Origin of the sequence: Paenibacillus dokdonensis (assembly GCF_004916975.1) — a bacterium.
Lineage (GTDB): Bacteria > Bacillota > Bacilli > Paenibacillales > Paenibacillaceae > Paenibacillus_AQ > Paenibacillus_AQ dokdonensis.
The window spans coordinates 1492750-1723435 of the sequence record NZ_STGQ01000001.1 but is presented as its reverse complement, the minus strand read 5'-3'; the positions used below and the strand labels follow the sequence as shown (position 1 = coordinate 1723435).

The 230686-nt window shown below is 46.0% G+C and carries 212 protein-coding genes and 2 pseudogenes (2 of these 214 running past the window's edge); 47 read left to right on the top strand and 167 right to left on the bottom strand.

Annotation, left to right across the window (positions count from 1 at the left end):
• Both E6W40_RS08030 and E6W40_RS08025 read right to left on the bottom strand, forming a co-directional pair.
• Positions 1–83 carry the start of a hypothetical protein gene (locus E6W40_RS08030; protein ID WP_136605009.1) on the bottom strand. The gene continues 796 nt to the left of window position 1, outside the view, so 83 of the gene's 879 nt are visible here — the first part of the coding sequence; its start codon is at positions 81–83; the stop codon falls past the left edge of the window.
• Between the two features lie 168 nt (positions 84–251).
• A complete protein-coding gene (locus E6W40_RS08025; RefSeq protein WP_136605008.1) occupies positions 252–1697 on the bottom strand; it encodes a serine hydrolase domain-containing protein in 1446 nt (481 codons plus the stop codon).
• Between the two features lie 155 nt (positions 1698–1852).
• Between E6W40_RS08025 and E6W40_RS08020 the strand changes: the two genes are divergently transcribed.
• From E6W40_RS08020 to E6W40_RS08005, 4 genes and pseudogenes are all read left to right on the top strand, one after another.
• The gene (locus E6W40_RS08020) at positions 1853–3106 is read left to right on the top strand and encodes an ABC transporter substrate-binding protein (RefSeq protein ID WP_136605007.1); all 1254 of its coding nucleotides are present in this window, start codon (positions 1853–1855) and stop codon (positions 3104–3106) included.
• A gap of 132 nt (positions 3107–3238) precedes the next feature.
• Entirely contained in the window at positions 3239–4084 is an 846-nt protein-coding gene (locus E6W40_RS08015) for a carbohydrate ABC transporter permease (RefSeq protein WP_425464939.1), read from the top strand.
• Between the two features lie 28 nt (positions 4085–4112).
• Positions 4113–4934 carry a carbohydrate ABC transporter permease gene (locus tag E6W40_RS08010; RefSeq protein ID WP_136605005.1) on the top strand — a complete coding sequence of 274 codons (822 nt, stop codon included), beginning with the start codon at positions 4113–4115 and terminating at the stop codon, positions 4932–4934.
• A gap of 116 nt (positions 4935–5050) precedes the next feature.
• A pseudogene (locus E6W40_RS08005) lies at positions 5051–6285 on the top strand (aminopeptidase).
• A gap of 84 nt (positions 6286–6369) precedes the next feature.
• Here the strand turns inward: E6W40_RS08005 and E6W40_RS08000 are convergent.
• On the bottom strand, positions 6370–7137 hold the full coding sequence (locus E6W40_RS08000; RefSeq protein ID WP_136605004.1) for an exodeoxyribonuclease III: 768 nt from the start codon (positions 7135–7137) through the stop codon (positions 6370–6372).
• A gap of 201 nt (positions 7138–7338) precedes the next feature.
• On the opposite strand from E6W40_RS08000, the gene E6W40_RS07995 reads away from it, so the two are divergent.
• Positions 7339–8496 carry an MFS transporter gene (locus E6W40_RS07995; RefSeq protein WP_136605003.1) on the top strand — a complete coding sequence of 386 codons (1158 nt, stop codon included), beginning with the start codon at positions 7339–7341 and terminating at the stop codon, positions 8494–8496.
• Positions 8497–8525: 29 nt separating this feature from the next.
• A complete protein-coding gene (locus tag E6W40_RS07990; protein ID WP_136605002.1) occupies positions 8526–9323 on the top strand; it encodes a GNAT family N-acetyltransferase in 798 nt (265 codons plus the stop codon).
• 171 nt (positions 9324–9494) lie between these two features.
• On the opposite strand, the gene E6W40_RS07985 is transcribed toward E6W40_RS07990, so the two are convergent.
• Positions 9495–9824 (bottom strand): antibiotic biosynthesis monooxygenase, encoded by a 330-nt coding sequence (locus E6W40_RS07985; protein WP_136605001.1) that lies wholly within the window; start codon positions 9822–9824, stop codon positions 9495–9497.
• A gap of 228 nt (positions 9825–10052) precedes the next feature.
• On the opposite strand from E6W40_RS07985, the gene fabV reads away from it, so the two are divergent.
• The 7 genes from fabV (at position 10053) to E6W40_RS07950 (ending at position 19295) form a co-directional block, all read left to right on the top strand.
• Positions 10053–11243, top strand: coding sequence for an enoyl-ACP reductase FabV (fabV, locus tag E6W40_RS07980; RefSeq protein ID WP_136605000.1), 1191 nt, complete (start codon positions 10053–10055; stop codon positions 11241–11243).
• 270 nt (positions 11244–11513) lie between these two features.
• Positions 11514–12923: an aspartate ammonia-lyase gene (aspA, locus tag E6W40_RS07975; protein WP_136604999.1), complete on the top strand. Its 1410-nt coding sequence runs from the start codon at positions 11514–11516 to the stop codon at positions 12921–12923.
• A gap of 331 nt (positions 12924–13254) precedes the next feature.
• Positions 13255–14814, top strand: a complete 1560-nt coding sequence (locus E6W40_RS07970; protein WP_136604998.1) for an IS1182 family transposase — start codon at positions 13255–13257, stop codon at positions 14812–14814.
• 494 nt (positions 14815–15308) lie between these two features.
• Positions 15309–16400, top strand: coding sequence for a GerAB/ArcD/ProY family transporter (locus tag E6W40_RS07965; RefSeq protein WP_136604997.1), 1092 nt, complete (start codon positions 15309–15311; stop codon positions 16398–16400).
• Positions 16397–17884, top strand: coding sequence for a spore germination protein (locus E6W40_RS07960; protein ID WP_136604996.1), 1488 nt, complete (start codon positions 16397–16399; stop codon positions 17882–17884). The genes E6W40_RS07965 and E6W40_RS07960 overlap by 4 nt, the downstream gene beginning before the upstream one ends.
• On the top strand, positions 17881–19026 hold the full coding sequence (locus E6W40_RS07955) for a Ger(x)C family spore germination protein (RefSeq protein WP_136604995.1): 1146 nt from the start codon (positions 17881–17883) through the stop codon (positions 19024–19026). The genes E6W40_RS07960 and E6W40_RS07955 overlap by 4 nt, the downstream gene beginning before the upstream one ends.
• A 68-nt stretch (positions 19027–19094) precedes the next feature.
• Complete coding sequence (locus E6W40_RS07950) at positions 19095–19295, top strand: hypothetical protein (protein WP_244864475.1); 201 nt, start codon at positions 19095–19097, stop codon at positions 19293–19295.
• 66 nt (positions 19296–19361) lie between these two features.
• On the opposite strand, the gene map is transcribed toward E6W40_RS07950, so the two are convergent.
• From map to E6W40_RS07915, 7 genes are all read right to left on the bottom strand, one after another.
• Positions 19362–20108, bottom strand: coding sequence for a type I methionyl aminopeptidase (gene map / locus E6W40_RS07945; protein WP_136604994.1), 747 nt, complete (start codon positions 20106–20108; stop codon positions 19362–19364).
• A gap of 91 nt (positions 20109–20199) precedes the next feature.
• The gene (locus E6W40_RS07940; protein WP_136604993.1) at positions 20200–22467 is read right to left on the bottom strand and encodes a YhgE/Pip family protein; all 2268 of its coding nucleotides are present in this window, start codon (positions 22465–22467) and stop codon (positions 20200–20202) included.
• 183 nt (positions 22468–22650) lie between these two features.
• Positions 22651–23232: a TetR/AcrR family transcriptional regulator gene (locus tag E6W40_RS07935; RefSeq protein ID WP_211147040.1), complete on the bottom strand. Its 582-nt coding sequence runs from the start codon at positions 23230–23232 to the stop codon at positions 22651–22653.
• 122 nt (positions 23233–23354) lie between these two features.
• Positions 23355–23696, bottom strand: coding sequence for a protein YmzB (gene ymzB / locus E6W40_RS07930; RefSeq protein WP_168928854.1), 342 nt, complete (start codon positions 23694–23696; stop codon positions 23355–23357).
• Positions 23697–23885: 189 nt separating this feature from the next.
• Entirely contained in the window at positions 23886–29354 is a 5469-nt protein-coding gene (locus E6W40_RS07925; RefSeq protein WP_136604990.1) for a HAMP domain-containing protein, read from the bottom strand.
• A 204-nt stretch (positions 29355–29558) separates the two neighbouring features.
• Positions 29559–30158 carry a nitroreductase family protein gene (locus tag E6W40_RS07920; RefSeq protein ID WP_136604989.1) on the bottom strand — a complete coding sequence of 200 codons (600 nt, stop codon included), beginning with the start codon at positions 30156–30158 and terminating at the stop codon, positions 29559–29561.
• Between the two features lie 177 nt (positions 30159–30335).
• On the bottom strand, positions 30336–31358 hold the full coding sequence (locus tag E6W40_RS07915; protein ID WP_246072916.1) for a UDP-N-acetylmuramate dehydrogenase: 1023 nt from the start codon (positions 31356–31358) through the stop codon (positions 30336–30338).
• A gap of 252 nt (positions 31359–31610) precedes the next feature.
• Between E6W40_RS07915 and E6W40_RS07910 the strand changes: the two genes are divergently transcribed.
• The 3 genes from E6W40_RS07910 to E6W40_RS07900 are packed head-to-tail and all read left to right on the top strand — an operon-like array spanning position 31611 to position 35333.
• Positions 31611–32708: a GerAB/ArcD/ProY family transporter gene (locus E6W40_RS07910; RefSeq protein ID WP_136604987.1), complete on the top strand. Its 1098-nt coding sequence runs from the start codon at positions 31611–31613 to the stop codon at positions 32706–32708.
• On the top strand, positions 32698–34191 hold the full coding sequence (locus tag E6W40_RS07905) for a spore germination protein (RefSeq protein ID WP_136604986.1): 1494 nt from the start codon (positions 32698–32700) through the stop codon (positions 34189–34191). The genes E6W40_RS07910 and E6W40_RS07905 overlap by 11 nt, the downstream gene beginning before the upstream one ends.
• A gap of 2 nt (positions 34192–34193) precedes the next feature.
• Positions 34194–35333 (top strand): Ger(x)C family spore germination protein, encoded by a 1140-nt coding sequence (locus E6W40_RS07900; protein ID WP_168928853.1) that lies wholly within the window; start codon positions 34194–34196, stop codon positions 35331–35333.
• An 8-nt stretch (positions 35334–35341) separates the two neighbouring features.
• On the opposite strand, the gene E6W40_RS07895 is transcribed toward E6W40_RS07900, so the two are convergent.
• Positions 35342–35719 carry a nuclear transport factor 2 family protein gene (locus E6W40_RS07895; protein ID WP_136604984.1) on the bottom strand — a complete coding sequence of 126 codons (378 nt, stop codon included), beginning with the start codon at positions 35717–35719 and terminating at the stop codon, positions 35342–35344.
• 309 nt (positions 35720–36028) lie between these two features.
• On the opposite strand from E6W40_RS07895, the gene E6W40_RS07890 reads away from it, so the two are divergent.
• Together E6W40_RS07890 and E6W40_RS07885 are read left to right on the top strand one after the other, a co-directional pair.
• Positions 36029–36658, top strand: a complete 630-nt coding sequence (locus tag E6W40_RS07890) for a futalosine hydrolase (protein WP_246073059.1) — start codon at positions 36029–36031, stop codon at positions 36656–36658.
• Positions 36655–37503: a 1,4-dihydroxy-6-naphtoate synthase gene (locus E6W40_RS07885; protein ID WP_136604982.1), complete on the top strand. Its 849-nt coding sequence runs from the start codon at positions 36655–36657 to the stop codon at positions 37501–37503. The genes E6W40_RS07890 and E6W40_RS07885 overlap by 4 nt, the downstream gene beginning before the upstream one ends.
• Before the next feature lie 162 nt (positions 37504–37665).
• Here the strand turns inward: E6W40_RS07885 and E6W40_RS07880 are convergent, their stop codons facing one another.
• The 3 genes from E6W40_RS07880 to E6W40_RS07870 form a co-directional block, all read right to left on the bottom strand.
• Positions 37666–39069, bottom strand: coding sequence for an NAD-dependent malic enzyme (locus E6W40_RS07880; protein ID WP_136604981.1), 1404 nt, complete (start codon positions 39067–39069; stop codon positions 37666–37668).
• Between the two features lie 140 nt (positions 39070–39209).
• Positions 39210–39722, bottom strand: coding sequence for a hypothetical protein (locus E6W40_RS07875; protein WP_342774683.1), 513 nt, complete (start codon positions 39720–39722; stop codon positions 39210–39212).
• A 197-nt stretch (positions 39723–39919) separates the two neighbouring features.
• Positions 39920–40807 carry a GNAT family N-acetyltransferase gene (locus E6W40_RS07870; protein WP_136604980.1) on the bottom strand — a complete coding sequence of 296 codons (888 nt, stop codon included), beginning with the start codon at positions 40805–40807 and terminating at the stop codon, positions 39920–39922.
• Positions 40808–41059: 252 nt separating this feature from the next.
• Here E6W40_RS07870 and E6W40_RS07865 point away from each other — a divergent pair, with 252 nt between their 5' ends.
• Positions 41060–43099, top strand: a complete 2040-nt coding sequence (locus E6W40_RS07865; RefSeq protein WP_136604979.1) for an acyltransferase family protein — start codon at positions 41060–41062, stop codon at positions 43097–43099.
• Between the two features lie 187 nt (positions 43100–43286).
• On the opposite strand, the gene E6W40_RS07860 is transcribed toward E6W40_RS07865, so the two are convergent.
• The 4 genes from E6W40_RS07860 to E6W40_RS07845 form a co-directional block, all read right to left on the bottom strand.
• Positions 43287–44198, bottom strand: a complete 912-nt coding sequence (locus E6W40_RS07860) for a D-alanine--D-alanine ligase (RefSeq protein ID WP_136604978.1) — start codon at positions 44196–44198, stop codon at positions 43287–43289.
• A 2-nt stretch (positions 44199–44200) separates the two neighbouring features.
• Entirely contained in the window at positions 44201–45649 is a 1449-nt protein-coding gene (pdxR, locus tag E6W40_RS07855; protein WP_136604977.1) for a MocR-like pyridoxine biosynthesis transcription factor PdxR, read from the bottom strand.
• A gap of 153 nt (positions 45650–45802) precedes the next feature.
• Entirely contained in the window at positions 45803–46261 is a 459-nt protein-coding gene (locus E6W40_RS07850; protein ID WP_136604976.1) for an OsmC family protein, read from the bottom strand.
• A 22-nt stretch (positions 46262–46283) separates the two neighbouring features.
• Positions 46284–47204, bottom strand: a complete 921-nt coding sequence (locus E6W40_RS07845; protein WP_136604975.1) for a radical SAM/SPASM domain-containing protein — start codon at positions 47202–47204, stop codon at positions 46284–46286.
• Positions 47205–47394: 190 nt separating this feature from the next.
• Here E6W40_RS07845 and E6W40_RS07840 point away from each other — a divergent pair, with 190 nt between their 5' ends.
• The 3 genes from E6W40_RS07840 (at position 47395) to E6W40_RS07830 (ending at position 50444) form a co-directional block, all read left to right on the top strand.
• Positions 47395–48225, top strand: a complete 831-nt coding sequence (locus E6W40_RS07840; RefSeq protein ID WP_246072915.1) for a protein-glutamine gamma-glutamyltransferase — start codon at positions 47395–47397, stop codon at positions 48223–48225.
• A 185-nt stretch (positions 48226–48410) separates the two neighbouring features.
• Entirely contained in the window at positions 48411–49661 is a 1251-nt protein-coding gene (locus E6W40_RS07835; protein WP_136604974.1) for a methyl-accepting chemotaxis protein, read from the top strand.
• Positions 49662–49820: 159 nt separating this feature from the next.
• On the top strand, positions 49821–50444 hold the full coding sequence (locus E6W40_RS07830) for a TetR/AcrR family transcriptional regulator (RefSeq protein WP_136604973.1): 624 nt from the start codon (positions 49821–49823) through the stop codon (positions 50442–50444).
• Between the two features lie 93 nt (positions 50445–50537).
• On the opposite strand, the gene E6W40_RS07825 is transcribed toward E6W40_RS07830, so the two are convergent.
• The 3 genes from E6W40_RS07825 to E6W40_RS07815 all read right to left on the bottom strand — a co-directional run bounded on the left by E6W40_RS07825 (position 50538) and on the right by E6W40_RS07815 (position 54639).
• Entirely contained in the window at positions 50538–51284 is a 747-nt protein-coding gene (locus E6W40_RS07825) for an SDR family NAD(P)-dependent oxidoreductase (protein ID WP_136604972.1), read from the bottom strand.
• Positions 51285–51417: 133 nt separating this feature from the next.
• A complete protein-coding gene (locus tag E6W40_RS07820; RefSeq protein ID WP_168928852.1) occupies positions 51418–52299 on the bottom strand; it encodes a glycosyltransferase family 2 protein in 882 nt (293 codons plus the stop codon).
• Between the two features lie 555 nt (positions 52300–52854).
• Positions 52855–54639, bottom strand: a complete 1785-nt coding sequence (locus E6W40_RS07815; protein ID WP_168928851.1) for an SgrR family transcriptional regulator — start codon at positions 54637–54639, stop codon at positions 52855–52857.
• 128 nt (positions 54640–54767) lie between these two features.
• Here E6W40_RS07815 and E6W40_RS07810 point away from each other — a divergent pair, with 128 nt between their 5' ends.
• Complete coding sequence (locus E6W40_RS07810) at positions 54768–54965, top strand: hypothetical protein (protein WP_136604969.1); 198 nt, start codon at positions 54768–54770, stop codon at positions 54963–54965.
• 99 nt (positions 54966–55064) lie between these two features.
• Here E6W40_RS07810 and E6W40_RS07805 read toward each other — a convergent pair whose 3' ends face one another.
• The 6 genes from E6W40_RS07805 to E6W40_RS07780 form a co-directional block, all read right to left on the bottom strand.
• Positions 55065–55745, bottom strand: coding sequence for a hypothetical protein (locus tag E6W40_RS07805; RefSeq protein ID WP_136604968.1), 681 nt, complete (start codon positions 55743–55745; stop codon positions 55065–55067).
• Positions 55746–55839: 94 nt separating this feature from the next.
• Positions 55840–57324 carry a HAMP domain-containing sensor histidine kinase gene (locus E6W40_RS07800; protein WP_168928850.1) on the bottom strand — a complete coding sequence of 495 codons (1485 nt, stop codon included), beginning with the start codon at positions 57322–57324 and terminating at the stop codon, positions 55840–55842.
• The gene (locus E6W40_RS07795; RefSeq protein ID WP_136604966.1) at positions 57303–57998 is read right to left on the bottom strand and encodes a response regulator transcription factor; all 696 of its coding nucleotides are present in this window, start codon (positions 57996–57998) and stop codon (positions 57303–57305) included. The genes E6W40_RS07800 and E6W40_RS07795 overlap by 22 nt, the downstream gene beginning before the upstream one ends.
• A 22-nt stretch (positions 57999–58020) precedes the next feature.
• Entirely contained in the window at positions 58021–58791 is a 771-nt protein-coding gene (locus E6W40_RS07790) for an ABC transporter permease (RefSeq protein WP_136604965.1), read from the bottom strand.
• Positions 58792–58804: 13 nt separating this feature from the next.
• Entirely contained in the window at positions 58805–59707 is a 903-nt protein-coding gene (locus E6W40_RS07785) for an ABC transporter permease (protein WP_168928849.1), read from the bottom strand.
• Positions 59644–60372, bottom strand: a complete 729-nt coding sequence (locus E6W40_RS07780; RefSeq protein ID WP_136604963.1) for an ABC transporter ATP-binding protein — start codon at positions 60370–60372, stop codon at positions 59644–59646. Before E6W40_RS07780 ends, E6W40_RS07785 begins: the two co-directional genes overlap by 64 nt.
• A 206-nt stretch (positions 60373–60578) precedes the next feature.
• Here E6W40_RS07780 and E6W40_RS07775 point away from each other — a divergent pair, with 206 nt between their 5' ends.
• Complete coding sequence (locus E6W40_RS07775) at positions 60579–61352, top strand: class I SAM-dependent methyltransferase (RefSeq protein WP_136604962.1); 774 nt, start codon at positions 60579–60581, stop codon at positions 61350–61352.
• A gap of 8 nt (positions 61353–61360) precedes the next feature.
• Here the strand turns inward: E6W40_RS07775 and E6W40_RS07770 are convergent, their stop codons facing one another.
• From E6W40_RS07770 to E6W40_RS07690, 17 genes are all read right to left on the bottom strand, one after another.
• Positions 61361–62365, bottom strand: coding sequence for a substrate-binding domain-containing protein (locus E6W40_RS07770; protein WP_136604961.1), 1005 nt, complete (start codon positions 62363–62365; stop codon positions 61361–61363).
• Positions 62331–64133 (bottom strand): cache domain-containing sensor histidine kinase, encoded by a 1803-nt coding sequence (locus tag E6W40_RS07765; RefSeq protein ID WP_136604960.1) that lies wholly within the window; start codon positions 64131–64133, stop codon positions 62331–62333. The genes E6W40_RS07770 and E6W40_RS07765 overlap by 35 nt, the downstream gene beginning before the upstream one ends.
• Complete coding sequence (locus tag E6W40_RS07760) at positions 64133–65734, bottom strand: helix-turn-helix domain-containing protein (protein ID WP_136604959.1); 1602 nt, start codon at positions 65732–65734, stop codon at positions 64133–64135. The genes E6W40_RS07765 and E6W40_RS07760 overlap by 1 nt, the downstream gene beginning before the upstream one ends.
• A 132-nt stretch (positions 65735–65866) precedes the next feature.
• Positions 65867–66844: an ABC transporter substrate-binding protein gene (locus E6W40_RS07755; RefSeq protein WP_136604958.1), complete on the bottom strand. Its 978-nt coding sequence runs from the start codon at positions 66842–66844 to the stop codon at positions 65867–65869.
• 79 nt (positions 66845–66923) lie between these two features.
• Positions 66924–67928: an ABC transporter permease gene (locus tag E6W40_RS07750; RefSeq protein ID WP_425464913.1), complete on the bottom strand. Its 1005-nt coding sequence runs from the start codon at positions 67926–67928 to the stop codon at positions 66924–66926.
• Positions 67929–67952: 24 nt separating this feature from the next.
• The gene (locus E6W40_RS07745) at positions 67953–69455 is read right to left on the bottom strand and encodes a sugar ABC transporter ATP-binding protein (RefSeq protein WP_136604957.1); all 1503 of its coding nucleotides are present in this window, start codon (positions 69453–69455) and stop codon (positions 67953–67955) included.
• A gap of 203 nt (positions 69456–69658) precedes the next feature.
• The gene (locus E6W40_RS07740) at positions 69659–70795 is read right to left on the bottom strand and encodes a zinc-dependent alcohol dehydrogenase (protein WP_136604956.1); all 1137 of its coding nucleotides are present in this window, start codon (positions 70793–70795) and stop codon (positions 69659–69661) included.
• Positions 70796–70900: 105 nt separating this feature from the next.
• Positions 70901–71152: a YolD-like family protein gene (locus tag E6W40_RS07735; protein ID WP_136604955.1), complete on the bottom strand. Its 252-nt coding sequence runs from the start codon at positions 71150–71152 to the stop codon at positions 70901–70903.
• 201 nt (positions 71153–71353) lie between these two features.
• A complete protein-coding gene (locus E6W40_RS07730; RefSeq protein ID WP_136604954.1) occupies positions 71354–72544 on the bottom strand; it encodes a GTP-binding protein in 1191 nt (396 codons plus the stop codon).
• A 72-nt stretch (positions 72545–72616) separates the two neighbouring features.
• The gene (locus E6W40_RS07725; protein ID WP_136604953.1) at positions 72617–73618 is read right to left on the bottom strand and encodes a metal ABC transporter substrate-binding protein; all 1002 of its coding nucleotides are present in this window, start codon (positions 73616–73618) and stop codon (positions 72617–72619) included.
• Entirely contained in the window at positions 73618–74496 is an 879-nt protein-coding gene (locus tag E6W40_RS07720) for a metal ABC transporter permease (protein ID WP_136604952.1), read from the bottom strand. The genes E6W40_RS07725 and E6W40_RS07720 overlap by 1 nt, the downstream gene beginning before the upstream one ends.
• Positions 74483–75142 (bottom strand): metal ABC transporter ATP-binding protein, encoded by a 660-nt coding sequence (locus E6W40_RS07715; protein ID WP_136604951.1) that lies wholly within the window; start codon positions 75140–75142, stop codon positions 74483–74485. Before E6W40_RS07715 ends, E6W40_RS07720 begins: the two co-directional genes overlap by 14 nt.
• A 309-nt stretch (positions 75143–75451) precedes the next feature.
• Entirely contained in the window at positions 75452–76375 is a 924-nt protein-coding gene (locus E6W40_RS07710; protein WP_136604950.1) for a DMT family transporter, read from the bottom strand.
• 234 nt (positions 76376–76609) lie between these two features.
• Positions 76610–77806 (bottom strand): hypothetical protein, encoded by a 1197-nt coding sequence (locus E6W40_RS07705; protein ID WP_136604949.1) that lies wholly within the window; start codon positions 77804–77806, stop codon positions 76610–76612.
• Positions 77803–79257, bottom strand: a complete 1455-nt coding sequence (locus tag E6W40_RS07700; protein ID WP_136604948.1) for a HAMP domain-containing sensor histidine kinase — start codon at positions 79255–79257, stop codon at positions 77803–77805. Before E6W40_RS07700 ends, E6W40_RS07705 begins: the two co-directional genes overlap by 4 nt.
• Positions 79254–79958 (bottom strand): response regulator transcription factor, encoded by a 705-nt coding sequence (locus E6W40_RS07695; RefSeq protein WP_136604947.1) that lies wholly within the window; start codon positions 79956–79958, stop codon positions 79254–79256. Before E6W40_RS07695 ends, E6W40_RS07700 begins: the two co-directional genes overlap by 4 nt.
• A gap of 152 nt (positions 79959–80110) precedes the next feature.
• Positions 80111–81565 (bottom strand): N-acetylmuramoyl-L-alanine amidase, encoded by a 1455-nt coding sequence (locus tag E6W40_RS07690; protein WP_136604946.1) that lies wholly within the window; start codon positions 81563–81565, stop codon positions 80111–80113.
• Between the two features lie 321 nt (positions 81566–81886).
• Here E6W40_RS07690 and E6W40_RS07685 point away from each other — a divergent pair, with 321 nt between their 5' ends.
• A complete protein-coding gene (locus E6W40_RS07685) occupies positions 81887–83080 on the top strand; it encodes a transposase (RefSeq protein WP_136606888.1) in 1194 nt (397 codons plus the stop codon).
• Positions 83081–83244: 164 nt separating this feature from the next.
• Here E6W40_RS07685 and E6W40_RS07680 read toward each other — a convergent pair whose 3' ends face one another.
• From E6W40_RS07680 to E6W40_RS07665, 4 genes are all read right to left on the bottom strand, one after another.
• Positions 83245–83727: a hypothetical protein gene (locus E6W40_RS07680; RefSeq protein ID WP_136604945.1), complete on the bottom strand. Its 483-nt coding sequence runs from the start codon at positions 83725–83727 to the stop codon at positions 83245–83247.
• Between the two features lie 273 nt (positions 83728–84000).
• Positions 84001–85056 carry an ArsR/SmtB family transcription factor gene (locus tag E6W40_RS07675; protein ID WP_136604944.1) on the bottom strand — a complete coding sequence of 352 codons (1056 nt, stop codon included), beginning with the start codon at positions 85054–85056 and terminating at the stop codon, positions 84001–84003.
• Positions 85057–85270: 214 nt separating this feature from the next.
• On the bottom strand, positions 85271–89653 hold the full coding sequence (locus E6W40_RS07670; protein ID WP_136604943.1) for a DUF4855 domain-containing protein: 4383 nt from the start codon (positions 89651–89653) through the stop codon (positions 85271–85273).
• 381 nt (positions 89654–90034) lie between these two features.
• Positions 90035–91639 carry an S-layer homology domain-containing protein gene (locus E6W40_RS07665; RefSeq protein WP_246072914.1) on the bottom strand — a complete coding sequence of 535 codons (1605 nt, stop codon included), beginning with the start codon at positions 91637–91639 and terminating at the stop codon, positions 90035–90037.
• A gap of 199 nt (positions 91640–91838) precedes the next feature.
• On the opposite strand from E6W40_RS07665, the gene E6W40_RS07660 reads away from it, so the two are divergent.
• Positions 91839–92387 (top strand): GNAT family N-acetyltransferase, encoded by a 549-nt coding sequence (locus tag E6W40_RS07660; RefSeq protein WP_136604942.1) that lies wholly within the window; start codon positions 91839–91841, stop codon positions 92385–92387.
• A gap of 64 nt (positions 92388–92451) precedes the next feature.
• Here E6W40_RS07660 and E6W40_RS07655 read toward each other — a convergent pair whose 3' ends face one another.
• From E6W40_RS07655 to E6W40_RS07610, 10 genes are all read right to left on the bottom strand, one after another.
• A complete protein-coding gene (locus E6W40_RS07655; RefSeq protein ID WP_136604941.1) occupies positions 92452–93012 on the bottom strand; it encodes a GNAT family N-acetyltransferase in 561 nt (186 codons plus the stop codon).
• A 35-nt stretch (positions 93013–93047) separates the two neighbouring features.
• Positions 93048–94772, bottom strand: a complete 1725-nt coding sequence (locus E6W40_RS07650) for a proline--tRNA ligase (protein WP_136604940.1) — start codon at positions 94770–94772, stop codon at positions 93048–93050.
• A 442-nt stretch (positions 94773–95214) separates the two neighbouring features.
• Entirely contained in the window at positions 95215–96291 is a 1077-nt protein-coding gene (gene mtnA / locus E6W40_RS07645) for an S-methyl-5-thioribose-1-phosphate isomerase (protein ID WP_136604939.1), read from the bottom strand.
• Positions 96292–96306: 15 nt separating this feature from the next.
• A complete protein-coding gene (gene mtnK / locus E6W40_RS07640) occupies positions 96307–97539 on the bottom strand; it encodes an S-methyl-5-thioribose kinase (protein WP_136604938.1) in 1233 nt (410 codons plus the stop codon).
• Positions 97540–97559: 20 nt separating this feature from the next.
• Positions 97560–98558 carry an ABC transporter permease gene (locus E6W40_RS07635; protein ID WP_136604937.1) on the bottom strand — a complete coding sequence of 333 codons (999 nt, stop codon included), beginning with the start codon at positions 98556–98558 and terminating at the stop codon, positions 97560–97562.
• Positions 98559–98560: 2 nt separating this feature from the next.
• Positions 98561–100075 carry a sugar ABC transporter ATP-binding protein gene (locus E6W40_RS07630; RefSeq protein ID WP_136606886.1) on the bottom strand — a complete coding sequence of 505 codons (1515 nt, stop codon included), beginning with the start codon at positions 100073–100075 and terminating at the stop codon, positions 98561–98563.
• Between the two features lie 103 nt (positions 100076–100178).
• Entirely contained in the window at positions 100179–101282 is a 1104-nt protein-coding gene (locus tag E6W40_RS07625; RefSeq protein ID WP_136604936.1) for a sugar ABC transporter substrate-binding protein, read from the bottom strand.
• A gap of 580 nt (positions 101283–101862) precedes the next feature.
• Positions 101863–102531: a class II aldolase/adducin family protein gene (locus E6W40_RS07620; RefSeq protein WP_136604935.1), complete on the bottom strand. Its 669-nt coding sequence runs from the start codon at positions 102529–102531 to the stop codon at positions 101863–101865.
• 56 nt (positions 102532–102587) lie between these two features.
• Positions 102588–104087, bottom strand: coding sequence for a rhamnulokinase (locus tag E6W40_RS07615; RefSeq protein WP_246072913.1), 1500 nt, complete (start codon positions 104085–104087; stop codon positions 102588–102590).
• A 22-nt stretch (positions 104088–104109) separates the two neighbouring features.
• On the bottom strand, positions 104110–105900 hold the full coding sequence (locus E6W40_RS07610) for an L-fucose isomerase (RefSeq protein WP_136604934.1): 1791 nt from the start codon (positions 105898–105900) through the stop codon (positions 104110–104112).
• Positions 105901–106199: 299 nt separating this feature from the next.
• Between E6W40_RS07610 and E6W40_RS07605 the strand changes: the two genes are divergently transcribed.
• Complete coding sequence (locus E6W40_RS07605) at positions 106200–107210, top strand: LacI family DNA-binding transcriptional regulator (protein ID WP_136604933.1); 1011 nt, start codon at positions 106200–106202, stop codon at positions 107208–107210.
• Positions 107211–107254: 44 nt separating this feature from the next.
• On the top strand, positions 107255–108616 hold the full coding sequence (locus E6W40_RS07600; RefSeq protein WP_136604932.1) for a TrkH family potassium uptake protein: 1362 nt from the start codon (positions 107255–107257) through the stop codon (positions 108614–108616).
• Between the two features lie 46 nt (positions 108617–108662).
• On the opposite strand, the gene E6W40_RS07595 is transcribed toward E6W40_RS07600, so the two are convergent.
• The 6 genes from E6W40_RS07595 to E6W40_RS07570 all read right to left on the bottom strand — a co-directional run bounded on the left by E6W40_RS07595 (position 108663) and on the right by E6W40_RS07570 (position 114637).
• Positions 108663–109811, bottom strand: coding sequence for a GerAB/ArcD/ProY family transporter (locus E6W40_RS07595; protein ID WP_136604931.1), 1149 nt, complete (start codon positions 109809–109811; stop codon positions 108663–108665).
• Positions 109804–110055: a hypothetical protein gene (locus E6W40_RS07590; RefSeq protein ID WP_136604930.1), complete on the bottom strand. Its 252-nt coding sequence runs from the start codon at positions 110053–110055 to the stop codon at positions 109804–109806. The genes E6W40_RS07595 and E6W40_RS07590 overlap by 8 nt, the downstream gene beginning before the upstream one ends.
• Positions 110056–110092: 37 nt before the next feature.
• Complete coding sequence (locus tag E6W40_RS07585; protein ID WP_136604929.1) at positions 110093–111301, bottom strand: Ger(x)C family spore germination protein; 1209 nt, start codon at positions 111299–111301, stop codon at positions 110093–110095.
• A gap of 8 nt (positions 111302–111309) precedes the next feature.
• Complete coding sequence (locus tag E6W40_RS07580; RefSeq protein WP_136604928.1) at positions 111310–112989, bottom strand: spore germination protein; 1680 nt, start codon at positions 112987–112989, stop codon at positions 111310–111312.
• A 137-nt stretch (positions 112990–113126) separates the two neighbouring features.
• The gene (locus tag E6W40_RS07575; RefSeq protein WP_136604927.1) at positions 113127–113804 is read right to left on the bottom strand and encodes a response regulator; all 678 of its coding nucleotides are present in this window, start codon (positions 113802–113804) and stop codon (positions 113127–113129) included.
• Entirely contained in the window at positions 113801–114637 is an 837-nt protein-coding gene (locus E6W40_RS07570; protein WP_136604926.1) for a sensor histidine kinase, read from the bottom strand. The genes E6W40_RS07575 and E6W40_RS07570 overlap by 4 nt, the downstream gene beginning before the upstream one ends.
• A 174-nt stretch (positions 114638–114811) precedes the next feature.
• Here E6W40_RS07570 and E6W40_RS07565 point away from each other — a divergent pair, with 174 nt between their 5' ends.
• Positions 114812–115558 carry a polysaccharide deacetylase family protein gene (locus tag E6W40_RS07565; protein ID WP_136604925.1) on the top strand — a complete coding sequence of 249 codons (747 nt, stop codon included), beginning with the start codon at positions 114812–114814 and terminating at the stop codon, positions 115556–115558.
• On the opposite strand, the gene E6W40_RS07560 is transcribed toward E6W40_RS07565, so the two are convergent.
• Positions 115510–116781: an oligosaccharide MFS transporter gene (locus E6W40_RS07560; protein ID WP_136604924.1), complete on the bottom strand. Its 1272-nt coding sequence runs from the start codon at positions 116779–116781 to the stop codon at positions 115510–115512. The two genes, E6W40_RS07565 and E6W40_RS07560, sit on opposite strands and share 49 nt — an antisense overlap.
• A 282-nt stretch (positions 116782–117063) precedes the next feature.
• Here E6W40_RS07560 and E6W40_RS07555 point away from each other — a divergent pair, with 282 nt between their 5' ends.
• Both E6W40_RS07555 and E6W40_RS07550 read left to right on the top strand, forming a co-directional pair.
• A complete protein-coding gene (locus E6W40_RS07555; protein WP_136604923.1) occupies positions 117064–117591 on the top strand; it encodes a YfiT family bacillithiol transferase in 528 nt (175 codons plus the stop codon).
• Positions 117592–117717: 126 nt separating this feature from the next.
• Positions 117718–119862 carry a YhgE/Pip domain-containing protein gene (locus E6W40_RS07550; RefSeq protein ID WP_136604922.1) on the top strand — a complete coding sequence of 715 codons (2145 nt, stop codon included), beginning with the start codon at positions 117718–117720 and terminating at the stop codon, positions 119860–119862.
• A 39-nt stretch (positions 119863–119901) separates the two neighbouring features.
• Here E6W40_RS07550 and E6W40_RS07545 read toward each other — a convergent pair whose 3' ends face one another.
• From E6W40_RS07545 to E6W40_RS07490, 13 genes are all read right to left on the bottom strand, one after another.
• Positions 119902–121047, bottom strand: a complete 1146-nt coding sequence (locus tag E6W40_RS07545) for a Ger(x)C family spore germination protein (RefSeq protein ID WP_136604921.1) — start codon at positions 121045–121047, stop codon at positions 119902–119904.
• A complete protein-coding gene (locus E6W40_RS07540; RefSeq protein WP_136604920.1) occupies positions 121040–122125 on the bottom strand; it encodes a GerAB/ArcD/ProY family transporter in 1086 nt (361 codons plus the stop codon). The genes E6W40_RS07545 and E6W40_RS07540 overlap by 8 nt, the downstream gene beginning before the upstream one ends.
• Positions 122126–122138: 13 nt before the next feature.
• Entirely contained in the window at positions 122139–123557 is a 1419-nt protein-coding gene (locus E6W40_RS07535; RefSeq protein ID WP_136604919.1) for a spore germination protein, read from the bottom strand.
• 158 nt (positions 123558–123715) lie between these two features.
• The gene (locus E6W40_RS07530) at positions 123716–124240 is read right to left on the bottom strand and encodes a PadR family transcriptional regulator (RefSeq protein WP_136604918.1); all 525 of its coding nucleotides are present in this window, start codon (positions 124238–124240) and stop codon (positions 123716–123718) included.
• 148 nt (positions 124241–124388) lie between these two features.
• Positions 124389–127157, bottom strand: coding sequence for a CHASE3 domain-containing protein (locus tag E6W40_RS07525; protein ID WP_136604917.1), 2769 nt, complete (start codon positions 127155–127157; stop codon positions 124389–124391).
• A gap of 218 nt (positions 127158–127375) precedes the next feature.
• Positions 127376–128170, bottom strand: coding sequence for an ABC transporter ATP-binding protein (locus E6W40_RS07520; protein WP_136604916.1), 795 nt, complete (start codon positions 128168–128170; stop codon positions 127376–127378).
• Entirely contained in the window at positions 128163–129086 is a 924-nt protein-coding gene (locus E6W40_RS07515) for an ABC transporter permease (protein ID WP_136604915.1), read from the bottom strand. The genes E6W40_RS07520 and E6W40_RS07515 overlap by 8 nt, the downstream gene beginning before the upstream one ends.
• 73 nt (positions 129087–129159) lie before the next feature.
• Complete coding sequence (locus E6W40_RS07510; RefSeq protein WP_136604914.1) at positions 129160–130200, bottom strand: ABC transporter substrate-binding protein; 1041 nt, start codon at positions 130198–130200, stop codon at positions 129160–129162.
• Positions 130201–130417: 217 nt separating this feature from the next.
• Positions 130418–131098: an HAD family hydrolase gene (locus E6W40_RS07505; RefSeq protein WP_136606884.1), complete on the bottom strand. Its 681-nt coding sequence runs from the start codon at positions 131096–131098 to the stop codon at positions 130418–130420.
• Positions 131099–131144: 46 nt separating this feature from the next.
• Complete coding sequence (locus tag E6W40_RS07500) at positions 131145–131558, bottom strand: GNAT family N-acetyltransferase (protein WP_136604913.1); 414 nt, start codon at positions 131556–131558, stop codon at positions 131145–131147.
• A gap of 142 nt (positions 131559–131700) precedes the next feature.
• On the bottom strand, positions 131701–132633 hold the full coding sequence (gene pfkB, locus E6W40_RS07495) for a 1-phosphofructokinase (RefSeq protein WP_136604912.1): 933 nt from the start codon (positions 132631–132633) through the stop codon (positions 131701–131703).
• A gap of 95 nt (positions 132634–132728) precedes the next feature.
• Positions 132729–132884 carry a hypothetical protein gene (locus E6W40_RS29405; protein ID WP_168928848.1) on the bottom strand — a complete coding sequence of 52 codons (156 nt, stop codon included), beginning with the start codon at positions 132882–132884 and terminating at the stop codon, positions 132729–132731.
• Positions 132885–132899: 15 nt separating this feature from the next.
• Positions 132900–133823, bottom strand: coding sequence for a carbohydrate kinase family protein (locus tag E6W40_RS07490; RefSeq protein WP_136604911.1), 924 nt, complete (start codon positions 133821–133823; stop codon positions 132900–132902).
• A 661-nt stretch (positions 133824–134484) separates the two neighbouring features.
• On the opposite strand from E6W40_RS07490, the gene E6W40_RS07485 reads away from it, so the two are divergent.
• Entirely contained in the window at positions 134485–135507 is a 1023-nt protein-coding gene (locus E6W40_RS07485) for a LacI family DNA-binding transcriptional regulator (protein ID WP_136604910.1), read from the top strand.
• A 66-nt stretch (positions 135508–135573) separates the two neighbouring features.
• Here E6W40_RS07485 and E6W40_RS07480 read toward each other — a convergent pair whose 3' ends face one another.
• Genes E6W40_RS07480 through E6W40_RS07470 form a run of 3 tightly spaced genes read right to left on the bottom strand, consistent with a single transcriptional unit; the run spans position 135574 to position 137656 of the window.
• Entirely contained in the window at positions 135574–136158 is a 585-nt protein-coding gene (locus tag E6W40_RS07480; protein ID WP_136604909.1) for a histidine phosphatase family protein, read from the bottom strand.
• 21 nt (positions 136159–136179) lie between these two features.
• On the bottom strand, positions 136180–136599 hold the full coding sequence (gene fosB / locus E6W40_RS07475) for a metallothiol transferase FosB (protein ID WP_136604908.1): 420 nt from the start codon (positions 136597–136599) through the stop codon (positions 136180–136182).
• Positions 136600–136624: 25 nt separating this feature from the next.
• Positions 136625–137656, bottom strand: a complete 1032-nt coding sequence (locus E6W40_RS07470) for a LacI family DNA-binding transcriptional regulator (RefSeq protein ID WP_136604907.1) — start codon at positions 137654–137656, stop codon at positions 136625–136627.
• Positions 137657–137955: 299 nt separating this feature from the next.
• Between E6W40_RS07470 and E6W40_RS07465 the strand changes: the two genes are divergently transcribed.
• Both E6W40_RS07465 and E6W40_RS07460 read left to right on the top strand, forming a co-directional pair.
• Positions 137956–139005: a 2,3-butanediol dehydrogenase gene (locus E6W40_RS07465; protein ID WP_136604906.1), complete on the top strand. Its 1050-nt coding sequence runs from the start codon at positions 137956–137958 to the stop codon at positions 139003–139005.
• 258 nt (positions 139006–139263) lie between these two features.
• Positions 139264–140022 (top strand): MBL fold metallo-hydrolase, encoded by a 759-nt coding sequence (locus E6W40_RS07460; RefSeq protein WP_246072912.1) that lies wholly within the window; start codon positions 139264–139266, stop codon positions 140020–140022.
• 34 nt (positions 140023–140056) lie between these two features.
• On the opposite strand, the gene murI is transcribed toward E6W40_RS07460, so the two are convergent.
• The 7 genes from murI to E6W40_RS07425 form a co-directional block, all read right to left on the bottom strand.
• Positions 140057–140851: a glutamate racemase gene (gene murI / locus E6W40_RS07455; RefSeq protein WP_136606882.1), complete on the bottom strand. Its 795-nt coding sequence runs from the start codon at positions 140849–140851 to the stop codon at positions 140057–140059.
• Between the two features lie 165 nt (positions 140852–141016).
• Positions 141017–141487, bottom strand: coding sequence for a GNAT family N-acetyltransferase (locus E6W40_RS07450; RefSeq protein ID WP_136606881.1), 471 nt, complete (start codon positions 141485–141487; stop codon positions 141017–141019).
• Between the two features lie 42 nt (positions 141488–141529).
• Positions 141530–142030, bottom strand: a complete 501-nt coding sequence (locus E6W40_RS07445) for a DinB family protein (protein ID WP_136604905.1) — start codon at positions 142028–142030, stop codon at positions 141530–141532.
• Positions 142031–142335: 305 nt separating this feature from the next.
• Positions 142336–148461: an S-layer homology domain-containing protein gene (locus E6W40_RS07440; RefSeq protein WP_136604904.1), complete on the bottom strand. Its 6126-nt coding sequence runs from the start codon at positions 148459–148461 to the stop codon at positions 142336–142338.
• Between the two features lie 216 nt (positions 148462–148677).
• Positions 148678–149307, bottom strand: a complete 630-nt coding sequence (locus tag E6W40_RS07435; protein WP_136604903.1) for a pyridoxamine 5'-phosphate oxidase family protein — start codon at positions 149305–149307, stop codon at positions 148678–148680.
• Positions 149308–149424: 117 nt separating this feature from the next.
• Complete coding sequence (locus tag E6W40_RS07430; protein WP_136604902.1) at positions 149425–150165, bottom strand: MerR family transcriptional regulator; 741 nt, start codon at positions 150163–150165, stop codon at positions 149425–149427.
• Positions 150166–150261: 96 nt separating this feature from the next.
• The gene (locus E6W40_RS07425; protein WP_136604901.1) at positions 150262–150597 is read right to left on the bottom strand and encodes a hypothetical protein; all 336 of its coding nucleotides are present in this window, start codon (positions 150595–150597) and stop codon (positions 150262–150264) included.
• 223 nt (positions 150598–150820) lie between these two features.
• Between E6W40_RS07425 and pepT the strand changes: the two genes are divergently transcribed.
• Both pepT and E6W40_RS07415 read left to right on the top strand, forming a co-directional pair.
• On the top strand, positions 150821–152056 hold the full coding sequence (gene pepT, locus E6W40_RS07420; protein ID WP_136604900.1) for a peptidase T: 1236 nt from the start codon (positions 150821–150823) through the stop codon (positions 152054–152056).
• A 2-nt stretch (positions 152057–152058) separates the two neighbouring features.
• Positions 152059–152889, top strand: coding sequence for a class I SAM-dependent methyltransferase (locus tag E6W40_RS07415; protein ID WP_136606880.1), 831 nt, complete (start codon positions 152059–152061; stop codon positions 152887–152889).
• Positions 152890–152966: 77 nt separating this feature from the next.
• Here the strand turns inward: E6W40_RS07415 and E6W40_RS07410 are convergent, their stop codons facing one another.
• The 6 genes from E6W40_RS07410 to E6W40_RS07385 form a co-directional block, all read right to left on the bottom strand.
• Positions 152967–154112 carry a glycerate kinase family protein gene (locus E6W40_RS07410; RefSeq protein WP_136604899.1) on the bottom strand — a complete coding sequence of 382 codons (1146 nt, stop codon included), beginning with the start codon at positions 154110–154112 and terminating at the stop codon, positions 152967–152969.
• Between the two features lie 48 nt (positions 154113–154160).
• Complete coding sequence (locus E6W40_RS07405) at positions 154161–154604, bottom strand: threonine/serine exporter family protein (RefSeq protein ID WP_136604898.1); 444 nt, start codon at positions 154602–154604, stop codon at positions 154161–154163.
• Between the two features lie 9 nt (positions 154605–154613).
• The gene (locus tag E6W40_RS07400) at positions 154614–155372 is read right to left on the bottom strand and encodes a threonine/serine exporter family protein (RefSeq protein ID WP_246072911.1); all 759 of its coding nucleotides are present in this window, start codon (positions 155370–155372) and stop codon (positions 154614–154616) included.
• Positions 155373–155589: 217 nt separating this feature from the next.
• Entirely contained in the window at positions 155590–158781 is a 3192-nt protein-coding gene (locus E6W40_RS29945; RefSeq protein WP_425464938.1) for a glycosyl hydrolase family 18 protein, read from the bottom strand.
• Between the two features lie 656 nt (positions 158782–159437).
• Complete coding sequence (locus tag E6W40_RS07390; RefSeq protein WP_136604896.1) at positions 159438–159773, bottom strand: SdpI family protein; 336 nt, start codon at positions 159771–159773, stop codon at positions 159438–159440.
• A gap of 58 nt (positions 159774–159831) precedes the next feature.
• Positions 159832–160356, bottom strand: coding sequence for a GNAT family N-acetyltransferase (locus E6W40_RS07385; RefSeq protein WP_168928847.1), 525 nt, complete (start codon positions 160354–160356; stop codon positions 159832–159834).
• 238 nt (positions 160357–160594) lie between these two features.
• Between E6W40_RS07385 and E6W40_RS07380 the strand changes: the two genes are divergently transcribed.
• From E6W40_RS07380 to E6W40_RS07370, 3 genes are all read left to right on the top strand, one after another.
• Entirely contained in the window at positions 160595–161428 is an 834-nt protein-coding gene (locus E6W40_RS07380) for a helix-turn-helix domain-containing protein (protein WP_136604894.1), read from the top strand.
• Between the two features lie 111 nt (positions 161429–161539).
• Complete coding sequence (locus E6W40_RS07375) at positions 161540–163867, top strand: X2-like carbohydrate binding domain-containing protein (RefSeq protein ID WP_136604893.1); 2328 nt, start codon at positions 161540–161542, stop codon at positions 163865–163867.
• A gap of 165 nt (positions 163868–164032) precedes the next feature.
• A complete protein-coding gene (locus tag E6W40_RS07370) occupies positions 164033–165442 on the top strand; it encodes an IS1182 family transposase (RefSeq protein WP_136604892.1) in 1410 nt (469 codons plus the stop codon).
• 189 nt (positions 165443–165631) lie between these two features.
• Here the strand turns inward: E6W40_RS07370 and E6W40_RS07365 are convergent, their stop codons facing one another.
• The 8 genes from E6W40_RS07365 to E6W40_RS07330 all read right to left on the bottom strand — a co-directional run bounded on the left by E6W40_RS07365 (position 165632) and on the right by E6W40_RS07330 (position 170492).
• On the bottom strand, positions 165632–166078 hold the full coding sequence (locus tag E6W40_RS07365; protein WP_136604891.1) for a GNAT family N-acetyltransferase: 447 nt from the start codon (positions 166076–166078) through the stop codon (positions 165632–165634).
• A gap of 78 nt (positions 166079–166156) precedes the next feature.
• Complete coding sequence (locus tag E6W40_RS07360) at positions 166157–166648, bottom strand: 8-oxo-dGTP diphosphatase (protein ID WP_136604890.1); 492 nt, start codon at positions 166646–166648, stop codon at positions 166157–166159.
• A 228-nt stretch (positions 166649–166876) separates the two neighbouring features.
• Positions 166877–167374, bottom strand: coding sequence for a hypothetical protein (locus E6W40_RS07355; RefSeq protein WP_136604889.1), 498 nt, complete (start codon positions 167372–167374; stop codon positions 166877–166879).
• A gap of 186 nt (positions 167375–167560) precedes the next feature.
• Complete coding sequence (locus E6W40_RS07350; RefSeq protein ID WP_136604888.1) at positions 167561–167845, bottom strand: hypothetical protein; 285 nt, start codon at positions 167843–167845, stop codon at positions 167561–167563.
• Positions 167846–167991: 146 nt separating this feature from the next.
• Positions 167992–168543: a putative glycolipid-binding domain-containing protein gene (locus E6W40_RS07345; protein ID WP_246072909.1), complete on the bottom strand. Its 552-nt coding sequence runs from the start codon at positions 168541–168543 to the stop codon at positions 167992–167994.
• A 57-nt stretch (positions 168544–168600) separates the two neighbouring features.
• Positions 168601–169047, bottom strand: coding sequence for a GNAT family N-acetyltransferase (locus E6W40_RS07340; RefSeq protein WP_136604886.1), 447 nt, complete (start codon positions 169045–169047; stop codon positions 168601–168603).
• 59 nt (positions 169048–169106) lie between these two features.
• Positions 169107–169949 carry a VanW family protein gene (locus E6W40_RS07335; RefSeq protein ID WP_136604885.1) on the bottom strand — a complete coding sequence of 281 codons (843 nt, stop codon included), beginning with the start codon at positions 169947–169949 and terminating at the stop codon, positions 169107–169109.
• A 33-nt stretch (positions 169950–169982) separates the two neighbouring features.
• The gene (locus tag E6W40_RS07330; RefSeq protein ID WP_136604884.1) at positions 169983–170492 is read right to left on the bottom strand and encodes a GNAT family N-acetyltransferase; all 510 of its coding nucleotides are present in this window, start codon (positions 170490–170492) and stop codon (positions 169983–169985) included.
• Between the two features lie 192 nt (positions 170493–170684).
• Here E6W40_RS07330 and E6W40_RS07325 point away from each other — a divergent pair, with 192 nt between their 5' ends.
• Positions 170685–171956 (top strand): MFS transporter, encoded by a 1272-nt coding sequence (locus E6W40_RS07325; RefSeq protein WP_136604883.1) that lies wholly within the window; start codon positions 170685–170687, stop codon positions 171954–171956.
• Positions 171957–172059: 103 nt separating this feature from the next.
• On the opposite strand, the gene E6W40_RS07320 is transcribed toward E6W40_RS07325, so the two are convergent.
• The 9 genes from E6W40_RS07320 to E6W40_RS07280 form a co-directional block, all read right to left on the bottom strand.
• A complete protein-coding gene (locus tag E6W40_RS07320; RefSeq protein WP_136604882.1) occupies positions 172060–172932 on the bottom strand; it encodes a sugar phosphate isomerase/epimerase family protein in 873 nt (290 codons plus the stop codon).
• Between the two features lie 62 nt (positions 172933–172994).
• Positions 172995–174272 carry an alpha-L-fucosidase gene (locus E6W40_RS07315; RefSeq protein WP_136604881.1) on the bottom strand — a complete coding sequence of 426 codons (1278 nt, stop codon included), beginning with the start codon at positions 174270–174272 and terminating at the stop codon, positions 172995–172997.
• A 26-nt stretch (positions 174273–174298) separates the two neighbouring features.
• Positions 174299–175978: an ABC transporter substrate-binding protein gene (locus E6W40_RS07310; protein ID WP_136604880.1), complete on the bottom strand. Its 1680-nt coding sequence runs from the start codon at positions 175976–175978 to the stop codon at positions 174299–174301.
• Between the two features lie 52 nt (positions 175979–176030).
• Complete coding sequence (locus E6W40_RS07305; protein WP_374706180.1) at positions 176031–176912, bottom strand: carbohydrate ABC transporter permease; 882 nt, start codon at positions 176910–176912, stop codon at positions 176031–176033.
• A gap of 31 nt (positions 176913–176943) precedes the next feature.
• Positions 176944–177855, bottom strand: coding sequence for an ABC transporter permease (locus E6W40_RS07300; RefSeq protein WP_168928846.1), 912 nt, complete (start codon positions 177853–177855; stop codon positions 176944–176946).
• Between the two features lie 149 nt (positions 177856–178004).
• Positions 178005–180323: an AraC family transcriptional regulator gene (locus E6W40_RS07295; RefSeq protein ID WP_136604878.1), complete on the bottom strand. Its 2319-nt coding sequence runs from the start codon at positions 180321–180323 to the stop codon at positions 178005–178007.
• 162 nt (positions 180324–180485) lie between these two features.
• Positions 180486–181100: a histidine phosphatase family protein gene (locus tag E6W40_RS07290; protein ID WP_246072908.1), complete on the bottom strand. Its 615-nt coding sequence runs from the start codon at positions 181098–181100 to the stop codon at positions 180486–180488.
• A gap of 2 nt (positions 181101–181102) precedes the next feature.
• Positions 181103–182047: an aminoglycoside phosphotransferase family protein gene (locus tag E6W40_RS07285; protein WP_246072907.1), complete on the bottom strand. Its 945-nt coding sequence runs from the start codon at positions 182045–182047 to the stop codon at positions 181103–181105.
• A 104-nt stretch (positions 182048–182151) separates the two neighbouring features.
• Positions 182152–182610 (bottom strand): RidA family protein, encoded by a 459-nt coding sequence (locus E6W40_RS07280; protein WP_136604877.1) that lies wholly within the window; start codon positions 182608–182610, stop codon positions 182152–182154.
• 246 nt (positions 182611–182856) lie between these two features.
• On the opposite strand from E6W40_RS07280, the gene E6W40_RS07275 reads away from it, so the two are divergent.
• On the top strand, positions 182857–184314 hold the full coding sequence (locus tag E6W40_RS07275) for an ATP-binding protein (RefSeq protein WP_246072906.1): 1458 nt from the start codon (positions 182857–182859) through the stop codon (positions 184312–184314).
• Here the strand turns inward: E6W40_RS07275 and E6W40_RS07270 are convergent.
• The 22 genes from E6W40_RS07270 to E6W40_RS07170 form a co-directional block, all read right to left on the bottom strand.
• Entirely contained in the window at positions 184309–184926 is a 618-nt protein-coding gene (locus E6W40_RS07270) for a histidine phosphatase family protein (RefSeq protein WP_136604876.1), read from the bottom strand. The genes E6W40_RS07275 and E6W40_RS07270 overlap by 6 nt on opposite strands.
• A gap of 153 nt (positions 184927–185079) precedes the next feature.
• Complete coding sequence (locus tag E6W40_RS07265) at positions 185080–189606, bottom strand: glycosyl hydrolase family 8 (RefSeq protein ID WP_246072905.1); 4527 nt, start codon at positions 189604–189606, stop codon at positions 185080–185082.
• Between the two features lie 248 nt (positions 189607–189854).
• The gene (locus E6W40_RS07260) at positions 189855–190376 is read right to left on the bottom strand and encodes a DUF6886 family protein (RefSeq protein WP_136604875.1); all 522 of its coding nucleotides are present in this window, start codon (positions 190374–190376) and stop codon (positions 189855–189857) included.
• A 144-nt stretch (positions 190377–190520) separates the two neighbouring features.
• Positions 190521–191240 carry a signal peptidase I gene (gene lepB, locus E6W40_RS07255; protein ID WP_136604874.1) on the bottom strand — a complete coding sequence of 240 codons (720 nt, stop codon included), beginning with the start codon at positions 191238–191240 and terminating at the stop codon, positions 190521–190523.
• Between the two features lie 62 nt (positions 191241–191302).
• Complete coding sequence (locus E6W40_RS07250; RefSeq protein WP_136604873.1) at positions 191303–191848, bottom strand: NUDIX hydrolase; 546 nt, start codon at positions 191846–191848, stop codon at positions 191303–191305.
• A 42-nt stretch (positions 191849–191890) separates the two neighbouring features.
• Positions 191891–192190, bottom strand: a complete 300-nt coding sequence (locus E6W40_RS07245; protein ID WP_136604872.1) for an antibiotic biosynthesis monooxygenase family protein — start codon at positions 192188–192190, stop codon at positions 191891–191893.
• Between the two features lie 67 nt (positions 192191–192257).
• Entirely contained in the window at positions 192258–192848 is a 591-nt protein-coding gene (locus E6W40_RS07240; RefSeq protein ID WP_136604871.1) for a GNAT family N-acetyltransferase, read from the bottom strand.
• Positions 192849–192861: 13 nt separating this feature from the next.
• Entirely contained in the window at positions 192862–193380 is a 519-nt protein-coding gene (locus E6W40_RS07235; RefSeq protein ID WP_136604870.1) for a GNAT family N-acetyltransferase, read from the bottom strand.
• Positions 193381–193427: 47 nt separating this feature from the next.
• Entirely contained in the window at positions 193428–193823 is a 396-nt protein-coding gene (locus E6W40_RS07230) for a VOC family protein (RefSeq protein ID WP_136604869.1), read from the bottom strand.
• Positions 193824–194058: 235 nt separating this feature from the next.
• On the bottom strand, positions 194059–194958 hold the full coding sequence (locus E6W40_RS07225) for a homoserine kinase (RefSeq protein WP_246072904.1): 900 nt from the start codon (positions 194956–194958) through the stop codon (positions 194059–194061).
• Positions 194959–195088: 130 nt separating this feature from the next.
• Complete coding sequence (locus E6W40_RS07220; protein ID WP_281281441.1) at positions 195089–195445, bottom strand: YrdB family protein; 357 nt, start codon at positions 195443–195445, stop codon at positions 195089–195091.
• Between the two features lie 5 nt (positions 195446–195450).
• Positions 195451–196185, bottom strand: coding sequence for a class I SAM-dependent DNA methyltransferase (locus E6W40_RS07215; protein ID WP_136604867.1), 735 nt, complete (start codon positions 196183–196185; stop codon positions 195451–195453).
• A 25-nt stretch (positions 196186–196210) separates the two neighbouring features.
• Positions 196211–196663: a VanZ family protein gene (locus E6W40_RS07210; protein ID WP_136604866.1), complete on the bottom strand. Its 453-nt coding sequence runs from the start codon at positions 196661–196663 to the stop codon at positions 196211–196213.
• 13 nt (positions 196664–196676) lie between these two features.
• Positions 196677–197669, bottom strand: coding sequence for a phosphotransferase enzyme family protein (locus E6W40_RS07205; RefSeq protein ID WP_136604865.1), 993 nt, complete (start codon positions 197667–197669; stop codon positions 196677–196679).
• 20 nt (positions 197670–197689) lie between these two features.
• The gene (locus E6W40_RS07200; protein WP_136604864.1) at positions 197690–197947 is read right to left on the bottom strand and encodes a DUF2164 domain-containing protein; all 258 of its coding nucleotides are present in this window, start codon (positions 197945–197947) and stop codon (positions 197690–197692) included.
• 70 nt (positions 197948–198017) lie between these two features.
• On the bottom strand, positions 198018–198539 hold the full coding sequence (locus E6W40_RS07195; RefSeq protein ID WP_136604863.1) for a GrpB family protein: 522 nt from the start codon (positions 198537–198539) through the stop codon (positions 198018–198020).
• Positions 198540–198584: 45 nt separating this feature from the next.
• Complete coding sequence (locus E6W40_RS07190) at positions 198585–199598, bottom strand: serine hydrolase domain-containing protein (protein ID WP_136604862.1); 1014 nt, start codon at positions 199596–199598, stop codon at positions 198585–198587.
• A gap of 47 nt (positions 199599–199645) precedes the next feature.
• A complete protein-coding gene (locus E6W40_RS07185) occupies positions 199646–199933 on the bottom strand; it encodes a hypothetical protein (protein ID WP_136604861.1) in 288 nt (95 codons plus the stop codon).
• A 14-nt stretch (positions 199934–199947) separates the two neighbouring features.
• Positions 199948–200094: a hypothetical protein gene (locus E6W40_RS29400; RefSeq protein WP_168928845.1), complete on the bottom strand. Its 147-nt coding sequence runs from the start codon at positions 200092–200094 to the stop codon at positions 199948–199950.
• A gap of 19 nt (positions 200095–200113) precedes the next feature.
• Positions 200114–200647 (bottom strand): YfiT family bacillithiol transferase, encoded by a 534-nt coding sequence (locus E6W40_RS07180; protein WP_136604860.1) that lies wholly within the window; start codon positions 200645–200647, stop codon positions 200114–200116.
• Positions 200648–200671: 24 nt separating this feature from the next.
• On the bottom strand, positions 200672–201064 hold the full coding sequence (locus E6W40_RS07175) for a zinc ribbon domain-containing protein (protein WP_136604859.1): 393 nt from the start codon (positions 201062–201064) through the stop codon (positions 200672–200674).
• Between the two features lie 77 nt (positions 201065–201141).
• Positions 201142–201573, bottom strand: coding sequence for a GNAT family N-acetyltransferase (locus tag E6W40_RS07170; RefSeq protein ID WP_246072902.1), 432 nt, complete (start codon positions 201571–201573; stop codon positions 201142–201144).
• 129 nt (positions 201574–201702) lie between these two features.
• Here E6W40_RS07170 and E6W40_RS07165 point away from each other — a divergent pair, with 129 nt between their 5' ends.
• Positions 201703–202236 carry an SMI1/KNR4 family protein gene (locus E6W40_RS07165; protein WP_136604857.1) on the top strand — a complete coding sequence of 178 codons (534 nt, stop codon included), beginning with the start codon at positions 201703–201705 and terminating at the stop codon, positions 202234–202236.
• Between the two features lie 91 nt (positions 202237–202327).
• On the opposite strand, the gene E6W40_RS07160 is transcribed toward E6W40_RS07165, so the two are convergent.
• The 14 genes from E6W40_RS07160 to E6W40_RS07095 all read right to left on the bottom strand — a co-directional run bounded on the left by E6W40_RS07160 (position 202328) and on the right by E6W40_RS07095 (position 213152).
• Entirely contained in the window at positions 202328–203104 is a 777-nt protein-coding gene (locus E6W40_RS07160) for a Cof-type HAD-IIB family hydrolase (RefSeq protein ID WP_136604856.1), read from the bottom strand.
• A 26-nt stretch (positions 203105–203130) separates the two neighbouring features.
• Positions 203131–203541 (bottom strand): DUF6508 domain-containing protein, encoded by a 411-nt coding sequence (locus tag E6W40_RS07155; protein WP_136604855.1) that lies wholly within the window; start codon positions 203539–203541, stop codon positions 203131–203133.
• 42 nt (positions 203542–203583) lie between these two features.
• Positions 203584–204129 carry a GrpB family protein gene (locus E6W40_RS07150; RefSeq protein ID WP_136604854.1) on the bottom strand — a complete coding sequence of 182 codons (546 nt, stop codon included), beginning with the start codon at positions 204127–204129 and terminating at the stop codon, positions 203584–203586.
• Positions 204126–205100: a helix-turn-helix transcriptional regulator gene (locus tag E6W40_RS07145; protein WP_136604853.1), complete on the bottom strand. Its 975-nt coding sequence runs from the start codon at positions 205098–205100 to the stop codon at positions 204126–204128. Before E6W40_RS07145 ends, E6W40_RS07150 begins: the two co-directional genes overlap by 4 nt.
• Before the next feature lie 191 nt (positions 205101–205291).
• Positions 205292–205768: an SRPBCC family protein gene (locus E6W40_RS07140; RefSeq protein WP_136604852.1), complete on the bottom strand. Its 477-nt coding sequence runs from the start codon at positions 205766–205768 to the stop codon at positions 205292–205294.
• A 30-nt stretch (positions 205769–205798) separates the two neighbouring features.
• Positions 205799–206290, bottom strand: a complete 492-nt coding sequence (locus E6W40_RS07135; RefSeq protein ID WP_136604851.1) for an NUDIX hydrolase — start codon at positions 206288–206290, stop codon at positions 205799–205801.
• A 184-nt stretch (positions 206291–206474) separates the two neighbouring features.
• Positions 206475–207641 (bottom strand): MFS transporter, encoded by a 1167-nt coding sequence (locus tag E6W40_RS07130; RefSeq protein ID WP_136604850.1) that lies wholly within the window; start codon positions 207639–207641, stop codon positions 206475–206477.
• An 866-nt stretch (positions 207642–208507) separates the two neighbouring features.
• The gene (locus E6W40_RS07125; RefSeq protein WP_136604849.1) at positions 208508–208915 is read right to left on the bottom strand and encodes a DUF2500 domain-containing protein; all 408 of its coding nucleotides are present in this window, start codon (positions 208913–208915) and stop codon (positions 208508–208510) included.
• Between the two features lie 49 nt (positions 208916–208964).
• Positions 208965–209297 (bottom strand): HIT domain-containing protein, encoded by a 333-nt coding sequence (locus E6W40_RS07120; RefSeq protein WP_211146981.1) that lies wholly within the window; start codon positions 209295–209297, stop codon positions 208965–208967.
• 17 nt (positions 209298–209314) lie between these two features.
• Positions 209315–209830, bottom strand: coding sequence for a GrpB family protein (locus E6W40_RS07115; protein WP_136604848.1), 516 nt, complete (start codon positions 209828–209830; stop codon positions 209315–209317).
• Between the two features lie 67 nt (positions 209831–209897).
• A complete protein-coding gene (locus E6W40_RS07110) occupies positions 209898–210437 on the bottom strand; it encodes a GNAT family N-acetyltransferase (protein WP_136604847.1) in 540 nt (179 codons plus the stop codon).
• Positions 210438–210507: 70 nt separating this feature from the next.
• Positions 210508–211179 (bottom strand): HAD family hydrolase, encoded by a 672-nt coding sequence (locus E6W40_RS07105; RefSeq protein ID WP_246072901.1) that lies wholly within the window; start codon positions 211177–211179, stop codon positions 210508–210510.
• A 4-nt stretch (positions 211180–211183) separates the two neighbouring features.
• Positions 211184–212110, bottom strand: coding sequence for an aminoglycoside phosphotransferase family protein (locus E6W40_RS07100; protein ID WP_136604846.1), 927 nt, complete (start codon positions 212108–212110; stop codon positions 211184–211186).
• 34 nt (positions 212111–212144) lie between these two features.
• Positions 212145–213152 carry a phosphotransferase gene (locus E6W40_RS07095; protein WP_136604845.1) on the bottom strand — a complete coding sequence of 336 codons (1008 nt, stop codon included), beginning with the start codon at positions 213150–213152 and terminating at the stop codon, positions 212145–212147.
• A 182-nt stretch (positions 213153–213334) separates the two neighbouring features.
• Here E6W40_RS07095 and E6W40_RS07090 point away from each other — a divergent pair, with 182 nt between their 5' ends.
• Positions 213335–214399: an anti sigma factor C-terminal domain-containing protein gene (locus tag E6W40_RS07090; protein WP_246072900.1), complete on the top strand. Its 1065-nt coding sequence runs from the start codon at positions 213335–213337 to the stop codon at positions 214397–214399.
• A gap of 115 nt (positions 214400–214514) precedes the next feature.
• On the opposite strand, the gene E6W40_RS07085 is transcribed toward E6W40_RS07090, so the two are convergent.
• The 12 genes and pseudogenes from E6W40_RS07085 to E6W40_RS07025 all read right to left on the bottom strand — a co-directional run bounded on the left by E6W40_RS07085 (position 214515) and on the right by E6W40_RS07025 (position 221640).
• Positions 214515–214904: a tautomerase family protein gene (locus tag E6W40_RS07085; protein ID WP_136604844.1), complete on the bottom strand. Its 390-nt coding sequence runs from the start codon at positions 214902–214904 to the stop codon at positions 214515–214517.
• A 98-nt stretch (positions 214905–215002) separates the two neighbouring features.
• The gene (locus E6W40_RS07080) at positions 215003–215308 is read right to left on the bottom strand and encodes a hypothetical protein (protein WP_136604843.1); all 306 of its coding nucleotides are present in this window, start codon (positions 215306–215308) and stop codon (positions 215003–215005) included.
• Between the two features lie 12 nt (positions 215309–215320).
• Positions 215321–215883, bottom strand: a pseudogene (locus E6W40_RS07075) (HAD-IIIA family hydrolase).
• A gap of 59 nt (positions 215884–215942) precedes the next feature.
• The gene (locus E6W40_RS07070; protein WP_136604842.1) at positions 215943–216485 is read right to left on the bottom strand and encodes a hypothetical protein; all 543 of its coding nucleotides are present in this window, start codon (positions 216483–216485) and stop codon (positions 215943–215945) included.
• Positions 216486–216510: 25 nt separating this feature from the next.
• The gene (locus E6W40_RS07065) at positions 216511–217218 is read right to left on the bottom strand and encodes a class I SAM-dependent methyltransferase (protein WP_136604841.1); all 708 of its coding nucleotides are present in this window, start codon (positions 217216–217218) and stop codon (positions 216511–216513) included.
• 23 nt (positions 217219–217241) lie between these two features.
• Positions 217242–217592, bottom strand: a complete 351-nt coding sequence (locus E6W40_RS07060; RefSeq protein WP_136604840.1) for a VOC family protein — start codon at positions 217590–217592, stop codon at positions 217242–217244.
• Between the two features lie 47 nt (positions 217593–217639).
• A complete protein-coding gene (locus tag E6W40_RS07055) occupies positions 217640–218074 on the bottom strand; it encodes an alpha/beta fold hydrolase (RefSeq protein ID WP_136604839.1) in 435 nt (144 codons plus the stop codon).
• Between the two features lie 32 nt (positions 218075–218106).
• Entirely contained in the window at positions 218107–218658 is a 552-nt protein-coding gene (locus tag E6W40_RS07050) for a GNAT family N-acetyltransferase (RefSeq protein ID WP_136604838.1), read from the bottom strand.
• Between the two features lie 99 nt (positions 218659–218757).
• On the bottom strand, positions 218758–219342 hold the full coding sequence (locus E6W40_RS07045; protein WP_136604837.1) for a GNAT family N-acetyltransferase: 585 nt from the start codon (positions 219340–219342) through the stop codon (positions 218758–218760).
• 72 nt (positions 219343–219414) lie between these two features.
• On the bottom strand, positions 219415–219843 hold the full coding sequence (locus E6W40_RS07040; protein ID WP_136604836.1) for a GNAT family N-acetyltransferase: 429 nt from the start codon (positions 219841–219843) through the stop codon (positions 219415–219417).
• A 24-nt stretch (positions 219844–219867) separates the two neighbouring features.
• The gene (locus E6W40_RS07035; RefSeq protein ID WP_136604835.1) at positions 219868–220734 is read right to left on the bottom strand and encodes a GNAT family N-acetyltransferase; all 867 of its coding nucleotides are present in this window, start codon (positions 220732–220734) and stop codon (positions 219868–219870) included.
• Between the two features lie 528 nt (positions 220735–221262).
• Positions 221263–221640: a DivIVA domain-containing protein gene (locus tag E6W40_RS07025; protein WP_136604833.1), complete on the bottom strand. Its 378-nt coding sequence runs from the start codon at positions 221638–221640 to the stop codon at positions 221263–221265.
• A 260-nt stretch (positions 221641–221900) separates the two neighbouring features.
• Here E6W40_RS07025 and E6W40_RS07020 point away from each other — a divergent pair, with 260 nt between their 5' ends.
• Together E6W40_RS07020 and E6W40_RS07015 are read left to right on the top strand one after the other, a co-directional pair.
• Positions 221901–222830, top strand: a complete 930-nt coding sequence (locus E6W40_RS07020; protein WP_136604832.1) for a cation diffusion facilitator family transporter — start codon at positions 221901–221903, stop codon at positions 222828–222830.
• A gap of 109 nt (positions 222831–222939) precedes the next feature.
• Positions 222940–223509 (top strand): TraR/DksA C4-type zinc finger protein, encoded by a 570-nt coding sequence (locus tag E6W40_RS07015; RefSeq protein ID WP_136604831.1) that lies wholly within the window; start codon positions 222940–222942, stop codon positions 223507–223509.
• A 64-nt stretch (positions 223510–223573) separates the two neighbouring features.
• On the opposite strand, the gene E6W40_RS07010 is transcribed toward E6W40_RS07015, so the two are convergent.
• The 5 genes from E6W40_RS07010 to E6W40_RS06990 all read right to left on the bottom strand — a co-directional run bounded on the left by E6W40_RS07010 (position 223574) and on the right by E6W40_RS06990 (position 227819).
• On the bottom strand, positions 223574–224587 hold the full coding sequence (locus E6W40_RS07010) for a Gfo/Idh/MocA family protein (RefSeq protein ID WP_136604830.1): 1014 nt from the start codon (positions 224585–224587) through the stop codon (positions 223574–223576).
• A 35-nt stretch (positions 224588–224622) separates the two neighbouring features.
• Entirely contained in the window at positions 224623–224982 is a 360-nt protein-coding gene (locus E6W40_RS07005; protein WP_136604829.1) for a replication termination protein, read from the bottom strand.
• A gap of 316 nt (positions 224983–225298) precedes the next feature.
• Complete coding sequence (locus E6W40_RS07000; protein ID WP_136604828.1) at positions 225299–226495, bottom strand: acyltransferase; 1197 nt, start codon at positions 226493–226495, stop codon at positions 225299–225301.
• A gap of 125 nt (positions 226496–226620) precedes the next feature.
• Positions 226621–227391, bottom strand: a complete 771-nt coding sequence (locus E6W40_RS06995) for a pirin family protein (RefSeq protein ID WP_136604827.1) — start codon at positions 227389–227391, stop codon at positions 226621–226623.
• A gap of 41 nt (positions 227392–227432) precedes the next feature.
• A complete protein-coding gene (locus tag E6W40_RS06990; RefSeq protein WP_136604826.1) occupies positions 227433–227819 on the bottom strand; it encodes a DoxX family protein in 387 nt (128 codons plus the stop codon).
• 250 nt (positions 227820–228069) lie between these two features.
• On the opposite strand from E6W40_RS06990, the gene E6W40_RS06985 reads away from it, so the two are divergent.
• Both E6W40_RS06985 and E6W40_RS06980 read left to right on the top strand, forming a co-directional pair.
• Positions 228070–228291, top strand: a complete 222-nt coding sequence (locus E6W40_RS06985; RefSeq protein WP_136604825.1) for a hypothetical protein — start codon at positions 228070–228072, stop codon at positions 228289–228291.
• A gap of 27 nt (positions 228292–228318) precedes the next feature.
• On the top strand, positions 228319–228618 hold the full coding sequence (locus E6W40_RS06980; RefSeq protein ID WP_136604824.1) for a hypothetical protein: 300 nt from the start codon (positions 228319–228321) through the stop codon (positions 228616–228618).
• Positions 228619–228660: 42 nt separating this feature from the next.
• Here the strand turns inward: E6W40_RS06980 and E6W40_RS06975 are convergent, their stop codons facing one another.
• Together E6W40_RS06975 and hrpB are read right to left on the bottom strand one after the other, a co-directional pair.
• Positions 228661–229227 (bottom strand): YflT domain-containing protein, encoded by a 567-nt coding sequence (locus E6W40_RS06975; RefSeq protein WP_136606870.1) that lies wholly within the window; start codon positions 229225–229227, stop codon positions 228661–228663.
• Between the two features lie 86 nt (positions 229228–229313).
• On the bottom strand, positions 229314–230686 hold the 3' portion of the coding sequence (gene hrpB, locus E6W40_RS06970) for an ATP-dependent helicase HrpB (protein ID WP_136604823.1). It continues 1123 nt past the right edge of the window; 1373 of the gene's 2496 nt are visible here — the last part of the coding sequence; its start codon lies beyond the right edge, outside the window; its stop codon occupies positions 229314–229316.

The following is a 230686-nucleotide window of genomic DNA, read 5'->3' as shown; positions in this document are numbered from 1 at the left end:
GAATGGCTCTCACATGCTGCCAATGACAAGACTAGCAGGAGCGTCAACAGAAAAGAGCAGATTTTCACTTTGTTTTTATTCATTTTCTAAAATCCACCTCCTTCATCTTTAGACGGTGGAGCACCAAAATAGGTTTCAATCTGAAAATGGATGATTTCATATAACCAAATAACAATATACTCTAACGGAAAGAGCCCAATCGCATAGCAGCGAGTGAGCTCTTTTCTGAAATTTCTATTCAAAAGATCCTTTTACTCCATCGAAGCCCTTCCCAGAATAGGCTTGCCTTCCGTGGGACCGAAGGACACGTTGATCCCTTGTTGGATCTCTAAGGTATCCTCATCCTGATATTGTGCTTCAAGTGACAAACAGAATGGTGTTTCGATTCCTCGAATCGTGAGAAGCAGAGCCTCGGTCGTTCTCCAGGTAAAACTTCCTGCAAAATATCCATCCTGACGGTTGAAAAACTGCGATTGTCCGATTATCCAATGATGTCGGCCAAGCTTCAGCACATGTTCGCCATCCAACCCCTGCAATGTCAGGACGGCTGCATCCTCATCGAACTCAATGCTCAGGTTATCAATTTTGAGCTCGTTCTCTTCAAGCTTATAGGTTCTTCCGCTGATTTGCGATTCCCGTAATGAATCCAATGCAATCTGAGGAGGCTCCAAATGAAGCTGCTCCAGACGCTCTTTCAGTTCACCTGACCATTCGTCCGCGTCCACCGCTTCCGGGAGAAGTGCATCCAGTAGATGCTCCCACACAACATTCAAAACGCCTTGGAGATCATTGGTTCCTGATGTCATGGCTATCACAGCATCATGTTCCGGCAAGACAATACAGAATTGACCGAAGGCCCCGTCTCCACGGTAAACACCATGGCGGCAGCGCCAGAACTGGTAACCATAACCTTGAGCCCAGTCGCTGTCTCCCCCATCACCATTGGAAATCTGCTTGCTTGTGGCTTCATCTATCCACTGCTCTTCAATTAGGCGTTGTCCTTGCCACATTCCCTTTTGCAAATACAATTGTCCGAACTTCGCAATGTCCTCCGTTGTGATGTTCAGGCCGAAGCCTCCTGTATGTATGCCGCGCGGACAGGTTTCCCAGGTTGGATGCTGAATGCCAAGTGGCTCAAACAAACGATTATGCAAAAATTGCAATAGATTTTGCCCGGATGCCTTTTGTAAAATTGCTGATAGCATATAGGTAGCACCCGTATTATAAAGAAAATGAGTGCCGGGTTCATGGTCGACAGGCAGACTCAGAAAAGCCTTGACCCAGTTGCCGTCCACTGCCTCATGGAGAGCATCCATCGTATCTGTGTCATGGCCGGTGCCCATCATGAGTAGATGGCGAATTTGCATGGCAGCGAGATGATGAGACACTTCCTCAGGCAGATCTTCCGGGAAGAAAGAAATGACCTGATCATCCAGCGTCAAAATCCCTTCATGCACAGCCATGCCGATCGCGGTCGACGTGAAGCTCTTGCTGAGCGAAAACAGCATGTGCGGAAGCTCCGGTGCGTACGGACTCCACCAGCCTTCCACAGCCACATTTCCATGCCGCAGAAACATAAAGCTGTGTAGTTCAATGTTATGCGCTTTCAAACCATCCAGAAACCCGATAACGTTTTTCGAAGAAATCCCCAATTCTTCAGGGGATTTTCTCGGCAGAGATACATCTGTATTCTGCATACATCCACTCTCCCTTAGTTTTAAAGTGGCTTTGCTGAGAAATTAACGGCGTTTCAAATAAAAAAAAAGCGATTAATAATTACCATTATACATAATTTAGGAAGTGTGGATAGGATTTTAGTCAACCTGCTGAAACAAGAATGGAGGCAAAGTGGATGGGAAAAACCCGCGTGTACATCTTCTGGCTGTTGATTGTCGTGTTCATGGTAAGTGGATGCTCCAGCAATTCATCAAACCCAAATCAGAAAACGCTTACATTATGGTACTGGAATCGCGGTCTTGATGACAAGCTCATTCAGGCCGTGCAAAAACAATTTCCAGATGTACGGATCAATGCCCAAAAGATCGGCGGTGATTTCAAATCCAAGCTCAAGACGACCTTGGCTGCAGGCAGCAGCGGCCCCGATATCGTAGCCTTTAACGACTGGGTTACCGAGCTGTTCCCGAGTGCAGACCGCTTTTATGATCTTTACGAGCTTGGCGCGAAGGATATCGAGCCGGATTATCTGGACTGGAAATGGCAGTTTGGTGTAACCCCGGAAGGCAAAATGATCGCTATGCCCATTGATACGGGCCCTACCGCTTTATTTTACCGTGAAGATCTGTTCAGTCAGGCCGGACTCCCTACGGATCCTGAAGAAGTCCATAAACAAATGGGCACCTGGGAGGATTATTTCAAGGCAGGTGAAAAGCTGCAGCAGTCACTTGGAAACAAGGTGAAGCTGACCGATAATATCGGCGGCATCTATACGCAAATCAACGCCCAGTCAGACAAAATTTATTTTGATAAAAAAGACGATTTCATAGGCGAAAATTCAGATTCATCGATGAAAAAAGCATGGGATTTAGCGGTGCAGGCTTCACAGATGGGGTTGATCGCTAACGCTAACTCTTTCACGTCCGAATGGAATGCCGCGATGAATAACGGAAAAATCGCCTCCTTCGTTGGTGCTGTATGGTGCAAGCAAATCCTGATGGATGCAGCACCTGATACAGCCGGCAAATGGCGGGTAGCCAGGGCTCCCGGCGGTGATGGTAATAATGGCGGCTCCTTCCTCGCGATTATGAAAACAAGCAAATATCCCAAGGAATCTTTCGAAGTCATGAAATGGCTGATGAATCCCGAGAATCAGGTCACAGCCTTTAAAGATATCAACCTCTTTCCGTCTGCTACCCAAGCGCTGGATGCACCGGTTATGAAAGAGAAGGAAGACTTTTTCGGCGGTCAAAGCACGGGAGAGATTTTCACCGAATCTGCCCGGAATGTTAAACCAGCGTACTTTGGAAGCAAATATGCAAATTTGAACGGGATTGTAACCCGTGAGCTGCAATCTGTATCCCTGGGCAAGGATCCAAATACAGCTTGGGATGCCGCTCTGAAACGATTAAAAAAAGAACTGCTTCGTTAAGAATTACACCAACCGGGGAGGTTGAAATGTATGGGAGAACCGCTACGCCAACCACTGGAGCCGCGCACGCCATATCCTGCCACTACCAAACGCAAGCTGTCTTCGGAAATATGGAAGCACCGCAAAGAATATATGGCAATCTCGCCATTCTATCTTCTGTTTGCCGTGTTCGGCCTATTTCCGATTCTCTTTTCCATGTACCTGTCCTTTCAAAGATGGGATGGAATCGGTGTAATGACCTTCAATGGAGTGAATAACTACCGGTTTATGCTGACCGATCCGGAGTTTTGGAAGGCCGTGGGCAACACACTGCTCATCTGGATCTATTCCACGATTCCGATGCTCTTCTCGGCACTTGTTGTAGCTTTTCTGCTCAATGCTTCCTTCGTAAAATTCCGTACCTTTTTCCGGATAGGTTATTTTCTGCCGAACGTCACCTCACTTGTCGCCGTATCCATCGTGTTCAGTACTGTCTTTTCCAATAATTACGGACTTTTGAATTACATCTTCACTTTGATTGGTCTCGATCCGGTCGAGTGGCTGAATCATACCTGGGGCATCCAATTGGCTGTTTCCTTTATGGTAATCTGGCGCTGGGTTGGATATAATGCCGTCATCTATCTTGCAGGTCTGCAGAGCATTCCGTCCGTACTTTATGAGGCAGCTAAAATTGACGGCGCGTCGGGTATCCAGTCATTTTTCCGCATCACGCTTCCCAATCTTCGTCCCATCATACTCTTTACCGTCATTACATCCACCATTGGCGGCATGCAGATATTCACTGAACCGCAAGTTCTTGTCGGCAACGACGGGGGAGTCAACGGCGGGGGATTAACCATCGTCCTCTATTTGTACCGCGAAGCCTTCATCAATAACTATTTCGGTTATGGATCGGCTGTCGGCTGGGGGATGTTCGTTCTGATTGCCCTCTTCTCCTTATTCAACTGGAAAATGGTTCAGGGAAAAGGAACGATGTAATGTTCAATACATACCGGGAGGGATTTGTATGGTACGGAGCAAAAACGTTTTACTATACGTGGGACTGATCGCGGGTCTCATTGTATCCGTCTTTCCTTTTTATTGGCTTGCCGTCATGGCAACCCGCACCACGCCTGAAATTTACAGCCTTCCGCCAAAATTATGGTTTGGAACACATTTGTTCGATAATATTTCACGGGTGTTCGAGAGCATCAACTTTTTCCGGACCCTGTTCAATACGTTGTTTGTTGCCTCTGCAATTACGATTCTGGTGTTGTTTTTTGATTCGCTGGCAGGCTACACTTTCGCCAAATTTACATTTCCCGGCAAAAAGTGGCTTTTCGTTCTTCTTCTGGCTACCATGATGGCACCCGCCCAGCTCTCCCTGGTTCCTTCCTTTGTCATTATGGCCAAATTCGGCTGGGTGGGATCGTTCAAGGCGCTGATTATACCCGGCATGGCAAACGCATTCGGCATATTTTGGATCAGGCAGTACGCTGAAGAATCCGTTCCGTCCGAACTGCTGGACGCCGGCAAAATGGATGGCTGCGGATTTTTCCGGCTGTACTGGAATATTTCGCTGCCAATCCTGAGACCTGCTTTATCCTTCCTTGGAGCATTTACATTTATCGGGGCATGGAATGACTATCTGTGGCCGCTGATTATACTCAATGATGAACGGAAATTCACGCTGCAGGTTGCCCTCGCTTCACTGAATGGCATTTATACAACGGATTATGCACTCGTGATTGCAGGCACGCTGTTGGCTGTGATCCCGCTCATTATTATGTTTCTGTTTGTCAGCAAGCAGTTCATTTCAGACATCGCTGCTGGTGCGATTAAAAGCTGATATGTTGTTCCCGGCAAATCCAAAAGCACCGATTTTCATTTCAGGTTATAATTGAATAGAAAATCAGGTTCTATATTCTTCAAGAGATTTCAAAAGAAACCGGAGGACAAATCGCAATGACAGATTTCAATCACATGATAGAAAAATACGCTGAACTGGTTATTAAAGTAGGCGTGAACATCCAACCGGGGCAGGTACTGCTTGTACAATCGCCATTGGAAACTGCAGATTTCACGCGCCATGTCGTATCTAAAGCCTATGAAGCCGGTGCCAAATTCGTACAGGTCGATTGGGATGATGAAAAAATAACGCGAATCCGCTATGAAAAGGCTCCTGACGACTCATTTGGATACTATCCAAAATGGCAAGCGGACACCATGGAACAGTTAGCTGAAGGCGGCGGTGCGGTATTACATATCAAAGTGCCGGATCCGGAGCTTTTCCGAGGTATTGATTCTTCAAAAGTATCCACTGCGGTCAAGGCTGCTGCTGTCGCCCGCGAGAAGTATCAATCTTATGTACGCAGCAATAAAGTGACTTGGTCACTTATCAAAGCCCCGACGAAAGCCTGGGCAGACAAGGTATTTGCTGATCTTCCCGAAGAGCAGCGGGTTTCGGCTATGTGGGAGGCTGTCTTTCAGATGAACCGGGTAACCGAGGATAATGATCCGGTCGCCGCATGGCAGGATCATATTCATACGCTCAAGCAGAAGCAGGAGTTCATGAAAACAACAAACGATACAAGGCTTTGCACTACCGTGCTCCTGGAACCGATCTCCATGTCGAAATGCCGGAAGGCTATCTATGGCTTGGAGGCGGTGATCATAATGAAGAAGGCAACTACTTTGTCGCTAACATGCCAACGGAGGAAATCTACACGATGCCGCATCGCAGCGGTGTGAATGGTACCGTTACGAGCACGCTTCCTCTTAATCTGAATGGACGGCTGGTGGAAGGAATCAAGCTGACATTCAAAGAAGGTAAAGTCATTGAATATGATGCAGCCTCCGGACGCGAGCATTTGACTTCGCTGCTTGAGACGGATGAAGGAGCATCGTATCTCGGTGAAATGGCCCTCGTGCCTTTTGACTCGCCAATTTCCAAAATGAAGCGGGTATTCTACAATACAGGTATCGACGAGAATGCTTCCTGTCACTTTGCCCTCGGCAGTTCCTATCCGGTAAATATCGAAGGTGGAACCAAGCTTAGCAAGGCAGACCTGCTGGCACGCGGTGCCAACGTCAGCCTGACCCATGTCGACTTCATGGTTGGCTCCCCGGAGCTAGAGATCGACGGTGAACTGCCGGATGGCACCATCGAACCGGTATTCCGGAATGGGGTCTGGGCTTAATTGATCTGATATACCAGAATGACAAAGGACTGTTCCTCCAGCAAATGGCTGTGAGAGCAGTCCTTTTTATCGCTTGCTTCACAATCAAACCAGCTTATCTTCATCCAGTTCCAAAATTACCGGACAGTGGTCACTACCCATCGTCTGCGAGTCAATCCGGGAATCAGTTAGTGCAGGCACGAGCCGCTGCGAAACAAGAAAATAATCGATACGCCATCCGACATTCCGTTCTCTTACCTTCGGCATAAACGACCACCAGCTAAATGCATCATTCCGCTCCGGATAGAAATGTCTGAATGAGTCCACAAATCCCGCACCCAGAAGCTCCGTCATTTTACCGCGCTCCTCATGGGTGAATCCGGAGTTACCTACATTAGACTTCCAGTTCTTCAAGTCAATTTCCTGATGGGCCACGTTCAGATCACCGCAAATAATCACCGGCTTCTTGGCATCCAGCTGCGTGACATAGCTGCGAAAGCGTTCTTCCCATTCCATTCTGAGTTCCAGCCGCGACAGATCTCTTCTGGCATTGGGAGTATAGACATTCACCAGATAAAATGGATCAAATTCCAGTGTGACCAGACGGCCTTCCGCTTCCTCATTTTCTTCCATTCCATAGTAGACCGAAAGAGGCTTCAATCTGGTAAATACCGCTGTGCCGGAATATCCTTTTTTCTGTGCATAGTTCCAATACTGGGTATATTCCTCGCCATAATCCAGGCAAATTTGCCCTTCTTGAAGCTTCGTCTCCTGCACGCAAAATATATCTGCATCCATTTCTTTGAAATAATCGTTAAATCCTTTATTCACGCAGGCTCTAAGGCCGTTCACATTCCAAGATACCAATTTCATTGTTTTGATCTCCTTGCCTTTAAGTTTCTATGAATTTCTTTTCATAGTGTACCATAAAAGGACATCTCAATTTCAACGGCCATGATCCGCAGAAAATAGTTGAGCTTTGTCTTTCCTCTGCACACCATAGCATCCGTTCGTATGGTAAAATAGCAAGGCTGCTGTTTTCATTCATCTTGAAGAGAAGGATATGAACAATCAATGAGATCTTCTGTAACCGTAAAATCTTTTAATTTTCTTTTCTTTGCGCTCCTCTCGATGTTCATCCCGTTCCTGCCGCTTTATTTCAGCGAACAGGGTCTGAACGAGACGCAAATCGGCACGATCATCGGGATCGGCGGTTTTATTACCCTGATTGCCCAGCCACTATGGGGTATGATCAGTGACCGGACGCGGACGATCCGCAAAGTACTCATCATTCTTGTCATATGTACTACCGTTACCGGTTATTTGTTGTACAGCACAAGCAACTATGCCTTGATTATCGTGTTTGTCATGCTGACGTATTTCTTCCTGATGCCAGTCGATCCGTTGACGGAAAGCCTGAACTTCCGTGTAGCGGAATCCGCCGGAATCAGCTACGGCTCACTTCGGACTTTCGGTGCTTTGGGTTATGCGGTCATGTCTCTGCTCGCAGGGTATCTGATGACAAATTATGGCGCGCACAGTCTGGGATACACCTTTGCCGGGCTTGGCATTATCAGCCTAATTGTGACATTTTTGATGCCTGATGCGCCGGTCTCGGGCAAGCCGGTAACCATGAACAGCCTGAAGAGCTTCCTGCGCAACAAAGAAACGCTGCTGTTTCTCGTCCTGGTCTTTATCAGCTCCGTTCCTGCCAGAATGAACGATACGTATCTGGGCTTGTATATTAAAGACTTGGGAGGCAAGCCGGATCTCCTGGGACTGGCATGGTTTCTGGCCGCGGGAAGCGAGATTCTGGTCTTTTCCTTAAGCTTCTGGTGGCTTCGTAAAAATAAGGAGCTCGCGATCATATCCATTGCCGGCGCGTTCTACTTTATCCGCTTTTTCATTTCCGCGTGGATAACCGATCCGGACTGGATGGCATATATCCAGCTTCTGCAGATTATGACGTTCCCGGTGTTCTACACAGCCGCGATCCAGTATCTGTACAGCATCGTCCCGGTGGAATGGAGAGCCACTGGACAAACCGTACTCGCATTGCTGTTCTTCGGTGTTTCCGGTATTTTGGCTTCCTTCGCCGGGGGTGCACTATACCAAGCCTTTGGGGGTAAAACGATGTATCTGACCATTTCCGTTATGTCGTTTATCGGAATGCTCTTCGGATTTGTCTTATATCGCGTGTATGGAAGGAAGAAATCGGGGGAGGTAGCTTAACCTTCATACCACCAGGGGGTGTTTACGTTATGGATCTATTCCAAGAGATTCTGGAGCTAGACGCGGCTTATCTCGAAACAATTTCGACCCGCATTCAAAGATCATGGGGATCCCTGTTCTTCAATGAACAGCAGGCTAATTACTATGATGCAAATCATGCCCATATCCATGAAGCATGCGAACATCCGCAGCAAATCATCGATGAGGTCGTTTCCTTTTATAAATCCCGAGGGATCGTACCCAGATTCTATATCTATAACCTGGAGCTGCAGACGGAACTTATCCGCACGCTCACGGACAACCTTTTTCGGCAGGAGGAACTGATCAGTCCCGTGCAGCTATGGAACAGGCAGTTGTCCGAGATGCCACTGGGTGCGGGAAATACCATTGAGACTGTGACACAAGCGAATGTTCAGGATGCACTGGATATCGAATGCGGCATCAAGGAGTTCGGCGGCAGAGAAGTCGTCGAAAAGACGTTCATGACGCAGTTTAACCATCCCTCCTTCACCCATTATCTGCTGAGAAGCGATGGAATTCCCGCTTCAACGGTATGCTTGATGAGACATCGCGATCAGGCCAGAATAGAAAGCGTGGCAACACGGGAAGCCTATCGCGGAAAAGGATTGGTTGGTGAACTCATCCGATTTATCCAGAAAGAAGCTATGGATCGTGGATACCAGAAGCTGTGGGTCTTTCCGATCAATGAATCTGTAGAAAAGATCTATCAAAAATACGGTTTTCAGACCATAGACCGGCTGAGAACTGTACATGCTTTTACCAGTGGCAGAAGTATTCGTGAAATTCACGGGAATGAATCTGAATAATATGAACGGCGTTAACCGGATTAGCTTTTGATCCCATTGTAACGGCGTTTACTGAATGAGAGTTAGTGCATATTGCCCCAGTAGTGAGCCAGAAAAACCCCATGCACAAGTGAGATGCGATGATCTCAATGCTCATGCCTGGGGTTCTTCATTCCTCATTAATAAGAGAAGTTAATTTGAAAAGGCTTTCCCTTGAGTAACACTTTGGACTTCATACATACTTACCTTCGTGCTGATCATATATGCTGGAGGCTCTTGTCCTTTTTTCTCGCGATGCCCCTGCAAATGCGCGTCGCTCTTCTCCCAGTTCTTCCAGGCATCACGTGATTCCCAGCGGATCATAACCACAACTTCTTCTTCTTCCTTGCTGAGCTTGGAGACCATAACCGTTTTATCGATTAACCCTTCCATACTGTTCAGGGGACTCTCCTTGCTAAATCTTGCTACTACTTGATCGGCGTTTCCTGTCACGACCACTATTTTTCGAAGCTGAATAAACATTCCAAGCCGCCTCCTTCTATATGTATGATGTGAGCAATCAGTTCACTTGATCCTTTTCATTTTAAATGATAATGATTATCAATGTCAAATATACAGGTGATGGCCATGTTTTTTTCAAGAACACTTCTCAGCAGGTTTGTCGTTTCTCAAAAAATTGATACAATAGAAAGGAGTATTTCTTTTAGTCTCATGATGTATTCTTTTATTGGAAGAGAGGAAATGTAAAATATGATTATTAAACCGAGAACACGCGGATTCATCTGCACCACTTCGCATCCTGCAGGCTGCGCTGCACAGGTTCAGGAGCAAATTGACTATGTGCAATCCAAGCCTGAGATTCAGGGTCCGAAAAACGTGCTGGTCATCGGCGCCTCCACAGGATATGGACTTGCAGCAAGAATTACTGCGGCTTTCGGAGCGCATGCCAACACCGTTGGCGTATATCGCCCAAGCAGCGGCTCTGAAAAACGTACAGCATCAGCTGGTTGGTACAATTCTGCGGCGTTTGAACTCGCTGCTCAGGAAGCTGGCCTTAAATCCTTCAGCGTTACAGGTGATGCATTCTCCAAGGAAACAAAGGAAAAAACCATCACACTGATTAAAGAAGAACTCGGCAAGGTAGATCTGGTCATCTATAGCGTAGCTTCCGCCCGCAAAACCGATGCCGAAACTGGCGAAGTGTATAACTCTGTTCTAAAGCCTATTGGGAATTCATACACGAATAAAACGGTCAATTTTCATACAGGCGAAGTTACCGAGATCACGCTGGAGCCAGCTACAGAAAAAGAAATCCAAGACACGGTTGCCGTTATGGGTGGAGATGACTGGGAAGACTGGATCCAAGCACTGCGCGGTGCAGAGGTTCTCTCGGAAAATGTTACGACCCTCTCTTATTCTTACATAGGATCTGAAATCACCCAGGCGATATACCGTGAAGGTTCTATTGGCCGGGCAAAGGATCATCTTGAAGCAACCGCTCTGAAAATGAACGAGCTGTTGAAGTCCACCGGCGGACGGGCTTATGTTGTCGTAAGCAAAGGATTAGTGACGCAATCCAGCTCTGCCATACCAGTCGTGCCACTTTACATTTCTTCACTCTATAAAATCATGAAGGAAAAAGGCATTCACGAAGGCTGCATCGAGCAAACCTACCGTTTGTTCACTGAACGTCTGTACACTGGAGGAGAAACTCCTGTAGACGAGTCTGGACGGATCCGCATTGATGATTGGGAGCTCCGTGATGACGTGCAGGCTGAAGTGGTTAAGCTATGGGACAGCGTTACATCAGACAATATCTATGAACTGACAGATCTTGAAGGATACCGGCGCGAGTTCTTCCAGCTCTTCGGTTTTGAGACCGAGGGTGTGGATTACGAAGCCGACCTGAATCCGGATGTAAAGGTTACTAACTCTATTTAATAACTACAGCCAGAGAGGTTCTCCGCTTCCGCGGAGGCCTCTTTTTGCATATTAAATCCCTTTGCTCAGGGTACTCTTTTACATGGTTAATCGCTCTCAACGGTACAACTGTATTTCACCTGTGGACATTACCGCCTTTTTTTCATTCTCTAATGACATAGGACTAGCAGTTCCTATTATTAACCCGTATAATGGTAGCGGGTCCGATATAATAAAGCGTTCTCATCTGACTCTTAATTTCCAGTTCACAAAACTCGGAGGAATGTATTCATGAGATTAGAAAAAGACTTTCTCGGCACCAAAGAAGTACCCGCAGAAGCTTACTACGGAATTCAAACGATGCGTGCAGCGGAAAATTTCCCGATTACCGGTCAAAGGATTCATCCAGAACTGATCCGGGCCATGGCCATGGTTAAAAAGGGCGCCGCCATCGCTAATATGGAGATTAAACGGCTGCTCCCCTCCAAAGGCGATGCGATCGTGCAAGCCGCCGATGAGATCATCAATGGTAAATGGCTGGATCAATTCATTGTCGATCCGATCCAAGGCGGTGCAGGCACGTCTATTAATATGAACACCAATGAAGTGATTGCGAACCGTGCCCTCGAGCTGATTGGCAAAGAAAAAGGAAGTTACGCCGATATCAGCCCGAATAATCATGTCAATATGGCACAATCGACGAATGATTCTTTCCCGTCGGCGGTTCACCTGGCTACACTAACGATGATCGAAAAGCTGCTCGCAACCATGATTGAACTGCGTCAAGCTTTCCAAGATAAAGCCGAAGAATTTGATTCTGTGATTAAAATGGGACGTACTCATCTTCAGGATGCCGTTCCCATCCGATTAGGCCAAGAATTTCAAGCGTATGCGCGTGTGCTGGATCGAGATATTCAGCGTCTTCGTGCGACCAAAAACAACCTGCTTCACATTAATATGGGGGCTACAGCCGTCGGAACAGGACTTAATGCAGACATCCGGTATATCGAGCATGTAGCTGAAGTCCTGGCTGATCTTAGCGGCTTCCCAATCAAGCCGGCAGATCATCTTGTGGACGCGACGCAAAATACAGACGCCTATACCGAAGTATCCGCCGTACTGAAGATCTGCATGATGAATATGTCCAAGGTCGCCAACGATATCCGTCTTATGGCATCTGGTCCGAGAGCAGGACTTGGCGAGCTGACGCTGCCATCAAGACAACCCGGCTCTTCTATTATGCCGGGTAAAGTCAATCCGGTAATGTGTGAGGTTATTAACCAGATCGCGTTCCAGGTCATAGGAAATGACAACACGATCTGCCTGGCTTCTGAGGCGGGACAGCTGGAGCTGAATGTCATGGAGCCTGTGCTCGTGTATAACTTGCTGCAATCTCTTGAGATTATGAATAACGGCTTCCGTGTATTCCGTGAGCATTGTATAGTAGGTATTCAGGCTAATGTTGAACGCTGCCGGGAATACGTTGAGAACAGTGTCGGCATCATTACTGCGCTTAATCCGCATCTCGGCTACGAAGTCGTTTCACGCATTGCCCGTGAAGCCATTACTACCGGCAAACCCGTGCGCGAGTTATGCCTTCTGTACAATGTATTGACCGAAGAAGAACTTAACCTCATTCTAGATCCTTATCAAATGACTAACCCGGGTATTGCCGGAGAAGAGCTCCTGAATAAGGAATAAGATTTTGAGCGAGTTAGGGGCTGTCCCAAAAGCCATGAAATGGCTGCTTGGGACAGCCTTGTCTTTTACGTAGGATATACTTAGACTTTTTGGGTGGACGCTGCGCGAACGGACCATTGTTCCAATCGCTGTGCTCTCCGGATTTTTTTTCATTCCCCTTAGCGGTGAAAATCCGGAGATCAAGGCGAACGCTGCCGCTTTTCCACAATCCGTCCGTCCTCTCCGCTGTTTATGCGGGGAATGGATCTTCAATCTTTAAAAAAACACAAAAAAGAAACCTTTCTTTTGGTAAAATGGAAGTGTGACCAACCATTTCAAAGGAGAGGTTTCTTTGTACATTCAATATACCATGGACCAACTTTGTTTGCCAATGGATCTGGAAGAAGATATTCCAGAAAACCACCTCGTTCGTGTCGTGAATGCTGCCGTCAATCGATTGGACGACGCCATTTTTGACGCTGCCTATCCCGGCGGCGGCCGTGACAGTTACCATCCCAAAATGCTCACCAAAGTCATCATCTACGCCTACACACAGCGCATCTATTCCTCAAGACAAATCGCCAAAGCCATCCGGGAACACATCCCCTTTATGTGGCTAGCCGGACGGCAACGTCCGGATTTCCGCACGCTTAACCGCTTCCGTTCTGAGCGGATGAAAGACGTCCTCGAAACCGTGTTCTCCGCCGTACTTCAATTTCTTGCAGATGAAAAGTACATCTCCTTGGAACATTATTTCGTAGATGGTACCAAGATTGAGGCCAATGCCAATCGTTACACCTTCGTCTGGGGTAAAGCGGTCAGCAAACACAAGACCAAACTGCAAGAGAAGGTACATGCACTTTTCTCCACCATCGAAGCCGCAGAGCATCAGGAAGAGCGCGAGCATCACGGCAAAGACCTGACCGAACTCGGTGAGGCTTCCGAGTTAGATAGCAGCAAGCTCGAACAAGTCACGCAGCAACTGGAAGCTCAGCTGCTGAAACATCCCAAGGATAACCCCTTAAAGAAAGCCGTTCGGAAGCTTCGGAAGGACTTGCTTCCAAGACTTGTGAAGTACGAACATTACCAAAAGTTGCTTGGAAATCGAAACAGCTTCAGCAAAACCGATACGGACGCCACCTTCATGCGGATGAAAGAAGACCACATGCGAAATGGACAGTTAAAACCGGGATACAATGTGCAGATTGGCACGGAAAATCAGTTCATTTTAGCCTACAGTGTCCACCAAAGACCCACGGATACCCGTTGTTTAGAGCCTCATCTGGAAATAGCACGGCGGATCTTGGGGCAACATCCACAGACAATCATTGCAGATGCAGGCTATGGAAGTGAAGAGAACTATGCCTATCTGGAAAAGGAAGAGATCACAGCAGTCGTTAAATACGGCAGTTACCATAAAGAAAAGAGCAAAGCGTGGAAAGCAGATGTGAGTAAAATCGAGAATTGGACGTACAACGCAGCCGAGGATAACTGGACGTGCCCCGCCGCGCAAACACTGCATTTCCACAGAGAAAGCAAGGAAACACTAGAAAGTGGATATGAGATTCGCAGGCGTCATTACCGAAGTCAAAGCTGTGAAGGCTGCCCGCTGAAAGATCGGTGCACAAAAGCAGCAGGGAACCGGGAAGTAGCGGTAAGTCTGGAAAGGCTGCGATACCAAAGTCAGGCCCGGGACCTCCTCCGAAGTGAGGAAGGCTATGCCCTGGCCGTACGGCGAATGATTGAGCCGGAGAGTGTGTTTGGCCAACTGAAAAACAACCGGGGCTTCCGGCGGTTTCTGCTTCGCGGCATGAAGAAAGTGACGCTGGAGGTCGGATGGCTTTCGCTTGCCCATAATATGCTGAAGCAAGCCGGAGTAGAGCAAAAACGCAAAGGAGCGATTCTCCAATAACGGGAGAATTGCTCCTTTTTTTGGATCCCAAAATAAAACGGAGCTGTCTCTGTCGTGGGAAATCCACTTATGAGACAGCGCCTTTTTCTTGTTTAATGTTCAAAAAACAAATTGATACACTTGATTTTTTGCTATTTTCGTTATGGACTCCCTTTTTCGAAATGTAAACACGTGGTTATGATGATTGCAGGGATCAGTATCTGGGTGCATTTTTTATTTACTATTATGAATTTTTCATATGGTGTATTTTTAAAACAATTCGATTGGTTGCTCCCTCTCAACTTTGAAATTATCCGTAAGCAGGAAGCTGATTTTCAAATGGACTATCGTTGGACTGCGTTATTGTACCGGTTTGATTCGACTCTCTTCCTCAGTTCTCGCTTCTACTTTCGTGTCAATCTTCTGTTTCCTATCTCTTACATATTTCTGGATGAAAAATGACAGAATACAAAAGATGCCAACAAACATTCTATAAAGCGGGTGATTGAACTCCCATGCAAAATATAACCAAGGTCAGCATTCCCCAGATTTGCATGCTACTAATGCTGATGAACGGTCTGACCAGCCATGTTGTCATAAATCCCATGGTACTGGATGCCTCAGGGAGAGATGCCTGGATCTCTGTTTTATTCACTACGGTCCTCCTTGTTCCATGGACTTTGTCGCTTGCCCTTTTCATGAAAAGAAGTAAGCAACAAAAACTCCAACCATGGTTAGCAGAGCGTACAAATCCCGTGATTTCCTGGATTTTGGTTGCCCCGATGCTTCTTCATCTCTACTTCATCGGAGGCATCACGCTGTACCATACCTCCAGCTGGACGATTAGCAACTATCTGCCGGCGACACCCAAAGTTGTATTGATCGGAACACTGGCACTTGTATGCTTTTATATGGCGAAGCTTGGCATTAAATCGATCGCAATCGGGGCAGGCATCTTACTTCCAATTGTCGTCATTTTAGGTATTTTCGTCGGTATAGCCAATGCTTCGGAGAAAAATTACAGTATGCTGACACCCATGCTAGAGCATGGCATCGTTCCTCCGATTCATGGGATGTTATATGTCGGCGGAGGTTTTGTTGAGATTCTCGTTTTATTGACGATGCAGCACCGGATCAAATCAAAAGTCAAACCATGGCAGCTTGTCGTCTATGGTTTGATTATTTCCTTTATTACCCTGGGGCCGATCGTTGGTGGAATCACAGAATTCGGTCCTGAGGAAGCTGCGAAGCAAATGGAATCTCCTTATGAACAGTGGAGACTCGTCAAAATCGGAGAATACGTAGAGCATGTTGATTTTCTCTCCGTATATCAATGGCTTGCAGGTGCTTCTGTACGAATCAGCCTGTCTCAATTTTTGCTCGTCGAAATGCTGCCCTTCAAAAACAGGGTCATGGCGAACCGTTTTATTCTCGCGGTCACGTTCAGTTATATTCTGATTGCCATGTTTCCTATAAGTCAAAATTCTTACTATCAAACGATGTATAATTATTATTTTCCCATTACGGCATTTACAAGCTTGTTCCTTTCTTTGATATGGCTCGGCGTTTCTTTTTTACCCCACAAAAATAAGGAGGGAGCCGCATGACCTCAACCGGTTCGAAGACGAATCATGATATATGGACATTACAAAAAATAAAAACCATATTTTCCAAAAGCTCAGATGTAATCATCAGGAATTACCGGATGGAACAAAATTCAGCCTCATCAGATGTTGTACTGGCCTATGCAAGTGGGCTTGCTGATTCAAGCCAGATTAGCCTCGTTGTTCTGCCTGAGCTGGAGAAATTGTATCAGAAGACGGGATATTGTATTCAGCAGAATAACGAACTTTATGGTCGGCTCCCCTTGGTGTTATTAGAAGAGCCTGTATCGTCTCAAGCATTAGAGGATACCGTCTTTCAAGGAGCACTCGTGCTGTTCTTTCCCCACACAAATGAGTTGTACTCGATGGATATCAGTAACGTTCCCAAACGCGCACCTGAAGAGTCGACGGTAGAGATATCCATTAAGGGTCCGAAGGACGGTTTTACGGAAGATTACGTTACAAATGTCGCGCTGATCCGCAAACGTATCCGAAGCAATTCTCTTTGCTGCGAGGAGTCAATTCTGGGCAGGCGCACAAGAACCAAAGTGGGCTTAATGTATTTCGATGATGTGATCTCTCCAAAAGTCCTTGAAGAGGTGCGTAAACGTCTTTCGAAGATCGACATAGACGGGCTTTATACCATCAATCAGCTGGAAGAATTATTATCCGATTCAAAGTATTCACTCTTTCCGCTTCTTGATTTTACGGGCCGCCCGGATTACGTCATCTCTTGTTTGTTAAGCGGTCGGTTCGTCATCGTTATTGATGGCAACCCGATGGTCTTGATTGGCCCGGGTTCGCTAGCACTACTGATGAAATCCCCCGAGGATGTTCATTTCAATTATATTTATGTTTCCTTTGTGAGACTCATCCGCGGCATAAGCCTCACATTGTCGATTCTATTACCTTCCTTCTGGGTGGCATTGGCGGCATTTCATCAGGATCAGATTCCATTTCGGCTTATGGCGACGATATCCACTGCCAGGTTGGGTCTTCCTTTATCCGCCCAGATGGAATTATTCTTGCTGCTGCTACTCCTGGAAATATTCCGGGAAGCGGGTGTCAGGCTTCCGAGTTCCATCGGTCAAACCTTGACGGTTATAGGCGGGTTAATTATTGGTGATGCTGCCATACGCGCTGGTCTGGTCTCCCCCTCCTCTGTCGTTGTAGGAGCCATTACTGCAGTTATGGGAGCCACCTTAGTGAATCAAACCTTAAGCGCCGTAGTCAGCGTCATCCGGTTCGGGCTGTTTTTCGTATCCTCCATTCTCGGCATGTATGGCATGATCCTTGGATTGATTCTCCTTTTGGCGTACATGTCAAGACTCCGGACCTTTGGAATCCCTTATCTGGCGCCATTATCCCCGATAATGCCAAAGGATGCCCTAAAATCTATTTTGCGTGCTCCCTGGAAGCTGATGCGTAATAAGCCAACTTTTCTGGATACGGTTGATTCCGATCATCAAGGAGAGAATCCAACATGAGAAAAATAGGAAAATTTTGCGTTTGCCTGGTTTTACTGATGCTGGTCCCTGGCTGCTGGAACTCCAAAGATATACAGAATATGGCATATGTAACCACACTCGGCATTGATTATGAAGACGGTAAATTCAAGAGCTATGCTCAGATATTAAATTTTACCAACGTAGCCAAAACGGAAAATGCGGAAGTTGGAAAGCCGGTACCCATATGGGTCGGAACAGGAGAAGGGCGAACCGTAACCGAATCTCTTACAACCATGTATTCAACATCACAGCTGAGAGTATTCTGGGGGCATATGAAATCTTTGGTCCTGACGGAACGAACCATGAAGCATGGCATGATGGAAATTTACGAAATGATGAACCGCTACCGTGAAATCCGCTACAATATATTAATGTATGGAACGAAGGAATCATTAAAAGACGTATTGACCCAAAAATCAATCCTGAACCTTTCTCCATTGGAAACCATCATGGATTCGCCGCAGCAAATTTATTCGCAAAGATCGTTTATTTTACCTGTTTATGGATTCAAAATTATTTCTCAGATGAACGAACCCAGCGGACTTGCCATGATTCCTTCGCTGGAGATTGAGAGCAAAAGCTGGTTTGAGGATACAGAACATCGTCCCATGTTCCGGCTCAACGGAGCTTATTTTTTTCAAAACAAGGAATACCGCGGACATTTGACTGAGGATGAACTCAAGGGTACGCGCTGGATTCAACGCCAGTTGGAGCGGTCCCCCATCAATATTCCGGATCAAGGACGACCTATAGCCACCTTAATTCTGGTAAAGCCGCATTTGTATATCAAGCCTGTCATCGAAAACAATAAGGTCCGCTATAAGATTCGCGTGTCCATCAATGCATATATCGATGAGCTGATTAAAGACACTCCGCAAAAAACCATGGAGAAGATGGCGAGCATAGCTGTCGAAAACGAAATTAAGAGAAGCTATCAAAATGGTCTTCAAAAAAAGGCCGACGTATTTATGCTGGATGAGAAGTTCTACCGAAAATATCCGAAGAAATGGCATGAGCTTCATCGTGCGAGACCGTTTATCCTCGAAGAAGACTCCATTAAATCCATTGATGTGAGAGTGAAGATTGACAGCTCGGGAAAATACAAACAGAGAGTGCAATAGACACCTATCCCATGGTAAAATAGAAGTGATTTGCTTGATCGTCACTGCCTTAAGGAAGGTGATCATGTATGTTGATGTATGGTCTTGTAATAGGGGTAGCCATTTTAGCGTTGATTACGACGTTTTTGGTTGGCTTTTCAGCAGAAAACAAAAAGAAAAATCCCAATTATGAAAAGAAAACCAAAAACAACATCGCTAAGCTTACATCGATTTATGCGGTAACTATTATAGGCGCGATTATCGCGTTCGTGGCTGTTTCGCTGAATTAAATTGTAAGTTGCATGAAAAAAGAGAGGCTGCAGGATGAGCCTCTCTTTTTTCGATTTATTTTGTTATTACTGTGCTGTCAAAATCTCGGGACCATTCGCCGTAATTGCAAGCGTATGCTCGTATTGTGCAGAAAGTCCGCCGTCCATCGTTCTGGCAGTCCATCCGTCACTGTCCATCTTACTACGGTAAGTTCCTGTATTCAACATAGGCTCTATCGTAATGACCATGCCTTCCTTCAGGCGAGGTCCAACATTCGGTGGGCCGTAGTGCGGAACCTGCGGCTCTTCATGCATATCCTTGCCGATTCCGTGCCCAATAAATTCACGTACAACCGAGAAGCCTTCAGATTCGGCATATACCTGAATCGCATGAGAAATATCTCCAATCCGGTTACCGATCACAGCCATCTCAATCCCTTTATACAATGACTCTTTCGTGATATCCAGAAGATGTTGAGCTTGCTCGGAAACATTTCCAACGGTATACGACCACGCGGAGTCAGCCAGCCAACCGTTCAGGTTAACAACCATATCTACGGTAACGATGTCCCCATCCTTGAGAGCCGTTTTCCCCGGGAAGCCATGACAAATAACATCGTTCACCGACGTACAAGTGGCAAAAGGAAATCCGTTATATCCCTTTTGCTCTGGTGTGGCTCCGTTTTTACGAATAAACTGTTCAGCGAAACGATCGATTTCTATAGTTGTAATTCCAGGAACAATCAGCTTTTTAATTTCACGATGGCATGCTGCAAGAATAGCCCCCGCTTCTTTCATGTGATCAATCTGTGCTCTTGACTTAATTGTAATCATCTAATCCCTCATTCCTGTCTGATCTCTATATTATACCCTGATATTCGGAAAAAGTCCTGATCTGGCTTAAGGATCAGGACTACAATTTCCCCTATACTGCTTCAGCCGGAGCTTGAAGCGCCTGTTTCTTCTGACGACTACGCCACACAAAGTATACTAATGTCAGTGTAAGGAAGATCACCGCATCAATACCCAAAATGCCTGCCTGTCTCCACGCGAGATCGAAATCACCGCTTGAAATAATCGCTTTATAGCCAAGTACGCTATGCGACATCGGCAGCCAAGGATTAAGAGGTTTCAGCCAATCCGGGATCAGCTCCAGCGGGAATGTGCCCGCGCTGGTGGTCAGCTGCAGTATAAGCAAAATAATAATGAGGAATCGACCAGGCATATCAAGCCAGGTTACGACTGCCTGCACAATAAACATAAATGTCAAACTTGTGATGAATGTGAAGAGGAAGAATAATGGTACGCTTTGTACCTTAAGCCCAAGTCCAAACAGAATGATAGCTGCAGCCATGAGCGATTGGAACAAGCTCATTCCTGCAAAAGAAAGAGCACGGCTGACGAACCGGCTGAATCCGGAAGCGCCCTCTACCGTAGTTCCTTTCAGCGAGATGACCAGCGTCGAAATCAACGCTCCAACGAACAATCCCAAAGACATGAAATAAGGTGTAAGACCCGTACCATAGTTTGGAATCTTACGGGATTCATTCTCTTCGGAATCAACCGGTTTAGCAAACATCTTAACCAAAGCGTCTGTCTTTTTCAGTTCAGAGGTTTTATCTGCCGCATCACTCAGTTTGGTTTGCAGCTCTTTCGAACCGTCATCCAGCTTTGTGATTCCCTTCTCGAGATCACCCGCACCCGTATTCAGCTTTTGCGAGCCATCAGCTAAAGTGGTCAAGCCACCTGACAGCTTGCTGACTCCGCCTGACAGCTGGGATGTACCATTCAAGAGCTGCTGCGAGCCTGTGACCAGTGCTTTGCTGCCGCCTGCAGCTTCATTCAGCTTCTCCCCAAACGTTGTCAGTCCTGCAGTCAGGGCAGATTGTCCTTCATTCAGCTTCGATGCGCCTTGAACCAGCTGCTCTTGTCCTTGAACCAGCTGCCCACTGCCTTCAAGCAGCTGCTGTTGACCGCTATGCAGCTCAGTCGCACCGTCAAGCAGCTGCTTCTGAGCTCCATGCAAGGACTGTGCGCCCTCGGAAAGCTTCTGCTGGCCAGCTGCAACCTTGGCACTTCCTTCAGCTACAGCCTGACTGGCTGCGATCAGCTTCTGAAATTGCGGATTATCCGCGAGCTCAGGACTCGATTTGGCAAACTGCTGAAGTCCGTCAGCAACACCCTTCGCTCCTTCAGATACCTTTGTCGTACCATCAAGTGAAGATTGCAATCCGGAGGAGAGATCCGCGCTGCCCTGCTCGGAGGATTTCAAACCCGCTTCTAGCTTGCTTGCCCCCTGCTCTGAGCTTTGCAGACCCGCATTCAGCTTCTTAGCTCCACCCAGCGAACCTTGGAGTCCAGTGTGAAGCTGCTGTCCACCCTGCTGAGCCTGCTGTGCACCATTGATCAGCTTACCTTCAGCTGCATTCAATTGTTCCAGTCCGCTTGCCAATTGGCTAGAGCCTTGGCTTAGTTGACTTGCGCCTTTGCTCAGGTCGCCTGCACCTTTTGCGAGAGGTGCCATGCCGTCTTTCGCTTCCAGTGTACCTTCAGCGAGCTTATTCAGGTTCTCTTTCAGCTTAACGGCACCTTCATCCAGATCACTGCTGCCGTTATGAATTTTACCGGCACCTTCGCCCGCATCGGCGAGACCGCTGGATACGTCTTCGAAATTGTCCAGCAGGCTCTCCGTATAGGATTCTGTCACTTTTGCGGACACTTTTGCTTTAATGTCCTTGATTGCAGTATTCCCGATTTGGGAAGCGATAAAGTTGTAATCGCCGTTAGGTTCATATTGAATCGTTGCAGGATGAGGTTGATCATCCATCAAGGTTGTTGCTTCGCTGGAGAAGTTTTCAGGAATCGTAATTTTCATATAATAGCGGTTGTCCTTAATTCCCTTTTCCGCATCCAGCTCACTAACAAACTCCCAACCAAAATCTTTGCTCTTCTTCAGCTCATCAACCAAATCCGAACCAATATGCAGCTTTTTGCCTTTAAACTCGGCACCGCTATCCTTATTAACTACAGCTACAGGCAAACGGTCCAAGTGACCGTATGGATCCCAAAAGGCTGCCAGATAAACACCGCTGTACATAATCGGAATGAACATGACGGCGATCACGGGGATCAGCACTTTCGGGTTCTTCAATGCCGCTCCTAGATCTTTGAAAAACACGGATATTGCATTCATATAAGTGATAGTCCCCCTTTTTCTAAGTTGTTAAATCTCTCTCAATATCTCTGACTGATTTCTTCATTTGGTCATACATACGCAAACGAAAGCAGCTTCGAAAGTTTTAGCCGTTCGAAGCTTTTCGTATATAATCGATTGGTTTGGTGGCTTCTAAGTTATGTTGAGTTTCCTGCTATGCGGTTACGCGTGCACAGCGAGACCATCTTCCAAAAAGAGGCGGATATGCTCTTTGATCTGATCTTTTGTCAGGGGTTCGTGATTCTTATTCCATTCAGATGTCAACGCAACGTACATTTTAAACATTAAAAAAGAAACAATGCAGGGATCACAATCACGCAGCTCACGTTGAGCAATGGCATGCCGGATCTCTTTTTCGATATATGTCAGAATGACGCTTTCTACCTGGTTCATCGCTTCCTGAGATTGGGGTGTACCAAAGTCCCGGACTTCCTGGGACAGCTTCATGAGGAGTTCGTGCTCACTTCGGAATTCCAGGAGAGAGTCCAATACGCGGAACAGATTATCAAAAAATGTTTTATCATGGTCAACTTCCCGCTGGATGATGGTTTTCATTTCAGAAATGACACCACGCAAAATTTCATCAAACAGCTGTTCCTTGGTATCAAAAAACGTGTAAATGGTTCCTTTCCCCACATTCGCGATTTTGGCAACCTGCTCCATCGTCGTCGCTTTGTAGCCAAACAAAGCAAATGATCTCGAAGCTGCTTCGAGCACCTGTTTTCTACGATCCACCGTTCCTATGCTTTTCCCCTCCCATCTAACACCATACTTCGTTTGCATGACCACAAATCAATTTCAGTCATAAGGTCATTTCCTACTTTACCACGTTCTCACCCATATGACAAAGTTTTAATATATTAAAATTATGATATTACAGAAATAAGATACTTAGCCCGGTCCGTTTCAATGCTCAGACGCTCCTCTTCAACAACACATTCGGACAATCCGTCCACGTATATCTGGAATGTATTTTGCGGCAGGGGGATTTCACCCTGCTCATTCAAAACACTGCCAGGACCATGCAATATCAGTGAACTTCCCTCGGCATAGTCATCAATTGTAGGGACGCTCTCCTTATATTCAACGCCTTCAATTTTCACCTTGGTCTCATCCAGATCCTCCTGCTCCTCCTTGCGGATCAGAATCGTTTCCTGCACATGCTTTTCCAGCCATTCCCTAACCGAATTCAGTTTCTCACTCATCATAAACCCTTCTTCCATTGTTTTTGTCGTTATAACTTGCCTATTATGAGTCTAACCATTATGGGTATACGCAAAACATTTGCAGAAACGGGGAACGGGCAAGAATGTACGGAATCGCTCTGAAAAAAAGAGGTACGCTTCGTCCGGCTGCTGCCGTATGAGCGTACCTCTTTAACTCTAATAGCCGAAATCTTAATCTGTTTCAGAACCGGATTGCGTTTCACCCGCTTCCGGTTCCGTTCCAAGCCAGCTGCGAATCATGGACAGCAGCTGTGCGCTGTTTACCGGTTTCGTAATATAGTCGGAGGCTCCTGCTTCCAGGCATTCCTCACGATCCCCTTTCATCGCCTTTGCCGTCAATGCGATGATCGGAAGATCCTTGAACTCGGGTTTTTCACGAATCGCCCGTGTGGTCTCGTATCCATCCATCACCGGCATCATGATGTCCATCAGCACAATCTCAATATCCGCTGTTTCTTCCAGCAGCCTGATTGCTTCATATCCGTTCTCAGCCGGAATGACCATCATATTATGGCGCTCAAGAATGGTCGTCAGCGCGAACACATTTCGGATGTCATCATCGACAACAAGGACCTTCTTGAATTTGATCATATCGTCGGACTGATACAGCTTCATGATGATGGCACGTGATTCATCCGAGAGATTTTCAGATTGGCGGTGCAGGAATATACTTGTCTCATCCAGCATTTGAACAGCTGTCTTGACTTCCTTGAGGACGGCTGATTTCTTCAGCTCCTCCAGCTCATCCTCCTCCGAATGGCTCCACTTGCAGCTGCGATTCAAGACGATTGGAACATGCTTGTTCTTCGGCATACGGATGATCTCACGGATCAGATGCAGAACATCCATATCCTTCAGATCATTATCCACCAGAACACAGTCATAGTCTTTTTGCTTCAGCTGAGCAAGAACCTCCTCTGCTGCATTCACATCTGTGATGTCTACATCTGAGCTGCCAATCAGCTCCAGGGATTCTTTGCGACGGTCTTCATCCGCTATCGCAATCAGGAGCCGGTGAACCTTTTGATCCGCGAAGCGGTTCAGCTTATCAAGTGTATTTTCCAGCTCTTCATTTGTTACCGGCTTGCAAATATAATCGTATACTCCTTTTTGCATCAGCTCGATCTCGTCTTCTTCCACAGTGATGACACAAACCGGAATATGACGGATATGGATATCGTTTTTCAAATGCTCGATAACCATCCACCCATCCATATCGCCGAGCCGCAAATCCAGTGTAATCGCAATCGGGTTGTACTTGCGTGCCAGTTCAAGCGCATTTGAGCCTTTGGTCGTAATGACAGCCTTAATATTTCTTTTATGGAGAATATCAAGCAAAATCTCATTGAATTTGATATCATCCTCGACAATTAAAAACACTCTGTCTCCCGGTTCGATCCGGTCGCGATCATCGTTAATATGGTCACTCTTTCGCGTAAAGGAGAGCTTCTGTTCCGGTGGCGTCACATCGATGACTTCCGGAACATACTTGGCAGGCTCTTCTTTTATCGGTACTTCAGCATCGACAGGCAGATATAAATTAAAGATACTGCCTTTGCCAACGACACTGTATAGTGTCAGCTCTCCGCCCAGCATGGCCGCAATCTCCCGGGATATGGCAAGACCGAGTCCCGTTCCGCCATATTCCCGGTTCGTGCTTCCGTCCGCTTGTTGAAACGCTTCAAAGATAATCTGCTGCTTCTCTTCAGGAATACCGATGCCTGTGTCGCTAACCGAGAAACAGAGTACAGCCGCAGCCTCATTAAGCAGTTCATTATCGGAATTCCAACCCTCGTCCGCCGTCCGCAAATGTACCTGAATCTGGCCTTCTTCAGTAAATTTAAAAGAATTCGAGAGAAGGTTCTTAAGAATCTGCTGCAGTCTCTTCTGATCCGTTACGATCACTTCGGGTACATTTTTATCAATCCTGATACCAAATTCAAGTCTGCTGTCATCAACCATGTGACGGAACGAGCGGTCCAGACCGTCCATCAATGCCTGTATGGAAATCTCGCTGTAATCCGGAGATACGGTACCCGATTCAATCTTCGATAGATCCAATATGTCATTAATCAGATTCAGAAGCTCAATACCGGAGTCTTGAATCGTTTTGGCGAATTTAACCTGGTGATCCGTCAAATTGGCATCAGGATTATCTGCCAGCTGTTCGGCAAGCAGAAGCAGGGAATTCAGCGGCGTTCTAAGCTCATGCGACATGTTCGCCAAAAACTCGGATTTATATCTTGAAGTCAAGGCCAGCTGCTCAGCCTTTTCTTCCAGGAACTTCTTGGCGATCTCCACTTCGTTATTTTTACTCTCCACCTCAGCCTTTTGAATCACCAGCATCTTGGCCTTGTCTTCAAGCTCATCATTCGTATGCTGCAGCTCTAACTGCTGTTTCTGAAGCTCTTCCGTTAAAGACTGCGATTGCTTCAGCAGCTCTTCGGTCCGGCGATTGGCCTGCATCGTGTTCACTACAATGCCAATGGATTCCGTCAACTGGTCAAGGAATGCCAGATCAATATCATTAAAAGCCCGGAAGGAGGCAAGCTCGAGCACACCCAGCACCTGCTCTTCGAACACAATTGGCAGCAGCACAATATTGAGAGGTACGGCTTCACCCAGTCCCGATGATATAACGACGTAATCATTAGGCACATTGGATAACAATATCCGCTGCTTTTCAATCAAGCATTGTCCGACAAGTCCTTCTCCCGCCCTGAAACGGTTCGAGAGATGCTTCCGGTTCTGATAGGCGTAACTTGCAAAGAGAGTCAATACAGGTTCACCATTCACTGGCTCGTTGATATAGAATACGCCATGCTGCATGGAAACAAGCGGTGCCAGCTCGCTTAATATCATACGGGTAATTGCATTTAGATCCCTCTGTCCTTGAAGCAGACGGGAGAACTTTGCCAGATTGGTCTTCAGCCAATCCTGATCTGTATTGATCCGCGTGGTTTCTTTTAGATTACGGATCATTTCATTCACATTGTCTTTCAGAGAAGCCACTTCTCCTGCCGCTGCCACATCAATAGTACGCGACAAATCACCATTCGTAACTGCCGTAGCGACGTTCGTAATAGCCCGGACCTGCGTGGTCAGCGTACTCGCCATGTAGTTAACATTATCGGTCAGATCACGCCATGTACCCGCGGCACCAGGTACGCTTGCCTGTCCGCCCAACTTGCCTTCCGCACCAACCTCTCTGGATACGGTTGTCACCTGCTCGGCGAACGTCGCCAGTGTCTCGATCATATTGTTCATTGTATCCGCAAGCTCGGCAATCTCACCCTTCGCCTCGACCGTAAGATTCTGCTTCAGGTTACCATTCGCTACCGCGGTGACGACTTTCGCAATGCCGCGCACCTGATCGGTCAGATTGTTCGCCATTCCGTTTACGTTATCGGTTAAGTCTTTCCAGATTCCAGCAACGCCGAGCACCTGGGCTTGTCCTCCTAGTTTACCGTCAGTTCCTACCTCACGGGCCACACGGATAACTTCGGACGCAAAGGAATTAAGCTGATCCACCATGGTGTTAACGGTATTTTTCAGCTCCAACAGCTCGCCTCTCACTTCAACCGTAATTTTCTTGGACAAGTCTCCGTTGGCTACGGCCGTTGTTACTCCGGCAATATTTCTCATCTGAATGGTCAGATTACGAGTCATATTATTGACGGTATCGGTAAGATCCTTCCAGGTACCGGACACATCCTTTACATCTGCTTGCGCGCCAAGTTTTCCTTCTGTGCCCACCTCGCGTGCAACGCGTGTCACTTCGGAAGCAAACATGCTCAGCTGGTCCACCATGGTATTCATCGTGTTCTTCAGCTCAAGGAGTTCACCCTTAACGTCAACGGTAATCTTTTTGGATAGATCGCCCTTGGCTACAGCTGTCGTCACATCTGCGATGTTCCGCACCTGATCCGTCAGGTTACGGGCCATGTTATTAACGCCTTCCGTCAGATCCTTCCAGGTTCCTCCGACGCCTTTAACCTGCGCTTGTCCTCCCAGCTTACCCTCGGTACCGACTTCATGCGCTACCCGGGTAACCTCGGATGCGAATGTACTGAGCTGGTCTACCATTGTATTAATGGTTATCTTAAGTTCCAGAATTTCGCCTTGTACATCGGCTGTAATTTTTTTGGACAAATCGCCATTCGCGACAGCCGTCGTTACGACTGCAATATTCCGCACCTGATTCGTCAGATTCGAAGCCATGTAATTGACGCTCTCCGTCAGATCTCGCCATGTACCAGCGACACCTTTAACCTGCGCCTGCCCTCCGAGCATCCCCAGTGTGCCAACCTCCCGCGCCACACGCGTCACTTCAGAGGCAAACGTACTAAGCTGATCCACCATCGTATTGATGGTGTTCTTCATCTCCAAGATCTCGCCTTTGGCGTCAACCGTTATATGCTTCGATAAATCGCCTTTCGCAACGGCTGTTGTTACTTCCGCGATATTGCGGACCTGGTCAGTCAGGGTGCCCGCCATAATATTCACGCTATCTGTAAGGAACTTCCAGGTTCCCGATACCCCTTTAACATCCGCCTGACCCCCGAGCTTCCCTTCTGCAGAAACCTCCTGCGCAACCCGGGTTACTTCGGAAGCAAAATTGCTCAGCTGATCCACCATCGTATTGATCGTGTTTTTGAGCTCGAGCAGCTCGCCTTGAACATCAGCGGTTATTTTTTTCGATAAATCCCCGTTCGCCACGGCCGTTGTAACGACAGCAATATTTCGCACCTGATCCGTGAGATTAGAGGCCATATCATTAACGCTGTCAGTCAAGTCTTTCCATGTGCCTGAGACGCCCCTGACATTAGCCTGTCCGCCGAGCTTGCCTTCCGTACCAACTTCTCTTGCCATCCGCGTCACTTCAGAAGCAAAAGTGGATAGCTGATCCACCATCGTGTTGATCGTGTTTTTGAGCTCCAGAATTTCGCCGCTGGCGTTAACCGTAATCTGTTTGGTCAGATCCCCTTTCGCCACGGCTGTTGTTACCTGTGCAATACTGCGGACCTGATTTGTTAAATTCGCCGCCATGTTGTTGACGCTTTCGGTAAGATCCTTCCAGGTACCCGAGACACCCTTAACATCGGCCTGACCGCCGAGAATGCCTTCCGTACCTACTTCTCGTGCTACGCGAGTAACTTCCGAGGCGAAATTACTGAGCTGGTTAACCATTTTATTGATGTTGTTAGCTGATTTTTTATACTCTCCAGTCAGTGGTCTTCCCTCAAATTCAAGCTCCACCGTCTGTGATAAATCACCCTGCGCAACAGCATTGATAACTCTTACCATTTCACTGGTAGGCTGTATAAGATCAGTAATAAGGCCGTTTAATGATTCGACGGATTGCTGCCATGAACCGCCTGTATTTTTATGTGAGAACCGGCGAGTAAGCTTTCCCTCTTTGCCTACCACTTTGGATACGGTTTGTATTTCGTTAACCAAGTTCTCCTGCATTTCCATAATTTCATTGAATGTATCTGCAACTTTGCCGGCAATCCCTGTTTGGTCATAGGGCATCCGATATGAAAAATCGCCCCTTTTCAAAGCCATGAGCGCATTCAGTAATTCTCCGGTATGTACCTGATCACTCTGCGAATCCCGATTGGATTTTTCGTCCGACATGGTCATTTTCCTCTCTCGACATTATTTTCAATATGTCATGAAATCGTATGTTATTACCTTTTATCATTTTACTATGCTCGAGAGATTCTGTCATTTTTCTCCCAAATATGAATGAATACAGCAAAAAAAGCGCCTGATAAACCAGGCGCTCCGTAAGGTATCCATAGAGAAGTCAAATGACTTCAGGTTACCAGCTTATATTCCTTATTTAAAAACTTTGATACGTTCTTCAAGCGGTTGGAATTGTTTCTCGCCTGCTGGTGCTTCCACTTTACCGAAAGGCATTTGAGCGAGCAGTTTCCAGCTTGCAGGCAAGTTCCATTCAGCTGCAACTTGTTGGTCGATCAGCGGATTGTAGTGCTGCAGGCTTGCTCCCAGACCTTCTGCTTCCAGTGCAGTCCAGATCACCAGTTGAAGCATACCGGAGGATTGCAGGGACCATACAGGGAAGTTATCCTTGTAGGTCTCGAATTGGGATTGAAGACCTTCGATAACGGAATTGTCCTCGAAGAACAATACAGTACCATATCCATTGCGGAAAGCGCCCATTTTCTCGGCTGTTGGTGCAAAGTTCTCAGCTGGAACGACAGCTTTCAGTGTCTTTTCTGTAATGTTCCACAGTTTGTCATGCTGTTCGCCCAAAAGAACGACAACGCGTGCGCTTTGGGAGTTGAATGAGGATGGTGTGTGTTTTACAGCTTCATTCACGATTTCCTGGATTTTTTCATCAGATACAGTTATATCCTTGCTGATTCCATATATGGAACGTCTTCCTTTGAGTGCGGAGAAAAATTCGTTAGACATTTTTATAGTTACCTCCAATAATCTATTTACTTACTTTTTTATTATATATTCCAATCTTCTCTGTTGCAATACTTTGTTTTAAAGTTCATGGATATTTAAACCTGTTGAAACAAAAAGAAACCTTCTCCAAGTAGGAAAGGTTTCTTTTTCAAGCGAATATACGTTGTTCAGTTCCGCCTATTTAACCACGACAACTTCCGGCTCCGGTTCAAAACCAAACGCCGTATTCACGCCTTCAATAATCGTGTTCATTAAATATTGGATCTCCTCAGCCGTGGCATGATTGTGGTTAATAATCATATTCCCGTGATAAGGGGATATCATGGCACCGCCATACTCCTTGCCCTTCAAATTCAAGCGGTCTACAAGCGCACCGACCGGCACGCCATAATCATAATTATTTTTGAACACCGAGCCGCAGGAAGGATATTCAAAATGCCGCTTGCCATTACGGTACTTAGCGATATCCGTCATGTCGGAGGGAATCATCAATCCCTGCTTCGTCAAAGCCGAGGCTTCAGCATCCATATACGAATAGAATGACGCCAATGTGGACATTCCTTCCTTCGCTTTCCAGCGCTTCAGCAGTTCATTGCCCGCAGCGATTTGCTGCGCATCCGGAACAGCCAGCATATCGGCCCCCAGCACTAGCCAAGGATTCATCTGGAAAATGGATTGCTTATAGCCGTACTTGCACTGGGAAACATCGATGGACTGCATGGAAAGAGACGGGTCGGACAAGTCCACATAATAAACCGTCTTGATAATATCGCTGATCTGATGGTGATTGTACTTTGCGTTCATAAATATACCCGCTCCAAGACCTCCAGGAAGAAGGTACGTAAATTCATAGCCTGGAATGTTGAACAGGAGTCCGCTGATCGCCAGCATGGACATGGGTGTTCCTGAGGATATAAACCACTTGGACGGCTGAATGTCCCAGTATACAAATTTTTTCAAGGAAATATAGAGAGTGTCCTCCCGCGGATTATCCGGAAACAACAAATTAGAGCCCATTCCGCAAATAAAATAGTCCAGTCCATGCGTTCTGCATCCCTGAAGTAGTGTAAGCAGCTCTTCTACGGTTTCCGGCATAGCAAAAAAGTTCGCCTTTCCGCCAATTTGATAAGAGGAATGATTGGCAAGGGGTTCATTTCGCATGCATAAATTTTCAAATGTCATCCGGTTATTCAACATCATGGATCCTTCTCACTTTCAACTTCATTTTGAGGGTTTCATACATCATTTCATTTTATCTTTTTTCACGTAGACCTATCTATTCTAATATATCGCCCGGCATAACGCCATGTGTCATTTCATACGAGCTTACAGAGTATGTAAACGGATTTATTTTAAATAAAAGGCCGCTGATCCGATGGAACGAGTATCCGTCACATGTTCCGGGTCAATAATGATCATTACTGAATGTAAAATATTTCCGAGGTGACACCCGTGAATTCACGTAAACCCCTGCTTTCTCAAGGCATTATGATCATTTTACTTTCGATAGGAATTATGAACCATGTGTTCATCATCCCTCTCCTGCTACAAACGACACGCAGAGACTCCTGGATTTCCGTTCTTATTTCCATATTGCCGCTGATGTTGTTTACCGGAATGATTTATTTTATAGCCAAACAAATGAAAGACAGAAAAATCGAGGTATGGCTGAAGGATCAATTTGGTGCGTCTGCAGCTGTGATTTTTAAGATTCTAATGTGTATTTTTATGTTTTCCATATGTTTCTATACACTGTTTGATACCACCAACTGGGCGAAAATCACCTTCTTGTCTGCGACTCCGGTTCTCGTTACTTCCCTTATTTTGCTGGCCTTGTGCTTTTATGCGGTAATCAAAGGATTTAAGGCCATTGCCAATGCTTCGGGTATCCTGCTGCCCTTCGTGATCGTGCTGGGTTTTTTCATTATGTTCGTCAATGTCCAGTATAAAGACTACACCCAGCTGTTTCCTGTACTTGAAAATGGTTGGAGCAATGTAGGTACGGGTGTGATGTATGCCTGCTCCGGCTCGTTTGAGATATTCATTTATCTTTTCATTCAGCCCAAGCTTGATAAACCCGCCAAAGCATGGCAGCTGCTTCTGCTCGCTCTTGTATTGATCGGGTTGACTCTGGGACCGCTTGTTGGAGCAATCACCATATTCGATCCTATGGAGGCTGAAAGGCAGCGTTATCCTGCTTATGAAGAATGGCGGATTGCGACACTGGGCAAATACATCGCACAAACAGATTTCTTTTCCATCTATCAATGGCTGTCAGGCGCGTTCATCCGCATTTCAATTGCTTTGTATTTAATAGTGGATATTTGGGATATTAAAATCAAGAGAATCCGGATCATAACCTATTTTGCACTAGTGGTCGTGCTGTACTTCTTAAACCTGTTTGGACCTGATGATATTCATTTCCTCAGATTTATGAAAAATTACTATTTCCCGGCCTCTTTCATCTTTTTGGCCCTGATTACCTGCGTTCTGTTCATCATGGCTTATATCTCATCCAGAAAGAAGGTGCAGGAGGATTATGGCACTTGACAGCCAATCACAGCCATTCGCGAACAATAATGAAACAGTTGATAAAGTCTTCCTGGAACAATATTATGCAGAGTGTCAGGATGTGGTCCTTCACCCCTTTTATGTAGGTGACTCCGAAAATAGACAGACCATTCTGCTGATTTATTGCGATGGCATGTCCAATGCCGGGCAAATCAACCAGTTTGTGCTGCCCAGGCTTGAAAGAATGTATGGAAAAACGGGATTCTCAAGCGTCACTGACATCGAGGATTGCCAGTACATCCCCCTTACCCGGCTTAACACCGATCAGCTTCTGAAAGAACTCGATATGAAGGTGTTCGGAGGCATGCTTGTCGTCTATTTCCAAGAAATCCACGCTTTCTTTACCATGGATGTCAGCGATCAGCCCAACCGGTCTCCGGAAGAGTCATCCACTGAGTCCTCCATCAAAGGGCCTCATGACGGATTTACCGAATCCCTAACCACCAACGTAGCCTTGGTCCGAAAACGCCTAAGATCGCAATCATTTTGTGTAGAAAATTTTGTACTCTCCGAACGCGGCCAAACCAAAGTTTCTCTTCTCTACATTAAAGATATAATTAATCAGGATATAGTAACTGAGATTCGAAGCCGCCTGAATAGCTATGAAGGGGATGCCATCATTGGCACATCCCAAATTGAGGATCTGGTTCAGGGGGATCTCAAGAGCATTTTTCCTTTAACTGATTATGTCGGCAGACCGGACTACGTGGCGGACAGTATCTTGAGCGGCAGATTTGCGGTCATATTTGACGGCTCTCCGATGGCTATCATAGCCCCCATCACCTTGTCATCCCTAATTAAGTCGCCGGAAGATACCAACATGCCCTTTCATATCGCTTCGATTCAACGAATTATGCGGCTCGCGGGCCTTGTGATAGCCCTCTTTTTGCCTGGCTTCTATATTGCCCTGACAAGCTTTAATATCGAACAAGTCCCTACCCCGCTGCTTGCCACCATTATGAACTCAAGATCGGGGCTGCCGTTTTCCATTTCCATGGAAACCTTTATGATGCTGTTTCTATTCGAGGTATTTCATGAAGCAGGCATTAGACTTCCCAAATCCGTCGGGCAGACCATCACTGTCGTCGGCGGTTTGATCGTCGGAGATGCAGCCATTCGCGCGGGCATTACCTCTCCCACGATGATCGTAATGGTTGCGGTCACCATTATTGCTACCTTCACGCTGGTCAATCAGGTATTGGCAGGGACAACGGCTATCATCAGACTGTATGTCCTTATGCTCTCTTCATTTTTGGGGATGTTTGGCTTCTTTATTGCCTTGTTTTCGCTTGTTTTGCATCTTGCTGCATTGGAATGCTATGGAGTTCCATACCTGGCTCCAATCTCACCGTATATTAACCGTGATGCATGGGAAGGGCTGTTACGAAAACCCGTAAAAAATATGTTTCGCCGCCCGAAGGTACTACGCACCCAAGATCCTACCCGAAAAGGAAGCGAATAGAGATGAAGGCCATACAAAGCATGATTTTGCTGCTCTTTTGTTCGGCTATGTTATCCGGCTGCTGGGATCAGAAGGCTGTTCAGGATATGAACATTATTACTGCCGTTGGTGTTGATTATATAAAGGGAAAATATGTTATTTACGGCAAGCTCTCGGATCTCAGCTCGGTAGTAGCGAGTGACAGCGGCGGCGGTACCAAGAAGGCAACCTCTTGGGTAGGTAGGGGTGAAGGCCCCACCGTGTCTTTGGCCTTCAATGATATGTACCCTTCATCACAGCATCAAACATTATGGACTCATGTGAAATCCATTGTTTTAACCGAGTCCGCGCTGCAGAATTTAACCGATATTTTCGAAGAAATGCTGCGATCAAGAGATATTCGTTATACGCCATGGGTTTTTGCTACCAAAACGCCCATCGAGGAAATTTTCAATGCGGAAACCACATTCAATCAATCCCCGCTTAAACTATTAATGTTCGAACCAAGAGAAGTATACAAACAATATTCTGCTGTGGAGCCCGTTCGACTGCAAAAGCTGATGAACGCCGTGCGTGAGCCGGCTACTGCAATCATGCTTCCCGATATCTCAATTACGACAAAGCATTGGAAGACCAATGGTAAAGACAATTCCATGATGGAGCTTAATGGTGTCTTTGTTATTCAACAAGGAGTCAATAAAGGCTGGGTCAGCCAAGAAGAGTTAAGCGGTGCCAGAGTAGTCAACTTCAGCCATATCATTCGTTTTCCGCTTATTTTGGACTCGAGCAAAGGTACTCCTTCATCGCTGAGTATGCATCACGCCAATTCTGCTTATCAGTTGAATCAAAAGAAAGGCAAACTGGCGTTTGATGTCACAGTAACCGTCCATGCGAATATTACCGAATTCGCATGGAAAAAGGGCATGGATGAAAAACAGATGAAAATGGCTGCGGAGCAGAAGCTGACGCGTGACATTCTTGAAAACTTCACCAAGACCCAAAAGAAAGGCATTGATCTGTATGGATTCGAAGAATGGCTCTACCGTTATCATTACAAGTTATGGAAACAAAAAAGCAGCGGAGGTCCGCTGCTTCCTGATCTGGAGATGGGTAATGTGAAGGTTACGGTGAAGATTGACCACTCCAATACCTATAAAATGTAAAAAGGGGCCTACTTTTTCTCCATGTCGCTCCGGCCCCAGTATGCTGTCATGCTGGTGATGAGTCCATTTTCATTAAATGTCATAACCTCTATGATATGAAAAATAAGCACGGAGCCTTCCACCTTAGTCTCTATATGTAACGCCATCGCACCCGAATTTCCGTGTGAGCCCCTGATCGGCTCTTGCCGGTGGATTCGGGTATTCCCGTTGACAACCTTCCGGTAAAATTCCGTAATAGCGGCTTTTCCTTGAACCGGGGCCGTACCCGCAGGGTCCTCCACCGTGGCCTCTTCCGCAAAAAGTGAAAGTAATCCCTCTAGGTTATCCTGATTAAAACTGTCGATATACGATTGCATTGCTGTCTTGATTTCCTGTTCTGTTGGCATTTCGTTTCCTCCTTCAGTACCGTGGACTGGTTTGGCTAGATTTGTTGTGATCGTACTTTTTATTATTTACCCTCAGTGTTTGCCTTGTCAAACGCCTGCCTCTATACCGGATCGTTCTCCTCTACGCTTTACATGATGCCCCGATCAGGATAAGGTTATATATTGAAGCCTTAAGAATACGGGCAGTTTACGAATTCGAATGAACACGGGTTTTGCGAGAGGAGGGTCTGCATGAAATCAGACTTGGACACAGTGCTTCATAGCGGGGTACCTGTGAAAGATACCCGTTTGGCCGGACGTGTACTCATTATGACGGCTGTAGAAGCAGAGCAGCAGGCTATGCTTCGCGGGATCGGCGATTCGGAAATTTTTGATGTAAAGCTTGCTGGATTCGGCCCCGCATCAGCGGCGGCACGGACTGCGGCGGAGCTCTCTGCATCCGACTATGGACTCGTCATCAGTGCAGGCATCGGCGGCGGTTTCCCCGGGAAAGCGGATGTAGGTTCTACCGTTATTGCAGACCGGATTATTGCGGCTGATTTGGGCGCAGAAACCCCGGACGGATTCCTTAGCGTGGACGAGCTCGGATTTGGCAGCTCTGTTATCATGCCCGAAACTGCCCTGGTACAAGCATTCATAGATGCGATGTCGTCCACCGGGATCACCGTAAACCGGGGCTCCATCCTGACCGTTACGACAGGAACCGGCTCTGCGGAAAGAACAGCGGCCTTAACTACAAGGATCCCTGATGCGGCAGCCGAAGGCATGGAAGGCTTCGGTGTTGCGACTGCAGCCAAGCTGTGGAATCTGCCTGTACTCGAGATCCGCACCATTTCCAACGCCGTGGGGCCGAGAGACCGCGCGGCCTGGCGTATGAAAGAAGCCTTTGCTGCACTTGAAGCCGCAGGCGCTATCTTAAGGAGGGTAATCACAGAATGAAAATCGCATTTTCTCCATGTCCCAATGACACCTTTGTATTCCATGCGTGGACGCATGGATTAATTCCCGATGCTCCGGAGCTGGACGTTACCTATGCCGATATTGATATTACCAACCATCTGGCAGCTCAAGCTGACAGCGACTTCGATGTCCTTAAAATTTCCTATGCGGCTCTGCCTTGGGTACTGGACCGCTACGGATTGCTGCCCTGCGGTGGAGCTCTTGGCAGAGGCTGCGGCCCGCTTGTGCTTGCAGCAGGGGGAGATCATGCTCCACAAGATCCTTCCGCATTATCCGGACGCCGTGTTGCCGTTCCTAGTGAACGTTCAACGGCATACCTTCTGTTCCGGTTGTGGGCGGCTCAAAATGTTCCGGGAGGCGTAGGTGAGATCGTGGTCATGCCGTTCGATCAGATCATGCCTGCCGTTCGAGACGGGCAGATCGATGCCGGACTTGTCATTCACGAAGCCAGATTTACATATCCCGATTACGGGCTGCAGCTGATGACCGATCTCGGCAGCTGGTGGGAACAAGACACCGGCCTTCCTATTCCACTTGGAGCTATCGTTGCAAAAAGGACACTTGATTTGAAAGCGATCTCGGGCTGGGCACGCGCATCTGTAGAATATGCTTGGACACATCCTGAAGAATCTCGCGAGTATGTCCTTAGCCATGCACAGGAAATGGATCCCAAGGTGGCAGACGCTCACATTGATTTGTACGTCAACAGTTTCACCGCGAATCTTGGGGATGACGGATATGCCGCTATTACATCTTTGCTCAGCCGTGCAGCTGATGAAGGACTCGTCCCTCACATCGATCCCAAAGCGCTCATGCTTCCCTAATTTAGCGGAAATCGTATTTACAATCCTTTTAAAATCAAAAGAAGGAAGAATCGCTGCCTTACTGAGTTTTTGCGTTCTCTAAAATGAAGAAGGGCTGTCTCTGTCGTGGAAATTCCACTTATGAGACAGCCTCTTTTCTTTGTTCAACAGAGAACTTTTATCCTAACGGAAATCCTTTGGAATTCTTCTGGCAACGCCTGTCAGAATGGCGGCCTGTACCACGGCTTTTCGCACTTCTATGACAACCTGTTCATTGAATATGCTTGGAATAATGTAGAGCTCATTCAACTCACCGCCAGTAACCACCGACGCGATAGCGCGTGCGGCAGCCAGTTTCATCGGTTCGTTGATGCAGCGCGCTCTGCAGTCCAGTGCACCCCGGAACAATCCCGGGAATACAAGAACGTTGTTAATCTGGTTCGGGTAGTCGCTGCGTCCTGTCGCGTAAACTCTTGCGTGAGGAATCGCCTCTTCCGGTGATACTTCCGGTAGCGGATTAGCCATGGCGAATACAATCGGATCGGGCCCCATACCCCTGATGTCCTCTCCGTTCAGCAAGTTCCCCCGGGATACGCCGATGAATACATCCGCACCTTTGATCACTTCTTTCAGTGATCCTTCCGTCGATTCAACTTGCGGCTGTTCTGCCAGCCACTGCCACATCGGATGCGAATACTCTCCGCCTCTGATAATCGCGCCTTCGCGATCTACAGGGACAAGCTTGGTCACACCTGCACTCAGCAGCATCTTACAGATGGATACACCTGCTGCACCGATCCCGTTCACGACGACACGAATGTTCTCAATGCGTTTGTTCACAACCTTTAACGCATTCAGCAGTCCAGCGATAACGACAACCGCTGTGCCATGCTGATCATCATGAAATACAGGTATCTCCAGCTCCTCTGTCAACCTTCTCTCGATTTCAAAGCAGCGGGGCGAGCTGATATCCTCCAGATTGATACCACCGAATATCGGACTCATCGCCTTGATCGTTCGGATCAATTCCTCCGTATCATGCGTATCCAGGCATATTGGAAAAGCATCTACATCAGCAAGCTGCTTGAACAGCATCGCTTTGCCTTCCATCACAGGTGCAGCCGCATACGGACCAATGTCTCCTAGTCCGAGTACCGCCGTACCATCGCTGACAACAGCGACTGTATTTCGCTTGATTGTCAGCGAATAGGCTTTCTCCGGATTTTCGTGAATGGCCGTGCAGACCTTAGCAACTCCAGGTGTATATACGCGGGACAAGTCATCCCGGTTTTTAATCGGCAATGTTGGTTGAATTTTGATTTTACCGCCCAGATGGACGAGGAATGTCCGGTCAGAGACGTTAATCAGCTTAATGCCTTCATACTGTTTAAGTGATTCAACCACCTTGTTCTCTTCGGTGTCCGCCACTTCTACAGTGATATCTCTCACGGAATAATCTTTACCCGGTCTGATGACGTCGATGGATGTGATATCGCCCCCAGCTTTACTGATTGCGGCAGCCACATCCCCGAAGGTGGCCTTCTCATGATTAAGTTCGACACGCAAAATGATACTTGTGTTTGCCATGAAACTTCCCCCTAATATGGTGTAATTCAATTGTAACCGATTTCAACACGCACATATCATAACAGGAGGAGGACTGCAAAACAAGCGTCTGAAGTCCATTCCTTTTCAAGTGAAGACTCCTCTTCACCTAAAAAATGATGTTACGGCATGCTGGCATGATGGGAATTCGATTCTCTTTTATTCGTTCCATGCACGCCCATCACAACAGCTACTAATTCATAGCTATTCAGATTTTCAGACTCATTCCGCAAGCAAAATGCGCCGGATTCAAACCATCCGTTGATTTTATCAAACTGGGCTACCGCGGTTCCATATTCATCCGTGATGCTGTACTCCTTGGAAAATGCAGGGGAAAAGATTTCATAGATTCCTCTGTCTTCGGTTTCGTATTCAAATTTCTTGGAGAAAAAGCTGAGTCGATGTCTCAATACCCCCAGCAGACTGCCATCAGCCGCCTTAATATCCCATTTATTGGATAAAATACGAAAGCTACCGCTGCACATCAAAGTCCCTTCTGCATTGTTCACATTCAGCGAAGAGCCAAATGCACTTTTCAAATCAAGACTTCCGGCATGCTCCTGCTTTGCATTCATAATCTCCGTATAGCCGGCATTGAAGAAGTTATCTTTAAAATACAGTTCCAGCTTGGACACCTTCTTTCATTGATTTATTCTTCTTTTATCGTACGGGAATAAGAAAGCCATGGACAATAATACATCCATGGCTTATGTTCATGCAAATTTTGCAACATTCTAATCTAGCGTTTTGGAATTACATTCACCGGAAGCAATGCCTTTTATAATTCAAAAATAGTTTATACTATTATTATCTTTTTTACCATATTTTTGTGTTAATCATTCAACAAGTATTTCATATGAACCTGATTCACGATCGGCTTAAAGCCGCTCTCTTCCAAAATACGTACAAGCTGCTGCTCTGATAACGGAAGATTTACTGTACGTCGCAAGACTTTTTTATCCAGAGGCGCATACACTTGAGTCAACAGTGCTTTCAACACCTCAGGAACCTCTTCTTCTGCAGTATTTACCGTCCGGCATTGGTATAGCGAGGTCGAAATATGTTCTCCTTGCGCATCAAAAACCCTTTTATAAAGAGCATAACCGGCAACCTGACCGTGATCATCCACCGCAATGACCGATTCACCGTTTACAATATTCTCCCACTGTGTCTGCCATGGCATATGACCAACATGAAGGTTCAGACGCTGTAGATCTTGAGGTAAGCCAAAACGGAATTGATATGTACGGACAGCATCTGTAGCGAATACTTCAGAATTAAAGCCATCTTTTTGCTCATAATATCTCAGGTTATCGATATGCTCGTAGCCCATTTTGGAATACAGCTTGATCGCAGGCTCATTCTCGCTTAACGCTTCGAGCAGGGCAACCTCGGCGCCTTTTTCCCTGTATACGTCCAGAGCTGCACCAATGAGCTGTTTACCATGACCTTTACCCCTATATTCAGGTATAATGCCCGTGCCACCGTTCCAGGCAGTCAGCCGCCCATCCACCGTACGGAAGCCGTTCATTACAAATCCGATCGGTTTGCCGTTATCACAAAGGGCTATCGAGGATTCCATGGATAAATGATTCTCAGGAATCCTTCTCACAAATGTGTCCACGCTCATCCTCATATCCGACGCATATCCTTTAAATCCCTCATTCCACAATTCGGTAAGCTCTGCAGCAGAAAAATCGCTAAACTTTTTAATTTCCATCAACGGTTCTCCCTCATAAATAGAATTTATTGGTATTCACTTCATAATGAACAAAATGTGAATTGAAAGCAATCATTTTGTAACTTTAACCAGATATCCATGTGATAATGTTAGTACCTGTGAACCACTTCATTGACAACATCATCTTGTACGGAGGCATCAAGGAAATGAACATAATTGAAAAGAGGATATCTACATACATCATTGGTTCCTCACCGGGCACAGCCTGTTTCGAAAGCAGGGTTTGTCTATATGTCTAATCAACTTTATAGCCCTAAGCGATATATGCCGGGACTTGATGGTCTGCGGACCTTGGCCGTGTTTTTTGTCGTCTTGTATCATTTGAACGTCAATTGGGCTCCGGGAGGGCTGCTTGGAGTCAGTATCTTTTTTGTATTATCCGGTTACCTGATTACAGATTTGTTAACCGCGGAATGGAGCCGCAACCAATCCATCGACCTCAAGGCGTTTTGGATTCGCCGCTGCAGAAGACTGCTTCCAGCCATGCTGGTCATGATGGCAGCTGTCATGGCTTGGGTCACTCTTTTTAACCCATCATTGATGTCTGTACTGCGAGGAGATGTTATGTCTTCGCTTTTCTATGTCAACAACTGGTATCTTATTTTTCATCAGGTTTCATATTTCGAAAAGTTCGGTCCCATCTCTCCACTGGGCCATATGTGGTCACTGGCAGTGGAGGAGCAATTTTATCTGATCTGGCCGATCCTGCTGCTGCTTGGAATGAAAATGATGAGGCGACGCGGCCCGGTTTTTCTGCTAATTCTCACAGCCGCAGCTCTATCCGCATTATCGATGCTGATGCTGTATAATCCGGACAGTGATCCAAGCCGGGTTTATTACGGAACGGATACACGGGCCTTTTCGCTGTTGATCGGTGCTGCTCTCAGCATCATCTGGCCCAGTCGGAAGCTGCCTGCCCAAACAACCTTCAAAGCGCGGCTTTGTCTTAATGGCATCGGGATCCTGGGTCTGGCATCTGTGTTCATCATGGTATGGAATACGAATGAATATGAATCTTTCCTGTATCCTGGCGGATTTCTGCTTTTGTCGATCATGACCACTCTGATCATTGCATCAGCGGCCCATCCTGCCTGCCTGGTAGGAAAACTGCTGGGGATGAAGCCCCTGAGATGGCTGGGCGTCCGCTCTTACAGCATATACATATGGCATTACCCTGTAATTGTACTTACGACCGGATCCAGTTCAGATCCTTCTGTATGGCGGGCTCTTCTGCAATCAGCGGCCAGTGTTGTCCTAGCTTCCCTTTCCTACAAATACATCGAGGAACTGATCCGCGGCGGATTAATAGGGAGACTATGGGGGAAACTTCGCAAGGGAAATGTAAAGCTATCTCGGGTCCCGCTCAAGGGTTGGCTTACATTCGGTTCGGTACTGGTTCTTGTTGTGGTATCATGTGCCGGCTTTGCGATGCAGACTCCGGTGAACGCTTCGATGCTGCAGCAGGAATCCACATCGGTCTTCGCTCCCGAAACCCCCTCTGTGAAAGAGGGAAATTCAAATAACGCAGCAGCGACTGTCAAGCCTCCACAGATCAAGGAGTTGCCGAAACAAGAAGATTCCCAGTCCCAGTCTGACGGTAAGCCGTCTAGACCTGAATCAAATGCTAGACCATCAGCCGACACCCAAAAAACAACACAGCAAACGGCTAAATCAGATGGATCTGACAAATCACCTCCATCAGTAAAATCCGAAACGCCAAATAAGCCCGATAAACCGGAATCATCTCAGGATTCTTCGGGCAAGAAAACCGATACAACCGATGCTGCCAAATCTGGCAAGAGCTCTGTACCAGTCACCGCTATTGGTGACTCTGTCATGCTGGATGCACAGCCTTTTCTGCACAAACGGATTCCTGAAGCTGTCATCGATGGAAAAATCGGCAGACAAATGACGGAAGCGCCTGAATTGATCTCCCGCTTACGTTCAGAAGGAAAGCTTGGCGACCAGGTCGTCATTGAACTCGGAACAAACGGGCCTTTCAGCAGCAAACAGCTGATGTCACTTCTGGATTCCCTTCAAGATGTACGCAAAGTCGTGCTGGTTAATTCCAGGGTGCCTCGGAGCTGGGAAAGTGTCGTCAATACCTCAATCAAGAAAGCGGCTTCCGCTTATCCCAATGCAGTAATGCTCGACTGGCACGCCGCAAGCAGCGGCAAGTCTTATTTTGAGCCGGACGGTGTCCATTTGAAACCGCAAGGCGGTAAAGCGTTAGCAGACCTGATTGCCCAAGAGTTAGGCTATAATAAATAACTGAATCCGCACTAATATTCGATGGTCAAAAAGAGGACTTCTTCCTTGAAGAGGTCCTCTTTTTTTACTGGTCTTTTCAGCAGGCTAATGATAGTGATTGGGGTTGTTTTATTTGCAGAGTTCAAAAGGAGTTGATCTGGTGATCCAGAGGAGGAGCAGTATGGGGGATATGGGGTACGGGGCATGGTTATACTCTTGTATTCCTTACAGCAAGCGATCCCTCAATAATTGCATCGAGTAGTCCTGCAAAGGTTATGCCCGCCGCCTGCGCGCTCCGCGGAAGCAGACTGGTCTGGGTCATTCCGGGCAGTGTATTCACTTCGAGGATATAAGGCATTCCGTCCTTCAGCATGATATCGATCCGGGCATAAACAGAGCATTTCATGGCGAAGTAGCTTTTTTCAGCTGCTTGCTGAATGCGCTCTGCGGTCTCCCTTTCAAAAGTAACAATCTGTTCTTCGCTTTGCCCCGGTTCATATTTCGACGTATAATCAAAAAATTCCGCGCCAGGCTTAATCGATACAATCGGCAGATGCTCACCGTTCAGAATACTGCAGGTGATCTCCTCACCGCGAATATACTCTTCGACCATAACCTCCTCGCCAAAGGAAAAAGCTGTATTCACTGCTTCAAGCAAGCTCTCTTCATTTCTGACGAGTGTGACTCCAATACTTGATCCGCCTGCATTCGGTTTGACTACCAATGGATATCCGAAGGAAGTTAATCGCCCATCGAGAATATCATCCATGCTGCGCAGTACCGCCCAATCCGGTGTATGGAGGCCCTCGTAACGCAGCAATCTTTTGCTCAGATCCTTATCCATGCATAAACCGCTTGAAAGAAGTGAACATCCTGTATACGGAATTCCCATGGTCTCGAGTGTCCCCTGAATTGTTCCGTCCTCGCCAAAACTGCCGTGAAGCGCGAGCAGCGCGATATCGATTCCTTGTGCCTGTTCCAAGAGATCCTGTTTCCGCTTAATATCAATCGGAATCACTTCATATTTGGCTCGATCCAGATGCGCCATCATTTCCTTGCCTGTCGTCAGCGATACTTCCCGTTCCGATGAGACGCCGCCCATGATTACGCCAACCTTCATTGTTATGCCTCCATTCTCTTTTTGACCGCTCTGCCGATAATTTGAATGCCCCTCAGAAGCTCATCATCACTCACTCGTGAAAAGCCAAGCCGAAGGGTATTAGAACCTCCGTCATCGGTAAAAAACACATCCCCGGCCGTATAAACAACTCCCTGCTCATAGCATTCGCTGAGTATCTCCCTTGCATTGCAATCATCTTCCAGCTCCATAAACAGATGCAGCCCGCCGGATCCGGTCAGTCGCTTGCAGGGAATGTACTCGGTACAGTACTGAACGGCCAGCTCATGCTTGCGTTTGTATTCCGATTTTGCCCTTTTTAGATATTTCTCGAAATTTCCGTTATGAAAATATTGGTACAGCACCGCTTGATCCAGCGTAGATGTGTGAATATTACGGGCACGTTTCACGCTGACCAGTGCATCGATCAGTTCCCGGTCCGCCGCAATCCAGCCGATACGGATACCAGGAAAGAGGATCTTGGAAAAGCTGCCCAAATAAATGATGCTGTTGCCCTCTCCGCCAAACGCAGCCAGTGGAGCCATATGTGAGCCAGAGTACCGCAGTTCCTCATTAAAGCCGTCTTCAATCAACGGAATCCGGTGTTCGGCAAGGAGACGCAGAACTTCGACCCTTTTCTCAGCCGACATGACAATACCGGTCGGATTGTGATACGAAGGAGTAAGATATGCAAGCCCAAACTCCTGCTCTCGCAGCGCCTGCTCAAATTCCTCCAGCCTTACACCGTCCTGATCCATTGCGATCCCGGTAATGTCGTAGCCGTGTAATTTTGAAATTTTAATCGCCGTATGATGTGTAGGATTCTCGCAGAGGATATGTCTTTGCGGCACCTCAAGTGACGACAGGATGATATCGTATGCTTCAGTAAATCCGTTCGTAATTAGAATATCCTTGCCTTCCATATCCACGCCCTTGGCTTCCATATATCCCGTCAAATATTGAATCAGGGGCTTGTAACCTTTGGCATAGCCGTAGTTCAGCAGTATTTCCCCTTCCAGTGACATCCGGTCCAGAAACGCGCGCTTCACGTTGGACAGATCGAACAGCTTCTCATCCGGCGCAATGCTGGCAAAGTTGATCATTCCTTTTTCACCGCGCAAATCACGCTTCATCAGGTCATATTCGTTTGCTTGCTGCGCCGTGGTATTCAGACGTTGCTGCCAATCCATCGACCAGGAAGGGACGGAGGCAATGCCAACACGGGAGACAAAGCTCCCTTTGGAATGGACGGTGTAAATAAATCCTTCCTCTTCAAGCTCTGAATATACCGTCACCAGCGTATTCCGGCTGATACCCAGTGTAGTACTAAGCTCCCGCGTTGATGGAAGCTTCTGATCCACTCTTCCCTTGCCTTTGGTAATCCACTGCTTCAAATATTCTTTAACCTGCACCGTTAACGGCCGGCCCTCAATGATTTTAAAATCGGTGAACATATCGCAATCCCTCCGTATACTATCTTTGCATAAAGACTGGACGGAAGAAAGAGCCACCACAGAGCTATTTGCTGGCAGTCGTGGTTCGGTATGGCAGAATGATAAAAAACCGCACAGCACAAGGCTGTACGGTCTCACTCATCAAATATGGAATCAGGCTTCGCCTTCGCCAGACTTTTCGATGCGCGGCAAGGTAGATAATGCCACGTTCCCGGCAATCGCGCGGGAGATCATGCAGGAGCCTTCTGCCTTTTCCGGCAGCTTACGTGCATGCTCCATATCCTTTTCCGAAGCTTCCGGCTTCAGCCGGATATAAGGTTTATGGGTAATGCTGACATACGTAAAAATATTGTTGGTGACATCCACGATGCCTTCCGACTCCAGCGACAGCTTCTCGACAGGCAGACTGCCCCGCTCCATCATCGCCGCGAGGGTAATCAGATAACAGGTCGCTGCAGCACCCAGGAGCATTTCATCCGGATTCGTGCCGACTCCCGGTCCGCCCATCTCCTTGGGGATGGATATGGCAGTTTTCAGCTGACCGGCTTCAATTCTACCCTCACTGTTCCGTCCTCCGTCCCATTCCGCCTGCAGAATAAACGAATGATTCATCACGCAGCACCTTCCTCGATTGTTATTGTGTCACGGCTTCCGGCTCGGCGGCAAACCCGTTGGCTTTATGATTAAACCGTTTCCGGTATCCGCATTTCCGGCATAGCTCTTCCACCACTTCCCGTCGTGAAAAACCGTCAACGATATTCGCTGCACGCTCGCCTTCAATAATATCCGTAAAAGAATTCTTATGAATATTACCCAAATTGATGACCCCTTCCCCATCCAGACAGCAAGGGATGACGGTGCCATCCACCAGCACGCCGGCCTGGTTGCGGAGTCCATGGCAGAACCCTGGTCCAAAATCCTCTTCCGCATTCAAATCAGGCCATTCAAATTCATGATCCATATTAATGAAGATCCGGTCCGCGATCTTGATTCCTTTGCCGGGCTCGACCATCTCATCGATCCTATAATCCAGGTCAAATTCTTTCTCGACGTACTCCAGCATTTCACGGTTGCGGCTGCGCTCTAGATTCGTTGCATTATTCATATCCAAATTCCATAGACGGAGCGATACGATCAGGTTCGATTGCGCCACTGCTTCCTTAACGAAGTTCAGCACCTTGGCGATGTATAAATCCTTATCCTTAGAGCCTTCATGCCCGTCAAAGCTGTGCAGGGAGAAGTTCATCTGCCGGAGTGCGGGCTTATTCATGAGCTTCGGTCCTGCTTTATGAAGCAGAGTTCCGTTGGACGTAATATTCACTTTAAAACCTTTCTCATGCGCTATGTCCAGCAGCTGGTCAATATGGGGATGGAGCAGCGGCTCACCTTTTACATGAAAATAAATATAGTCTGTATACGGCTTGATCTCATCAAGGGTATGGGTAAATTGTTCTATCGTAATATAGTTGGTAGCCCTGTGTGTTGGCGGGCAAAAGGTGCAGGCCAGATTGCAGCGGCTGGTCAGCTCGACATAAAACTTTTTGAATTTCTTCATTAATGTTTACTCCAGTCTGTTCCTAATAATCGGTAGTGCCTCACAAAATATTATATGAGAACCCTCCACATGGCAACCTTAATTGCTGCCTCCACCCGAATGGACATCCAAAAAATGCGTTCATCTGACATTTCTTAGGCTATGTGAGTCATATGCTCTACTTAGGCTGTGAAAGGAGCGTGAAACCGAAGTGATATTGATCGGTGATCAGGAGGCTGTGCTTGAGGTAGGAACCTGGCCTGCCCTATGGCAAAAAATTTATTTTTCCAAGAAAAACAGTCCTACTACCTACCGTTATGTCTCATTGGCACATCTGAAGTTTGAACTGAGGCTCAGGACGGCTATTGTGGAGGCGGCCAAAGCACTTAAGCGGAGTGGCGTACAGTTCGAAACCTTTGAGCATTCCCATTGTAATGAACAGTATTGGAACCTGAACAACAAAGGCGGATTTGAACTGAGGGAAAACGTAACTCCGGCGGAAGGAATTCGTGATATCTTTGTCAATGGATCACTGTACGGCTTTGAATGCGCAACTGCGATTGTCATTGTCCTGTATAAGGGAGTGCTGGATTCCATTCAGGAGAAGGACTTTAACCGGATGTTCGCCGATTTGCTTCTGTATGACTGGCATTATGACAGTGATTTACGCCTGATTGAAAAACATGGGGCACCGCAGTCGTTTCCGGGTGATGTTCTCTATTTCAAAAATCCGGATGTGAACCCCGCTCAAATTGAATGGCAGGGCGAAAATACCATCAAGCTTGAAGAAGATTTATATTACGGCCACGGAATCGGCATCGTGTCTTCTCAGTCCATTATCTCCAAGCTGAACAGACATCGAATTCCGGGAAGCAGTACCTCGGCATACTTGACCGATCAGGTGATCTATCCTGATTTTCTCTATTTATCCCAGTTTGAAGCAGGTAATGCAGAGGTGAATCCGGATGCATTTCAACAATCATTTATGCAGGAAGGCGGCATTGCTTCACAGATCGGGCGGCGACGTTATTTGTTTGCATGACAGGTATATGTCATTGGGCTGTCGCACGATGCGGCAGCTTTTTTCATATTTATAATGAGGGAATATCGAATCATGTCAAAAGATTCATCTATTTTAGCTTATTTTGTAAACGTTTATAGACCATTTCTCCGGGTCAGTGCTATAATATGGTAGAAATAGTACATATTAAGGAGGCCTATTTTCCTATGTCGTGGTTGAAAAATCTTCCAATGTCCCAAAGGGTCATTGCCGGGTGTTATCTGGTTGCCGCCTTGTTCGCACTACCAGCCCTCATTATTTTCATTCTGATTGGCGAGATCATCATCGGTGTGGTTTTTGTGGTCGTGCTGGCTGCCCTGACTTACCCTCTTGCTCGGTTTGTTGAGAGAACGCTTACATCCTCATTTGAAAGCATCGCAAACGTAACCGCAGGAATTGCCAAAGGCGACTTTACCAATCGTGTGGATGAATCCGGTTCCATGGGGGATGTCAGCCGCTCGTTTAACAGCATGGTAGACAAGCTGAAGAAAATTTTAACCGACGCATCCGGTATTACACGCAAAGTCATTGAAGCAAGCCGCGGCATTGCAGACAAGAACCAGGAACTGAAAACAGTCATGGCATCCGTCGCATCCGCATCCAATGAGCTGGCCATCGGTGCAAATGAAATTTCAGAAGACGTCGCTGGCATGACCGAATCGATCCAGGACATTGAATTAAAGGTAGGCAACTATGCCCACTCCACCAAAGAAATGAAAAAGCAATCGGAATTGACGCTGAGCTTTGTAGAAAAAGGCCGCCAGTCCGTTGATAAACAGGCCGAAGGCATGCGTAAAAACGTGGAAGCCACAGAGAATGTTGCCAAAACCATCGATGCCCTTTCCAAAAACGCTTACGGCATCAACAAAATCACCAAAACCATTTCGGAATTGGCTGAGCAAACCAACTTGCTCTCGCTTAATGCATCCATCGAGGCCGCAAGAGCCGGTGAGCATGGCAGAGGGTTTGCCGTGGTAGCTCAAGAGGTCCGCAAACTCGCTGAAGAATCCACGGCGTCTACCCAGGAAGTATTTGGGTTGGTGAAGAGCATTGAGCTCGGCATCCACCAGGCCATTGAGAATATCCAGGTTAACGAGGAAGTCGTACGCCTGCAAAATGATATGATTCGCGAAGCGGAGCAAATCTTTTCGCATATCGTGGAAAGCGTACAATACATAACCGAGCAGATTAATGCTTTCTCAAACGAAAGTGATCTGATGCTCGAAAGCGCTCAGAAGATTTCTGGCGCCATCCAGAATATTTCGGCTATTACCGAGGAATCCTCCGCCGGAACCGAACAGGTCTCTGCTTCCATGAATGAGCAGATGAAATCCATCGAAGCCGTCGTGGATGAAACCGAAGCCATGAGACAAGCTGTATTCCAGCTTCAGAAAACCATTCAAATCTTTAAATTTTAGGGCGTCGCTTCCCTGTCTGCCATATCTTCAGCCTTTGTCACATTGAACCGTCCTCTAATCCGGTATATGATGGTTAAACATGTATGATGTAGATGAGCCAATATCAGGGCTAACTGATGTGTTCATGCTATACAGCAGGATGTTTGGAGGAATTGAAGAATGACTTCCCATCAACAACGAATAGATCCACGGGTCGTACGGACGCAGCGGCTGCTCAAGAATGCATTGTTTGACCTCTTGGAGGAACGCGGCTATGAACAGGTTACCGTGCAGGATATAGCAGACAGAGCTACTGTCAAACGCGCAACTTTCTATCTGCATTATAATGATAAACAGGATTTGATCCATCAGTGTATCACCGATCTGCTGAATGAGCTGCGTGAGTCGATCAAGAACAAAAATGATGATACGCTACATTTTGATTTCCACAGTGGTAAGGCACATCCTATCTTCATCCGGATGTTTGAGCATGTCAGCGAGAACTTCTGCCAGTATCAGGCCCTGCTTGTCAACAACCGGATACCGGCCTTCACCTCAGGTCTCCTGGATGTGCTGCATAACTTCATCTCCGAGGGAATTAATATGACCGAACCGGATGACTCCAATCTGTCTGCACGCCGGGATGTAGTGATCAAGTACGTGGAGTCGGCATACCTGGAGTTAATCATCTGGTGGGTGGAGAATCAGATGCCTTACCCGGAAAAAGATATGGCCGAGATGCTGATGAATCTCTCCATCATGGGACCTTACCGCGTAAGGCCATATGAAAAGCCGAAGCCATAAAAAAACAGCCCTGACGGATCTTACCGTTCAGGGCTGCTTTTATGATTTATGATTTCATCATGTGGCGAGCTGTTGTTACTTCATTTTAAAATATTACAGGGCTGTCCAGCCGCCATCAATTACCAGCTCTGCACCGGTCATAAAGCGGGATTCATCGGAAGCCAAGAACAATACGCCATAAGCGACATCTTCCGGTTTACCGAAATAAGGGAGCTGCGTGAATGTCTTGTAATATGGCGTTGCATCCTGAAAGCTAGGTGCCGTCATTGGTGTTTCGATAATTCCAGGATGTACCGAGTTCACACGTACGCTTTCCTTCGCGAATTCCACTGCTGCACCTTTTGTTATTGCACGAAGTGCCCCTTTGGCAGCCGTATAAGCACTGGAGCCCGCCATACCAACAATGCCGCCGATTGAGGAAATATTAATGACTGAACCGGATCCGTTCTTTTGCATTTCCGGAATAGCGTATTTCATCCCCAGCATGCAGCCGTTCAAATTGATATCAAGCACCTTGTTCCACTGCTCCATTTCCAGATTGGCAATGGTCATCGTAGTGGATACGCCTGCATTATTGACGAGAATATCAACTTTGCCGAATTGCTTGACCGTATTTTCAACTATCTGCTTCCATTCGGCTTCCGAAGCTACGTTATGTTTAACGCCGATGGCTTCGCCACCGCTGTTTGTAATCTCCTGAATGACCTCGTTCAAAGCATCTTCATTAATATCGGTAGCTACCACCTTTGCCCCTTCACTTGCGAACAATTTGGCTTCAGCGGCCCCCATTCCATTAGCTGCACCGGTAATAATAGCCACTTTCCCTGTTAAACGTCCCATCTCATTCTTCCTCTCTATGATTTATATCATGATTGTTGTAATCGATTACAAGGAAAGTATACACCTATTCGTCTATTTTGTGAAGTATTTTACATCATGTCATTTAAGTCGTTTCAAATTTGTATGCTCATGGTCAAATTTGATACGTCTCCATCATCCATACACTCCATTTCAAATATTGCTCTTGATGCGTCCTCGTAATGCTGTTGACTCGAATGCGGCGGTTATATAAACACCTGTTTAGATAAAAAGAGCTCCCCTGCTGAAGCATCCTCACGATCATCAGCATATCCTCATACAATCGCCCACCGGCAGGATCATCGGTTTTCCATCCGCCCAGTTTCCGCAGTGCTTCTGTCCGAAATATTCTCGGAGCGAGCGGTGCTCCTGTTATCAACAATGATTTGGTATCCAGAGATGCCGGATATCTGTATACCCCACGGAACGAAAGCTTTCCAACGCTCTCCTGCTTCCATTCAGCATGGTTCCCATATAGAAGCAAAGTATCAGACCCGAGAAATGATATTATTTTTGATATTTCCTCTATACAGTTTGGTTCCATCCAGTCATCTGCATCCAGTTCCAGCAACCAAGGAGCATGAGCAAGCTGAAGAGCTGCATTTAATGCCGCTGCCTTCCCCTGATTGCAGGCATGCTTTAAGATATGAATCCGGGCAGGGTCTTCGGACGCGAGCTTCTCCATTACATAGGGTGTGTCATCCGTTGAACCATCATCAATCATAATCAACTCCCAGGATGCTGAGGTTTGGATTCTTACACTTTGGACGGCCCACTGCAAATATTCCGGTTCATTAAACACAGCGAGGACGATCGTAACCGCAGGATCAATTCCTTCCGCCGGAACTTCTATAGAACCCGCTGCAGGGCAGGCAATCGGGGCTAGCTTCCCCCACTCCTTCTCTCTGCGCTGCCAATTCAGGAATTTATATGTGGAGGGAGCCCAATTTGACGTCTCCAGAGATATTCCGGGAAGGGACCTGCTCATTTGATGCATGAGTAACCACTCCAGTAAGCTGTCGGAAGGTAACGCTGCAGATTCAGGAAATTTAATTCCTAATTCCTCCATTATTCGGAGATTCCACAGAACGGGCCCTGCTTCACCAGGCCGAAACCGAGATTGGAATGACATTACCTCCTGAGCAGGAACCAAATGTATCCATGGATAAGGTACCTGTTCCAGTTGAAAAATTGACTCCTCTAAACGTTGTTCAATACCTGGATACAATCGGCTTCCTGATCTAATGGTCATGCAAACCTGACCCAAGGTGAATGGAGTAGTATCGTTAATGATATGACTCTGTCCGGGAGAAACCGTGATTATCCTGAAGGAAGGAAGTAGCTCAGCAATGGAACAGATTGTTGTCTGTTCTTCACTTCCTCCGTCTGCCCCAAGCACGAAAATCATCATCGTTCCATTCCCCTCCGAAATGAATGATAAATAATCCATACATACGCTCTCTGTTCGCCATATATATCCATAGACGTAAATCCAATCATTTCAGCACAAAAAAACCGCCTTTCTCTGGCGGCCTTATCCCCAATATTCAATTTAATCATGCTTTTCAAGCCATACATCTTTAAAATCGATCCAGCCCAGCGCATTCAGACTGATTCCCCGTACAAACGGATGCAAAAACGTATTGAGCTGACGATGGTGCAGAAATATCACCGATGCCTCACTACGAAGATATTGCTCGATCTCCCGTAAAATCATGCGCCTCGTCTCAACCGAATCAGCACTTAACGCGTCATCGATCCTTGCTGTGATCCAGCTCAGCCGCTCTTCATCCAAATACTTCTTCAGTACGCTGCTCCGGTTCTCATAGGTCTCAATTTCACAAACCTCATCCTCGGCCAAGACAATACTTGTTAAGGTGAAATCAGCCTCTACCCATGTTTTATAATTTTGTATTTCCGTTCGAATTCCCCAATCCGCCAGACGTGATTGTATCCACTCCGCATCCTCCTTGTACTTTTCGTACACCGATAGATGCATGACTGTTCCATCATACGCCGCTTCCTTCAGTGCTGCCCTGACGCGTTCGGGACGGATCGGGTTAATGACCCGTGTATGACTCTCATCAGGCCGAAAGCCAAATGCAGGAAGTATGCGGGCTCCGCCCAGTTCAGCAATCATTTCTCCAGGATGGATAATCATCCGGACGGCCCTGCTGAAGGCCTCAGACTGCTGTGGACCCTTCCGGTTCACATTCCAGGACAGCATGGTGCAGGCCTGCCGTAATTTTTCAGAAGTCCCTCTTCCATCTGCATTCGAGTCCTGTTCTTCTTGCCTGAATCGCCCCCAAGTGTGCAATACCGCAGGATAACCAATGGATTCCGGATCACAATCTTCAGGCATAATGACAATTTCAACCCCATCCAAATAAGGACGGCCCTGATGATAATGGGTATGGGCGGCAAGCTCCATGCGATGCTTCGAATAGGACACGACACTGAAAGGTCCGGTACCGACAGGAAGGCTCCAAAAGACACTTTCATCTTGCCCCGCCAATCCGTTAGGAAGGATCGATGCCGCTACAGAGCACATAAATCTGTCGAATATCCGGTTTGGTTTTCGGAGCCGGATGCGCACCACACGCGGTCCCAGGGCTTCAATCTGCTGGACTTCCCGTAAAAGCCACTGATTCTGTGTATCCAGACGCAAGCGTTCAAAAGTGAAAAGTACATCTTTGGATGTGAGTTCCTGACCATGATGGAAACGGACTCCTTTGCGCAGGTAGAAGGTCCACTCGGTTGCATCCTTGTCAGAATTCCAGTGGTGGGCAATTCCAGGGACAATCCGGCCGAGCTGTTCATCGAATGATAATAGACGATCGAAGATTTGCCGCTGCAGATGCGTATCGAACGCATAGTTGGCTTCGGCGGGGTCAAGCGTTCGGGGTGAATGAAGCACCGGAAAGATCAACGTATCGCTTGCAGGCAGTCCTTCCATTCCTTCCTCTTTTTTGTATCCAAAATGTCCGTTCAGCCAGTCGAGAAACTTATCCTTCGCCAAGGTATCCTGTCCATAGCCGCTGAGCAGCTCAAAGGCTTGCTTATATTCACCATTTTTGGCGAGCCCAACGGACAGATCAACCAGGAGATCCTCTTTGGCTTCATTGAATGTAATTTGCGAATAATTCCCTCTTCCCCTGCCTGGAAGCCACTCAATCAGCTTCTCTTCAACAAGCTTTCGCAAGATCAGCTTCGCATTCCGAACGGTACAAAACAGCGCTGAAGACAGATCATCCAAGGTGACTTCAATCGGTCTCCTGCTGTCACTTCCATCGGAAAACCGGTTGTACAGCATGAGATATTGTTCATGTAATAACATGTATCTACCCTCCTTCCATAGCTTTTGCGCGTAAAAGGGGAAAATCATTTTCGCAAGTATACACTTTTTAGACCTTTTTGAATAGCTCATAATTGGAAACAAATAGAGGAAGAAGCGAGGGAGAAACCATGTTAGAGCTATATACGTTTGAAAAGCTGCTTGAGTACGATCAGGCCGATCGCAAAAATGCAGAGAAAATCAAAAGAGAACAAGAAGCACTGCTGATCCATCAATCGAACAAGGAAAATAACATTCATGAAAAATGGTATGAAATACCGCTGAGATTATTCCGCAGATCCTATCGACGCCAAAGATATCGAACCTGATGCAGCCAATATCAAGTATTATATGATCTGATTAATCTTTTTTTTCGCATGATAACAAAGCCAGGATACAAGCATCCTGGCTTTCACTGATAATCATCTTTACTTCGCGTCTTTCAATTCCTTGGCGCCGATCATGAGTCCGGTATCTCCAAGATCTTTTAGATAGATCTCCGAGATGGCCCAATAATCATCGGCACTGCCGCTCCCCTTTTCAATGATCAATGAAGCTTTTCCCGAATCTATAGCCTCACCTGAAGCAATAAGGGGGTAATCGAATGAAATCTGTACTTTGTCAAGCGATAATTGTTTGGTATCCATTTTCGTAACCTTACCCATATGCGGGCTGGAACCGCCTGTAACCCAGAAATTATCTTCGAATTCCTGCTTGGTGCTCTGCTGCATTGCAGGTGTCATAACGGTATACTGCAATGGACCGCTTCTTTTCTGAACCCCGCGTATCCAGGTATTCGCAGCTTCCTCAGGCGTTTCCGCCTGCAGCGCATTTTGGAAGCCGCTTACCTGATGGGATAAGTGGCTGGCTTCGGGTAAAGAAACATAGAGGCTGTTATCTTTATATGTAACTTCCCCTTTTAGCTGCTCCACAATCGCGCGAAGAGAAACCATCGCGGTTCCATTTTCCATTTTCACCTTCAAAAACGTATTCGCAAACTCTGCTTTGTTAATAAAAATTCGGGGACCGGCCGTTACCGCCAAGGCGGAACCCGATAGCAGCACAAATGCGGAGCAAGCAGCAATCATAATCTTGAGTCGTTTTTTCATCGTTCATTCTCCTAACGTTTCGCTGTTATATATTTATAGCTATATTTTAGTAGAATTGGAATCGATGAAGGTTACATGCGGGTTACGTTTTGGTTTAAAAATGCACATCACTCAAGCCGGAAGCATCTGTTCGAATTGTAAAGACCATGCAGGCTCCGCCTTCCTTCCGATTCAGTGCCCGGATGCTTCCTCCATGTTTCTCAGCAATAATTTGTGCCGTGTAAAGTCCAAGACCGGTTTGCCCCTTCTCTCCTCTGTAGAACTTCTCAAACAGATGGGGCATATCCTGATCCTTAAAACCAAGCCCATTATCACAAATTTCGAATCTCAGCGCTGCGGATTGCCTTTGAACCCTTACTCCAAGCCAACCAGCCTCAGAAGGCAGATAGCGGATGCTGTTGGTGATCAAGTTATCCAGAACCTGGCTGACCCGCTGCGCATCCATGTACACCGTCTTCATGGGATTCACCGTTAAAACCTCATATTCAAAGGAATATTCCACCCTGTGGGAATGGCAGATATAACTAACCTCACGCTCTTTATCACGGAGAAAATCCTCCAGAATGACCTCCTCACCTCGGAGTGGAAAATACTCCATATCTTTCTCAGTGGCAATCTGCACATCCTGAATCAGCCGGTTTACCCGCTGAATGTTATCCTCTATGACTTTCAGATGTACTTCGGCCCGGCTGCGTATCATGTCCGGTGTGTCCGTCAGCAGTTCCACATTCCCCTGAATAATCGTCATCGGCGTCCGGAAATCATGTGCAATGGCGTCCATCATATCCCTTCGTTCCTGCTCCAGCTTCCACTCTCTCAGCAAAGAGCTTTTAAGAGCACCACGCATATTTTCAAAGGATTCTGTCAGCATTCCCAGCTCATTATCCGCCTTGTAGCTCACCGTAAAATCGAGATCCTGGTTGCGAATCCGCTGCGAAGCCTCTATGAGCTCATGGACCGGTCTTGCAATCCTTCTGCCGAATTTGGCTGCAAACAAATAAGTGAAAATCGCGATGTACAAAAAAGGCGATATCAAAAAGATCAAAATCATTGCCAGATTGGCCCAGTTAAACCCTGAACCGCTTTTGCCTGATACTTCAAGCTTATATTGGAACAGGATTGCCCCTTTCAAATCCCCTTCTACCGATGTAACAGGTACGATCTTCAGAAAGCGCCCGCCAAAACCTATGGACGATCCCGCGGAAACCGTTTTGTTCAATCCGTTGATTAGGGCCTCCCGGGTTGGTATTTTCTGTTCATGAAGCGTTCCATAAAGCGGCTTTCCATCTACAGTAACGACTTGATACTGAATACCATCCGCCGGTACTCTCTTTTCCAGCTCAGCCCGATTGTCCGGATTTAAGATCAAGGCATGCTGCGAGCGAACATATTGAGCTATTTCGGGAAGCTGGCTTTCATATGTATTGGCAGGCTGTATCCAGCTGCTTTTCGACAGCCACCACATGCCGATACCTATCGTAATGATCGTGCAGACGACACTGAGGAGCATAATCCACACGAAGGTAAGAATCAGCTGTCTTTTGAGGGGCAGACGTTCTATGAATCCGATCTTTCCCATTTGTAGCCAACTCCCCATAATGTGGATATATAGCTGCTGCCGGGATCCTGGCTTGCCAGCTTCGCACGGATTTTCTTGATATGTTCCGTCACCGTACTGGTGTCGCCGCTGGCTTCAAGCCCCCAGATCCGGTCGTAAATTTGTTCTTTGGAAAATACTTGTCCCGGATGCAGCGCCAGCAATTCAATAATATCGAACTCCTTTGCTGTCATCGGAACAACAGATTGATTTACATGCACCTCTCTGCCTTTGAGATCTATCCGCAGGATTCCATAGCGAAGCAGAGAACGCTCACTTGAGCTTTCCCGCACTCTTCGGTTTCCCCGCAGATGCGCCGCTACCCTTGCTTTGAGCTCACGCAGGCTGAAGGGTTTCGTGATATAATCATCCCCGCCAATGGACAAGCCCTGGATGCGATCAGCTTCTGTCTGCCTTGCGCTTACGAACAGGATCGGACAATCCACTTCATCCCGGATCATCTGGCACAGCTCAAAGCCGTTCATTCCCGGCATCATTACATCAAGAATAATAATATCCGGCGCTTGTGATAGCATATCTATTGCTTTTGTCCCGTCTGAAGCGGTACATACCTGATACCCCTCGGCTGTCATAGCCTGTTCCATAAGCGATACGATATCGGCTTCATCGTCAACGATCAATATCTTTTCCTGCATATTCAACTCTCCTGCTGTAGGTTTATCTCACCCAGTTTCTTCGGCTCCACCACAACATTGTAAAGGCAAAACCAAGAGTGACACAAACAAAAACCGGTAAAAGAAAGGCATGCGTATAACTTCCGGCCATCCATTCAAAGATCGTGGATATACCAAACAGCAAGAAGCTGAACGTATTTGAAACATACATCGAACCCACCGCCACCCCTACCCAGCCGAGATAACAAATGATCGGGCTTGGCAGCAGAGTGCAAATTAATCCCGTCACGCTTAATTGCGCAAGCAAAATCAGCATGAAGAGCCCGTATGATTGCAGGCAGTACATGAATGCTCCGGTAGGATCGTATGAACGGTCAGGATTTAAAAATACAACCGTGTCCACACTGGGCTTAAGCAAATGTCCAAATACTTCCCCGATTCCAAAGGTTACAACCAGAAATATTCCCATAATCACAGCCAGATTAATCCACTTTGCGGCAAACATTCTCATGATCGAAATAGGCCGGATCAGAACAAGCCTCAGCTGGCCGCTGTGATATTCCCCGTTGAAGCTGTCGATCATCAGAATAGGGCCAATAATGAGCACCAGAAAAAAAGATACTTCTTTTAACAAAAACAATGAAAAATTTTGTGCCGTCAGCGGCACAGTCGAGACATTATCAAATGCCCCCAGACGTTGCATTCCCAAAAACAAGCAGTCAAGCAAAACAATACATACAAAGATCAGCAGGCTGACAAAGGTTTTTTTGCGTTTCCACATGCGCTGCCAGTCGCTTTGCATAAGCTGAAGCATCTCATTTTCCTCCTTATATCCAGCGGTCCGATTTGGTGAAAATCAGACGGGCGGCTGCCATAAAAACTGCTGCATAGACGACAAGGATGCATATCATCCATAGGCCCAGATGCAAGTCTTGCAGAGCTTTTGCGTTTGACAGCATAACGGCGATACCGCTGAATTGTATCTCTGTAAGAGACAGATATTTAAGAACACCCGGCAGACCCAGTCCAAGTACGCGGTTGGACATCTCATATATCAATGGAAATGCCAATGAGCAGAGTAAATAGCCCATGCCCAGGCCAATGGCCGCTGTCGAAGAACGCGATATGACCCCAATGGCAATGAATACCGAGGCTGTACCCATTACAGTGGTGTATGCCATGCCGTAATAACGGAGTGTGTACAGGATCATGTCTCCACTGGGTACGGTATGATCGTAGTAAAACAAAATCTGCTGGGGTGAAGATTTGAAGAATGTGTATCCTGCCATAACAGCGAAGAGTAAATAAATGATGAAAAACAGGGCCATCAAAAGTGCGAACGCAATCCATTTTGCCCAAAACAGCTGTGTGCTGCTATATGACCGTAACATGATCATACGAAGTTGTCCCGAGCGGTATTCTTCCGTAAATGACAAGGTCAGAAGCACCAGCACCAGCACATTAAACACGACGATTAATTGTTCGATCATAGCCATAACCGGAAAATTCTCCGCGGTTGTATGCTCAGGGCCTCCTGGTGGCATCACCAAATTATGTCCGATGTAATATTTGGATGTCGCAAGGATAATAAAAGGTATTGCGATCAGAAAAACCCAGGCAATCTTCCGCTTCCATAAGCGTTCCCATTCACTGTGCAGCAAGGCTATCATGAGGTCATCATCTCCACAAAATGATCCTCCAGGCTGCGGCTGCCGGCCATTAGCTGCCACTGCTCCTGCGTCCCCTGCCATACAAGTCTGCCTTCTTTGATGATGACAAACCGGCTGCATATCCGCTGAAGTTCATCAAGTAAATGGCTGGATACGAAAAAGGTTATGCCATGCCTCTCATTCAACTCCAGAATCAGATTCCGCAGCTCGCGAATCCCCATGGGATCTAGTCCATTGGCTGGTTCATCCAGAATGATGAGCTTGGGATCACCGAGAAGTGCCTGGGCAATACCAAGGCGCTGCTTCATTCCAAGCGAGTAGGTTTTGACCTTATCCTTGCCGCGTCCTTCAAGTCCAACTATTCGCAATACCTCATCCACGCGCGGGGCACGCTTTTCTTTTGAAATGTTGGGATGCAGTTTTACCAGATTGAGCAGGTTCTCTCTCCCGGACATATATGGAAAAAAGATCGGAGATTCCACAATCGCGCCTACCTGCCCGAGCGCCTTCATCCGGTCCCGCTGCACATCAAAGCCTTCAATTCTTATTTTTCCTTCTTCGGGTCTAATCAAGCCTGTAATCATTCGGATCAGCGTTGTCTTTCCCGCTCCGTTGGGGCCGACAAAGCCGCATACATCCCCCTGCATAATATCGAAGGACATGTCGCCAACAAGCGTCCGCCGTCCGGCTTTTTTGGTAATCTGTTCAATTTCCAGTACTTTCATGTTCAATCCCCTCCTGCGATTTATATTAGAGGGCAATTCTAAAGAATTTATAACGTCCGGAAATTTATATTACTTGTTCATAAAGCTCCGGTAGCGTTTCACAAAAGTATAGCTAATCTCTCTATGGATCATCTATAATACGGATAAGACATCTCATTTGACAAAACTATGTTTCATTATATGAAACCTGAAAAGGGGATTATATTATGCCAATGAACTTTCATGATCCAAGCAACCGTACCTCTTACACGACACGGACTGCGGATGCATCCTGGCTGGAGCTCATATCAAAACATTTGAATTTAAAAGGTAAACAAGCTGTGGATATTGGCTGTGGAGGAGGAATTTATACACGCGCTTTGCTGACACTTGGGGCTGGGCATGTCACAGGGGTGGATTATTCAGCTGAAATGCTGAATGGAGCAAAAAATAATCTCACGAGTACGGACGCGGTGTCCTGGATTCAGGGAAACGCATACCAGACCTCTCTTCCTTCCGGGCAATACGATGCCGTGCTGGAAAGAGCGCTGATTCACCACCTGAACAATTTGCCCGCATGCTTTGCCGAAGCGCACCGGATTTTAAAACCTGGTGGAACGCTCATCATACAGGACCGAACACCAGAGGATTGCCTGCTGCCCGGTTCATCAACCCATATCCGCGGTTTCTTTTCCGAAAAATACCCTCGCCTTGCTGAAATTGAGATTTCCAGAAGACATCCCTCGGAGGAAGTAATAAAAGCGCTGCAGATCAGCGGATTTCATGATATTCAGGAACTAAAGCTGGAAGAGTTAAGGGCTGTTTACGATCACTCTGAGGCTTTATTCGAGGATCTGCGCCGCCGAACGGGACGCTCGATTTTGCATGAATGTTCGGATATCGAGCTGGAGGAGCTTATATCGTATATATCAGACAAAATAGTAGGATCCAGCCCGATTGTCGAGAAGGATCCATGGACCATCTGGCTTGCGAAGGCTTGATATAGAGCTTATTTTTCAGGCAGCTCATCTTCAAACGGAAACAACAGCTTCTGATTTTCATTGGTATACATGTTGTATTTGGTAATGACTTTGGAACCGGTATCTACCATTTTCTCGACCTTTTGCCCTTTAATAACGCTGATGGCTGTTTTGACTGCCAAATATCCCATATTAAAAGGACGCTGGATCACCGTTGCCTGGATTACGTTCCGGTCGATCAGCCTGATCTCGCTGTTGGAATTATCGAAGCCGATCAGGCTGACCTTCGATTGAAGCCCCAAATTCAGTATCGCCTTTCCGGCACCGACCGTTGAAGGCTCATTCAGCGCGACAATGCCGCTAATATCCGGCTCTTTCATCAGCAGCTCGCGGGTTAATTCATATGACTTTTGAACCTGACCCTCACTGAAAATCGTATGACTGATATTGGAATACCCGCTTGCTCCAAGCTCGTCTCTGACGCCCTTTTCCCGGTCGAGAGAGGTTCCCGTTCCCTGAATATAGCTGACTATAGCAATTTTCTCAGCCGGCTTCACATGTTCCTTGAGCAATCGTGCAGAAATCCTCCCTGCTTCATAATTGTCTGTAGCAATGAAGCTGTTGGAAAGATCAACCTCCACATTGGAGTCGACCATAATCAGAGGGATTCCCGCTTCACGGATTTGCTGCACTGCCGGGATAAGTTTGATATAATCACTGGCAGCCAGCATGATCGCATCGGGTTTGCTTCTGATGGCTTCCTCCACGATATCGATTTGCTCTTCTACATCAAGCTCGGTTTCCGTGCCCATCATTTTGATGTCTGCACCGAATTCCTTAGCGGCCATCGTAACTCCCTGCTGCATCACCACCCAGAATTCAATGCTGGGATCAATGGTTTTCGGGATATAAATGATGAAAGGCTTTTTAGGATGAAGGGTATGGGACATTGTCCGATAACCACTCCAGCCAACAGCCAGCAGTCCGGTCAGAAGCAGGCTAATCAACGTCCATTTTACCGTTTTTCCCATCATCCTTCACCTCTCCTTCCATATATGGGATACGCAGAGTTACAATCGTTCCTTCCTCACGTTCACTCTCATAGTGCAAACCATAATCTTGTCCAAAATAAAGCTGAATCCGATGATTGACATTGGCTATGCCTACGCCTGTCCCCCCGCTGACTCCAGGCTTATCCATTAAAATGGTACGCAGCTTCTCCGGGTCCATGCCTTCACCATCATCCGCAATGGTGAGCAGAATGGAATCAGCTTCCCTCCACCCATGAATTTGAATATGTCCTTGATCGGGGTTTGGCTTGATTCCATGGTATATCGCATTCTCCACAATCGGCTGCAGGACAAGCTTTAAAATCGGAGCCGCAAGAATACTGTCCTCCACATCGATGGAGTAGGTGAATTTCTTTCTGTATCGCCTGCTCTGAATCGTCAGATAGCTGCGAATATGATCCAGTTCAACCGAAACCGGCACGAGCTCTTCCCCTTTGCTGATGCTTGATCGCAGCAATCTTGAGAGGGCTGTCGTCATTTCAACTACATCATCCACTTTTCCGGATTCCGCCATCCAGATAATCGAATCGAGCGTATTATAGAGAAAATGAGGCTGAATTTGCGACTGCAATGCCTTCAGCTCACTGCGTCTTTTCATCTCCTGTTCCTGCACAATCTGGTTCATCAGCTCTTTGATACGGGAAATCATCAGATTAAAGGTACGCGCAAGTTTACCGATTTCATGGGTACCTTCGATATCAACACGGACATCAAAATTGCCGCGCTCCGCTTTTTTCATATGCATTTCCAAATTTTTTAACGGCTTGGTCAAAGCATAGGACAATATGATGGAGATAGTTAACCCGACAATCAGGCATAAAACGCCCCATAATGCAGCAGATGTCTGCATCTGATGTTTATTCTCAATCAGCTCGTCGGGATAAGTGACTGCAACGATTTTCCAGCCAAAGGATGTGGTAGCTACGGTATACATTTTACTGTCTTCAGCTTTTCCCAGCTTGATGCTGCCCTCACGCATATCCAGCACCGTTTGCATCTGCTCCGATTTGAGCTCTGAATGAATAAGCTGCTGCTGCGGATGATAAACCAGATCACAGGATGGAGATACAATGAATACATATCCACGCTGACCAAGCTCAATCTGCCTGCACAGATCATTGATGACATTATAATTTAGATCAACGAGCAGCACGCCTTCCTGGGAACGGTCGCTCTCCGGAAGCTTACGGCTGATGGATACCACCCACCGGTATTGGTCCTCAAATATATGCTGCACATGCGACGGGGATACAACCTCTTCCGAAGACGTCAGCGCGAGCCGGTACCAATCCTGCTGTGTCCATTCCGATTTGGATTTCATGATGGCATGGGACTGGTCCGAGACAAAATCTCCTGATTTGTTTACATACAGAATAGAAGCAATATCCTTCCTGGACTGAACCACGGACCGCAAATACTGACTCGCCCCCCGTTTCAATGACTCATCCGACTCTCTATCCGCCTGGGTAGCATCCACAAACCGCATCACATCACGACTGGATATAACCAGTGAAGCGATGCTCTCCATGTTCCCGATATAAGTCTGAATGTTAATCTTGACCTGCTCGACCAGCTGGGATGTCTTCTGAATTGAGCTGCTTGTCACGGCGCTCGAAGATAAACGATACGATGAAAAACTCAAAATAGCAGTTGTACACACGATCAGACAGGAAAAAGCGATCGCAATATTCATATGGATGCTGCGGCGGCTGAACAGGTTCATCAGTCTCATCAACGGATGCTCTCCTGCTGCTGCCGGAATTCTTTTGGTGTTTTGCCTGTATTCCGTTTGAAGAGGACGCTGAAGTACTGAGGATCGCTATAGCCTGCCTTTTCGGCAATTTCATAGCTTTTCATACGTGTTGTGCTAAGCAGCTCTTTAGCTTTTTCCATCCGGATTCTCGTCACATATTCCACAAAGGTCATGCTCGTATGCTGCTTGAAGAGAGCGCTGAAATAGCTGGCGCTCATAAACAGATGACTGCAGACCTGCTGCAGTGATAAACCTTCATCCTGATAATTGGCCCGGATATATGCTTCTGCCGTATCCATCTGAGAGCGGATATGGCAAGAGCGGTGTTCCGTCAAGCTGATCAATATATCGCGGCCGATGCCTTCGATCCAGGACTTGGCTTCATCCAGTGTGTGGAAGGAACCCACCTTGGAAAAGGCTTCCGCTGGAATCAGACTGGAATTGCCAAGCCCCGTTTCTTCAGCATGCTTCATCATCGCAATCAAAATTTGATACAGAATGCTGTGACATCGTTCTACTGATACACCACTGGTTTTGAGCTCTTGGAACCAGCCCTGAAAGACGCTGGAAACCTGGCTCATTTTGCCTGTTTTCAGTGAACTGATGAGCTGCTGCTCCCAATCGGCCGTGTACGCGGGAACGGTGTGCCCGTATTCCACATCCTGTATGGATATGACTCTTCCTTCTCCCAGTAAAAACGTGTAATCAAGTGATGAGAGCGCTTCCTGATATGAAGATGAAATTTCCTCCAGCGATTCACTTTTCCTGCCAATTCCAATCGAAGAAGGGAGTCTGATGTATTTATCCAGAGTGCTTCTCACCTGATCCGCCACCCGCTGCGCTTTGAGTTCCAGATGCTCCCTGGTCCCTTGAAGAATGACGGCCAGACGGTCATCCCTTGTCCGAAAGGCAATGCCGATTCCGTCCTGCTCCAGTTGTTCCTGGACAATGTTATACGCTGCAAACTGCAGCAGCTCCTGCTCATCCCGCAGCTCACGCTTTCCCCTCGCCTGACCCATATCGATGACTAATGCGATATATGCCGGTCCGCTCAGACGGATTTGGAAATAATCAAGCTTCCGTTGCAGCATCTCTCTGCTGATGCGCGTGAATACCAGCCTTTCCATAAAACGTTCACGCAGGAGGGGAAGACTCTCGTTCAGCTGAATACGCAGCTGGCTTAAATTACGCCGCTGTTCACGTTCCGCGTCCAGTTCATTTTTCATCTGAAGCATAAGTGAAGTGAATTCACGGGCATTAATCGGCTTGAGAAGATATTCCTGCACCCGGTAAGTAATCGCCTGCTTCGCATATTCAAAATCTTCATAGCCGGTAATAATGACGACCTTCATGTCCCGGTACTGCTCACTGACTATACGAGCCAGTTCAAGCCCATCCATAAATGCCATACATATATCGGTGACGATCAAGTCCGGATGCTCGCAATCTATGGCATCCAAAGCGTCACGACCGTTGTCGTATTCGCCGATCAGCTCGAAGCCGCAGTCCTTCCAGGAGATTTTATTTCGGATTCCTTCGCGTACTTCATCTTCATCATCGATCAGTATTACCTTGTACACATGCGCTCCCCCTCAGTTCAGACATACAGCAGCAGACATGCAGTAAGTGTAAATAGCATAACAGAGACTGCCACTTTTGCGCAGCCTCTGTTATGCTATTTTCTTCCGTTTCTTAACTTCCTTTTCTAGGCATTATTCATACAGCAGCGGCTTGATTTCTTCTGAATCAATATTGGATTTGTCATACCAGTGGAAGCCGGTATCGATATCCTTCTCAACTTTTTCACCCTTCATGGCCATCACAGCAGCCTTAACTGCCTGGTAGCCGATGCCGATTGGATCCTGTGTGATCGCACCGGCCATCGTGCCATTGCGAATGGCATCCGTCTGCTGTTTGCCGGAGTCATAACCGATAACGACGATCTTTCCGCTCTTCTTCATTTCACTTACCGCGTTGGCAACGCCTATAGCCGAACCTTCATTGGCACCGAAGAAGCCTTTCAGATCTGGATGAGCCTGCATAATCGCCTTTGCCAGGTCGGTAGATTTCAGCTGATCACCAGCGCCATATTGGATGTCGACAATTTTAATATTCGGATATTTGCTCTCAATCTGTTCCTTGAATCCATCACGGCGGTCCACCCCGGTACGGCTGGTTTGGTCATGAACGACAAGCGCAATTTCACCGGAGCCGCCGATCAACTCTGCCATTTTGTCAGCAGCAAGCGCTGCGGCAGCCTTATTGTTGGTGGCTGCTGTTGCAACCGGAATTTCACTGTCCACGCCTGAGTCGAATCCGATGACTGGAATATTGTTTGACTTGGCTTTTTCAAGCAGAGGTACAGCAGCTTTACTGTCCAGTGCTGCAAAAGCAATGGCGCTTGGCTTTTTATCAAGTGCAGTCTGAAGCATTTCGATCTGCTTATCAACCTGTGTCTCCGTCTCCGGACCTTCAAACGTGATTTCCACATCAAACTCCTTAGCCGCTTTTTCCGCGCCGGATTTAACCGCCTGCCAGAACTGATGCTGAAACCCTTTGGAAATGACTGGAATATAGGGTTTTCCTGAGCTTGCACCCTTATCCCCTCCACCACTACTGCATGCACTTAGCATCAGAACAGCTGCCAGCATCCCGCTCAGCAAGATCAATTTCGATTGCTTCTTCTTCATGGTTTACCCCCTGTTTTCGTTTCAAATATTGGTTCTACACGTATGCAAACTCCCTACCGGGAGGCGATACCTCTCTTGTTTATGATTTGTTTTTTCGGCGGCGCAAAATATCCATATATACCGCAAGGATGATGACGAGACCAACAATGACGGTCTGCCAATCCTGAGCCACCGACAGAATCCGAAGACCATTGGTTAACACACTCATGATCAAAGCCCCGATGACTGTACCAAGGATCGTACCCATGCCGCCGCTCAGCGATGTTCCGCCGATGACTACCGCAGCAATGGCTTCGAGTTCATAGCCGCTGCCGAGTGCGGGCTGGGCTGAATTCAGCCGTGAAGCCATCATAATGCCCGCAATCCCGCTGAAAGTACCTGTCATGACATAGATAACGACTTTCCAGAATACGGTGTTCACACCCGATAAACGGGCCGCTTCCTCATTGCTGCCAAGCGCGAAGTTGTATCGACCAACGATTGTCTTCGTTAATATAAAGCCCGCTATGACTGAGGCGATCAAGAATATCCATACTGCATTTGGAATTTCCCATCCCGGAATAGAGCCCATAGTAAGCTTGTTGAATATTGGTTTATCGGTAAAATAAATTGGCTTCGTTCCCGAGATAATTAGCGAAAGCCCCTTCGTAATCATCATGACCGCGAGCGTAGCGATGAACGGCGGAATTTTCATTTTGGCGATCATCAAACCACTGACCAGCCCGCAAAGAGAACCTGCAAGGATACCTCCAATCACACCGACCCATACCGGCCCATTCCAATAAGTTATGAATACGCCGGCCATCACTGAGGAAAACGTCATAACCGTACCTACCGAAAGATCAATACCGCCTGTAATGATAACGAAGGTGGACCCTAGTGCAAGAACACCAATAACAGCGGTCGACAGCATAATGCCGACTAAATTATCAAATCGAAAAAAGTTACCTGACAACAAGCTGAATACCAGAATTAATATGATCAGGCTCGCAAAGGCAAGCACCTTCTGCCTCGCAGCTCCTTTGATTCCTGTTTTCTTGGCTTGCTGCCCGCCTACTGCTGTCTGTGTTGGTTGAAGCTTCACGAGTAATCCCCCTTAAAAATCGTATTACATGACCTGCGACCGCATCGTCGCATATTTCATGATCGTTTCCTGCGTTGCTTCTTCTGCACTGAGCTCTGCCGTAATCCGTCCTTCGCACATCACGATAATCCGGTGACTCATCCGAAGAATTTCGGGCAGCTCGGAGGATATCATGATAATGGACTTTCCTTCGGCCGCAAGGGTCTCGAGCAGCTTGTAGATTTCGCTTTTTGCCCCGACATCAATACCCCGGGTCGGTTCGTCGAAGATAAGCACATCACAGTCCCGGGTCAGCCACTTGCCGATGGCCACCTTCTGCTGGTTGCCGCCGGACAGAAACTTGACCTTTTGCCCAATACCCGGTGTCTTAATCGAAAGCGAATTGACAAAATGCTCTGCGGTCCGGTTGATATGCGCCTCCTTCATCCAGCCGGCCATATTCCGGTATCGCTTATAAGAAGCAATGGCAATATTGCTGGCCACATCCATATCTACCAGAACGCCGAATCGCTTCCGGTCCTCAGACAGATAGCCGATCCCCAGGCGTACGGCATCATGTGGACCGCGTATTTTCGCCTTTTTCCCACGGATGAGGATTTCACCATGATCCACTGGATCTGCTCCGAATATCGCTCTGGCTACCTCCGTCCTGCCTGCACCCATTAATCCGGCGAAGCCAAGAATCTCACCTTTTTTCACGTTAAAATGAATATTCTGAAGTTCCCTGCCCCGGGACAATCCTTTAACCTCAAGCACTTTCTCTGCATTAGGACTGAAAGATGTGGGGGATTCCATCTCATACAACTCCCGGCCAACCATCATGCGGATAATTTGGTCTACGTCCATGTTCATTGTTTCAACCGTATCCACATAGGCTCCGTCCCGCATCACAGTAATTCGGTCGGAAATCTGCTGCAGTTCTTCCATCCGGTGTGAAATATAGATAATGCCGACCCCCTGCTGTTTCAACTGGGTAATCATTCTGAACAAATCCTGAATCTCGGTTTCCGTCAGGGCCGCTGTCGGTTCATCCATAATCAGCACCTCCGAACGGAAGGAGAGCGCCTTGGCGATTTCCACCATTTGCTGCTTCGCCACACTCAGTTCCGAGACGAGCATTCTGGGATCCAGCTTCAAATTCATCTTTTCAAACTGTCGGCTGACTCTGGAATTCATCTCATGATCATCCACCAGACAACGAAGCTTTCTTGGTTCACGGCCCAGGTAAATATTTTGGGCTATTGTCAGATGAGGCAGTAAGTTCAGCTCCTGATGAATCATGCTGATTCCGCGGTCTCTTGCCGCACGGGTATTTGGCAGTTCAATTTCCTCGCCTTTATAAACCATCCGGCCTGCATCTTTTGTGTATACGCCGGTTGCAATTTTCATCAATGTGGATTTACCGGCGCCGTTCTCTCCAACCAATGCATGCACCTCGCCGGGCAGCAGTTCCAGCTTGCACTGCTTTAACGCATGTACACCAGGAAAGCTTTTTTCGATCCCTTCCAAACGCAGTAGTGCATTCATCCTTTATCCCCCGTTTCTGCTGTTTCTGTATGTTTGGGAAGCGTTTTCATAATTGTAGCTTCATTGTATCGGGATGAACCGGCGGCGAACATGGAATAATCTCTTCAAAAAAGTTGAAAAATCTATGATCTATTTCTTTGCAATTGAACAAAAAAAGCGGATGGCCGCTGGTCATCCGCTTTTGTGTATACGTTTGTGTTTGCTTAAGGCTTTAACACCACTTTAATACAGTTGTCATCCTTACTGTCAAATATTTTATACGCATGCTCGGCTTCTGATATAGGAAGCCTATGGGTAATGATGTCCGTTGCATCAATTTCACCGGCTTTGATCATCTTAAACAGCTCCGGCATGTAGTGAATGACAGGTGCCTGCCCCATCTTAACCGTAATGTTCCGCTCGAATAAATGACCAAACGGGAACATGTTGTACTTCAGTCCATAAACGCCAACAACCGAAATGGTACCGAATTTACGAACAATGTTAGCGGCCATATCGAAAGCTCCAAGAGAGCCGCCTTGAAGCTTGAGTGTGGTCTCAACCTTTTCCATCGGAGTCCGTTTCGCGTCCAGACCCACACAATCGATCACGACATCACCACCACCTTTGGTTAACTCGAGCAGGTACTTGTCGAGATCTTCCATAGCTTCAAAATTGTATGTCTCCACATGGTTGAATTTTTTGGCATGCTGCAGCCTGTAGTCCACGTAATCGACGGCAATGACACGCTTTGCGCCTTTCTTCCAAGCGAACTTCTGTGCAAGCAGCCCTACCGGGCCACAGCCGAGAATGACCACGGTGTCCCCGGGTTTTACCCCAGCGTTGTCTACACCCCAGAAGGCCGTGGGCATGATGTCGGATAAAAAGAGGATCTGTTCATCCTCCAGCTCCGCTTCTTCCGGCACGACAAAGGGAACAAAGTTTCCATAAGGAACCCGAAGCAGCTCAGCCTGCCCTCCCATATAACCACCGAAGGTTTCCGAATACCCAAAGTACCCGCCCGTATCTCTGGCATCGTTGGAATTATCACACTGGCTCTCCATCTGGTTTTGGCAGTAAAAGCACTGTCCGCAGGATACGTTGAACGGAATGATGACCCTGTCCCCTTTTTTCACACGGGTCACATCCGGACCTACTTCCTCTACGATGCCCATTGGCTCATGGCCAATGACATAGTTGTCGTACATACCGGGAATCAGACCATGATAGATATGGAGATCTGAGCCGCAAATCGCAGTTGTCGTGATTTTGACCAATATATCGTCTTTTTTCTCCAGCCCGGGATCCCGGACCTCCTTCACTTCAACCTTTTTGCGTCCTTGGTACGTCACTGCTTTCATGTGCTTTCCTCCACGGCTTTTCCCCTAGTTTGCCCGGAGCTTTGAAAGTTTATTTAGAGAGAGAGATCATCGACATATCGCTATTAAAAAGAATATGATTGCTTATTAATCTCTTGGATAATTTACGGACATGATGTCCATAAATGGAACCTTCGTGATGGCCCCATCTTGTCTGATATGGACCTTACCTGTCCGGGAATCCATCAGATCTATCTGTCCTCGCACGGTCTCTTCCCTACCCCACACCGTCAAAACGATCTCCGAATCCTCTTGAAATGCCTCAGTTAACTGATTCCCCAACTCTTCTAAAACAAATTCATCTCTAGTTGGTCTCTTTGGAACTTTTGATTTAGCCATATATATTACCCCCAGAAGTCATTTAACGATTTTTATAACACAGTAAACCATCGGTTTTAGAATAACTGAATAATAATGAAGCTGAATAACGGAATTAGTCATTTAACAATTTTAACTTATTATAAAATGAAAAGAAATGAAACTTACATAAAAAGACCGCCAAAATTGGCGGCCTTTTTATTCCTGTTACTTATCATTCAATTATATGGTCATCCATGGCAGTGGATTTTGGAATCTGGACCAGTCCGAATTCATCTCTTCCGGTGTAAGAATACATGCATCAAACTGATCTTCTATGGCTTCACGGTCCATATCCATGCCGATCAGTACAATTTCGTTCATCCGATCACCCCATGTACCGTCCCATTTGCGCTGAAGAGCCGGCTCAGACTCCAATATTTCTTTTTGTTCCGCTTCCGGCATTGCCGCGAGCCAGTACCCAGCAGGTCCAAATTGTATGGAGGGTCCCGCCTGGCTGAAGCTTGCAGCCACATCATCTTTAACCGCCAGCCATACCAAGCCCTTGGCACGAACGACTTCTTCCGGCCAATCCGACATCATTTCCGCCAAACGCCCCGGATGGAAAGGCGCCCGTTTACGATAAACGAATGAACTGATGCCATATTCCTCGGTTTCCGGCGTGTGGCTTTCCTTCTCAAGCTCCTGAATCCAGCCGGCGGACATGCTTGCTTTTTCAAAATTAAACAAGCCTGTATTCATAATGAGAGATGGTTTAACTTGTCCGTTCACGATGCGGATGCATGCTGCCGAAGGCTGAAGTTTGCGCAGCAGTCCCTCAAGCCGGTTCAGCTCTTCTTCTCCTACGAGGTCACATTTGTTCAGAAGCAGAACATCACAGGTTTCAATCTGATCGATCAGCAGGTCCACGACATCCCGGTCATCGCTATCACCTGAAGCCTCAGCCCGGTCCAGCAATGTATCACCGGAACCGAAGTCCTTCCAGAAACGGTATGCATCCACAACGGTCACCATGCAGTCGAGACGGGCAAACTTTGTCAGATCGATGCCGGATTCCTCATCAATATAGCTGAAGGTTTGGGCGACGGGTATTGGTTCGGAGATTCCTGTCGATTCAATTAGAATATAATCGAACCGCCCTTCTTCCGCGAGTTTTTTAACTTCAAGCAGCAGATCGTCCCGCAATGTGCAGCATATGCAGCCGTTGGACATTTCTACAAGCTTCTCTTCGGTACGGGAGAGACTGGAGCCAGATTGTACAAGCGCAGCGTCCACATTAACCTCGCTCATGTCATTTACGATGACGGCAACCTTCATTCCTTCCCGATTATTCAGCACATGATTGAGTACCGTCGTTTTGCCTGAACCGAGATATCCACTCAGAACGGTCACCGGTATCTTACTTTGACTCATATTTTCACAATCCCTTCATGTTTAAATGATTCGTTGAGGTCATCTGCAGCATTCTATTGTTAATAGCGAAATTTACTCATCCAGCGCTTTCTTCAATGCCTCCAGATTAGCACGCATGACAGAGATGTAATCCTGATGATTTGCCTGCTCTTCCTCGGTAAGTCCTTCAAGCGGATTCAGGACTGCGGTGGATGCACTGATCTCCCGGGCAATTGTATCCGCGACTTGGGAGGAAACCAGCGTCTCGAAGAAAATCGTCTTCACTTGATGCTCTTTGGCAAATTTCACAACTTCGGTCATGGCCGACGCAGATGGCTCCTGCTCAGGAGACAGCCCTGCAATCGGGACCTGTGTTAGTCCGTAGGTTTTGGCCAGATATCCAAACGCGGCATGCTGGGTAATAAAATCTTTGCGTTTGGTGCTTCCCAGCTCTTTTTGATAGTCCGCATCCAGCGCTTCAAGTTTAGCGACGTAAGTATCCGCATTCTTGGCAAACTCATCCTTATGTTCCGGAGCCTTCGCGATCAACGCAGCCTCAATATTACGAACTTCCTGAATCGCCAGCTTCGGAGATAACCACACATGCGGATCCAGCCCCCCATGTTCATGTGCATCTTCATGATGATCATGGCCCGCTTCATCATCAGCGTGTTCCTCTTCTTCAGCGCTGCTCTCCATGAGTTCGAGTCCTTTACTTGCCTCGACAATGTTCAGACCCTTATGATTCGAGCTGGCCAATACCTGGTCCACCCAGCCTTCCATCCCTGCACCGTTATAGATGAGAACATCCGCTTTCTCTATCTTTCCAATATCCTGCGGAGTAGGCTCCCAGTCATGAGGTTCCACGCCTGGCGGAATCAGCAGATGTACATCCGCCAAATCCCCCGCTACCTGGCTGGCAAACTCATGCATCGGGTAAAAGCTTGTTTCGATTTGAAGCTTACTTGGAGCTGAAGCCGATGCCGCTGGCTCTGATACCGGTGCGTTGTCTTCTTGAGTAGCTCCACAGCCTGTGATACTAGCAGCTAGAACAACCATTGTTAATGCTGATACGTATGGAATCCATTTTTTCATTACTTTAAAACTCCTTCATGTATGGTTTGGTTGGTTTGTTGACGTAATATAGCTTCTGTTTTACCCGTGCGACGCTTTTTCGCCAGTTTTACCGCACGCTGCAAGCCGATGCCTGCCAAAAGAATGATCAATAGAATCAGGGCAATGCTTCCTCCCGGAGGCGTATCCGTATAATAGGATGCCGTCAGACCGCTGAAGACTCCGGCCATGCCGGTGACAACCGCAAGAACGGAAGCAGAGACGAAGCTCCCAGCAAAGCGGAGTGCAAAAGCGGATGGCAACACGATGAGCGATGATACCAGCAGCACGCCGACAATCGGCATGGCAGCCGCAACAATCATGCCTGCCACGACCGCAAAAGCAAACGACAGCATTTTGACCCGCACACCACTCACCGCTGCGGTATCTTCTTCAAACGTCAAGCTGTAAAGCGGTCTGCGGAGTAGCATAAAGAAAAGAAGTCCGATCAATGTAACAACCGCAATAATGATGAGCTGGGAGCTGCTTACAGCTACAATTGAACCAAACAGATAAGAGCTGAAGCTTTTATTCAGTGTGGTTTTCAGGCTCATCAGCACCATTGCAAGTGCAAGGCCTGAAGTCATAATGATCGCCACCGGGACTTCGCTATACGTTTTGTAAGTCCGCCGCAGCTGTTCGATCATCAAGCCGCCCATAACGGCAAACAGGAAACCGCACAGGACAGGGCTCACATGCAGCACAGTTCCAAGCGCTACGCCAGCCATCGACACATGCGAGAGTGTATCCGACATCAGCGATTGCCTGCGTAAAACCAGGTACACACCGAGTAACGGAGCAATCAGCGCGATTAGACCGCCTGCCAAAAAAGCCCGCTGCATAAAATCATATTGAAACATGGTCGGTCTCTTCCTTTCCTTCCAAATAAATCACGCGGTCAAGATAATCCCTTGCTTCATCCAAACCATGGGTCACCATAATCACCGTCTTGCCTTGCGTCTTGACCAAATTCCGCATCCATTCATAAAAGCGAACCCGGCTTGCCGCATCCATACCTGTCACAGGCTCATCCAAAACCAGCAGATCAGGCTGCTGGACCATGGCTCTGGCAATACAAGCGCGCTGCTTTTGCCCTCCTGACAATTCCCCGATTTTCCGGTTCCGCAGCTCCCATAGTCCGACCTCTCTCAATATCTCTTCCACCAGCGCATGCTGCTCCCTATGAAACCGCCGGAACAAGCCAAGCTCCGTATAACATCCCGATCTTACGAGTTCAATCACCTTGCTGGGAAAGCCGGAATTAAAAGAAGAAGCCTGCTGGGGAACATAAGCCACAGAACTCCCGCTAAATTCCGGTGTGAACTGAATACTGCCGCTCCACGGCTTAATCAGACCAAGAATCAGCTTTAATAGTGTTGTTTTGGCCGCCCCATTCGGCCCGCTAACGGCGATAAATTCTCCGGCATGAATATCCACCGATACATTCCTGATGACAGGTTCATTCTCGTACCCAAAAACAATATCGCGTAATGAGCAAAGGATCATATGTATCCTCCTTATTTAATTAATAGTAATAATTACGATTAAAAAAGATCAAAAAAAATATTCTTTACCTTTTCGCTGATTACGCACATACAAGTACGGATGAATGAGCCTCTTCTGCTTATTCGTAATCATTACGTTTAAGTCATATTAAAACACATATCAAGCAAGCTGGCAAGTTATTCGTAATTATTACTATTAAATTTCTTCATAAAACATTCCTCTATTTTTTCTCTGGAGCGTTTTTTCTTTGGGTAGATACAGCAAAAAAGACACCCCTGAGGGTGCCCCTTATAATTAATTTCACTATGATCAAGAAACTGATTTCAGTGGTTCCGCCGTCCGTTTTCTTCTGGGCTTCCATTTTACGCGATTTGCGTTCAAGAACACGACTAAGCCTGAGATCGCCAACATACCGCCGATAATCTGAAACCAGGTCATCTGTTCATTCAACAGCAAAAATGCCAGAATACTCGCCCCGACCGGTTCCCCCAAAATACTCATCGATATGGTTGAGGCTGATACATACTGCAGCAGCCAGTTGAATAGCAGATGTCCAAAAACCGTTGGAACGATCGCCAAGAGCAGAAACATCCACCAGTCCTTACCCGGATATGCCGTAAACGAAATTCCACCAATCAGGTTATATACAGCAAATACGATCGTAGCAGATAGAAATACGACAAAGCTGTACACAAAAGAAGATACCTGCATCACCATTTTCTGACCGATCAGCATATGAACGGAAACCGCCAATGTGCCGAATACAGACAGTAAATCTCCAATCAGATTGATCCGGGAAACGCCAATATCGCCCCAGCCGATTAGAACGGCTCCGATTATGGCGACTCCCATGCCGAACATCGCAAACGATGACGTGCGTTCCTTATAAATGAAGAATGCACCGATGACGATAAACACGGGCTCCAGCGCCAGAATAATCGTCGAGCTCGAAACGGTCGTCAGCTTGAGTGAGCCCATCCACAGCAAAAAATGCAGTGCCAGGAAAAATCCGGATGCAGACAACATCAGTACTTTTTTCCAGGGAAGCGACTTCAGCTCTGCAAGATGCGGCCGGATAAACGGCAGCATAAACAGGGCAGTAAACAGAAGCCGGTACATTCCCTGGATGGATGCGGGTGCAGAGGACCACTTTACAAAAATAGATGAAAACGAAACGGCGATGATGCCGATAATTAATGGTAATGCGGTAGGTATCGGTGCAGTTTTTCTCATGATGCTTCCTTTCCGGTACAATGCTAACAACAATTTATTGTAGCACGGTCCAGCTGCGCCCGCCATCCTTCGTTTCTGCCACCCCTGATTTAATGTAAACCCATCCATGCTGTCCACTTGCTAAATGAATCGAACCACGAAAAAAAAGTAGGCAGACCGAACTATTTTTTGTTCGGTCTGCCTTAAATAAGGATACTATGATTAAAAAAATATATATGTTTTGGGTCAAGTTAACTATTGAAACTTAATAATAAACGGTTGATTATTCATGACGACACTTGGCTCCGGATTCCTTGGTTGTTTTGCCGGGGAATACATTTTTCGCCCATGGATCAGAAGACGGTCATTTTGAGCACCCCAATACATTCCCGACGGGTAGACACCCTGATACACCGATGCTTTATATAGGATGTTGTTTCCTTGAAGCTTGCCCGCAAAAATGGAGATTAAATCGTTCTCTTGCTGGGAGTAAGCAATATACTTCCGATCCTGCGATAATTGAAAGCTGAGTACGTTCTCCAGCAGGACGGAGAGAGCCATGTTTCGTCGATCGTACTCATATAACGTGCCTTCCGTTCCAAGGAACACAAACTGATCCTTATTAAGCCACGCAACCTGATCTTCCCCCGACTGATGCTCGTATTCGATTTTAATGCTGCTTCCTGTGATTGTCCCCATGCCGATACTTGCGGTCCGCTCGTTCTTCTCCCAAACGATCAGTATGTTTTGTCCATCATCTGACAATTTCACCTTGGCAAAAGTACCTTTGAGTCCCTTCAGCGGATAGAACTTGACTTGCCGGGCATTTGTGTCGTACACGGCAAGCTTGACGACAGGGCCAGTGGCGACATCGGCTTGTCCACTAACGGGGCCTGTGACGGCTTCTGAGGCGATGTCGGTGACGAGATATGAGATGTATCTGCTGTTATCCGACCAAGTGAGCTTTGTCAGAAGCATCTCATGACGAAATTTGATGGTGGCCATGATCGTTTCCTGTCCATCAGAAAGCGAGATCAACTTCAGTAAGGTGGAATCTTCTGAATTCTTGGGACCGGCGATATATTTTCCGTTTGGCGACAGCTCGAGATTCCAAGGATCAACGTCCACGCTTCGCAGCGTTTCGAATTGTACGTATGGCGGCGAGAGCCGCTGCAGAGATTGCGTGCGGCTCATTTTCGAGTCGGGGCCTTGGAACAGGCCGAGAATAGATTCGGAATCCGTCCAGCCAAGCAATTGATCGTTTTCCGTGTCCGAAATCGGAAGGCGATATATGGTTTTCACTTGGAACGGCTTGCTGCCGGATTCAGCAGTATGCTCATCTTCCGTGCCGGGAATGACAATCGTCTCCGACCGCGGCTCCCCTACACATCCGGACAAGAATATGATCGTCGCTAGGAGCGCAGGCAGTATAGCTAACCGTTTGAGCATCATGTTCCGTCCTTCCTGAAGTAAGGTATTTCTACGTAAACCATGATCTGTCCGTCCCGGCTGACCAGGGAGATTGTCCCTCCATGGTCGTCGACGATCGATTTGGCGATGCTAAGACCGAGACCGACACTGCCTTCTTCCTTGAGCTTGCGGCCAACCGAAAAAAACGGCTGAAACAGGTGTTCTAGTTGGTCAGGCGGGATCGGTTCGCCCGGATTGCCGAAAATAAAACGAACGAGTCCGGCCTCCAGCTTGGCCTTGGCTGAAATCTCCGATTGGGGAGAGCTGTATTTGATCGCATTATCGAGCAGATTGATAAAGAGCTGGCGCAGCCTGTCCGGTTGTCCATTCACAAACAAGGATTCGTCTGCCTGGTAGACGATGCGCTTCTTATAACGCTTGGCGCGAAAGGACATCGAATCGCAAACGTCGAGCAGAATCCGGCCCGCATCCACCTGTTCGAATTCATGGTCGTCCGAAGCTCTGCGAGATACTTCCAGCAGCTTCAGCACCATGCCGTGCAGGCGTCTGCTCTCTTCCACGATGTGATTCATTCCTTTATCGAAAAACTGCCGGTCAGACTCCCCCTTCTCCCGGATCATTTCGGCATAGCCAAGGATGGATGTCAGCGGCGTCTTCAGTTCGTGTGTGACATTGTCGAAAAAACGTTTTTCCTGATCGTTAAGCTCCTGAAGGCGGTCTCGATCCCTTTCGATGGTTGAGATCTGGCCGCTGATCCTATCGATCATATCGTTGAAGTTGACAGCCAGCCGGCCGATTTCATCCTTGCGCCGTGACTGGATGCGTACGTTCAAATTGCCGTTTTTCACTTCGGTCGAGGCTTTTGTCAGCTTCACGAGCGGGATCGTAATGTGCCTGGAAAGAATATAGGAAAACAAAAATGCCGCTGCAAAAATCGCAAGCGCGATATAGAAAATGATGTTCTGAATCCGTCCGCTTTGTTCATAGAGCAAAGTGAAATCCTTGGCAAAACGCAAAATGCCTACCTTTGTGCCATCAATGATGACAGGGTACGAGAAAAGGACCTCCCCCTTGTTTCGGTCATAGGTGACGTTATAAGCCGTCTTTCCTTTGATTGCCTGTTTGAGATCGTCTTCCGATCTCCCTGCGAAAACCGACTTATTGGACGAAAACAGCAAAACGCCATCCACCGTGTAGGCGCTGACGCTGCTTTCGGTCGCATGGTTTAAATCACTTACCATTTCCTCCGCCATTTGGCCGAAATATATCTTGTTGTTCGTAAAATGGTTGATTAAAAAGGCTTGGCGCACATAGACATTGCTGTTGTTTTTCATCCCGACCAAATCCGAAGCGACGATTTTTTGATTACTAGTCCGGATGATTTCCTTGACCGTCTGATTAAGCACGAGAAACGAAAAGGAGAAGATGATGAAAAAACCGACGATGAATTTGGCCCTGATCGTCCGGATCATCTCGACTCTGCCTGCTTCTCGAATTTGTATCCAATACCGAACACGGTCGTGATCAAGTCGCCCGCATCCAGCTTTTTGCGAAGCCGCTGAATATGGGTATCTACTGTGCGGGTGTCGCCTGCAAAATCATATCCCCATACGAAATCGAGCAGCTCTGAGCGCGTGAAAATTTTGCCCTTATGGCCGATTAATTTCATGAGCAGGTCAAATTCCTTTGGTGTCAGGTCGACCAGCTGGCCGCCTTTTTTTACCACCCTCTCCTGCGCCACAATCTCAATGTTTTTAAACCGGATCAGTTCATCTCCATCCGCTTCCCGGTCCACGACATTGGCGAGGTCCACCCGGCGAAGTATCGTGCGGATCCGGGCGACAACTTCGCGCAGATCAAAGGGCTTCGTAATATAATCATCCGCGCCGAATTCAAGCCCGAGCACTTTATCTGTGATGTCCGATTTAGCTGTTATCATGAAGATGGGAATGTTATAGTTCGCCGTCACTTTTTTGCATATATCCAGACCGCTTTGATCCGGCAGCATCCAGTCGAGCAGGAGAAGATCGGGTTTGAAGGATTCCAGTTCGCTCCACCCCGCTGCCCCGCTTGCTGCAGTTCTCGTGTGAAAGCCTTCCATTGTAAGTCCGTATGATAGAAGATCGGCAATGGGTTCCTCATCTTCGATAATGAGAATCTTCGTTTTATTCATGAGATCTCCATTCTTTATTCTTAATCAAGCAGCCGTAATACTGTACTTTTAAACGTACCCAGTACGTCACCTCTATGGAATCGATTTTAACATATACCGGTCATGGTTCGTAACTGATGAGCAAGGATACCATGAAATGCCTACATCATTTCCTATAGCGAGTCCGGCAGATGCAGCAGCTTCGGTACCGTTACGAAAGAGTATCCTTCCGCAGTTAACTCGGGAATCATCTGCTGCAGTGCCTCGATCGTATTGGCCAAATGGTTTTTCCCGTTGGCGGTATGCTGCAAAACGATACCTCCGGGCTTTAACTCTTTGTGTACCAGCCTCATGATCTCTTTTGAAGATACGCCAGACCAATCCATCGTGTCCACCGTCCAGTTAACTACCGCCAAATTCTTTTGGTGGATGGCATCCATTTGATCGGTTCCGAGTGCACCGTATGGCGGCCGAAACAGGATGGGGCGAAAACCTGCCGCTTGTTCTAGCGCGTCTTGGGTATCATCCACCTGTTTCATCGCCTCAGCCATCGATATTTTTTCGAAATTCGGATGAGACCAAGAGTGGTTGCCGATCGCATGCCCTTCCTGAACGATCCGGCGTACGATGTCTGGATGGGCTTTGGCCCGGTTTCCCAAAATAAAAAGGGTGGCTTTAATGTTGTTTTTCTTCAAAATGTCAAGGATCTTCGGTGTAACGAACCCGTCGGGTCCATCATCGAACGTTAATGCGACCTGTTTCCCCTCTTTTGCTGAACCGTTGAAATAGACTTTGTTTTGGATCGATTGTTCATTCTGTGAGTCCCCTTGCCGATACGTCTCCGTCATGGAAACGGGTGGCGGTACTTCTGTCATTTCATTCTCTATGGGCTGCTTATGGGGAATATTTTGGCCGAAATATTGTTTCAATCCCTCAACAATCGCATGCGCCGCCAAGTCTTGACCTTTGCTGCTGAGCAGAAATTCTTCCTCCTTCGGGTTGGTCAGGTACCCGGTTTCAACGAGCACTGCAGGCATTTGCGATAAGGAGAGCACCTTGAGATGTTCTTCCTTGACGCCGCGATCGGGAAATCCCAATGCCTTTACGACTTGATCCTGTATGGATTGAGCTAGCGGAATGCTGTCGTCATGCCGATACAATGTCTCCGTGCCGGTAATCGTTTGTTCCGTGTAGGTGTTCCCATGAATCGAGACTAGTGCATCCGCATTCCAATCGTTTGCAATCGCCGCGCGGTCCTCTAATGCGACAAATTCATCATCCGTCCTTGTTAGACGGAGTTCAAACATCGGTTCCTGATCCAATAGCTCATATACACGTTGTGCCAAAGAAAGGTTAAACCCCTTTTCGAATTGACCACTTGCCCCCGTTGCACCAGGGTCTTTGCCACCATGTCCCGCATCGATGACGATTCGGTACTTTGCATTCCCCAGAGATATATGGGGTACGGACACCGAACCCGCCGTATCTCCGTGCGTGAGTGCCGGAATTAATTCTTCCACCGAAGATCCGGTATGCCAGATGGTTTTGATTCCCAGTAAAATAACGAAGAATAATAGCAGAATATATATTCCTTTAATTGGATGTTTACACTTGCTGCGGTTAATCATAGTTCCTCCTCATGAAAGTTAGTTTCGTATATTGATGTGGTGGGAACTATGGCTGTCGTGCAAGTTCCTGATGAAAAATATAACTCATGAATGTGACAACCATTTCATCGAGATGTCAACAAGATGTGTCTATTCGGCTCGGAATCGCTGCCAGCATTCTGGTTACAGGCTGTACGCCCAATAACCATGTAACTGAGTGTTTTGCATAAACTTGATCCCTTGATACACAAGGATTTCTAAGCATAAAAAAGGGACTTCACCCCAACTTGGAGAAGTTTTTCGGTGACCAAACCAAAAACCCCAAGAACGGAGGAAGTCACCTTGTATATTCTACAAGAAAGTCTATTTTCCTTTGAAGATATGCTAAAAATGAATTCAAAAGATCGATTGCCAATCTTCTTTGGCGTCTTGGATCTTCGTCCTTACGCCAAACAACTGAGAAGTTGTTCACCCCGAGGTGCTGATGGTCATTGTAGAGAAGGGATTTTACGTGCACTCTTAGCCGCACCACTTGAGCATATTCAAACTTTTACGGGCTTGCATCATCGTTTGGATACCGATCTTCGATTTCGCTATCAGTGTGGACTTCCGCTAGATCGCGAAGTCCCTTCCATCTCGACGTTAAGCCGAGTCTTCAGCGAGCTGACTAAGAAAAACCTGGCTAAGCAACTCTTCGAAGATCTGGTCAAACGCTGTCAGCAAGACGGCATTATTGATGGCAGCCACGTTGCAATCGATAGCGCCGCCATCCATGCTTTCGAAAAGAAGCAGCCCAAACGAAAAAGCGAGCAGACCGGCAATGCGAATTGGGGTGCGAAATTTGACTCCTTCGGAAACAAGGTGACTTGGTTCGGTTACAAGCTCCATTTGGCTGTGGATGCAAAAAGCGAATTGCCGCTCGCACTGGAAGTCACGCCAGCGCATGTCAATGACGGGGAAATGGCACCGGGTTTGATTGAAAAGGCGGCTGTCAAAACAAAGGCGCGATTCTTTATGCTCGATGCGGGCTACGACCAAATGAAAGTTTACGAAGCCGCTCGAAACGTGAAGGCGCAAGCCATTATTCCCCTCAACCCCCGAGGAGAGAAAGAACCTCCTGCTGGGATGACATCAAACGGAACGCCTTGTTGCTCGATGGGATTCGCGATGACTTATTGGGGTGCTGACGGTGATTACTTGAAGTTCCGATGTCCTCACGCCACGGGTAAAGTTGATTGCCCGTTAGGAATGTCCGCCTGTTCGCCTTCCAACTATGGCATGGTCGTCAAAGTAGATGCAAAGGACGATCTTCGGCGATCTAGCAGCCCGCATCGGGATACCAAACGCTGGAAGGAGCTTTACAACGAACGTACCAGCGTGGAACGATGCAACTCCAGAATGAAAACCTATCTTACTGCAGATGACATGCATGTCTGGGGCATTCAGAAAGTAACGACTCACCAGTATCTGAATGCCATCGTCCTGCTTGTATCCGCTCTTTCTGCTACCACTAGAAAGAACCAAAACGCAGCTTAAAAATTTGCAAACGCTGAAATTCTGCAGGTCTGCCCATTTTTAGAATTGAGCCACTACAATTCCCCGGATGCAATTAGATTTTGCTGCCTTTCTAACAAAAACGGAATTATGCAAAATGCTCAACTAAAAGCAAGCAAGTGAGTTCAAATCCAGTCAATATTACGTCACATACTCTTTCTTTGTTGGACAACCCACCAACCGCCGAGGGTAGCTAAAGAGAAGCAAAACAATAAAATGTACATGTTATAGAAAAGTGAGTTGGTGTAAATATTTACGGGGCCAAGAACATGGATGAGTGACTCCTCGTCGCCGTTATGACGGAGGGAAGCAAGTGTAAGTTTGATTTTGCGCAGCTCCAGGAAGAGGGATAAGAAAAGTGTACATACGGACAGGATCGGTACAAGTGAATGATATGACAACTTAGCAATATAATCCTGCAGGATATCAAAATAGCGAACGGCAATGACAAACGTGAACAGCATCAAAATAATCAGCGTGAACCATCCAGGGTACAGTAGCAGCCAGCCCGGATTGCCGTTACCTGAATAACCTGTTCTTCGGACCACAGTAAATACATCGACGAGAATAGCAAATAGCGCACTTAGAAGCAGCAACGATAGATACATTATCCATGTCTTAGCGGACATCCAAGCATCCCTCCTTCAATGGAATGTGATACTCAACAAAAAGAAGCCATTTGGGATAGTTTGTTGCTCTTGCCTCCCAAAGGCTTCTACGTTGCTTTTACTTTAGCGCTCCTTTTTGCTGCTACGCCTGATATCAAAATCCCTGCACCGGAAACCAGGCAGATCAGGACACCTACAGTAGTACGCTGTATTACAGAATCGTCCCGGAAAATGTAACAGCCATCCAAGATTCCCGCTCCAAGTTCTGCTCACGATTCAACCTCCATCCGGGAGTTATTGTTCCTTATATTTCACACCCAGGAAGCGATGCAGGTCTTGATCATGATGATCCAGTGAGCTCTGGTTCCACGAATAGCTGCCATCTTTTACACGGACTAATCCTGCTCCTCGCAAAATGGCGAGATGATGATGTACGGTAGTCTTGCCCATACCCAGCAATTCGGTGAGTTCCTTGAGTGAACGGTCTTGCTCGCAAATGAGCTTTAACGCGCGCAACCTTTTATCGTCTCCCAGAGCTTTATATAATTGAACGAGCTCGCCGGGCGGCTGATATGGATCATTTTCTGGCGTCAGACTTGCCTCACTGACGGGATAATAGAAGATTTGAATCTCCTTCATATTGGCTTCGATCGTCCAAGGACGGTAGATCACATGCGGGATCAATAGCACCCGGCTGACACCTGCTTCAGGCTTATACTCGACTCCAGCAGCCCGCAGAACCACCTCTTCAGGTGTGCAGCTTCGCAGCAGATTCTTTTTCATGATCAAGTCACGTTCCAAAATCCCCTTCTTTTCTTCAGCCTCTGCAAGCGTAACTTCCTGATCCCAAAGCTGAAGCAAAGCCGTAAGATGGCGCTTTAAAGCGTTTACTTCATTTCCGGTGACCGTCTGAATCATTTCCGGGAAAAATGGATGTCCCTGACAGGCCCGGATCAACTCTTCGGCAGCCTCATGATCGCCTTGTGCCGACTTGAGCCGAGCTGCTTCCTGTCCGCTCTCCAAATAAGGAAGTACTAAAAATTTGAAATGCGAGTCCTCCAAAGACCAGACAAAATCCACAAATTCTTGTGTTGAAGCAAACGGATGTGTATGCAGCAGCTGAAGTAACATCTTCCACGTCTGATGCTTTTCACAGAATTCCAGCTCCTGTGCAAGCTCACCGGATGCAGAATCCCGAAGCTGCTGCCAGTAGGATGCAGGCTTATCCATAGATCCATGCAGCCTTGCGTTCGTAACCGCAGCAATACCCAGAGTACTTTCGAATATCAGTGAGCTGTATAACTCCACTTGATAGGTACTTCTTTTGAAAGACATATCCAAAATATGCATTTTCCCGAACCCCCATTTACCTTATTATCCCAATCCCTTAAATATATTCTATTTTAACTGAATAAATAATTCAATATATTTATAATATATTATCTTTCAAGATGAATCCTCCTTTGCAAAAGCAAAAAGACGTGCTTGGATTGACCGTTCGAAACGATCAGCAAATCCAATACACGTCTCTTGCTAACGATGTAATACTGCCCCAGTCAGGCAGTTATTCTGAAAGATAATTCAATAACCGGTACAGGAATACAGCTGTCTCAGCACGGGTCGTGTTATGGGCCGGATGAATCAAACCATGATCACCTTGAATCAGACCCTGCTTGATCATACCTGCAACACTGCCTTTGGCATAAGCGGATACTTGGTTAGCATCCTCGTAGCCATCAAGCTCTGCGAGATTCTCATCGATCTCTGCCGTTTTCCATGCCTGAACTGCTCGTGCTGCCATCACCATCATATCTTGTCTTGTAATCTTTGCGCTCGGTTCAAACCGCCCGCCATCCGTGCCTGTAACAATGCCCAGCTGCTTCGCTGCAGCTACAGCCTCATAGTAGTAATCCTGCGGCTTAACATCTGTGAAAACATCTGCTCCAGCCGCCTTCAAATCTAGCGCTCTAACCAGCATTAAGATAAAATCTGCTCTGCTCACCTGCTCCGCTGGACTGAATGTCCCCGCCGATGTCCCTTTGACGATGCCTAGAGCAGCCAATTTCTCAACCGCTTCTTTGGCCCACACATGGCGGTCAAGATCTGTAAACTGCGATGCAGGCTGTTCGTAAAACACGGCATATACGCCTGTATGGTCTGTTTGGAAGCGGATGTAATTGCCGGATTCGGAATAGGTTGTTCTCTGCATCTTTGAAACTATGCCTTGTTCATTCATCGACAAAACTCCGATTCTTGCCATGTCCTCCTGCCCTGCGGCAGGTAAATACGGTATCGTGACCGTCATGGGAGTCTTCTCATTCTTCCATGGAATGGATTTCCCGCCAGCCATAATCTCCAGCCCTATGATCGGTCTGCTGCCTTTTAGAGCTTGTGCTGCTTGATTCAAAGATTGTCGCTCCAGCTCACTAATGACAAGACGCAGCTGCTTGCCGATCCCTGTTGATTGTGCAAACAGCTCTCCGGATAGCTGCACGGATGCTTTTGGCGTGATTATCTCAAGGATCAAATGAGGATAGCCGGACAAAAATGCTGCAGGAAGATCCACTGCGTACTTTGCTGCATCTCCATATTTCTTAAGCTCAAGTGTCACCTTCAGCTTGCCATCAGGATCTGATTTTGCTAGTGCCAATGCCATTCGCATATCCTGCTCACTTAAAGTGCTGACAGCTGTCTTCCCATCCGTATCAAGTTTGGAGCTGAATACAGCCTTCACTGAACCATCCTTTTGCAGCTGAAATCCCTCTGAACCTGGAGCGGCCGGAATGTTTGAAGCCCCGCTGTTTCCACCTCCTCCACCGCTGTTTCCGGTATTTCCGGTATTTCCGGTATTTCCGCCGTTGCCGTCACCCCCTGCAGGGACTCTTTTGTATTCAAACGTGACTTTTACAGGCATGCTCATATCATCAGTGGACAAATTCGCTACATAGGTTCCCTCTACATCCCCGGTAAGTGTGAATTCGAAATGGAAGCTTCCGGCTTCTGAACTCGTTGTTTGAGCCGCGCGTTGAATCTTGCCCCGGGGATCAAGCACCTGTAAATTCACTTTGGCCAGTTCGCCATTCATCACAAGCCCATCAATGGTCACTTTTTTAGATGCTGCATCAATCACTGCTTTCATGCCTTCTATGTTCTTAACGTCCCCGCCACCCGAGAGGTTGTATATGCCAAATTCATAAAAAGAATATCCGTAGTCCGTGGCTCTTTCTATGCCTTGAAATTTCATGTATCTCGCTTTGATCGGGTCAAAATGAACCGTTTCTTTTCCATCACGCGCTGTAATGACTCCATCATGATCCTTCACTACTGAGGTCCAGTTTTGCTTATCGTCAGATACGAGGAGTCTGTAGGTTTTAGCGCGGGCATATTCCCAATCAATTCTAACCGAATCCATCTCCTTCACTTCCCCGAGATCGATCTGGTACCAGGTATTATCCTTGTAATCACTCGCCCATCTTGTGGCCGGGAATCCATCCACTGCCTTGCCGGGTGCATAATTCGGATTGGACCCTTCGACTGAAGATGCCTCCACAGCTTTATTCTGCGCCAGATTCCCAGCGAGGTAATAGACCTCCTCCTTCAGCGTGTTGTAGGCTTCATCTGAAATCATCTGATCCTTGTTCATAAGGTCCAACTTCGCATTAAATCCCTTTAAATAGGTGACAACTTGCGCTTGATCAACGCCCTCGAAGCGTTTCATCATTTCCAAATAATTATTCAGTGAGCGTGCCGCTTCTGCATTCTTGAACTGTTTCTTTTCCTCAAAGCGGTTAACTAACGTTTTCATGCCTTCAGCACTGGTTGACGCTTCGATCACATACGAGGTTTTTTGGGATTTTCCAGCTGCTACGGTAATGATCAGTTCATGCTTGCCTGGCTTCCCAGCCAAATCAATAACGGTTCCGGCAGCGTAGGCCTTACCATCAAACGTAGCTGTTACTTTAGTCAGACCGCTTCCATCATCATTTTTGACTTCCCATGCAAACTGAACCGGCTCCGTATCCGGCACGGTTGCTCCGGTTTGGAGCGTTTGCCCGTTCATGTGCACCACCGCCTCCGGCGGAGCAGCATTGTTGATTTGATAGGTCCCGTTCACGAACTGATACAGCCAATCATACATAATACGCGTTGCCGCATCCGTGCTCACTGCCGAATCATATACGGCATTATTGCCTTGATAGTAGGCTTTGAACCCGTTCTGCATAAGACCTGTTTCTACGCCGCTGTTCAAGTAATCGATATACCGCTCGCGGAATACACCATCGGTCAGCATCCGGTCATCAAATTCAAGTTCATTGGACATCCCGTACTGCTTAGCTATATTTGCAGCATCCTCCAGTCGGTCATAGCCCATTTCCTCGAAGAAATAGTTAGGTTGGAAGGCAACGGCATCAAACCCGACATCCTTCCACATGTAGCTTTTGTACGCCAAAAAGTGCGGAATCCAGAAAAATTTCAGATTCATGTCATGGACCTTCGCACTCACCGAACGAAGCAAATCCGGTCCCGTCTCACTCGTACTGATTTGTTCTTCCAGCCAGTACATGCCAACGAGCTCAAGATTGGAGTAATTCTCTTCCCCCCATCTCTTCTCTACTTCACTTAACCACCATTGAACTGCCTTCTCTCTGTTTGCAAGCGCCTTCTCTTTTCCGACTGCTGAATTGTTAAAGCTCTCTGAGACACCATCACCATCAACGTCGCCGAAATCATTAATGCTTTCGCCTGGATCCGGAATCATTAAGACAACCTTTTCCTTATGATTAGGCTGATTCAACTCGGCTCCGACTTCCTTAGTCGCTTCATTTAGCTGCTGCATATCGCCTGTTTCCGCAAATGTTTTATCCAGATACCATTTCCAGTCCTCCAAATTCGCGTTTCCGCCATAATCATGACCGGATGGTGACGTAATTCCGAGATAAAGGATACCATCAAAGAGCCAATCTGCGGGTTTCCCGGACTGATCCACATAACTGATGTTCGGAATAATCCGCTCCTTTGTCCAGGTTCCCTTATCATTCGCGTATTGTCCGTTATAAAGAAGTCCAAGATTATGAATGTCTGCCGTGGCTGCTCCTGGCTGTAAAAATCCCGGCTGCTCCGTAGGAACCGATACCGCCCCGTCAACCTCTCCGTCTGTACCCCAAATTTCGATCTCATCAATGAAGCACCAATTTGTAGGATGCATGGAGAAGGTTACTTTCACGTAACGGGCATAAGCCATCTGCGCGTTCAAATTCCCGCTTTTGATTCCATCCCTGCTTCCTTTCCACTCAAATGTCTCATCTCTTGGCGGTCCATCTCCCCAGAGAAGCTGGGTAGCATTGTTAGAAAGCAGCCCCCAATTTTCTTTGTCGTCAGAGACGTACATGGAGACCGTCAGCGGTACAAGGATCGAATTAGTCGGATAATCCTGCAGAAAATGAGCTTTAATATTCGCGACCGACTTTTTCTCGCCTAAATCGAACACAACCTCGCGTGTCTTCTTATGCAGCTGTCCAACCCAGGCTGGGTCTGACATGTTCAATTCGCCGTATATCCCATCTGTAAGCTTATTACCATCATCCGGATGTGCCGATTCAGGCTCTTCCGACCAATCGTAATGAAGCCCTGAAGCAAGATTGCGAAGCTCTGGCAGTCCTGCTTCTGCCAGCATTGGTGATTCTTCCGTTTGCGCTGGCGGTTCCTCCGTTTCCACTACCGGTTCTTCCGGCTCCTCCGGCTTTGCCGCTGGCGGCTCTGTCTCGGCTTCAGGTTCTTGTGTGGCTTCTGCCGGTTCCTTAATTTCCGTGCCAGCTGCCGGGTCAGGATCTCCAGTCTGAATGATTTGTATGGTTGGAATCAGTTCTTTCGCTTGCGCGGCCGGAACCCATGTCAATAATAGGACTACGCTCATTACAATGGCTCCCCATCTTTTATCCAATCTCATCAAGGCCAGCTCCCTTTCAATTCTTGAATAAGAAAAATGATTTGCAGAATTACACATCCCATAAAAAATTCCTTATTTAATGGGGTCTTTTCATTTATTCACTTGACGTCATTTCCTCCTTTCCAGGGTCAGCATAAAAAACGAAAGCATCATTCAGTGACTCTACTGTAACATTAGGTAACTTATCGCTTGCTTCAAAGAGATAATTGATTACTTTTAATATACTTTTGTTTACGCTTCCTTTTGGAATGAATGTTTGCGCATCAAAGCCGGCAATTCCAAGTGAAATAAGGCCCCGTCCTGAAATGGACGGAGCCTTACCTTATAAGCAGAATTCATGAAACAAACAACATATGGACTTATATTTTTGTTGAGATGTCTTTAGTATGACGCATATCGGGTCGCATTGGATAAACTCGCCCAAATATCATGCGTTTCTGCTCCGATATACCAATAGGCAAATCCCGCCACACCACGTTTTGCTGCCATCATCGTCTTTAGCCCGAGAGAACGGCCGTCTTCCACCCATATTCGATGCTGGCTGCCCTGACGAGTGTAAGTAACAACATACTGTCCAAGCTCTGCATCCCATATCCGGTTATAATAAACGGAACGAATACGCTGCCCCTGCTGAATCAGAGACAGCTCTTCGGATACAGCTCCTCCGGATTGCAGGGTCCAATCCCGTGTATAATAAGGTAGTGCCAGGATGGTTTTAGAGGCTGGAACCACAGAAAGTAAACGGTTGGTGGCCGATTCAACCCAAGGCAGCGATGATACGGATCCAGCAATTGGATCACCGTCCCAGTGTTCATCATAGCCCATTAACACCACGTAATCCGTATAACGCCCAAGTGCCTCATAATCGAAGGCTTCCGTCCAGTCCGTTCCCAGATCCGGAGATACATCGATGGACAATACAGCTCCGGCACTGCGCAGGCTCGTACCAAGCTCCGATATAAATGCCGTAAGGGAAAGCCGGTTCTCTGGACTGACATTTTCAAAATCTACATTGATACCAGACAATCCATAAGTCTTTACATAACTTGTCAGCTTCTGAATGACTGCTTTTCGTTTACTTTCATCTGAAAGTATCTGATGCGTCAAAGCCGAATCTGAATGATTCCCGAGCATCGCCCATATCTTTTTATTATTTTGCTTAGCCCAGGTTGAAAGGCTGTTGTCTGCATGATTCGAAATAGGAACCTGACCATTCTCCAGGAAAAACCAACGAGGAACCAGCGTATTGACGTTGGTGCTTTTGATTTTCTCAATAAATTGGGATGTAGTGAGTCCGTTCTGCCAGCCGACCTGGATGCCAAGATTCGTTGTCTTGTGAATCGCCTTCGACCAAACTTTATCCTGCAGCACTCTGTCCAGAACCGCCGCTGTTTCTTCACGGGTCATCGTATCCGACGGACGAAATTTGCCGCCAGCCCCTTCCATTAGACCAAGCGTTCGTGCCGCCAGCACGTAAGGAGCTGCCCAGGGTGCAACCTCACCGGAATCCACATATGGCAAGTTCCCTCCTGTGTTGGTACCGGGGTCGACCTTCAGGGCGCGAACAATGAGCACAGCCGCTTCCTGTCTGGTAATCCGGGCAGCCGGCATAAACTGGGTTTTGCTCTTGCCCTCCACAATTCCCAGCTGGATGGCAGCTTCGACCCAGCCGTAATACCAGCTTTTCGAGGAAACATCGCCGAAAGATGGCATATCGGCATCTACCGGTGCAAGTTTCAGCAATCGATCCGCCATAGTCACAAATTCGGCGCGTGTCACATTTTTCTTCGGCTCAAATTTGCGGTTGCCCGTTCCGTCCACGACACCTTCCTTTACAAGTTCTACGATTTCCTTTTTGGCAAAGCTGCCAGCGATATCGTCAAACGGCAATGTGGTTGATTGAGCTGCCGAAGAAACACCTTCGAACGCTCCGAATATGAGTGCTGACGCCATCAGCACAGTCAAAACTCTATTTTTAATTTTCAAGGGGAAGCCTCGCTTTTTATATAGAATAAAAGATTTCAGATTCACTTCTTCTATCCTATCAAAAAGGCATGACGAGGTAGACGCCCAAATCATGGAAAGCATAATGGCCGGCATGCTGAATCATAGATTTGTAATTTTATTGATGAGGGAATATAATTTTCTACCGGCATATTTTAATAGAATCGGAGGATAACTGTATATGCAAAATAACCGGAACGAAAAAGTTTATTTGCAGCACTTACATATTGAGCATGCTCAAGCACTGCTTGATCTCAGACTCCATAATCATGAGTATTTGCAACCTTTTGAACCGATACGCGATGCGTCTTATTTTACGGTGGAAGGACAGGAAAAAGATATTCAAACCGGACTCGGGGATAAAGATCTGATCTCATCCCAATTGTTCGGAATTTTCTTAACCGATTCAAACGAGCTGGTCGGCAGAGCTGCACTGACAGGCATCGCCCGCGGTCCATTTCAAAATGCAAATCTTGGCTATTTTATAGCTCAAGATCAGCAGGGAAAGGGTTATATGACTGAGGCTGTACGCCTTTGTGTTCAATATGCCTTTGAAGAGCTGGATCTTCACCGCGTTCAAGCCGGCGTGATGCCGAGAAATACGCCTTCGCTGCGCGTCTTGGAAAAATCGGGCTTCCGCAGTGAGGGACTCGCCAAACGGTATTTACGCATCAATGGAGTCTGGGAGGATCATCAGCTATTTGCGATCACTAGAGAGGATTGGGAATAAGCAAACCCCATGCTTTGAATAGAAAAACCCGGCCCACTTGGGACCGGGTTTCACTTTCAGTGACCTATATCTGTTTGACCATATGGTAATATACATGGCCGTTAATCATAATTTCTTTGTCCACTTCATAACCGAGATGAAGATACAATGAGTAGGCTCTGCTGTTATCCGTCACAACAGCCATGGCATTTTTCTTATAGCCGCGTTCTTTGGCTCTTTCTTCGGCCGCATGGATCAGCTTGGTCCCAATTCCCTTACCGCTGTATTTCGGTGAAACCGATAATGTGTCAATATAAAACTCATCTTCATCCGATTCTTTATCCAGCTCGAGATCCGGATCATTCTTCATAGAGCGCAGCCGCTCCAGAATGGGTTGGTCCAGTTCTGCGATTTCATCTCCGCCGTAGGCGATGATCACGCCAGCAACCTGACCCTCGACTTCCTGGATAATGGCCTGATGATAAGAAAGACGCCCTTGTTCTGCGGCAAAATACTGCTCAAGTACCTGAACCGCATCCTGTTCACGTTCTTCTCCTGTCAGCTGATGAGCGACATCATGCAGGGCATCATACAGCAATCTTGCCGCTTGCTTCGCATCTTCGCGTACTGCCGATCTGATCTTCATGTTGTTTTCCTCCCGTATTACCTGTCCTTCTTCAATTATAGTCCAGCATCCGAAGCGGAACAAATGGCATGGACGAGCTCCAAGACTTTTTCAACGCCTAATTGCTCTTTTTCACTTCCATTCAAACGGTTCAGCCATTCAACCTGTCCCTCTGCAGCGGCTTTTCCTACGATGATTCGCAATGGAGCACCGATCAGATCAGCATCCTTGAATTTCACACCTGGACGCTCATCACGATCATCCAGAATGACGTCGATTCCTGCAAGCTTGAGTTTCCGGTAAAGTTCGTCCGCCAGGCCCGTCTGCACCTCATCTTTTATGGATACAGGAATGATATGGACCTGGAACGGAGATAATGGAAGCGGCCATAAGATTCCAGTCTCCGATTGATACTGCTCAGCCACAGCGGACATCAGGCGTGATACTCCAATCCCGTAGCAGCCCATAATCATCAGCTCTTCCCTGCCGTCCGCATTCGTAAATTTTGCATCAAGCGATTTGCTGTATTTAGTTCCAAGCTTGAAAACATGACCAACCTCGATGCCGCGGCTGAAAAGCAGCTTCTGTCCGCAGTGCGGGCAGCTATCATCTGCTGTTGCATTCCGGTAGTCCCCCGACTTAAAAGCCTTGAAATCTCGGCCAGCTTTGATATGGCGAACATGATAGTCCTTTCGGTTAGCTCCTGCAATGCCATCAACGACAGATGCGGCTCCCAAATCTAAGTAAACAGGGATATCCAGGCCAGCCGGTCCCGCAAAGCCATGCGGTGCACCGGTCAGTTTCTCCACTGTCTGAAGATCGGCCAGCTCGACGTTTGATGCTCCAAGTGCATTCTTTAGCTTAAATTCATTGACCTCATGATCTCCGCGCACCACTACCGCGATCGGCTGGTTGTCCGCCATATATACCATGGTTTTCAGGAATGCTTGAGAATTCTCGTTTAGAAAAGCGCTTAATTCTTCAATGGTTCTTGTGTCTGGAGTGTATATTTCCTCCATGTCCGGAACCTTCACATCCATAGAAGCTGGACTTTCCTGTTGATAAAAGGTCGCTTTTTCCAGGTTCGCCGCATAATCACATGCTGAGCAGGTGACGATTGTATCTTCTCCAATATCGGCAAGCGCCATAAATTCAAGTGTCTCGCCTTCGCCGCCGATGGAGCCTGCCTCGGCCTCGACTGCCTTGAACCGTAAACCGCATCTTTCAAAAATCCGGCGGTATGCCTGGACCATGGATTGATATGCTTCGTCGAGCCCTTGCCAATCCGCATCAAACGAGTAGGCATCCTTCATCAGGAATTCCCTACCCCTTAGGAGACCAAAACGGGGACGACGTTCATCCCGGAACTTGGTCTGAACCTGGTATAACCGGAGCGGCAGCTTGCGATAGGTATTCACTTCTGCTGCCACAAGCGAGGTTATAATCTCCTCATGGGTTGGACCAAGCACAAAGCCACGGTGATGACGGTCCTCAAGCCGGATCAACTCCGGTCCGTACTCTGTATATCTGCCAGATTGCTCCCACAACTCGGACGGCTGCATGGCCGGCATCAGCAGCTCATCAAAATCGGAGGTACCCATTTCCTGCCGGATGATCTGTTCCAGCTTATGCAGAACACGATATCCAAGAGGCAAATAGCTGTATATTCCCGCAGCCAGCTGCCTTATATAGCCTCCCCGCAGCAACAGCTGATGACTCACCGCTTCCGCCTCGGATGGAGCTTCTCGGAGTGTTGGAAGCAGCATATTTTTTTGTCTCATAAATCCCATCTCCCTTATTTTCGGATACAAAAAAAACACATCCACCCCGGTCTAGGGACGAATGTGTTCGTGGTACCACCCTTTATTCAATAGCTCGCCTGCCCTTTGGCAGTATAAAGCTATCCTCTGGTCAACTTAACGGGGTTTTTCCCGGCCTGGAATACTCAAACCTGCAGATTCTTTCATCCGGCAGCTCACAAGATAGGGAAGCTCATAGCATGTGCGAAACCTTACAGCCAAGGGTTTCTTCTCTGGGGCACGATGGACTTTCAATGAACTATGGGTCTTGGTCACAGCTTTTCATTTATAACAAACTTAAGGTTGTTTTTCCATACCTTACAGGATGATGAAGAATGATGTCAAGTATTCACAATAAATCCCGCCTTTTCCGATATCGTCTATGCGATGAGAAGGCGGGATGTTTTAGTTAAGCTGCGAAATATTATTTTTGGTCAAACATCTTCGGCAGGCTCTCTTCAAATGGTGCGTAAGCAATACCGTTCTGTGTAACAATGGCTGTAATCAGGGAATGGTCCGTCACATCAAAGGCAGGATTATACACATGAACATCCTTTGGAGCCATCGGTTTCTCATACCACTGACTGGTTACTTCATCATCTGAACGCAGTTCAATATGGATATCATCTCCGGTCTTGCACTCCAGATCAATCGTCGAAAGCGGCGAACATACATAGAACGGGATGCCATAGTGTTTCGCCAGAATGGCGACTCCTGAAGTTCCGATTTTGTTCGCGGTGTCCCCGTTGGCTGCGACCCGGTCACATCCTACCAATACAGCTTGTACCTTGCCTTCCTTCATCACGATTGAAGACATGTTATCACAGATCAGCGTGACATCAACGCCGGCTTCTTGTAATTCCCAAGCCGTTAGACGCGCGCCTTGCAGCAATGGACGGGTCTCGTCTGCATATACTTTAAAGTTATACCCTTGTTCCTGACCCAAATATATAGGGGCCAATGCCGTACCGTACTTGGCTGTGGCAATCGTTCCGGCATTGCAGTGGGTCAGAATTCCCCAGTTTTCTTTCAGTAAAGACAGTGCATGTTTTCCAATGCTTTCACACACCTGCTCATCTTCCTCACGAATCCATTCAGCTTCCTGACGCAGTGCTTCTTTCACTTCGCTTAAGGATTTGCCCGCTTCCTGAAGAAGGCGGCTCTCCATACGGTTCAATGCCCAGAACAAATTTACCGCTGTAGGTCTTGAAGATGCAAGAAAAGACTTTACTTCAGCAAAATCCTTGTGCAGTTCCTCATAGGTTTCCGCTTGAGATGCTTTTGTACCCAGATACAAGCCGTACGCTGCTGCGATTCCGATCGCCGGTGCTCCGCGCACTTTTAGTTTATAGATAGCATCCCATATATCCTTCATTTCTTTTAAATGCAGGAACACCTTCTCATTCGGCAGAACGGTTTGATCCAGTATGATTAGCGTATCATTCGCATCATCTAACACGACAGATTGGATCATCTTGAATTCAGTCGAATTATTGTCCATTGCAAGTCCAACTCCTTACAGATCTGTTTCTTTCGAATCCATATATTTTGCAACTACCAGAATGAAATCCTCACCTGTCAACATGTCTGAGCGCCCCATAATGAACGCTTTCCCCATCCGCAGACACAACTTCTCCGCTTTCGCTCTGATATCTTCATCCACAATGCTGGTAATATCCTTTACATGAGCCAGTCCGAGTGTTCTGCGGATCAATTCCAATCCTGTCACAGCCGAGGTATCCTGAATGATCTGATTCAGATAGTATTGATCGAATCCAGGAATCCGTGCCATAGGGTCTGTTGCCCTTTCCTGGAACATCTTCAGAAATTTCTCGCGGAACATGTTAATGACATCCTTCACACTGGAAAGCAGCCATACCTTCTGCGCTTCCCTCGCCACCGGATTTTCCATCACACTGTCTGCATGGATATAGGCAAACAACAGATGGGCAATCACATTACCTATATCATAACCTGCCGGTCCATAGAAGGCGAACTCAGGATCTATGATTTTCGTTGAATCTTCTTTAATAAAAATAGATCCTGAATGAAGATCCCCATGCAGCAGTGACTGCGCATGGTTCATAAATTCAAATTTCAGCTTGGCTGTTTCGAGCAGCAGCGCCTCATCATCCCACAAAAAGGATTGTGCAAACTCACGTGTGGGTTCAAATATATCATTCCGCGGGCAGTCATAAAATGGCTCTGTGTAGACCAGATCCTCAGAAATTTCGCAAAGATCGGGATTAATGAAACTTTTCACCAGATCCTTCTTGGCTTTATGATCCATCACCACATCGGATGTCAGCAGTAGCGTATTCACCATGAAGGTGGAGATATGATCTGCAAAGAGCGGAAATTGTCTATGCTCTAGCAGTGCTTTTCTCATAATATCATGATCGGACAAGTCTTCCATTACGCAGCAGTTCATCACTGGATCATAGTTATAGATTTGTGGAACCAACCCCGGAGCCAGCTCATTCTGCAGCTTCAGGATTTCGCTTTCAATCCGGTTGCGGTCCGTCGATACCTTGATGTCTGCCGAAATTCGCGCAACAGGACCTGCTTGTTTGATAATCAAGGACTTGCCGCTGGCTGAATCAATGATACGGAACACATAGTTCAGGTTACCGTCACCAATTTCTTTGCAAGTAAGCATAGCATCCTGATCAAAGACGTTCAGCCGGGTCACCGCATAATTCAAAACATCGGTTTCGTCCATCGTGAAATATTCATTGTACTCACGCATAAGAATCGAACCCCCCTATACTATTTAGATTTGTAATAAGTAATCGCAAGTGCAAAGGCCAGCACCGTACCTTTGACAATATCCATCGCATAATAAGGAACGCTCAACATTACCAGACCATTCTGCAAAATCCCGATCAGAACGGCACCTACAAAAGTACCTATCGCATTGGGTTTGCCTGCACCCAGTACTGCGAATCCGATGTAGGCTGCAGCTACGGAATCCATTAAGTAAGGGGCTCCCGAATTCACTTCGGCAGTCATGACGCGGGCACCCAGCATGATCCCGCCGATCGCAGCGAAAGCCGCAGATAAAAGGTATGTAGCAATGCGGTATTTATTGACAGGGATACCCGACAGCTTGGCCGCCTCCATATTCCCCCCGATTACGTACATATAACGACCATGCTTGGTATACTTCAAGAATATATGAACGATAACAACCACAACTAGCATGATAATAATAATCCATGGAACTTGACCGATCTTCGCAAAGATGGGACTAATGATTCCCGTCGAGAAGGATCCGTCCGGCATAATCATATTTTGAGATAGAGTTGCTCCCTTTGTATAGGTCTGAGCAATACCCTGGAATACGAACATCATGGCCAGCGTCAGCAGCATATCCTGTATTTTCAGCTTGACGATCATAAACGAATTGATTATCCCGGCGGATAAACAGATTAATATCGTCAAAATAATGCTCATCCATACGCCTTGTCCATGCCACACGAACATCGAGATCACGAGTGCGTTGGCAAGTGAAGCCACCGAGCCGACAGAAAGGTCAAATCCGCCTACGGACAAGGAGATGGTAATCCCAATCGCAATAATGGTTACGATCGAGATGGAACGGAGAATATTAATGATGTTGGAAGGCTGCAGAAAACTGTCTGACATCACCCCAAAGACAATAATAAGAAGACCAATCGTGATCAGGGTTCCATATTTATATAGAAAATCAAAAAATCCAAATGACTTGGGAGTCTTTGAGGTTTGGATTGTTTTGGCTGTATTCATACTTACCTTCCTCCCGTTGAATAGAACAAGATTTCTTCTTCGTTGGTTTCGCTTGTCAACAGTTCTTTGGCAACCATTCCGTCATAAAGGACATAGACTCGATCTGTAATACCTATCATTTCCGATAATTCGCAGGAAGCGTAGATGATGCATTTCCCCCGCTGTGCAAGCTGGAATATCAATTCAAAAATGTCTTTCTTTGCCCCGACATCGACACCTTTGGTCGGTTCGTCGAAGATATACACCTCAGCATCCGTTATGAGCCATTTTCCGATGGCTACCTTTTGCTGATTTCCCCCGGACAGGTTTTGAACTTTCGTATTCTCGCTTGGTGTCTTGATCCCCAAGTTCTGAATGACTTCCCGGGCTGCCTTTTTTTCCTTTTTGAGGTTTAAGAATGTATTCATCGTACAGAAATTCTTTAGGTTGACGGCTGTGATATTGGTCGTAACCGATTCCGTTACCAACACACCTTCTTTGCGCCTCTCTTCGGGAACAAGAGCCATGCCCTGTCTTACCGCTTCGTCGGGACTACGCAGGCGCAGCTTCTTTCCATGCAGGGTTACATCACCGGAGTTCGTCTTTCCCATTCCAAACAGTGCTTTGCACAGCTCTGTTTTTCCTGCTCCTACCAGACCTGCTATGCCGATAATTTCGCCTTTTTTGGCATGGATGTGGATATCCCTGATTTTTTCTCCGTCACTAAAGTTCTTCGTTTCAAAAATCGTTTCACCTTTTTGGATATCTATCTTAGGGAATTGATCCCCCAACTTACGGCCTAGCATATATTCCACGACTTGATTTTGAGTCATATCCTGAATGCTCTCTTGTACAACAAATTCCCCGTCTCTCATTACGGTGATATCGTCACAAATTTCGAACAGTTCAGGCAGACGATGGGATATGAAAATCACGCCGACATTTTCCAGTTTGAGATCCCTGACAATACGAAACAGCTCTTCAGTCTCCGAATGACTTAAAGGTGCTGTCGGTTCGTCCAGAATGAGAAACCTGCAGGTTTTGGAAATGGCTCTTGCAATCAGCACCATCTGCTTCTCTGCCAGCGTCAGTTCACTGACCAGTTTTTTGGAAGAAACCTTGACATTCATCTTCTCCAGAATTTCTTTTGAGCGTTTATGAATTTGTCCCCAAGAGACAATTTGTTTTTTGCCCATATCATTCACGGTATAATCGAGCATAATATTTTCGCCTACCGTTAAATAAGGAACCAGTGCGGTATCAACTTCCTGATAAACGATCTGAATCCCCAGATCCTTCGCATCCTTCGGATTACGAATATGTACCGGGTCATCATCAATATAAATTTCTCCCGTATAATGGCCGTAGGCGCCGGATAAAACCTTCATCAATGTGGATTTCCCGGCACCATTTGCCCCGATCAATGCATGTGAAGTTCCTGTCGTCGTCAGAAAATCAACATTTTCCAGTGCTTTAACGCCCGGGAATTCAATGGAAATATTCTTCATTTGCAGCTTTACTTGCTTGCCTTCGCCCATCTCTTCACCTTCTAGAAAGGATTTCATCGCAAGTATGGGAAGTGCCGTCATGCAGCACTTCCCCATACCTGTCGATTGGCTTATTCAGCCCTGACTGTTATTCCTATTTGGCGTAAGCTTCTTTCAAGCTCTTCATCCAAGGTTCCTCAAAAGCATCGCTTACTCCCCACCCTGGCATTACTTTTGCAAGATTAACCATGTTTACGCTTTCGGCAGAGGTCTTCAGCTTGTCTTGAGTAATCAATGTGGCAGCAAGATCATAGGATTGTGGTACTTCTTCACCGGCGATTTTCTTCGCAAGCATACGGACATCAACTTGTCCGATTACTTTTGGATCTACGGCTGCGGTAGATACCCACGGACTCTTGTCTTCCTGCATCATCTGAAGATCTGCATTGGAAACGTCGATGCCATAGATTTTAATTTCATCGCGTCCTGCTTCTTTCACTGCACGCGCTGCACCGATCGCAAAGGCATCCCAAGTGGCAAAAATCGCACTGATTTCACCTTTTTTATGTTTAGTAAGCATTGCCGAAACGGCATTTTGCGTTTGTACGGATGTATCTGCTGACGCGATCCCGAAGCGCTCGATTTCCTGGATTCCTGGATTCGCAGTCATAAATTCCTTATAAACGGTGTTACGGCGTACCATCGGAGGGAAACCATCTACCCATAGGTAAATAATTTTGCCTTGGCCCTTAAGCTCATCATTCATTTGAGTCAATGCCAGCTTGGCAAGGTTCTCATCATCCTGGGAGGTAAGAGTCACACCTTGCACACTCGCGAGGTCGGGGTTAGAGTCAAATGCAACGACCGGAAGCCCTTTAGCTGTAATTTTCTTCACATCTTCAACCGTTGCGGCATCGTCACCATGAGAGATAATAAATCCATCATAATCTTTTTCAAGCGCTTGTGAGATCGCGTCATGGAACTTTGCGGTATCCCCGTTAGCCGAGAATGTATCCACCACAAAACCCATGGATGTTCCTTCCTGCTTGGCACCAGCCAGGAACTGAGCTGTATGGTCATCTCCGCCAATTTTACGAACCACCATGATTTTGACCTGATCGTCCTTGGCAATCTTATCAGGTACGCCTTCCACAACTTTCTTCTCTGGTGCCTTGCTTCCCCCGCTTGAGCATCCCGTTGCAACGACTGCCACCGCGAATAAGCTGATCAGCAGCTTGCTTAAAGTCTTTTTCTTCATGTCCTGCACCCCTTCAAATGATAATCCGCTTACTCTCTATTATAATTTTTAAGAATAGCGCTGAGCTTGTTAGAATTTTAGCACTGTAAAGCCTAAAAGACAATAAAAAACATAGTGCTTTTTATGGTTTATATCAGCTTTATATAAAGGTTGTGTTCACTTAGGTATGTAATGAAAAATAGAACGCTTAGAATTCCATATTTCGGGGATTTTATATGCAAAAACACATCCGTCCTTTAAGGGACGAATGTGTTCGTGGTAATACCCTGTATTTAATAGATTCGCGTGTTCATAGCAGCACGAAGCCATCCTTGAAATTAAAATAACGGGCTTCTCCCGGCCTGGAGTACTCGAATCTGCAGATTCTTTCATCCGGCAGCTCGCAAGTCTGGGAAGCTCATACCGTTCACATAACCTTCAAGCAGAAGGCTGCTTTTCTTGAAGCACAACGGGGGTTCAATGAACTTTGGGTCTTGGTCACAGCTTTTCATGGTGTATAGCAAACTCTCAAGTTTGTTTTTCCATACATTACAGGATGAAGAAGAATAATGTCAAGTATTCAGCACTGTTTAATTATAATTCACTGTATTTTTTGTAAAAGTTGCACTCTGTATGCTTCACTTTCTAGTGATTGGATCTCCTTGTATTCCGCATCCGTAAGCGCTTTTGGCGTACCTGCAGCTTTGGCGGCGAGATATATTTTCGCGCTCTCTTCAACAACCTCTGTACGGTAATAGGCTTCACGCAGATTTTTCCCTGTCGTGACAAGCCCGTGGTTCTCCAGCAAAATCGAATTATGCTGTCCCACTTTGGCAGCTACCGCATCAGCCAGCAGATCTGTGGTTGGCAGAACATACGGCACGAATGTTACTTCACCCACCAAAGCAGCCTGATCCGGGAATAACATCGGCAGCTCCTGGGCAACCAGCGTTAATGCGATGCAGTATGCAGGATGTGTATGCACAATAGCCTGGATATCCGGATTTTCACGGTAAGCATACAGATGCATCAGTACCTCCGATGACGGACGGACTTCTGTATCTAATACCTTTCCGGATTCGATCTCCACGCGAATCCATTGATGTGGTTCAATATCCTCCAAGGCAAAACCGCTTGGCGACAGCAGCATTAAATCACCTGCTTTCGCACTGATGTTACCTCCAGGACCTACGACAAGACCTTTGGCAACCGTCTTGCGGGCATACAGTGTCAGTTCTTCCCGTACTTTTTGTTCCAGTGATTGAGTCATCTCTCCATACACTCTCCTATCGTCTGTTTGCACGCGGACTCAGGTGGCTTCCGCTCTTAGTTCTTCATTTTCTGAAGCACAATCCGCCGGTAATACTGCTGATAACGTTCTTCCCATTGATCCGCATCTTCGGGAACATAAGTTTCAGGAGGGAAGGATTGACGGACAACCTCGCGGATCTCCCCCAAATTCTTCACTTCTCCGTGAGCCTTCGCCTGCATCATCAGATTACCGATGGAGGTTGCCTCCACAGGTCCTGCGATCACGGTTCTGCCGGTTACATTCGAGGTCAGCTGGCAAAGCAGCCGGTTCTGGATTCCTCCGCCGACCATGTAAATATGCTCCAAATGCTCCCCGGTCAGCTCTTCGATCTCAGTTAATGTCTGTCTGTATTTAAATGCAAGACTCTCAAGGATGCAGCGGATGATTTCCGGACGCGACTGCGGCACCGGCTGCCCACTGGTACGGCAGTATTCCTGAATCCGCTGCGGCATGCCTCCTGGCGTCAAAAACACTGCATCACCCGCATCCACATAGCTTGAATTAACCGGGGCATGCTGCGCCAATTCCGTTAATTCAGCATAACTGAGCTGCGTTCCTTCTATCGCCCAGGTACGTCGGCATTCCTGGAGCAGCCAGAGACCCATAATATTTTTGAGCATGCGGATCTTTCCTTCCGCGCCGCCTTCATTACTGAATAAAAGCTGCCTGCTGCGTTCTGTCAAAATCGGCTCATCCAGCTCAATCCCCATCAGCGACCAGGTACCGCTGCTGATAAAGGCATAACGGCTGTCTGATGCTGGAATCGAGGCTACGGCAGCAGCCGTATCATGACCGGATGCAGCAATCACAGGCATAGCATCGACTGACAGCTCTCCGCAGATATCTGAACGAAGCGCACCAAGCCGCGTTCCAGGCATGACAATCGGGTTAAACAGCGAATGAGGAAGCGAGAGCGCATCCAGAACCGGCATATTCCATTCTCTCTTCATTGGATCAAGCAGCCCGCTTGTGCTGGCAATCGTATATTCGCTGGCCATGACGCCAGACAGATAATAATGGAATAAATCCGGCATAAACAGCATCCGCCAGTCACTTGCGTTCTGGTCGATCCGCAGATGCTCTTCGGCAAACAATTGATACACCGTATTTATACTGGAAGATTGAATGCCTGTTCGTGCATACAGTTCAGACTCGGAAATCAGCTTCAGAGCCTCCTGCATTGCCGGCTCGCTCCGTAAATCCCGGTAGTGGTAAGGATTGCCGATCAGACGTCCCTTAGGATCAACCAAACCATAATCCACACCCCAGGTATCCACGGCTATCGAGGCGGGAGTGCGGCCAAGCTGCTGCTTGGCCTTCACAACCCCTTGCTTGAGCTCATGAAACAGTCTTAGGAAGTCCCAATGCAGTCTATCGCCCAACTGAACCGGTTCATTGTCAAAACGGTGAACCTCCTGAATAGACAGCCGCTCCCCGTCAAAATGACCAGTGACCGCTCGGCCGCTGCTTGCTCCAAAATCCACCGCCATCATCTGCAATGATTGTGTACTCACTTCATCACCTCAATTAGCAGGTTTACTTGTACATCGGTCCAAAGTTCTTGCATGCACGGTAATCTGCACCTTCCGGATCATTCGTTCCGAACATTCCCCATGCTCTTGGACGGAAAATTTGTTCATCATTTACATTGTGCATACTTACCGGAATCCGGAGTATGGATGCCAATGTAATCAAATCCGCACCGATATGGCCGTAGCTGATAGCTCCGTGGTTGGCACCCCAGTTATCCATAACCGAGTACACATCCTTGAAGGACCCTTCTCCCGTTAGATTTGGTGCAAACCAGGTCGTAGGCCATGTTGGATCCGTACGCTTATCAAGCTTATCATGCACGTCCTCCGGCAGCTCGACGGTATAGCCTTCAGCAATTTGAAGAACAGGTCCAAGCCCCTTCACGAGATTCAGACGAGACATCGTTACAGGCATGCCACCACGGGTCAGGAAGTCAGAGGAGAAGCCGCCACCGCGGAAATATTCGACCGCTGCAGGACGCCAGGACGTTGCCTTCAGGCAGTTATTCGCATCCTCCTCGGTAATTTCCCAGAACGGTTTCATCGCAGGCTTGCCGTCTATCATTTGCTCACCAGTGCCATCAAGTGCCGCCGGACCGGAGTTGATCAAATGCAGAAGTCCGTTTTCACCCAGACCTGTCAGCTCATGACCTGTTACGCGCTTCACCGCATCCGGACTCCAATAAGTACGGACATCCGCAAAAATTTGGGCTGTATTGGTCAGCAGGTTGCCGAACAGCATCGACACGCCGTTCAAGCTGTCATTTTCCGTTGCTACCAAATAAGGAGCACGGATGCCATTCCAGTCAAAGGAGGAATTTAGAATAGCTTCATGGAAATCACCGTTCGGAAAATGATCGGTCCATTGGCGTTGTCCCTGGAAACCAGAAACAATCGCATGATGTCCCATTGCTTCCTCTGCAAAGCCGAGCTCTTCCAGACGCTTGTTCCCTACCATCAAATCACGGACGATTTGCGTCATCTTCACAACCATTTCCCAATCCTTGTCTTTCTTCTCGCGCGAGGTTTGAATGTCTTCCGGATTGTTATCCGGGCCTTCCTTGCAGTTTTCCTTCACCCAAGCCATGGCGATTTTATATTCTTCCGGATCATAGATTTCTTCCTCAACCCGGCGTGTAATTTCCGACATATCCACGTACTCGTTCCGCATGCCCAGATATTCCTGGAAGAAATCCGGATCAATCATGGAACCCGCAATCCCCATAGACACGGAGCCAATGGCAAGATAGGATTTGCCTTTCATCAGTGCAGCCGCCATGCCCGCTCTTGCGAAGCGGAGCAGCTTCTCCTGCACATCCTCAGGAATGGACGGATCATTCAGATCCTGTACATCTCTGCCATAGATACCGAACGCCGGAAGACCCTTTTGCGCATGAGCCGACAGTACAGCAGCCAAAAATACTGCGCCCGGTCTTTCCGTACCGTTGAAGCCCCACACCGCTTTCGGAATAGCCGGGTCCATGTCCATTGTTTCCGTACCATAACACCAGCAAGGAGTAACGGTAATCGAAACGCCAACTCCGGCTTTAGCGAACTTATCAGCGCAGGCAGCCGCTTCAGCCACACCGCCGATACAAGTATCAGCAATCACGCACTCTACCTTGGATCCATCCGGGTAGCGGAGATTCTCACTCAGAAACGAAGAAACCGCCTTAGCCAGATTCATTGTCATATCTTCAAGCGATTCACGTACGCCCTTTCTTCTTCCGTCTATGGTCGGGCGTATGCCGATCTTCGGAAAATCCTGCTTCCATCTAGCGTCTTTTGTTGTCATAACTGTTTCTTCCTCCTCATGGTTAAGTTGATGGGAATCATGCCCTCTAAATTAGGGTTATCGATAACCCTATTACTAAAATGAATGCAGCATTCGTTTTGCTTCAGAAAAAATGATCATTAAGATTAGTTCTTTCGTCATATTCACAAAATGATAGCTGCATGGTTGCTGTAGTCTAATTTGCCTTTTCTATTGTATAATGAGGTTATCGATAACTTTAAAATAGCAATGAAAACGGTTGCTGTCAATCCGTATTTTCTTTAGGATTAGAACAATACAGATAAAAGAAGGGGTTATACATGGTCACCATTTATGATATTGCAGAAAAGGCCAACGTTTCCGCAATGACGGTCTCTAAGGTCATCAACAATACAGGACGAATCAGTGAACAAACACGCAAACGGGTCAAAAAGGTTATGGAAGAGCTCAACTACATCCCCAACTCTAATGCACGCAGCCTGGTGCTCCAGCAAACGCAGATTTTGTCCCTGCTAATTACGGATATTACCAATCCGTTTTATACAAGTCTGGCACGCGGTGCTGAAGACAGTGCCAAAAAGCTGGGTTACCGCCTGTTATTCGGCAACAGTGATGAGGATTACGACAAGGAGCAGGATTATGTAGACATGATTCTCTCGACCCGTGTGGACGGTGTACTGTTTGCCCCTGCGGGGGACCATTCCCTGAAACATTTAGAGAAACTGCGTGCCCATAACATTCCTTTTGTGATCATGGACAGGGCAGTACCTGGTATTGAATCCGATATCGTCTCTGGAGACAGTATGCAGGGTGCACGTAATCTTGTTGATTATCTGATCAGCCTTGGCCACCGCAGAATCGCTCTCGTTAACGGTTCGCTTGATGTATCCACCGCGCGTTTACGTTATCAGGGATATGCCGAAGCACTCCAGCTCCACGGAATCGCTCTGGATGATAGGCTCGTCATTCATAAAAGCTACCGTGAATATAAAGATGAAGACCAGCTCCCACATTTGCTGGAGCAGCCTTCTCCTCCGACTGCCATTTTTGCGGCAAACAACTTTTTGGCTGTTGGGGTCATTAATGCGTTGAGACAGCGGGGAATCCGCGTACCTGAAGACATGTCGGTCGTCTGCTTTGATGATCTGGATCTGTCCTCCGCACTGGATCCGTTTCTGACTGTCGCTGCCCAGCCTGCATATCAATTCGGTGCAATGGGGATTCAGCTGCTGGTCGAGCGTATTCAAGGAAGCGCTGTACCTGAAGCCAGAAAAATAATTTTACCTTCCGAACTCATCATTCGTTCTTCAGCCAAGACAATCGGCAAATAATTGGGTACAATATGGAGAATGCTTGTTGAAGAAGGTGACGTACCATTCAAACGAAGAAAATAACCAAAAGTATACTAACACCAGCCAAAATTCTGGTCATCGGCTTTTTTCTCATCATAACGCTCGGAACTTTTCTCTTGTCCTTGCCGATATCCTCCGTAACCGGAGTAAGGATTCCTTTCCTGAACGCCTTATTTACGGCAACCTCGGCCACCTGCGTAACCGGGCTGACCGTTTTGGATATAGGGACAGCATTCTCTACCTTCGGACAAGTCGTCATTGTAATGCTTGTACAAATTGGCGGGATCGGCTTTATGACCATGGCCACCCTGATTGCCCTGGTATTAAACAAACGGATTTCCTTGCGCGAGAGGCTGATTCTGCAAGAGGCTCTTAATCATGGCACGATCGATGGTGTGGTCCGGCTGGTTAAAAAGGTAATTCTATATTCCTTGCTGGTCGAGCTTGCCGGAGCGTTACTTCTCGCAGTTCATTTTTTCTTTTCGCTTCATCTATCGTTGGGAAGATCAGCGTACTTCGGCATCTTCCATAGTATCTCTATGTTTAATAATGCCGGGTTCGACCTGATGGGAACCGTAAACGGTCCTTTCAGCGGAATGGTGCCTTTTGTACAAGATCCATTCATCAATATTGTCATGATGGGGCTCATTTTTCTGGGAGGAATTGGGTTTATCGTGTTATCGGATCTCATTGACTTTCCGAATACACGTAAACTCTCGCTGCACAGTAAAGTCGTTCTTACGGCAACCCTGCTGCTCATCGTTATTGGCACGCTTGTCATATTCGCTATGGAATTTAGCAATCCAAGTACGCTCAAGCCGCTGCATGCCGGAGGTAAATTCCTTGCTTCCATGTTCCAGTCGGTAACCACCCGCTCCGGCGGTGTTGCCACTCTGGATATTGGGGCATTCCGTCAATCGACGCAGTTTATGCTGATTCTGCTGATGTTTACGGGGGCGGCTCCGGGTTCAACCGGCGGCGGGATTAAAATCACGACCTTTGTTCTCCTGTTGAGTGCGGTATACGCCATGATCCGGGGACGTGAAGACGTAGTCCTGTTCCGGAAAAGAATTGCCAAGGATGTCGTCTACAAAGCCATCACGCTGACGCTCCTGTCCTTACTGCTGATTATTGTATTCTCTATGCTGCTGTCCATTACAGAGCATCAGGATTTTATGACCATTCTGTTCGAATCCACCTCAGCCTTCGGAACAACCGGTCTTTCCATGGGGATGACAACGCATTTGTCCGCCCTCGGCAAGGTTTGGATTATATGTCTGATGTTCTTCGGCCGGATTGGCCCGTTGACCCTAGTATATGCCCTCTCCCGCGATCGGAAGAAGGATCTGTACAATTATCCCGAAGGCCGGATTATTATCGGATAGTCAAATCAGCAAACCCGTATTTATGAAAAGAGTCCCTCTTGACCGATTATTCGGCAGACGGACTCTTTGTCTTTTCAGGCTGACCCCGCCCTTCTTCCCCGCTGCTTTTTTGCTTTTTATTTTTCAAAGCACCTATTACCAGGAGCAGAACAGGAAACAGAAAACTTGGAAAAAATGCGAAGATCGGATATACGTAGCCCAGATAGTACTCAAGTTCGGCCGGGTTGTTTACAATCCATTTCGACATAGGCAGGGTCAAAAACAGGAAGGGTATGATCGCATACTTATAGGACGTAAGCTTAAATAACTGAACTGCTGCGATCGTGACCGCGTAAAAGCTCAGTGTTATTTTAACAAAAGTCGTGCTGATCCAAATGATTCCTACTAATGCTTCTACGCGTTCAAAGATCCGTTCAATTCTAATTTCTTTGGCTAAATCGTATACAACATAAGGAGCTCGTATGGTCTCCTCTATACCGAGAACCGATATCGTATACAAGGCGATGATTACTAGGGTAAAGGGTGCAGCAGCTGAAGTGATATAAAAGTATTTTCTTGTTTTTTTCTTGTCCACAATAAAACGCACTAGCATCAAGACCACGACCACATCCATGGTGGGGAATCCTATAATTGAGTAGAGGCCTTTAATCGAAGGCATAATCCCATCCGGAAAAACCGGCAACAGGTTGTCGACATCAATTTTCGGAACAAGCATGATTGAAGATACTATAAAAACAAACACAGCTATAGGAAGCAGTATCTCGGTCGCTCTGCCGATCACGCCCAGTCCCAAAAACACACCATACACCACTGGAATCATAAAGACCAAACCAATGATATCAAGCGGAGATCTGGGGAGGATAACGGATCCAAGAAACCCGCTTATCACACGCAGAATGTAAGCAACAAGAATAATAAAAAAGAGTAAATAAATGAAACCGAGCACCCACCCGGCCCCTTTTCCAAGAATACGCTGGCTGTATTCTATAATGGTCTCATCGGGGTATTTGAATGACAGTTTCATATAAAGCCATCCAAAACCAAGCTGAACGAAGATAGACAGGATCATGGTGAACCATTCATCTGATCCTGCAATGTTTGCTATCGTATGCGGTTGGACAATCGCTGCTTCCCCCAAAATATACATGTACATAAGGATCGCAAACTGAGCGGACGTAATTTTTGCTTTATCCATTTTCTGTCCCTTCCATGAGCCATTTGGCTACCGGTTTATATAGAGGCTCCAGCATCCAGTCAATTACATGCGTCAATGTTGGAATAGGTGCATCAAACAGCAGGAGCAAGTATAGTACGACACCTGCCGCAAGGATTAGTGTAGCAACAATAAAATCCTGGGACTTACCGTTCCGCCGCAAAAAATTCCCCTGAATAATTCCTGTCAGCAAGGCCGAAATCACAATACCAATCCATGAGCTCACTTCGGCCACCTCCAGTCACACGACATGTTCCCTGCTTTTATTTCTCACCAATATAGGTTCTGGTTCGGATACCTGTTCCAACGATGGTAATGCTCACATCTACCCGCGTAGGTATATCTTCGAAGATCGAATCCCAATGATCCTTGTTCTTCTTCCAGTACTTTGGATTTGCTTGATACACGTGTTTCGCATAAGCGGCTGGATCGCTTTTCATTTCTTGAAGCTTCGACATGCTTTTGAGAATAAGTTTGCGTTGAATTTTTTCCGCTTCTTTTTCCAGCCAGTGGATCTGATCGTTATCCTGTAATTTAACGTTGGCGCTCTTGTTGTCCAGGACAAAAGCTTTGTGTTCCACTTTAATCACGATGACAGGCTTATGATTCTGGAAAACGGCTTTCACTTTGGTCTGATTGTGTATTGGCGATATGTAAACTTTTTCGTTTTCGCCTACCGGGATGCTAATAATCATCCGCTCCAGCTTGTTTCTCACGATGGTTAATCCCTTCGAATCTTCTGTACCTAAAAAACCAATCATTTTACCATTCCTGAAAATGGACATGGAATCCATCCGGAGAAAGTTTTCAGGCTCAATTTGCGCCGTGTTTGATTTTTTTTGTGCTTCATTTGCGTCTCCGATCAGCTCAATACTTGGAATAGCCGGATCTTCTTTATCACTTTGTATGGATTGAATAAACTCTCTGACCGTAACCGGATATATGGCACCTACTCTTTGATGATAGGTTTTAATCATGCTGTAAATTTGCTGAACGGGTATTTTTTCCATGGATGTTATCGTTTTTAAAATATCTTCCGCTTTACCATTCTTAGCGACCAGCATATCGAAATCAGTCCGAATTTCCGGATCACGGTCAACCATATCGAACATATCCTTAATGCCTTTACGGGCCAGTCCCTCACCGATAATCATGACCTGATTATGCGAAAAATAGAACCTCCTTGAAGTAAGAGCCGACATATTCTGGAATGCATCAATTAGTGATCCACCCGTCCCTATATAGTTAGTCACAGGTATGCCTTCCTTACCTCCGCCGCTTTGGGAATCGGAAACCTGATTAGGAACCACTACCTGAAGGGTCACGCGGATATTCTTCTCATTCTTTGGATCCTCATCGATGCCTATGGCAACTACAATAGATAGATCGTCCAGATATTTGCTATCCCAGCATCCGCTCAGTGGCAGCAGCATGATAATAGAAGCCATGACCAGACATAAACGCTGCAGCATAGTGAAGGTCACTCCTTTGGTTGCTCGGATGGTCCAGAGTTCCTCGTATTGTGTTCAACAGTCGAATCAGAAGGCTGACCCTTGGAAGAGGATACATCTGCGGTATTCTCCGTCATTGTCTCACGATGCAGCACGTCGTTATCTTTACGGAAACGGACCGGGTTATTTTTGCTAAGCAGCTTAGGTCTGGTTTTCATTAAATTCATGGGGACACGAATAAATGTATCCTTCATATCTGAGAGAATCGAAGGTCCATATGGAGCCATGTACGGCACGTTCACGGATTTTAAGCTGCATAAATGCAGCAGCATAATCAGCAGTAAACAAGCCATGCCAAAAATACCCATGAAGGATGAGGCAAATAAAAACAGGAAACGCAGTATTCTGGCTGTGATTCCGATGTTATATGCAGGTGATACGAAGCTGGCAATCGCCGTGAGGGAGACAACGATAACGACCGCAGGGGATACAATCCCTGCCTCAACAGCCGCTTGTCCGAGTACCAGACCTCCAACGATAGAGATGGTATTGCCTACGGTTCTTGGCATCCGGACTCCCGCTTCACGGAGAATTTCGAAGACCATCTCCATAATAACGGCTTCTACGAATGCGGGAAATGGAACGCCCTCCCTCTGTACAGCCAGCTTAATCAACCATGAGGTCGGGATCATCTCCTGATGGAATGTAATGATTGCCACATATAAAGATGGCAGGAGAAGTCCGATGAAAAAAGAAATAAAACGCAGCACCCTGATCAGGCTTCCGACATCAAACCGGTTATAATAATCCTCAGCAGCTTGAAAAAACATATTAAAGGTGCTCGGTACAACCAGTGCAAACGGCGTGCCATCCACCATGATCGCAACCCGGCCCTCCAGTAAATTCGCAGCAATCACATCAGGGCGTTCGCTATGATATACCGTAGGAAAGACGGTGAAATTCGTGTCCTCAATCAGTTCTTCGATATAGCCGGATTCAAGGATGCCATCGATATGAATGTTGGACAGACGCTTTCGAACCTCTTCTACAGTCTCCTCGGAAACGATGCCCTGAATATACATGATGCCGACTTCTGTTTTCGTCACTTCACCGATTTGCATCTCCTCAAGCCACAGTTTGGGGCTCTTAATCTTCCGACGCAGCAGAGATGTATTGGTTCGGATCGATTCCGTAAAACCTTCTCTTGGTCCGCGAATGACCGTTTGGGAGGTAGGTTCTGTTACGGAGCGCTTCTCGCCGCCCCGGGTACCCGCGATAATGACTTCTTCACATCCGTTCAGAAAAAGAATCGTATCGCCTGAGAGGAGCTGCGCATAGATCTTCTCCCAATCAGAGCATTTGCTGATCTCACCAACAGAAAATGCTCTTTGCTTAAAATCCTTGATAAGCTCATCAATTCCAGGCCTTTCCTCAGACCCGGTCAGCATGATGGTCTCATCCAGTACCGTTTGAATCGTGAACTCTGATACTGATGTTGTATCCACCAGTCCATCTATATAAACAAAGGCCATTTGAAGTCCTAGATGCTCTTCTTCAATTTCCCGGATGATCAGATCCTCGCTATTGCCCATATCGTCCTTGATTTTTTGCAGGTTTTGCTTCAATTCCGGTGAAAGGGGTATGTTTTGCTGATTATCTGAGTTCTCTTCTTTCGGTCGTTTGTATTGCTGACGTAACTTCCTGGACATATGCCTCCCCCCTGTTGTTCGATGAGCTTATTATTTCCATATATGGACTCTTTCATCCAAATGAGCGGACGACAAAAAGGACAGAAAGCATGCGCTTTCTGTCCTTGCTGCGAGATAATATTGGGGGATTGTCTGATTTATTCCTTCCACAGCTTGGTAAACAAGCCCGGCTTACGACCGACGAGGCCTTTCTCCAGGGCATATCGTGTGAGTTGAACCCGATTCTCTAGATGCAGCTTTTGCAGAATGTTTTTGAGATGATTTTTTACCGTCTGATCTGAAATATGCAGCTCTGCGGCAATCTCTTTGTTGGTCAATCCTGAAGCAACCCAATTCAGAATTTCTCGCTCCCTGTTGGTCAGTGTTTCATGATGCTCCGGACTTTTCACCACCAGCGGAAATTCTCTTAGAATTTGCGTTGCCAGCTCCCGGCTAAGGGGTGCTTCGTCACTCATAATGGCACGCAGATATTCGATCCAGGTAGAGGGTGATAAATTTTTAAGCAAATATCCCTGCGCCCCCTGTTTAAGGGCCTCAAATAGATGTGATGCATCATCAGAGACGGTGATAATGACAATCTTGACGTACGGATACTGCAGTTTGATCTGACGGGTCGCCTCCAGCCCGCCAATTCCCTGCATCTGAATATCCATTAGAATTAAATCCGGCATGAGGCTTTCCGTCAGGGAAATCGCCTCTTCACCGCTTTGGGCCAGCCCTATGATCTCAAACGAGTCATCGGCAGCCAGGATCTCATGTACAGCTTCACGCGCATGTGCAGAATCATCTGCGATCAATACCCGAAAATAATTCACGATATATCAGCCCCTTTTCGAATTTCAACTCTGCTTCCCCGCTGCAAGGAAATAAAATTAACCTGCCAATGCAGCTCCTCCGCCCGTTCTTTCATGATCCGAAGACCGTATCTGTCCTTCATATGAAAAGGATCAAGCTTTGTGCCTCTTCCGTTATCATCAATCCGTACGGTCCAAGCGATTTCGTCTCCACTACCGATGACCGAGACTTGTTCTGCATGCGCATGCTTTTGAATATTGAGAAGCGCTTCGCGGATGCATGCGAGCAGCTCCACCTTTTCCTTGGCGTTAAAAGATTCGTCAGGAATGGACCATATAATGACCGGATGAAGGAAGGCTTCCTTTGCCGTATGCTCAATCCTTGATTTTAGAGAATCCTCATACAGCTTCTCATCTGTTTGTGCCGGGAACCTCAGATTCGCAATAGCCTGTCTAGCATACCTATTGACCTCATGGACCAGCTTCCGCATTTCCTTAAAGTCCGATTGCTCCTGCACACCTTTCTGACGAATTTCTGCACGATCCATCTTAACCGAAAGAAGAAACAGCGATTGTGCAATACCATCATGCAGCTCTCGTGCCAGCAAGTCTCTGGCGGCTAATGCCGCGTTCTCGGCCCTTTCCTTATTCAGCTCCTCCTGTACCTGCTCCAGTCTGCTAAACAGCTGGCTTAACAGCGTCATACTGATCAAAAATACGAACACCGGCGTCAAGAAATTCCCTGCTTCCATTGATATATATGGCATTAGCAGCGTATGCCGCAAATATTCCCATAAACCTACCGTCAAGGTGGGAACAAATAATATCATCCATTTAATTTGCTTATAAGACATAGCTTCCTCCCGAAAAAAAATGGCCTTAAGTTCCAGAATATTGTAGCATGAAGCGGAGAAAAATGCCTGCCTTGATGCGGCGGATGTATGTTTACGCATGGCATGTCGCATACTACCAACGGACTTTACGGACGGACCTATGTATATCACTTCATCAAGGAGGGATCGGAACCAATGCATATTTACATACGTCGTTCCCTGCTGACCGCATGTGCTGCCATCCTGGCTATGGAGATCCTCTCCCCCGCTGCCGCTGCAGCTCCTTCCGGAAATAAAGGGCGGGAATATTATGAGCAGCGCGGGGATGTAATCTGGGAGATACCGAATAAAGAAAAGGTGATTGCGCTTACGTTTGATGATGGACCAGACCCGGATGAAACCACGCATATTCTGGATTTGCTCAAAAAATATGATGCAAAAGCAACTTTTTTCGTTGTCGGAAAACAGGTGGAGAAAAATCCGGAGCTTGCGCGCAGAGCAGTAGCCGAAGGACATGAGCTGGGGAATCATACCTATGATCATGCCTACTTCAACCGCAGGAGTTCCGTAGAAAGCATCTCCAGCCAGCTAAACCGTACGCAGGATGCCATTTTCAAAGCAACGGGAAAAAGGTCTTATCTGTTCCGTCCGCCGGGTGGTTACTACAGCGATCGGATGATAGAGACCTGCAAAAAGGAAGGCTATCTGGTGGTCATGTGGTCCTGGCATCAGGATACCTGGGACTGGAATCGGCCTGGCGTCCGGAAAATTGTCAATAAAGTACTAGGTAATGCAAGGAATGGCGATATCGTTCTGATGCATGATCATGTTGAAGGAAAATCGCAAACCATTGATGCGCTGAAAGAAATATTGCCGGAGCTAAAAAATAGAGGCTACCGCTTTGTCACCGTTTCCGAGCTGGCTCGGTATAATATCCCTTGAGCAGTCTCTTTCACATTGCCGGAAAGTGTGAATACGGCAATAAGTGTGAACAGCAGTATATATCCTGCCATCCAAAGATAGGTATGTGAAAACCCGATATTATCATATAGTCTCCCGGCAATCGGTGACATGACCGAACCCCCAAGAGCGCCGGTAAACTGATACCCGACTAGATACATGGTGGATGAAACCCGCAAATCGAAGTGCATCCGGATATATTTGAAAATGGAGATCAGCATCACGGGGAGCTCAAAAGCCTGAATCAGCTTGGTGGCTCCGACCTCCAGCGGCCCATCAACAATCCCTGATGTAAAGATGCGAACGAACATGAGCATCCCGCCAAGCAGCAGGCCCCTTTTGGGGCCTATTTTGTTGATCAGGGCAGGTGCAAGAAACATACATAGCGCTTCCGCAAATACCTGCACACTGTTCAAATAGCCATACATGCGATTCCCGGTTTCACTGGATTCAAACAAAGAGGAAAAATAGACCGGAAATTGCTGATCATAAACCGGAACCAGGCACATTACACCCATGATGTACAGAACGAATGCCCAGAACTTCGGATTTTGAGCCAGGCGCTGGATATCGGTAAATCGGAACGGTTCGGAGGATTTGGCTGATGCTTGATTTCCTTCTTCTGTATCCGTACCAGCCACCGGGAGCTTAGTCCTGAACAGCAAAAAGGCAAGTAGGGTCGCAGTGCCTGTGCATATCCAAAAATTCCAATTGGGATTGAGATTGAAGGTCTGGCCAGCAAAAAACGTAGCGACCGCCCAGCCCAACGATCCGAACATTCTTGCCTTGCCGTATTCAAAGGCTCTTAGCCTGCTGATCTTCTCGATAAAGGATTCCATCGCCGCGTTACCCGAGCTGAAGGTAGCTCCCATGTAAATGCTGCCTGCGATCGCTCCAATCCATATGCTGTTGTGCAGCAGCGGGCCATAGACGAACTGGAAGTAAGGCCCTGCGAGCAAGAGCAATCCGATGATGATCGCTAACAGATGCTTGCGCAGACCTATTTTATCCGAAATATAGCCATACAGCAGGTGGAAGCACAGCGTCCCGAGCGAGTTGATCGCAAATACGATCCCTTTTTCCGTGCCATCGAGCCCCACGGCCTGTCCCAGCCATATGCCGAATAAGGACATAACCGACGAAAAACCGAAATATTGAACAAAGAAGAAAAGACTGAATCCCCAGTAAGACCGGTTCCATTTCATAGGTCCGCACTCCGTTCATGTCGAATGTAGCTCCTATTATAGCGGCAATGGGAATATTTGGGTACAGATTTTATAGAGCCGACCCAACCACCACCTGCTTACATTCTATACGCTTTCAGAGCGGGAGCCGTTCGGTCTACATTGAAAAAAATCTACAGATTGCGACCAATGTTATGATAAAGTTGTGAAAAATATCGTTTTGTTCGAGTCTCAGCCATATAGTAATAACAGGGCAATTGGGATTAATTAATGGAACCCACAATTATTGAGGAGGTACATGTTATGAGTTCAGATTTACGTTACCCGATCGGAGAATTTACAGCATTTGAAACAATCAGCCCGGCCGACCGCAGCTATTGGATTGATCAGCTTCGTGCGCTTCCATCTCAAGTCAGAGAAGCCGTTAACAGCTTAAAAGATGAACAACTGGACACCCCTTACCGCCCGGACGGCTGGACCGTGCGTCAAGTTGTGCATCATCTTGCGGACAGCCATATGAATTCATTACTGCGGATCAAGCTGGCACTGACCGAAGATGAACCTGTGATCAAGCCTTATGAAGAAGCATTATGGGCTGACCTAGCCGATTCAATTGCCCCTGCACCGGAGGTTTCACTTAAAATGCTGGACGGTATCCATGCGCGTATGGTGCTGCTGTTTAAACATATGAAGGAAAAGGATTGGCAGCGGAGCTATGTGCATCCGGTGAATGGAAAAACCAGCCTTGACCGTCATCTTGGACTCTATGCCTGGCATGGACGTCATCATCTCGCACATATCACCTCGCTTAGCCGCCGGATGGACTGGTAATCGTTTCGCTACTGCCTGGGATGGTTAACTTGTGGGTAACCGGGGGAAATGCAGCTTTTGGGTATGTTCCCTTCGCCCCCAAGAAATACTAACAAAAACCGTTTCGCAGGCGAGGTAGGAGACCCCATGAAAAATATTGCACTCATTTTTGGCAGAGACATACGTAACATTGTAACCAACTGGGCGGCACTGGTCATCATCCTTGGACTGGTCATGCTGCCTTCTTTGTATGCCTGGTTTAATATCAAGGCTTCCTGGGACCCCTATGGCAACACGGGCGATATAGCCATTGCTGTAGCCAACAATGACAAGGGAACAACGCTGAAAGGCAAGGCCATTAACCTCGGCAATGAGGTGATCGATTCGCTGAAAGACAACCATAAGCTCGGATGGCGTTTTGTCAGCGAGGGGGATGCCATGAGAGGGGTACGTCACGGGGATTATTACGCCAGTATCGTCATCCCTGAAAGCTTTTCGGCAACCATAGCTACCGTTCTTTCAGACAATCCCTCCAAAGCTGAAATTTTGTACTACGTAAATGAAAAGGTGAACGCGGTCTCCCCCAAGATTACTTCTTCGGGAGCGAGTGGTATTATTCAGGAAGTCAGCAAGAACTTTGTGAAAACCGCGAACGGTGCCATTTTCAAAATTTTCAACGATCTTGGCATCGAGCTGCAGGAGCAGCTGCCGACCATTGAAAAGGTCCGCTCGCTTGTGTTCAAGCTGGAGAAGAATTTTCCGGAGATCAACAATGCTGTCAATGTAGCCATGGATGATATACATAAAACGAATCAGCTTGTTGGTCAAGCACAGAAGAATCTTCCCCTCGTGACCGATATAGCCAAGAATGGTCAGGAGTTTGCCGTTGGACTCGATACTTTTTTGTCCAGTGCTTCCGATGCAGCCAAAGACATCGGTCCGAATGTAAAGCAGGATCTTCTGCTGCTTCAGCAGACTGCACTCGGGGCACAGCAGCTTACCTCTGTTTTGAAGGACCCCAATGTGGATCCCTCGGTGGTAACGGATACACTGGATCATGTTTCATCCAGGCTCGAGCTCGGATTGAAGGTTCAAACCCAGCTCATCAACTGGTTTGACCAGCTGAACAAAGTCTCGGGTAACCGGATCGGTTTTGTCAGCTCCAAGCTGAGGCAGGTGCAGGATAAAATGAAACAGCAGCAATCACTCGTCAGCAGCATCAGCAGCGCCGTAAAAAAAGGCGAGAAGCCCGCTTCCGATTTGGTTGACCGCCTGAATCAGGTTTCCGGAGATACCTCGCAGATCCTGGGCGATATCATAAGCCGGTATGACAGCGAGATTCAGCCAGCCATTCTAAGCGGGCTCAGCAAAGCCCAGCAAACTGCCGAGAAAACGCGTACCGTTCTGAATAATGCTCTGAAAAGCGTGCCGGATGTGAAGAAAATTTTGAATGATGCCTCCAAAGGACTAACTGTCGGCACACAAGGTATAAGCGAGATTAAAAAAGAACTGCCTGCGGTCGAAGCCAAGGTCTCCGAGCTGGCCCAAAGGATGCGTGAATTCGAATCCGAAGGGAATTTACAGGAAGTTATCGACCTACTTAAAAACAATTTCCAGCTGGAAAGTCAATTTTTTGCTGAACCCGTTGTTCTGAAGGAAAATCAGCTCTATCCAATACCGAATTACGGTTCAGCCATGTCACCCTTTTTCTCCACATTGGCGTTATGGGTCGGAGCTACCCTGTTAGTATCGCTGGTTACCACGGAAGTGCTTGGTGATCATTCCTATAAGAGCTACGAAGTCTATTTCGGCAGATTTTTAACTTTTCTGACCCTTGCTCTGCTTCAATCGATCTGCGTAACGACTGGAGATATGTTTATCCTTGGAGCCTATGTCGTCGATAAGCCCTGGTTTGTTGTCTTTGGATTGGTCAACAGCGCTGTGTTTATGCTGATTGTCTACACTCTGGTATCCGTATTCGGAAATGTTGGGAAAGCTTTGGCCATTGTTATGCTGGTGCTGCAGCTCGCAGGATCCGGTGGTACATTTCCTATTCAGACAACACCCGCCTTTTTTAGAGCGATACATCCCTTTCTCCCGTTTACGTACGGTATTAGCATGATGCGCGAATCTGTCGGAGGAATCATATGGAGTATCGTCAGAAATGATCTTCTCATCATGTGTATTTATGCGGGAATCACCTTAATTATTGGTCTTGCACTAAAAGGAGTTATCAACCAGCTTGCGGCGGGTCTGGTCAAAAAGGCCAAGGAAAGCAAACTGATTCATTAAATGAAAAAGACGCATTCTTGTTGGATGCGTCTTTCTTGTTTATTCCCGTGATGGTACCGGAATTTCCAGTATTTCACCGGTGCTTTTGATTTTGGTGTTCACTGTGCATCGAAAGGTAACTTCTGGGTAAAGCTCATCCCAATTTATGTTCTTCCACTCTTTATAGCTGATGCTGTTGCGGACTTGTTTACCGAGACCGACATTATCCGCCCGTTTGTCTTTCATGATATCCACCATATCCTCCATTTTGTTAGAGATATACTTGGAAATTCCGTGTTCAATCGTAATGATATCCTTATGATTACTTAAAAGAACATTTCCCGTATACTCCATGATATCCCCTTTGACTTCCAGAAACAGTTCAACCACAAAGCCTCCGCTTCGCTTTCGCCACACTTTAAATTTCTTATCACTGCTAACGGTGCCCAGCATAACAGCGCCATCTGAATCATTCTGATCGAGCTTGATATAAATTTCACCCTGTCTGTATTTGCCCCGGGACATTGCAAACAGCATATTATAATCCGGGCTTAGCTTTCCAACATACTTATCATCCTTAAACAATGCAAGACCGTCAACAATCACATTGTCTCCTTTTTTTCGTACAATAGGTGCTACAGGATCAACCCCGTCATCCAAATAATCTCTTGTAAATTGATATATGTTAACCTGTGGAATGTTTTGATTTTTCCAGTTTTTTTCTAATAGATGATCAACATATTGGCTGGTATTGGGGTGATTAGGAAATTTACTGCTTAATAATTCCTGCACAGAGCCATTAACGACCGTTATTTTAACCCGGGGTGATATCGAAGGATCCCGCACCAGATTTTCGATCAGCTTGCGGATTCCTTGACTGGCCACATCCATACTGTACATCGTGTTTCGGAGCTGCCCGGAAACAATATTGCGGCTGGTCTGTCTGGAAAGTTTGATTTTAGCTTCCTTGCTGGAATCCGCTTCCGCTGTAATCAGCTCCTGTTTAACTTCACTCCCTCCTTCTCCCTGGTTAATTATGGCCGCGGTTACGCTTAGTTTTTGTTCATCATCAAGGTCATAACCAATGGTATGGTCAATAGCCAGCTTTTCCAGAATTCTTTGACTTTTGTTGCAGCCAGTCATTTGAAGAACCGAACCCAGAAGTACTACACATACAAAGAACAGTTTTAAGCCGCGCTTAGACACGGTTCTTGACCCCCATTCGCCCTTGAATCAGCAGAAGCAGAATTAGAAATATAGGGAATGCAAATGAAAAAGCCGCCTCGCCATAGCTCAAAATCTTGAGCCATAATTCCAGTTTATACAGCGTGTCTGGTAAGATCGAGAGCAGGAAAGTGATAAAAACGATAAACAACGCCATTATATTGCGGTTCGCTTTGGGGAATACATGATGTACCGCTTCGCCCGCAGACCAGGTGTACATCGTGGAAGTCACTACAACCGTGAACAGCAGAAAGCTGAATAATATGTTCTCCAATCTTTCCACAAAAGGCAGCTGAATATATGCCAGCATGTCCAGCAGTGGGTAAATCATGATTTTCAATTGTCCCAGACTAAAAAAACCGAAGCTGATGAACACGAAAGAGAAATAGGTCAAGGTCGTCATGAGATTACCGATTTGGACGGATCTCATCCACTTTTTGGATCTGTCAGCGTATGGCATGACAAACAAAATCAGCTCGTAGCCCACAAACGCGGCAAACATGTCTACAGCGCCCTCCAGCATATCTCTTCCTCCCTTAAACACAAACGGGGTCATACGTTCAAACTCAAAATCATTCGAGAAGGCAAACAATAAGAACACCATCCACAAGATTAAAAACGAAAAAACAGTCGCAGCCTTGCTGATATTGTAAATTCCTTTGATCACGAGAAATAAAACCAGAACATCGAAACAGCCCTGCAGCATTAAAGGAGAAGCCGTCGGGAAAGCAATGAGCTGAAATATATGGATATATTGCTTTCCGACCAAACATCCAATGGCAGCCAGATAAGCAGCAAGTAATAAGTAAATGGGAATAACAATGAAACGTGGAATGGATTTTTCCATGATTTCAAATACCGACATGCCGTTGCCCAACCGATTTACGACAGAAATCAACACAATATTAATCGCAGCCACGCAGCCCAAGATCAAAATGGACAGCCATCCATTCGTACCAAAGTAGACGGCTGCCTTTCTGGACAAACTCAGCGCTGCCACGCCTGTTTGAATCATAAATACAAGCAAGGCGATATGGGTTGAATACAGTCTTTCCTTCATAGGACGCCTTCCTTTATCGTTTCATTTTATTACGCACCTTGTTATGAGTCCTTGATTGAGCGGGACGATCCTTCAGCATCCAGAACGGACCCCGGATGAAGCTATCCTTCCAATCCTGAAAATTCAGCGGCGCAATGGGTGAAATATACGAGGAACCCAAACTTGTCAGCTTGGAAAGATGTATAACCAGGATGGATATCCCGATCATGAGCCCGAAATTCCCCCAGATTCCAGCCAAAATAATCAAGAAAAACCGGGCGAAGCGAATGGAAGCACTCATCACATAACTGGGGATGACAAAGGAAGCAATCGCCGATAAAGCCACAGCAATAATCAGAATATTACTCGTAAGCCCTGCCTGTACCGCTGCTTGTCCAATGACGATACCTCCAACAATCCCGATCGTTTGGCCGATTTTACTGGGAAGACGCGCACCTGCCTCACGCAGCAGCTCAATCGTCACCTCCATAAGAAGCGCCTCAAACACAGGTGGAAACGGCACTCGGCTTCGTGATTCGATCAGGGTATATAGTAAATTCTCGGGTATCATCTCATAATGGTAGGTTGTAATGGCTACATATACCGCTGTAAAGGTAATTGTGATGATAAAGGCGATATATCTCAGAATCCGGGTTGCTGTGCCAATAATCCAGCGTTGATAATAGTCATCCGGAGAGGTGAAAAATTCAAATAGCGATGTTGGGCCTGAAATCACCGAAGGACTTTCATCCATAATGACCGCTACCCTTCCACCCGAAAGCTTGGAAACAATCAAATCAGGACGTTCCGTGGTCAAAAATAAAGGGAAAATCGTATTGGGATAATCATCGATATGCTGAACAAGCATATTACTGTCCGTAATGATGTCGACTTCAATATCCCGGATCCGCTTAATCATTTCATTCACAAATTCCATATTGACGATCCCGTCAATATACAACACAAACACATCACTTTTAGCCACTTCTCCCACAGACAGCTGAATCACCTTTAGATGGGAGCTTTTCAGCTTACGGCGGATTAAGGACAAATTGGTAAATGCAGATTCTGTAAAGGCATCATGGGGACCGATGATGACTGCTTCCGTCTCTGACTGCTCAATGGGCCGGCTGCTTGGACCATACAGTGATACCAGATAAACCGATGATTCATGAAAAATAGCTGCGTCACCCTTAAGTATCCCCTCGATGATTTCCTTGCTGCTAGAAGAAGGTTTGAACCGGGTGTCCTTCAGGAGATGATCCAGTTCATCGGCTTGGACATTCGCAAAAGGCTGAAGAACCTCTCTCTCCATGGCATCCTTGTCGATCAAATGGTCAAAATATACCATATCTGCGGATAACATCGGAAAATTCCGATGAATCAAATCGACGCACTGTTCGAACTCATGCAGCACATACTCCAGCGTAACCGGCTTGTGATTTGCCGTCATGCTGCCATCTCCTCCCTTGGAAACATTAGACAAGGTTAGTGTGCATTACAGCTGGAAAAATATACGTTTGCATTTGATCTCCATATCTCTTCATTTCTTATAAAAAAAAGACCGCAGCAGGGCTGCGATCTTTTACATAAGTCAAGTTCTATGCAATTTTATACCGTGGATTCATTCTCCAGTTCCTGAATGGTTTCAGTCAGAAACGTCCTATTGCATTCAAGCAAAGCCAGTCTGTGCCGGAAGGAAAGATTCACTCCAATTCCCTCATCGTGTGAAGGAATCGAGGAGCAGGCTTCGATCAACTGATTCATTTTCTCCAGTTTGATTTTAAGCAATTCCTTGGCGTCACTTCGTGAAAGATGATCTATAAACATTAAACCGATCTCTCCTGCAGGAGTTACATTTTCTGCATGGGCCAGAGATGAACGAAGCAGATCGTAAAAAAGCTCTCTGCCGCGATCCGTGATGGAATAAATTTGTCTGGGCGGCCGGTTACCTTCCTGTTCCACTGTCACATCTACGCATCCCTGTTTGTCCAACCGTTTTAAGATAGAATATGCCGTCGCTTTCTTCATATCGGACACTTGTCCCAAATTCCGTTCAATAAAATCATTAATTTGATAACCATGCTGGCTTTGAGTCATTAGCAGGCCCAAAACAAGCAATTCACGTTCATCCATATCAAAGACCCCTTCGATTCTTATGCTACTACTAGTATAGTCATACCTGACTAGAAGGTCAAAAATTTGTTGATCTAATCCCGGAATGTGTAGTCGCTTCCAATAAAAAGAGGAGCCGATGATCCATCGGCTCCTCTTTTAGTTCATTTTATTCCATTTGGGATTTGGTCATCCATACCTTCATCCGTGAGATAACCTCATTGATATTTAGCGGTTTGCTCAGATAATCCGAGGCACCAGCCGCCAAACATTTATCTTTATCTTCCTTCATTGCTTTAGCAGTTAATGCAATAATCGGCAGTTCCGTTAAGTCCAGCGTATTGCGGATATTTTTCATCGTTTGATACCCATCCATTTCAGGCATCATGATGTCCATAAGGATAATAGCAATATCAGGATCAGTTTGCAGGATGTCAAGGCATTCATAGCCATTCTGAGCCGTAAGAACATGCATATTATATCTCTCCAGCGCATTCGCCAAAGCGTAAACATTCCGTATATCATCATCAACAACAAGCACTTTTTTACCTTCAAAAAGCTCGGTCTCCTCAAGGAACAATGGTTCCTGTTCAACCATGCTTTGTCCTAATGGCCTGCCGCCAGTTTCCTCTGGCTTATAAGACCATGCCGCTTGTGACGCCGCGCCAGGAGCTGCTCCAACAGCAGCCTCGGACTGCATCAGGATCATAGGCGAAACATCGACATGCTCTGTTTCACAAGGCAGATACAACGTAAAGGTGCTGCCGATACCCGGTACACTTTCTACGGTCAGCTCGCCGCCAAGCAGCTTGGCAAATTGCTGGGATATGGATAATCCTAGTCCCGTGCCTCCAAATTTCCGCGCTGTCGCACCATCAGCCTGCTTAAAGGCTTCAAATATCATATTCTGCTTGTCCTCCGAAATTCCGATTCCCGTATCCCTTACAGCAAAAGCGAGCGTTTCTGTCGGAATAGAGAATCCTTTCGTTGTAACCGAATCAAGCTTGTATATACTTAGGCTGACTTCCCCGCGTTCTGTGAATTTGAAAGCGTTCGAGAGCAGATTTCTAATAATCTGATGAAGTCTGAGCTCATCGCTATAAAAAATATCAGGAACATTCGGAGCAATTTCATATCTGAATTGAAGTGATTTGAACTCCGCTGTTTTACCAAAATAACGTTCCATGGATTCCGGTAGTTCAGACATATTTACAGCAGATATTTCAAGCTGGATTTTACCCGCCTCTACCTTCGAAAGATCCAAAATATCATTGATTAGATGAAGAAGATCCGTGCCCGATGAATTGATCACCGATGCATAATTGGCCTCCTCTTCGGTCAAATTGCCTGTCCGGTTTTCCGCAAGAATCTGGGATAGAATTAACATGCTGTTCAGCGGTGTACGAAGCTCATGAGACATATTCGCCAGGAACTCCGATTTATAATTGGAGCTTGTTTCCAGCTGCCCTGCGTACTTCTCCAGCTCGACCGCAGCATTCTGTGCCTGATCCTTCTGGATTTCCAGCTTTTCATTCATCGATTGCAGCTCATCTGTCTGCATTTGCAGTTCCTCAGACTGTACCTGCAGCTCCTCCGTTTGAACCTGCAGCTCTTCCGACTGTGATTGAAGCTCCTCATTCAAGGTCTGCGCTTCCATATAGAGACGCTGAATTTCCATTCGGTTTATAACGCTGTGCATCGTGCCGCTTGCCGTTTCCACCAACTGTTTGAACATCTCCATCTGATGTGTATCCAGCTTGTCCAGCGCTGCAACCTCGACAACTGCCAATGTTGTTCCTTCATATATAAAAGGCGCCACTACCACAAATGAAGGCGCAGTACTGCCAAGCCCCGAAGATATCCGGATATAATGATCGGGGATATGATCTAATGTGATTATTTTCCGATCTTTGGCACATTGCCCGAGCAGTCCTTCTCCCCAGGCAATGGAGTTCTTCGCTGTCTTTTCATTTTGACCCGCATAAGAAGCAGAGATTACAAGCTTATCATGCTGAGCCGCGTATAATACGACATAAGGTACGCCGAGTACTGCTGCCAATCGGTCAACGAATTGCTCACTTAGGTCTCTCAAAGTGGATTCATTCTGAAGAAGAGTCGACATCGTAGCGACTTCATCTTTAAGTTCTCCTTGCTTCTGTACGACCTCTAGTAATTCGTTAGTCGTGCGTCCGAGATCTGCAATTTCATCATTTGTACGAACCTGTATTCTTGTATCCAGACTGCCACCGGCAGCCATTTCTTTAATCGTTCGAGTCACGTCTTTAATAATCGAAACAATATTTCTTGAGATGGTAACAGCCACCATAATGGAAAGGACAGCAACGATAACCCAAAGAATATAAATCGTCGTAATGAGCTTTTCATTACTATCTTCCAAGCTTTGTACTCGCTCGATGGTAAGTGCCTTTTCCGTTGTCAGGAAAGAATTGAACTTGTTACGTATCGAATCCATCGTATCCTTACCCGGGTCCTTGCTAAAAAACTGTTTAACTTCATCTTCCCTGCCGTTTTTCTTCATGTCAATTACGGGTTTACCGGCAGTATCTATCCATTTTTCTATACTCTGACGGATATCTTTAAGATTCTCCTGCTGAGAAGGATTATCAGTCAATAGCAGGTAGAGATTGTTATAATTCGTTTCCCAGGCAGAACTCGCCTCATTGTAGGGCTCAAGATATGATAAATCTCCGGTTATGGCATATCCCCGCTGACCGGTCTCCATATCAAGGAGTGATTTTTCCACGCTGTTTGCCAGATCATGAACCTCTATATCGTGTTGGCTTATAAAATCAGTCTCATGCTGCAGCGATGCAACCCTGTTCGTAACGACGAGCAGAAATACAGCGACACAGATCAATATAAATATATAACCAAGTGTGATCTTCGAGCCGATGCTCAACTTTATCTTCTTTCGCAACTCTAGCCCCCCGTCCCCCGATATCATCTGAAAGCTTACTGCAATATTTTAGTAGTTGTGATACGAATAATCAACAGTTATGTAATCTATGGCGCAAAACTGCTATATAGAAAGTCTACCACTGTTTTATATGTAAGTATAATTATATCTTCATTATAGTATAGAAAAAACCCGTTTAGGAGAAAGTCCCAAACAGGTTTGTTTTCTAATTCAATGATCTAGGCAAGTACCATCCTGTCATCAGATAGCTTATGACCGCTGATTCTTGCAAATTCACCGAGCAGCTCCTCAACCGTCAGGCTCTTCTTACGCTGCTCATCAATGTCCAGAATAATCTGTCCTTTGTCCATCATAATCAGACGATTGCCAAGACGGATGGCCTGCTCCATGTTATGCGTGACCATCAACGTTGTCAGCTTCATCTCGCGTACGATAGATTCTGTCAAACGTGTAATCAGCTCGGCACGGGCCGGATCAAGCGCTGCGGTGTGTTCATCCAGCAGCAGGATATCCGGCTGCGTAAAGGTCGCCATCAGCAGGCTGAGTGCCTGACGCTCCCCGCCTGACAAGAGGCCGACCTTGGCGCGAAGTCGATTCTCGAGTCCAATACCGAGCCGCTCGAGAGATTCGCGGAACATCTGTCTGCGGCTCGCTTTGATACTCATCTTGAGCCCGCGGCGCTTGCCTCTGGCGAAGGCCATCGCCAGATTTTCCTCGATCGTCATATGGGGTGCAGTTCCGGCCATAGGATCCTGAAATACTCTTCCGATCCACCGGCTGCGCTGGTATTCAGGAAGATGGCTGATGATTTTCCCATCGATCATGACATCACCCGCATCCGGTTTCATGACACCCGAGATGATATTCATGAGGGTAGATTTGCCGGCTCCGTTACTGCCGATCAGCGTAATGAAATCACCGGGACGCAGGTTAACGTTAATATGATTCAATGCGATTTTCTCATCGGGTGTTCCCGGATTAAATAGCTTCGATACCTGATTGATTTCAAGCATGAAGATCACCTCCCGCTGCACCTTTAGAGAGCACACCTGTCAGTTCGGCAGTACGTTTCTTCGCCAGTTTCTTCTGTTTTATGGACCGGCTTACTGTCGGGAATACCAGCGCAACAATGACGATAACTGCAGTAATTATTTTCAAATCCGATGCATCAAGCCATGGTACTCGAAGCGCTAATGCGACAACAATCCGGTAAACAATAGCCCCAAGTACGACTGCAATCGTAGCATGAATTACATTCCGGGCTCCAAAGATTGCTTCCCCGATAATGACTGAAGCCAGTCCGATAACGATCATACCAATGCCCATGTTGATATCCGCAAAACCGGATTGCTGTGCGATAAGGGCACCAGCCAGCGCAACCAGTCCGTTTGCCAGACTGATACCGATAATTTTGGTCGTATCTGTGTTAGCACCAAGACTTCGAATCATTCTGTCATTATCCCCTGTTGCCCGTAGAGCCAACCCCAGATCGGTGTGGAGAAACCAGTTCATGAGCAGCAACACGATAATGATGAAGATCGGAAGGACGATCCAAGGATTAATTGAGGTGAAGACAGTATCCACACTAATCATGGCGATGTTGGGCTTTCCCCTCATAATCCGCATATTAATGGAGTACAGGGCGATCATCATTAATATTCCGGATAGCAGACCATTAATTTTACCTTTTGTATGCAACAGACCCGTACATGCTCCAGCTGCGATACCCCCAGCGAATGCCACGATGCTGGCAAGCAATGGGTTATATCCATTGGAAATCATCACCGCTGCGATGCCTCCACCTGTAGCGAAGCTGCCGTCAACGGTTAAATCCGGAAAATCAAGGATCCGGAAAGTAATATATACCCCAAGTGCCATCAAAGCATAGAGAAAACCGAGTTCAATAGCACCCAAGACTGAGCTTAACATGATGAATTCCCTCCTTATGACATGAAAGGAGAGGACGAAGGATTCGCCTCTCCCCTATAACAATTCCCCACTGCTATTGAATAATATTTTTCTCTTTGTCTTCAACTTCGTTTTTCATCTCATCCGTAACTGTAATGCCTTGTGCCGCAGCAGCTTTAAGATTCAGGATTAAATCTAGCTTCTCCTGCATGGTGACCTTCATGTCCCCAGGTTTCTTGCCATTTTTCAAAATATCTACAGCCATTTGTCCAACCTGGTAACCATGGTCATAGTATTTGAAGCCTACCGTTGCAAAAGCGCCTTTTTCAACCGTATCACGGTCACTTGAGAAGAACGGTATATGATTCTCATTGGCTACCTGGATAATGGTATCTACACCACTGACCACCATGTTATCGAGCGTAATGAAAATCGCGTCAGCTCGTCCTACCAGGGATTGTGCTGCCTGCTTCACTTCAGAGGTATTCGTTACAGCAGCCTTCACCAGCTTGATGTTATGCTTGCTCAACGCCTCTTCCGCATTTTTGGACATTACCACTGCGTTTGGTTCGCCTTCATTAATAACCAGTCCTACACTTTTAACATTCGGGAAATTTTTAGCAACAAAATCCATGAGCTTCTGCACTGCTAATGGATTCGTATCCGAAACACCTGATACATTTCCGCCCGGCTTGTCCAGGTCAGATACCAACTTGGCATCAAGCGGATCAGTAACTGCTGCAAACAGGATTGGCTTGTCTTTCACCTGCTGAACTACAGCCTGAGCGGAAGGTGTAGCGATGGCCAGTACCAAATCATCCTTGTCCGATGCGAATTTCTGAGCGATGGACAAGTTATTGGCAGAGTCTCCCTGCGCGTTCTTGTATTCGACGTTCAGGTTATCGCCTTCAGTAATGCCCGCATCCTTCAGTGCCGCCAAAAATCCCTCACGTGTTGCATCCAGCGAAGGATGTTCCACGATTTGTGAAATAGCGATTTTGTACGATTTCTTCTCTGTCTGATTCCCCGATCCTTCAGATTCCGTTTTCTTGCCGTCTGAATTGCCGCAGCCAGCCGCTGCCGTAACCAGGAGCGCTGACATTACGACCGATAACAATAATTTTTTCTTCAACATCAAAGCCCCCTCCAAAATTTTCCTCTACATTGCTTTTGTGTTCGAAAGCGTTAAAGCATACGGATAAAAAAAAGAAGTGCCACTTTCTGTATAGAAATGGAATCATTCTATACTAGCGATTGATTATTCATAATCATATATGGGCACTCCTGCATCCGTCAATTGGTATCCGACAAAAAAATATAAATCTTTCATTTGGAACAAATTAGGATATAATTCAAAGTTTCCGAGCTATATCCCGCTTCTCCAGTTGCTTAACCAATTCCTTTAATTCAACCGCTTCCATGCTCGGAATTTTCATATCATAGAATTCAAACGGAAAAGTGCTTGTCATCTCATTGGGTACGATCACCGTATGTAAACCCGCTCTTTTGGCGGCCGTAAAACCGTTGAGGGAATCCTCAAAAGAAACAGCTTCCTCAGGCCTCACTTCTAATTTTTGCAAGGATAAGAGATACAGCTCCGGATCTGGTTTAACCTGCTGCACCAAATCCGCCGTATTGATTGAATCGAAATAGCCATGCAGATCAAATCTCGTCAGATAGGGTTCAATCCAGTTGAAGTAGGAACTAGAGGCCAGTCCGATTTTCAGCCCCATGTCTCTGGCCTCTTTCAAGTAATTCACCACACCGGGTCTTGGCTGTATATGCTGAAGCAGCTCACGATACTGCACATTGACTTGCTCACGGATGACTTCATATTCTACTGAATGCTGTAAAATCTCTACAAGATATGTATAAGGGTTAAAAACATCAAAGGAGGTACCTACACACTGAGCATACATTTCCAGCGGCAACTCTTTGCCGTATTCTCCATACACCTTGCAAAAGGCATGATATGCCGGCGTTTCCGTATCTACCATTAATCCGTCAAAATCAAAAATGACTGCCTTGATCAATTTGCTCACCTTTTCGTTGTTGTATTTGGGTTTTAAGTTGCGATGCCTATTGACTGCGTTTCTTGCGGAGCGTCCGGTCGGGATCACGTACAAAACCGTACTGTTCATATAGTCCATGGGCATCTGCGGTTACCAGGATTCCGTGCAGATTCCGTAGTCTCTCATCGTTCGTGACAGCTTCAACCAATTGTTTGCCGAGACCTCGTCCACGGTAGGTTTCATCAATGATTACATCGCACATGTAGTACATGGTAACCAAATCCGTAATGACCCTGGCAAAGCCAATCTGCACATCTCCATCATATACTCCAAAACAGATAGAGTTATCAATGGAAGTGCGGATTAATTCGGCCGGTCTATTCTTCGCCCAGTAGCTGCCTTTCAGAAAAGCAATGATCCGATCCATCTGAAGCAGTTCCTTGCGGTCGCTGATCCATATCTCCTGATCTCCGAGCAGCATAACCCCACTCCCTCCGTTTTTTTCGGTTATGAAAAAGTTCTCCGTACAGGGATGAATTCCTCCTTTTCGTACCGTGGTACAAGCTCAAAAGGGCCGGACGCTGCTGCGCCCGGCCAGGATCGAGTCATAAGTAGATGTTAAGCTATACTCGAGTAATTTGTACCTGATGACGCAGCTGCTCAAACTCTTCAGGATCTATTTGTCCCGCCTGATCTGTCATCGCATTGGAGGTACCGGCAGCCGATGCCACAGCGAGCCCTTCTTCAAGCGACAATCCTTTAGCCAAAGATACAGCCATCCCCGCGACAAAAGAATCACCGCAGCCTACTGTGTTTACTACCTTTACTTTTGGCGTCGTTACGCGGTAACAGCTTTCCTTTACTGCAACCAACGAGCCGGCTCCACCCAATGAAACGGTAATCCGGTCCATATCATATTTTTGCAGCAGCGTTTCAACCGCTTTTTGCAGAGCTGCTTCATCAGCAACTTCAATGCCAAGCAGCGCAGCTACTTCCTCTTCATTCGGCTTGATCATGTCCGGTTTCGCTTCCAAACCCAAACGCAAAGCGTCTCCGCTCGCATCCAAAATGACATATGCTCCAGCTTCCTTGGCAATCGTAACCAATTTCACATAAAAATCTTTCGGAGCACCAGCCGGCAGGCTGCCGCTGAAGCAGACGATCTTGGATTGCGAAGCAAGGCTGCGTATTTTCTCTTCCATTTCCTGCAGAGCAGCGTCGTTAACGGTCGGACCCGGCTCTAAAAGCTCTGTAGAAGTGCCATTCGCTTCGTCCAGAATATTCAGGCAAATTCTCGATTCCCCTTCAACGGATACAAAATCATGAGCAATCCCCATTCGAGTTAATTGCTGTCTGATGATCTCGCCATTCATACCGCCCACAAAACCGGTTGCTGTTACAGGTACTCCCAGCTGGGATATAACCTTTGCCACGTTGATTCCCTTACCGCCCGGTGCGGCATAAAAATGTTGTACCCGTGAAACCTTGCCCAGCGGAAACGAAGGAAGATAATATGTCTTATCGATGGCTGCATTCAATGTTACGGTCGTGATCATAAGTCTCCTGTCATCCAATCCCTAGCTTGTGTAAGTGAGCGTGCATCTGTATTTATGACCCGGGGAAGGTCTTGGTTCCCTAGGCTCACCAACTGCTATGTCTTCTCGGTGCCCCCTGCATCCATCCCTAAAAATCCGGCAGTGCCTTCCTGAAGGCTCATGGACTCACCGGCAATAACCAAAGTATACCTGCACTCCCTGGATTGCACAACGCTGCTTGACTCTGGCGGCAGGTATTTTATATTCAACATTTTTCCTCAATCTTCTTAAACAGACTTCAAGAATGCTTCCACTTTTTCTATTGAAGGCAGAGAACCTGTTCCGCCTACCCCCTGTGTGGAAATAGCTCCGCTCGCATTGGCGAACTTCACCATATCCAGTCCGCGCAGACCGCTGCGGAAAGCATAGATTAGCCCCGCGTTAAAGGCATCTCCTGCTCCTGTCGTATCTATCGGAGTAACCTTGTACGACGGGACCATCTCAGGTTCTTCACCCGACCTAATGAGCATGGCACCCTTGCTTCCGCATTTTACCGCTACCGTATTAACGCCCTCCGGAAGTTTTCCTCCTGCTTCCTCCACGTTGTTTACCTGATAAATATGCATGATTTCCTCTTCACTCGGAATGAATAGATCGGTATGCGGCAGCAGCCGGTCAATCCCATCCCGGTGCCACATCTGGTGAACATCCCAGCCTGTATCGAATGAAGTCGTAACTCCTTGATTGCGAAGCCGGGCAAATAACGCTTCCCAATGGGGACGCATGCCATCCTGCAGGAAATAGGAGCCAAAATGGACATGTTCTGCCTCCCTCAGAATCTCCTCAGGCAGGTCCTCCGGTTTAAGCAGAGGAATGCTGCCTGGATAAGTCATCAGCCCCCGGTCGCTTGGTGTTGAAAAGGACAAGGTAACCCCGGTTTTGAGCTGAGGATTCTGAATCACATGATTGGTATTCACCTGCATTCGCTCCAGCTCTTTCACGCAGAACCGACCAAAATCATCTTCCCCGACAACACTGATAAAATGTACTTCCGCACCCAGTCCGGCCAGCGCACAAGCGGTAATTGCCGACGATGATCCAAGAACGATATCAAAGGAATCAATCAGCTTTTCCCGGTTCCATTCCGGCATCAGATCTGTTCCCGACAAAATCACATCCACATTCAGCTCGCCGATAACCACTATTTTCACAGCTCTATCCCCTTCCACAGTGTTTTCATAACTTCATGTTTGGTATGTAGGTTTTCTCTGGCCAGTTATTGGCATAGAATCCGGTAGCCCCACTGTATCCGGCACTGCAATGCTTGTCGATCAAATCCTGTATCTTGCGGTAGGGGAATCTCATTGCAGACGTTTACAAATTTTTGCGCGAGTTTGCATTCTATTTCTTTTTTTTGCATCTATATCAACAAGAGTAATCGTTCCTCGCGCGCAGACCTTCAACAGTGATGATATCGATGACAACCTCATGGGAAAAGGCACTTCCAGCTCCAAAAATTCAAATCTCAGTTATGTGTTTCTCCCCCCTTTTTATATTTAATTCAAATATCATTAAATCTCTACAGGCAAATTGTATTCTTCGTTTTTTGCAATGTCAACCTTGTTTTTGGATACTATTTGCCGCAAATTATTTAATCTATTATGTGATAATTGCAGTACACTTTTCATTTGACCTCCAAACCGATATGCCTTAACATTAATAAATGTATATCTACATCATTAGCATACTTAATCATAAGGAAGACTTCACATCCTAGAACGCAAAAAAAGTTCTTTCACATGAAGTAAAAATACCGGAATGGTAAAAGATTTAATTTGCGGCAAATATTTTTTTCATAAAGGCGGTCAGACCATGGCTACACTGAAGGACATCGCGGATATTGTCGGCGTATCGGTATCTACCGTTTCACGCGTGCTTTCCAATGAAACCAACCGCTCCGTGAATTCAGAAACCAAAAAGAAAATATGGGATACGGCTCATGAAATCGGATATCATATCAAAAGTTCAGCAGCCGGAGCATCACAAACGAAACTTGTAGGATGTATAGTTTCCACTCTACAAAATCGCCGTTACCACCCCTATTTCTCGGTAATTCTGGACGGAATCGATCAAGAGCTTGCCAAAAATGGCTATAAGCTTGCTTTTTCATATACACAGGATGAGCTTATTAAACCGGAAGTGCTGAAATCAGCGCTTCACGACAGCAAAATCGAAGGCATCATCCTGATCGAAGGCATAGATGAGACAATTAATCGCCAAATCCGCAAATACGGCTGTGCCGTTGTTGGAATTGACGTGCCGGACAGCAGTATCCCTACCATTTCTTATGATCGTGTACATGCGGCCCGCACTGCCGTGTCGCATTTGACACAGCAAGGACATCGGGAAATCCTCTTTATCGGGGGAACCGGATTATCCGGCAAAATGGAACGCGAGAAACGTTTTCGAGGTTACAAGCAAGCGCTGGAAGAGGCCGGGATTTCCTATAACCCGGGACGGATCTTGGATGCTAAGTGGGAACCCGATCAGGCCTATCGAATGATGCTGTCTTTCCTGGAAGAACATCATGCGGATCTTCCAACAGCTGTATTTGCAGCAAGTGATATCATGGCCATGGCAGCGATGCGGGCGATTTCAGAAAAAGGATACCGTATCCCGCAGGATTTCGCAGTCATCGGCTTCGATGATAATGAACCTTCCCGGTATACCGTTCCTCCACTGTCGACCATTCATATTCCGACCTTTGAAATCGGAGCTATCGCTGTTAAAGCACTGCTGCAGACAATCCGTGATCCATACCCGCTTCCGGTGAATATTTCCGTTCCTTTCGAGCCGAAATTCCGTCCATCCAGTGATTGGAAAGTGAATAGCTAGGCATAGTCAAAAGGGCATTCCTTCAGGTCCAGCGACCAAGGAAATGCCCTTTTTTTTAATGCAATGTTACAAATTTACCGCATCCAAATGGCGGCGGCAGTTGTACAAATCGCAGACCCACTCTTCATTCATCTGACGAACCAGGGTAACAGAGGTGTTATGCAAATGCTCCCGTTCCTGCATATTCGGAATCAGCGCCGGCAGAAGCGTCGAGATCAAGGCCCCGTGGCTCACCACCAACACCCGCTGCTCCGGATAATGAAGGCAAATCTCCCGGACAACCTTCTCTCCGCGCAAGATCATGGATTCATCCGTTTCAACTCCCAGCTCCATTTCGCTCCAATCCTCACCCCACATGCGGATTCTTTCATCTTCCGTCGTGCCTTCCATTTTCCCACAAGCCATTTCCCGCAAACGCTCATCCACATGAAGAGGAATATTCAGCGCATTTGCTATCGTTTCCGCTGTCTCTTTCGCACGCAATAAGTCACTCGCATAAACAGCGTCCCACTTTTCATTTTTGAAACGCTCCGCCAAAGCCCGGGCTTGGGCACGCCCTGTATCGTTCAATGGCACATCCGTTTGTCCTTGAGCTCTTCTCGCCACGTTCCAATCGGTAATACCATGTCTTACCCAGCCAATCGTTGTCATAAGTATCCTCCTGTACGATGTTTATGTATAAAAACTCATATGATCTTTATCTGCTTTGTAATAGTCTATACGATCCTGCAGACTTCCGGTGTGAAGCTCAAATGTATGGCCGTCCGGATCCAGGAAATAAACCGAGCGTTTATCTCTGTCATCCCGTTCCCGGCCAGGCAAGATGCGAACGTTCAATTCCTTAAGCCTCAGGTACCACGGATCAAATTCTTCTTCTGTAACCGTAAAAGCGATATGGGTGTAGTTCCGAGGCAGATGGCCGCGTTCTACGTCTTCCTCATTTAACGCAATCCATAAGCCATCCAGGTCAAAGTAAGCCAGCTTCCTCCCTTTCACAAGCAGCCTCGCACCAAATACATTCTCGTAAAAGGACACCGATCTATCCAGGTTTGAAACCGAGAAACAAAAATGATTGATTCCCTGTAATTTCATTGCGGTTGCTCCTTTCATGGCTTCGTCAATCCAAATATGTTGTACTCCGTTTCATCGTCACAGTGGACTCCCGCACGATCAGCCTTGGTTCAAACTGTACCTTCTCGTATACGCCATTTACATTTTCACGTATTCGCTTCAAAAGCAGTTCCGTGGCCAGCCTGGACACTTCCACCCCCATAATAGACACCGAGCTGATCTGAGGTGACGTAATGGTCGTCCAAATATTGTTGTCAATACCAACCACTGCAACATCCTCCGGAACCCTCACCCCCAGCTCCTTAAAACGGTTGATCAAACCGATTGCCACCATATCGTTACCGGCATATACCGCATCCGGCATGTTTTTCAGACTTTTGAAGTAGTCCGCAGCCTTGGCCCCCGTGTTTAAGGAAAAATCCTCTCCAAAATAAACCAGGGAAACATCCACATGGCTCAACGAGTTAACATAAGCATTGTATCGTTCCTCAATAATATCCCGCGGGGCTCCCGCGTAAGCGATCCGGTTACGGCCTATGCCGATCAAATGCTCCATCGCCAGCCGCCCTTCTTGTTGGGACAAGCAGACCACATCCGCCTTGATATCAGGCGTGAGCTTCTTGCCATAATTAATGACAGAGATGGGTACAGGGGATTTATTGACCAGCTCCACGAACGATTTCGGGTAAGCCAGCGGCAGAATAATCAATCCATCGACATGCAGCTTTTTGACATCACGAATGGTCTCCAGCTCGATTTGACCAATGCCTGAAGTATTGATGTTTACAACACGATACCCGTGCTGCTTGGCAGCCTGTTCTACGGACCATGCAATTTCAGGTACAAATGCATTCCGGATATCCGGAACAGCAAGAGCGATCTGGTTCGTATTCCGAACTTTCAGGCTTTGTGCTGCAATGTTTGGAATGAATCCAAGCTCTTCAATGGCTTGAAGCACCTTGGCTTTTGTTTTCTCACTGATGCCGCCTGAATTGTTAATGGCTCTGGATACCGTCGCGATACCGACTCCAGCCTTTTTTGCCACATCTTCTATGGTTACTTTTGAGTTGTTTGACAAGCCGCCCAAATCCCTTTCCTTTATGGAATCGTTTCCCGTTTATTGTGAATTGTACAATCTATATTTATATTATACCATTAATGATTTTTTCGATAAATCAGATCTGGTTCACGTAACGATGGTAAGCGGTGTCAATCCTTTACATCTGCACTTTATATCTTACATTTTAGTTTAAATTTGAATTTGACAATCCCGTGAAGATGTGACATATTAGTTTTCGGAAACGTTTCCCTATTATGAGCTAGAAAAGCTCATCTGATCATAATCAGCATTCAATTTACGAACTGGAGATGACTTGTATGAAAGCACTTAGATGGCATGGACAAAAAGATTTACGTCTGGATAACATCAAAGAGCCCGCTGCTTCAAAAGGCAAAGTAAAAATCAGAGTGGAATGGTGCGGCATTTGCGGCAGCGACCTGCACGAATATACTTCTGGCCCGATCTTCATTCCACAGGCAGCTCCTCATCCATTGACGGGCGAAAAAGCACCAATCGTTATGGGACATGAATTCTCCGGACAGGTTGTTGAAATCGGAGAAGGCGTAACCAAAGTAAGCGTGGGCGACCGCGTTGTCGTTGAACCGATCTATGCATGCGGTGAATGTGAAGCCTGCCAGCAGGGCAAATATAATCTTTGCAATAAAATGGGATTCCTTGGCCTTGCCGGTGGCGGTGGTGGATTTTCAAGCTTCGTAGCTGCAGATGAGGTGATGGTGCATAAGATCCCTGATTCCGTTTCTTACGAACAAGGTGCTCTTGTGGAACCGTCCGCAGTGGCTCTTCATGCCGTTCGTTCCAGCAAATTAAAAGTAGGCGACAAAGCAGCTGTTTTCGGAACAGGTCCGATTGGCCTGCTCGTGATCGAGGCCCTGAAGGCTTCCGGAGCATCCGAAATTTATGCGGTAGAATTGTCCCCTGAACGTAAGCAAAAAGCAGCCGAGCTCGGCGCCATTGTGATCGATCCGAAGGAATTTGACGCTGTGAAGGAAATTCATAAGCTTACAAACGGCGGTGTAGATGTAGCTTATGAAGTGACGGGTGTCCCTCCAGTCCTAACACAAGCTCTGGCGTCTACCAAAATGGGCGGAGAACTCATGATCGTCAGCATCTTTGAAAAAGAAGCACCGATTCATCCGAACAATGTTGTCATGATGGAGCGTACGATTAAAGGCATTATCGGATATCGTGATGTATTCCCTGCTGTGATCAGCCTGATGGATAAAGGCTATTTCCCTGCCGAGAAGCTCGTGACTAAACGGATCCAGTTGGATGATGTTCTTTCTGAAGGCTTTGACACGCTTCTGAAAGAAAAAAATCAGGTTAAGATCCTCGTTAAACCGGAATAATTCAGATTATCCTATCATTTTCTATCTATCCAGTTTCATCTTCCTATGGCAAAGCCGGATTCTCTTCACAGAGAAATCCGGCTTTTTTTTATGAATATTAGATACTAATTCGGATGCATACACTCCATCAATATTATACTTGACAAATTAATTTTTATGTGTTATAATATAATATTTTACCTTTGACTTATACTTTTCACGGCGCTATGATAGTACCTGCTCAATGAAATCAATGATATAAATAATGGAGGGTGCTACATGAACCAAGCAAATCGGGCAAGTCAAATTCACATGCTGGATATTTCCTCAATCATCATGGGTAAAGTTGATACCATCCACCCCACAATCATTCATGATGATGAACATGCCATTCTGATTGATACCGGTTATCCCGGCCAAATCTCCAAATTCACTGAGGTTTTGGAACGACATGGACTTGGGATTCAAGATTTGACAAAGGTCATTTTGACGCATCAGGATATCGACCATATTGGCAGCCTGCCAGCGATGCTGGAACAGAGCGCCCATCAAATTGAGGTACTGGCCAGTGCGGAGGAGAAGCCTTTTATTGAGGGGGACGAGATGATTCTTAAGATTACTCCCGAAGCGCTCGCCGCGGCGGAAGCCATGATCCCCGCTAATGTTCCCGAGCAATGGAAACAGGCTTTTCTCTCGACATTAAAAAATCCGCCAAAATCACCCGTAAACCGAGTGATTCATGACGGAGAGGTCCTCCCTGTGTGCGGGGGCATTGAAGTAATTGCTACGCCAGGGCATACTCCCGGGCATATCAGTCTCTATCACATTCCCAGTAAAACACTCATCGCGGCCGATGCGCTTCGCGTCATTGATGGCCGTCTTTGCGGACCTGACCCTGAACAAACGCTGAATATGACTCAGGCCATGGAATCCCTCGAAAAATTAGCGTCTTATGACGCTCAAACCGTCATCTGCTATCACGGCGGGTTATTCCAGGATAATGTTTCTCAAACGATACGGGAGCTTGCACGCATCTAGAACATCTCAGGCAGCCCATCTTATCCCTTAACTTTTATTTCATGACATTCATAACATCCGCACAGCTGTGAAACCGTTCGAAGGCCTGCTGCATTTTCAGTAAGTAAGCCGGATCCTGGCTGGAGCATGCGAAACGGATATCCCCGTTGCCCTGATTTCCGAGGAGCTCCTTCTCAACAAGCACATGACGGAGTCTGCGGATGGTTCCGCGGCTGCCATCAATAATTTCGATATGTTCTGGCAGAATCCGGCTTAGCAGCGGCTTATAGAATGGGAAATGGGTGCAGCCCAGAACCAACGTTCTATAATCATTCAAATGATAAGGCGCTAATTTCTCGTTAAAATAAGTTGTCATTACTTCGGGATCAAACTGCATAGCCTCGCAGTATGTCACCAGTTCAGGCAGGGGAAGTGAATCCACAATACTGTGGTCGTCCACCCGGGATACCAGCTGCGTATATTTTGACTGATGGAGAGTCAATGGAGTTGCCGCCACCAAAACTCTTTTCCCTGTTTCACGGTTCATCTCAACGGCCGGCTTGACTGCCGGTTCCATTCCGATAATCGGAAAGCTGTATTCCTGCCGTAGCTCTTCCGCCGCAGCACTGGTTGCGGTATTACATGCTATCACCAGCGCTTTGATATCCTCTTTTAAAATTTGATCCAGCGACTCACGCACAAAGTCCTGCACCTGCTCCTTAGTTTTCGTGCCGTAAGGTACATGAAGTGTGTCGGCAAAAAATAAAAAGTCCTCTTTGGGCAGCTGCTTCACGGCTTCAGAAAGTACGGTTAATCCGCCTAACCCTGAATCAAAAAGCGCAATTCGCATGTTGTTCACCTGATTTTTCATAGATTCATTACAAAAAAAATGTATATTCCCTTATATGATGAAAACCAAATTTTTGCCAAAAGTCAAGAAACATGGCCATGGAAAAATAATACACCATCCTCCGGTTCCTTGAATCCATTCATAATATGCAGGAAATGAGGCCGTTTATCCTTCCCGTTGGATCATGCAGGCAAATTCAGTTTCCTGTCCGTGTACCTGCGAAGTAAACACGCAAGTTTGCTTAAAGCCTGCATTCTCATATGTTCGAATCGCACGTTGGTTAAAGGTGGCTACGACCAGGCGGATTCCTTTTTCAGGTAAGCTGCGCTTGACGTAAGCTATCCCCTCCTCAACAAAAAGGATTCCATGTCCCTGTCCGGTAAGCTCCGGCTTCATCCCCAGGCCGAAATCCACCAAGGAATCATCTTCATATATCCCTGCATCATAACCGCCCGGGACGCGTGCCGAAATGCCAGTACAATAAAATCCGATCAGACTGCCTTCAGCATCTCTTGCAGAAACATAATCTCCATTCATTAAATCGGCAATATCTTCTTCGCTTCCATCCATGCTGTATAAATCATACGGCTCCGGGTACCTCCAAGTCGCGATCACAACTGCATCTTCACGTTTCATGCTGCTCACTCGTTCCATTACTTCTGCACAACCTCTTCCTTTTTATAATATTGTAAGGTCTGCCTTCTCCTGAAGTAATGTCTGCCCCAATCCTCGGTCTATAAAATTAGCCGATACCCGCTTGATATCAAGCTCCTTCGCCCATACCGACAACTGGCCGATATGATGGATCTCATGGGCGATCACATGGCGGAGCACTTCCCCGTACACCAAAGGCTCATTTCTCCAGGAAACGCGAACAACGGTGCTCTCCTTGCTTACATCTGCATTCGAAAGAATGTCCAGTATTTGTTTACGGCAACCGTCTGATAAATCCTTTACTGCCTCCAGAGTTGGATAATCTTCATAGAGAGGTTCCCAGTCCTCCAGCCCTTCGATGGCTCTGATCCAGCTGAGCTCCACGTCCGCAATATGGAAAAACGTCTTCAGAATCGATCCGACACCTCCTGTTCTTTCTTTTATCAATTCTTCGGTTGGGAGCTGACTGTATACTTCAAACCATTCATCTCGGACCTGCCAGTTATATTCAAACCATGATTTCATGAGATTTCTCCTTCTTTATATAAAGTGAACTAAGGTTTAACCTTGCTTCTCCTTGATTCCATCCGGAATACAGGCGAGGTGCTTTCCCTCTCTTTAGTTCAATTTATGTAACTCATACTACTTAAAAATATATTCCGGATTCCTTCAATCTGACTGTGCTAATTTCTGATCCTTTGTATGCCACTGCAGCTGTCCTATGTAACAGTTATATGATTCTGGGAATCTTTCACAAAAGATAGTATAACACGGATTAAAGATGCGGGAATGAAGAAAGGCCGGGTGAGAACACCCAGCCTTTTACTTATTTAGCTGTTGATCAAGCTATATATCATTTTGGCAATTTCCGCTCGGGTTACTTTCCCTTTCGGATCAAATCGGTGATTGCCCTTACCATTCATGAGACCGAGCTGGTTCGCACGCTCTACCGCTTCTTTTGCCCAGGAAGCGACTTGGTTCATGTCCGCAAAGCCCACGCTCAGAGAGCCTGTCCGCTCTTTACCATTCAGAACATCGTTTACTTTCATCATAATGACAGCTGCTTCCTCGCGGCTGATTGTGTCTTGTGGCCGGAACTTGCCATCACTACCTTGGATAATACCAAGCTTCGTTGCCTGTGCAACCGCAGCGGCATAATAAGCTTCCGCAGGCACATCCTTAAATTCCTGACTGACCGGGGTCAATTCTACGCCGGCCGCGCGCATTGCCAAGGTTACGAAGTCAGCACGTGTTACATTTTTGCCGGGTCCAAAATATTCTTCAGTCAAGCCCTGGATTACATGTTTGGCTGCAAGCTTAGTAATGTATTCCTCCGCCCAGGAGCCCGGCACATCCTTGAACTGTTTGTGATACTCAAGGACTGCATAGGAGCCAGGCTGGTCTGCTGTGAAAGTCACCGTGCTGCCACCAAAGCTTCCACCCTTGTACACTGGTTCTCCTCCTTGCAGCAGATATACAACGGCATAATCTGTTTGAAGCTGCTTTTGCTGCTCAGCTGTGAGACTTCTTTCTAATGTTACCGGGCCTCCAAAAACAGTCACCGGCGTTTCAGTTTGCCCTTTGACCTGCGCCATACGCAGCGTAAATACGAGACCCCCATGCGAATATTCCTTCGAAGTGCCAATACTGCTGCTCATGATTTGTTTGATGCTGTCATTCATCGAGGTGTCAATTCGGAGGAGCAGCTGGTCCGCTTCATCCAGATGATCCGGCAATGAAGCCGGTGGCACTGTAACGGTAAGACCCGTTGTCACGATAATGAGAGACAGCTGGCTATCCTTTGCCTTTTTCAACGATGCAGCGGGAAGATACAATGCGGATTCTCCTGTTTGTTCGTTCTTCCCCGTTAAATGTATAACCACCTTCCCATTGCTCGTGCTTGTTATGGCTTTGTCGAGAGCCTTGGCATCCGCTCGATAAGCCCCCTCTGCTGACAACTGCAGTGTCATTTCTCCATTCCCGGTTTCAGGTGCAGGCTTCACAGGCACTGCCGGCGTTTCTGGAGTCACTACTCCACTACTGCCACCGCCGCTGCTTTCACCGCCTCCCGGAACCTCAGGATGTGTTTCACCGGTCTGCTTACCGGTATAGAATCCCCAAATATCTGATAATGTGCTGCCGCTGTGTTCATCTTCGGCTTTCACATACCATTGATCATAACCGTTTGGAGCCAAGCCGTTCCAAGCAGCTGTGGCTTCCGTGCCGCTCTTCACATTGGCCTGGATACCAATCTGCTGATCTGTATATACTCTTACTCCAATATAATCCGTTGCCACCCGCTTCGTGGTCGGCTCCAGACCAAGATTCAGACTGAACTCGTCTTTTCCCTTATCCGTTTCAGGATCATAGTAATTATAATTATCCAAATAAGGAGAATACGTTTTGATGTGGAGCTTGTTATTTTTCATATCGAACTGCATGAGACGGATATATCCAAGCCCACCTTCTGCTGCTCCCTGATAATCAGCCAGCATCTGATATACATTGCGGTCAGGAATCCCGTCACCGTTGTCATCCAGCTGATCAACCTTCAGCTCTGCATCATGATAATGTCCGGATAATGCAGCGATGACATTTTTATTCGGCTTGATGACCTTCTCAAAAATCTGATCGGCAATCGGAGCCCGGTTGTTCGATACCAGTAAGTATTCATGCAGACAGAGAATCGCTTTCCGCTCCGGATACTTGGCCACGATCTCGTTCATCCAGTCGATTTCCTTATCGCCGAGTCCCCACCCAATATAGACGATTACAAAATCATTTCCGTTCGATGAAACCAGGTCATAATGACCGCGGTTATTATCATACGATCCACCGAACACCTGGTTATTTTTAAAGCGCTCCTCGCCAAAATACTCCTTGAACTTGCTATAATCATTATTCTGGTGATCGACATCATGATTGCCTGCCAGCACGCCGTACGGAATATTGGCATTCTCCAGAACCTTCATATCCTTGTCAGCTTCGAGCCATTGATATTCCTGATAGGATTTATCGACGACATCTCCGGTATGAATAACATACTTGATGTTCATCTTTTCCTTCTGATCCACGATCCAGTTTACAATTTTTTGGTAGATCTGTGGATAGCTCTGGGAATAGTACTGCGTATCAGACATCCAGATAAACGAAAAATCATAGGGGTCCTGCGATTCCGGTGTCGGCTTGCTGCCGCTATCCGCCGCCTGAACTGCAATTTCATCCTGAACCATCACATCAATGACTTCACCGTTCATATAATCGCCGGCTTTGACTACAGCTTTCAGTTCAAAATCATCCGCACCCGCGATGACATGATCCAACTGTTCCCACTGCTTTTTCGTCTGGCTCCAGGCGTACAGGCTTACTTTCCGGCCATCCAGAGATTTTCCCTTCCAGTTCACTTCTACCCGGTCGGTGCTCTTCACGGAAGGATCTAGCTTTACTTCAAAGCGCTGGTATGGAAACTGTTCAATAGAATCATTGACGAGATACTTTCCGTCTTCAACGCTGATTTTCTCGTAATCCTCTTTAGTGAGCGCCTTTTCTCCGGAAGGTGTCATCTCCTTCGGAGGCTCCGTCACCGATGTGTTGGTATACCCGGTAAAGCCCTCCGCACGGTTTCCATCATATTTGTACCCTTTGTAAAAGGTAACCTTCATCGGATCCTGATTTGGGTCCTGTACCTTCACCGTCAAATTCGCGTTGGTGCCCACTTCGGTCTGTCCCTGCTTCGGACTGATCAACTGTGGAGGAAGCGGGTTTTCGTCCGGCACATTAAAATTCACTGTCTTTTCGGAAATGTTTCCGGCTCTATCCGCTGCCTGGATATACAGCTTGTGGGCTCCTCCCATCATTTGGCCGGATGATGTCTCGTAGGGCAGCTGAATCGGCTTGTCATCCAAGTTCACCGTGATTTTATCCAGACCCGCATATTCATCCTTGATATCCGCATCAATATCAAATTCTCCGCGGTACTCTTTACCTTCCTCTACGGTTGGCTTTATTACGGGCGGCGTGTTGTCAACGATGACATTGGAGCTGATCTGCCCTGTACCGTCAGAGACGCTTACTTGATGCGGCCCATCCTGCACCAAAGCGGTGTCCCAAACATAAGATTTAGCTTTCAAATGCTCCTGCTTCAGGTCAAAGTGGAAGCCTATAGATTCGCTTTTGCCAGCGGAATCGCCCATCTTGATCTGCTTTTCTTTCTCAGCATAGGCAGGGTCCCAAATTTCCGTACCATCCGCGAGCAGCAATCTTACATTTTTAATTTCAAAATCATCCTTATTCTCTTCCGGACGTTTATCGAAAGGCGATGTTTTCGAACCTGCCCGGACGTAAATAATGTTATCTCCTTGGGTCAATCGTTCAGAACGGATTGGAAAGGAGAGTGTCGTATATGTCGTGATCGGATCCATAAACGTATACAAAATCGACTTGTCCTCCAGCTCCGGAGGTCCCATCGTTACAGCATTTTTAAAATAATAGTCCACATTGACGGCGTCAAAGACGAAATAAGCGTCATTCTCAAGACCGGCAAAGGTATTGGCATCTGGCAGATTTTTCCCGTCAAGACTTAAGCTCACTCCAGCTGTTCCCGCTGCTTCAGAGATCCCTTTAATCGTATACTTACCTTTTAGAATCTCCTGGTCTTTCACATTCAGACGCAGTGGAGCATCGTTGAACCCTCCGGTAACGGTCACTTTAACGGACTGCGATTGTGTTTCGTTCACACCATCAGAAACCACGAAATAATATTCAATATATTTGCGTCCGATTAAATCGGCAGAAGAAAGGTTGTAATGGTACATCATGTCATTGAAATCTTCCTTCAACGGATGCCCGGTGAATTCAGTCTGTTTGTCTGAACGGACATAGACTTCCACGGAGGTAATCTCATGATCATCCTTTGAATCTGCTTTTAGCTCGAGTCCTTTCGACTGCTCCACTTCCGTTATACCTGTCCGATCCTGAATGGTAGGAGGGATACTGTCGACAATAACTTGAACCGGATCGGCAGGTACCTGAGAAGAAGTAACAGAGCCCGGTGATGGTGCTTCGATACCTGAACCGGCTTTGATCATCACCGTGCTTCCATTTCGCGGATAGCTGTAGCCAATAGCCTTGTCCTCTTTGGTTTCATCACCTTTGGTGCCGCCTTCGTAGAGTAGATCTGCATCATAATAAGCTGAAGAGATTTCTTTGCCTGTATTCGTTTTGATGACGACAGCGCGGCTGCCGGAGTTGGCCATCCCATCGCTTTGAATGGTCTGGAGCGTTTCATCCGGAACCAGATTTGTTTTATAAAAGCTGTTAAAATCGCCGGCCGTATAGGCTGTATTGGCGGTGTTCTTCACCCAGAAGACAACGGACTGTTTCGAAGGAATAACAAAATCCTTTTTGGCGGAAGGCCATTCAACATCCGCTCCTGTGCCTTTGTCCGGATAACGGTAATATATCTTATAATTTTTGAATGATACCGGCTGATCCGAATTGTTGTATACCTCGATAAACTCATAAGCATCCGATGAAGTCGTTGGTACATTCGTCGTATTCGGAACCAGTTCGGTTATGAGCAGTACAGGTGCTTTGGATGAATCAAAAGTTTCCATGTTCACCTGGGAAGTAAACGGCTTGTCCAGCTGCCCCGCCTGAATCCGGTATTGAAGCGTCGGTTCAATCAGTGCGGCTGCCGGAATTGTGGCGGTGTAATCACCTGTATTTCCGGAATCGGTCATCGTTGTGACGGTGTATCTGGATTGGGATGGTGTCTTATATAGCAGCTTCACAGGCATTTTCGAGCCATCCGCATTTGTACCCGGATTAACCACCTGCGCCTTAATCTCAAGATCCTTTACATCTATGGAAGCAGCAGCTGTATGATTGATTACGGTTTGGTTTCCTGCTTCAACAACCAATGGAACAGCCTGGTCAGGTTCGATGGTTCCAGGTGTTGCCGGCTGCTTTCCAGAGGAATCCATAACACTCATTAGGCTACTGCCAGCTGCAGGATGCTTGAAAAAGATTCCCATATTGGTTTTAACATGAGCAGGCTCATAAGAGGCTGTTATGACAGACTCGGTGTTTTTGCCCATAATTGTCAGGGTTCTGGCACTGCCGTTAGCCATACCTGCTCCGCCCTGAATACGAAATAGGTTCACATCTTTAATCAGATTGCTTCCGAAATTCTGGTTGAATTGCTCCTCTGTTTCCTGATTGTTTTTTCCGTTCATTATCCAGAATACCACTGGCTGCCGGGCAGGAATGATGATATCCGCTCCCGCTTCGGGTGTCCACGTATCCTTATTATTATAAAAGAAGGAGTAGTCCTTGAAATTCAGATCCTGATCGGTGTTATTGTACACCTCTACGAATTCAAATGCGTCCGTATTGGTTTCAGGCAGGTCAGACGTATCTGGTACCATCTCGGTAATCAGCAGTGCAGGCGCAGGTGATTCGGCGGATAAAGATTGCGGCACTTCCTCCCGGATCGCAGTGGAGTAGGATACAGACTCGATAACTTTTGATTCTGAATCCAGAATCTCGATCGTGTAGTTCAGTTCACGACCGATCAACAACTCACCCGGGATCACTCCTGTATATGTATCCGGTTGCTGTACTTCAGGTTTCAGTGTGACAGGAGGTTGTTCATTCCCATCCACCGAATAGCGGATTTGCCCGGTCCATGCTTGTCCATCACTGTACACGCCTGCTGTTACCGAATAATTCTGATGCTCCGGGATCCACTCTACGGGCGTATGCTGCAGCCGAATGCCGCTTAGCTCATTGCCCGTCGTTGTCTCTTGCTCTTGCTCTTGCTCCATAGTAGTGGTTGCCGGAGCCGACTCCGCGTGAACCTGTGAGATGAGAAGAGAGGGTGTTCCGACCGTAAGCATCATGCTGCTCAGCATGATGATCGACACACTCCGTTTGATTCTGTTTGTCCTGTTCAATGCAATTTACATCTCCTTTTACAAATACATTGGATTTTTGACATTTCATACCCATTGTATATAGGATGTGTTTGCTGAATATTAGCGTAGGGTAAACGGATAGTTAACATCATTAATAACATTAAATAACGGATAAGCGAATGATCACTTGAGATTTTCTGACAAGAAAAGACGGTTACCTTGTTAGATAACCGCCCGGAATGATATTCTGTTTTATCAATAAAGCCGCTTTTCATAACTCTCTGTCAATGACGCCCGTACCTCTCGGGTGGAAAGACGGAGTCTGCCGGCATGTTCCGCGATGATGGAGGCGGGATCCGGAAGCGATTCTCTGGAAGGCCAGCTATCCGGCTGCCACAACTTGGATCTTTTCAATGCCTTGGCACAGTGAATGTAACATTCCTCAACTTCAATCCCAATACCCGCAGCAGGTACTTTACCTTGGGCAGACATTTGCTCCATCAGATCCTTATCACGGATCACATATCCTCTCCCATTGATTCGCAGCGTCTCTTCCAGACCCGGTATAACGAATATTAGACCAATATGCGGATTGGTGAGAAGATTCCGGAGCGAATCATATCTACGGTTGCCCGGACGTTCCGGAAGTATGAGATGTTGATCGTCCAATATGTACGCAAAACCCGGGGCATCGCCACGTGGAGAACAATCGCATCTACCGCCTGCATCGCTTGTTGAAATAAAGACCAAAGGTGACAGTGCTATAAACCGCCGGCAGTTGTGATCCAAAGCAGCGATTACTTTATTGTTGGCGAGCTCCCCCGGCCTGCCAGCGAGCTGTTCCAATTCCTCTTCAGACTGTATGATATCCTTAAATTTACTCATTTGGTATTCCACCTCCATCAACATTATAGTACGTACCTATTAAGAAAATCATAATTTCCAAAAAAACAGCCGGAGCTCTGAGGAAAGAGCTTCGGCTGTTTTGGGCTCCCGCAGAGACTAAACTCTGCGGCTGTCCGCATATTCGGCCATGGCATCGCGCATGAATGCAGCGAGACCTTCTCCGAACTGATCAATATTCCGTGTAAAACGCTTATCATCCACATACATTTGACCCAACCCTTTAAAGGCTTCAAGCGAATAATTCCCCATCCGGTTCAGCAGGTGAAACCACTCGCCTGTCGCTTGCTGTGCCTCATCCGAAGCCGGAGAACCATGCCGGAGCTGTGCAAGCTTCCGATAAATAGCATTCATCTCTTCTCCCAGCTGCCCTTGTTCTTTTTTGGACATCTTGTTCAATCTATCATTGGAGTCGTCCACTGCTTTGTCCCCCCAACGTTCTCTGGCTTCCTGTTCATAGGGGTTGCTGCTAAAATCAAAGCCAGCGAATTTGTCCTGGTTCGTCATTCTGATCTCTCCTTTTTCATGCTTCATCGTCTTCTCCAAGGTTTCGATCATCCGCTCCAGCCGGACGCGCTTTTCCAGCAGCAGCTTATGGTGAAGCTCCATCGCTTCCTGCCTTTTAAAATCCGGCCGGCTGACGATTTCACGAATTTGCTTCAGCGGGAAATCCAGCTCCCGGAAGAATAGAATCTGCTGCAGCAGCGTCAAATCCTCATCTGAGTAAATCCGGTAACCGGCTTCTGTCGTCTGGCTGGGACACAGCAGGCCGATCTCATCGTAGTGATGAAGTGTACGCACGCTGATTCCGGCGAGCTCCGCGACTTCCTTAACCATCATGGATGTTCTCCTCCTTTCAACTTCACTATAGAGAATGACGTAACGTGAGAGTCAACAGGCAATTACAGAAACTTTTCACTAAATCAAAGAAGCTTATTACGAAGGCTTATCATCTTTGCTAGACGGCGAATGCAGACTCTCATCCCAATCCCTGATTTTCTCCTGCTCTTCATTCCAGTTTTCTTTAACCCGATCCGAATACTTTAGTAATAGCTTCTTAAAATCAGCAAGTACTAAATAAATAATACCAACAATCAGCGATAAAATACTGAGCGTCAACAAGGTGCCTCCTGTTTCTTCTAATACCATCCGGTAATACTCCCCATTCAAACCCGTATTCTCCGGCATCAGCACCGCTGCCGTCAAATATCTCATAGTAAACAAAAATGCCGCAATTGCGACAAAAACAACACCTGCACCTCTACGGTTCATAAGTTAATACCTCCAGTACATTTTCAATATTTTCATCCGGTTGAAACCACCCACCTATGTAATAAACGTCGTATATCCTGATGATGTTTTGAGAAATATCCCCGATTATACCATTTCCTGCCTGATAGCAGCCTCCCTGTGATTTTATGTTCTGTCCGTGATATCATAGAAATCAAACCGCATTGTACATAGGATTAGCAAAATACAAAGGGAGCTGACGAATATGAAACAGGAAATCATGGATCGCTTTATTTCCTATGCCAGAGTTGAAACACAATCGAATGAGGACAGTCCCTCTTGTCCTTCTACACCGGGTCAGTTGACACTTGCGCGAAAGCTGGTTGAAGAGCTTAACGTAATCGGCATGCAGGAAGTCACCATGGATGAACACGGTTATGTCATGGCGACACTGCCGTCTAATACAGACCGCGACGTGCCAACCATCGGCTTCCTGGCCCATGTGGACACCGCCACGGACTTTACGGGAGCAGGAGTTAATCCGCAAATCGTGGAAAATTATGATGGCGGTGACCTTGTCTTAAATTCCGGACTCAAGGTCGTGCTGTCTCCAAAGCAATTCCCCGAGCTGCCTGGGTATAAAGGCCATACGCTGATTACGACCGATGGAACCACGCTGCTTGGAGCTGATGACAAAGCCGGCATCGCCGAAATCATGACAGCCATGGCCTATCTGATTGCTCATCCGGAAATAAAACATGGAAAAATCCGTGTGGCATTTACTCCCGATGAAGAAATCGGCAGAGGCCCTGAGAAATTTGATGTGAAAGCATTTGATGCTACCTTCGCTTACACCATGGACGGAGGACCCCTTGGGGAACTGGAATATGAAAGCTTCAACGCAGCCAAAGCCAGCATTACGATTAACGGCACGAATGTCCATCCAGGCACAGCTAAGAACAAAATGGTCAATTCCGTTAAAATCGCCATGGAGCTGAACGGCATGCTGCCAGCTGAGCAGGCACCTGAGCATACGGATGGTTATGATGGATTCTACCACCTCATGAGCCAAAATGGCGACACCGAACGCACAAGAATGGAATATATCATCCGTGATTTTGACAAAACGGAATTCGAGAACAAGAAGCAAAACATGAAACGTATCGTGCATGAGCTCCAGGCCAAATACGGAGAAGAGCGGATTGTGCTGGAGATGCTTGACCAGTATTATAATATGAAAGAAAAAATCGAGCCTGTGAAAGAAATTGTAGATATCGCCTATGCTGCCATGGAAAGCCTGGGAATCAAGCCGATCGTCAAGCCGATCCGCGGCGGCACAGATGGTTCACAGCTCTCCTATATGGGCCTGCCAACACCAAACATCTTTACTGGCGGCGAGAACTACCACGGTAAATTTGAATACATTTCGGTGGATAATATGCTGAAGTCGGTGCAGGTCATCGTGGAAATCGTTCAACGCTTTGAGCAGCGCGGCGCATGAACATTCTTCCTGAGGGCAACCGACAAAGCAATATTGAGCGCTTCTCCGGCTATGAGGATACCTATGACCGGTACCGCCCCAGCGCCCCACAAGAAGTTGTAAATATTCTGACTGGCTATCTCCAGCAGAAGCCGGGCCTGGTCTTGGATATCGGCTGCGGCACTGGCCTTTCCACATTTATCTGGGGGAAACATGCGCACAACATCGTTGGTGTGGAGCCTAATGACGATATGCGTGGTAAAGCCGAGGCCAAGCTGAACTCGCTGCATCTTCAAGAAACTGACGGCAGCATCCGTTTCATGAGCGGTTATTCCAACCAGCTTGAATTTCCCGATGGAACCGCTGATTTGATTACCTGTTCCCAATCCTTCCACTGGATGGAGCCGGTCAGCACACTGGCCGAGGTAGCCCGGGTTCTGAGGCCGGGTGGCATCTTTGCCGCATATGACTGCGATTGGCCGCCAACCGCTTCATGGCAGTCCGAGAAAGCTTATGTAGGGCTTCTCGGCAATGCCGACAAGCTGCTCCAAGAGCGTCAGTCTCAACAGGATCAAGCTCTGAAACGGAATAAGGAATCGCATCTGGCCAACATCCTTCACAGCGGAGCTTTCCGCTATGCTCGGGAAATCGTTTTTCATAACCGGGAACTTTGTGACGGAGAACGATACTTCGGTCTTGCGCTAAGCCAAGGCGGTATCCAGACCGTGTTGAAGCTTGGGTTACCCGATCTTGATGAAGAAATTCATCGGTTCAAAGAGCTGGTTAAGGAGCATTTCCAGGACCGTACGCTTGAAGTGCTGTTCAGCTACAGGATGAGAATCGGGATTAAATAAAAAGAAGCGGGGCAAGGATATGATACCTTGTCCCGCTATTTTATTTCCAATATCCTTTTAGAAGATCCAAAAAAATGCTACTTCATGGCCATCATTAACCGCATCACATTCTCCGAAGCCCGTTCCATATTTGTAGGTCCTTGCCGCAGCGCTTCCTCCAGCGTAGAAACTCCAGGCATAATGCCAAAGATGGCATCAATCCCCTGTCCATACAATGTTTCAATTCCATCCCCGATCCGGCCGGCAAATGCGATAACCGGCTTATTCAGCTTTTGGGCTATCATGGCTACGCCGAGAGGTGTCTTACCGAATTGAGTTTGATAGTCCATACTTCCTTCCCCTGTCCACACCATATCAGCTTGCTTTGCTTTCTCTTCAAGCCCCGTATATTCGATGACCAGGTCGATCCCTTTTTTAAGAACACCGTTCAAAAACACCATCAATCCTGCACCCAGTCCCCCGGCGGCGCCTGCGCCCAGGATATTCGCAATATCCTTGTTCAGCTGGGATTTAATCACATCCGCATAGTGCAGTAAATTGGCATCCAGCTCCGCTATCATCTCCGGCGTGGCACCTTTTTGCGGCCCAAACACTTGAGATGCTCCCTTAGGTCCGCAGAGAGGATTGGTGACATCACACGCTATTTCAATCTGTACGTTTGCTATTCTCGGATCCAAACCACTTAAGTCAATGCTGGATAATTTCCCTAGTCCGCCACCGCCAAGCCCGAGTTCCTCGCCTTCTTCATTCAGCAGCCGCCCGCCCAATGCCTGAATCGCTCCGGCACCGCCATCATTGGTAGCACTGCCGCCGATACCAATCAAGAGCTTGTCTACGCCGTGATTCAATGCGGCATGTATCAATTGTCCCGTACCATAGGTCGAGGCCAGCATGGGATTTCGCTCTGATACGGGCACGAGACCGATACCGCTTGCACTTGCCATCTCCAGAACAGCGGTCTTCCCATCACCTGTAATTCCGTAAAATGCTTCTACCTGATTGCCTAATGGTCCCTCGACCATGAGCGAATGAATGATCCCGCCTGTCGCATCCACCAGTGACTGCATTGTTCCTTCCCCACCGTCAGCCATCGGGACATGAACGCATCGGACCGATGGATTCGCCTTGCGAATGCCACGTTCCATCGCCTCACAGGCCTGCTTTGCTGTCATGCTCTCCTTAAAAGAATCCGGAGCAAGCACGATAACCATCTCTTTATTCATATGGGTTCCTCCTCGCATGTACCTCCTATACGGTTGGATGACAACTGATTATTCACTGGTCTTGGAAGTCCGCATTTTCCGAATAACCTGATTGGTCACCTCTGACAACAGCAGCCCCAGCGCAATAGCCCCCGACATCATAAAAGCCTCTGCACCCGACTGGACTGCCTCATTATATTGATTTTCCACAGCATTCCGCATGGCGTGATAGGCCAATCCCCCCGGAACAAGCGGGATAATACCCGAGACGCTGAATACGATGATCGGCGTACGATAGGTTTTCGCGAAAATATAACTGATCATCGTGACACAATAGGCGGCAACCACAGTAGCAGTCAGCCGCTGAACTCCGATATCCTGCAGCCAGATATACAGCACCCAACCTACCATCCCCGCCAGTCCGCACTGGATGAGTGCCTTTTTCGGACAATTAAAAATCATGCCAAATGCGGCAGAAGCAATAAAACTGGTTACGATCTGTTCAATATACATAAAGTCCCCCTATTGAAACGACAGCATGAACGCGATGCCCGCGCCAATGGCAAAGGATGTGATAAAAGCTTCCGCTCCCTTGGACAAGCCGGAGACCAGATGTCCCGCCATGAGATCCCGGATCGCATTCGTGATGAGTAGTCCGGGAACGAGCGGCATGACAGAGCTGATAATGATGATGTCACGAGCCTGCCCAAATCCGTATTTAACAAAGAAAATAGAACTCAAACCAATCATCAGTGCCCCTGAAAATTCAGCGAAAAATTTAACCGGAACCAGACGATGCAAAAGCACCGAGCAGTAATAGCCGATTCCACCTGCCAGCATTGCCGGTATGAAGTCAGACCAGGTCCCGCGGAACATAATCAGGAAGCATCCGCTAGCGACCGCAGCCATGAGCACGTTAAGCCATAGCGGGTATATGGCCTGGGTACGGTCAATCTCCTGAAGCGCTAGATATGCCTCATCTATCGATAATTCACCCGCGCTAATCCGACGGGAAAGGCTGTTCACTTGATCTATCTTATGTAAATTAGTTGTCCGCTCCGTAATCCGGTTAAGCCTTGTCATGGGCTGCGGATCCTCAAGGGAGAAGATAATCCCCGTTGGGGTCATGTAGCTGTGTGTGTGGTCAATGCCGTAAGAAGAAGCAATCCTCATCATTGTATCCTCTACCCGGTATGTTTCTGCACCACTTTGCAGCATAATTTGTCCTGCCAGCAGACATACCTTCATAATTTCCCGTTCTTTCTGTAATGAATCTTCCAAAGCCTTCTCCTTTCGCCTATGCCCACTATGATGTCGAATTATATACAGTATAATGCCTTTTCCGATTAAAACCATAGATACAGGCTCTTTCTTGCCGAATATGTTATGTATGTCTTTCTACATTTAAACAGCCCGCTCCAGGAATGAACCCTGAAGCGGACGGCTTGATCATTTCACTTGTGCTCAAACAGGTTACATGTTGAAGCAGCAGGCTGTATTATGGCAGTAAACTCCACAATGCCGGTACATTCGATGGCTCCCAGCCTGCCAGTGAGGTATGCGGCTGCAGGCATTTATACACTTTGCCACTGTATGTTACCAGGTCATCTTTCACATAAGCCTTACCTGCTGCCCAAGCTCCCAGGGCAGGTATGGAGGAATCTGTTGTTACTGTCAAAGCATTGCTGGCCATAGACGCATTACCCGCGGCATCCTTGGCCACAACGATAAATGTGTAGGCTGTATTGGCTGTAAGACCAGTGATCGTGGCCGCTACCGTTGTGCCATTCACCGATGCTGCGAGTGAAGTTCCTTGATACACATCATAGCCTATAACGCCTACATTATCCGTGGATGCTGTCCACGACAATGTGACGCTGGTTTGAGTCTTGCCAGAAGCAGCAAGATTAGCTGGTGCAGTTGGCGGTGTAGTATCTGTTGAAAGCACATCCGTTGTAACTGTAGCTGCACTGCTGGCCGCAGAGACATTGCCTGCACCATCCTTTGCCTTGACCGTAAATATATAAGAGGTATTAGGCGTTAATCCGCTAATAACGGCTGATATAGTAGAACCATTCACAGAGGCTGCAAGCGCAGAACCCTGATACACATCATAGCCTGTAACACTCACATTATCTGTGGATGCTGTCCAGGTTAAGGTTGCTGACGTGGCAGTCTTCGCCGCGATCGCCAGATTACCCGGGGCCGTTGGAGGTGAAGTATCCGCAGCCCCGAGGGTAGCCGTAGCCACATTGCTTGCTGGCGATACATTGCCGGAGGCATCCTTCACCTTCACCGTGAAGGAATAAGATGCTGAAGGTGTGAGCCCTGTGACGGTATATGTTGTGGCAGTAACATTTCCTACAAGCGAGCTTCCTTGATACACATCATAGCCGGATACTCCGAGATTATCCGTAGATGCTGTCCAAGTCAATGTTACTGAACTGGCTGTTTGGGCAGAGACTGCCAGATTGGTTGGCGCAGTTGGAGCCTGCGTGTCCTGTGGAGGAGCTGATTGCAGCTGCCACAAGGTCGGAGCGGAAGGAGGCTCCCAGCCGACAAGTGAGGTATGAGCATACGTACATTTATATAGATTGCCGTTGTATGTTACATAAGCACCTACTGCATAAGCCTTATTTGACTGCCAAGCAGGGTAATTCGGATCTGTCGGCGTCGTTACACTAATGGTATTGCTTGCCGAGGAGGCATTTCCTGATAGATCCTTAGCTTTGACATAATAGCTGTAAGTCGTTCCCGAAGTTAAACCTGTCACAGTCTCAGTCAGATTTGCCGTAGATTTTACTAGAGAACCGTTCTGGTATATATCGTAACCTGCGATATCATCATTATCTGTCGAAACGTCCCATTTCAATGAAATGCTTGTTTTCGTCTTGGCAGTCGAGGTCAAGTTCGCCGGTGAGGTTGGCGGCTGATTATCAATAATTGGCGGGGCGGTTGTAACGCTCAGCGGGCTGCTCGCCGCAGAAGTGTTGCCCGCTGCATCCCTGGCTTTTACCGAGAAGGTATATGCGGTGCTACCCGTGAGTCCATTGACAAGAGCCGTTGTGGTTGCTCCATCAACTGTCTTTACCAGGGTAGCGCCTTGATAAATATCATAATTCATCACGCCTACATTATCCGTGGAAGCCGTCCAGCTGAGCGTGACTTTTTTGTCACCAATAGCTGAGGCTGCCAGATTGGTTGGTGCGTCCGGGGCTATATTATCCACTGGCGTTGTTCCTGTATTCAAATCGTTATACACCTTGTCCAGCAGCTTTGGACCGGTACAGCTGAATTTAGGGCTTGTCCGACAATCAGAGCTGAATTCCCAGAACATGGCGCCGCCCAAATACTTATTCTTGATATAATCAGTTTTATAACCGAGAGATTCCGTATCATCATAGGAAATGAAGATCTTGGTATTCGGATTGTACAGATACGGAACTTTGGCTGTACTGTTCCAATACCTTGTGTATCCGTTTTTGTTCACATAATTGGCTGCAATGTCACCATAATCAAACACACCGGTATTACCTGAATTGGAGTCATCCCATGTTCCAACAGGTGACCATTTATAGACTGCCCCTTGATCCGGCGTGCAGGTCTGGAATTGGCCGTCATTATCGGGTCCAGGTGGGCAGTTCTTCCAGCCTCGTGCCATGAATTCCAGGCCAAGTACCAGCTTGTTCATCGGAACCCCAGCCCTTTGGTAAGCCTGAATAGCACCGTCCACGAAGAAATTATTTGCAAGATATGGATCTTTCGGATCTCCGTAAAGTCCGGTGTTATGGCTGGTTGTTCCTTCCCATGATCCTCCGTGGAAATCATAGGTCATGATATTGATCCAGTCGACGATCTGAGCGATTTTTGCCAGCTCTGTATTATCGACGAAGGTTTGGCTCGCACCAGAAGCAATCGTAAGGATGTAATACTTGCCATCCTGAGCGCCTGCCGCATCAAGCTGGCTGCGGATTTCCTGCAGTAGGAGGGTATAATTTTGCTTATCCTCCGGACGGTAGCTGTTCCCCGGTATAGCCTCTACATTCGGATATTCCCAATCCAGATCCACACCATCAAAGCCATATGCACGCAGCGAATCGACAGCAGATTTAGCAAAGGTCTTACGTGTGGCATCCGTAGCCGCCGTATCCGAGAACCGATTGGACCAAGTCCATCCACCGACGGATAAAATGGTCTTCAGTTGTGGATTCGCAGCCTTCAGGTTGCGCAGGGCACCGAAGTTGCCACACGCCGCATCCGCCCAGCATCCTGTCGTCGGACCTCCAGATGTCGGACGAAGCGCATCTGCATCCGGATCGCCAAGCACGATGCTGCCGTTAGGAACATTACCTTGCTGGAGTGGTATTCCGGTTGTCGTGCAAGGCCAGGTCTGCTTGTTCGGATTGCCGGAATCCGTCGACGGATTGCCGTGCTTGCCATCCCAGCATATATCCGCGAAAGCATAGTTGATATGCGTCACCTTCGATACATCAATATTGGAAACGTTATAGCTCCTTCCGTAAATTCCCCAGGACGGGAAATAGCCGACGATTCTGTAATTACTTCCTGCTGCGGCTGCACTTACGCTACTTTCGTCACGAGCTGCATTTGCGGATCCCTGAAAAAATGGAACAATTGCAAGCAGAAAACATAACATAGCAAGCATTACCCCGTGGAAACCTTTTTTCATGTGCATGGCGACGCCTCTCTTTCTCACATCAGATTGGTGCTGCTTCTGACTGGATTGGAGTCATTCTACCGCGAGAGTTCACAGACCTGACTATTACCACCTCCCTTCCCGCAGGACCTTGTACGTCCGTGCTAACCTTGACCCTCTATTGCTCTAAAGGGAAATACTCCCGGCGGCATCTTTGAATAAACCGAAGAATGTATATGCGGCCTAAGCAGACAGTCCACTGATCGTAAATGTGGTGGAATAGGCCGTCGTAGTGATCAATCGTCCATCGTGCACGACGGGGAAATGCATGCTTGGTAAATGTGTTCCCTGGGTATACGACCATAGCCGGTGACGCCGATATTTATCGTGTGAAGTATCCCGTTTGAATGTTGTGGATGTTGAGGTTTGAGATGGCGAGATTAAATTGCTGGAGTTGTTGATGCGTTAGTATTCGTTGGAAGAAGAAGTCATTTGTAATCCGAGGTGTTTTTAATTTACATATAATGCGCTTACAATATAATATTTGTATTATGGACAGCCGACTGGCTGTCCATAACTGTCCTGTAACTAAGTTGTTTACTATCTGTTACTTATTTTAATACCATTTTTTGCCAACTTCAAGTCTAAATTTGGTATTTAATTGTAAATTTTTTTTGTGATACCCATGTTCACTCCTGGTTTTTCTTCAAGCGCCCCTCAACGAGTACAATCATGAGCGCTGCCAATAGGACAACTGCAGCCACAATGACAAAAAAACCAGTGGCACCCTGAATCCACAAACTGCTTATGACACTGATCAAAATCAGGATGATCCCCATCAGCATCATCAGATTGGCGCTATAGCTGTTACCCTGATTCCAGAAACGTTCATTTTTCATCGATTGCGATGATCTGTAGCCGTACCATCCTTTCCCTTCATGAGAGGGCTTAATTCTCATCGCAACGCCAAGTACGAAATAAATCACACCGATCAGAACACCTAAAATAAGATTGCCGATATCCATCTCAAGTCACCTCTCCTTATCCATTAACGGATATAATCTCATGGCCGCATGTGAAACCTCATGCTGATACCGCTATGTTTCTCCATTCAAGACATAACTCCGTTACAGATTCCCCGCCGATTTGCAGATCATCTTGCATCAGAAACTCTCCGCCCATTTTTTTATAAAACTGTACTGCAGGATTATCCTCAAGCACCCATACCAGCATGGAATGATATCCTTGTTCACGGAAAAAACTCGTCAAGCGATTCATGAGTTCGCGGCCATGCCCCTTCCCATGGGCTTCTTTTAAAAGGTAAAGCGAGTAAACCTCGGCCTCAATATCCAGTTCTGTTTCCCGGCTCAATCCTCCATTAATAAAGCCAACCACCTCACCAGATGGATTCTCCAGCACAAAAGTCATTGTCTTATTGGCAGGTTCTAATACCCTAGTCCACAATTCAATCCGTGATTCCAACTTCAGACCGTCCAGATAAGTATCCGGTACAATACCGCGGTACGTCGTTAGCCAGCTTTCCAAATGCACCTTCGCTAATCCGTGAATATCCTTCTCTTCCGCCTGTCTGATGATCCATTGTCCCATGACATCAGTTCCTCTCCCACTTATGCTAGCCATCCCATACAAACTTATTATGTTCGACTATAGTTTTCCCTGGCAGGAAAATCAAGAGTTAATATCCTGCTTCTTGACTTCCTTGGGTTTAGAAGGTTTTAGGATTAGCGAATCGAATATTTGTAACAGTGTCCAAGGATAAAGTGGAGGTGTTTAGTGGAGAGCAGCTCTTAGCCGGAGCAGACGAAAATAAAAAGGAGAATGGGAGATGGATCATGTCGAGAAGCATCTTATAAATGACCAGTTATCACATTTGCGCGTAAAGCTGCTTTTAGCCAAGCATTCCATTTGCGGCCAGCAGTGGCGCAGATACCGCTTTGTTCCCTGCTATGACAAGCTTTACTATATTTCCGAAGGGGAAGGATGGATTCAGGTTGGAAGAGAACAGCTCAGGCCCAAGCCAGGCGAGCTTGTCTTCATTCCCGGTGGTACGGAGCAATCCTATTCGGTGACTGACGGCATCCCTTATACCAAGTACTGGTGCCATTTCAAATCCAATCTTGATTTCATGAGGCTATTTCAACTCTTCGGCATTTCAAACGTGGTTAGACCTGGAAACTCGCCTGAGCTTCAGAAGTACTTCCAGCAGCTCACGGAATGCAGCGCCAAGCCCGGTCCGGCGACGTCCATCAAAATCCAATCTGCACTTCTGTCCATCATCGCCTTGTTCATCGATCATGCTGCCCAAGGCAGCAGGGCCAATGAGGCACCGGTATTCTCCCGCGAGCTGCTGGAAACAATTCATTTTATCGATAACCATCTGACAGAGGAACTTACGATTCAGGAGCTCTCAAGCAATGCCCACTTCCACCCCAACTATTTTATCCGGCTATTCAAACGACATTTGGGGATAACGCCGATGCGTTACATCCATGAACGAAGACTGGAGCAGGCACAGCGCATGCTTGGAGCAACCGATTATAGCGTAAGCGAGATCGCGTACAGAAGCGGGTTTAAAGATGTTTCCTACTTCTCAGCTGCCTTCAAGAAAAAAGCGGGTATATCCCCTTCGGAGTACAGACATGATTTTTTACAACGTTAGTTTTACAACAATTTAAGTTAGCAAGACTCATTCCTCATCTTATTGTAAGCGCTGTATTATGATTGGAACCGCTTCTTATCAAGCGGACTCTATCATTTGCGGGGTGGGAACATGAGAGTAACAACCGGTCTCAGACTTTTTGTAGCGCTATGCGTCATCTTGTGCAGCAGCCTGCCATTCACAATGGGCAGCTTGTCGGCACAAGCCCAATCTATGAAGCTGTATGTCTCAAAAAATGGAAGTGATTCGAACGGGGGCACGCTGAACAAGCCTTTTGCGACGTTAGAAAAGGCCAGGGATGCCATACGCGTCATGAAAAGCAAGGGACCGCTCCCTGCCGGTGGTATAACGGTCGTGATTCGAGGCGGCGAATACCGCTTTACCCAAACGCTTCAGTTCGATGAACAGGATTCCGGAACAACCGATTCTCCGATTACTTATCAAGCTTATGATGGTGAACAGGTGATATTTTCAGGCGGCGATTTACTGGATGCTTCCCGGTTTCAGCCAGTTAGCAATCCCGATACCCTGTCCCGTATTCCGGAGCAAGCCAGAGGCAAAGTGCTGCAGCTGGATCTTAAAGCACTTGGCATTACTGACTATGGCAAGCTTGGAAACAACCTGGCTGTTGCACCGGAGTTATTCGTGAATGGCAATGCAATGACGCTGGCCCGCTGGCCGGACAACGGATTCGCCACCATCAATCAAGTCGTCGAAAAGGCGGATGATTCGGCGGGTAAAGGCTATACGTTTACGTATAACGAAAACGGACTTCATTCTTGGAAGACCATCGATGATACATGGATGCTGGGTTACTGGGGGAATGATTGGGCCACCAATGATCTGCAGATCAAATCGTTAGATCTCAGTCAAAAGCGCATTGAGAGTTATAAGGGAACCAGCTATGCCATGAAAGACGGGCAAAGGTTCTATTTTTACAATATTCTTGAGGAGCTGGATGCCCCGGGTGAATGGTACCTTGAACGGAGTACAGGCTTACTGTATCTTTACCCTCCTGCCCCTGTGCAAGGAATGAAGCTTCAGCTATCCTTGTTTGATCAGAACCTGATTACGATGAACAATACATCCAACGTGGTATTTAGTGACCTGTCTATGGAAGTGAGCCGCGGAAATGCGATCGATATGACCGGTGGTGAGAACAATTTGATCCGCCGCTGTGAAATCAGCAAAATGGGCGGTTACGCGGTCAAAATTAACGGAGGTCAGCACAACGGTGTATTCGGTTCCAGCATATACAGCATGGGGAACGGAGGCATATCACTGAACGGCGGTGATGCCGTCACTTTAACTCCGGCAGGAAATTACGCTGACAATAATGACATATACAACTATGCCAGAATTAAACTCACTTACACCTCCGCCGTGGAGATTAACGGGGTTGGAAACCGGGCGACTCATAATAAAATGCATAACGCCCCCCATCTGGCGATCCAGTTCAGAGGGAATGATCATGTCATTGAGTACAATGAAATCTACGATGTGGTGAAGGAAACCGCCGATGCATCAGCGATCTATTCGGGAAGAAGCTTTGTCTGGCGCGGGAACATCATTAACTACAATTATATTCACGATATCGTAGCCAGCAATCTGCGGGTATCGACCGCGGCTATCTATCTGGATGACTATATGAGTGGTGTGGAAATGCGCGGTAACGTTTTTAACAATATCGGTAAACAGGCGTTCAAACTGGCTAATGGTCGGGAGAATATTGTGGAAAACAACCTTGTTATCGATTCCGGCACATCCATTGCTTTCATGGCCCGTAACTATAAGCCCGGTGAGAAGAACTATAACTCGCTGATGAGCAAATTCGACCAAGTGCCATATCAAAGCGAGATTTGGAGTAAACGATATCCCACCCTTCCGAATATCCTGAACGACGAACCGCTGCTGCCGAAACGGAATGTTGTTCGCAATAATATTTTCGTGAATAGCGGTCCAATAACCGGTGACCAGCAAAATATGGAACTGGGCACCTTTGAGAATAACCTATCCTTCAATACCAAGGACGAACTCGGGCTGCTCAACTCAGCCAAGGATAATTTTCAAATCAAAGATCAATCTGAAATCCTCTCCAGTTTACCGGAATTCAAGCCTATACCGTTCGCTGAAATGGGGATAAAAGCCTCAGGACTGCCTCCTGTTCAATCCGGCTTATCCGCCCGTTCAATCGAATACCAGCAGAATGTGAATGAGTCAAGTGTACATCTCAGTCTGAATGGCAATACCCTCACCTCGATCCGCGATGAAGCTGGACCTTTAACCCAGGGGACGGATTACGTCATTCAGGGAACGGCCGTCGTTTTCACCAAAGCATATCTGTCCAAATTGCCAACCGGTTACCATTCGATGGTCTTTTCGTTCAGTGAAGGAAATGATGCCTTTTTGAGCCTGCATGGTATCCCTTCCGCAAGCTAGCGATATTTGATTATTAATAACTTGAGAGAACAAAAAAAGCCCCGGGGTTAACCGAGGCCACTGAAAAAGTCCTCTCATAAAAAAAGGTACGGCTCCTCAAAAAAAGTTGAGGAGCCGTACCTTTTTTCGCGTATAATTAATGCATCATGAAGAGTAGGTGAGCGGATGATTCGACAACAACAAACCTTGGTTTTGAGTCCTTATGCGGGACTGTATGACATTGTTGTACCGAAGGACAATATGCTCCGTCAAATCAATGAACTGGTGGACTTCGCCTTCATATACGAGGAACTGGAAGAAAAATATTGTTTGGATAATGGACGTAATGCCATTGACCCGATCCGCATGTTTAAATATCTATTACTAAAAGCTATATTTGAACTCTCTGATGTAGACATTGTTGAACGATCTAAGTATGACCTGTCGTTCAAATTTTTTCTTGGCATGGCACCAGAGGACTCGGTAATCGATCCAAGTTCTCTAACGAAATTCCGTAAATTACGATTAATAGATATGAACTTGCTCGACATACTCATCGGGCAGACCGTAGCTCTCGCTATTGAGCAGGGTATCCTAAAGAGTACCGCTATCATCGTAGACGCCACACATACGAAAGCGCGCTACAACCAGAAGTCACCGCAGGAAATCCTACAAGACCGTGCGCGGAAGCTGCGAAAGGTTGTTTACAGCATGGATGAGTCGGTCAAAGCCAAAATGCCAATAAAGAATGTGAACAACGTGCTCGAAGACGAAATTACGTACTGCCAAAAACTTGTCGCTTTTATCGAAGAGGAATCCGGAATCGCCCAGGTGCCGAAGATCGTGGAGCAGCTGCGCCTTGTAGCAGATCCAGACGCGCGCGTGGGACATAAGAGCGCAGACAGCGCCTTTTTCGGTTACAAAACACATCTGGCGTTGACCGAGGAACGACTAATAACGGCCGCTGTCATTACGACAGGCGAGAAAAATGATGGGAAGCAATTGCGGACACTGATCGAAAAAAGCCAAGCCGCCGGGATGCAGGTCAAAACAGTAATTGGGGATACGGCGTATTCCGAGAAGGATAACCTGATCTACACGAAACAAAACGAGATTGAACTTGTAGCGAAACTTAATCCACTCATTACACAAGGTGCCCGTAAAAAAGAGGACGAGTTTCTGTTTAACAAAGATGCCGGCATGTACGTTTGTCCAGCCGGGCACATGGCAATTCGAAAAGCACGACAGGGGAAAAAAGGCGTCAGTAAAAACCAGCAAGATACCTATTTTTTCGATGTGGAGATCTGCAAACGCTGTCCAATTAAGGAAAACTGTTACAAAGAAGGAGCCAAGAGCAAGACGTATTCCGTGATAATAAAATCCGATGAACACTTGGAGCAGAAGGTGTTCCAGGAAACAGAATATTTCAAGGCAAAATCGAAGGAACGCTACAAAATTGAAGCAAAGAACAGTGAACTCAAACATGGACACGGGTATGATGTAGCTACATCCTCGGGTCTGCTTGGCATGCAACTGCAAGGTGCAATGGCCATATTCGCGGTAAATCTCAAGCGGATACTGAAATTAGTAGACTAAGAACTACTGTTGAATACAGCATGATGAGGACAAAAAGAAGACATTCACTCCGCATTTTGGAGATGAATGTCTTCTTTTTACACTATTTGCACAGCCTTTGAAGAAAAACACAAGTTCTTCCGTGGCCTCGGTTAACCCGGGGGCTTTTTCAGGTTAACGAGGAATTCTCGCAAACCCGAATTCATTCAATTAGATTATATAGTCCAGCACCGTTTCCCCGCCGATCACTTCACCGGTCTCTATAAATCCGAAGCCTTTATATAAACGGTTAGCGACTCCATTATCAGGAACATGGGATATGCGGATTTTGACACAATCTGAATGGCTTTTCTGCTGCTCCAGAACCGCTGCGAGTCCAGCTTTGCCATACCCCTTACCTTGATAGCGTTCATCAATCATGAACCGGCAAATCCAGAAATAACCGTCCTCAGGATAAACCTCCTCATCGAACAAAGCGAATCCAACCATTGTATAGTCAGCATAAATCCCATAAGGTCTTGAAGATGGTTCCCGCTTCGCCTTCTCGAGTGAATCGGAATTCGGGGCTACAAGCCGCTGCTGATCTTCCCTTGGCTTGAGCTGCAAGCATTCTTCCATGTTGTCATCGGTAATCAATTTCAGGTACACGCTTGTCATTTTATAAAGACCTCTTCTCTCGATTATAAGATTGAAAACAGGCCTGATGTATGATCTGGTTCGTTATTCTTAGGGCTGCTAGAGCTTCTTCACACTTTCCTTCAAGGTTACTTTGTTCTCCATGTCGTAGACTTCATAGATTTCGAATGTCCCTTCATCAAAAAAGAGCGGAAAACGGCGCTTGAACCAATCCTGCATAGGCAATGAGGTCGCTTCTTGAATCGGAACCCACCTCAGTTCGCCTTCAGGCGGATTTTCAAGCAATTCTCCTTCAAACGAGATAGCTAAATAGTTGAAAACCATATATCTATAGTTCGTCGAAGGATCAACGAACTCATCCAGTCCTTTATAGATCAAGTCATGTACGATCAGCCCCGTCTCTTCGCGCACTTCGCGGATGGCACCTTCAGTCAGACTCTCGGGGAAATCCACTTTACCTCCGGGGCCGATATAGCCGGGAAAGCCACGTTTACTGGGACGGTTCAGGAGCAATACCTTATCTCCATCCTGAACGAGACACATGGTGTACAAAGCCACTTCGATTGCCGGTGCTGATGTTGCTTGTGTCATTTGCCTCTCTCCTCTGGTTCATCTTTAATTTATTGGTACTCCATCACAGGTTGGAACACTGATCATTCTAGCATATTTTTCCGTAGGGAGTATATCATTCCCTGTTTCCTTCCATATCATTAATAACCCAGAAGAATCTACTAAGAGAACCATTGTATCTCGCAAAAAAAACCGTCCCATCCAGGAACGGTTTGTCATGTTTATCCATCAGCAATGCGATATGACTTTTTAAAGCCCGGAAACCACAACTCGTTTGCCGTCTTCTCCGGTTTTCAGCATAACTTCCTTATCACGCCAAAATCCCTTCAAAGCTGTAAAATCAGCTGTAGAGCGGTTTAACGTTACATCCAATACAACTTTGCCATTTTTCATAAAAACGAGCTTATGAAGAGAATCATCATCAAGCGGATACTCCCCTAGAAATGTCCGGTTCAGCAAATATCCAAAATAAGAATGACTGGTGGTCCATGATATTCCCGTGGCTTCCTCCATCTCGCTCTTCGTAACATAAGGCTGAAAAACATAAATTTGATCCCAATCAATAGACGTTAATTCAGATATTTTAAAGGGTTGATGATGAGCCGCTGCTTCCTGCAAACGTGTTGCAAATTCATTTGCCCCTTGATTGCTTATCTGTTGTGACTGAAATGAAAAATAACTGATTCCAAAAGGTATCAACAAAACGATCAGCAGTATGAACGGTATTACCAGCTTTTTTTTGTTCATCACAAGGCTTCTCCATTTAATTCATAGTAAATTCATTGGATATATAAGAATTTACTATATCATACCTTCTGAAGATCATTCTTTCCAGCTTTTTTTTGCTTTTTTTCAAAAAAATAACGGACGGGATTCAGCCGATCGAATCCCGTCCGTTATTATTTTTATAACTTCCTCACTGCTAGTACGAATTTAGAAATCCGACGTAGCCACCTCGATCGTACCGAAGGCTGCGCCCGCACCCGTCAGCAGAGCCGCGACTAATAATAGATTCACCGAAAGCGTGAGACTGTTTAAGGCAGGGATCTCATACGTAATGACCGGAGCATCTACGCGTGTAATCACCAAGCTCACAGGATTTTCCGAGTTGTTCTGTACGGTAACAGCCGCGTTAATGCCTCCCGCAAGATTTTCATAATAGGATTTGCCGACACTGGCTGCCAGATTGAAAAACTGTTGTGGTAATAAAATCGCCATGTCGATCACCTCCTTTCTCTCAAGGATAGTATATTCTATGACATAATCTATGAAATGAAGCGATGATTGTCATAGGATCAACACACATTTTGAGAGATTGGTAGATAGACAAGATAGCATCTTCCTCCAGCGCCGACTCGCTTGGTTTACTTATTTTCCTGAATCCATTCGCCTTCATACTCGCGAATAATCCCCTCGGCATCCGTATGTAACCGGGCGGTATACCCACTTGCTGAGCGGTATTCATATAACTCCTCTCCCAAGCGGGTATATTCCTGTTGAAGCGGCAGCACATCAAATTCGGGAAAACGCACCCAGGCAGCCGTCATCTGCTCCGATTCCCCGACCTCAAGCCGCATTCTGCGAATCGGAAGCAGGTTCGTTGATGGCGTAGCACCGATATCGATATCCTTAAGACCGTCCAGTTCGGGAATATGGATACCGTCACGCATCCAGAGATGATCCGCGTCTTTATGTAATTTCATCGTTTGAACCAAGTTGTGCTGGATGTAATCTATCATCACGGATTCTGTATTTCCCAACTCGTCACAAATCACGTTGTATTCTACAAAGGATACTTCCTCCTTCAAGGAACGTATCACTTTGCCCTCAATTCTTGTCCGCTCCCCAAAGGTATGGGTACAATACTCCATTCCCGTACCATCCACACGCTTCCAGATCAATGTATGCTGCATCATAGTCACTCCTGTAGTTGAACTCGTTTTCAGGCCAAAGCCTTATAGTGAATTTTCGCATTATAGGCGCAGAAAATAATGGTCGAACTCCATATCCTTCTTATAACCAAATTGTTCATACAGACACTTGGCAGATATGTTGTCTTTAGCAGTGGATAGCTCAAGGCCTTTGGCCTTGTTGACGGAAGCATAGCTCCGGGCAGCCTCCAGCAGCCGCTGCGCCGCCCCCTGTTTGCGGAACTCCTTTACGACGAACAAATCATTCAGAATGAACAACCGCTGCATGGAAACCGAGGAAAAGGATGGATACAGCTGGGTAAAGCCCAGAGCCTGGCTCGTCTTCGGGTCCCTTGCGACAAAAATGACCGATTGACTCAGGGCAAAGCGCTCAGACAAAAAATGCCGTGCCCCTTCAAGGTCAGACTCCTGCATATAAAAGATCCGGTACTCATTAAATAACACGGCGATATCTTCTAGATCATGGATCGAAGCTTGGTATACATTCATTACAGTCGATCATTCCTTTATTATGTATTCGGCATCCCACACATTTTACAGCAAACCCGTTACATCGTCACCGGATCTTGAGGTGGTGGAACTGGTGGCCCTTTAACCGAAACTGCAGGTATCTCATATTTGACCTCTGAGAAGTTATGTACCAGCAGCTCTTCAATCACTGTCAGCCCCGTTCTCTTATCAACCACTCTGCGCCAGATTTCATTCTCTCTGAAGTTTTTTCCGTCTCTGGAATGAAACTGATGATTTCTTTCTTCGATATGATATGCATACGGCCATTCCTGGCCACAGTGGAGGGTTCCTTTGAGATGTTCTTCCGTCAGCCAGATGCTGAATTGAAAGGATACTGAAGTCGGATTGTAGAAACGAAGATCCACATAGTTATAAAATACGCTCGCCCCGCTTCCAAAAGGCAGGACACGGTGATCATCCGGAAACGGATCAAAGCTGTGATGATGACGCTCTGCAACCTCAAGCGGCGAATGCAGAGCCAGCCAATAAACCAGATTGGCCAATTGGCATAAACCGCCGCCGACTCCGGTTCTCACTTCTCCGCGAGATAGCTGAAGGCCTTCAATATAGCCTTTCCTTTTCGTAGGTTTGCCGACCAGCTTCCAATAAGAAAAGGTTTCACCCGGCCGAAGCAGCACGCCGTTCATCCTGCTGATGGCAATGCCAAGGTTGGTGATCTTATTCTCTTGAAGTCTTGGATCGGATGAGCCAAGCTTTCTCCGGAGAAGCGATTGATGGCGTTTCATGTTGAAGGGAAGCGAAACATCCGAACGATCGACCGCAAAGGATTTGAACTTGTTCTGCAGACTTCGGGTTAATCTAAGCTGATGAATTCGCATGGTGTATGCATAGGGTAATTTGACGAGGAATCTCTTGAACATATCCATATTCACCATTCCTAATTGACGGCAATTTTAAATTTCCTTGTAATAATAGATCGTATCATCCAGCTGGCCGCTGGCCGAACGGGCAAAACGCGGTATTCTTCCCGCTTCGATATATCCAAGAGATTGATAGAGTAAATTTGATGGATCTCCGGCTCTAGTATCCAGAACAAGCAGCGTTCTGTTCTCGTATTTGGCCGCTTGCTCGGCCGTCTGCATCAGCAGGCGGGCAATTCCGCTTCTTCGGACATCAGGGGATACCATTAATTTTGCAATTTCAGCACGATGTGCTCCGTTAGCTTTCATTGCTAAATGCAGCTGGACGGTCCCTGCCACCTGTTCCCCTCTCATTGCGACCCACATCCGGACGCCAGGCTCAAGCACCTGCTGCCAGTATTCATGGGTATCCTGCTCCATAAGCGGCGGCAAAAAGCCGATTGATGCCCCGTCTTCAACCACATGGATCAATAGTGAAGACAGCTGCTCCAGCAGCTTGGGCTCCATCGACTTTACTTCCCAGATTCTGATTTCTTCGTTCACATTACATTGCCCCTTCCTATGTATTCTTCTTTGTTATGTACGCTGGCAGCTCCGAATTTGTTTCTTTGCTCCTAATAAGCTCCAGCTTCCTGTCCCTTCTGGATGGACATCTTCCATTTTTTGCTTCCCTCCGGGGGATCCCCTTGCTACAATGGGGAGACAAACTATGACAACGACGGAGGATCAGACAAAATGCATGTACTGCATGCAGTAACATCGGGATGGAAACAGCTCGGTCGCAATATCCGGCTCTTTTTTCTGGCAAACCTTCTGTACCAGATCGGTACAGGCATGTTTTCGGTGCTCTACAATTTATACATTCAGTCCCTGGGATATCAGGATACGATGAACGGAACGATCGTCAGCGTACAGTCCCTGGCGACAGCGCTCATATTTATTCCGATTGGACTGATTGCCGACCGCGTCAGCCACCGGCTTCTGCTCTTGTTTGGGGCCTTGCTGGCCGGTCTCAGTTTTATGGGAAGAGCCTTTGTCAGCGGGGAATCAGGACTCATCATACTCTCGATAGCCGCTGGCTTGTTTGCCGCGTTCTTTCAGGTTATCGCTGTACCGTTCTTGGCGGAGAATACAACTAAGCAGCAGCGGCTGAGAATGTTCAGCTATCATTTTTCACTTGTTCTCGCAGCACAAGTACTGGGAAGCAGCGGCGGTGGATTCCTGGCGGATCTGCTGCAGCAGGCGGGCTGGAGCAAAATCCACAGTTTGCAGGCCGTTCTCTTTGCCGGGGGCGCTGCCAGCGTGCTCGCATTCATTCCCCTTCTATTCGTAAAGAAAACGGTGAAGGACAAGGTCTTGATCGAAGCCGTGGTTCCTGAAGAACCCGTCAAGCTGCCAGCACAGGCCAAAGACGACTGGAAAGCAATATTGAAGTTTACACTCGCGCAATTAATTGTAGGTACAGGCTCAGGGCTCGTCGTCCCCTACCTTAACCTGTATTTTACTAACCGTTTCGCCGTATCATTGACGGCTGTGGGCATTCTGATCTCACTCGGCCAAGTGATGACCATCGTTTCGATGCTCATCGGACCTACTCTCGCAAGCCGGGTAGGACCTGTAAAAGCTGTCGTACTCTTCCAGATGATGTCATTGCCGTTCCTGCTGCTTACCGGCTTCACGAATCTATTCGTGATAGCCTCTATCAGCTTCCTGTTCCGTCAGGCCCTGATGAATGCAGCCAACCCAATCCAGTCCTCCATTATGGTGGACAGAGTATCCGATGCACGCAGAGGGATTGCGAATTCCATGACACAGACTGCTTTTATGATGGGCTGGGCAACGATGGGACCCGTGCAATCTTTGTTATTAACTACTTATGGAACTTATTGGGGTTATGCAATCACGTTCAGCATGACTGGCGTTCTTTATATCAGCGCTTCAGCGATTTATTATTTTATGTTTAAGGAGCGGAAAACCACGGCCACGGAGACTGCGATATCCATGTAAAAATGCATCGCCATTGATTGCCCCATGTTGACCCCAATAAATTCGTTCATTAAAAAAGCCTGTTCATGCATTAGTAGCATGAACAGGCTTTTCATATTACCCTTTAAATTTCATTCCAAATTCGCCGCAAATTATCAAGACCCAGCTTCGTGGCCTTGCGACACTCCTCCATACCCTCGAACTCAAGCGTAATATATCCGTCGTAACCGGATGCTTTTACCAAGCGCAGCACGCGACGGACATCGATATCGCCCTGGCCAAAGATCGCGCCCCGCAGATAGTTTCCATGCGTACTGCGGAACCAGTCGCCGCCGCCGGGATTTTCATCCGCGGGACGGATATAGAAATCCTTGACGTGAATCAACGAGGCAAAGGGTAAATTCCGTTTCACGCCAACCAGAGGCTCTTCGTCGACGCAGAGAAAGTTGCAAATATCAATCGTCGTTTTGAAATTCGGACGGTCCACCGCCCGAAGAACCCGCTGTACACGATCGCTTGCCTGAACGCTGACGCCATGATTCTCAATCGTGGTCGTGATGCCATAACCAGCCGCATAATCAGCAATTTGCCGGCAGCCCTTCACGATCTGCTCCAGATGATTCTCCAAATAGTCGATGCCCCATTTGTCGGGCGGCAGCGTGAAAGCGGTCACGTCGTGGCGCATATGCTTCATGCCCAGCCTGTGTACGGTATCCACATGCCTTTTGACCCTCTCCATCTCGGCCTCGAAGTCTTCGCGTGTCTCCTGCACGAAATTCGCGGGCATCGAATAATTGGACAACTCGATCCCCTTCGCCGCAGCCCGCTCGCGGACGGCATCCGCGAGTTCAGGCTGGTCTTCGAGTGTATACCCATAAGGAACGATCTCCATATGTTCTCCACCCTGCTCCGCAATCCAGTCGATGACATCAAGCACGGACATCTCGCCGGCTTTGATCGCATGAAGCAGGCTATAGCTGCTTACTCCTGGCTTCATTCCGTTTATCAGCTCCTTGCCATATAAGTGTCTTATAAACGCTTCATACCGCTATCTATTATTTATTCAAAAAGCTCCAGTTCAATCACCGTGTCCAGTTCATCCGGCAGATCTCCGCCGGCAATGTGAATAAAGGCGCCGCTTTCGGTATCGGAGTATTGATCCGCCATCCATGGCGTTTGCACATGAAGCTCACTGCCATCAGACAGCAGCCTTGCTTTTTTAATTTTACCTTTTAAGCCCTGGAAGTAGATGGGGCCGATGCCTCGGTCGAATACATGCGCATACAGCTTATTACCGCGTTGGGTGTAACGCCCCCATTCCGGCTTAGGCAAGCTAGCGATTCCACAGCCGTAAATGCTGTCGCCATTGCGCTGAAGCCACTTCCCGACAGCCGCCAGAATTTCGAGTGACTCTTCAGGAATCTCGCCTTTGGCATCCGGGCCCACGTTTAAGAGTAAATTGCCGTTCTTGCTGACGCATTCCACCAGGGCTCGAATGACTTGACGCGGGGACTTGTAATTATGATCGGTGGAATGGTATCCCCAATGATCATTCAGCGTAATACATGCTTCCCAGGGAACCGCCTCACCAGCCGAATTCACGATTCCTTCAGGCGGGATAATCTGTTCAGGTGAGAAGAAATCGCCTGCGTACACTTCAGGCTCCTCCGCCATAATGTTGCCGCCAAGACGGTTGTCAATGACGATATCCGGCTGAAGAGAGCGAATCATCTGAATCAGCTCGGTTGCCCGCCACTTCTCGGCTGTCATATCGTCATAGGAGAAGTCGAACCAGATGATATCAATCTTGCCGTAGTTGGTGAGGAGCTCCCGCACCTGGCCGTGCATATAGTCTAGGTAACGGTCGAACTCCGTTTCCTTGTCCTTGAAGTCTTCATTGCCCCTCATCGGATGATGCCTGTCATTATATGCCGGATAATCGTCATGATACCAATCGATTAAAGAATAATAGAAACCGACCTTAATGCCTTCTTCCCGGAATGCATCCACATACTCGCGGATCAAATCCCGTCCTGCAGGCGTATTGGTTGCCTTGTACTCCGTAAGCTGGCTGTCAAAGAGACAGAAGCCATCGTGATGCTTGGTTGTGAGAACAGCATAGCGCTGACCAGCCGCCTTGGCTGATTTCGCCCAGCTCCTCGGGTCGTACAGAACCGGATTGAATTCTTCGAAATACGGCTGATAATCCTCATTGGTGATGCGTTCATTATTCCGTATCCATTCTCCCCTTGCCGGGATCGCATACAAGCCCCAGTGAATAAACAAGCCGAATCGATCTTCCATCAGGGGAAGTGTTCTTTCAAAACGCGGATTCATGTCAGTCTTAACCTCCGTTTGCTGGTTTATTTTTTGTTCTTTTCATCATAAGCCGTTTGGTAAATTTCCAGATAACGTTTTAAGTTCATGTTATCCAGCTGGCTGACGTAGCTGTCCCATTCCGTATCCAGGCTCGCATCTCCAATGACAAAACGGGCAATCATCTCATCCACATAGTCATTGATGGTCTTGGCCAAATCGGCCACCTCGGACGCCTGTTCATTGGTCAGGAACAGCGGCGGCACTGTGCTGACATCTGTTGGTTTATACGGCTCATATTTATTCTTCGTCTCGTTGTACAGGATTACCTCTAAATCATCATCACCTTTTGCTACCGCCGACAGGCGGAAATCGTTAGAACGCATTGCCGGCCCGGTCTGAGCCCAGTTCACATTTTGAACCGTACCAAAGGATTTAAGCTCGGACCACACGGCAGGCTTGCCGTTAATGCCGATTTCGCCATCCTTGGCGTCACGCCATTCCTGATCGGGGCGGCCGTACACACTCCGCAGCGTCATTTCTTTCTCGTACAAGCCATCCGCCCAGCGCAGAGCAAGCTCCGGATTTTTGGCCTTCTTGGTAATGATGAAGGATCCAGGTGTCAACGCAGTGGTGTCCGTTGCGGCATACTGCACGCCTCCGGGTCCTTTCAGAGGAGGAACAGCCTTATACTCTTTCCATCGTCCGCTTTCACCCAGCAGCTGTGTGAATACGCCTTCATGGCCACCCGTGGAAGCGCCTAAAATTACCGTATCCGGATTTTCACCCTGCTGAATCAGCTGGTTCTCGTCCTGGGTAAATGATTCCGGAGCAATCAGTCCATCCTTGTAAAGCTTGTTGAGATAACGCAGGCCTTCGCGCCATTCCGGTTTGTTATACGCAACATCGAGTTTGCCGTCCTTAATGTACATATGTTTGCTGCTTGATCCGTACACCGGATTATAAATGAAGGAGTTCATCAGGAACGAATCTATGGTCGAACGCCATGACTTTTGAGTAATGGAAAGCGGTACTTCATCCTTTTTCCCGTTGCCATTCGGATCCTTCTCCTTAAAAGCCTTCAGAACATTGTAGAGATCATCTGTTGTCTTCGGCATTTCGAGACCGAGCTTTTTGAGCCAAGGCTCATAAATCCACATTTTCTGACTCATGGAACAGTGATAACAATCATTCACTTCAGGCAGTGCATAGATGTTGCCGTCAATGGCGGTAACCGTGTCTTTGATTTCAGGATTGTCCTGGAACATTTTCTTCGTTTGCGTGCCTTCCTTTTCAATCAAATCATTCAGCGGAAGGAATGCGCCCTGAGTTCCATAGATCATTTGCTGTGTAGGGGATACATTCAGACCCATGATGACGTCCGGATAATCCTCGCTCGCCAGTACCAGGTTCAGCTTCTCCTGCATGCTCTGTTCCGGAACGACCTCCCACTCAATGTGGACGTTGGTTTTTTCCTCATACCATTTGGTGAACTCGTTGGTTTCGAAATTCTCCACAAGCGGATTGCCGCGCACCATGATCTTGAGCGTCGTTTTATCCTTTACCAACGGGTAAGTTCCCGGTGCCGATAATTCTACCGTCTTGGCTGCGGGCGCTTTACTTTCTTTGCTCTCCCCGCTTCCCTCTTTCGAGCCGCCTGAGCATCCTGCGAGCAGCATACTGACAGCAATGACCAGACTTGCGATCTTGCCAGCTTTCTTGTACATAACAACCCTCCATGTTTTTTCAAAAGTTATCGAAATCTTTCATGACCCGCTATCAGCCCTTTATCGAGCCAATCATGACACCTTTAACGAAAAACTTCTGCACGAATGGATACACCACGAGCAGCGGGACAGAGGTCACAACAATCAGTGAATATTTGAGCAGCTCCCGCAGTCCCTGACGCGCCGCAGCGGTCTTCGCATCCCCGAGCATGTCAATATTGATTTCGTTCTGGACGAGAATATCTCTAAGAATCAATTGCAGCGGATACAAATCCGCCCGTTTCAGGAAAATCATTGCGTTGAAATATTGATTCCAATGCCCCACGGCATAGAACAAGGCGATAACCGCAAGGATCGGCCCGGACAGGGGCAGCACAATCCGAAGCAGGAAACGGAAATCTGTACATCCGTCCAACTGCGATGCTTCCAGCAGTTCGCCGGGAATCGTCGTTTGAAAATACGTCCGCATGATGATGACATTCCAGACCGACAAAGCCGCCGGAATCAGCATGGACCAGACCGTGTCGATCATACCGAGATTTTTTACCAGCAAATAGGTTGGAATAAGCCCTCCGTTAAACATCATGGTGAAGACGAACAGGAGCATAAATACATTCCGTCCGCGGAAATCTTTTCTGGACAGCGGATAAGCTGCCAGAACCGTAAACAGCAGGTTAATTCCCGTTCCCGCCACGGTGTAGAACAAGGTGTTCATAAAGCCGCGTACAACCATTCCATTTTTGAAAACAGCCCGGTACCCATCCAGCGTTGGTTCAACAGGCCACAACCACACGCGTCCTGACAAGACTGCACTGCTCGAGCTGAATGAAGCGCTTACAACATAAACGAGCGGATACAGCACGATAATCATAATCAGAGTCAGTACCAAATAATTCATGATCGTAAACAGACGGTCAGAGCCGGCTTCTTTCATTTTTGTCTTTCGCAAGGTTTCCGCCGCCTTTCTACCATAAGCTTTCCTGCTTCAATTGTTTGGCTGTCTGATTCACGATTATGAGCAGGATGAAGCCGATCACCGCTTTGAACAAGCCAATGGCTGTCGCATACGAGAAATTCATAGCCTGTGACACAAGCCCCACTTTATAGACGTAAGTATCGATGACTTCAGAGGAGCGCAGATTCAGCGCATTTTGCATCAGCAATATTTTCTCGAAGCCCGTTTCGAGCATTTGTCCTGTATTCAGGATCAGAAGAATGACCGCGATCGGCAGAATGCCCGGTATATCGATATGACGCATCCGCTGAACCTTGGTCGCCCCGTCCATCACTGCCGCCTCATGCAATGCCGGATCAATGCCGGAGAGCGCAGCCAGATAGATAATGCAGGCAAAACCAGTATTCTGCCACACATGCGACCATACATAGATCGAATTAAACCAGGAAGCCTGCGCCATAAAATGAAACGGTCCAAGGCCAAACCATCCGAGCAATGTGTTTATCAGTCCGGTCCGCGGGTCAAGAAACTGCAGCAAGAGCCCCACCAGGACAACCAAGGAAATGAAATACGGCGCATATGTAATCATCTGTACCGTGTTCTTGAAACGCCGATTCTTCACATAGTTCAGACCCAGTGCCAGGATAATGGGAAACGGGAAGCTCGCTAGCAGGGCATAAAAGCTGATCACCAGCGTATTCCGCAGCAATCTCCAGAACTCATGGGAGTGAAAAAAACGTTCAAATTGTGCAAATCCCACCCACGGGCTGCCTCCGATGCCTTTGGTTACGTTAAATTCCTTGAAAGCGATCTGTGCGCCGTACATCGGCACATACTTGAATATAATGATGTAGAGCAGCGGCAAAGCAAACAGTGCGTACAATTGCCATTTGCTTCTGATGTCCTTCCAAAGATTCAGCATAGTCACCCCCGATTATGTTTTTTATTCCGGCCGGTGACTGAAGTATAGACGAGAGCCTTTTCGGAGGTAAATCTGCATGTTTTGGCTGCTATACCGTACTTTAGAATGAACATTATTCCGCATTATGAGCATTATTCTTTTCTTTACATTCAGGCTTCCCGCGGCTGGTTTTCCTTCCGGAATTCCGTTGCACTGAAACCATTCGCACGTTTAAAAGCTCTGCTGAACGTATTCAGGGACAAGTAGCCGGTAAGTGCCGCAATTTCACTCACAGGCATGCCGCTATGGGCAAGCAGTCGCTTGGCCTCCTCCATGCGGACATTCTCCAAATAGTCTGAAAAGTTCATGCCCGTTTGTTCTTTGAAGAAAAATGACACATATGCTTCGGAAGTCCGAGCTTCCTGCGCAAGCACAGCAAGGCTGAGATCCGGCTCCGGATAGTGAAGGTCAATATATTCGATCAGCTTGCCTGCCAGAGAATCATTATGACTTCGTTTACGGTCCTCATACTTCTGACAGAGCTGCAGCAATGTCTGAAACAACATATGAATCGCTTCGGGGGAAGACAATGCGGGATCGGAAGCTTTCAGCACGACCTCCACTTCATGGCTTATCAGATCCTCACCCGAGCCGGAGGGTTCGCAGCATTTCATCAGCGTTCCGCACAGCTCTTGAGCAAGAAGCCGTTCGACGACTGCCGGCACCTGATGTTCTCCCCCATTTTTATCCCTGATCTGTTCCATCAGGCGGGCGGTCTCCGGCTTATTGCCCGATCTCACCAGCTGAATCAATCGCTGCTCAACATCCGCAGGATAAAAATAGGCGGGAACAGGCACCTGCGCATCATCGTAGAATAATAACGGTTGCTGCTCGTTCCATGCAGCATGAAGCAAGATGAATTCAGCTTCTCCAAACGCACGATAAATCTCCGTCAGTCTGGTTTGGCAGGTTCCGACAGCTAATAATAGACCTGCATTGCTTGCATCTTGTAATCTTCCATATAAATGATGGACGAGCTGCTTTACCATATCCATAAAATATTCGGAGGAACCTCCTTCACCATGGAACAGCAGAGCCAGCTTGTTTTCGCCCAAATCATGAACCTGTACAAAAACCTGTTCTGCCGTACTGCTCGAAGAGATAACATCCCGGATATTCAGCTTCACGATATCCAGCTCCATCAGCATTTCTTCATTGTACGGTGCATGGTAGCCCCGAAGCCGGATAATCGCGGCAGTCAGATAACTTCCGCAAAGCTCAATACGGGAATGCTCCATCGCCGCCTCAACTTCCTCTACTGATGTAAAACCGCCTTGTAGGAGACGGTCGAAAAACACATTTCTCAGCAGCGGCACTTGGGCCTCAAGCCGGCTGTTCAGCGCATCATGGCTCTCCACCAAAGCGGATACCGAACTCCGAATATCATCCATCAGATTGCCTAGCGGACGTTTCTCTTTCCCCCCAGGCTTTAGTGGCAGCAGCTGGAGCAGCTTAAACACGGGGCGACTGCTGCGGTAAGCCAGAAAACCAGCTACCAGCAGCCCTGCGATAAGCGCCAGAAGGAATACGGTTAACGTAAGATCCTTGATATAATTGGCCTTTTGCAGGACAACCGTTTCCGGTTGGGCAGATACATAGGTCCAGCCGTTATAGCTGGAGGTCGTTTGCGTGATTAGCATCTTCTTCCCGCTCCACTGAATTTGCGAAAACCCTTCTTGGATGGGAAGCGCTTTCAAATTTATTGACTGTCCCTCCAATCCCGTGTGACTGATGAGGTTTCCATTCTGGTCAGCGACATAAGCGAATCCTCCCTGCTCCGAATCTATATGCTGAAGCATCTCCTGGATCTGACGGTTGTTAATGAGCACGGTAATGACTCCGCCGCTGTCTCTTGTTCCAAACGACTGCATATAACTGACGACCGAATATGCCTTTCCTTCGTATATCACCGGCATACCGGGTTTATAGGTTTTATAATAATATTGATTAAAAAGCTGAGCGTACCATTCATCATAAGACATGTTGTCGTAACGAAGCTGGAGGCTGTAAAATTGCTGTGCGTTATACACCTTGCGCGGAGAAATAAACATGCCGCTGCTCTTATAGGCGATATAATAATCCACGATAAAATGGTTCGACATCCGGTAATCAAACAAGCTTTGCTCCAGATCCCATAATCGATATGGATTAGTGTTCTGGAAAGGGGCTTTGACGAATTGAAAGGACTGGATTTTGGACTCACTGGACATTTGCTCGGCAATGGTCTCCACTTCCGCAAAACGCCGGTCCAGCGCCTCCCGGATTTGTCCGAGTGCTGCCGCATTGCTTTTCTTCGTTTCACTCTCCACCAGAGCCGAGGTTTTATGATAAGCAAACCATCCAACAAGCAAGGAGCCCAGCAGAATAAGCGCATAAGGTATAAAAAAACGGAATATCAGTGTAGCACGTTCACCGGAAGCTTTCCTCAAAACAAATCCCACCCTTTGCCATTGTTTGCAATATTAATCCCAATATAGCAGAGATGTGAACCAGCGTCTTTACATCTGTCGTCACATAAACTTAATACAATTACAGACAAAAAAAGAAACTGACCAGATTCCAGTATCCAGCGCAGCTTCTATTTTCAACTTTTATTCCGCCCAGTATCTCGTAACATGCTTTAATTCCTTATCTTCAAAAGCCAGTTTATACACATCAGGCATGGATGTCGATCTCCAAAACTCAAAATCATACTCCCGGTTAAAATAATTCATGATCAACGTCATGATATCACCATGGGTGCCGATAGCTATTTTTTTACCGCGATGTTCTTCAAGAAGCTTCAATATGACCTGCGAACCTCGGTACTGGGCTTCTGAACTCGACTCTCCACCAGGAAGCGCAAAATGAAAATCATCGTAAAGCTGCTTTTTGCAGCTGAAAAAATGACCATCCGGCACTTGAAAATCCTCGCCAGCAAGGGTTCTTTCCTTCAGGTCTTCAATAAGAATAATATCCCCGCCCGCTTCACGAGCCGATGGTTCCACGGTTTGAATAGCCCGTTGATATGGACTCGAAAAAAAAGCGTCGATCTCCTCCGTACGCAGTATATCTCTAACGAAGAGGGCATCCATTATCCCTTTTTCGGATAGTCCCCTGGCTTCTTCCATGCCCGGTATGTACTTCGATTCCGCATGTCTCACCATATATATGACCGTTTGATTCACGACTACCTCCTCAGCGATCCGCGCTCCGTCGGTAACCACATTCAAACCTCCTGTCTCATATTGTGATTGGTGTACCACACCGGAACCATTTTTTCAAAATACCGATGATCCTCCAGCACCCTGTCGATTCTATCCATCATGTCACTTATTCCCTCCGGATACACTCTGAGTGTCCAAGCAACCGAACCAACCAGGTTCATGGCCAAATAGAGCGAATACAGCTGCCAAAATGTCTCGTCCGGCTCCTGCTGACCATGATATCCATGGATCTGTCCGATGGCAAATGGAACACTCAAATCGCTCGAGAAAAAGCTGATTTTCAAAAAGTCATGGATTGGATCCCCCCAATCGCACCGGTTAAAGTCAATCACTCCCGACAGATGCCCATCTTGGACAACCAGATTCGCCAGATGGAAATCATCATGCTGGAACCGGTTCGGACGGCTCTGCATCCAATGAAGATGCTCATCAATAAACCCGAAGAGTTTGGTGTCATCCTTAATTCGAACCCCACAGCTGCGGTACTGATCCCTATTGCGGTGATATTTCCTGACCTGCCTTTCGTACCAGGATGGAATGAATTCAGGCGCATGATACTGATGAACTTTCAACAGCTCCGCTCCCGCTTCCAGCCCGATGGCATACTGTATTTCAGGTGAATAATCCGATATTCCAACAGCGGCTTCCTCACCTTCGATAAAGGTCAATATCATATATCCCAGCTCAATGTCATCCCATCGGCCAAGCTCCAAGGGTCTTGAGCATTGAACCTGGTAATGCTGCATCCGTATCAAAGCTTCATACTCTACTCCTTTTTGCGGATACAGCTTGATGTCAAAGACCCGCAGCAGATATTTTCGGCTTCCTTTTGTCACCATGAATTTTTGATCACCGGAAAAGCCTTTGTCGATATGTATCATGGAATCGCTGCCGGCAAGCAGCGGGATCTGCTCCATTCGTGCTTGAATTTCGGTCATTTTCATCATCCGTTTTACCTGCTCCTTGTTTCATAGAATATAAAGAACCACACACCGGTATTGCCTAGGCCGTGTTGTGGTTCGGTGAAAAGCATTGATTGTCGGAATAATGCTTACTCTTCCACTTCAAAAATCGAATCAATGATGATCGGCAGGTTATCTCTCACGGACACGGCTCCAAATACAGACCGCGCATGTTTTCCCCGCTCACCAAATACATCCATCATCAAATCCGAACAACCATTTAACACCTTGTGATGCTCCTCATAAAAAGGCTGCGCATTCACAAAGCCTTGTATTTTCACCACTCGTTTCACTTTATCCAGCGTTCCGAGAGCAGATTTCACAACCGCCAAAATCTCAAGCCCGGTACTCCGGGCGAATTGATAGCCTTCCACGGTCGAAAAATCACTTCCCAGCTTTCCCTTCGGTTGACCTGAAGGACCCTTTCCCGATACGAACATCAGTCCGTTCACGATCACGCAGTTGACGTATCTTGCGGCCGGGGAACTCGACCCCGGAAGAATAATCCCAAGCGATTCCAACCTGGATTCAATACTTTCTGATGTCATACTCAGCACTCCATTCCTATTATATTCCAGCGGATTTCTACACTTATTAAAGAATCAATGATCTACTATATTCGCCCATATACCAATAAAATCCTGTCATGGAAAAGTCTTTAATCGCATGCAAAAGAACATACTTCCGTCGAAAACGCTAAAAATATTTGATTCTTCCATTGAAGACCGTCCCTTATCATGATTATAATATGGGTACAATCCGACATAAAAATGGAATAAGAGAGGAGATTATCGGTGTTACGTGATCATGTCCAGAGTTATGATCCCACCTTTCAGCATGCTGCTCTTGGAATGGCTCTCATCTCGCTCAATGGAACCTTTCTAAAGGTTAATCCCGCATTATGTGATCTTTTGGGACATCCACGGCACGAACTCCATTCCATCCCTTCCCTGGACATTACATATCATGATATGCTGACTGTCATTTCGGAATTCGGCAAGTCGCTCGAATCCAATCATCTTACATACGGAAAATTCGAACATCAAGTACTACATAGAGCAGGTCGACAACTGAATATGACCATTCATCTCACGATTATTTATGCTGAGGACCCTTTCCCATCGCATTATTTCGTGCAATTTGAAGATCGCACCCGTTTAACCGAGACGGAGGGGCTGCTTCATTCGACTGAAGTTATTTTGCTGGATATCCAAAATTCGTATTATCAGCTTCTTGAAAAAATGCCGCTGGCCGTCTTGATCACCAAAAAAGGGATCATCCAATACGTCAATCCGGCAGCACTCCGACTGGTTCATGCCAATGACAAAAGCGAAGTTCTCGGGATGTCTACCGATTCAGTCGTCGATACTTCCTATCATCAAGCACTTTCTGATCGCAGAAAAAACTTTGTTACACACCAGTCACTCCGAAGTATCAGCTATATGATCAATGCTTTGGATGGACAGCAAAAGTTTGTAGAAGGTTTTACGCTGATTATCAATTATGAAGGAGAGCCAGCCGCCGTTGGAGTTTTCAAGGATATTACGGATCAGCAGCAAAAAGAGGAATATATTATGCAATCCGAAAAGCTAAATATGGCCGGACAGCTTGCAGCAGGAATTGCACATGAAATCCGTAATCCGCTGACCTCCATTAATGGGTTTATGAAGCTGATGAGGTCATCAAAACGCAGTACCGAATCGTATTTCGATATTATTGAATCTGAACTCAAACGTATCGAGCTTATTGTCAATGAGCTGCTGGTTTTATCCAAACCACAGGGTAACCACATAAGTAAACCCCTGAATGTCCTGCCCATATTGGATCAGGTCATTACCTTAATGAGAGTTCAGGCTGCATTAAAAAATATCGAGATTACTTTTCATTGTCCGGACACTTCTCTGTGGATTACCGGGGAAATTAATCAATTAAAACAGGTGTTTATCAATCTGCTTAAAAATGGTATGGATGCCATGGGTACAAGTGGGATCATTCACATAACAGCCGAATTCAGCGATCTCGAGGTGCTAATCAGTGTTCAGGATGAAGGCAGCGGTATGACTCCGGAGCAAATTCAAAAACTCGGACAGCCATTTTTCACAACCAAAGAAACGGGGACAGGTCTTGGATTTATGATCACGCAAAATATTATTCATAATCATGGCGGCTCCGTTCAGATTGACAGCGTTCCGGATCATGGAACCACCTTCACAGTGAAGCTGCCCAGGATAAACGAACCCGATGACTTATGACAGATCGATTGGCGTTAAATGTTCAACGGATGCAAAGCCTGCAATTTTATACTTTCCGCTTTCATAAATTAGTGTTGTTATAGAACACTCGGGAACCAGCTCGCTTTGTACGGCAACGAAATTAGGATGCCAAACTTCCAGTTGGTTCTCGGGGAATGTATTCACCAAAAAATCAGTTATTAATCCTCCATGAGTAACGATTACAATATTACTTTGTAACGGGTGTTTCTTGGCTAATCCTGTTAATAAAGAAGATAAACGCTCACCTGCTTGCTTTGCTGAATCGCCTACGGGTGGTATATATTCGGGTTCAAATGTAGACCGCTCCCACATGGCAACAAACTCCTCAAAAGTTTGTCCTGGAAGGTCCCCCCAATTAGCACGTTCCCGCAAACGACTATTCATATTCATCGGTGATTTCGTCTCTAGTGCAATATATTCAGCGGTTTCTTTTGCTCTTCGAAGTGGACTTGAAAGTATGATTGTTATAGGTAAATCACCAAAATATCTTGCTGTCGATTGTGCTTGTAAGACACCTTTTGAAGTTATTGGAACATCCCCAATTGCCCCTTCTTTTATAGCATGCCTTACAAGATAGAAAGTCGTACTCATATTTCAGACCTCCTTCAGTTGTACTGCTGTCACATTTTACATATTTCAATTATATAGTAGCTCACCCGTACACTCCATATTTTCTTGGTTGTTAAATTAAGCTTCCCTCAAGAAAAAAGCCCTGGCTTAGCCAGGGCTTTTTCAATCAACATTTTATTGCGTCGTACCATCCGCCTTAGCGCTTGTCTTCACGATTCTGATATTGCTCATCGGTGACAGATTGCCGGCCGCATCATAAGCAGCCACAAAATACTGATAGGATGTGTCTGGTGTCAAACCCGTATCTTTAAACTGGAGCTCCTTCGTTTCAGAAATAACGGAGTTATTCCGGTATACCTTGTAGCCTGCAACCCCCATGAGATCCGATGATGGCGTCCACTTCAACTGGATAGACGTACCGGATACAGCTTCAGATTTCTCTAATGTCGGTTGAACCGGAGCTTGTGTATCTGTAAGGGTAGGTGACCACCAATTACCGGACACGACAATCATGCTCAGCAGCCGAAGCGTATTACCGAAATATACATCTTCCTCTGTTGAAACAGCCGCATTATAATCCCATAAACGGTTTAGCCAGGATTGATTGGAGGAATCGAGCATCGCCCCAACCATCAATGGAGCAGTGAAGGACAGATCAGGATAATCCTCAAGCGGTGCAGAACCGTCAAGCTTATAGCCCGCAAGAATCTTCGAGGGATCATCCTTGGTTGTCTTACGAATCCAACCTGTCAGCGTGTTCAGCTGTTCTTTTGCCCGCTCATCTCCTGTAATTAAAGCATCCGTCCCGATCCGCCATGGTGTGCGGGATGAATTATAGCTGTAATCCCCATCGGTTTCTGCTTCTAGAAACTCTGGATCAGCAGGAGCATAGCTGCCGTTCTTCTTCACCACAAAATCAGGAAGCAAACCTGCTTTCGGACTGAACTTCGTGAAGAGGTCACGGCTTACCTCGTAGGTCTTGTCAATGACAAGCTCCCAATTTCGATCACCGGAAACTTGCATGAAATCCTTGAGATGCTGCAGCATAAAATCGGAGGGGCGCGTCGCACTGCCGTATTTTACATCGTTATCCTCTGCCCAATCAGCCAGCTTTAATGTCCACTCGGTATGATTAACATCATTTTTCATAATGGCTTGAATCACTTTTTTGGCTTCTGCCAAATAATTAATCTTACCGCTGCTTCCCCATTGACTGTCCGCCAACAGCAGGGCGTATGCGATATCCATGTCTCCGTCTGTCGCGGAATCCACCCCATCCACATCTACGATGGCCTTGCCAGTGTCACCCTGTTTCCAGGCCATGAGGTCCGGGTTGATGCTGCTAGGATGGGCTCTGAAATAGCGATATAGTCCGTCAAAATAAGATTTGGCCTGAGGATCTTGCCCCGCCATGTATGCCGTAATCAGCATCCCGTAGCCATGCGCTTCAGAGACGGTTGTTGCATCATAATCTACATTAAGAGCATCGTCATGCTCTTTTTCGAACCAGTCGCCATCGGCATACCACACGTAATACTGTGACGGGTCCGATGACTTCAGATGCGTATTCGACTTCAAATATTTTTTCTTCCATTCGTTATAGAGGCGGGTTACTGTCGCATCGATTTGAGTCTCACTCTGATGATTCGGTTTGATCGAACCAGCCGCGTAAGCCGTATGCTGCGGGAATGGCTTTACAGCGCCGCTGCCCAGAAATGACGCTTTTGTCTTTGCAGCGATTACAGCCGTAGAACGTGATTCTGATCCATTTTTGCCGAAAGCCTTGACCGTATATTGATATACGGTTTCCGGCTGTAACCCGATATCCTGGAAAGCTGTGCCTTCCGCTGTACCGGCCAAATGACCATCACGATATACATGGTAGCCTGCCGGTTGCAAACCGCTCGATGCGTTCCAGGACAAGTTGATTTGGAACGGAGTCATACTCTTGCCTTCCAGCTCTGATGGAGCAGATGGTGGTTCATTTCCTGAAGCAATTCTCAGTGTACCCACCTCTACTTTATCCGAATTATCTCTTGCACCGACAGCACGGATTACCAGATGATACTGAATTGCAGTGTCGAGATTGTCAATGGTAAGACTATATTGATCATTGCCCGATTGAACCGGTACATACTTGCTCCAGTATTTGCTGATCTTATCGTCCTTCTCATAAATACGGAAGCCTCTGACCCGTTCTACCTCGGATGAAGGTGCTTTCCATGTGACGATCGCTTTGCCGTCTTTCACCTCTACCTCGGCTTGCTGCACAGGTGCTGGTTTAGTGTCAGTCCGTTTAATACCGTAATGATCATATACGCCAAGTCCGTCTTTACTATAACCAGCTTTGCCTTCATCCGCGACTGCTGCTGTCATGGCATCAAACTTCAATACCTGATCCGAGATGGAGACATCGGTGAACATTTTCTTCTCAGGCTGCTCGTCAATGGCTGCAAAATAATCATCATACGGAACTGGCTTGCCGTCCGCACCGATGATCTCTTCAGGCTCACCATCGGCGCCGGCTTTATACTGGTTGTTCTTGTAATAGAACTTGTTGCCAAGTGCATTGGACATGAGATAGACCGTTCCTTTAGGATCTATAACGTTACCTTCCCCGTCCTTTTGCAAATCCTTGGGATCAACCACTTTATCCCCATACATCTGGAACGATCTCATATACATATGGTCATGCGCTTCGAATACCATATCGATGCCAAGCTCATCAAATACCGGAATCAAATTCTTTTTATAGAATTGTATACGCTGATCTTCCCATTGGGCCGAATTATCTCCAGCGGCATATGGCGACTTGTGGAATGTGACGAACTTCCACTTGGCATCGCTTTTTGCTACTGTATTACGCATCCAATCCACTTGATTCCAGAACTGCTCATGCTTGTCATCATCCCAATCTACTGAGCCGTCTTCCTTCAGCTTGCCGTCAAACTCCGAATTAAAGACCATATACAGCGCATCCCCATATTCAAAAGAATACACGGACCCGTCATGAGTCGCCTTTACCACGTTGCGCGGCAGGTTGAAATGATTATAGAAATTATTGTTGGGCGTCGTTTCATCTCCGTCCCAATCCGAGACCTCATGTCCGCCCAGCACCGGTACAAAAGGCACATTGAGCAGCTGATCTTGGGCTACGCCCAACAGCCACTGCCACTGCTCCTCTAAGTCACCGTTATCGACCAAATCTCCTGAATTAATGAGAAATTTGGGGCTGCCAATGTGATTGTTCGCTTTCTTAAACGTATCTGCCCAAGGCTCAAACTCTGCTTTATTGGAAGCCTGCGAGTCCGAGCCTACGATAAATCGATATGGCTGTGACTTTTCTGTATCGGTGGTAAAAGAGCCGACTGCGCTCCACTCCGTTCCATTGCCCACGCGGTATTTATATGTAGTTCCTGGTGTTAGCCGGTCCGCAGTCACCTTATGACTGTAAAATTTCGTTTTGCTGCCGGTAGTTCTGTCTTCCTTCGTCATGTAGGTTGAAATTTCTTCCGCGGAGCCGCTGTATTCTCTAGCAGCAGTAGCCGAAAATTCATTTCCCTGCATACGGGAAGCTTCGATCACCTGAATTTTTGTCTCGGTCTTGATGTCCGTATACCAGGCAAAAGCGAGACTTGTTTTCGGATCTCCGTTAAACGTCATATTGATCATCTTCGGCATCGTCGGGGAATCCTGCACAGTAAAGCTCCAGGTAAGATCACGTGCCAGCAGATTTCCGTCCTCACCTTTGATGGCTGACTTGCCGATGAAAACTTTATATTTCGTACTGTATATCAGGGGGTTATGCTGAATCTGCAGCAAATTTCCTTCGGTGATTTCAAATTTGAGACCAGGTGCTGGTTGCCCCTGTTCATCAGTTACACGGATGTCCTGCTCATCTGCTAGATTCACCTTTTTGCTGAACTTGATCTTCAGCGGATCAGCAGCTGATGCTTTTTCTGCCTGATCCAGGGGGGTGTGGGTCAAATCCAGCGTTGGATGTATAGGCTGTTTTCCTTTGATGGGCTCACCTGTTACCTGAATACTGCGGATACGGCTGGATCCCCCTCCTCCAATGCCGGATGGATTTTCGTCCGTATTGGTAGCCTTATTGGCACTCACTATCCAGCGGATGTACAGAAGCTCCTTATCATCTGCTAATGGCAGGGCGAGATTCTTCAATTTGCAAGACTGCTTAGGGCAGTCATAGCTCGATGCGGTATTCATTTTCACGTTACCGTTCGGCACATCCGTCCAATTGGAGAGATCCGTACTCGTCTGAATCTTGAATTCATTCGGACCGGACCCGGATGAGCTTTGCTCAGAGGAAAGCTTAATTTGACTGTAGCCAGCCGTTGATAGGGTTGCCAGCCAGTATTTCTGACCTTCCTCCGGATCCCAGCCTTGATAGCTCAGATCATGTGCTTCATCATCATAGTATTCAAAGGTACCGCCCACATTTTGCAGAACGGACGAGGATTGGTATTTCCCACTGGTAGCCATGTGAACCCCTTGCTCACCCTTGTCCTTAAACATCCATTCAGCCAGAACTGCAGCGCTTTTGCTTATGGCTCCACTCTGGAGATTCCCCGTTCCATTCGCGTATATGTTTCCTTGAAATGGCCAGGCAAGCAGAGCGAGAGCGGTTAACAATAAGGCCGTCTTGCTCCAGGCAGTTCTGCTTTTATTCCTAGTCCTCATTTTTTTACCCCTTCCCTTTTATAATTAAAGCGCTTTAACTTTTGGGATAGCAAAACACTTGCCGTTTAACGATAAGCAACACTCCCTTCCCATGGCAGGACAATCAGATATCCCGTTATTGATAATATAGCGTATATGCTCAGTCCAATTCTCGATATATTGGATTCAGTTACATCGCTTTTCTACCTTTATTGTTGTTATTTTTGCAGAGCAAAATAAAAGAAGCAGCAGTAGGCCACTTCTTCTCTTTAGTAATCAGGTGAAATAGCATGCTCAAATCTGTGAATGCCAAAATCCTTGACTGATGATTGTAGAATGGCTTCCCGTAACGGGTAAAGATCTGGCGTAAACCGAACATCAATGCCTAAATTCATTAAGCGCTGTAAAGAATCCCGAATCTCGGTTTTTTCGACAGGTTTTACCATTTCCCTGGAAATAAAATAACCGGCTGTCTCATCAAACAGCTCAAAGGTCTCCCGCGGAAGCTCATATCGGTACAATGTGGTTTCCATGATTCTGCTGTACCAGCCGGTTTCCAGTGTTATAACGCTGTTAGATGATGTATGTCCAAAAAATCGAATCTCGTCTTCCTCTGAGATCCCATCATGCCTCGTATACACAATCCGAGGACAGTTTCGCGGAACAAAAAACGTGAATTCATGCGCTTCATCTATCGCCCACACGACAGACGGCATTTCTGTCCGATTGGCTTTGATCCGAGGATGAAATATTTCGATATTTTCTTCCTCGCTAAAATGGTAAAGTTTCATGCGCCCTCCATTTTTGTTGTTCTAACTGTGAGTTCTATCTTGAAATGTAGTTGTCAGGAGACGGTCCACAGCCCAACGAAAAATATGTCATGTAACAATCATTCCCATCCGATAGATATCTGTATTATGAAAATTTCACCATATCTATCTATAAGAAGGATCCTCTTGGTATCCCAGAACCTTACCCTGAATCATCTTGGCCGGCAAGGAACCAAAGTGCCTGCTGTCAAAGCTTCTGAACCAATCATCCCCTATCACGAATACATCCCCGTCCGGAATCTTGATCGGCCCCAGCTGCTCTGAGTCCATAGTCCGAATCATGTTTTTGATGTTTTGTTTCATCTCGGCACTCAAGATTTCCCCCTTCTCTTTCAGGCTCTTTTTCAGTGCAGGGATATCCGATCCTATGCGATGAGCGTTTCCATAAAATGAACTCAGCTTGCGGTCATTAACGTAAATCTGTCCTGCTGTAATTTTGATCGTTTCTCCAGGCAAGGCCACGATCCGGGATATACTCATTTCTTCGAGATGAACATTTGAATATTTATCATGATCAAAGTCCGGATTTATAAAATAAACAATCTCACCTCGCTTGAGCGGATTGTCCTTGTAATATTCAGGATCTATGATCGTAGTTTGCGCCTCAAAATCATGATGACCCCGGTCCATATTGTCGTAATTATGATGATAAGCTAGATACCCCTTTTTCATGGCTATTTCATGTATATCTGGTTCAGTAACCTCATCTGTAAGCGGCTGAGTCTCTCCGGCTTTGCATCCTGTAAGCACTACAAACAGTGCAGCAATCCATATGAGTTTTATGAATCCAACCATGCTCAGCCTGTTCGGCGTTAGTCCCGCCATCGATCAACCTCTCCGATCCAGCGATGATTTGGGTCCGACTATTAGATCTCACCGTCATCCAATCAATTAACCAACTTAAAATCCCTGCAAATACGTTCTTCAAGCAGATTTGCATCCGTTATGTTTTCGATATCCGGCTCTATACGAACGGAATCATGCCGTACCAATTCCCCATTTTGGTAGGTGCAGGTATGATCGTAGCAATGTTCATCAAACAGGATTTTTTCAAGGCTCTTTGGAATGTTATATACAATACCGCGGTTATCCGGATGCAAAATCCATTCAAGCTCTTTCCAGTCCAAAATACCTTCGTCTGTCTGGATCGGAGTCGGATAATGAAATTCTTCAGGCAGCTCTGCCATGTAGGTATACATACCGCCTGTTTTTCTGGATTCGGTTAACCACGTAACCAAGCCTTTGAAATGCAGACGTTCAGGAACAATACCCGTCTCTTCCATTATTTCTCTTAACATGGACTCTCTCGGAGTCTCGCCCGGCTCCAGTTTTCCGCCCACACCGTTCCACATGCCCATCCAGCTTGACTTGTTGCGATTGAGAAGAAGGATCCGGTCACCCTTTTTTATAAAACAAATCGTAAATGCAATCATAAGGATCTACCTCTTGGTTTTATTTATGTTATTCCTTAGAAATCAGGCATTTTTATATAAGAGCTCATAATGCTCAACCGTCGGAAACGGATCATAATAATGATGCAGCAGTGCTTTCCATTCCTTGTATTCAGGCGATTCTCTAAAGCCTACCGTGTGATCTGTAAGCGTCTCCCATTTGACGAGCAGAATGTATTTATTGGCTTCCTCCATGCACTTGTGTAGTTCATGCTGAATGTAGCCTTTCATACTGGAGATGATCGCTGACGCCTGCGCAAAGCTCTTCTCAAAATTCTGTTCTTCTCCCGGTATTACTTGTAAAGTAGCCACTTCAAGCATCATTGAACACCTCGATCTGATTTTGTAGCGTAAATTACTCCATAAATGCCTGTGGATATGTTAGCTCGCTTTAGATATGGCCCAGTGCATCTTCATGCAGCTCATTAAAGTCACTATTCAGAATCGCATACATCTTCTGGTCGATAAATACACCCTTGATCTTCAGCTGGCGTCTTAATATCCCTTCAAAGGTCATACCTATTTTAAGCAAAACCCGTTCCGAAGCCAAATTATCCGCATTACAGCGTCCTTCAATCCGGTTAAGTCCTAATTCTTCAAATCCGTACCGGATCATTGGCAATGCAGCTTCTGACATGATGCCTTGCCCCCACCAGTCACAATGAAGCGCAAATCCGACCTCCGATAGTCTGTGCAGTGTATCAAAATAAATAAATCCGACACGCCCAATGAATGTACCGGTCGCCTTGTCGATGATCCCCCAGTGAAAAGCCTGACCCTGATCCATTTTTGCCTGGAGCCCGGATAAATAAGAAATGGAATCTTCAATGGTGATGTGAGCATTCCATATCGTATGTTTTGCCGCCAATGGATTGGATGCTAATGAGAAATATTCTTCAGCATCCTCCACGCTCAATTTCCGTAATAATAAGCGCGGCGTCTCCATTAAAGGAGTAGAATCAAATATCTCATTTATACGCATCAGACTTCATCCTTTAATGTTTTTTCATAACCAGACAGCGAGCTAATTGCCAGCGTTCATCGCATAACACGACGGAGGTCTCGATCTGACGTTCCGGTACGTTCCAATATTGACGCAGCAGTATTTCCTTCTCTTCCTTGGACACCAATCGGAACCCATTCTTCACATAAAATCGGATTGCCCACTCCGCTGATCCCCAGGTTCCTATGAGGACAGGCCTATCCGATTGCGAGATAAGATGATGAAGCAGCTTGGTTCCGATGCCACCGTTACGCTGCCGGGTCCTCACATACGCATGTCTGATTAAGGATACGTCACCTTTATCCTGGATTCCCATCACACCAACGATTTCGCCATCTTCTTCATATCCCCAAAATACAACGCCATCCTCCAATTCACTCATTAATTCTTCAGCTGGCATATATGGCTCATGATAGCGATCTTCCGGGATAATTCCTTTGTAAGCTTGCGATGCGTCATTGATAACCTCATAAATCACTTGTTGATCTTGGCGGCCGCATAAACGAATCATGGTCATTCTCCTCCAAATTGAGATTCAGCGAATAAAGGACTGTCTATTTAGAAAATAAGCTCGCAGTCATGATGCTCCCATACATCAAATAAATTACCATCCGGATCTTCCAGCACAAAAAACTTACCATATTTGCCTTCATCCGCTATATTTCCGACCTTTACATTCTCCGAATTCAGATCGCTATGCAGGGATTCAATATCATCCGTAAAGAATGTGATGACCCATCTCTTTCGGTTATTCACTTCAAAGGTTGCTCTTGAATCGTTGTCGCTTTGGATCAGGTCCAGTATCGGGCGATTCCCCCGGAACAAGCTTAAGTAGTCTTCTCTCTGATTGCGGATATTGAATCCGAAATGCCTCACATACCACGCTGCGGAACGCTCCATATCAGAAACCGGGATAACATTATATGCAATCCCTAGAATCCTGCCTTCTTTCATCACAAATACCTCCATTAGTAAAAAATTACTGAACCTCTCATTCTGCTGCTGATTAGATCTTTCTCCTTATTATCACTTCATAATTATACCTTCATTTCCAAATAAGAGGAATGATTTAACGGGATAAAGACTGTCAAAATATGCTTCATTATAAGAAAAAGAGCGGCAACGACCGCTCTTTTATTACTCAAATCCTGTTCACCATCAGACGATGAATGCCATTGTCCATGCTTTTTTAGGACTGAGTCACGCTGATGTCTTCTTGAAATATAGATAAGTTTCTAAAAAAGTGCAGCTTATCGTTGATATAATCATCGCCATAATCAATGCTGCCATGGATATGTGGATCTTTAAGGCATAAGCCAAAGAGCCATAATTGGCGAATTGCCACAAATACCGGCACTGCATGAAGATCATTTTCGCTTAGCACTCTGATGGATTGATAGCCTTTGATAAAACCACTCCACAGGAGCTCCAGCTGAGCAGGGTCATGTCCTAATCTTACTTCCCGGGCGAGCCTGAATTCAGCAATATCATAAGCGCGCCAGCCATAACCGCATAAATCAAAATCATAATGCGTCATCGACAAATCATCCATGTAGCTGACATTCGTATTGCCATGCAGATCCCCGTGACAGATGCCCCAATCCAAGGTATCCAGCTCAAGTTCACGAAGACTATTTTCAAGCCTTGCTGCAATTTGTTGGAGCTCCTGAAAATCATCCAAGCGGTGCTGCATATGCGGTTGAACGGCTTCCATCGTTTGATGTATCAAATAATCCAGGGTCAGCTCTTGTCTGCTGCTGGTCGTATGGAAAGAATCGCTTTTCAGATGAATCCCGGCAACAGCTTGACCAAACCGTTCACTGATTTCCTCCGTATCGATTCCTCTTTCAGTCCCCTCCGCAAAGGTAAAGAGTACAGCATAACGGATTCCTTCCGGAGCTTGAAGTTTTTGTATAAGATTGCCCTGCTGATCCGGAATCGGAAGCGATACGGAAATGCCGTTCTGGTCCAGATGATGAAGCAGCTCCATTTCAAAAGCAATCTCAGACTCGTTTCCCCTCCAGTCACCGCGGTATACTCTGAACACATATTTATTTTCCGGGGTCGTAACGAGATAAGTATCATTCATGCCTCTTAAGAGGTAGCTAGTACGAGTATTATTGTTCAGATGATATTGATTTTTCAAATAATCATTAATAGCTTGATCAGATAACGTAGAATACGATACCGGGAACAACATCTATGAACACATCCTTCATTTAAGTGTCGAAACCTTGCTGCTTCCATTTCAAAATGATAAAACGGTTGACGACGGCCAAGACCCCAAAAATCACGGCAAAGGTTACGAAGCCTGAACTGATGAAACACAGAACAGCCGCTGCGAACAAAATAGCTTCAATGAAAAGCACAACAAATAATGGAACGCGAACCGAGGCTTTGGGTGATATGAATAACCCCCACGCGACTGCTGCAAGGACTGGTAATCCGAGACCCAAAACAATCTGCATGAATACGCCCAATTGGACATGCAATCCCCAATAACATAAGGAAAACAACAAAATAAGCTCCAAAATAAATCTCAATAAAAGGTTTAATATTTTTAACGTATGGATCACCGTCTCTATATTTTCTGGGCGCTGAAAAACAAAAACAAAGGAATTCTCATGCGCCGCTCGTAAGTTTCGTTATGCTGGAAGTTCGCTTCATTGGGCTTGGATTCTCTAAGGCTTGTTATATTAAAGCCCGCATGTTGGAGCGCAGAATAGATATCCTCAATCGTTCTGTGGTATTTTACTGCTGTTCCACCAAGCCACTCCTGCTTACGAATTCCCGTATGGAAATATTGGTCGACGATCCAATCCTGCTTCATGCCTTCCTCTCTTGGAAGTCCATAGGAGGATGTCATCACGGGATGCTCAACGGAGAAAACAAATCTACCACCGTCCACCAGGGATCGATATACCTTTTTTAAAATCGCTTCGACATCCTCTATGTAATGCAGAACAAGCCTGGAAATGACCATATCAAAATGCGAATCCGGAAAATCCCAATCCTCAATTGCAGTATGTATAATCTCGGTTTTTGATCTACGCATTGTCTTCTTTGCTTCTTCTACCATATTCGCCGAGCCTTCAATTCCGGTATACGAAACAGCTCCTGCATCGAGAAGCTCATTACCGAATGAGGCATCCCCGCATCCCAAATCCAGAATTCTCAGTCCGGACACACTGCCAATCAACTGAAGTATAATCGGCTTTTCTATGGTATCGTTGGCATTTTCAGTCCAGTTTCTTCGATCCAGATACCTTTTGAAAATCAACCCGTCGTCATAAAATTCGGAACCTCTGTGCTCCACTCGATCTCCTCCAGTTCAGGCAATTTCACATGAAGTGACTTGATTTTCCCGTGAGAAATATCCGATACACAACATAACCCGCAGAAGCACCTATAACATTTAATATGACATCATCAATGTCTCCTGTTCCTACCTTGAGTACGGTCTGCATGATCTCCAGAATAATGATAGAGCCGGTAAACCAAACAAAAAACATGCTGTACCTTGTTAATTTTTTGAAGAGATAGGGTAACATCAATCCGAATGGAAGGAAAACCCCCACATTACCGGCTAAATTAACGATCGTCGTTCCAATGTTATGCTGATTCACGTTAAAGATATAACTGAAAATGGTATTGAACGGAACCAGATTATATCTGATTTCGGTGTGAGTGGTTCGGCCAAACCCCCGGAACATCCAATATAGCAAGCAGGCACTGTATCCGGTAAAAAAAATCCATACGAATACTTTAATGATTTTGTGGTTGTTTCGATTCAAAGGCTATCACCTGCTACAACAGATTTTGAACGATCGATGTCCCTGCTTCCAGCCTATTACGGCTTTCTTGTATGTATTTCTGCGTCCAATCATTGAGGCTCGAAAAATCAAAACTCCGATACATTCCCACGTAAACGATAATTTCGCGCAGTCTCAGAAATAACTCCATATGCTTTAATGAATCTGCGTGAATCGAATGTTGCCTCTCGTATCCTTTCAAAAAATGCTTCATGAACCTCCGCGCTTGATCATGTCGCTCTTCTAATGAATCATCCAAAACAACATACACCATATAAAAAAGCTGAATGGCTATATCCTCCACAAACCAGCTGTATTGGCATTCGTCAAAATCAAAAAGGGTGATTCGATCACCATCGACAAGGAAATTTCCGATATTAATATCTCCATGGATGAGTCCGTAGCTGTCCGTTTTCGGCAGTCCGTGGATTTGCGTCTTTAATTGTTCCATGTTCGTAAATACTTGCCGCTGCGATGCTGGTATGAAGTGTTTCACATGGTTTAAATAGTAATTTCCTGTCCAATCATGGCGCTTCACTGAATGGATTGCCGGTACATAGCTTTTGGATAAGGCGTGAATTTGTCCCGTGATCTCCCCGCATTTTTCAGATAGTGAGTCATTGTTCATACAATCAGGATAGTTAATTTTTGTGCCAGACGCTTTTTCGAAAGATGTAACCATGACATAGGAATCATCCAAATGTATCACTTCAAGCGGGTTATCATGCCTTGATGTAACCGGTTTGCTGACAGACACCCCATGGCGATGGAGATCATGCACCCAATCAAGTTCGGCTTTCACTGAATCAATATCCCGGTGGGAGCTATGCGTAATCCTTAAAATATAGGTTTTTCCATTGTTAACATACTCATATATAAAATTCTGAAATCCGCCAATATATTTCAGATCCTGCAAAACAACGCCAAAGGAGAGCGCAGCCTCCTCGAGCAGATGATCATTCATCTGCTGTATTAATTCCTTCTCCATCGATCCAACTCCTGTCAGGCCTATCTTCTCAAGTTTTGAATGGGCTTCTCTAGGGTGTACAACTCATCATCGATTTGAGCCATTTTTTCGGTAATCAATGCTCTAGTATCTTCGATCGCCTGGTTATAAATATAGGGTCCGAGCTCGCCGATCATAAAATCGATTAATTGCTCCGCTCCCAGTTGTCCGATGCTTTCAGAACGTTCCTCTTCAAAATAAGCCTGGACACTTTGGGCCAGCTCTGTTTTTTGTTCTTTAGGCAATTTGATAGACATCATAAAATAAAACCCTCCTTATAAGTTAAGCATTTGTTTTTCCAATTTACGGGCAATTTCATAGGGCTGTTTCTTAATTACCCATACTGTATTTTTTAGCCTGTCTCAATACACTTTGCACGAATTCCGCCTTCTCGTCGGAGTAAGCCAGTAATGTAGTTATTCCCTTTTGAATGGACTCACGTTTATGCATCGAATATTGTTCTGCCACCTGAGGATGGGTTCTTAGGTAATCTCGAATTTGAATATTGTTGATCCACTGTTCCCCTTGAAAGATTACGACAGCCAAATTGAAGGAGTGTTCCGCGCGTTTACGAAAATACAGCCGCCCTTCTACACCCGCTTCGCCAAAACTATCATAGTTACGCTGCTGCAGCTGGTGGAGTATCGATTCATCCAGTTCAAGTGAAGAAACGCCAATTAGTATATCAATGATCGGTTTGGCAACCATGCCTCTGACCGAGGTGCTGCCGAAATGTTCGATTTCAACGGTATCAGAACCGAAGATATTCAGAAGTGTAGACTTTTCATTATTGAATACATCCGCCCACTGGTCGTCATAGGGGACCACCGTGATCGATTCGTCAATTTCCAAAGATCTCACCACCAAATAAATGCTCGATTTATCAATATCATTTCACTAATCCGCGCAAATATCTAATACCGCTTCATGCAGAATAGGCCGCAAATCCTTCAGCACATTATCCCTGCCTAAATGGACCGCATTCGTCAGGAACACGACAGTCACTTCATCTGCTGGATTAATCCAGATACTCGTACCGGTATAACCTGTATGTCCAAAGCTGCCCTTCGGCCAATGAGGGCCACATGAAAGCACTCCTTCAGGACTTTCCTGTACCTGCCAGCCAATACCGCGTCCATGAAAAACGGATTGGGTGCAGGCATCCACCGAAGCTCTGGTCCATAATGAGTACTGCTCAGGATAAAGCCAAGATTTTGCATATTTCGATATATCCTCGGCTGTTGCAAATAATCCCGCACTTCCTGCCACTCCTCCAAGTCGGTAACATGTTTCATCATGTACTTCACCAATAAGATACTTATTGCCATCCCACTCCGTCGGAGCTATCCGTTCACGTAGGTTTGCAGGCGGATTAAAATAACTATCTGTCATTCCAAGCGGCATAAATATCGCTTCCCGAGCAAATTCATCCAAAGGCTTTTTCGTCAACCGGGAAATAATCCAGCCGATAAGAACCAATCCCAAGTCACTGTACTGCACACGTTCACCGGGACTGAATTCCAGCTCCTGAGCCATAATCAGCTGCTTAATATCGCTTTTACTGTAACGTTCTCTGAAATCCGGAAGTACGGAAGGCAGACCTGATACATGTCTTAGACAATGCTCAATCGTAACTTCGGCATGGCGAAACTCAGGGATATGCTTCTGAACCGGATCCTGCAGCGACAGTTTGGATGACTGGACCAGCATCATGATTGCCGGCAGCGCCACTACAACTTTGGTCAGCGAGGCTGCATCGAAGATCGTGTCCAGCGACACTGTTCCATATGCCGCTTGCCATTTCATTTTATTTTTCACCTGGATATCCACGACAGCCCCGGGTATTTTCTTTTCTGCAACCCAGCCCTCTATCAATTGATGAATCGTATCTATTCCCTTCAAAATAGTCACCGCTCTCTCTCAGATTGTAGGTATTCCTTATGCCAGCTCAGACAACCTTAATCTTTTTTCACCATACCCATCAGACTAACCAGCATCCCCAGCAGAATCGTAATAAAACTCAGGATCGGCATCTGAAATTTAAAATCCAGAATAACATTGAACATGAATCCAAGCAGGATGAGCTCCGCACCAAAAAACATCATCTTCTTGCCGGATATCCGGTTGCGATAAACAAATAAAATAATGATACCGATTACAATAACAAGTATAAGCAACAAGCTAATGATTTTAAATCCCAATTCGTTTAATTGAAACAGCTGATAAAAGGAATCTTTGTACTCCATGAGTTCCCTCCTCTTTATTTCACTTTCGAATATTCCCTCTTCGAAATCAACTTGGGCCCACCTGGTAAAGTCCAACGCTCATTGTCCTTGTTCTTCACCATCAGAACTTTAGTTTTAGCTTCATTGGTTATTAAGGAATAAACGACATCTATACGGTGCATCTTGAATCCTCCCTAGTAATTAAAGCATATGCCCGTTATCAGACCTCATGAATGCCTGGATCTGGGCTATATGATGCCGACTATGCCATATGAATCGCTGGAGTGCTGTTTCTAACGTGATTTGTCCCAGCACCTGAGTGCTGAGCTTCTTCTTAAAATCATCCGGATCTAAACTTTTCAGTAGAATCACAAAGCGCTGATGCAGTGCTTCCATGAACAAAAGAGAACTCTCGACAGGTAAATCCCGGTAATCACCCAATTCAGCCCAGAGATCTTCCCGGTAAGAACCCGCCATCGGGCCATCCTCCGTTAATGCCTTCTTGAACCTTATGTATTCATTCATATCATTATCAGCCATATGATGGATCACTTGTTTAATCGTCCATCCTCCCTGACGATACGGGATATTCTGCTGCTCCGGTGGAAGTGAAGAGATCATTTCTCGTAAAAGCTTCGTGATCTCAGGAATCTGATGAATCAAGCCGCCCAGAGCTTCAGCAGAAGGATGAAGTTCTGGTTCAAACGGACCTATGGGAAAACGGTTTTCGTTCACGAAAAGGCATCTCCTTTTTATAACCTATCGTCCAAACAAAATATCCATCACTGTGCTGAGTTTCCCGGACTTGTATCCACGCAGTACATCGGGATTATATATTTCCACAAATCCGCAATGCGTGCATGATACGAACAGAAAATGATGATAATTGATATCCATAATTTTGCTGATTCCCGTGCCGCTCATTGCCACTTCATCCGTGATACACTCGTCATGCCCGCATTTGGAACACTTGAACTCATTCATAATCACCGTTTCAATATCCAAATCAGCTGTATCTGCTTCTACATTCCCAATAGCATTTGTTTCTCCATTGGAACCCATGAGATGTTCCGGTAATACTTCAGTTTTGCATTCTGGACATACCTGATCCACCAGTTCAACCTCTTGTCCGCACCAAGGACATAGAATCATTGGATTTCCCCCTTTGTTACCATTCATATGCCTCGGCCGCAGCAATCCACATCACACATTACTCTCTTCCTGTGGGTCTATAAATGCTTTCGGAAGCCCTCGGCCTGTTCGTCCCTGTACCCCAGCTTCTCATAGAAAATATGAGCCTCCTTGCGCTTCTCGCCAGACACAAAAATAATATAGGCACAGCCCTTATCTCTTGCAATCTGTTCGATTTCAGCCATCAGCTTCTTCCCGATGCCTTGCCTGCGGATTCGATCGGACACGATTACATTTTCAATCACCATGAATGGTCTGCACGTACCGACGAAATCAAGGCAAATAATACCCATCAGTGAACCGGCTAACTCTCCTTCATGAAAAGCGCCTAAGATATGATAATTGCCGCTGGCTTCAGCAGACTTGAATACTTCTTTCATGCGCTCCTCGTTGGTCGGTATTCCCATCAACTCTTCATATAAATGGCTCAATGCCAAAAGATCATCTTCTGTAATTGGTTTAACGGTCATTATGGATCTCCTGCTTTCTTGATGAATTCACTTCCATAATGCAAGTGTACCTGGATTGCTGGCAAGAAGCCATAATGCATAAATGAAGAATTTTCGGTATGATAGGTTTAAAGGAAGCGAGGTCACCATATGAACAACCAAGCTGAGCTGCTATGGCAGCAGATTTTTGAAAAGGGTACTTCACATACAGCGGATTTTAAAGATGCTCTTAACCTGCTGCCGGGAGCTGAGGATGAAGAAATTGCGTCCCTTGAGGTCAAGTTAGGGTTGACGCTGCCCGAAGAAATGAAAAGCTTCTACAAGGTACATAACGGACAGAATTGGTCTGCTGGTTCACATAGCTTCGTTCGAAATCTGACACTGACGCCGATTGCTGCAGTGATGGACAACTGGGCTTTTTTACAGGAAGAATTCGATCCGGATGATATGGAAAAGGATATCGAATCTGGAATTAAGCCGATGCTCTGGAACGCCAAGTGGATTCCGATTGCGGAAAACGGTGCAGGTGACTATCTCTGTCTGGATACAGATCCCACGGAGGAAGGCAATTACGGACAGGTGTTATATTTTTGGCATGACTGGGGTAACCGTTCTGTTGAGGCCAGAAATCTCTTTGATTTTATTGAACGCTGCCTGCAAGAAGAAGATGAGAAAGAGGATTAAACCGACGGTGATGTAATCACCGTTTTTTCATCTTGATCTATAAACGGCGGGAATGAACCTCAGTCATTGGATCTAACCCATTGGGTTGGCATTAAATAATGCCGAACTTTTTTAGCGCATAGGAAATTCCGTCTTCACTGGCTTTTTTGGTTACAAAATCTGCTTTCTCTTTAAGCTCTTGCTCCCCGTTTCCCATGGCAATTCCAAGTCCCACGTATTCCAGCATATCGATGTCATTTCCTCCGTCACCAAAGGCAACCGCTTCTGAACTGCTAAAATTGAAATGCTCCAGCACCTTTTTTATCGCAGATGACTTGGTGGCCTCGAATTCTTCATACACGTTCATCACATAGTTATGCCAGCGTTTGAATTTCAGTGTTGGGAATTTGTCTACAAATTTCTGTGCTTCGCTGTCATCGGCATATAAACACATTCCGTAAATCTCTTCTGTGACCGAAACCATCTTTTCCGGAAAATCGATAATCGACAATGTCTCTTTCAAGGTATGGATCACCCGCTGATTATCATGTCCTATGCCGTTCATCATGTATTGCTCCGTAAAATAGGAGAGGCTGTGTCCGTTGAGCTCCGCAAAAGCTGAGACCCCCTGTACCGTTTCCTCTGTAATGACCGACTTATGAATCGTTTGGTCATTCCATTTCACCAATGCCCCGTTGGCAGATATAAAGGTATCAAAACCCATCGATTTAAAATCTTGGCACAGACTATAAGGTCTTCCTGTCGCAATAACGACTTTTATTCCTTGCTCCATCAACTGAATAATGGCTTGTTGGGTGCTAAGCGGCATACTTCTGTCCGTTTCACTTAGCAGGGTTCCGTCTACATCAAAAAACACAATTTTATACATTGCTGTGCAAGCCACCTTTGTCATTACTATTCAACCTCTTCGGTTCCTCCGTAAGCGAATTGCTGAAGCCTTGTTAAAACTTGAGCAATCTTGCCATTTTTCGCGACAGCAATAAATAATCCTTCCATAAACCGATCACCTCGTACATAGCTGGTTACGAGCTTTCGCAAGGTCTCCATATCAGCATTCATGAGTTGTTCCTCTAAATCGCCGTCTATATTCTTATAGATCTCATGTTCGCGGAGCCATGCCCCCCAATCGAATACGATTAAGAAACCCGTATCATACAGCTCCTTACGGAATGCAAGCATGGTCTCCGATTCACATGTGTAGCCATTCACTTCCCTGTAAAAGGTGTCGGCAGGCCCCTCGAAAAAATCAAGATATTGGATTAATCTATGGATTTCGGTTTTAGTTATGATTGCTTCGTTTGGCAAAATGGTTCCTCCTCACCTGATCCCTTAAACTGTCTGTAGACGCTACATATCCGACCTACCTGGTCTCCATCCGATATCTTGGCTCCACTGACTTGCCCTTCTCATGATCTCCCATATGTATGGCTCTTTTTCTTCGACATACCGATGCCGATCCTGTTGATACATTCTCATGAGAGTATATTTGATTTCGGCATATTTTTGCGCGTCCTCTGCATGACTCCGTAAGTAATCCCTAAACAATAAGGCAAATTGTTCAGAGAAACTTCCAGCTTCTCTAATATGAATGTGGGTTCTTCGCATCCCGCTTCCTTCTCTAAAATACCTCTTAGTTCTTTCCGTGTTATCTGCTCTGAACATGTATCCCAAGCCTTCCATTTGTGTTTGGTAGACGTCTACCGGCTCTAATGCCCGGACAGATATTTGGATATCAATGATCGGCTTTGCATCCAGCCCAACTACCTCTGTGGATCCGATGTGATCTATTCGTAGTGCAATGTCTTGAAGTGCATTTCGGATTCTATATGCGATGTTATAAAACTCAATCGCCCAGTCAGGATTGTAGGGTGCAACAATGATCTCATGATTCATGGGATGTCCTTTCTTCGGATCATGGTCTGTTGATCATATTTGGACATGAGCTCGGACAGAACTTCTTGGATGCAGCTCAGAAGCTCTGGAGGATTCTCCACTGTAACTTTCAAGCCAAAACCAATAAAGAATTTTGCGAAGAACGGAATGTCGCTCTTTAAAATATCTCCTTCCAGCCAGCCCGTACCATCCTCACGAGTCTGAAGCTTAAGCACAGGCCATGGCTCAGCCTCATACGTCAGAACACCGTCTTTAGTCAGTTCCGCGAATAGATGGACATACTCCTGATCCACTTGGCGGATCAATTCTCTATTTTCAAGGTGGATATGCCGAAGATCCATCGGTTCCTTTTCTGATAGGTCAACAGAATGTATTCGGTCGCAACGAAACACACGGATTTCATGATTTCGATAAGAATAAGCAGGACAGTACCACAAACCATTCCTTGTATAAATTCCAATGGGCTGTATCTCCCTGCTCGTTTGGCTGTCTTTTGATTCATAATCAACGGTCAGGACTTTTTGCTGAATAGCAGCGTCGAGCAATATGGATAAATGCGGTGCGGTGATCTGCCTTTCCGGCGTCACAAAATCAACACGGTTTTTCATTTGATCAATACGATCCCGGATGTCGCCGGACATGTAGTTATAAAACTTGCTTAATGCCGCAGATGATTCCGTCTCAAAAGGAAGGGAAGCATAGTGACGTAAGGCATGGATCGCAAAAAATATCGAAACAGCTTCTTCCTCGGTGAACGCTATAGGTGGCAGGGTTCTCTCCCTCAACACTTGGTAACCCCCATGAGGCCCTACTTCCGAATATAAAGGAACACCCAATTCACTTAATTCCTGCAAATCCCTGAGTATCGTTCGTGATGAAACCCCATACTCTTGTGCGAGCTCCTTCACTGTAAACTTACGTTTCCGATTAACGGTCATCATTAGTTCCATAAGTCTTTTGGATTTAGACATCGTTTTTTACTCCGTTATCCATGATTATGACAATACTTGTCACTATTATCATTTAAAATGAATTTCAAGTCCAGTCTGAGCGCATTACATGAAGGGAATGAAAATGTATTCCCGGTAATATATAAAAACCAGATTGCAATCGAGTTAACTCTTACTAACTTACTAGGAGGTAATAACCTTATGCTACATGCTTAAAGCCATTGATTACCTGAGCTTGTTGATTCAGCCACCAGCTTTAATTGATTGTTTCGGTGCTCCAGAAAACGCTGCATGTATCTCTTTAATATTAATCTCTCCGTGATCCAGCCTATCATTCCAAATGGAGCTTCAAAAATCAACTTATCCTTCATTAATGTCTTCTGGTTAACGTCTTCAAAGGTATGCTCATGTCTTAAACTCTTAAATGCACCCTTCATCATTACATCCACGAAATAATAAGGTCTCTTATAATGAGCGACTCTTGATGTTAGCTTTTGTCTAATCAGAAAATGGGTAGCTTGGAAGGTTACAACTCCTTCTTCACCAATCATGCCTTCTGTCGTTCCTCCGATTGCCTTTTCCCTTGTATGTTTCCACACCGTTTGGGTGTGTACTGTGATATCCCTTGCTAGATCAAAACAAGCATCTATAGGTATATCAATGAGAATTTCAGTTTCAACGATGATCAAGCGGGACACCTCATTATGTCTGTGATTTCATTACTTTTCAGAAATAGTCTTATGCATATTCACTTCAAACTGTGGCTTGGTGACATAATCCATGTACTGGATCTGCCCATCAAAATCCAAATACACTTGATATCGGGTACGAATGGCAGGTGCAGTCACCATATCAAGCACTTTTCCTTTATCCATCCAGCAGCTTTCCGATGTTTCCTCTGAAGTACATAATTCTCCGCCCACTGGCTTACATACAAAATCCAGCATCAATTTCGTAGGCACATCGGTAATACCATCATGCCATTTATATACGCCCGTGTTTGAATAAACCCCGATCATGTGGGATACTATGGCAATAATTCCGCTTTCCTCCTCTATTTCTCTACATAATGCATCCATTAAATTTTCACCGACTTCCACTTGTCCACCGGGAAATACCCATCCGCCATGCTGTGTCTTTACTAAAAGAATTTGGCCTTGTTCGTTTTCAACGATTCCACCTACGGCTACGATATGTGTCGGCATTGTCATCCTTATTCCCCCTAGTCAACTTTTGTTTCTTCACTCTAGCTTCCAGAATCGGATATTTCAAGGATTTGTTATGTAAAGGTCCCCCATATTTCACGCGTATTTCGGGAATTTTGTGCGCTATGCAAGTGTCAATCATAACAAATCCACCTCTACGAACATAGAAGTGGATTTGTTAAAATTCGATTTATTTATTTCTATGTCTTTCCTTTTGATTTGAATAATCCTTATAGACTAAAACAGCAACAACAATAAAACTTAGACTTACAATACGAAAGATCATCTCTAAACTAACCCACTCAGCTAAAATACCTAATATAAATGCGCTAATTCCAATACCAACATCAAAACTGGAATAAAACGTCGCATTCGCTGCGCCACTTTTTTCTTCACTTACCCTTTGAACTGCCCATGTTTGTAAGCATGGAGACACAGTTCCGTAACCTGCCCCGAATAGGATCGCTCCAATAATAAGATGTAGATCATTTGTTGCATAAGACAGTATAACGAGTGACAAGAAACCTGACATAGCCGCCATGATGATGATAATCCAAGGTCCCTTTTTGTCATACCATCTTCCGGTAAACGGACGTAATAAAGTTGAAACCACCGCATTAATAAGGAAGAAGAGAAAAACATGCTCTAACCCCTTTTGTTTTCCGAAAAGAACTAAGAATGTAACAATCGCCCCATATGCAAATGTGGTAATGACCGACAATAATGCAGGAAACCATGCGTCTTTTTCAAAAATCATTTTGAAAAATTGAAATGGCGGTTTCTCTCTCTTTACTGGAGCAGGCGGATGCATAAATTGGAGCGCAATGACTGCCGTTAGACTAAGGATTACGGATGTCCAAATTAAGATGTCAAAGGAAAAAAAGTCATATATAAAGATACCTAAACTCGGTGCGATGATCGCCCCCACAGTCGTTGAAATAGAGAAATACCCCATCCCTTCTCCTAACCGTGTTTTAGGAATCAAATCGACTGCTATTGTACCATTGGCAGTTGTTGATACGCCCCACGCAATGCCATGAAAAAATCGTAACAATAAAAACAGCCATAATATATTCAGAAAAGGATACACGAGTGTAATAGCCATTAAAACCACACCAGCACCAATGGCTAGAGCTTTACGCTGGTTATCAATGAAATAGAATCCTACCAAAGGTCTGATGAGCACAGCCCCTACAGTAAATAACGTTGTCACCAAGCCGACTTGAATGGTAGTTGCATGAAGACTTATCAAATAGGCCGGCAAAATAGGAAGCAGCATTTCAAACCCAATAAAAACGGCAAAGTTGCTGATTAACAAAAAAAGAAATGATTTATTAAATATTTTTTGATTTTCCATATAACGTTCCTCGCTTCTAAATTTTTTTTTAACTTAGAAGCGCCTGGAACACTGAAACGTTCCTATATTGCCTAAGATTCTTAAACAATTGTCTCACCCTTTCTAAAATTAGATATCATCCAATCAGAATCCGTTTCTACATATTCATCTCAATTTTTCTTCTTTTAGAACACAAAAAAGACGCCTAATAAAACCAGCGCCTAGTAATTGCTTCGTATTTAATCAAAAATCCGTAAACAAATGAAGGATCTTCAAAAGACAAAAAGCTTCCGGTTGCTGTTTTCAATATGAAATTTGCTTAAAAAAGGGCAGACTAATCCCGTTGTTAGCAAATCTCCCAGATGTAAATATGACTTCACTTCTAATTCAATTCTTCTGAAAACAGTTCCCATGACTTTTTGCCTCCTTTCTTAACGAAATGATTTGGTCTATTTTAATAGATGTTGATAAAAAAAGCAAACGGATGCTTTGGCTTCATAGGAGCCTTTCCTACATACAGGTACATTCGTTATACTCCTTTGTTCATTGTTGACGTTTATTCTTATTACTTTGCTCATTTATTTTCATTTTCTCGACTATGATATGAATTATTCCAAGTATTAAACAACAAATCCCTAAAATTATCCCTATATACATTGAGGTATAAGCATAGTCAGGATAACCATCACCGTCACCCACCGGACCCACTCTCGGTTGATACAATGACCATAATTTATAGGATGATATTCCAATGATAAAGAACGAAAAAATAACGGATAGGACTCCCCGTTTCACTGTATTCTCCTTTCGTTCCCTCAAAATATTATATTGTACTCGACATCATGAACGTACATCTCTATATCACTTCAATCATTATTCTCTCATATTTACAATGGTGAGCTTCCTTGTTCATGTATTCTGCTAAATTCTTTGAATCTACTTCCTTGGAAGGTTAATTCTCCGATGTCTCCAACAACAATCATCCCGAATTGATTATCTTTTACATACAATTCTTTTCGGCTGTTATCCTCAAATTCAAAAGTAATATAGTAATTCGTGCTGGCACTCGATTCGCCCGATCCACCCCAAACTTCCGTTCTCTTATCAACGACTTTACATCTTCTTCTTACGACTTCAGAGTTATTGTTTGAAGTCCAAGTTTTTAATCCTTTAATGATAACAACCAAAAATGTTACTACAACAAATGTAAATATAAGCCCTCCGAACAACTTGAAAAACAAGGGTACTCCACTTATGAAGCCCATAAAACCATTCGGTACACCGTAATTATGCATAAGTTATCTCCTTCATTTGATACTCGCTGATATTCTCGCAAGTAATTCTCTATCTGACTTTCTCACCACTTACCACATGCCAGTGAAAATGTTTTGAATCTTGGTACGTTCCTAAGTTTGTAATTATTTTTGAGGACCCGGTTTTCATTGTCATTTCTGCTGCAACTCTTTTAATAACCTTCATTAATTCTAATAATAGGCTATCATTATTTTCTTCTTCTTCAGAAATGAATGATTGTACATGAATCTTGGGAATGACCACAATATGATGTTCATAGAACGGTCTGGTGTGATGGTAAGCCAGAACACGGTCCGTCTCAATTACTTTGTTAACTTGTGTTTTTCCGTTTAAAACTTCATCACAATAAAAATCATGAGTCATAATTACCTCCCGAATTTTCATTTATTCTCCATTACTGCTTGTTCAATAATTTTACGAATGAATGGCCCTTTAGCTTCTGTATACTTAGCCCGATCGTTCTTGTATCGTTTCTCTAGGTCCTTCTTGAGTTTAATATATTCATTCAAAGCTTCGGGGTGATTGACGAGATAATTCCGGAATAATAAATTCTCGTTCCAGTTATCACCCTTGTATTGATAAACGTGTAAATGATGTGTACCTGCTCGCCATTCCCCTCTGCGAAAAAATCTTCTATCCGGAAAGTTCGCATGGTTGATAAATTGATATCCTATTCGAGCTAAGTCAGTAATATGTGTTTGATTCAAGTCATTCAATTCGTTAATACCCACCATGATATCTATGATCGGTTTTGCTCCTAATCCAGGAACGGAGGTACTTCCAATATGTTCTATGCCCAATAAAAGTTCACCTAATGCATTCATGATTTTAGCTTTTTCTAGTACAAATTCAGTAGCCCATTGCGGGTCATATTCAGAGACTATGACTTGTTCCATTTCTTTTCTCCATTCGCATTCATGATTAGGCCTCCTCCATATCAACCCATTTCAAGGCAAAGCCATTCTATAAATGACCGTTATTAAATCGAAAAATCAACTTATATCCGTCATTCTTTGTTTCGGCGAACTCCTCATGGGATGATTCAGAAATATAGTTATGAATTGTCTTTCTCCAGAATGATTGAGCTCTCTTATTGGTATCTGTAGGATTCGTTTGTATTTCCCAAGCACCGATATGGCTATGAAACAATTGAACCGCTGCAGCTTCAGCCATGCCTTTACCTCGAAACGGCCTTAACATAAAAAACTCATTCAAGTAAAATTCACTCCCATGAGGGGTGTAAGGTGGAGTTGCTACAAACGCAAAACCTGCGGGAATTCCCTCTACTCGAATTAAATATGGATAAAGCACACCTGGTTTCTCCCACCATATATCGAAAACCTTATTCTGATCTTTTAAAGTCAACGTGTCATCATCTTCATAAACACCATATTTATTGGGTTTCCATCCCCATATCTCGGATAAATCATGCAAATATAACGGGTAAAGATTGTTTACAATAAATTTTGTGGAATGGTCAGTCAAACTAATCGAGACTTTCATAAAATCTTCTTTCCTCCCGTCCAGTCATAAACCGTTTATGTACTAAAATTATGCTGCTTTATTTCATTTCTCAAAGCATCTCCAATAATTCATTTAATTCTTCAATAGAATATAAAGGTCTAGCCATCAGTTCGTCTTTCCAAGGCTGATTGACTTTAATCCAGATGGTTTCCATGCCTATCTTAGCTGCTCCCTCAATGTCGTTAACCGGATGATCTCCTATGTAGATACATTCCTCAGGTCTTAAATGAAGTCCGTCTAGTGCAAGCTCAAATATCCGCGGATCAGGTTTCTTTACTCCTGCCTCTTCCGATACAATAATCAAATCAAAATGATCTCTAATTCCTAATGTAACAATCTTTCCATATTGTATGGAGGTCTTTCCGTTGGTTATTAATCCCGTTTTGTATTTTTTTCGCAAATGTGTGATAACTTCTCTTGCCTCATTCATCAATACCGCGCTCTTAACATACTCCGTTTTATAGAAATCCAGTAATTCGTTATGCTGAGGCATTGTCATCCATGGTAACTCTTCAATCAGCTCAGAAAATAACTCATTTTTGTCCTTATACCCATCTTGATCAAGATAAATGATTCGATCAAATACCTCTTGAGTTGATTCCAAGTGATTAAAATAAGTATTTAAAAATAAATTCGTGAATTGACTGAACGTACTCGTTCTATCGAGGACTGTGTTATCTAGATCAAAGATGATTGCTTTGATATTATTCATATTTTTCATAATGTTACCCCATAACTGCTTTATTTTCTTGGTACCATTCCGGAGGACCGCCATTACTAAAATCATGCGTTTCAATGATTTGTTCTATCTTATCCAGCGCCTCTTTGGTCCTATGATTCTGGAATCCGCCAATTAATGTTGCATGTTGATTCAGTGCAACAAATAAATTATATTTCAACCAAAAATCTTCCGGAATAGATCCATTAAAGTAACCTTGAACTTGCCCATAAGCAAATCGTTTACTAATGAAACAGGTATACTTCGGCAGCTTGAAAAATTCTTCCCAGGGATCACCCCAGTCAAAGCTGCTAAAATCGATAACTCCAACGAATTTCTTTCTTTTAAAAATCATGTTTGATGGATGAAAATCATCGTGTTGGAAACATACGGAGCTATTGCTTAGCAAATCAAAATTATTTTCAATATAATGTTCAATGTACGCCTGCTTATGAAATGGAATGCCTAGTTCTTTCACTTTCATTTTTTTCTGAATGTATTTATCATATCTTCGTTCAACCCAGTTTATGGGGATGACAGGAATAATCATATGGATCTTTTTTAACTCTTCCCCTGCGGCTATTCCTTGTTTGAATTGAGATTGGGGTGTCAAGTACGGCAGAACCTCTTCTCCGCTTTCTCCATCCGTATAGCTAAGCAATAAACAGCAAAGCTTCAGGTCATTGATAACTTCAAAAAATACAGGTTCCTGACAATTCACCCCATTATCAAAATGTTGTTGCAGGTATTGATACTCCTCAAGGCGGCGAGCATGGGAATCCAATTCATATACACGCAGTAAATATAACGGTTTTTCGGATTGATACAACATATACTTCCTTACGGTTGAATAGCCCTTATTAAGTAATTCAGCTCGATCAAAGTCGATTCTTTGCCGGATTATGTTTAAAAGCTCCTGGATCTTTTCGTCCATAATACCTTCAGCCTCTCTCCATAATCTTAATATTTCATTTTGCTTTAAAACTCAACTTTAATGTTTCCAGCAGTCCATGTTCATTCTGCTTTAACCATTCTGTTCTACTAACTAATTGATTCAGTATGAATCGAAAATGATTTCCTACCTCTTGCCCTGCATAATATTGCCCAATATAAATAGTTATTAGTGTTACATAGTACATCTTCATTAAAAAGGGCATGCATTCAATTTCTTCTTCTGTCAATGTCATATATTGAGCATACTCATCTAAAAATAGTTGCAGCTTTGGGAGTGAACTATCGTTAATTTGAAAAAGATGATTAATACAAATGGCTAACTCCAACGCACGAACATCATACGAAGCAAAGTCAAAATCTAAAACACCATTCATCGTTCTTCGCTTACGATCAATTAGTAAATTAAAAATTAACAGATCATGATGAATGATTTGCTTAGGTAAGGTGTCTATAAGGGATTCATTCTTTATCACCGTTTGAAAAGCATTTGTTAAAACAGACCGTTGGTTTCGATCTATTTCAAAAGGCGGTTGATTAAAAAAATCATATACAGTTCTTTCATTACATAATGGATGAAGGTTATATATATCATGAAATTGCAGCTTATTCACATTCGAATTCGTTTTGAAATCCTTGAATATAACCGAGAGTTCTCCTACGGCTCTTCCATATTCACGTGCATCTGTTATCTGTGTTAAGTCCGGGACTTCTCCCTCGATAAAGTACATCATGGACCCTAATTGCCCATTCGACAGCTTGACGTATTTCTCCCCGGTACTGGCTGTTAAAAATCCTGGAACCTTAAATGATAAATTACCCTGCTCCAAAAACGTTGTTAATTCGATTTCAAACTTTAGTTTCTCAAGATTTTTGGATTGCTTATCATATATTCTTGCAACATATTTTTTATTATTTATTGTAAGTACTTGAGAATAATTAGTGAGTCCAAATGGAACCGATTCTATTTTTTCTATTGATTCATTAAAATAATACGTCATCAGCTCTTTAATTAAATACTCCAATACGGTGTCCTCTTTCTTTGTGCTTTAATGATATTCTTATTCAATCAGCAGTCTCCCCCGACTCTATTTTATACCAATACATCCCTTAGAATGTAATTATAGTATAATAATGAGAAAAAATCGTATCTCATGATCATGGAAATTTTCTGTTGTATGACTCAAGGGGAGGGAGCGCTTCTACGATGCAGGATGAAATTGAAAAGCAGGAAATCGATGTGCACAGGTACGGGGATTTAATTACTGAACCTCCGAAATGGAGTAAGAAGAAGTTTAATCGAATGATGTGGAGAACACGAATGAATAAGCTGAGAAATGCAGCATCTGCAGTAATCCTATTATTTTTATTGTATACGGTCTATATTTCTGTCATTCACATCTATTTTAGTACTTCAGGAGGAAATGGAACTTTTATTAGATCAATTATTACGATCGTAGAGCTGCACGAAAATGGCGTTAGAGTGGAAAGGCCAGCAAATTCAACAATCGAGGTTTCCCCATTTCTGACACAAAAGGCAACACTTGAGCTTTATAGAAATGTAGGGGATTGGCAGGTCATTACAGGAGAGATTCGAGCGAAAAAAAGCGTGTTTGGCGAGCTAACCTATTCCATCGAGAATATGAGTACCTATTTGAATAAAAACAGTCATACTGAATTCATTTTGCCGGCATCCATTATGTTTGATAAACCAGTAAAAGACACACAACGACAGGTAGGCGATCTTGAACAATTAAGTAAAATTGAAGACGGAAACGTGGCAGAGTTATCATTTTCTATAAACACCTTAATGTCGCCAGAGCATCTTATGGAACTGCTCGCGCAGTATAATATTGTAGTGACGGGAATGCCCGTATATGCAGGTGAACTTAAAGCTTTCGACACTTCTCATTCGGTTGCTGGAGGCACGGATTATTACGTTCCATATTTAAACCTTAGACCAAAGTCTGGATATGACGATAATAATGAGCTTTCATCGTGGCAGCTATATTTTGCGACGGCAGATAGGGGCACAATGTCTGAGCATGTAAAGAATATGATGTCTGAACTTGAATGGGTGACCACCAACATCCAATATAACGGTGTGCACCAAGATAAAGAGCGACTTGCTTTTTTACTGAGAAATGAAGTTCAGGTTTACGGAGCGACTGTCACAGGTCCTGTGCGGGAGCTAGAAAAGCTGAAAGAACAACCGGAGTTCCGGGAATTCCGATTGGGGCGTATTGAAGTATGGAATTGGGATAAGAAATAAGCGGTTTTTTAAACGTCCATCTTCCTTATGTTGATCTTTAACTAAGGGAGATAGGCGTATACCTAATAATAGCTCGATCGTCATTTTGGGTCACACTCGTCATCCATATCTCCCTTTACACATTTACATTATAGTTCAGTTGGAGCTCATCCCCTGGTAATCCTCTAATTCCCCAATGATGTTTAGGCGTTTCGAAAATTGTTATTTCTAAATCGTTCATATCAATTTGAGCTTCATGATATATTCGCTCAAACAATAACTTGATCAACATCTTTTTTGCCTTTACGGATCTTCCTTCAAAAATGCTAATTTCGATAATCATATATCTGTCTGATCGGTCTTCTGGATAAATAAAGTCTTCCCTTTCCAGGTTGAAAAATCGTTGGAACTTCTTCTTCGCAGGATATTGAAATGCATCGACAATACATGAATGAATAACTTCCGAAAGAAGGGTTTGTTTGGGTTTCATAAACTCCTTCAAACCATATACTTTCACTTGCGCCATGGTCCTCGTCCCCTTTTAGTCATTGATTCCCTTTAAAGCCTGCACGGTCTTTTTCTTCCTACCTGAATTTATTTCATTTTTAACAAACATGGATCTTGTTACCTGGAATCTTCTTTATCCCATAATCTAAATAATCTCCATACACTGTAGAAAATCAGAGTAATAATACCAATGGTGTAAGCAATTCTTAAGTAATCAATTTGGTAAAGCACTAAAAATCCATTGACATCGGTACGATCAACCACAGAATTAAAAATGAACACATAGCTATATCCAGATACATTCTTCTCCGGTCCCCATACTTCAAAGCAAGGAACAAAAATAATACCCACAAAGAAAATTACAACAATATAAATGATCAAAAGAATACTTCTTTTTGATATGCTCTTATCGATTTCAATCACTCCTCATATATTTCAGTGTTCCATGTTCATTTCGGAATTTCCTACTGATTTTATAATGTATCGAATGGCATCTTCGAAATTATTTGCGATAAAGTCTGCTTCAATATTGGACCACTTATGTCTATATTTATGAAGAGCATCATTACCTGCTCCTGTTAATACTAATATCTTCTTACATCCAGCACGATTTGCAGCTAAAATATCAGACCATCTATCGCCTATTACTATGCAATTGGATAGATTTAGCTCGTTCTCAGTTGCAGCTTGATGTAACATTCCGGGATTGGGTTTCCGGCATTCACAGCCTTCGGTGTGTTGGTGAGGACATATGTAGACATCATCAAACCCAATTTCTTTCATTTCACTCTCAAAATCTTCTTTTGTCGCTTCCCTCCACGAGAGATTCCCGGTTGGTTGGTAAATCCAAAAAGCTTTATTCCTAATTTTTTTAGTTTTTCAATGCTGTCTTTTGTTTTAGGGAATAATTCAAAATCTCCTGGTAATACCACTTCATCTGTTCCACCAATTGTTCCATCACGATCAATAAAAACTGCTTCTATCTTGAACGTTTCCATGTGCGCCCCCCTCCATAGTTTTGAGCAAGCAGCATGATGACATTTAACCTATTACCGTTTTACTTATATCCTTTAAAATTTTCGTCTATTTCTTCAACTACTTCTTGAGTTCCATCTTTTTTCACTCTTTTCACTTCTGTATCTTTAACATCACTGATGGCATACCAAAACCTTTTGTCCCCATCAACCTCGACTATTTTTGCTGGTTCCTTACCTACAAGTACCTTTGAAATGGAATTATCATTGATCGTTCCCGAAAATATGTATGGTACATCTTGCATTGAAGACCATTGCACAAAGGAATTCCACTCTGCCCCTCTAGTATTCTTCCACTTCCATATACCATTCTCTCGCTCAAAATATGCAATGAATATTTGATCTCCTTGAAGATTATTTTCTCTAAAAATAGCAATCGCATCGTTTTCTTCAACAACATTTTCTTCCTTATGAACAAGAGTATACGAATAATGAACTTCTTCATCAAAGTCCTTTTTATGTTTTTCCATTTTCGCATAAAAAAAGTCATCAAAAGTTTGTTCGTTGGAACAAGCAACTAAAAACGCTGCAAAAATGAATATTAAAGAAAGCAGCCTGCTTTTCAACTTCCTCTCCCCTTCTCTAATTCACTCACAGAATCTTTTTAGATACAAAAGTAATACAGTCAGATGTCAATTTAACCGGTTGTCCATCTCGTACAATTTCGTACTCTAATTGTTTAACAATTCGCTTTTGAATTTCCCACCCATCATAATGACGATCCAGTAAATTCAACATTCTATCCGTTGGTATATTCACTTCAAACATCGGAACCAATTCCTTATTCGTCTCCATAGTTACTTCCCGTATGCTTGAGCCAATAATTATACAATTCACACCACCTCGTTTAGTCCCTAAAATCATTTCATTCATTTTTCTTTCTAATGCCTCTTCAGAACTTACATGCTCCAAAGAGGAAACTGCTATGATCATGTCATATTCATTTGAATGGATTGGGAAATTCTCAATATCAGATAGCTTAGCCTCTATTAAATGTTGAACTCCAAATTCTTTACTATAATCAAGCAGCTTCAAAATAGCAGACTCTAGCAGGTCAACACAGACAACTCTCCCGGATTTATTCTGCATCGATTTAGCTATGGGAATGCTATTTCTCCCAATGCCTGAGCCCAAATCAAGTACATCTAAACAATCGGAATTCCCGAATTGAATCAAAAGATCGATTACCGTTTTTACAGGTTTATGAAGCCATGATCCCGTTTCAAAAAGTTTATAGTTCTCATAACAGAAATCATGATATTTCTTTTCTTCCGCCCTAATCTGATCTATTTTGTTCATGCCTTCACCTCTGCTTTTAGCAATTAATAGTCCTTTATTTCAATTCTATTTCCTTCTGGATCAATGATCACCCCTATGGTCCCCCAAATATATTTTTGAACTTCGATGGCTATTCCACGACCTTCAAGCTCTATTATTGTTTCATCAAAATCCTGCACTTCTATTCTTATTACGGTTGGGTTTTGAGCTCTATTTTTTTCTGTGGTATTTGAAATTCCGTTATTCTCAACCATCAAATAGCTGCCACCAAAATCAAGCTTTGAAAGGCCTTCTTTTCTTTCTCTTATATTAAGGCCAAGCTTTTCAGTATAGAATTTTACGTTATCTTCATAATATTCTAAAAACAATATCAATCCTGATTCTTTTATTTTCATATAAATGATTCTCCCATAGGATAATGTTTTCTGATGCCTTACGTCTTTTACAAATCACTCACAAATCTCCTTATTTCATTAACATATACATCATTTCTTTCAAATCTTGGAAAATGGCCACTCTTCTCAATGAATACATAACTCTTTTGACCCTTTCCCTCAAGAAAACGCTGAACCTGATTGTTACTGGAAACCCAATCTGTCTCACCTTTGATCAGCAGCATAGGGCACTCCATTTCATCCAGCTGATTCAATAATGATTCAAATACTAGTCCCTCACTATATAATTTGTTTTGGTGTACGTTGGCTTTTCCCCATTCTTCCGGAGACAATCCAGAAGCAATGACTAAACGATCGAAAAAGTTTTTATCTTGACCGTAAACGTATAACTCATCTTTATGTGAACCTAACTGGTTTAGTGTGTTACTAAACTCATTCCATATTTCGCGTGGATCTTGTATCTCGCACACCCTGCATATCATTCGTTCCTTTCTTCCTCAGCTAATGGAATACATTATATTTCTTTCTTGTTCACAAACTCTTCTCTCAAGATACCCATATATACGACATCAGTGTATTGACCATTCGAAAAATGTTTTTGTCTTAGACGTCCTTCTTCTTTAAATCCGCATTTTAAATAGCATTTTTTTGCCTTTTCATTGTAATCATGTACCTCAAGTTGTAGTCGATTTAAATTTAGTTGTAGAAAAACGAATTTCTGTATTAATTGGATAGCTTCAGACCCATATCCTTTGTTATGTAATTTAGGACTACCAATAACAATTCCCATTTCGGTACTTCTATTCTTCCAATCAATGTAAAATAAATCGATTTGTCCTATATACTCTTCTGTTTCTTTATCAGCGATTACAAATCCTTTCTGCTCTGTTTTCCCCTCAAGTAAAGAATTTAGATATAATTCTGTTGCATTTTGTGAATGAGGATATAAAAATACATCAGATAAATTGTCCGTTATTTCAGGGTTATTCACCCACAACCTCATTGAATCTAAGTCTTCTTTCCTGTACTCTCTTAAAATGATTCTTGAGCCAATGATATGTGGCATATGTTTCACTCCCTTGTTATTTATATCTCTCCTGACCAAGGCGCTTGCTGACGCTTTAATTATCTGTTAGGCGATCCCGTTGGCCTCCTAGTGAACTATTTACAAAGTTCCTCTTGATCTCTCATGCTCTATAAACTCATTCTTAGTTAAACCAAATAGAATTAGATTGTGATATTGCCCATCTGTATAAATGACTTCACGTCGAATACCTTCTTGTACACATCCAAGTTTCTTCATCATGGTTGCAGAAGGTACATTTCCTTCAAGAACACAATCATTGAATTTATGAAGCCGTCTTTCGAAAAAAGCATATCTCAAAAGAATTCTAACAGCCCTTGTACCATATCCTTTCCCTCTATAATCCTGATCAACCTGTATACCGATACTAAAAGTTCCGTTCCTCTCATCAATGCTATTTAAGTTTATTCCTCCAATATTTTCACCCTGCAAACTTTCGATAGTAAACATGATCCGACCGTTCCCAGAATCAAAATCAGAGTATGATTCAGCAAATTCCTTCGCCTCTGTGATTGTAGGCGGTAATTCAACTGCACATTCCAATAAACGACGTGCCGGCGTATCAAAGCGATTATAATAATACCCTTCCCAATCTTCAGCCTGAATCGAGCGTAATCGGAGCACTTCATCTTGCCAAAAATAATGGGTATAGTTTATTTCTTTCATCGTTATTCCCCCATGACTAAGCGTTATTTTTAAATAGACTGCGATTATCCAAATCTCATCCACTCACAAAAATCACATTATTTTATTTTCATGGACGACTCCGAACATTCCTGTCATTCCATCATGTTTATTAAAACCATATTTATTATAGAACGGCTCTTTTCCCTTGGCTGCAAATAGACCTATAAAGGATTTTTCAGGTGCATTTTCGTTTAAATATTCCGAGATGGCTTCCATGATCATTTTTCCGATGCCATTGTTTTGATGCTCCGGCATGACTGCTACGTCTTGAATATAAAAATAAATCCTTCCGTCTCCAACAACCCTTCCCATTCCCACTATTTCATCTTTATATTGAATAACAACACCAAATAATGACTGGTTTAAGGATTCTTCTGCAACTTCAAAATTCATAAACTCTTTCCACCCAACGGCATGACAAAGGTTTGTATATTCTGCAACAGTAGGCATTCTTTTAAGTGTTATATATTCTTTATTCATTGATATCCCCTTTAAAATATAAAATCACTGCATTGATCTTTTAGTCATTTTCGCAAATCTAGGTCCTGCTTGAAATCCTGCTTTACTATAAAGTATTTCTGCATAGTTACCTACAGTAATGCATAATTTCACAACCTCCGTATAAGCGCTTGCAGAGTCTTTTATGTAATTTAGCATAAATTCTGCAATTCCCTTATTCCTGTATTGAGGAACAACGCATAACTCTCCAATTTCTGCAAATCCTAATGGCATGTTTTTACTGATACCCGATATACAAAGTCCAACGATTTCTTGGCTCTGTTCATTTACGACATATATCGAAAGATTCCTATGCTTGTAAACTTGCAAAAGATACGATATATCCTCCATTATCTCCTCATCATCGGGAACACCAAAGATCTCGTAGTCAATTCCCCCACGGTATCCTTCCTTCATAATTTCTTTAATCTTTGTTATGTCAAAAGTATCCTCTAACGTATAAAGAGAGAATCCCGCTGGAAGAACCGGCTTTTTACTTGTTCCCGTAGGACAGCACATTACCTGTCGGATTACATTTACTTTAAAACCAAATGACAGCAGTATCTCTACATCTTCTTGCAGAACTCCGTTGATATTACTTATGTCTTTGCAACATTTCAATAAAACCCTCCACATTTGTTGTCGATCAGAAAATGGAGGAATTACAAAAGGAAACATTACCGTATCTTCCATCTTTACCACCCCTCCAATCCTGTCATCACCACACATGATCCAAAAACATTGATCTGTAAACTTCGTATCATTCAAGCGAGTATTCCAGTCATACCACATCTCAATATCGGAGTTGGAATATATAACTTGATGAACCGCAAATGAATTTTTATCTGCCTGTTCTAATCTATATTGTTCCATAAAGATATTCCTCCCGGATTTAATTTGTTGTTATAGAAGCTGCAACTATCGTTCGGCATTCCTAATGCTCAAGCGGCTTAATTGACCAAAGGGAACATCAAACTTATCATAATCATGATTAATCTCTCCGGTTTATCAAATCTATTTTATTTTCTAATCTTTCTAATGTTTGTTTAGTTGTGTCAATATGTATCATGATTTTTCGAACAAATCTAAATAAGCTGTAAAAAAACAAAAAAATTAAGGTAATGAATATTAGTTGATACAACACAGTAGCCCAATGGAAAATCATGTCTTTCATCCTTTCACTATATATAATGATTATTTCAGGTGACTCAGATAACGTTATTGTATCTACGAACCCGAGAGATAAACCGCAATCTACCACGTTTTATATTATTCACAACCTTATTTTACCATCTCAAACACTCCCTTACACTCTTTCATTCCCCTCCACATAACAAAACTCCCCCACAAAAGCTTGCGCTTTCCTGGAGGAGTCCGTTATTTCATATGTAGGCTGCTGTATCAATCCACGAAGAAATCAGGTTCGGGTCTAATCTTAGTCTTGAGTTGTCTGAGATTGTACTCCATTTTAAGTACGATATCTTCAATTTGCTTCGGATCAATTGCGAAACGCTCGGGTTCGGGACGGGAACTTGTCTTCATATCACGCATTGCAATCTGCTGCTCCTGCCATTTATCCATCAAATCGGCGATGGTCGCGTAAAAACGTTCATAATCGCTAATAATTTCATCAAGGTAGGAATCCACCTCTTCCGGATCGTACCCTCTAAGCTTTGTATTGAACACCTTCTCGTGAATTGAGAGAGCATCCAATTGTATACCCAGTTGCTTAAACAGCTTTCTCTGTTTATCCAGTCGGCGCTGCATATGTTCATCCATTGCCAATACCTCCAAATCGGTTGCTACTTGAACGGGTAATCATTTAATTATATACATCCCCTTTATTTTTTATATCACAACCTGGGTAAATATGAAAATGGTTCCGCGATTTTTTGGAGGATGTTCCAAAGAAAACGTGCCTTGCCACTTGTCTTTTTCCAGACATTGACTTATTAGTGCATTGTGTTATTATTATATGAGTACATATTCATATGTTAATTAAAAATAATCATTTTCACATCTCACAGGAGGTCATTATCATGTCAGCATCTCATGCTCACAATCATTCACACGAAGGTCACAGTCACCAACATGGACCTGCCAGCTATAACAGCGCCTTTATGATCGGCATTATATTGAATACGGTTTTTGTCATCGTTGAAGCCGTGTATGGTTATCTAAGTCATTCATTGTCGCTGGTGGCGGATGCAGGACATAATTTGAGCGATGTGCTTGCGCTTGTTTTGGCATGGGTTGCCAGTCTTCTTTCCAAAAAGCTTCCTACCGAGCGCAGAACTTACGGTTATCGGCGTTCGTCTATTTTAGCGGCATTATTTAACGCCATATTCCTGCTGGCTGCGATATTCATCATTGCCTGGGAAGCTATTCAACGGTTTGCGAATCCCGAGCCTGTCACCGGTTCAACCGTCATATGGGTAGCCGCCGTAGGTATCGCTATCAATGCCGGCACAGCCCTGCTCTTTCTCTCCGGCAGAAAAGGCGATCTGAATGTTCGCGGTGCCTTCCTTCATATGGCAGCGGACGCTGGTGTCTCGCTCGGAGTAGTCATCGCAGGTGTCGTGATTATGTTTACCGGTTGGCAATGGCTTGATCCCGTAGTCAGTCTGCTTATCGTGGTCGTGATTTTTATCAGCACATGGAATTTGCTAAAAGACTCGCTCAATATGGCTCTCGACAGCGTCCCTCCGGAAATTGATGCAGCGGCCATCAAGAGCTATCTGGCATCACTTCCTTCCGTGACGGATGTTCACGACCTTCATATTTGGGGTATGAGTACTACGGAAACTGCCCTGACGGTGCATCTGGTGATCAGTGAGCCCGGAAGCAATGATCAGATCATTCAACAGGCAACACATGAGCTCCATGAACGATTCGGGATCGAGCATCCGACCCTTCAGATTGAAAATGGAACATTCCCTTGTCGTATGGCAGACGAATATACGATTTAAATGTAGAGAAAAATGCTCCTGTATAGCTTCCGTGATTGCCTCACAGTGCTTTAGGGTAAGGAAACAGTACAGAAACTTATCTTAAAACATACTGAAGGGAGTTTTACTCATGAGCCACTTAAGCAATGCTCAGCTCCAGGAGCTCCAACATACACTACTTGAAGAAAAGAAGGATCTGGAACATCATTTTTCCGCAAACGGAGAAGAAAATGCCGCTCTTGGCGAATCCTTAACCGACTCGACAGGCGACCTGTCCACCGTGGATAACCACCCTGGGGACCTGGGAACAGAGGTATTTGAGCGGGAACGCGACCTTGCGGTCAATGATACACTGAATGATGAACTGGACCAGGTCAATCAGGCTTTGAAGAAAATGGAAAAAGGAACGTATGGCGTCTGTGAGGTGTGCGGCCAGGATATCCCGTTCGAACGCCTGCAGGCTATTCCCTATACTGCATACTGCATCAACGATACACCAGAAAAGTCACTGCGAAATGACCGTCCTGTCGAAGAACAGGTCATCACCCCACCTCCAACCGGAGCAGGCGAGGGCCGTCAAGAGCATGACCGTCGTTTTGATGACGCAGATGCTTGGAAATCCGTTAAAGAATACGGCACCTCCAATTCCCCGGCTATGGCTGCCAAACGTGATATCGAGGATTATGATGATGGTATGTAACGATCCTGGCTCACAAGAAACCCCCGATTCTCATCATGAGAGTCGAGGGTTTCTTTTATATATGCTATGCCCGATCTGCTTCAATAGGTACCCAAGTCTTTTCCTTAGCAGCCTTCATGCAGGCATCAATGACCTTCATGTTGCTCACGGCATCATCCGGACCGAATGGCAGCATTTCATCTTCCAGCACCGCGGCGGCAAAAGCATCTGCTTCGAGTGCAAAGGAATTGAAGACACCCAGGCGCTCTTCCCTCCTAGTGTCCCCCTCGTATACGATCAGCTGCGGCGGTTCTTCGTCATGCTCCCAGCCGAAAGCCAGCGGCAGTTCAATTCGCCCTTTGCTGCCGAGCACTTGCAGCTCGCAGCGCGGAGATGCAGACATACCGCAATCGAACGTGAGTGCAACATCATCCGGGAATTCAATAACACCTGAGGCCATCAGGTCAATCTCATGCTCCGAGGAAAATGAAGCAAGTACTGCTGCAGCAAGCGGCTCCTGGCCGAGAATCATCCGCGCGGCTGAAATGGGATAGCAGCCTACATCATAGATGGAGCCCCCACCCATATGCTTCTGATATCTTACATTCCTTTTATCTTTCAGATCATTATAAGTAAAGCAGCCATGAATGGCCCTTATGGTACCAATCTCCCCGCTTTCCACAATCTCTTGAATCCGGCGGTGCTTGGGATGGTATCGATACATGAATGCTTCAGCGAAGATCACTCCTGCCTTGCTGCAAGCTGCAGCCATTTCTGCAGCCTCAGCGGCGTTCAGCGCCACAGGCTTCTCACATAACACATGCTTGCCCGCCTGAGCCGCTTTAAGCGTCCATTCCTTGTGCAAATGGTTCGGAAGCGGAATATATACCGCATCTACCTCAGGATCCTGGAGAAGATCCTCATAGCTGCCGTAGGAGGCCGGAATATTGAATTTCTCCGCTGCCTCTGCAGCCTTCTGCGGCTGACGACTTGCGATGGCCTGAACGATGCATTTTCTAGAATCCTGAACTCCAGGTATAAAAGCAGTTTGCGCAATGCTGGCCGTGCCGAGTATTCCCCAGCGAAGTTTCTTTTCCATCTCTCCTTCTCCTCCTTCAGCTTTTCGCTAACCTGTTAATAATTATCCTTGACCGCCTTGTTCAGCATGCCGAGACAGCGATCCAAATCCGTTTTGACCTGCTTCTTGTACAGCTTGGCCTTCTCAGGACCGTCTTGGGTAAAGTGGTACAGCACAATCTCCTGAAAATCCACACGTGGATCATTTCCCTTCAGCTGTTTGGTCCGGTAAAATACCCCTTCCTGAACCAGCTCATGCAGCGCCCGGTATATTTCACTTTGCGGGGGAGAATAACCGTAGCTTTTAAATTCCTGTCTCATCTCCTCCAGCATTTGATACCCGTATCCCCGATGTTGTTCAACCATCGTAATCAAATACGTTTTAATAAAAGCACGCTGGGCGATCATAAAAGCCACACCGTTTCCCCCTTTGCTTCTTTTCCTTCATTAACCAATTCAAATCCATTATAAACGACTATTTTCCATATTGCATAACATGTTATTTTCACCTTACATCGAATACGGTCTGTAGTGATTCAAAAATAGGTCGAAAGACATTTTTTAGACCTTGATAGGTAATATAAGGACGGTAAAAGTCATGTTCGCAGGTAGTGGATCAGATAGGATGGGTTTCCTATTATGAATTTTTCAGGTGTTGAAATAATATTGTAAGCAATAAAAAAATAACCCGCCTCAGCCTTACTGAGCAGGTTATTTTATCATTTGAAAACAATCAGCTTCCGTCCACTGAACGCACGGGGGTTTGTCCCTGATTGGGGACGTAACGCCGTTGCTTTTTAGGAAGCGAGGAGACCCCAACCGTCCATTTTCCAAAAGGAAGATAAGACATCGCTATCGTTAATCCATAGGATAAAATGATGCAGATCAGGAAGGTCATCACCATCCGCAGCGTCACATTCCAGCCTCCGAACAGCCATTCGTCGATCTTGTAGCTCTGTCTAAGCATCAATGCATGCGCTAGATAGGCTCCATACGAATATCTCCCAAGCGTGTTCATGAGATCCAGCCCAGCAGGTCCCGATTGCCGGGTTCTTCTTTGCGACCACTCGTAGAATACGAAAATGGAACTGACGAGAAACACGGTGATCAGCGGTCTTAGCAAATTAAGCTGGTTAAACGTAATATGAAGCCCGGCTTCCGAACCGGAACCAAAGCTTCGAACGGTAATATACGTGTAATATCCAAACAAGCCTATAAAAGCAGTCCAATACATCACCTTTCCTTTTTCCAGCCAATGCTTCCAACGATCCGGGTGCATACCGGCTGCAGCGCCAAGAATAAAATAAATCATGAAATACAGGAAATTCCGGTCCGCGTACTTCGTGAAAAATGGCGTAAGAAAAGGCAGATTTACCCGCGTCATGGCATCACTGATCCGAAATAGATTTTCCAACAGCAGCAGACAGAGAAGTCCTGCAGCAGCGAGTGCCGCTGGGCGCCATTTATAAGGAAGCCATTGCGTGCATTTTCGCATGAAGTACCGGAACAGAGGAAACAGAAGGTAAAACTGAAAAATCATAACGATATACCAGAGATGATAACTGTTTTTGCCGGTGAAAAGCATATTAACCCATTTGCTAAGCTGATGCACATTCCATATGGGGCTTACCAGGAAATATATAGCGGACCATAGTATATAGGGAACTAGGATATCCATAAAACGTTTGCGAACAAAAGAAAAATAATTGATCTGCCCGTCATAATTATAAAAGAGAACCAGCCCAGTAATAAAAATAAACACGGGCACGGCAAATTTGGCGGCCATCAGTAAAACCGTCATGATGACCCCATCTTCCATTTTAACGCCAGCCACTACGGAATAGTGGGCAATCGCATGCTGGAGCGCTACGGCCAGAAAGGCTAGCCCGCGAAGCAGTTCTATTTCTCGAATTCTGGCTTTTTTCGGCATAACCTCACTCCTGTCCTGCAAAATAGCTCATAAAAATATAAACTCCCATGCTTTCGCCTAAACAAAAACAAAAAAAGAGCGCCAGCCAGAATATATCATCTGACGCGCTCTTTTGACAAATGTTTTTAATATTTTTTGGGGATGAGCCCATAGTTTACCCGTTCAGGAACTTCAATCAGGAAAATCCGGACAGATTCATCTCCTGCCTGCAGCAATAACTCTTCGTCCTCGTCCGTAGAGAGAAGCATAAAGTCCCGCTCATGAAAGGCTTCATGATGTCCTTCGCCTGACTTCCAGCTTCCTTCTCCACTTACTGCAAGTGCAGCCAAAGCTTTGCCTTTGGTCAGCGGTTGACTGAATTTTTGCTGCGGCATGAGTTCAATATCCCACATCCGTGCTTCGGAGGTCAGATGAATAGGGGAAGCATCGCCTAGGATCTGCTTTACGCTCCAGCCCTCCTGCTCTTCAATCGGAAACTCGTCATGCTCATACTGCTCGTACGCAGGTTTCTTCTTGGCTTCTGATTGCAGATCTGGCTCAAACCAGATTTGAAAAGCTTCCATATCCGGGCCAAAAAAACGTTCCTCATGGCTTACGCCGCTACCGGCTTTGATGACCTGAGCTCCACCCTCGCCCACGGTGCTGCGAGTTCCGAGGGAATCCCCATGCTCGGCTTTGCCCTTCAGCACATACGTCATGATCTCGAAGCTGTAATGGGGATGGAGTGGAATATAGCCTTCCTCAGGAGTATGTGCCCATGCCCAATAAAACAAAGGACCGACTCGGTTGATCACTGAGCCTTCTCCCGGAAATCCAATGGGCTTTTGTTCCGTAATTTTACCACCGTCGAAAATTCCTTTGCCCTGCATTGCTGGTGTATATAAACGCATTTTCATAGGTAAACCCTCCTTATACTGATTAGACGGAATGGTTACGATTAAAACAAGTGATACGCTCCAGGGCCGGTTAATGCCACACCTACAACAACAGCAATCAGAATCAGGTTATATTCAAAGCCATTCGCTGTAGCCCAGAAGCCGTTTCTACCATGGACTGTCACAATGGCCCCAATCATCGTCAATGCAATCATGATTGCCGCAACAGGCGTCCACACGCCAGCTGCGAAGAGCAGCCCGCCCAGAAGCTCAAACAAACCCGTAACGATCGCTGTTGGTAGCGCAGGCTTAACATTCATGGAACCAAGCCAGCCGGCCGTTCCCTTAAGGCCTGGACCACCAAACCATCCAAATAATTTCTGTGCCCCATGTCCTGCAAACGTCAACCCAACAATTAATCTGATAATCAGTAAACCCCATGCTACCATTTTATATTCCTCCATTTTTATTATTCTTAATTTTACTTTTCTTTGATTTAAGATATATAAGCCAAAAAAAATTCAGCTAATATTTCGTTAGTCGTAACATGTAATCCCTCTCCTGTGCTCGGTGTTTTTATCTTGATTTAAAGATATATCATTTTCAGATTATAGTCAACCTTTTTTATAATTTTATTTTATCTGAGGATAGACCGCATCCCTACCGTTTATACTAAGCCGAAAAGAATGGAGCCCTTTTATGGATACACTGCCACCCGAATCCGGCAAAATCCTGGATGCCGCTGATTTATTGGCATGGCAAGCACTCCTCAGACATGAAACTCTGCAGATCATCAAATCCGGAACTTTTGTTCAACTGGTCTCCTACCCGGAACTGATGGATCTGATAGCTCAAAGCATGGCCATGAATAAACATATACTTCAGCTGCTGCATGACCGGTTCGATTCTGTAATTCCTTGACTTGAACAATCACCGGAGGTGAGGTAATTGAACCCCGTTGTGGAGAGTCTGCTCGGCTTCAAAGCATTTAACGATCAATTCATAGCGGAGGACCTGCTGCAGGATAACCGACAGCGCATGGGACTGCTTCTGGATTGTCTCAAGGCTTCCACCGAAGAGAATTTAATGAATGAAATGATACTGCAGATCAAACTGTCCATCCAGCTTGAGCAGCATCTGCTTCAGCTGGGTTTGATTAAAGATTGGCTGGCTGAAGATATTTGGGAGCAATTGGGCAGAGATTTGAAATGGGCATATAAGGCTCCGCGCATGATTCAGAAAAAATAAAACCGGACCTGCTGTGTGCAGCTGCCGGTTTTATTTTATATATCAATGAGGCTTGGGTTCATCATCGTTTATGATTCTCGTCGTGTCATCGGTAATCAGCCCCAGATCATTATTATATCGCTCTTCATTCAACGAGCGGTTTTCCCTGAAAATATCATAAATTTCATTGTCTCTCTCTTCGGCATTTACTATAACCAGAATTTTGCCATGGTCTACATAATTTTCGTAATCCTTGGCTTCATCCTCTGGAATTCCAAGACCGATCAAGCCACCTACCATACCGCCGGCTCCGGCACCTACAGCCAGACCAGCCAGTGTAGCTGCAATCGGGCCTGCTGCAAGAATTGGACCAATACCCGGAATCGCCAGTGCTCCGATACCTGCAAGCAATCCTGTGATGCCTCCCAGCATACCGCCCGTAGCAACACCTGCCGCAACCCCTTCAGGTGCCTTTGTCCCCGTATCCTCGGTAATGGACTCCAAATCTTCACGATCCTTCGTAATCACAGAAATATCCTTGGATGGAAAGCCATAGCGCTGCAAGCCTTCAATAGCACGGGAAGCCTCCTGCTCTGTTTCGAACACGCCTACAATCTTTTTATCCTCCATGACCTTTTCCTCCATTTCACTATTTGTTTTCATATTACCCGCTTCATCTGAAAAACAAACAATATGGAACTCGCATTGAAGGATCTTTATTGTGGGCGGGTGCGTCTTGTCGCTATAGCCTCCAGCGGATCGTCCGGCCAATAATGCTTTGGATACCGGCCTTTTAAATCTTTCCTCACTTCAAAATATCCGCTTTTCCAAAAGCTCGCCAGATCAGAAGTAATCTGGACAGGGCGCTGAGCGGGCGACAAAAGATGAAGTGTCAGCGGTATTTTACCATGACCAATCCTTGGCGTTTCATGTAGTCCGAACATCTCCTGAAGCTTGACCGCCAGGGCGGGTTGCCTCGGATCGCTGTAATCCACGGCTATTCTTGATCCGCTTGGAACCGTGATATGTGTAGGTATTTCTTTGTCGAGACGACTCTTTTTATCCCAGCCCAGCTTTTGCTCAAGGATCGCTGCAAGCTGCAGCTTTTGGAGATCTGTACGGCTCCTCATTCCATAAAGATACGGCAGGAGCCAATCCTCCAGGTTCCCCAGAAGCGCTTCTGCAGTCATCTCCGGCCAATCCGGATCCGCCAAGTGCATCAGATGCAAACGCTGACGCAGCTGTTTGGCCTGCTTGGTCCAAGGCAGAATATCCAGTCCCTCGGTCCGTATACCTGTCAGGAGAGCAGCGGCTACCAACTCTTGCGGAGGCTGCATGGCCTGCGACTCCCGGAGTATGATTGCTCCCAGACTCGTCTGATTCCGGGCCTTAACAGTGCTGAGCACCGAATCCCATTCTACAATCATTTCTTCCTCTATATCATCCTGATGATATCGCTGCAGGTCCTCAATGCTCAGTGGAGCAGCCAGCAAAATTTTACCCTCAGCACCTTTCTGATCATCCACCGCAGCCACCGTGACATATGATGAACGGCTGAGCAGCTGCGCTCCTGAGAGTTCCACTCCCCGGCCCGAGGTCAGCAAAAACTTGCCGCCGCCGCGGCTCTGACCAATCCGGTCAGGATAAGCAAAAGATAATAAAAGCCCGCACTTCTCTGAATCAACTGCTCCTCCATCCTTAATACCTAATTGTTTTCGGACATGCCGGCTTTCACGTGCAATACACTTTAATACGGTCTCTTCTGTATTTGCTGATGTTATACCTCTCTGATCCCATAAGGAAATAGCCTCGATCCGGCTTCGAATGTCCGCATCTTTGTCCTTGGGGCTGCCTCGGAAAATATCTCTCTCCTGCAGCAGAGCAGCTATGGCGGCAGCAAGCCCTCCCATATCCATCCCCACAGCCTGGAGCATCATTGCTGCCAGCCGGGGATGCATGCCAAACTCCGCCATCCGCTTCCCTTTATCAGTGATCATCCCGCCCAGATTAATTGCCCCGAGGCGCTGCAATAGCTCTCTCCCCCGCTCAAAGGCGGCCTCCGGCGGAGGATCAAGCCACAGCAAGCTTT

Coding starts and splice junctions, on each gene's coding strand:
- E6W40_RS08025 (WP_136605008.1), bottom strand. CDS start 1,697: ATGCAGAATACAGATGTATCTCTGCCGAGAAAATCCCCTGAAGAATTG.
- E6W40_RS08020 (WP_136605007.1), top strand. CDS start 1,853: ATGGGAAAAACCCGCGTGTACATCTTCTGGCTGTTGATTGTCGTGTTC.
- E6W40_RS08015 (WP_425464939.1), top strand. CDS start 3,239: ATGGCAATCTCGCCATTCTATCTTCTGTTTGCCGTGTTCGGCCTATTT.
- E6W40_RS08010 (WP_136605005.1), top strand. CDS start 4,113: ATGGTACGGAGCAAAAACGTTTTACTATACGTGGGACTGATCGCGGGT.
- E6W40_RS08000 (WP_136605004.1), bottom strand. CDS start 7,137: ATGAAATTGGTATCTTGGAATGTGAACGGCCTTAGAGCCTGCGTGAAT.
- E6W40_RS07995 (WP_136605003.1), top strand. CDS start 7,339: ATGAGATCTTCTGTAACCGTAAAATCTTTTAATTTTCTTTTCTTTGCG.
- E6W40_RS07990 (WP_136605002.1), top strand. CDS start 8,526: ATGGATCTATTCCAAGAGATTCTGGAGCTAGACGCGGCTTATCTCGAA.
- E6W40_RS07985 (WP_136605001.1), bottom strand. CDS start 9,824: ATGTTTATTCAGCTTCGAAAAATAGTGGTCGTGACAGGAAACGCCGAT.
- fabV (WP_136605000.1), top strand. CDS start 10,053: ATGATTATTAAACCGAGAACACGCGGATTCATCTGCACCACTTCGCAT.
- aspA (WP_136604999.1), top strand. CDS start 11,514: ATGAGATTAGAAAAAGACTTTCTCGGCACCAAAGAAGTACCCGCAGAA.
- E6W40_RS07965 (WP_136604997.1), top strand. CDS start 15,309: ATGCAAAATATAACCAAGGTCAGCATTCCCCAGATTTGCATGCTACTA.
- E6W40_RS07960 (WP_136604996.1), top strand. CDS start 16,397: ATGACCTCAACCGGTTCGAAGACGAATCATGATATATGGACATTACAA.
- E6W40_RS07955 (WP_136604995.1), top strand. CDS start 17,881: ATGAGAAAAATAGGAAAATTTTGCGTTTGCCTGGTTTTACTGATGCTG.
- E6W40_RS07950 (WP_244864475.1), top strand. CDS start 19,095: ATGTTGATGTATGGTCTTGTAATAGGGGTAGCCATTTTAGCGTTGATT.
- map (WP_136604994.1), bottom strand. CDS start 20,108: ATGATTACAATTAAGTCAAGAGCACAGATTGATCACATGAAAGAAGCG.
- E6W40_RS07940 (WP_136604993.1), bottom strand. CDS start 22,467: ATGAATGCAATATCCGTGTTTTTCAAAGATCTAGGAGCGGCATTGAAG.
- ymzB (WP_168928854.1), bottom strand. CDS start 23,696: ATGATGAGTGAGAAACTGAATTCGGTTAGGGAATGGCTGGAAAAGCAT.
- E6W40_RS07925 (WP_136604990.1), bottom strand. CDS start 29,354: ATGTCGGACGAAAAATCCAATCGGGATTCGCAGAGTGATCAGGTACAT.
- E6W40_RS07920 (WP_136604989.1), bottom strand. CDS start 30,158: ATGTCTAACGAATTTTTCTCCGCACTCAAAGGAAGACGTTCCATATAT.
- E6W40_RS07915 (WP_246072916.1), bottom strand. CDS start 31,358: ATGATGTTGAATAACCGGATGACATTTGAAAATTTATGCATGCGAAAT.
- E6W40_RS07905 (WP_136604986.1), top strand. CDS start 32,698: ATGGCACTTGACAGCCAATCACAGCCATTCGCGAACAATAATGAAACA.
- E6W40_RS07900 (WP_168928853.1), top strand. CDS start 34,194: ATGAAGGCCATACAAAGCATGATTTTGCTGCTCTTTTGTTCGGCTATG.
- E6W40_RS07895 (WP_136604984.1), bottom strand. CDS start 35,719: ATGCCAACAGAACAGGAAATCAAGACAGCAATGCAATCGTATATCGAC.
- E6W40_RS07890 (WP_246073059.1), top strand. CDS start 36,029: ATGACGGCTGTAGAAGCAGAGCAGCAGGCTATGCTTCGCGGGATCGGC.
- E6W40_RS07885 (WP_136604982.1), top strand. CDS start 36,655: ATGAAAATCGCATTTTCTCCATGTCCCAATGACACCTTTGTATTCCAT.
- E6W40_RS07880 (WP_136604981.1), bottom strand. CDS start 39,069: ATGGCAAACACAAGTATCATTTTGCGTGTCGAACTTAATCATGAGAAG.
- E6W40_RS07870 (WP_136604980.1), bottom strand. CDS start 40,807: ATGGAAATTAAAAAGTTTAGCGATTTTTCTGCTGCAGAGCTTACCGAA.
- E6W40_RS07865 (WP_136604979.1), top strand. CDS start 41,060: ATGTCTAATCAACTTTATAGCCCTAAGCGATATATGCCGGGACTTGAT.
- E6W40_RS07860 (WP_136604978.1), bottom strand. CDS start 44,198: ATGAAGGTTGGCGTAATCATGGGCGGCGTCTCATCGGAACGGGAAGTA.
- pdxR (WP_136604977.1), bottom strand. CDS start 45,649: ATGTTCACCGATTTTAAAATCATTGAGGGCCGGCCGTTAACGGTGCAG.
- E6W40_RS07850 (WP_136604976.1), bottom strand. CDS start 46,261: ATGAATCATTCGTTTATTCTGCAGGCGGAATGGGACGGAGGACGGAAC.
- E6W40_RS07845 (WP_136604975.1), bottom strand. CDS start 47,204: ATGAAGAAATTCAAAAAGTTTTATGTCGAGCTGACCAGCCGCTGCAAT.
- E6W40_RS07835 (WP_136604974.1), top strand. CDS start 48,411: ATGTCGTGGTTGAAAAATCTTCCAATGTCCCAAAGGGTCATTGCCGGG.
- E6W40_RS07830 (WP_136604973.1), top strand. CDS start 49,821: ATGACTTCCCATCAACAACGAATAGATCCACGGGTCGTACGGACGCAG.
- E6W40_RS07825 (WP_136604972.1), bottom strand. CDS start 51,284: ATGGGACGTTTAACAGGGAAAGTGGCTATTATTACCGGTGCAGCTAAT.
- E6W40_RS07820 (WP_168928852.1), bottom strand. CDS start 52,299: ATGCATCAAATGAGCAGGTCCCTTCCCGGAATATCTCTGGAGACGTCA.
- E6W40_RS07815 (WP_168928851.1), bottom strand. CDS start 54,639: ATGTTATTACATGAACAATATCTCATGCTGTACAACCGGTTTTCCGAT.
- E6W40_RS07810 (WP_136604969.1), top strand. CDS start 54,768: ATGTTAGAGCTATATACGTTTGAAAAGCTGCTTGAGTACGATCAGGCC.
- E6W40_RS07805 (WP_136604968.1), bottom strand. CDS start 55,745: ATGAAAAAACGACTCAAGATTATGATTGCTGCTTGCTCCGCATTTGTG.
- E6W40_RS07800 (WP_168928850.1), bottom strand. CDS start 57,324: ATGGGAAAGATCGGATTCATAGAACGTCTGCCCCTCAAAAGACAGCTG.
- E6W40_RS07795 (WP_136604966.1), bottom strand. CDS start 57,998: ATGCAGGAAAAGATATTGATCGTTGACGATGAAGCCGATATCGTATCG.
- E6W40_RS07790 (WP_136604965.1), bottom strand. CDS start 58,791: ATGCTTCAGCTTATGCAAAGCGACTGGCAGCGCATGTGGAAACGCAAA.
- E6W40_RS07780 (WP_136604963.1), bottom strand. CDS start 60,372: ATGAAAGTACTGGAAATTGAACAGATTACCAAAAAAGCCGGACGGCGG.
- E6W40_RS07775 (WP_136604962.1), top strand. CDS start 60,579: ATGCCAATGAACTTTCATGATCCAAGCAACCGTACCTCTTACACGACA.
- E6W40_RS07770 (WP_136604961.1), bottom strand. CDS start 62,365: ATGATGGGAAAAACGGTAAAATGGACGTTGATTAGCCTGCTTCTGACC.
- E6W40_RS07765 (WP_136604960.1), bottom strand. CDS start 64,133: ATGAGACTGATGAACCTGTTCAGCCGCCGCAGCATCCATATGAATATT.
- E6W40_RS07755 (WP_136604958.1), bottom strand. CDS start 66,844: ATGAAGAAGAAGCAATCGAAATTGATCTTGCTGAGCGGGATGCTGGCA.
- E6W40_RS07745 (WP_136604957.1), bottom strand. CDS start 69,455: ATGAATGCACTACTGCGTTTGGAAGGGATCGAAAAAAGCTTTCCTGGT.
- E6W40_RS07740 (WP_136604956.1), bottom strand. CDS start 70,795: ATGAAAGCAGTGACGTACCAAGGACGCAAAAAGGTTGAAGTGAAGGAG.
- E6W40_RS07735 (WP_136604955.1), bottom strand. CDS start 71,152: ATGGCTAAATCAAAAGTTCCAAAGAGACCAACTAGAGATGAATTTGTT.
- E6W40_RS07730 (WP_136604954.1), bottom strand. CDS start 72,544: ATGAGTCAAAGTAAGATACCGGTGACCGTTCTGAGTGGATATCTCGGT.
- E6W40_RS07725 (WP_136604953.1), bottom strand. CDS start 73,618: ATGAAAAAATGGATTCCATACGTATCAGCATTAACAATGGTTGTTCTA.
- E6W40_RS07720 (WP_136604952.1), bottom strand. CDS start 74,496: ATGTTTCAATATGATTTTATGCAGCGGGCTTTTTTGGCAGGCGGTCTA.
- E6W40_RS07715 (WP_136604951.1), bottom strand. CDS start 75,142: ATGATCCTTTGCTCATTACGCGATATTGTTTTTGGGTACGAGAATGAA.
- E6W40_RS07710 (WP_136604950.1), bottom strand. CDS start 76,375: ATGAGAAAAACTGCACCGATACCTACCGCATTACCATTAATTATCGGC.
- E6W40_RS07705 (WP_136604949.1), bottom strand. CDS start 77,806: ATGATGCTCAAACGGTTAGCTATACTGCCTGCGCTCCTAGCGACGATC.
- E6W40_RS07700 (WP_136604948.1), bottom strand. CDS start 79,257: ATGATCCGGACGATCAGGGCCAAATTCATCGTCGGTTTTTTCATCATC.
- E6W40_RS07695 (WP_136604947.1), bottom strand. CDS start 79,958: ATGAATAAAACGAAGATTCTCATTATCGAAGATGAGGAACCCATTGCC.
- E6W40_RS07690 (WP_136604946.1), bottom strand. CDS start 81,565: ATGATTAACCGCAGCAAGTGTAAACATCCAATTAAAGGAATATATATT.
- E6W40_RS07680 (WP_136604945.1), bottom strand. CDS start 83,727: ATGTCCGCTAAGACATGGATAATGTATCTATCGTTGCTGCTTCTAAGT.
- E6W40_RS07675 (WP_136604944.1), bottom strand. CDS start 85,056: ATGCATATTTTGGATATGTCTTTCAAAAGAAGTACCTATCAAGTGGAG.
- E6W40_RS07670 (WP_136604943.1), bottom strand. CDS start 89,653: ATGAGATTGGATAAAAGATGGGGAGCCATTGTAATGAGCGTAGTCCTA.
- E6W40_RS07660 (WP_136604942.1), top strand. CDS start 91,839: ATGCAAAATAACCGGAACGAAAAAGTTTATTTGCAGCACTTACATATT.
- E6W40_RS07655 (WP_136604941.1), bottom strand. CDS start 93,012: ATGAAGATCAGATCGGCAGTACGCGAAGATGCGAAGCAAGCGGCAAGA.
- E6W40_RS07650 (WP_136604940.1), bottom strand. CDS start 94,772: ATGAGACAAAAAAATATGCTGCTTCCAACACTCCGAGAAGCTCCATCC.
- mtnA (WP_136604939.1), bottom strand. CDS start 96,291: ATGGACAATAATTCGACTGAATTCAAGATGATCCAATCTGTCGTGTTA.
- mtnK (WP_136604938.1), bottom strand. CDS start 97,539: ATGCGTGAGTACAATGAATATTTCACGATGGACGAAACCGATGTTTTG.
- E6W40_RS07635 (WP_136604937.1), bottom strand. CDS start 98,558: ATGAATACAGCCAAAACAATCCAAACCTCAAAGACTCCCAAGTCATTT.
- E6W40_RS07630 (WP_136606886.1), bottom strand. CDS start 100,075: ATGGGCGAAGGCAAGCAAGTAAAGCTGCAAATGAAGAATATTTCCATT.
- E6W40_RS07625 (WP_136604936.1), bottom strand. CDS start 101,282: ATGAAGAAAAAGACTTTAAGCAAGCTGCTGATCAGCTTATTCGCGGTG.
- E6W40_RS07620 (WP_136604935.1), bottom strand. CDS start 102,531: ATGACTCAATCACTGGAACAAAAAGTACGGGAAGAACTGACACTGTAT.
- E6W40_RS07610 (WP_136604934.1), bottom strand. CDS start 105,900: ATGACAACAAAAGACGCTAGATGGAAGCAGGATTTTCCGAAGATCGGC.
- E6W40_RS07605 (WP_136604933.1), top strand. CDS start 106,200: ATGGTCACCATTTATGATATTGCAGAAAAGGCCAACGTTTCCGCAATG.
- E6W40_RS07595 (WP_136604931.1), bottom strand. CDS start 109,811: ATGGATAAAGCAAAAATTACGTCCGCTCAGTTTGCGATCCTTATGTAC.
- E6W40_RS07585 (WP_136604929.1), bottom strand. CDS start 111,301: ATGCTGCAGCGTTTATGTCTGGTCATGGCTTCTATTATCATGCTGCTG.
- E6W40_RS07580 (WP_136604928.1), bottom strand. CDS start 112,989: ATGTCCAGGAAGTTACGTCAGCAATACAAACGACCGAAAGAAGAGAAC.
- E6W40_RS07570 (WP_136604926.1), bottom strand. CDS start 114,637: ATGTCTTATAAGCAAATTAAATGGATGATATTATTTGTTCCCACCTTG.
- E6W40_RS07565 (WP_136604925.1), top strand. CDS start 114,812: ATGCATATTTACATACGTCGTTCCCTGCTGACCGCATGTGCTGCCATC.
- E6W40_RS07560 (WP_136604924.1), bottom strand. CDS start 116,781: ATGAAATGGAACCGGTCTTACTGGGGATTCAGTCTTTTCTTCTTTGTT.
- E6W40_RS07555 (WP_136604923.1), top strand. CDS start 117,064: ATGAGTTCAGATTTACGTTACCCGATCGGAGAATTTACAGCATTTGAA.
- E6W40_RS07550 (WP_136604922.1), top strand. CDS start 117,718: ATGAAAAATATTGCACTCATTTTTGGCAGAGACATACGTAACATTGTA.
- E6W40_RS07540 (WP_136604920.1), bottom strand. CDS start 122,125: ATGAAGGAAAGACTGTATTCAACCCATATCGCCTTGCTTGTATTTATG.
- E6W40_RS07535 (WP_136604919.1), bottom strand. CDS start 123,557: ATGACGGCAAATCACAAGCCGGTTACGCTGGAGTATGTGCTGCATGAG.
- E6W40_RS07530 (WP_136604918.1), bottom strand. CDS start 124,240: ATGGATGAACGTGAATTGCTTGTTTTGGGCCTGCTAATGACTCAAAGC.
- E6W40_RS07520 (WP_136604916.1), bottom strand. CDS start 128,170: ATGCTTGAAATCAATCAGGTATCGAAGCTATTTAATCCGGGAACACCC.
- E6W40_RS07515 (WP_136604915.1), bottom strand. CDS start 129,086: ATGTTAAGCTCAGTCTTGGGTGCTATTGAACTCGGTTTTCTCTATGCT.
- E6W40_RS07510 (WP_136604914.1), bottom strand. CDS start 130,200: ATGTTGAAGAAAAAATTATTGTTATCGGTCGTAATGTCAGCGCTCCTG.
- E6W40_RS07500 (WP_136604913.1), bottom strand. CDS start 131,558: ATGCTGCTCGGAGATCAGGAGATATGGATCAGCGACCGCAAGGAACTG.
- pfkB (WP_136604912.1), bottom strand. CDS start 132,633: ATGATCACGACCGTAACATTGAATGCAGCCATCGATAAGACATATTAT.
- E6W40_RS29405 (WP_168928848.1), bottom strand. CDS start 132,884: ATGTTGAATATAAAATACCTGCCGCCAGAGTCAAGCAGCGTTGTGCAA.
- E6W40_RS07485 (WP_136604910.1), top strand. CDS start 134,485: ATGGCTACACTGAAGGACATCGCGGATATTGTCGGCGTATCGGTATCT.
- E6W40_RS07480 (WP_136604909.1), bottom strand. CDS start 136,158: ATGACAACGATTGGCTGGGTAAGACATGGTATTACCGATTGGAACGTG.
- fosB (WP_136604908.1), bottom strand. CDS start 136,599: ATGAAATTACAGGGAATCAATCATTTTTGTTTCTCGGTTTCAAACCTG.
- E6W40_RS07465 (WP_136604906.1), top strand. CDS start 137,956: ATGAAAGCACTTAGATGGCATGGACAAAAAGATTTACGTCTGGATAAC.
- E6W40_RS07460 (WP_246072912.1), top strand. CDS start 139,264: ATGAACCAAGCAAATCGGGCAAGTCAAATTCACATGCTGGATATTTCC.
- murI (WP_136606882.1), bottom strand. CDS start 140,851: ATGCGAATTGCGCTTTTTGATTCAGGGTTAGGCGGATTAACCGTACTT.
- E6W40_RS07450 (WP_136606881.1), bottom strand. CDS start 141,487: ATGAAACGTGAAGATGCAGTTGTGATCGCGACTTGGAGGTACCCGGAG.
- E6W40_RS07445 (WP_136604905.1), bottom strand. CDS start 142,030: ATGAAATCATGGTTTGAATATAACTGGCAGGTCCGAGATGAATGGTTT.
- E6W40_RS07435 (WP_136604903.1), bottom strand. CDS start 149,307: ATGAGTAAATTTAAGGATATCATACAGTCTGAAGAGGAATTGGAACAG.
- E6W40_RS07430 (WP_136604902.1), bottom strand. CDS start 150,165: ATGATGGTTAAGGAAGTCGCGGAGCTCGCCGGAATCAGCGTGCGTACA.
- E6W40_RS07425 (WP_136604901.1), bottom strand. CDS start 150,597: ATGAACCGTAGAGGTGCAGGTGTTGTTTTTGTCGCAATTGCGGCATTT.
- pepT (WP_136604900.1), top strand. CDS start 150,821: ATGAAACAGGAAATCATGGATCGCTTTATTTCCTATGCCAGAGTTGAA.
- E6W40_RS07410 (WP_136604899.1), bottom strand. CDS start 154,112: ATGAATAAAGAGATGGTTATCGTGCTTGCTCCGGATTCTTTTAAGGAG.
- E6W40_RS07405 (WP_136604898.1), bottom strand. CDS start 154,604: ATGTATATTGAACAGATCGTAACCAGTTTTATTGCTTCTGCCGCATTT.
- E6W40_RS29945 (WP_425464938.1), bottom strand. CDS start 158,781: ATGAAAAAAGGTTTCCACGGGGTAATGCTTGCTATGTTATGTTTTCTG.
- E6W40_RS07390 (WP_136604896.1), bottom strand. CDS start 159,773: ATGGATATCGGCAATCTTATTTTAGGTGTTCTGATCGGTGTGATTTAT.
- E6W40_RS07385 (WP_168928847.1), bottom strand. CDS start 160,356: ATGGGACAATGGATCATCAGACAGGCGGAAGAGAAGGATATTCACGGA.
- E6W40_RS07380 (WP_136604894.1), top strand. CDS start 160,595: ATGGATCATGTCGAGAAGCATCTTATAAATGACCAGTTATCACATTTG.
- E6W40_RS07375 (WP_136604893.1), top strand. CDS start 161,540: ATGAGAGTAACAACCGGTCTCAGACTTTTTGTAGCGCTATGCGTCATC.
- E6W40_RS07370 (WP_136604892.1), top strand. CDS start 164,033: ATGATTCGACAACAACAAACCTTGGTTTTGAGTCCTTATGCGGGACTG.
- E6W40_RS07365 (WP_136604891.1), bottom strand. CDS start 166,078: ATGACAAGCGTGTACCTGAAATTGATTACCGATGACAACATGGAAGAA.
- E6W40_RS07360 (WP_136604890.1), bottom strand. CDS start 166,648: ATGACACAAGCAACATCAGCACCGGCAATCGAAGTGGCTTTGTACACC.
- E6W40_RS07355 (WP_136604889.1), bottom strand. CDS start 167,374: ATGAACAAAAAAAAGCTGGTAATACCGTTCATACTGCTGATCGTTTTG.
- E6W40_RS07350 (WP_136604888.1), bottom strand. CDS start 167,845: ATGGCGATTTTATTACCACAACAGTTTTTCAATCTGGCAGCCAGTGTC.
- E6W40_RS07345 (WP_246072909.1), bottom strand. CDS start 168,543: ATGATGCAGCATACATTGATCTGGAAGCGTGTGGATGGTACGGGAATG.
- E6W40_RS07340 (WP_136604886.1), bottom strand. CDS start 169,047: ATGAATGTATACCAAGCTTCGATCCATGATCTAGAAGATATCGCCGTG.
- E6W40_RS07335 (WP_136604885.1), bottom strand. CDS start 169,949: ATGTTCAAGAGATTCCTCGTCAAATTACCCTATGCATACACCATGCGA.
- E6W40_RS07325 (WP_136604883.1), top strand. CDS start 170,685: ATGCATGTACTGCATGCAGTAACATCGGGATGGAAACAGCTCGGTCGC.
- E6W40_RS07320 (WP_136604882.1), bottom strand. CDS start 172,932: ATGAAGCCAGGAGTAAGCAGCTATAGCCTGCTTCATGCGATCAAAGCC.
- E6W40_RS07315 (WP_136604881.1), bottom strand. CDS start 174,272: ATGAATCCGCGTTTTGAAAGAACACTTCCCCTGATGGAAGATCGATTC.
- E6W40_RS07310 (WP_136604880.1), bottom strand. CDS start 175,978: ATGTACAAGAAAGCTGGCAAGATCGCAAGTCTGGTCATTGCTGTCAGT.
- E6W40_RS07305 (WP_374706180.1), bottom strand. CDS start 176,912: ATGAAAGAAGCCGGCTCTGACCGTCTGTTTACGATCATGAATTATTTG.
- E6W40_RS07300 (WP_168928846.1), bottom strand. CDS start 177,855: ATGCTGAATCTTTGGAAGGACATCAGAAGCAAATGGCAATTGTACGCA.
- E6W40_RS07285 (WP_246072907.1), bottom strand. CDS start 182,047: ATGATGAAAATGACCGAAATTCAAGCACGAATGGAGCAGATCCCGCTG.
- E6W40_RS07280 (WP_136604877.1), bottom strand. CDS start 182,610: ATGACATCAGAAAGTATTGAATCCAGGTTGGAATCGCTTGGGATTATT.
- E6W40_RS07270 (WP_136604876.1), bottom strand. CDS start 184,926: ATGAGTACGACTTTCTATCTTGTAAGGCATGCTATAAAAGAAGGGGCA.
- E6W40_RS07265 (WP_246072905.1), bottom strand. CDS start 189,606: ATGAGGACTAGGAATAAAAGCAGAACTGCCTGGAGCAAGACGGCCTTA.
- E6W40_RS07260 (WP_136604875.1), bottom strand. CDS start 190,376: ATGAAACTTTACCATTTTAGCGAGGAAGAAAATATCGAAATATTTCAT.
- lepB (WP_136604874.1), bottom strand. CDS start 191,240: ATGGCGGGACTAACGCCGAACAGGCTGAGCATGGTTGGATTCATAAAA.
- E6W40_RS07250 (WP_136604873.1), bottom strand. CDS start 191,848: ATGATTGCATTTACGATTTGTTTTATAAAAAAGGGTGACCGGATCCTT.
- E6W40_RS07245 (WP_136604872.1), bottom strand. CDS start 192,190: ATGATGCTTGAAGTGGCTACTTTACAAGTAATACCGGGAGAAGAACAG.
- E6W40_RS07240 (WP_136604871.1), bottom strand. CDS start 192,848: ATGCGTATAAATGAGATATTTGATTCTACTCCTTTAATGGAGACGCCG.
- E6W40_RS07235 (WP_136604870.1), bottom strand. CDS start 193,380: ATGATTCGTTTATGCGGCCGCCAAGATCAACAAGTGATTTATGAGGTT.
- E6W40_RS07230 (WP_136604869.1), bottom strand. CDS start 193,823: ATGAAAGAAGGCAGGATTCTAGGGATTGCATATAATGTTATCCCGGTT.
- E6W40_RS07225 (WP_246072904.1), bottom strand. CDS start 194,958: ATGAATGATACTTATCTCGTTACGACCCCGGAAAATAAATATGTGTTC.
- E6W40_RS07205 (WP_136604865.1), bottom strand. CDS start 197,669: ATGGAGAAGGAATTAATACAGCAGATGAATGATCATCTGCTCGAGGAG.
- E6W40_RS07200 (WP_136604864.1), bottom strand. CDS start 197,947: ATGATGTCTATCAAATTGCCTAAAGAACAAAAAACAGAGCTGGCCCAA.
- E6W40_RS07185 (WP_136604861.1), bottom strand. CDS start 199,933: ATGGAGTACAAAGATTCCTTTTATCAGCTGTTTCAATTAAACGAATTG.
- E6W40_RS29400 (WP_168928845.1), bottom strand. CDS start 200,094: ATGCACCGTATAGATGTCGTTTATTCCTTAATAACCAATGAAGCTAAA.
- E6W40_RS07175 (WP_136604859.1), bottom strand. CDS start 201,064: ATGATTCTATGTCCTTGGTGCGGACAAGAGGTTGAACTGGTGGATCAG.
- E6W40_RS07170 (WP_246072902.1), bottom strand. CDS start 201,573: ATGACCGTTAAACCAATTACAGAAGATGATCTTTTGGCATTGAGCCAT.
- E6W40_RS07165 (WP_136604857.1), top strand. CDS start 201,703: ATGAACAACCAAGCTGAGCTGCTATGGCAGCAGATTTTTGAAAAGGGT.
- E6W40_RS07160 (WP_136604856.1), bottom strand. CDS start 203,104: ATGTATAAAATTGTGTTTTTTGATGTAGACGGAACCCTGCTAAGTGAA.
- E6W40_RS07150 (WP_136604854.1), bottom strand. CDS start 204,129: ATGAATCATGAGATCATTGTTGCACCCTACAATCCTGACTGGGCGATT.
- E6W40_RS07145 (WP_136604853.1), bottom strand. CDS start 205,100: ATGTCTAAATCCAAAAGACTTATGGAACTAATGATGACCGTTAATCGG.
- E6W40_RS07135 (WP_136604851.1), bottom strand. CDS start 206,290: ATGACAATGCCGACACATATCGTAGCCGTAGGTGGAATCGTTGAAAAC.
- E6W40_RS07130 (WP_136604850.1), bottom strand. CDS start 207,641: ATGGAAAATCAAAAAATATTTAATAAATCATTTCTTTTTTTGTTAATC.
- E6W40_RS07125 (WP_136604849.1), bottom strand. CDS start 208,915: ATGCATAATTACGGTGTACCGAATGGTTTTATGGGCTTCATAAGTGGA.
- E6W40_RS07120 (WP_211146981.1), bottom strand. CDS start 209,297: ATGACTCATGATTTTTATTGTGATGAAGTTTTAAACGGAAAAACACAA.
- E6W40_RS07115 (WP_136604848.1), bottom strand. CDS start 209,830: ATGGAACAAGTCATAGTCTCTGAATATGACCCGCAATGGGCTACTGAA.
- E6W40_RS07110 (WP_136604847.1), bottom strand. CDS start 210,437: ATGAAAGTCTCGATTAGTTTGACTGACCATTCCACAAAATTTATTGTA.
- E6W40_RS07105 (WP_246072901.1), bottom strand. CDS start 211,179: ATGAAAAATATGAATAATATCAAAGCAATCATCTTTGATCTAGATAAC.
- E6W40_RS07100 (WP_136604846.1), bottom strand. CDS start 212,110: ATGGACGAAAAGATCCAGGAGCTTTTAAACATAATCCGGCAAAGAATC.
- E6W40_RS07090 (WP_246072900.1), top strand. CDS start 213,335: ATGCAGGATGAAATTGAAAAGCAGGAAATCGATGTGCACAGGTACGGG.
- E6W40_RS07085 (WP_136604844.1), bottom strand. CDS start 214,904: ATGGCGCAAGTGAAAGTATATGGTTTGAAGGAGTTTATGAAACCCAAA.
- E6W40_RS07065 (WP_136604841.1), bottom strand. CDS start 217,218: ATGAACAAAATAGATCAGATTAGGGCGGAAGAAAAGAAATATCATGAT.
- E6W40_RS07060 (WP_136604840.1), bottom strand. CDS start 217,592: ATGAAAATAAAAGAATCAGGATTGATATTGTTTTTAGAATATTATGAA.
- E6W40_RS07055 (WP_136604839.1), bottom strand. CDS start 218,074: ATGATATGCAGGGTGTGCGAGATACAAGATCCACGCGAAATATGGAAT.
- E6W40_RS07050 (WP_136604838.1), bottom strand. CDS start 218,658: ATGCCACATATCATTGGCTCAAGAATCATTTTAAGAGAGTACAGGAAA.
- E6W40_RS07045 (WP_136604837.1), bottom strand. CDS start 219,342: ATGAAAGAAATAAACTATACCCATTATTTTTGGCAAGATGAAGTGCTC.
- E6W40_RS07040 (WP_136604836.1), bottom strand. CDS start 219,843: ATGAATAAAGAATATATAACACTTAAAAGAATGCCTACTGTTGCAGAA.
- E6W40_RS07035 (WP_136604835.1), bottom strand. CDS start 220,734: ATGGAACAATATAGATTAGAACAGGCAGATAAAAATTCATTTGCGGTT.
- E6W40_RS07025 (WP_136604833.1), bottom strand. CDS start 221,640: ATGGATGAACATATGCAGCGCCGACTGGATAAACAGAGAAAGCTGTTT.
- E6W40_RS07020 (WP_136604832.1), top strand. CDS start 221,901: ATGTCAGCATCTCATGCTCACAATCATTCACACGAAGGTCACAGTCAC.
- E6W40_RS07015 (WP_136604831.1), top strand. CDS start 222,940: ATGAGCCACTTAAGCAATGCTCAGCTCCAGGAGCTCCAACATACACTA.
- E6W40_RS07010 (WP_136604830.1), bottom strand. CDS start 224,587: ATGGAAAAGAAACTTCGCTGGGGAATACTCGGCACGGCCAGCATTGCG.
- E6W40_RS07000 (WP_136604828.1), bottom strand. CDS start 226,495: ATGCCGAAAAAAGCCAGAATTCGAGAAATAGAACTGCTTCGCGGGCTA.
- E6W40_RS06995 (WP_136604827.1), bottom strand. CDS start 227,391: ATGAAAATGCGTTTATATACACCAGCAATGCAGGGCAAAGGAATTTTC.
- E6W40_RS06990 (WP_136604826.1), bottom strand. CDS start 227,819: ATGGTAGCATGGGGTTTACTGATTATCAGATTAATTGTTGGGTTGACG.
- E6W40_RS06985 (WP_136604825.1), top strand. CDS start 228,070: ATGGATACACTGCCACCCGAATCCGGCAAAATCCTGGATGCCGCTGAT.
- E6W40_RS06975 (WP_136606870.1), bottom strand. CDS start 229,227: ATGGAGGATAAAAAGATTGTAGGCGTGTTCGAAACAGAGCAGGAGGCT.